Annotated in this window: 173 protein-coding genes, 4 tRNA genes, 1 pseudogene and 1 riboswitch (1 of these 179 running past the window's edge); of the genes and pseudogenes, 104 read left to right on the top strand and 74 right to left on the bottom strand. The window is 66.5% G+C overall.

Features of this window, described 5'->3' with window-relative positions; genetic code table 11:
- Positions 1 to 174: pseudogene (locus tag C8K14_RS09820) on the top strand (FAD-binding protein); the annotation flags it as partial.
- A gap of 125 nt (positions 175 to 299) precedes the next feature.
- Here the strand turns inward: C8K14_RS09820 and C8K14_RS09815 are convergent.
- Positions 300 to 764, bottom strand: a complete 465-nt coding sequence (locus tag C8K14_RS09815) for a GNAT family N-acetyltransferase (RefSeq protein ID WP_054131818.1) — start codon at positions 762 to 764, stop codon at positions 300 to 302.
- A 50-nt stretch (positions 765 to 814) separates the two neighbouring features.
- On the opposite strand from C8K14_RS09815, the gene C8K14_RS09810 reads away from it, so the two are divergent.
- Positions 815 to 1,756 carry an isoaspartyl peptidase/L-asparaginase family protein gene (locus C8K14_RS09810; protein WP_107716542.1) on the top strand — a complete coding sequence of 314 codons (942 nt, stop codon included), beginning with the start codon at positions 815 to 817 and terminating at the stop codon, positions 1,754 to 1,756.
- Between the two features lie 6 nt (positions 1,757 to 1,762).
- Here C8K14_RS09810 and C8K14_RS09805 read toward each other — a convergent pair whose 3' ends face one another.
- From C8K14_RS09805 to C8K14_RS09775, 7 genes are all read right to left on the bottom strand, one after another.
- On the bottom strand, positions 1,763 to 2,692 hold the full coding sequence (locus tag C8K14_RS09805) for an RDD family protein (protein WP_022674514.1): 930 nt from the start codon (positions 2,690 to 2,692) through the stop codon (positions 1,763 to 1,765).
- Positions 2,692 to 3,741, bottom strand: coding sequence for a stage II sporulation protein M (locus C8K14_RS09800; protein WP_022674515.1), 1,050 nt, complete (start codon positions 3,739 to 3,741; stop codon positions 2,692 to 2,694). Before C8K14_RS09800 ends, C8K14_RS09805 begins: the two co-directional genes overlap by 1 nt.
- Complete coding sequence (locus C8K14_RS09795; RefSeq protein ID WP_107716502.1) at positions 3,738 to 5,114, bottom strand: DUF58 domain-containing protein; 1,377 nt, start codon at positions 5,112 to 5,114, stop codon at positions 3,738 to 3,740. The genes C8K14_RS09800 and C8K14_RS09795 overlap by 4 nt, the downstream gene beginning before the upstream one ends.
- Positions 5,115 to 5,136: 22 nt before the next feature.
- On the bottom strand, positions 5,137 to 6,123 hold the full coding sequence (locus C8K14_RS09790) for a MoxR family ATPase (RefSeq protein ID WP_107716501.1): 987 nt from the start codon (positions 6,121 to 6,123) through the stop codon (positions 5,137 to 5,139).
- A gap of 13 nt (positions 6,124 to 6,136) precedes the next feature.
- Positions 6,137 to 7,486 (bottom strand): hypothetical protein, encoded by a 1,350-nt coding sequence (locus C8K14_RS09785; protein WP_107716500.1) that lies wholly within the window; start codon positions 7,484 to 7,486, stop codon positions 6,137 to 6,139.
- Positions 7,483 to 8,214 carry a hypothetical protein gene (locus C8K14_RS09780; protein ID WP_233251001.1) on the bottom strand — a complete coding sequence of 244 codons (732 nt, stop codon included), beginning with the start codon at positions 8,212 to 8,214 and terminating at the stop codon, positions 7,483 to 7,485. Before C8K14_RS09780 ends, C8K14_RS09785 begins: the two co-directional genes overlap by 4 nt.
- Positions 8,215 to 8,283: 69 nt before the next feature.
- Positions 8,284 to 9,192: a prephenate dehydratase gene (locus C8K14_RS09775; protein ID WP_107716499.1), complete on the bottom strand. Its 909-nt coding sequence runs from the start codon at positions 9,190 to 9,192 to the stop codon at positions 8,284 to 8,286.
- Between the two features lie 225 nt (positions 9,193 to 9,417).
- Here C8K14_RS09775 and C8K14_RS23120 point away from each other — a divergent pair, with 225 nt between their 5' ends.
- Positions 9,418 to 10,371, top strand: coding sequence for a cytochrome c family protein (locus C8K14_RS23120; protein ID WP_107716498.1), 954 nt, complete (start codon positions 9,418 to 9,420; stop codon positions 10,369 to 10,371).
- Positions 10,372 to 10,441: 70 nt separating this feature from the next.
- A complete protein-coding gene (locus C8K14_RS09765) occupies positions 10,442 to 11,797 on the top strand; it encodes an Nramp family divalent metal transporter (protein ID WP_233251000.1) in 1,356 nt (451 codons plus the stop codon).
- Between the two features lie 30 nt (positions 11,798 to 11,827).
- Here C8K14_RS09765 and C8K14_RS09760 read toward each other — a convergent pair whose 3' ends face one another.
- Positions 11,828 to 13,027, bottom strand: coding sequence for an LL-diaminopimelate aminotransferase (locus tag C8K14_RS09760; protein ID WP_054131884.1), 1,200 nt, complete (start codon positions 13,025 to 13,027; stop codon positions 11,828 to 11,830).
- A 245-nt stretch (positions 13,028 to 13,272) separates the two neighbouring features.
- Between C8K14_RS09760 and C8K14_RS09755 the strand changes: the two genes are divergently transcribed.
- The 3 genes from C8K14_RS09755 (at position 13,273) to clpS (ending at position 17,175) form a co-directional block, all read left to right on the top strand.
- Complete coding sequence (locus C8K14_RS09755; RefSeq protein WP_107716496.1) at positions 13,273 to 15,168, top strand: alpha/beta hydrolase; 1,896 nt, start codon at positions 13,273 to 13,275, stop codon at positions 15,166 to 15,168.
- 219 nt (positions 15,169 to 15,387) lie between these two features.
- The gene (locus C8K14_RS23200) at positions 15,388 to 16,467 is read left to right on the top strand and encodes a phasin family protein (RefSeq protein ID WP_107716495.1); all 1,080 of its coding nucleotides are present in this window, start codon (positions 15,388 to 15,390) and stop codon (positions 16,465 to 16,467) included.
- Positions 16,468 to 16,848: 381 nt separating this feature from the next.
- Positions 16,849 to 17,175 carry an ATP-dependent Clp protease adapter ClpS gene (gene clpS, locus C8K14_RS09745; protein WP_028657709.1) on the top strand — a complete coding sequence of 109 codons (327 nt, stop codon included), beginning with the start codon at positions 16,849 to 16,851 and terminating at the stop codon, positions 17,173 to 17,175.
- Positions 17,176 to 17,205: 30 nt separating this feature from the next.
- On the opposite strand, the gene C8K14_RS09740 is transcribed toward clpS, so the two are convergent.
- Positions 17,206 to 17,637 carry a hypothetical protein gene (locus tag C8K14_RS09740; protein ID WP_133726786.1) on the bottom strand — a complete coding sequence of 144 codons (432 nt, stop codon included), beginning with the start codon at positions 17,635 to 17,637 and terminating at the stop codon, positions 17,206 to 17,208.
- Between the two features lie 471 nt (positions 17,638 to 18,108).
- On the opposite strand from C8K14_RS09740, the gene lptF reads away from it, so the two are divergent.
- Positions 18,109 to 19,350, top strand: coding sequence for an LPS export ABC transporter permease LptF (lptF, locus tag C8K14_RS09735; RefSeq protein ID WP_022675681.1), 1,242 nt, complete (start codon positions 18,109 to 18,111; stop codon positions 19,348 to 19,350).
- A complete protein-coding gene (gene lptG, locus C8K14_RS09730; RefSeq protein ID WP_054131808.1) occupies positions 19,340 to 20,440 on the top strand; it encodes an LPS export ABC transporter permease LptG in 1,101 nt (366 codons plus the stop codon). Before lptF ends, lptG begins: the two co-directional genes overlap by 11 nt.
- Positions 20,441 to 20,504: 64 nt before the next feature.
- Here the strand turns inward: lptG and C8K14_RS09725 are convergent, their stop codons facing one another.
- Positions 20,505 to 21,665: a fatty acid desaturase gene (locus C8K14_RS09725; RefSeq protein ID WP_233250999.1), complete on the bottom strand. Its 1,161-nt coding sequence runs from the start codon at positions 21,663 to 21,665 to the stop codon at positions 20,505 to 20,507.
- 156 nt (positions 21,666 to 21,821) lie between these two features.
- Between C8K14_RS09725 and C8K14_RS09720 the strand changes: the two genes are divergently transcribed.
- Positions 21,822 to 22,979 (top strand): N-acetyltransferase, encoded by a 1,158-nt coding sequence (locus C8K14_RS09720; RefSeq protein ID WP_054131881.1) that lies wholly within the window; start codon positions 21,822 to 21,824, stop codon positions 22,977 to 22,979.
- Positions 22,980 to 23,121: 142 nt separating this feature from the next.
- Positions 23,122 to 23,571, top strand: a complete 450-nt coding sequence (locus C8K14_RS09715) for a response regulator (protein ID WP_022675677.1) — start codon at positions 23,122 to 23,124, stop codon at positions 23,569 to 23,571.
- Between the two features lie 251 nt (positions 23,572 to 23,822).
- Here C8K14_RS09715 and C8K14_RS09710 read toward each other — a convergent pair whose 3' ends face one another.
- Positions 23,823 to 24,515, bottom strand: a complete 693-nt coding sequence (locus C8K14_RS09710; RefSeq protein ID WP_051146283.1) for a Crp/Fnr family transcriptional regulator — start codon at positions 24,513 to 24,515, stop codon at positions 23,823 to 23,825.
- 283 nt (positions 24,516 to 24,798) lie between these two features.
- On the opposite strand from C8K14_RS09710, the gene C8K14_RS09705 reads away from it, so the two are divergent.
- Entirely contained in the window at positions 24,799 to 25,155 is a 357-nt protein-coding gene (locus tag C8K14_RS09705) for a response regulator transcription factor (protein ID WP_107716492.1), read from the top strand.
- Positions 25,156 to 25,277: 122 nt separating this feature from the next.
- Positions 25,278 to 26,078, top strand: a complete 801-nt coding sequence (locus C8K14_RS09700; protein WP_022675674.1) for a response regulator — start codon at positions 25,278 to 25,280, stop codon at positions 26,076 to 26,078.
- A 122-nt stretch (positions 26,079 to 26,200) separates the two neighbouring features.
- Here the strand turns inward: C8K14_RS09700 and C8K14_RS09695 are convergent, their stop codons facing one another.
- Positions 26,201 to 27,835 (bottom strand): CHASE domain-containing protein, encoded by a 1,635-nt coding sequence (locus tag C8K14_RS09695; protein WP_233251006.1) that lies wholly within the window; start codon positions 27,833 to 27,835, stop codon positions 26,201 to 26,203.
- Between the two features lie 362 nt (positions 27,836 to 28,197).
- Between C8K14_RS09695 and C8K14_RS23220 the strand changes: the two genes are divergently transcribed.
- The 3 genes from C8K14_RS23220 to C8K14_RS09685 all read left to right on the top strand — a co-directional run bounded on the left by C8K14_RS23220 (position 28,198) and on the right by C8K14_RS09685 (position 30,533).
- Complete coding sequence (locus tag C8K14_RS23220) at positions 28,198 to 28,455, top strand: NepR family anti-sigma factor (protein ID WP_369974355.1); 258 nt, start codon at positions 28,198 to 28,200, stop codon at positions 28,453 to 28,455.
- A complete protein-coding gene (locus C8K14_RS09690) occupies positions 28,448 to 29,074 on the top strand; it encodes a sigma-70 family RNA polymerase sigma factor (protein WP_028657704.1) in 627 nt (208 codons plus the stop codon). The genes C8K14_RS23220 and C8K14_RS09690 overlap by 8 nt, the downstream gene beginning before the upstream one ends.
- A 187-nt stretch (positions 29,075 to 29,261) precedes the next feature.
- Positions 29,262 to 30,533 carry an AI-2E family transporter gene (locus C8K14_RS09685; RefSeq protein WP_233250998.1) on the top strand — a complete coding sequence of 424 codons (1,272 nt, stop codon included), beginning with the start codon at positions 29,262 to 29,264 and terminating at the stop codon, positions 30,531 to 30,533.
- Positions 30,534 to 30,608: 75 nt separating this feature from the next.
- Here C8K14_RS09685 and C8K14_RS09680 read toward each other — a convergent pair whose 3' ends face one another.
- Together C8K14_RS09680 and C8K14_RS09675 are read right to left on the bottom strand one after the other, a co-directional pair.
- Positions 30,609 to 31,223, bottom strand: coding sequence for a superoxide dismutase (locus C8K14_RS09680; protein WP_107716490.1), 615 nt, complete (start codon positions 31,221 to 31,223; stop codon positions 30,609 to 30,611).
- A gap of 136 nt (positions 31,224 to 31,359) precedes the next feature.
- A complete protein-coding gene (locus C8K14_RS09675; RefSeq protein WP_171797132.1) occupies positions 31,360 to 32,649 on the bottom strand; it encodes a dicarboxylate/amino acid:cation symporter in 1,290 nt (429 codons plus the stop codon).
- 79 nt (positions 32,650 to 32,728) lie between these two features.
- Between C8K14_RS09675 and glmM the strand changes: the two genes are divergently transcribed.
- From glmM to C8K14_RS09660, 3 genes are all read left to right on the top strand, one after another.
- Positions 32,729 to 34,069: a phosphoglucosamine mutase gene (gene glmM / locus C8K14_RS09670; protein WP_028657638.1), complete on the top strand. Its 1,341-nt coding sequence runs from the start codon at positions 32,729 to 32,731 to the stop codon at positions 34,067 to 34,069.
- Between the two features lie 14 nt (positions 34,070 to 34,083).
- Positions 34,084 to 34,308, top strand: a complete 225-nt coding sequence (locus tag C8K14_RS09665) for a DUF1272 domain-containing protein (RefSeq protein ID WP_022675443.1) — start codon at positions 34,084 to 34,086, stop codon at positions 34,306 to 34,308.
- Between the two features lie 66 nt (positions 34,309 to 34,374).
- On the top strand, positions 34,375 to 35,613 hold the full coding sequence (locus C8K14_RS09660) for a DUF3422 domain-containing protein (protein ID WP_107716488.1): 1,239 nt from the start codon (positions 34,375 to 34,377) through the stop codon (positions 35,611 to 35,613).
- Positions 35,614 to 35,649: 36 nt separating this feature from the next.
- Here the strand turns inward: C8K14_RS09660 and C8K14_RS09655 are convergent, their stop codons facing one another.
- The gene (locus C8K14_RS09655) at positions 35,650 to 36,810 is read right to left on the bottom strand and encodes a pyridoxal phosphate-dependent aminotransferase (protein ID WP_107716487.1); all 1,161 of its coding nucleotides are present in this window, start codon (positions 36,808 to 36,810) and stop codon (positions 35,650 to 35,652) included.
- Positions 36,811 to 36,981: 171 nt separating this feature from the next.
- On the opposite strand from C8K14_RS09655, the gene C8K14_RS09650 reads away from it, so the two are divergent.
- The 4 genes from C8K14_RS09650 (at position 36,982) to C8K14_RS09635 (ending at position 42,607) form a co-directional block, all read left to right on the top strand.
- On the top strand, positions 36,982 to 37,446 hold the full coding sequence (locus tag C8K14_RS09650) for a hypothetical protein (protein WP_107716486.1): 465 nt from the start codon (positions 36,982 to 36,984) through the stop codon (positions 37,444 to 37,446).
- 101 nt (positions 37,447 to 37,547) lie between these two features.
- Entirely contained in the window at positions 37,548 to 38,705 is a 1,158-nt protein-coding gene (locus C8K14_RS09645) for a LuxR family transcriptional regulator (protein WP_107716485.1), read from the top strand.
- Between the two features lie 160 nt (positions 38,706 to 38,865).
- Positions 38,866 to 41,199: a TonB-dependent receptor gene (locus tag C8K14_RS09640; RefSeq protein WP_158272929.1), complete on the top strand. Its 2,334-nt coding sequence runs from the start codon at positions 38,866 to 38,868 to the stop codon at positions 41,197 to 41,199.
- A gap of 106 nt (positions 41,200 to 41,305) precedes the next feature.
- Positions 41,306 to 42,607: a serine hydrolase gene (locus C8K14_RS09635; protein WP_107716483.1), complete on the top strand. Its 1,302-nt coding sequence runs from the start codon at positions 41,306 to 41,308 to the stop codon at positions 42,605 to 42,607.
- A 31-nt stretch (positions 42,608 to 42,638) separates the two neighbouring features.
- Here the strand turns inward: C8K14_RS09635 and C8K14_RS09630 are convergent, their stop codons facing one another.
- Positions 42,639 to 43,961 (bottom strand): sensor histidine kinase, encoded by a 1,323-nt coding sequence (locus C8K14_RS09630; RefSeq protein ID WP_022674471.1) that lies wholly within the window; start codon positions 43,959 to 43,961, stop codon positions 42,639 to 42,641.
- A gap of 202 nt (positions 43,962 to 44,163) precedes the next feature.
- Here C8K14_RS09630 and rpmH point away from each other — a divergent pair, with 202 nt between their 5' ends.
- From rpmH to dapE, 7 genes are all read left to right on the top strand, one after another.
- Positions 44,164 to 44,298: a 50S ribosomal protein L34 gene (gene rpmH, locus C8K14_RS09625; protein ID WP_028657364.1), complete on the top strand. Its 135-nt coding sequence runs from the start codon at positions 44,164 to 44,166 to the stop codon at positions 44,296 to 44,298.
- Positions 44,299 to 44,318: 20 nt separating this feature from the next.
- A complete protein-coding gene (gene rnpA / locus C8K14_RS09620; protein ID WP_369801279.1) occupies positions 44,319 to 44,798 on the top strand; it encodes a ribonuclease P protein component in 480 nt (159 codons plus the stop codon).
- 4 nt (positions 44,799 to 44,802) lie between these two features.
- Positions 44,803 to 45,012, top strand: a complete 210-nt coding sequence (yidD, locus tag C8K14_RS09615) for a membrane protein insertion efficiency factor YidD (RefSeq protein ID WP_082208922.1) — start codon at positions 44,803 to 44,805, stop codon at positions 45,010 to 45,012.
- A gap of 43 nt (positions 45,013 to 45,055) precedes the next feature.
- Entirely contained in the window at positions 45,056 to 46,861 is a 1,806-nt protein-coding gene (gene yidC / locus C8K14_RS09610) for a membrane protein insertase YidC (RefSeq protein WP_062783584.1), read from the top strand.
- A gap of 35 nt (positions 46,862 to 46,896) precedes the next feature.
- Positions 46,897 to 47,523, top strand: coding sequence for a ribosome biogenesis GTP-binding protein YihA/YsxC (yihA, locus tag C8K14_RS09605; RefSeq protein ID WP_107716539.1), 627 nt, complete (start codon positions 46,897 to 46,899; stop codon positions 47,521 to 47,523).
- 236 nt (positions 47,524 to 47,759) lie between these two features.
- The gene (locus C8K14_RS09600; protein ID WP_022676808.1) at positions 47,760 to 48,428 is read left to right on the top strand and encodes a glutathione S-transferase family protein; all 669 of its coding nucleotides are present in this window, start codon (positions 47,760 to 47,762) and stop codon (positions 48,426 to 48,428) included.
- Positions 48,425 to 49,576 carry a succinyl-diaminopimelate desuccinylase gene (gene dapE, locus C8K14_RS09595; RefSeq protein ID WP_107716482.1) on the top strand — a complete coding sequence of 384 codons (1,152 nt, stop codon included), beginning with the start codon at positions 48,425 to 48,427 and terminating at the stop codon, positions 49,574 to 49,576. Before C8K14_RS09600 ends, dapE begins: the two co-directional genes overlap by 4 nt.
- A gap of 112 nt (positions 49,577 to 49,688) precedes the next feature.
- On the opposite strand, the gene C8K14_RS09590 is transcribed toward dapE, so the two are convergent.
- The 5 genes from C8K14_RS09590 to gluQRS are packed head-to-tail and all read right to left on the bottom strand — an operon-like array spanning position 49,689 to position 52,642.
- Positions 49,689 to 50,009 carry a hypothetical protein gene (locus C8K14_RS09590; RefSeq protein ID WP_022676806.1) on the bottom strand — a complete coding sequence of 107 codons (321 nt, stop codon included), beginning with the start codon at positions 50,007 to 50,009 and terminating at the stop codon, positions 49,689 to 49,691.
- Positions 50,010 to 50,068: 59 nt separating this feature from the next.
- Positions 50,069 to 50,938, bottom strand: coding sequence for a 3-hydroxyacyl-CoA dehydrogenase NAD-binding domain-containing protein (locus tag C8K14_RS09585; protein WP_107716481.1), 870 nt, complete (start codon positions 50,936 to 50,938; stop codon positions 50,069 to 50,071).
- Positions 50,939 to 50,963: 25 nt separating this feature from the next.
- Positions 50,964 to 51,524 (bottom strand): cob(I)yrinic acid a,c-diamide adenosyltransferase, encoded by a 561-nt coding sequence (locus tag C8K14_RS09580; protein WP_107716480.1) that lies wholly within the window; start codon positions 51,522 to 51,524, stop codon positions 50,964 to 50,966.
- 18 nt (positions 51,525 to 51,542) lie between these two features.
- On the bottom strand, positions 51,543 to 51,776 hold the full coding sequence (locus C8K14_RS09575; RefSeq protein WP_107716479.1) for an HIG1 domain-containing protein: 234 nt from the start codon (positions 51,774 to 51,776) through the stop codon (positions 51,543 to 51,545).
- Positions 51,773 to 52,642 (bottom strand): tRNA glutamyl-Q(34) synthetase GluQRS, encoded by an 870-nt coding sequence (gluQRS, locus tag C8K14_RS09570; protein WP_233250997.1) that lies wholly within the window; start codon positions 52,640 to 52,642, stop codon positions 51,773 to 51,775. The genes C8K14_RS09575 and gluQRS overlap by 4 nt, the downstream gene beginning before the upstream one ends.
- A gap of 623 nt (positions 52,643 to 53,265) precedes the next feature.
- Here gluQRS and guaA point away from each other — a divergent pair.
- Positions 53,266 to 54,837: a glutamine-hydrolyzing GMP synthase gene (guaA, locus tag C8K14_RS09565; RefSeq protein ID WP_022676802.1), complete on the top strand. Its 1,572-nt coding sequence runs from the start codon at positions 53,266 to 53,268 to the stop codon at positions 54,835 to 54,837.
- Positions 54,838 to 54,895: 58 nt separating this feature from the next.
- Here the strand turns inward: guaA and C8K14_RS09560 are convergent, their stop codons facing one another.
- Positions 54,896 to 55,636: a MauE/DoxX family redox-associated membrane protein gene (locus tag C8K14_RS09560; protein WP_107716477.1), complete on the bottom strand. Its 741-nt coding sequence runs from the start codon at positions 55,634 to 55,636 to the stop codon at positions 54,896 to 54,898.
- An 87-nt stretch (positions 55,637 to 55,723) separates the two neighbouring features.
- On the opposite strand from C8K14_RS09560, the gene C8K14_RS09555 reads away from it, so the two are divergent.
- From C8K14_RS09555 to C8K14_RS09530, 6 genes are all read left to right on the top strand, one after another.
- Positions 55,724 to 56,152, top strand: coding sequence for a MerR family DNA-binding protein (locus C8K14_RS09555; protein WP_107716476.1), 429 nt, complete (start codon positions 55,724 to 55,726; stop codon positions 56,150 to 56,152).
- A 123-nt stretch (positions 56,153 to 56,275) separates the two neighbouring features.
- Positions 56,276 to 57,049: a trehalose-phosphatase gene (otsB, locus tag C8K14_RS09550; RefSeq protein ID WP_107716475.1), complete on the top strand. Its 774-nt coding sequence runs from the start codon at positions 56,276 to 56,278 to the stop codon at positions 57,047 to 57,049.
- Positions 57,046 to 58,890 carry a glycoside hydrolase family 15 protein gene (locus C8K14_RS09545; protein ID WP_233250996.1) on the top strand — a complete coding sequence of 615 codons (1,845 nt, stop codon included), beginning with the start codon at positions 57,046 to 57,048 and terminating at the stop codon, positions 58,888 to 58,890. Before otsB ends, C8K14_RS09545 begins: the two co-directional genes overlap by 4 nt.
- The gene (locus tag C8K14_RS09540) at positions 58,887 to 60,296 is read left to right on the top strand and encodes a trehalose-6-phosphate synthase (protein WP_107716538.1); all 1,410 of its coding nucleotides are present in this window, start codon (positions 58,887 to 58,889) and stop codon (positions 60,294 to 60,296) included. The genes C8K14_RS09545 and C8K14_RS09540 overlap by 4 nt, the downstream gene beginning before the upstream one ends.
- A gap of 108 nt (positions 60,297 to 60,404) precedes the next feature.
- Complete coding sequence (locus C8K14_RS09535) at positions 60,405 to 61,220, top strand: siderophore-interacting protein (RefSeq protein ID WP_107716474.1); 816 nt, start codon at positions 60,405 to 60,407, stop codon at positions 61,218 to 61,220.
- Between the two features lie 6 nt (positions 61,221 to 61,226).
- Positions 61,227 to 61,652: a GNAT family acetyltransferase gene (locus tag C8K14_RS09530; protein ID WP_107716473.1), complete on the top strand. Its 426-nt coding sequence runs from the start codon at positions 61,227 to 61,229 to the stop codon at positions 61,650 to 61,652.
- Between the two features lie 6 nt (positions 61,653 to 61,658).
- Here C8K14_RS09530 and pgeF read toward each other — a convergent pair whose 3' ends face one another.
- A complete protein-coding gene (pgeF, locus tag C8K14_RS09525) occupies positions 61,659 to 62,420 on the bottom strand; it encodes a peptidoglycan editing factor PgeF (protein ID WP_107716472.1) in 762 nt (253 codons plus the stop codon).
- Entirely contained in the window at positions 62,417 to 65,026 is a 2,610-nt protein-coding gene (pepN, locus tag C8K14_RS09520) for an aminopeptidase N (protein WP_107716471.1), read from the bottom strand. Before pepN ends, pgeF begins: the two co-directional genes overlap by 4 nt.
- A 213-nt stretch (positions 65,027 to 65,239) precedes the next feature.
- On the opposite strand from pepN, the gene C8K14_RS09515 reads away from it, so the two are divergent.
- Positions 65,240 to 66,064, top strand: coding sequence for an NAD(P)-dependent oxidoreductase (locus tag C8K14_RS09515; RefSeq protein WP_107716470.1), 825 nt, complete (start codon positions 65,240 to 65,242; stop codon positions 66,062 to 66,064).
- Here C8K14_RS09515 and C8K14_RS09510 read toward each other — a convergent pair.
- Complete coding sequence (locus C8K14_RS09510) at positions 65,974 to 66,897, bottom strand: DMT family transporter (RefSeq protein WP_107716469.1); 924 nt, start codon at positions 66,895 to 66,897, stop codon at positions 65,974 to 65,976. The genes C8K14_RS09515 and C8K14_RS09510 overlap by 91 nt on opposite strands.
- Complete coding sequence (locus C8K14_RS09505) at positions 66,894 to 67,910, bottom strand: low specificity L-threonine aldolase (protein WP_107716468.1); 1,017 nt, start codon at positions 67,908 to 67,910, stop codon at positions 66,894 to 66,896. Before C8K14_RS09505 ends, C8K14_RS09510 begins: the two co-directional genes overlap by 4 nt.
- 72 nt (positions 67,911 to 67,982) lie before the next feature.
- Here C8K14_RS09505 and C8K14_RS09500 point away from each other — a divergent pair, with 72 nt between their 5' ends.
- The gene (locus C8K14_RS09500; protein WP_022676789.1) at positions 67,983 to 68,279 is read left to right on the top strand and encodes a GNAT family N-acetyltransferase; all 297 of its coding nucleotides are present in this window, start codon (positions 67,983 to 67,985) and stop codon (positions 68,277 to 68,279) included.
- A gap of 37 nt (positions 68,280 to 68,316) precedes the next feature.
- Here the strand turns inward: C8K14_RS09500 and C8K14_RS09495 are convergent.
- Positions 68,317 to 68,391 (bottom strand) — tRNA-Thr (locus C8K14_RS09495).
- A 144-nt stretch (positions 68,392 to 68,535) separates the two neighbouring features.
- On the opposite strand from C8K14_RS09495, the gene C8K14_RS22845 reads away from it, so the two are divergent.
- The 11 genes from C8K14_RS22845 (at position 68,536) to C8K14_RS09445 (ending at position 79,960) form a co-directional block, all read left to right on the top strand.
- Positions 68,536 to 68,706 carry a hypothetical protein gene (locus tag C8K14_RS22845; protein WP_166643383.1) on the top strand — a complete coding sequence of 57 codons (171 nt, stop codon included), beginning with the start codon at positions 68,536 to 68,538 and terminating at the stop codon, positions 68,704 to 68,706.
- A gap of 73 nt (positions 68,707 to 68,779) precedes the next feature.
- Positions 68,780 to 69,466 (top strand): 2,3-diphosphoglycerate-dependent phosphoglycerate mutase, encoded by a 687-nt coding sequence (gpmA, locus tag C8K14_RS09490; protein WP_028657981.1) that lies wholly within the window; start codon positions 68,780 to 68,782, stop codon positions 69,464 to 69,466.
- Positions 69,467 to 69,498: 32 nt separating this feature from the next.
- Positions 69,499 to 69,996, top strand: a complete 498-nt coding sequence (gene purE / locus C8K14_RS09485; RefSeq protein ID WP_054131784.1) for a 5-(carboxyamino)imidazole ribonucleotide mutase — start codon at positions 69,499 to 69,501, stop codon at positions 69,994 to 69,996.
- Positions 69,993 to 71,063: a 5-(carboxyamino)imidazole ribonucleotide synthase gene (locus C8K14_RS09480; RefSeq protein WP_107716467.1), complete on the top strand. Its 1,071-nt coding sequence runs from the start codon at positions 69,993 to 69,995 to the stop codon at positions 71,061 to 71,063. Before purE ends, C8K14_RS09480 begins: the two co-directional genes overlap by 4 nt.
- Before the next feature lie 3 nt (positions 71,064 to 71,066).
- A complete protein-coding gene (locus tag C8K14_RS09475; protein WP_062783548.1) occupies positions 71,067 to 71,579 on the top strand; it encodes a dihydrofolate reductase in 513 nt (170 codons plus the stop codon).
- On the top strand, positions 71,576 to 72,505 hold the full coding sequence (locus C8K14_RS09470; RefSeq protein WP_171799254.1) for a bifunctional riboflavin kinase/FAD synthetase: 930 nt from the start codon (positions 71,576 to 71,578) through the stop codon (positions 72,503 to 72,505). The genes C8K14_RS09475 and C8K14_RS09470 overlap by 4 nt, the downstream gene beginning before the upstream one ends.
- Positions 72,506 to 72,614: 109 nt before the next feature.
- Entirely contained in the window at positions 72,615 to 73,667 is a 1,053-nt protein-coding gene (locus C8K14_RS09465; protein WP_107716466.1) for a glycerophosphodiester phosphodiesterase family protein, read from the top strand.
- 218 nt (positions 73,668 to 73,885) lie between these two features.
- Positions 73,886 to 76,642 carry an isoleucine--tRNA ligase gene (gene ileS, locus C8K14_RS09460; protein ID WP_107716465.1) on the top strand — a complete coding sequence of 919 codons (2,757 nt, stop codon included), beginning with the start codon at positions 73,886 to 73,888 and terminating at the stop codon, positions 76,640 to 76,642.
- Complete coding sequence (lspA, locus tag C8K14_RS09455; RefSeq protein ID WP_022676780.1) at positions 76,639 to 77,157, top strand: signal peptidase II; 519 nt, start codon at positions 76,639 to 76,641, stop codon at positions 77,155 to 77,157. The genes ileS and lspA overlap by 4 nt, the downstream gene beginning before the upstream one ends.
- Positions 77,158 to 77,160: 3 nt before the next feature.
- Entirely contained in the window at positions 77,161 to 77,574 is a 414-nt protein-coding gene (locus tag C8K14_RS09450; RefSeq protein WP_022676779.1) for a DUF3035 domain-containing protein, read from the top strand.
- A 322-nt stretch (positions 77,575 to 77,896) separates the two neighbouring features.
- A complete protein-coding gene (locus tag C8K14_RS09445) occupies positions 77,897 to 79,960 on the top strand; it encodes a TonB-dependent receptor (protein WP_062783730.1) in 2,064 nt (687 codons plus the stop codon).
- A gap of 57 nt (positions 79,961 to 80,017) precedes the next feature.
- Here C8K14_RS09445 and C8K14_RS09440 read toward each other — a convergent pair whose 3' ends face one another.
- The gene (locus C8K14_RS09440; RefSeq protein ID WP_062783536.1) at positions 80,018 to 80,866 is read right to left on the bottom strand and encodes a class III extradiol ring-cleavage dioxygenase; all 849 of its coding nucleotides are present in this window, start codon (positions 80,864 to 80,866) and stop codon (positions 80,018 to 80,020) included.
- 423 nt (positions 80,867 to 81,289) lie between these two features.
- On the opposite strand from C8K14_RS09440, the gene C8K14_RS09435 reads away from it, so the two are divergent.
- Positions 81,290 to 84,685 (top strand): glycosyltransferase, encoded by a 3,396-nt coding sequence (locus tag C8K14_RS09435; RefSeq protein WP_107716464.1) that lies wholly within the window; start codon positions 81,290 to 81,292, stop codon positions 84,683 to 84,685.
- A 108-nt stretch (positions 84,686 to 84,793) separates the two neighbouring features.
- Here the strand turns inward: C8K14_RS09435 and C8K14_RS09430 are convergent, their stop codons facing one another.
- Together C8K14_RS09430 and C8K14_RS09425 are read right to left on the bottom strand one after the other, a co-directional pair.
- Positions 84,794 to 86,158, bottom strand: coding sequence for a HAMP domain-containing sensor histidine kinase (locus tag C8K14_RS09430; protein WP_231627663.1), 1,365 nt, complete (start codon positions 86,156 to 86,158; stop codon positions 84,794 to 84,796).
- Between the two features lie 49 nt (positions 86,159 to 86,207).
- Positions 86,208 to 86,894 carry a response regulator transcription factor gene (locus C8K14_RS09425; RefSeq protein ID WP_107716463.1) on the bottom strand — a complete coding sequence of 229 codons (687 nt, stop codon included), beginning with the start codon at positions 86,892 to 86,894 and terminating at the stop codon, positions 86,208 to 86,210.
- Positions 86,895 to 86,960: 66 nt separating this feature from the next.
- Between C8K14_RS09425 and C8K14_RS09420 the strand changes: the two genes are divergently transcribed.
- A complete protein-coding gene (locus C8K14_RS09420; protein WP_233250995.1) occupies positions 86,961 to 87,713 on the top strand; it encodes a virulence factor in 753 nt (250 codons plus the stop codon).
- 23 nt (positions 87,714 to 87,736) lie between these two features.
- Here the strand turns inward: C8K14_RS09420 and C8K14_RS09415 are convergent, their stop codons facing one another.
- Together C8K14_RS09415 and C8K14_RS09410 are read right to left on the bottom strand one after the other, a co-directional pair.
- Entirely contained in the window at positions 87,737 to 88,672 is a 936-nt protein-coding gene (locus tag C8K14_RS09415) for a hypothetical protein (RefSeq protein WP_107716462.1), read from the bottom strand.
- On the bottom strand, positions 88,669 to 89,235 hold the full coding sequence (locus C8K14_RS09410; RefSeq protein ID WP_231627661.1) for an RNA polymerase sigma factor: 567 nt from the start codon (positions 89,233 to 89,235) through the stop codon (positions 88,669 to 88,671). The genes C8K14_RS09415 and C8K14_RS09410 overlap by 4 nt, the downstream gene beginning before the upstream one ends.
- Between C8K14_RS09410 and C8K14_RS22840 the strand changes: the two genes are divergently transcribed.
- Complete coding sequence (locus tag C8K14_RS22840; RefSeq protein WP_166643336.1) at positions 89,218 to 89,577, top strand: hypothetical protein; 360 nt, start codon at positions 89,218 to 89,220, stop codon at positions 89,575 to 89,577. The two genes, C8K14_RS09410 and C8K14_RS22840, sit on opposite strands and share 18 nt — an antisense overlap.
- Positions 89,578 to 89,721: 144 nt before the next feature.
- On the top strand, positions 89,722 to 92,859 hold the full coding sequence (locus C8K14_RS09400) for an autotransporter domain-containing protein (RefSeq protein WP_107716460.1): 3,138 nt from the start codon (positions 89,722 to 89,724) through the stop codon (positions 92,857 to 92,859).
- Positions 92,860 to 93,110: 251 nt separating this feature from the next.
- Here C8K14_RS09400 and C8K14_RS09395 read toward each other — a convergent pair whose 3' ends face one another.
- The 14 genes from C8K14_RS09395 to C8K14_RS09330 all read right to left on the bottom strand — a co-directional run bounded on the left by C8K14_RS09395 (position 93,111) and on the right by C8K14_RS09330 (position 109,475).
- On the bottom strand, positions 93,111 to 94,052 hold the full coding sequence (locus tag C8K14_RS09395) for a prephenate/arogenate dehydrogenase family protein (RefSeq protein ID WP_107716459.1): 942 nt from the start codon (positions 94,050 to 94,052) through the stop codon (positions 93,111 to 93,113).
- Positions 94,049 to 95,206: a histidinol-phosphate transaminase gene (gene hisC, locus C8K14_RS09390; RefSeq protein ID WP_107716458.1), complete on the bottom strand. Its 1,158-nt coding sequence runs from the start codon at positions 95,204 to 95,206 to the stop codon at positions 94,049 to 94,051. The genes C8K14_RS09395 and hisC overlap by 4 nt, the downstream gene beginning before the upstream one ends.
- A 41-nt stretch (positions 95,207 to 95,247) precedes the next feature.
- Positions 95,248 to 97,500, bottom strand: coding sequence for a bifunctional diguanylate cyclase/phosphodiesterase (locus C8K14_RS09385; RefSeq protein ID WP_233250994.1), 2,253 nt, complete (start codon positions 97,498 to 97,500; stop codon positions 95,248 to 95,250).
- Positions 97,501 to 97,725: 225 nt separating this feature from the next.
- A complete protein-coding gene (locus tag C8K14_RS09380; protein ID WP_107716457.1) occupies positions 97,726 to 99,138 on the bottom strand; it encodes an ammonium transporter in 1,413 nt (470 codons plus the stop codon).
- A 23-nt stretch (positions 99,139 to 99,161) separates the two neighbouring features.
- Positions 99,162 to 99,500: a P-II family nitrogen regulator gene (locus C8K14_RS09375; RefSeq protein ID WP_022674711.1), complete on the bottom strand. Its 339-nt coding sequence runs from the start codon at positions 99,498 to 99,500 to the stop codon at positions 99,162 to 99,164.
- Positions 99,501 to 99,675: 175 nt separating this feature from the next.
- The gene (locus C8K14_RS09370; RefSeq protein ID WP_107716456.1) at positions 99,676 to 100,404 is read right to left on the bottom strand and encodes an endonuclease/exonuclease/phosphatase family protein; all 729 of its coding nucleotides are present in this window, start codon (positions 100,402 to 100,404) and stop codon (positions 99,676 to 99,678) included.
- A gap of 17 nt (positions 100,405 to 100,421) precedes the next feature.
- A complete protein-coding gene (locus C8K14_RS09365) occupies positions 100,422 to 101,291 on the bottom strand; it encodes an alpha/beta fold hydrolase (protein WP_022676508.1) in 870 nt (289 codons plus the stop codon).
- A gap of 148 nt (positions 101,292 to 101,439) precedes the next feature.
- On the bottom strand, positions 101,440 to 102,963 hold the full coding sequence (locus C8K14_RS09360) for a peptide chain release factor 3 (RefSeq protein ID WP_107716455.1): 1,524 nt from the start codon (positions 102,961 to 102,963) through the stop codon (positions 101,440 to 101,442).
- A gap of 12 nt (positions 102,964 to 102,975) precedes the next feature.
- Positions 102,976 to 103,863 carry an aldose 1-epimerase family protein gene (locus C8K14_RS09355; RefSeq protein ID WP_107716454.1) on the bottom strand — a complete coding sequence of 296 codons (888 nt, stop codon included), beginning with the start codon at positions 103,861 to 103,863 and terminating at the stop codon, positions 102,976 to 102,978.
- 152 nt (positions 103,864 to 104,015) lie between these two features.
- Entirely contained in the window at positions 104,016 to 106,406 is a 2,391-nt protein-coding gene (pheT, locus tag C8K14_RS09350; RefSeq protein ID WP_107716453.1) for a phenylalanine--tRNA ligase subunit beta, read from the bottom strand.
- Positions 106,403 to 107,503 (bottom strand): phenylalanine--tRNA ligase subunit alpha, encoded by a 1,101-nt coding sequence (pheS, locus tag C8K14_RS09345; RefSeq protein ID WP_107716452.1) that lies wholly within the window; start codon positions 107,501 to 107,503, stop codon positions 106,403 to 106,405. The genes pheT and pheS overlap by 4 nt, the downstream gene beginning before the upstream one ends.
- Before the next feature lie 235 nt (positions 107,504 to 107,738).
- Positions 107,739 to 108,101 (bottom strand): 50S ribosomal protein L20, encoded by a 363-nt coding sequence (rplT, locus tag C8K14_RS09340; RefSeq protein WP_022676504.1) that lies wholly within the window; start codon positions 108,099 to 108,101, stop codon positions 107,739 to 107,741.
- Positions 108,102 to 108,113: 12 nt separating this feature from the next.
- A complete protein-coding gene (gene rpmI / locus C8K14_RS09335; protein ID WP_022676503.1) occupies positions 108,114 to 108,317 on the bottom strand; it encodes a 50S ribosomal protein L35 in 204 nt (67 codons plus the stop codon).
- A gap of 261 nt (positions 108,318 to 108,578) precedes the next feature.
- Entirely contained in the window at positions 108,579 to 109,475 is an 897-nt protein-coding gene (locus C8K14_RS09330) for a homoserine O-succinyltransferase (protein WP_107716451.1), read from the bottom strand.
- 72 nt (positions 109,476 to 109,547) lie between these two features.
- A riboswitch (SAM-I-IV-variant riboswitch) is annotated at positions 109,548 to 109,659 on the bottom strand.
- 143 nt (positions 109,660 to 109,802) lie between these two features.
- On the opposite strand from C8K14_RS09330, the gene C8K14_RS09325 reads away from it, so the two are divergent.
- Both C8K14_RS09325 and bfr read left to right on the top strand, forming a co-directional pair.
- Positions 109,803 to 109,982, top strand: coding sequence for a bacterioferritin-associated ferredoxin (locus C8K14_RS09325; protein WP_022676501.1), 180 nt, complete (start codon positions 109,803 to 109,805; stop codon positions 109,980 to 109,982).
- Between the two features lie 97 nt (positions 109,983 to 110,079).
- Positions 110,080 to 110,559: a bacterioferritin gene (gene bfr / locus C8K14_RS09320; protein ID WP_022676500.1), complete on the top strand. Its 480-nt coding sequence runs from the start codon at positions 110,080 to 110,082 to the stop codon at positions 110,557 to 110,559.
- Positions 110,560 to 110,697: 138 nt separating this feature from the next.
- Here the strand turns inward: bfr and C8K14_RS09315 are convergent, their stop codons facing one another.
- From C8K14_RS09315 to C8K14_RS09305, 3 genes are all read right to left on the bottom strand, one after another.
- Positions 110,698 to 111,981, bottom strand: coding sequence for an amidohydrolase family protein (locus C8K14_RS09315; RefSeq protein ID WP_107716450.1), 1,284 nt, complete (start codon positions 111,979 to 111,981; stop codon positions 110,698 to 110,700).
- A 77-nt stretch (positions 111,982 to 112,058) separates the two neighbouring features.
- Complete coding sequence (locus C8K14_RS09310) at positions 112,059 to 112,829, bottom strand: SDR family NAD(P)-dependent oxidoreductase (RefSeq protein ID WP_107716449.1); 771 nt, start codon at positions 112,827 to 112,829, stop codon at positions 112,059 to 112,061.
- 26 nt (positions 112,830 to 112,855) lie between these two features.
- On the bottom strand, positions 112,856 to 113,647 hold the full coding sequence (locus C8K14_RS09305) for an inositol monophosphatase family protein (RefSeq protein ID WP_107716448.1): 792 nt from the start codon (positions 113,645 to 113,647) through the stop codon (positions 112,856 to 112,858).
- A 151-nt stretch (positions 113,648 to 113,798) separates the two neighbouring features.
- Here C8K14_RS09305 and C8K14_RS09300 point away from each other — a divergent pair, with 151 nt between their 5' ends.
- Positions 113,799 to 114,743 carry a helix-turn-helix domain-containing protein gene (locus C8K14_RS09300; protein ID WP_107716447.1) on the top strand — a complete coding sequence of 315 codons (945 nt, stop codon included), beginning with the start codon at positions 113,799 to 113,801 and terminating at the stop codon, positions 114,741 to 114,743.
- Between the two features lie 24 nt (positions 114,744 to 114,767).
- On the opposite strand, the gene C8K14_RS09295 is transcribed toward C8K14_RS09300, so the two are convergent.
- Positions 114,768 to 115,703, bottom strand: coding sequence for a ribose-phosphate pyrophosphokinase (locus C8K14_RS09295; protein WP_022676495.1), 936 nt, complete (start codon positions 115,701 to 115,703; stop codon positions 114,768 to 114,770).
- A 171-nt stretch (positions 115,704 to 115,874) separates the two neighbouring features.
- Here C8K14_RS09295 and C8K14_RS09290 point away from each other — a divergent pair, with 171 nt between their 5' ends.
- Positions 115,875 to 117,542 (top strand): NAD+ synthase, encoded by a 1,668-nt coding sequence (locus C8K14_RS09290; protein WP_107716446.1) that lies wholly within the window; start codon positions 115,875 to 115,877, stop codon positions 117,540 to 117,542.
- A gap of 146 nt (positions 117,543 to 117,688) precedes the next feature.
- Positions 117,689 to 118,135, top strand: a complete 447-nt coding sequence (locus tag C8K14_RS09285; RefSeq protein WP_107716533.1) for a hypothetical protein — start codon at positions 117,689 to 117,691, stop codon at positions 118,133 to 118,135.
- Between the two features lie 408 nt (positions 118,136 to 118,543).
- Here the strand turns inward: C8K14_RS09285 and rpoC are convergent, their stop codons facing one another.
- Complete coding sequence (rpoC, locus tag C8K14_RS09280; protein ID WP_022676492.1) at positions 118,544 to 122,824, bottom strand: DNA-directed RNA polymerase subunit beta'; 4,281 nt, start codon at positions 122,822 to 122,824, stop codon at positions 118,544 to 118,546.
- Positions 122,825 to 122,911: 87 nt separating this feature from the next.
- Entirely contained in the window at positions 122,912 to 127,075 is a 4,164-nt protein-coding gene (gene rpoB / locus C8K14_RS09275; RefSeq protein WP_022676491.1) for a DNA-directed RNA polymerase subunit beta, read from the bottom strand.
- 509 nt (positions 127,076 to 127,584) lie between these two features.
- Here rpoB and C8K14_RS09270 point away from each other — a divergent pair.
- From C8K14_RS09270 to C8K14_RS09200, 15 genes are all read left to right on the top strand, one after another.
- Positions 127,585 to 128,835, top strand: a complete 1,251-nt coding sequence (locus C8K14_RS09270; protein ID WP_107716445.1) for a diguanylate cyclase — start codon at positions 127,585 to 127,587, stop codon at positions 128,833 to 128,835.
- A gap of 317 nt (positions 128,836 to 129,152) precedes the next feature.
- A complete protein-coding gene (gene rplJ, locus C8K14_RS09265; protein WP_022676489.1) occupies positions 129,153 to 129,668 on the top strand; it encodes a 50S ribosomal protein L10 in 516 nt (171 codons plus the stop codon).
- A 78-nt stretch (positions 129,669 to 129,746) separates the two neighbouring features.
- On the top strand, positions 129,747 to 130,121 hold the full coding sequence (gene rplL, locus C8K14_RS09260; RefSeq protein WP_022676488.1) for a 50S ribosomal protein L7/L12: 375 nt from the start codon (positions 129,747 to 129,749) through the stop codon (positions 130,119 to 130,121).
- Between the two features lie 251 nt (positions 130,122 to 130,372).
- Positions 130,373 to 131,671, top strand: a complete 1,299-nt coding sequence (locus tag C8K14_RS09255; protein ID WP_107716444.1) for a chloride channel protein — start codon at positions 130,373 to 130,375, stop codon at positions 131,669 to 131,671.
- Between the two features lie 43 nt (positions 131,672 to 131,714).
- Complete coding sequence (locus C8K14_RS09250) at positions 131,715 to 133,115, top strand: MATE family efflux transporter (RefSeq protein ID WP_369974048.1); 1,401 nt, start codon at positions 131,715 to 131,717, stop codon at positions 133,113 to 133,115.
- A 196-nt stretch (positions 133,116 to 133,311) separates the two neighbouring features.
- Entirely contained in the window at positions 133,312 to 133,599 is a 288-nt protein-coding gene (groES, locus tag C8K14_RS09245; protein WP_107716443.1) for a co-chaperone GroES, read from the top strand.
- Between the two features lie 50 nt (positions 133,600 to 133,649).
- Positions 133,650 to 135,293, top strand: coding sequence for a chaperonin GroEL (gene groL, locus C8K14_RS09240; protein ID WP_022676484.1), 1,644 nt, complete (start codon positions 133,650 to 133,652; stop codon positions 135,291 to 135,293).
- A gap of 132 nt (positions 135,294 to 135,425) precedes the next feature.
- Positions 135,426 to 136,379 (top strand): alpha/beta hydrolase, encoded by a 954-nt coding sequence (locus C8K14_RS09235; RefSeq protein ID WP_107716442.1) that lies wholly within the window; start codon positions 135,426 to 135,428, stop codon positions 136,377 to 136,379.
- A 47-nt stretch (positions 136,380 to 136,426) separates the two neighbouring features.
- Positions 136,427 to 137,770 carry a M48 family metalloprotease gene (locus C8K14_RS09230; protein WP_233251005.1) on the top strand — a complete coding sequence of 448 codons (1,344 nt, stop codon included), beginning with the start codon at positions 136,427 to 136,429 and terminating at the stop codon, positions 137,768 to 137,770.
- Positions 137,771 to 137,774: 4 nt separating this feature from the next.
- The gene (locus C8K14_RS09225) at positions 137,775 to 138,605 is read left to right on the top strand and encodes a DsbA family protein (RefSeq protein WP_084390778.1); all 831 of its coding nucleotides are present in this window, start codon (positions 137,775 to 137,777) and stop codon (positions 138,603 to 138,605) included.
- Positions 138,602 to 139,636, top strand: coding sequence for a hypothetical protein (locus C8K14_RS09220; protein WP_107716441.1), 1,035 nt, complete (start codon positions 138,602 to 138,604; stop codon positions 139,634 to 139,636). The genes C8K14_RS09225 and C8K14_RS09220 overlap by 4 nt, the downstream gene beginning before the upstream one ends.
- 12 nt (positions 139,637 to 139,648) lie before the next feature.
- Positions 139,649 to 140,827: a sensor histidine kinase gene (locus tag C8K14_RS09215; protein ID WP_107716530.1), complete on the top strand. Its 1,179-nt coding sequence runs from the start codon at positions 139,649 to 139,651 to the stop codon at positions 140,825 to 140,827.
- Between the two features lie 103 nt (positions 140,828 to 140,930).
- Complete coding sequence (locus C8K14_RS09210) at positions 140,931 to 141,728, top strand: LytTR family DNA-binding domain-containing protein (protein ID WP_054131754.1); 798 nt, start codon at positions 140,931 to 140,933, stop codon at positions 141,726 to 141,728.
- A gap of 102 nt (positions 141,729 to 141,830) precedes the next feature.
- Entirely contained in the window at positions 141,831 to 142,694 is an 864-nt protein-coding gene (gene nadC, locus C8K14_RS09205; RefSeq protein WP_107716440.1) for a carboxylating nicotinate-nucleotide diphosphorylase, read from the top strand.
- 16 nt (positions 142,695 to 142,710) lie between these two features.
- Positions 142,711 to 143,424 (top strand): ribonuclease T(2), encoded by a 714-nt coding sequence (locus C8K14_RS09200; protein WP_107716439.1) that lies wholly within the window; start codon positions 142,711 to 142,713, stop codon positions 143,422 to 143,424.
- A gap of 18 nt (positions 143,425 to 143,442) precedes the next feature.
- Here the strand turns inward: C8K14_RS09200 and C8K14_RS09195 are convergent, their stop codons facing one another.
- From C8K14_RS09195 to C8K14_RS09185, 3 genes are all read right to left on the bottom strand, one after another.
- Positions 143,443 to 144,030, bottom strand: a complete 588-nt coding sequence (locus C8K14_RS09195; protein ID WP_107716438.1) for a GNAT family N-acetyltransferase — start codon at positions 144,028 to 144,030, stop codon at positions 143,443 to 143,445.
- A 39-nt stretch (positions 144,031 to 144,069) separates the two neighbouring features.
- Positions 144,070 to 144,753 carry an NnrU family protein gene (locus tag C8K14_RS09190; RefSeq protein WP_231627658.1) on the bottom strand — a complete coding sequence of 228 codons (684 nt, stop codon included), beginning with the start codon at positions 144,751 to 144,753 and terminating at the stop codon, positions 144,070 to 144,072.
- Between the two features lie 168 nt (positions 144,754 to 144,921).
- On the bottom strand, positions 144,922 to 146,721 hold the full coding sequence (locus C8K14_RS09185) for a peptide MFS transporter (protein ID WP_107716437.1): 1,800 nt from the start codon (positions 146,719 to 146,721) through the stop codon (positions 144,922 to 144,924).
- Between the two features lie 65 nt (positions 146,722 to 146,786).
- Here C8K14_RS09185 and C8K14_RS22345 point away from each other — a divergent pair, with 65 nt between their 5' ends.
- The 3 genes from C8K14_RS22345 (at position 146,787) to C8K14_RS09170 (ending at position 147,906) form a co-directional block, all read left to right on the top strand.
- A complete protein-coding gene (locus C8K14_RS22345) occupies positions 146,787 to 147,110 on the top strand; it encodes a hypothetical protein (protein ID WP_133726784.1) in 324 nt (107 codons plus the stop codon).
- A gap of 106 nt (positions 147,111 to 147,216) precedes the next feature.
- A complete protein-coding gene (locus tag C8K14_RS09175) occupies positions 147,217 to 147,498 on the top strand; it encodes an integration host factor subunit beta (RefSeq protein ID WP_022677879.1) in 282 nt (93 codons plus the stop codon).
- Positions 147,499 to 147,819: 321 nt separating this feature from the next.
- Positions 147,820 to 147,906, top strand: a tRNA-Leu gene (locus C8K14_RS09170).
- 43 nt (positions 147,907 to 147,949) lie between these two features.
- Here the strand turns inward: C8K14_RS09170 and dxs are convergent.
- The 6 genes from dxs to C8K14_RS22340 all read right to left on the bottom strand — a co-directional run bounded on the left by dxs (position 147,950) and on the right by C8K14_RS22340 (position 156,842).
- The gene (gene dxs, locus C8K14_RS09165) at positions 147,950 to 149,872 is read right to left on the bottom strand and encodes a 1-deoxy-D-xylulose-5-phosphate synthase (RefSeq protein WP_107716435.1); all 1,923 of its coding nucleotides are present in this window, start codon (positions 149,870 to 149,872) and stop codon (positions 147,950 to 147,952) included.
- Positions 149,873 to 149,970: 98 nt separating this feature from the next.
- On the bottom strand, positions 149,971 to 151,161 hold the full coding sequence (locus C8K14_RS09160) for a DUF445 domain-containing protein (RefSeq protein WP_107716529.1): 1,191 nt from the start codon (positions 151,159 to 151,161) through the stop codon (positions 149,971 to 149,973).
- 101 nt (positions 151,162 to 151,262) lie between these two features.
- Positions 151,263 to 154,478, bottom strand: a complete 3,216-nt coding sequence (locus C8K14_RS09155; protein ID WP_082350088.1) for an efflux RND transporter permease subunit — start codon at positions 154,476 to 154,478, stop codon at positions 151,263 to 151,265.
- Positions 154,479 to 154,511: 33 nt separating this feature from the next.
- The gene (locus C8K14_RS09150) at positions 154,512 to 155,663 is read right to left on the bottom strand and encodes an efflux RND transporter periplasmic adaptor subunit (RefSeq protein WP_107716434.1); all 1,152 of its coding nucleotides are present in this window, start codon (positions 155,661 to 155,663) and stop codon (positions 154,512 to 154,514) included.
- A gap of 532 nt (positions 155,664 to 156,195) precedes the next feature.
- Positions 156,196 to 156,495, bottom strand: a complete 300-nt coding sequence (locus C8K14_RS09145; RefSeq protein WP_022677617.1) for a DUF1153 domain-containing protein — start codon at positions 156,493 to 156,495, stop codon at positions 156,196 to 156,198.
- Positions 156,492 to 156,842, bottom strand: a complete 351-nt coding sequence (locus C8K14_RS22340) for a hypothetical protein (RefSeq protein ID WP_133726783.1) — start codon at positions 156,840 to 156,842, stop codon at positions 156,492 to 156,494. Before C8K14_RS22340 ends, C8K14_RS09145 begins: the two co-directional genes overlap by 4 nt.
- 139 nt (positions 156,843 to 156,981) lie before the next feature.
- Between C8K14_RS22340 and mnmA the strand changes: the two genes are divergently transcribed.
- On the top strand, positions 156,982 to 158,187 hold the full coding sequence (gene mnmA, locus C8K14_RS09140) for a tRNA 2-thiouridine(34) synthase MnmA (RefSeq protein WP_107716433.1): 1,206 nt from the start codon (positions 156,982 to 156,984) through the stop codon (positions 158,185 to 158,187).
- A gap of 39 nt (positions 158,188 to 158,226) precedes the next feature.
- Here mnmA and C8K14_RS09135 read toward each other — a convergent pair whose 3' ends face one another.
- Entirely contained in the window at positions 158,227 to 158,502 is a 276-nt protein-coding gene (locus tag C8K14_RS09135; RefSeq protein WP_233250993.1) for a hypothetical protein, read from the bottom strand.
- 234 nt (positions 158,503 to 158,736) lie between these two features.
- Here C8K14_RS09135 and C8K14_RS09130 point away from each other — a divergent pair, with 234 nt between their 5' ends.
- Positions 158,737 to 159,825, top strand: coding sequence for a serine hydrolase (locus tag C8K14_RS09130; protein ID WP_233250992.1), 1,089 nt, complete (start codon positions 158,737 to 158,739; stop codon positions 159,823 to 159,825).
- A gap of 30 nt (positions 159,826 to 159,855) precedes the next feature.
- Here the strand turns inward: C8K14_RS09130 and C8K14_RS09125 are convergent, their stop codons facing one another.
- Together C8K14_RS09125 and C8K14_RS09120 are read right to left on the bottom strand one after the other, a co-directional pair.
- On the bottom strand, positions 159,856 to 160,251 hold the full coding sequence (locus tag C8K14_RS09125; RefSeq protein WP_233250991.1) for a polymer-forming cytoskeletal protein: 396 nt from the start codon (positions 160,249 to 160,251) through the stop codon (positions 159,856 to 159,858).
- Positions 160,241 to 161,443, bottom strand: coding sequence for a M23 family metallopeptidase (locus C8K14_RS09120; RefSeq protein WP_233250990.1), 1,203 nt, complete (start codon positions 161,441 to 161,443; stop codon positions 160,241 to 160,243). Before C8K14_RS09120 ends, C8K14_RS09125 begins: the two co-directional genes overlap by 11 nt.
- 192 nt (positions 161,444 to 161,635) lie before the next feature.
- On the opposite strand from C8K14_RS09120, the gene C8K14_RS09115 reads away from it, so the two are divergent.
- The 9 genes from C8K14_RS09115 (at position 161,636) to C8K14_RS09075 (ending at position 169,281) form a co-directional block, all read left to right on the top strand.
- A complete protein-coding gene (locus C8K14_RS09115) occupies positions 161,636 to 162,916 on the top strand; it encodes a glutamate-5-semialdehyde dehydrogenase (RefSeq protein WP_062783707.1) in 1,281 nt (426 codons plus the stop codon).
- Positions 162,880 to 163,647 (top strand): nicotinate-nucleotide adenylyltransferase, encoded by a 768-nt coding sequence (locus tag C8K14_RS09110; protein WP_082350087.1) that lies wholly within the window; start codon positions 162,880 to 162,882, stop codon positions 163,645 to 163,647. Before C8K14_RS09115 ends, C8K14_RS09110 begins: the two co-directional genes overlap by 37 nt.
- Before the next feature lie 157 nt (positions 163,648 to 163,804).
- Positions 163,805 to 164,203 (top strand): ribosome silencing factor, encoded by a 399-nt coding sequence (rsfS, locus tag C8K14_RS09105; RefSeq protein ID WP_022675756.1) that lies wholly within the window; start codon positions 163,805 to 163,807, stop codon positions 164,201 to 164,203.
- An 81-nt stretch (positions 164,204 to 164,284) separates the two neighbouring features.
- Entirely contained in the window at positions 164,285 to 164,710 is a 426-nt protein-coding gene (locus C8K14_RS09100) for a 23S rRNA (pseudouridine(1915)-N(3))-methyltransferase RlmH (RefSeq protein WP_107716431.1), read from the top strand.
- Positions 164,710 to 165,924 carry a murein hydrolase activator EnvC gene (locus tag C8K14_RS09095; protein WP_233252668.1) on the top strand — a complete coding sequence of 405 codons (1,215 nt, stop codon included), beginning with the start codon at positions 164,710 to 164,712 and terminating at the stop codon, positions 165,922 to 165,924. The genes C8K14_RS09100 and C8K14_RS09095 overlap by 1 nt, the downstream gene beginning before the upstream one ends.
- A 157-nt stretch (positions 165,925 to 166,081) precedes the next feature.
- On the top strand, positions 166,082 to 167,416 hold the full coding sequence (locus C8K14_RS09090) for a S41 family peptidase (RefSeq protein WP_043609469.1): 1,335 nt from the start codon (positions 166,082 to 166,084) through the stop codon (positions 167,414 to 167,416).
- Positions 167,417 to 167,438: 22 nt separating this feature from the next.
- Positions 167,439 to 167,936 (top strand): disulfide bond formation protein B, encoded by a 498-nt coding sequence (locus C8K14_RS09085; RefSeq protein ID WP_022676694.1) that lies wholly within the window; start codon positions 167,439 to 167,441, stop codon positions 167,934 to 167,936.
- Between the two features lie 4 nt (positions 167,937 to 167,940).
- Complete coding sequence (locus tag C8K14_RS09080; protein WP_054131742.1) at positions 167,941 to 168,471, top strand: demethoxyubiquinone hydroxylase family protein; 531 nt, start codon at positions 167,941 to 167,943, stop codon at positions 168,469 to 168,471.
- Positions 168,472 to 168,642: 171 nt separating this feature from the next.
- Entirely contained in the window at positions 168,643 to 169,281 is a 639-nt protein-coding gene (locus C8K14_RS09075) for a hypothetical protein (protein WP_233250989.1), read from the top strand.
- A 107-nt stretch (positions 169,282 to 169,388) separates the two neighbouring features.
- On the opposite strand, the gene fabI is transcribed toward C8K14_RS09075, so the two are convergent.
- The 3 genes from fabI to C8K14_RS09060 form a co-directional block, all read right to left on the bottom strand.
- Positions 169,389 to 170,192 carry an enoyl-ACP reductase FabI gene (fabI, locus tag C8K14_RS09070; RefSeq protein ID WP_022676699.1) on the bottom strand — a complete coding sequence of 268 codons (804 nt, stop codon included), beginning with the start codon at positions 170,190 to 170,192 and terminating at the stop codon, positions 169,389 to 169,391.
- A gap of 91 nt (positions 170,193 to 170,283) precedes the next feature.
- The gene (locus C8K14_RS09065) at positions 170,284 to 171,339 is read right to left on the bottom strand and encodes a YihY/virulence factor BrkB family protein (RefSeq protein WP_022676700.1); all 1,056 of its coding nucleotides are present in this window, start codon (positions 171,337 to 171,339) and stop codon (positions 170,284 to 170,286) included.
- Between the two features lie 68 nt (positions 171,340 to 171,407).
- Entirely contained in the window at positions 171,408 to 172,367 is a 960-nt protein-coding gene (locus C8K14_RS09060; RefSeq protein WP_062783450.1) for a DnaJ C-terminal domain-containing protein, read from the bottom strand.
- 153 nt (positions 172,368 to 172,520) lie between these two features.
- Between C8K14_RS09060 and pdxH the strand changes: the two genes are divergently transcribed.
- Together pdxH and C8K14_RS09050 are read left to right on the top strand one after the other, a co-directional pair.
- Positions 172,521 to 173,171: a pyridoxamine 5'-phosphate oxidase gene (pdxH, locus tag C8K14_RS09055; protein ID WP_233250988.1), complete on the top strand. Its 651-nt coding sequence runs from the start codon at positions 172,521 to 172,523 to the stop codon at positions 173,169 to 173,171.
- Between the two features lie 9 nt (positions 173,172 to 173,180).
- Positions 173,181 to 174,191, top strand: a complete 1,011-nt coding sequence (locus tag C8K14_RS09050) for a cation diffusion facilitator family transporter (protein WP_107716428.1) — start codon at positions 173,181 to 173,183, stop codon at positions 174,189 to 174,191.
- 38 nt (positions 174,192 to 174,229) lie between these two features.
- On the opposite strand, the gene C8K14_RS22625 is transcribed toward C8K14_RS09050, so the two are convergent.
- Complete coding sequence (locus tag C8K14_RS22625; RefSeq protein ID WP_158271888.1) at positions 174,230 to 174,400, bottom strand: hypothetical protein; 171 nt, start codon at positions 174,398 to 174,400, stop codon at positions 174,230 to 174,232.
- On the opposite strand from C8K14_RS22625, the gene C8K14_RS09045 reads away from it, so the two are divergent.
- Both C8K14_RS09045 and thrS read left to right on the top strand, forming a co-directional pair.
- Positions 174,399 to 175,688, top strand: coding sequence for a glycosyltransferase family 39 protein (locus tag C8K14_RS09045; protein WP_107716427.1), 1,290 nt, complete (start codon positions 174,399 to 174,401; stop codon positions 175,686 to 175,688). The genes C8K14_RS22625 and C8K14_RS09045 overlap by 2 nt on opposite strands.
- A 230-nt stretch (positions 175,689 to 175,918) precedes the next feature.
- Complete coding sequence (thrS, locus tag C8K14_RS09040) at positions 175,919 to 177,910, top strand: threonine--tRNA ligase (RefSeq protein WP_062783435.1); 1,992 nt, start codon at positions 175,919 to 175,921, stop codon at positions 177,908 to 177,910.
- 84 nt (positions 177,911 to 177,994) lie between these two features.
- On the opposite strand, the gene C8K14_RS09035 is transcribed toward thrS, so the two are convergent.
- Both C8K14_RS09035 and C8K14_RS09030 read right to left on the bottom strand, forming a co-directional pair.
- Positions 177,995 to 178,621, bottom strand: coding sequence for an LON peptidase substrate-binding domain-containing protein (locus C8K14_RS09035; RefSeq protein ID WP_107716526.1), 627 nt, complete (start codon positions 178,619 to 178,621; stop codon positions 177,995 to 177,997).
- 5 nt (positions 178,622 to 178,626) lie between these two features.
- Positions 178,627 to 179,544: a tetratricopeptide repeat protein gene (locus tag C8K14_RS09030; protein WP_107716426.1), complete on the bottom strand. Its 918-nt coding sequence runs from the start codon at positions 179,542 to 179,544 to the stop codon at positions 178,627 to 178,629.
- A 284-nt stretch (positions 179,545 to 179,828) separates the two neighbouring features.
- On the opposite strand from C8K14_RS09030, the gene C8K14_RS09025 reads away from it, so the two are divergent.
- The 11 genes from C8K14_RS09025 (at position 179,829) to C8K14_RS08975 (ending at position 191,015) form a co-directional block, all read left to right on the top strand.
- A tRNA-Gly gene (locus tag C8K14_RS09025) sits at positions 179,829 to 179,903 on the top strand.
- Between the two features lie 46 nt (positions 179,904 to 179,949).
- Positions 179,950 to 180,024: transfer RNA gene (locus C8K14_RS09020), tRNA-Gly, on the top strand.
- Between the two features lie 346 nt (positions 180,025 to 180,370).
- A complete protein-coding gene (locus tag C8K14_RS09015; RefSeq protein WP_107716425.1) occupies positions 180,371 to 181,288 on the top strand; it encodes a LysR family transcriptional regulator in 918 nt (305 codons plus the stop codon).
- A gap of 103 nt (positions 181,289 to 181,391) precedes the next feature.
- Positions 181,392 to 182,624, top strand: a complete 1,233-nt coding sequence (locus tag C8K14_RS09010) for an amidohydrolase family protein (protein WP_107716424.1) — start codon at positions 181,392 to 181,394, stop codon at positions 182,622 to 182,624.
- Positions 182,625 to 184,151, top strand: a complete 1,527-nt coding sequence (locus C8K14_RS09005) for a bifunctional 3-(3-hydroxy-phenyl)propionate/3-hydroxycinnamic acid hydroxylase (RefSeq protein WP_107716423.1) — start codon at positions 182,625 to 182,627, stop codon at positions 184,149 to 184,151.
- Positions 184,151 to 184,585, top strand: a complete 435-nt coding sequence (locus tag C8K14_RS09000; RefSeq protein ID WP_107716422.1) for a heme-binding protein — start codon at positions 184,151 to 184,153, stop codon at positions 184,583 to 184,585. Before C8K14_RS09005 ends, C8K14_RS09000 begins: the two co-directional genes overlap by 1 nt.
- A complete protein-coding gene (locus tag C8K14_RS08995) occupies positions 184,582 to 185,475 on the top strand; it encodes a VOC family protein (protein WP_107716421.1) in 894 nt (297 codons plus the stop codon). Before C8K14_RS09000 ends, C8K14_RS08995 begins: the two co-directional genes overlap by 4 nt.
- Before the next feature lie 35 nt (positions 185,476 to 185,510).
- Positions 185,511 to 186,344, top strand: a complete 834-nt coding sequence (locus C8K14_RS08990) for a fumarylacetoacetate hydrolase family protein (protein ID WP_107716420.1) — start codon at positions 185,511 to 185,513, stop codon at positions 186,342 to 186,344.
- Between the two features lie 89 nt (positions 186,345 to 186,433).
- Entirely contained in the window at positions 186,434 to 188,710 is a 2,277-nt protein-coding gene (locus C8K14_RS08985) for a TonB-dependent receptor (protein WP_107716419.1), read from the top strand.
- Positions 188,711 to 188,791: 81 nt separating this feature from the next.
- Positions 188,792 to 189,652, top strand: coding sequence for an alpha/beta hydrolase (locus tag C8K14_RS08980; RefSeq protein WP_107716418.1), 861 nt, complete (start codon positions 188,792 to 188,794; stop codon positions 189,650 to 189,652).
- 28 nt (positions 189,653 to 189,680) lie between these two features.
- Positions 189,681 to 191,015, top strand: coding sequence for a family 1 glycosylhydrolase (locus C8K14_RS08975; RefSeq protein ID WP_107716417.1), 1,335 nt, complete (start codon positions 189,681 to 189,683; stop codon positions 191,013 to 191,015).
- Here the strand turns inward: C8K14_RS08975 and C8K14_RS08970 are convergent, their stop codons facing one another.
- Entirely contained in the window at positions 191,016 to 191,474 is a 459-nt protein-coding gene (locus C8K14_RS08970; RefSeq protein WP_022676717.1) for a nucleoside deaminase, read from the bottom strand. It lies immediately after the preceding gene.
- 132 nt (positions 191,475 to 191,606) lie between these two features.
- Between C8K14_RS08970 and rpmB the strand changes: the two genes are divergently transcribed.
- On the top strand, positions 191,607 to 191,897 hold the full coding sequence (gene rpmB, locus C8K14_RS08965) for a 50S ribosomal protein L28 (protein WP_022676718.1): 291 nt from the start codon (positions 191,607 to 191,609) through the stop codon (positions 191,895 to 191,897).
- Positions 191,898 to 191,993: 96 nt separating this feature from the next.
- Here rpmB and C8K14_RS08960 read toward each other — a convergent pair whose 3' ends face one another.
- Positions 191,994 to 192,980 carry an esterase-like activity of phytase family protein gene (locus C8K14_RS08960; protein WP_107716416.1) on the bottom strand — a complete coding sequence of 329 codons (987 nt, stop codon included), beginning with the start codon at positions 192,978 to 192,980 and terminating at the stop codon, positions 191,994 to 191,996.
- A 49-nt stretch (positions 192,981 to 193,029) separates the two neighbouring features.
- Positions 193,030 to 193,089, bottom strand: partial view of a peptide-methionine (R)-S-oxide reductase MsrB gene (gene msrB, locus C8K14_RS08955; protein ID WP_022676720.1) — the 3' portion only. It continues 462 nt past the right edge of the window; only the last 60 of its 522 coding nucleotides appear in the window; its start codon lies beyond the right edge, outside the window; it ends in the stop codon at positions 193,030 to 193,032.

The raw sequence follows: 193,089 nt of genomic DNA, 5'->3' as shown, positions 1-193,089 counted from the left end.
GTCTATGTCGCGGTGGGGATTTCCGGGGCGATCCAGCACCTTGCCGGCATGAAGGACTCAAAGACCATCATCGCCATCAACAAGGACGAAGACGCGCCGATCTTCCAGGTGGCCGACGTGGGCCTGGTGGCTGATCTGTTTACCGCCGTGCCGGAGCTGGTGGGCAAGCTTTGAGCCGATAGATCGCTCACGGTTTCCACCACCCCAAACCCCCTCCTCTGAAGAGGAGGGGGCTTTTTTATGTTCCCCTCCCGCGTGCGGGAGGGGTTAGGGGAGGGGATGTTCCAGGCAAGCCCCCCTCACAAAGCCAGCGTCAGGCACTGGCTGAAATCATCCACCACATAATCGGCAAACGCCCCGCAAGGCACGAAGCCGTGGGCGCGATAGAGCGCGATGGCCGGTTCGAACGCCGCACCGCGCCCGGTTTCCAGGCTGACCCGCGCCATGCCCATTGCCCGCGCCGTCGCGAGCAGATGGCGCAGCATGGCCTTGCCGATCCCCTGCCCCAGCCATTGCGGCGCCACGCGCATCGATTTGAGTTCGCCGTGATCGCCTGCCAGCATCTTGAGCGCGCCCATTCCCGCCAGATCATCGCCCACCCAGGCGGAAAAGAACGTGACGCCGGGCGCGCGCAGCGCATCGAGCGGCAGGGCGTGGACCTTGCACGCCGGAGAATGGGCATGCATGCCGCCCAGGTGCAGCGCCACCAGCGCCTGGATCGCCGCACCGGAAAGATCATCCTGGCGTATCGTCACCTCAGGCATTGCACGCGCTCCATCTGGCCAAACCGGTTGCATCTGCTATCGCCGGCGGCATGACCGATGCAACGCATTCCTCTTCGCGCTGGAGCCTGGCCATCCATGGCGGCGCTGGCGCCATGTCTCCCGACATCATGGACGAAGCCATGGCGGCCGACTATCGCGTGGCCTTGGCCCAGGCGCTGGATGCCGGCGCGGCCGTGCTGCGCGCCGGTGGCACGGCGATCGATGCGGTTACCGCCGCTGTCTGCGCGCTGGAGGATGATCCCCATTTCAACGCCGGGCGCGGCGCGGTCTTCACCTATCAGGAAACCAACGAACTCGACGCAGCGATCATGGACGGGCGCACCCGCGCGGCCGGCTCGGTCTGCGCCGTCACCCGCACGCGCAACCCGGTGCGCCTGGCGCGCACGGTGATGGAACAGGGGCCGCACGTGTTCCTGGCCGGGAGCGGGGCCGAGGAATTTGCCCGTGACCACGGCATGGAAGAGGTGGACCCGGCCTGGTTCGCCACCGACGAGCGCCGCCGCCAGTTGCACGAGTTCAAGGCCCGCAAGGACGGCTGGTTCGATGCCGATCTCAAGTTCGGCACGGTGGGCGCCGTCGCCTGCGACGCGCAAGGCAACCTGGCCGCCGCGACATCCACCGGCGGCCTGACCGGCAAGCGCTGGAACCGCATCGGCGATTCGCCGGTGATCGGCGCGGGCACTTATGCCGACAACCGCGCCTGCGCGGTGTCGTGCACCGGCACGGGTGAGGTGTTCATCCGCGTGGGCGTGGGCCACGAAATCGCCGCGCGCGTGCGCCTGGCCGGCGAAAGCCTGGCCGACGCAACGCAAGCCGTGCTGGGCGAAGTGGGCGAGATGGGCGGCGTGGGCGGCATTATCGCGGTCGACGCGCAGGGCAACCTCACCCACGCGTTCAACACCAAGGGTCTCTATCGCGGCTTTGCCGATCACACCGGCCGGGCCGACGTGGCAATCTTCACCGGGGAATAACGCGGCTCACGAAAACTTGTCGGCCTTGCGCTGGCCAAAGCGCATGCCGCGTTCCAGGCGGGCGCGCAGCTGGGTGTAATAGGCTTCCAGAAACGCGCGCTCGTCACCCCGGCCACTGTTCCAACCGATCTTGGCGCAGATCGCCTGCGCCACATCGACCATGGCTTCCTCGCGGTTTTCACGCAGCACGCGTTCGAGCACCTGCAGTTCGTACTCGCCATAGATCGCGAGTTCGGCCTCGCCGAATTCATAGCGGTTTTCGGTCAGCGTGCTGCGCCCCTGCGCGCCTGCCCCGGTGGAAAGCGCCGCCTTCAACCGGTCGCGCCCGGCTTCCACCACCCAGGTGCCGGCTACCACGTCTCCGGCGCGCAAGGCGTCGCGGTTGAAGAACGGAAAGAACGCGAAGATCAGGAACCACGCCGCCCCGGCCCAGCCGGCAACGGTGGCATCCTCTCCCTGGATCAGCGCGGTCGACACGAAGATCACCGGCAAGGTCAGCTCGATATCGCGCAGGAAATTGCGCGCCACCACCGCCTCTGTCGTCAAGCGGCCGCCATCGCGCGCTGCCACCCGCAGGCCCAGCGCGCGCTTGCCCGGCGTGGCCCCGCGCGGGCCGAGTTCGAAATAGAGAAACCAGATGTGGCGAAACAGGAACATCACCACCACCCACACCACAACCACCGCTTGGCCAACGAAATCGCCGCTGGCATTGGCCTTGAGGTTGATGGCCCGGGCCAGCGAAAACAGCAGGTAGGACAGGCCCGCCATAGTCGCCACGATCAGGATCTGATCGAGCAGCAGCGCCAGGGCTCGTGCCCCGCGCGCGCCGATGGTGAAGGGCAATGGCACGCCTTCGGGCGTCACCACCTGGCGCTGACGGCGATCAGGCGCGGGGCGGCGCGGCACCTGGGCGGACGAGCGTGGGCGCCGCGCCATCAGTTGCTCACCCGCGCCCGAGCCGGGCGATAGGCAAAGAAATAGGCGTTCCACAGCGCCAGCATTGTGCCGCCGATGGCCAGCCGGGTCGTGGTCGAATCGATCAACTGGCGGCCAAAGCCTTCGAGCAGCGCCGCCAGCACCAGCATCAGCACCACCCCCACCATCACCTGCGCGGCGCGCCGCCCCGCCACCGCTGCGGCGGTCAGCACCGGCAGATCGCCGGGAAAGGCCATGGCGCGGCCGATATGGATGCCCGCCGCGCCCGCCAGCAGGATGGCAAACAGCTCCGTCGTGCCGTGGATCGCCAGCCAGCCGATGAGGTCCAGCGTCAGGCCCTGCCCGTGATAGAGCCACAGCAGCGCGCCCAGCCCGGCCGTGTTGTGGATCAGCAGCAGGACCGACGGCACGCCAAAGGCAAAGCCCAGGGCGAAGGCAAACAGCGAAACCTGGGCATTGTTGCTGAACAGGAACGCGGCAAACATCGACAGGCCGTTCTGGTCCTGTTGGCCGAACAGGGTGTGGCGCAAGGCCTCGCGCGTGGCGCCGGGCACCCGCACATCGTCGCCCATGCCGCCCATCAGGCTGTAGAACCAGTCGGGATTGCTCGACACCAGCAGCCAGCCCACCACCGTGCCCAGCACCATCACCGCCAGCGCGATCAGCAGGTCGCGGCCCAGTCCGCGCACCGCCGCGCTCCACCCGCCCCGGAAAAAGCGCGCGAGCCAGGCGCCCAGCCCTTCGCGCGGGCCATAGACGGCAAACCACGCGCGCCGCGCCAGCCCTTCCAGATAGCTGATCAGCGCCTGGTCGAGCGAGGTTTCCCGCGCGATCGCCAGGCTGGAAACGACGGTGCGGTAAAGCGCGGGCAAGGCCAGCAGATCATCATCCGACAGCTTGCGCAGGCGCCCGCCCTCGATCCGCGTAACGATCGCGTCCAGCCGCTGCCAATCGCCCTCGCGCGCCTGGCGAAAGCGATCGGAGCGCAGGGCGGCCGCTTCCACCGCAGCATCCTGCCCGGCGTTCTTGCCAAACCAGCGCGCGATCATCCCAGGCTCCCTTCGCGTTTCACGCCCAGATAGGCATCGATCAGCCGCGTGCCGATCTGCTCGAACGGCGCCTCGACCACGCGCACGCCCATCTGGCGCAAGCGCTGCAGCACCAGCGCGCGCTGGCGTTGCAAGGCCGTGGCCGTCACCGCGCGGGCCATGGCATCGAGCGTATCGGGGCTGGCCGTGGCCAGGCCGGCCAGTTCGGCATCGGCCATGACCACGAACAGCACGCGGTGCCGCTCCATCAGCCGTCCCAGGCTTTCGATCATCAGTTCGGCGCTGGTCGGATCGGTGAAATCGGAAAACACCACCACCAGCGAGCGGCGCTGCAGGCGCGTGGCCAGCGTGGCCATGGCAAAGGTGAAATTCGGCTCTTCGCCATGATAGTCGAACCCGGCAGCGCTGCGTTGCAGGCGGGCGAAATCGCGCGTGGCGGTGACGAACGGCGAGAGCGCCAGCGGCCGCGCGGCAAAGCCATAGACCGCCACGCGATCCTGCGCCTTCAATGCCACCCAGGCCGTAGTCAGCGCCGCAGTGATAGCGCGGTCGAGCCGGGGCAGTCCGCCCAGTGGCTCGATCATCGCCTGTCCGCAATCGAACGCGAACACGATCTGGTTGTTGCGCTCGGTCTCGTATTCCTTGGCAAACAGGCGGCCATGGCGGGCCGAGCTTTTCCAGTCGATGCGGCGGCGATCCATGCCCGGCTCGTAATCGGCCAGGGCCTCGAACTCGGTCCCTTCGCCGCGAATGCGACGCGCCACCAGGCCAAAGGCGGCATCGCGCAGGAATATCTGCAAGGCCGGGCTGCGCACCGGGGCGATATCGGGCCACACCCGCAGGGCCTGATCCAGCACGCGGCGCACCTGGCGATGGCCCAGCCCGAGCGGCCCGCTCCAGCGCAGCCACAGCGTATCGATCCGCGCCGTGCCCCGGCGTGACGGAAACAGGCTGCCCTGCGCAGACCAGGCACCCTCGCCGGCGGGATCGCGCACCAGCGGCAGTGCCACGCGCCCGCCGTCGGCCAGGCGCGGATCGCAGGCAATCGCCGCCATCGGCGCGCCACTGCCGCCGGCGAGCGCGGCATGCAGGGTAAAGCGCACGTCCTGGCCCACCTCGGCATCGGCGGCCATGGCCAGGCGCGCCTCGTGCAGGCGGCCGGCCATCAGCGCATCGAGCAGGACCAGCGCGATCAGTGCCGCACCGGCCGCCGGCGCCACGATCCAGGCCTGTGGCGCCAGGGTGGCGAGCAGCAGGCCAGCAGGCGCCGTCAGCGCCAGCAGCAGCACCGCCCGCGCCGTGGGATAGACGGCAAGACTGGGCCAGGCAGCAGGGCCGGAGGGGCGCAGGCGGGGAAAGCGCAGGATGGGCATGGGGCCGCGTCAGCCGGGCCGGTCAGCGCGGCGCCGGGGTGCGCTGCACCAGATCCGCCACGATCGCCTCGGCTTGGCGCCCCTCGATCTCGGCCGCCGGGCTCAACACCATGCGATGGCGCAGAACCGCCGTGGCCAGGCTCTTGATATCGTCAGGGATGGCATAGTCGCGGCCCGCCAGCGCCGCGCGCGCCCGTGCCGCGCCCGCCAGCAAGACCGCCGCGCGGGGCGAGGCACCGGCCAGCAGATCGCCATTGTCGCGCGTGCCGCGCACCAGCGCGACGATATAATCGACCAGCGGCTCGGCCAGGGTAACAGCCTTGAGCGCGGCCTGCGCACTTGCCACGGCGCGGGCATCGGCCACAGCCGCAACGCCCATCTGCGCCGGATGCAGCCCGGTGCGCCCCTCGCCATAGCGGGTAACGATGCGCGCCTCTTCCTCGGCCGAGGGATAATCGACCAGCAGCTTGAACAGGAAGCGGTCGAGCTGCGCCTCGGGCAAGGGATAGACGCCCTGGCTCTCGATCGGGTTCTGCGTGGCCACCACCATGAAGTGCGCGGGCAGCAGATGGGCGGTGCCATCCAGCGTCACGCGGCGTTCCTGCATCGCTTCGAGCAGGGCAGCCTGCGTCTTGGGCGGGGTGCGGTTGATTTCATCGGCCAGCACGATGTCGTGGAAGATCGGCCCGCGCGTGAGCGTGAACTGGCTGGTCTGGAAATTGAACAGGTTCGACCCCAGTATATCGCCCGGCATGAGATCGGGGGTAAACTGGATGCGCCCGAAATCGAGGCCCACCGCGGTGGCAAAGCTTTGTGCGACCAGGGTCTTGGCCGTGCCCGGCGGGCCTTCCAGCAAGACATGGCCGCCAGCCAGCAGCGCCACCAGCAGGTGATCGACCACGCTGTCCTGGCCAACCACGGCCTTGGCCACTTGCGCACGAATCGCATCGGCCAGCGTGCGCACATCATCCAGGCTGAACGCGCCAGGTTCGAAAGCTGCCTCGGTCATAGGGTTTCCTTGGTCACGCAAGATCCTTTTCCAGGGTGTGCAGCGCCTGCGCCGCGCGCACGGCATCGGCCGGGCGATGTGCGGCGGCAAGCTGGGCCGCCGCGATAGAGAATGGCACGCTATCGGGATGCAGCCGCGCAAGATGGGCATCGATCAGCGGATCGACCTGCTCGGCCGCCGCCCCGCGCCGCAGCCCCAGCCGCGCCACCAGCCGCTCGCGCAGGGCATCGACAAAGGGCACGGTCAACAGGTGCAGGCGTCCCGCGCGGCGAATCAGGGCCGCGCTGTTGGCCACCAGCGTGGTCTTGCCCGGCGGGATCGATGGCGGCGCGGTGCGCGGCGGGCCAAAGCGGCAGAATGCGCGCCACCCCACCGCCAGCAGCGTGAGCAACAGGCCAACCGTTGCCGCCAGGAACGGCGGCTCGAACGCCAGGGTCAACAGGTTGGGACGGCCACCCAGCCCGGCCAGGCTCAGGTCGAAAGTGATCGCGCGGCTGCCCGAATCGACCGCGGCGGCATGCAGGATATCCAGCGCCAGCATGGCGGTCTGCCGGTTGGCCAGGCCGTAATTGTCCATCAGGTCAGGCTCGAACACCAGGATCACCGGGTGCAGATCCATGTTGCGCCCGCCGTCTTCGCCGTCAGGGCCGGAAGGATCGACCGTGGGCGGTTCGACATCGGCCAACCGATCGAGCGAAGGATAATAGCCGTTGTCATCGCGATAGGCAGCCAGCGTCCGCCCGTCGGAGGTGGTGACCAGCGGCACCAGCGCCTGGCCGGTGCCCGAAACCACCAGCTTGTCGTTGGGCAGGGGGCCGCTGCGGCCAGCGGCGGTGCGCCAGCCGTGCCCTTGGGCACCCTTTTCGCCGTTGAGCGACACTGTCACGTCATCGGCAAAGCCGGGCCATTGCGCCAGGCTCACGCCGTTGATCCGGGTCCAGCCGCGCGGGCGCTTTTCCTTGCGATCCAAGAGGCTGGCCTGCCACTTGGGCGTGATGATCACGGTGGGGCCGATCGTGCGGCGCTTGTCGACGATGCGGGCAATCGCCTTGCCATCGGCATCGGGCAGCGGGGTGAGCACCAGCACGCCGGGCTGCTCCATCCCGCTCTCGCTGCGGGTACGCGCCACGGTGTAGCCATCTTCCTGGGCCAGCGCTGCCAGCGCGGCATAGCCGTTGAGCCCGCGCCCGCTGGCATGGCCGCCGCCATTGTTGGCCGGCGACGCGGCGTGGCCGAGAAACCACAAGAGGCCCACGAACAGCGCTGCGCCGACCAGCAGGAGGGCAAGCACGGTGCCGCGTGCAAAGGGGGCGCTGGCGCCGCCCGCGCTCGATCCGCCGGCGTGCGTGTCCGCCGTGCTCATGCCTGCGCCTCCAGCGATTGCAGGGCAAAGGCGGCATAGGCGCCGCGCGCACGCTGCCATTCACCCAGGCCCGGCGCGCGCAGGGCATAGCGCGCGCGCTCTACTTCGTCGGCCATGGTGGCAAAGGCCTGGCGCGCCTCGACCGGCAGCGCGGGCAGCACGGCGATTTCGCGGGCCGTGCTCGACGGGGCGAGCCAATCGGGCCGCGCGGCGCCGATATCGGCCACGCTGCGCTGCAAGAGCAGGTGCACCGCCTCGGCATAACGGCCCTGCGCGGCCAAGGCATCGGCATCTTCCAGCAGGGCCAGCGCAGCCTGCGGCGTCGGGCTCCATTCCGGCGCAGTCACCCCGGCGCGGGCGCGGCGGGCGCGCAGCCAGGGCGCCAGCAACGACCACGCCAGCCAGGCCAGCGCCGCCAGCCCGACCACGCAGATCATCACCAGCAGCAGTTGTTCAGACCGGGCCAGGGCAAGGCCCAGCGGCAGGAACACATGCAGGTTGATCCATTCCAGCACCTGCGCCAGCGCATTGACCAGCGCCTGCAACCAGTGCGGCGGCACATAGGGCGGATCGGCGGGAGGCGGCGGCACCGGCGCAAACTGGATATCGCCCATGCCCCGCACCGTCTGCCAGGCGTGCTCGGCACGGGCAGCATCTGCCTGCGCCGATGCGGCGGGGCCTTGCGCGGTGGCGGTCACGGCCCTTCCGGCCGCTGCAACGGTGCTCACATCTCCGTTCGTTGCATGCCGCCGCGCGCGCCGCAAGCGCAGATTGGACCGCGTGCCCGAAGGCTGCGCCTAACCCCGGCCGCGCTCCAGCGGATAGGAGCCGAGAATGCGCAAGTCCTTGGCAAAATAGGCCAGTTCTTCCAGGGCGCGGTCCACAGCCGGGTCGCCCGGCGCGCCGACGATATCGGCATAAAACATCGTGGCGGCAAAGCTGGCGCCCTTCTGGTAGCTTTCCAGCTTGGTCATGTTGACGCCATTGGTGGCAAAGCCGCCCAGCGCCTTGTAGAGCGCGGCGGGGATGTTGCGCACCTCGAACACGAACGTCGTCAGCGCCTGGCCGGCGCGCGAATCCCCGTTGAGCGTGGCCGGATCGCGCGGCGTTTTCGACAGCAGCACGAACCGCGTGGTGTTGTCGTGCGCGTCCTCGATGTCTTCGGCCAGCAGGTCCAGCCCATAGAGTTCGGCAGCGATGCGCGGGGCGATGGCGGCAATGCCGGCCTCACCGCTTTCGGCCACCAGCGCGGCGGCGCCGGCGGTATCGGCATAGGCCATCGGCACGATTCCCCGCTCGCGCAGGTAGAAACGGGACTGGCCCAGCGCCTGGGGATGGCTGTAGGCCGCGCCGATCTGCCCGGCGCCAGGCCGCGCCATCAGGCAGTGGTGAATGTCGAGGAAATGCTCGGCCACGATCGACAGGCCGCTTTCGGGCAGCAGGAAATGGATATCGGCCACGCGGCCATGCTGCGAATTCTCGATCGGGATGATCGCCTGGCCCGCGCGCCCGTCCTTTACCGCATCGAGTGCATCCTCGAACGAAAAGCACGGCAGCGGCAGTCCATCGGGCATCACTTCCATTGCCGCCCGGTGCGAATTGGCGCCCGGCGCGCCCTGAAACGCCACGGCGCGGCCCGGATCGGCCGCAGCAGCGGCACTCATGCGATCGACAAGCAGGCGGGCGGGTTCAGGAAAACTTTGCATGGCTGCTGCCGTTAGGCGCAATTTCGCCCCCGGGGCAAGCGCAATCCCGCGCAAATGCTGGCCGGAATGCAGCCGGGACAAGCATGAAATTTGTTCTGGATCACAGACGCAGTTTCCCTTGCGGCTCTAATCGCACTTGCGCCGGCGCGGGGGGCTGATTATCCCACCCGCAAAAGGTGCGTATCGGCAGCGGGCCGAAAATGCGTGCGATAAATGGGGCTGGGAATGGACGACCGTTTCAATACGATCGCAGGATGGACCTTGTTTGGTGGTATCGTGGCCCTTGGCCTTTCAACGTTGTCCGCCCATTATTTTCTTGCTGACAAGCATGAGCGCCCGGAAAAGATGGGCTATGCCATCGCCGGGGTAGAGCCCGAGGGCGGCGCCGCAGCGGCCGCTGTGGTCGAGCCGATCGCCAACCGCCTGGCCAAGGCCGATGCCGCCAAGGGCGAGGCGATCTTTGCCAAGTGCAAGGCCTGCCACACCATCGACCAGGGCGCGGCCAACGGCATCGGTCCCAACCTGTGGGGCGTGGTGGGCGATGCCCGTGCCGAAGGGCGCGGCGGCTATGCCTTCTCCGATTCGCTCAAGTCCAAGACCGGCAAGTGGGATTTCGCGTCGCTGGATGAATGGCTGACCAATCCCAAGAAGTTTGCCGACGGCACCAAGATGTCGTTCGCCGGCCTGTCCGATCCGATGGATCGCGCCAACGTGATTCTCTATCTCAACTCCAAGGGCTCCAACCTGCCCTTGCCCGCGCCCGAAGCGGTGCCGGCAGCCGGCGCGGCCCCGGCGGGCGCAGCAGCCCCGGCGGCGATGGTTGGCGATGCGGCCAAGGGCGAGAAGGTCTTTGCCAAGTGCATGGCCTGCCACACCATCGAGCAGGGCGGCGCCAATGGCATTGGCCCCAACCTCTATGGCGTGGCCGGTGATGCCATTGCCGAGGGCCGCGGCGGCTATGCCTTCTCCGATGCGCTCAAGGCGCACAAGGGCGTGTGGGACCAGGCCACGCTGGACCAGTGGCTGAGCGGCCCGGCCAAGTTCGCGCAGGGCACCAAGATGACCTTTGCCGGCCTCACCAGCGCGCAGGACCGCGCCGACGTGATCGCCTATCTCAACAGCAAGGGTGGCAAGCTGAGCCTGGGCGCCGCAGCACCGGCGGCTGCACCAGCCAAGTAAGCCACCTCGCCCATTTGAGGAATTAGAAACCCCGCCTGCCCTGTCAGGCGGGGTTTCTTCTTTGGCGCTGATGGCTAAGGCTCGCGCCATGTCTTCGCTTGCGTCTCTGGCCAGCCGGCTTTCGCTGCCCACCACCGCCACGGCCCCGTTCTGCCCATCCGAGGTGCGCGGCACCGTCGCCGTTGCCAGCCGGGGCCCGTGGTGGCGCGTGCTGTGGCAGGCGGCGGGGCCCGGCCTGCTGGTGGCCGTGGGCTATATGGACCCGGGCAACTGGGCCACCGATATCGCCGCCGGGTCGCAGTTTGGCCATGGCCTGCTGTTCGTGGTGCTGGCCTGCGGGCTGGCGGCAATCGTGCTGCAATCGCTGGCGATGCGGGTGGGCCTGGCAAGCGGCCAGGATCTGGCCCAGCTGGCCCGCCGCCACTATTCCCCCGCCGCCTGCCGCGCGTTGTGGCTGCTGGCCGAACTGGCGATCATTGCCACCGACATTGCCGAAGTGCTGGGCGCGGCGCTGGCGCTGCACCTGCTGTTCCGGGTGCCGCTGTGGGTGGGCGTGCTGCTCACCGGGCTGGATACGCTGATCGTGCTTGGCCTCAAGGGCCATGGCTTTCGCCAGCTTGAGGCGATCGTGCTGGGCCTGATCGCCACGATCACGCTGTGCTTTGGCGTGCAGCTGGCGATCGTGGGGGTGGATGGTGCCGCGCTGGCCGCCGGCGCCGTGCCCGATCTGGCGCGCCTCGCTCAGCCCGGCGCGCTCGTGCTGGCGATCGGCATCCTGGGGGCGACAGTCATGCCCCACAATCTCTACCTGCATTCCAGCGTGGTGCAGACGCGGCTGGGCGATCGGTCAGAGCAGGGCACGCGCCGCGCCCTGCGCCTGGCTGGCGCCGATACAGTGGTCTCGCTGCTGCTGGCAACACTCGTCAACGTGGCGATCCTGGTGCTGGCGGCAGAAGCCTTCCACGGCCATGGCCACCGCGATGTCGGCTCGATTGAGGATGCGTGGCGGCTGCTCGCGCCGATCACCGGGGCGGGCCTGGCGCCGCTGCTGTTCGGCGTGGCGCTGCTCGCCGCCGGGCAAAGCGCCACGTTCACCGGCACGGTGGCCGGTCAGGTCGTGCTGGAGGGTTTCCTTAACCTCAAGATTCCCTGCTGGCAGCGCCGCATCCTTACCCGCGCGCTGGCGATCGTGCCGGCGCTGGCCGGGGTGCTGTGGCTGGGCCAGGGCGCAGTGGGGAAATTGCTGGTGACAACCCAGGTCGTGCTGTCGCTGCAATTGCCGTTCGCGATCTGGCCGCTGCTGCGCTTTGCCGGCAACCGCCAGGTGATGGGCCGCTTCGCCGCGTCGCGGCTCATGCTCGCGATCGGCTGGCTGCTGTTCGCGCTGATCCTGGCGGCCAATCTCGCGCTTGTTGCCGGGCTGTGAAGGGGGCGCGTTGCCCCCTTCACCCCTGCCTTACGCGGCCGAGGCGTTGACGCCCATGCTGGTGAGGTAGCGCTTGATATTGCGCGCGGCCTGGCGCAGCCGCTGTTCGTTTTCGACCATGGCGATGCGAACAAAGCCCTCGCCGTCCTCGCCATAGCCCACGCCCGGTGCCACGGCGACTTCGGCCTGGGTCAAGAGCTGCTTGGAAAACTCCAGGCTGCCCATGTGCTTCAATGCGGGCGGCAACGGCGCCCAGGCAAACATCGAGGCCTTGGGGCTGGGAATCTCCCACCCGGCGCGGCCGAACGCCTCGACCATCACGTCGCGGCGCTTCTGGTAGAGCTTGCGGTTCTGCTCGACGATATCCTGCGGGCCGTTGAGCGCGGCGCAGGCCGCCGCCTGGATCGGCGTGAACGCGCCGTAATCGAGATAGGATTTCACGCGGGTCAGCGCGGCGATCAGGCGCTTGTTGCCCACGGCAAAGCCCACGCGCCAGCCGGCCATGGAAAAGGTCTTGGACATCGAGGTGAATTCCACCGCCACGTCCTTGGCACCCGGCACTTCCAGGATCGAGCGGGTCGGCTGGCCATCGAAATAGAGTTCGGAATAAGCCAGGTCCGACAGGATCCAGACCTTGTTCTCCTTGGCCCAGGCCACCAGGCGTTCGTAGAATGCCAGGTCGACCGTCTCGGCCGTGGGGTTGGACGGATAGTTGACGATCAGGATCGACGGGCGCGGCACGGTGAAGGCCATCGCGCGATCGAGCGATTCCCAATAGCGTTCGTCGGGCGTGGTCGGCACCGACCGGATCGTGGCGCCGGCGATGATGAAGCCGAAGGTGTGGATCGGGTAGGATGGATTGGGCGCCAGCACCACGTCACCAGGCGCGGTGATCGCGGTGGCCAGGCTCGCCAGGCCTTCCTTCGATCCCATCGTCATGACGACTTCGGTTTCCGGGTCCAGCTCCACATTGAAGCGGGTGGCGTAATAGTTCGCCTGCGCCTTGCGGATGCCGGGGATGCCCTTGGACGCCGAATAGCCATGGGCCGAAGGCTTTTGCGCCACTTCGCACAGCTTTTCGATCACATGCGCGGGCGGCGGCAGATCGGGGTTGCCCATGCCCAGGTCGATGATGTCCCGTCCGCTGGCGCGGGCTGCGGCCCGCATCGCGTTGACTTCGGCGATGACATAGGGCGGCAGGCGCTTGATGCGGTAGAACTCTTCTTCCACGGGCATGACTCGTAATGCTTGCCGGCAGGATTGCCGGGACCGCCCCCTTACGCCAATCGATCCGCTTCGCCAATCATGGGCTGCACCGCGCGCCTTGTTGCAGCGCCACTCTCGCGCTTTGCGACGCGAAGCGGCTTGCCGCCCGTGCCGCCCGCGCGCAAAAGGGCGAACGTCCATGGTCCGGGTATGCCACGGTGACCAGCGCCAGGTGACAGGGACCGAAAGTCACGAGGGAAAGTTCGTCCATGCGCGAAACGGGTAATGCCAAGACGCCGGTTGCCACCGACAACGCGGTATTCGAAGACCTTTTCCGCCTTCAGGCCGAGGCGATGCAGGCCTTGGCCGCGCCGTTCCTGCCCACTGCCCATGCCAAGGCCCCCGATCCGGGCGATTTCCAGCACTGGGCGATGTCGGGCGCCAAGCTGCAGAAGATGTGGCTGGATTTCATGGCCGAACAGACCGCCGTGGCAGAGCCGGCCTGGCTGCGCATGGTCGATGGCGGCCGCTGGAAGCAGATGTTCGATGAATGGGCCGGGACGATGCCGATCACCCAGGCCGAAACCCAGGCGCGGCTGTGGGACGAAAGCCTGCAATTGTGGAACCGGGTGATCGAACTCTATGCCCCGCAAGGCACCGTGCCGGCCAAGGCTCCGGCCGATGTGGCGCCCGATGCCCTGCCGCGCCGCGATCGCCGCTTTGCCGATCCGCGCTGGCGCGAACAGCCGTGGTTCGCCCTGCTCCACCAGACCTATCTGCTGTTGGCCGAACGGTTGGAAGACATGGCGCAGGAGATTTCCGGCCTGGAGCCCGAGCGCCATGGCCAGGTGCGCTTCATGACGCGGCTGATCACCGAGGCGCTGTCGCCAGCCAATTTCCCGATGACCAACCCGCTGGTGATCGAACGCACCCTGGCCACGCGGGGCGAAAACCTGGTCAAGGGGGTCGAGCATCTGCTGGCCGACCTGCGCCGCGGACAATTGAGCCACACCGATGGCGAGGCGTTCGAGGTGGGCCGCAACATCGCCACCACGGCCGGCAAGGTGGTGCACGAAACGCCACTGTTCCAGCTTATCCACTACACCCCCACCACCGACCAGGTCGCGGCCGTGCCGCTGCTGATCTTTCCGCCGTGGATCAACCGGTTCTACATCCTCGATCTCAACCCCAAGAAAAGCTTCGTGTCGTGGGCACTGGACCAGGGGCTGAGCGTGTTCATGGTCTCGTGGAAATCGGCTGACGCCAGCATGGCCGATGTGACGATGGACGATTACGTGCGCGCCCAGATCGAAGCGATCGACGTGGTGCGCCAGAAGCTGGCGGTGCCCACGGTGCACACCATCGGCTATTGCGTGGCCGGCACCACGCTAGCTGCCACGCTGGCCGTGCTGGCCCGTCGCGGAGAGGCCGGCAAGGTCGCCTCGGCCACGTTCTTTACCGCGCAGGTCGATTTCAGCGAGGCGGGAGAGCTGTGCCACTTCGTTGACGACGCGCAGTTGCGCTGGCTCGAAAGCCTGGAAACCGATGGCTATCTCGACGGGCGCTATCTCGCCGCCACGTTCAACCTTCTGCGCGGGCCAGACCTGATCTGGAACTATGTGATCAACAACTACCTGCTGGGCGAGGATTATCCGGCGTTCGACCTGCTCTACTGGAACGGCGATACCACCAACCTGCCCGCGCGCTGGCACCGCGCCTATCTGAGCGAGCTATATCGCGACAACCAGCTGGTAGTGCCCGACGCGCTGAGCGCCGATGGCACCCCGATCGACCTGCACCGCATCACCACGCCCTGCTATATCCAGGCCGGGCGGGAAGACCACATCGCCCCGGCGAACAGCGTGTGGAAGCTGACCCGGCACCTGGCCGGGCCGTGGAAATTCGTGCTGGCCGGATCGGGGCATATCGCCGGCGTGGTCAACCCGCCGGCCGCTGGCAAGTACCAGTACTGGACCAACCCGGGCGAACCCGCCAGCCTCGAGGCGTTCGTGGCTGGCGCCCAGGAAACCAAGGGTAGCTGGTGGCCGGATTGGCGCGGCTGGCTGGCCGATCTGGACGGTGACACGGTGCCAGCCAAAGGCGCCCGCGTGCCCGGCCGCAACGCAATAGAAGACGCGCCAGGGCGATATGTGCGCATGCGATGACGGCGCCGCAACAAGCCGGGCGACACGTTTAGGCAACGTTGCGCAATTACCTCCAAGATGGATATTGTGCACTGCACAAAAACCTTGACTTCCGCCAGCGCATTCCTATTTTTTGCAATGCAGCAGAGGTAAGGCCGTTCTCGGCTTGAGTCGTCGCCATTGTGCGACCCTTAGGCCAATCCGGTCCCTGCCTCGCCGCATTGCAGGAGCCGTAACGCCATGGCCGATCAAACCAAGGACGAAGGGACGCTTCCCGACGTGACGCCCAGCCCCGCCCCCCAGGCGGATGGCGCAGCGCCCGTCGTGGCTGCCGATCCCGCCCCCGCGGTCGAACCGACCGTCGCAGCGGCACACGCGACGGAGCAGGCAGAACCGACAACCGCCGCCCGTCGTGCACGCAAGCTCGTGACCCCTGCAGTGGCATCGGCAGAGCCGGCGCCCGCCACACCCCCCGCCCCTGCGGCAGAGCCCACCGTGGCTGCGCCAAAGGCCGCGGAAGCAGTGGCAGCGCCGGACGCATCGCCCGTTTCGGAGCCAGTTCCCGCCAAGGCGCGCAAGCCGCTCGCCAGCCGCGTGACCAAGCCCGAACCGGCACCGGCCGCCAAGCCGGTGAAAGCGATCGCGGCCAAGCCGCTGCCGGCCCGGACCGTTGCCGCCAAGGCGGCGCCGGCCCAGCCTGCCGAGGCCAAGCCGGCCAAGCCCAAGCCCGCCCCCGTGGCGGCGCGCGGGCCGGGCAGCGCAAAGCCGCCGGTCACGGCACCCAGACCAGGAACCGGTATCCCCCACGCGATGGTGCCGGCCCCGCTCAAGACCCGCGTGAACCATGCCGCCGCGCCTGCGGCTTCCAGGAAGGAACACCCTATCATGACCACCGCCAACGAATTTTCCGACAAGTTCCAGTCCGCTTTCAAGGACGCTTCTGACAAGGCCAAGGCCGCCTTCGAAAAGAGCCAGGCCGCCTTTGGCGATGCCGGCGAATTCGCCAAGGGCAACGTCGAAGCCGTCGTGGAATCGAGCAAGATCCTTGCTTCGGGCCTGCAGGAACTGACCAAGGGCTATGCCGCCGAAGGCAAGTCCGCGATGGAAACCCTGACCGCCGAAATCAAGGAACTGGCCAGCGCCAAGTCGCCGACCGAATTCTTCGAAAAGCACACCGCCCTGATGCGCAAGCAGTTCGACGCAGCCGTGGCGGCCAGCAGCAAGCACAGCGAAGCCGTGCTCAAGCTCGCCAACGAAGCGTTCCAGCCGATTTCCAACCGCGTCAGCCTCGCGGTCGAAAAGATGAAGGTCGCCGCCTGATCGGCACCTGATTCGCCCGGCCCAGCCTGTCTTGCCCACCAGGGCAAGGCGGCTGGATCGGGCCACTATCCTGGACAAGCACCAGCGGCATCAAGGCAGCCGACGCCCCACCATGGCGGCGTGGCTGCCTTTTTGCTTTGACGCGCGGCGCTTTCCCGGCCCCCACCGGGCCCACTGTGTATCGCAAACAGGGCGCGATTTGCCGTTTCGGTAACGTTTTTCGGGCAGGGCTGCCCGAACGCCCCCTTGTCGCGGGGCGGCTGCGATGCGATATTCATGGTTCCGATGCACAGATCCGCTTCTCACTCGGCGTCCGCCGCCCCCCTGCCGCGCGCTGCCCGCGCTCCTCTTGGCGTGCGTCCGGCGTTCGCAGCACCGCTCATGGCGGGCGACAATCGCGATACCGACGATGGCGACATGATCGGCCTGGCCACGCGCACCCGCGCCCGGCCCAAGAAGCCCAGCATGTTCAAAGTGCTGATGCTCAACGACGACTATACCCCGATGGAATTCGTGGTGATGGTCCTCAAGCGCTTCTTTCACATGGATCTGGAGCAGGCCACCCGCGTAATGCTGCACGTGCACCAACGCGGCGTGGGCGTGTGCGGCATTTTCCCTTATGAAATCGCCGAAACCAAGGTGAACCAGGTGATGGATTTCGCCCGGCAGAACCAGCACCCGCTGCAATGCACGCTGGAAAAGGCCTGACGCCAAGGAGTCGCTGACGCCGCGTTAGCGTCAATGCAGCCGGCTTTCCTCGATCATCTCGCGCGCCACGGCGCGCAACAGCGCGGCGAGCCAGGCCATTGCCAGTGACTTTGCCTCGCGCGAATGAGCGCCGGCGCCACTGGGCAGGACGATCTGCGCGGAAAAGCGCCCGTCTTCCAGCCGCCCTCCGCTGAATGCCGCCGCCGGCGGGATCAGCGCCAGCGCCGCGCTTTCATAGGCACCCGAATCAGCCAGCAGGCTGACCCACAGGCTGTCATTGTCGCCCGCCACGCCTTCGGGTGCCAGCGCGACATCGCCCAGGGCGCGCAGCGTGCGTTCAAAGCCCAGGCGCTGTTCATCGGGCGCCAGGGTTTCGCAACGATCGGCCAGCGCTGTCAATTCCTCGGGCCGGGCGCTGCACCGCGCCAGCCGCCCTTGCCACCACTGTGATCCAGACGTCACGAAATTCACGGCCTGTTCCCTTGTCCGTGGCGCCAGCCCGGCAGGAATCAACACGGCATGATGGTGCCTTGTCATCACGCCTTCCTGATCGCCCGGTCCAGCGCGGAAGCGTTTTGTCAGTTCTACATCCACAGATGTCCCGCGCCGCAGGCATTTCGGCCTCGGTGCGTTGTATTTTGGCGGAACCCACCGCAGCCATGGGCGTTCCCGATGGCCAGCGGCAACCTTTGCGCCTTGTGCCAAACGCCGCGCCAGGAGGCTCGCGTGGCAGCACTATTATCAATCAAGGGGACAGGCAATAACTTTAGTTATTAAACGCCCCTTTGTCACGGCAGGAGTAGCCAGCCCCGCTGGTGCGGCATTTTCGCCTTTCGCATCGCCGCGAAGCGGGCTAACCGACACGGACACCTGCACGGCGCCCCCGGGCGACGTTGCTTGCCCCTTGACGCCCACACGGTGAAACGCCCGAACGTGAAATTCCTCAGCGCCATCGACAGGTACATCGCCCGCCTGGTGATCGTGCCCATGCTGGCCGTGTTCGTCCTGGCAGCATCGCTGCTGGTGCTGGACAAGATGCTGCGGCTGTTTGACTTTGTCGCCACCGAGGGCGGGCCGGTCACGGTCGTGTTCAAGATGCTGATCAACCTCTTCCCGGAATATGCGAGCCTCGCCATTCCGCTGGGGCTGATGCTCGGCATCCTGTTCGCCTTCCGCAAACTGGCGACCAGTTCGGAACTCGACGTGATGCGCGCGGTGGGCCTGTCCTATACCCGCCTGCTGCGGGTGCCTTATCTCTTCACGCTGGTGCTGGCTGGGGTCAACCTGCTGATCGTGGGCTATATCCAGCCCCTGAGTCGCTACTACTACGAGGAATTGCAGTACGAGCTGGGCTCTGGCGCGCTGGGTGCCTCGATCAAGGTAGGGGAATTCAACGCGTTGCAGGATCGCACCGCACTGCGCGTCGATTCCAGCCGCGACGACGGGCGCGATCTGGAGGGTATCTTTGCCCGCCTGGTCACGCCCAAGGGCCAGACCATGACCATCTCCGCCCGCGAGGGGCAGTTCTTTGCCAACCGCGAGAACCGCGACACGATCATCCTGCGCTTGACCGACGGCCAGATCGTCCAGGATGGGCCCGACCTGGCCTCGCCGCGCGTGCTGACTTTCGCGTCACACGATCTGCCGATCGACCTGCCCAAGATCGCCCAGTTCCGCCAGCGCGGCGACAAGGACCGCGAATACATCCTGCCCGAGCTGCTCAAGATTGGCTGGAACAAGGCCTATTCGCAGGACATGCGCAACAAGAGCAAGGCCAGCCTCAACTACCGTTTGGTGGAAGTGGTGATGATGTTCCTGCTGCCGCTGCTGGCCGTGGCCCTGGCCGTCCCGCCCAAGCGCTCCACCTCGGCGTTGGGGGTGTTCCTGTCCATCGTGATGGTGGTGGCCTATCACAAGGTCAACGAATATGGGCAGGATGTCGCCAGCCTGGGCCGGCTTGATCCTGCCCTGGCGCTGTGGGGACCGTTCGCGCTCTTTGCCGCACTGATCATCTGGATGTACTGGCGCCTGGCCTATGTGCCCGGTGGCCAGCCGATCGGCGCGCTCGAAACCGCCTTTGCCAAGGTTGCCAGCCGCGTGCGCAAGCTGTTCGCGCGCCGCCGCCGTGGCGACATGATCGACCCGGCAGCACAGGACGATAGCCTTGCAGCTTGATATCTTTCCATCCGCGACGATGACGCGCTACATCGGCAAGATGTTTGCCGCGCGCGTCGTCGCCGTGCTGCTGATGCTGGTCCTGGTCCTGCAGATGCTCGATCTGCTGGGCGAAAGCGGCGAGATCCTGGCCCATCCTGGCAATGGCCAGGCGCAGCTGCTCACCTATGTGGGCCTGCGCGCGCCGCAGCTGGTGGCCAAGTTCCTGCCCTATTCGGTGCTGCTGGCCACGATCATCACGCTGTTCACGCTCAACCAGAACAGCGAAGTGATTGCGATGAAGGCCTCAGGCCTGTCGGCACACCAGGTGCTGGCGCCGCTGTTCCTGGTGGCCGGCGTGATCGCGATCGGCAATTTCGCGTTCAACGAGCGGATCGTCACGCGCTCCACCGCCACGCTCAAGGCCTGGCAGGCGGCCAATTATGGCCCCCTGCCCACCGATACCCAGGTGCGCAGCAACGTCTGGCTACAGGATGGGCCCAACATTCTCTATGCCCGCACGGTGACTGGCGAGGGCAATGCCATGCGCATGACCGACGTAACCTGGCATCGCCGCGATCCCACCGGCATGGTCACCGAGATCGTCCGCTCGCCGGCCGCCACCTATGCCAATCCCGGCTGGCGCCTGACTCGGCCCACCACGTTTGACGTGCAGAGCGCGCGGCGCACCCAGGATAATGGCGATGCCGTGTTCGCCACCGGGGTTACGCCCACCCAGATCCTCATCCGCAAGGCCGATGCCGATGCCGAATCGTTGTGGCACCTGACCGGCTCGATCCAGGCGATCCGCGCTGCCGGGCACAGCACCAGCGAGCTGGAAAGCCGCTGGTGGCACAAGATTTCCGGCCCGCTGTCGGCCATGCTCATGCCGCTGCTCGGCGCGGTGGCGGGCTTTGGCCTGGCCCGCTCGGGCCAGCTGTTCATGCGCGCGGTGATCGGCATGGCGCTGGGCTTTGCCTATTTCGTGGTCGACAATGCCGCGCTCGCCATGGGCAGCTTTGGCGGATACCCGCCGCTGATCGCGGCCTGGGCGCCCTTCGTGCTCTTTTTCCTGATCGGTGAGGCCGTGCTGATCCGCACCGAGGAATGAAAAAAGCCCCGCGCCGGACAAGACCGGCGCGGGGCTTTTTCAGGGCTCGACTGCTGGTGAAACGTCAGCCCTTGGCGCGCGTGCCCATGGTCGAGCGCACCAGCCGCGCGAGCAGCGGAAACAGCCCGGCATAGTTGGCCCGCTCATAGGTCGATTCCAGCCCAAGATGGCCGCGCAGGCGACGGTGGCATTCGGCTAGCGAGTGATAGGGCATCGACGGCAGCAAGTGGTGCAGCGCGTGATAGCGCAGGCCCACCGGTGCCCACATCGCGCCCCATACGCCCGGCGGCGGCACGTTGACCGAATCGAGGTATTGCCCGGTCACGGTCATCTGCTCGCCTTCGTTCTCCCACAGGTGGGCCACCAGCGTGCGCACCTGGTTGAGCAGCGCGGCCAGCGCGATCACGCCCAGCGCGATCAGCAGCGGCAGCCAGCCATGCGTGGCCGACCAGCCCAGCACGGCCCAGGCCCACAGCGTGGCGCCCAGTTCCTGCCAGAACACCATGCGCGCCATGGCGCCTTCCGGCTTGCGCCGGCGGAAGCCGGGATTGATCGAGAGCGAAGAGGCGCGCTCCCACACCAGCGTGCGCAGCGGCGGCACGATCACGCCCAGCGGCACCAGCACAGCCGAACGCAGCAAGAGGCCGACCGGCAGCAGCAGCGCGGTGGCGGTGAACAGCGGCAGCGACCAGGGCTTCATCAGCGCCAGCGGTAGGTATTCCGGGTCTTCGCTGGTGCCATAGCGGATGCGCGAGTGGTGCAGCGAATGCACGCCTTCATACATGAACGAGGGCATCAGCACCGGAATGCCAACCACCAGATTCCAGACGAAGCGGAAACCCGGCAGGGCATCGCGATGCATATGCGTCAGTTCATGGATGAACAGCAGCGCGCGATAGAGCGCGAGGGCCGAGAACACCCCGAGCGCCACGACCACGCCCCAGTTGCCGCCGCGCAGCGCGGTGGCAATCGCCAGGCCCAGCGCGCCATAGCCGAGCAGCGCCGACACCAGCATGTCGGGCCAATAGATTTCCGGCCGGGCGCGGGCGATATCCCGCGTCAATTCGGCCGCAGCGCGCAGCATCTCCTTGTCCTCGGGCGTGCCGGCAAGGCCGGGCGCGCGATGGGCAGGCGTGGACGTCGCAGCGGGGAGCGTGGCAGCTGGCGCAGCGGAGGCCGCAGCAGCAGGTGCGTCGCTCTGTTCAGCAAATTCGGTGACAAGCATGGCAAAAACGGTTCCCAAGAAACCCATGTTACACCAGGCAAAAAATCTGCCTGGCGGGTGATCGCCGGTCCGCCTGGGCTCGTCCGGCTTGACAAGTCACCGGATAGCACCGCAGGCATCCGGGACAGCGCGCGTATAACTCAAAACAAAGGCGATATCGTGGCAGGCGAAGTAGTCATCACCCCCGTTGCAAACAAGGCCGAACGGGCCGCCTTTGTCGATCTGGCCTATCGCATCAACGCATCTGACCCCAACTGGGTGCCGCCGCTGCGCATGGAAGCGATGGAACTGATCACTCCGGGCAAGAACCCGTTCTTCGAACACGCCGATGTGCAGCTGTTCCTGGCGCGGCGCGACGGCCGCATCGTTGGCCGCATTTCCGCCCATATCGATCACCTTGCCGTGGCGATGGACCCGGTACAGGGCATGGGACCTGGCACCGGCAACTGGGGCCTGCTGGAAGCGGAAGACGAAAGCACCGCCCACGCCCTGATCGCGCGGGCCGAAGAGTGGCTGCGCGCCAAGGGCATGACCCGCGTGCTCGCGCCGCTGTCGATGTCGGTCTGGGAAGAGCCGGGCCAGTTGACGCTGGGCTTTGACCATCCGCCCACGGTGATGATGGGCCACCAGAGCGAACGCTATCAGCACTATATCGAAGCGCTGCCCTATACCCCGGCCAAGCAGTTGTTGACCTATGAGCTGGACATCACCAAGCAGTTTCCGCCGCTGATCCAGCGCATCGTGCAATCGGGCGAGAAGAACGCCAAGATCCGCATCCGCAATGTCGACAAGAGCAAGTTCGACAGCGAAGCGGCGATCATTCTCGACATCCTCAACGATGCCTGGTCGGACAACTGGGGCTTCGTGCCGTTTACCCAGACCGAGATCGGCTATGCCGGCAAGAAGTTCAAGCCGATCGTGCGCGAAGACCTGATCATGGTGGCCGAGTACGAAGGTGAGCCGGTGGCCTTCATGATGACGCTGCCCGATCTCAACGAAGTGATGAAGCCGATGGGCGGAAAGCTGTTTCCGTTCAACTGGATCAAGCTGCTGCGCTGGCTGAACAAGCCGCGTTGCCGCACCATGCGCGTGCCACTGATGGGCGTACGCAAGAAGCTGCAATCCTCGCGCCTCGCGAGCCAGCTGGCCTTCATGATGATCGAATATATCCGGCGCAATTCGGTGCAGCACTATGGCGCCTCGCGCGGGGAAATCGGCTGGATCCTGGATGACAACCAGGGGATGATCGCCATTGCCGACGCGATCGATAGCCACGTCAACAAGCGCTATACGATCTACGAACGCGCGCTTTGATCCACCGCCCGCGCCTGCGGAACGCGCGGGCGCAACAGGCGTTGTTCCCGGCGGGTTAGCCTTGCATAGGCCAAGGCAAGCCCCACTTGGGCGCCGGCCCTTGCACCCGCGTGCAAGGCGGCCGGAGAAGGGAAAGCAGGCCATGCAATTGTTCGGTCATCCCGGCGCGCCATCCGGCCCGGCCGGCGGCGGGTTGGGCAATGCCCTGGTGGTCGAGGATGAGGCCATCGTGGCGCTGGCCATGGCCGACAGCCTGGCCCAGGCCGGGGCGGATACCGTGGCCACCTGCCACACCACCGCCCAGGCCCTGATCGAGATGCAGCGCCTGCGTCCCTCCATCCTCGTGCTCGATGTGCACCTGGCCGATCGTGACGACGGCTGGGCCCTGGCGGAACTGGCCATGGCGATCAGCCCGAATCCACCGCTGATCATCTTTTCCACCGGCACGCCGGAAAGCATCCCACCGCACATCGCCGAACTCGGCCACGTGCTGGCCAAGCCCTTTCCACCCGATGCCCTGGCCAGCCTGGTGCAGCGCCATGGCCGCCAGGGCGGCCTGCTCGGCCGCCTGCGCAATGCTTTGACGCGCTGATCACGGTCAGGGGTTACAGCCACCGGGCGCACCGCGTGTGTCGCTGTGCGTACACGCCCACGAAAAAGGCCTCCGCCGGGGATTGGCGGAGGCCTTCGGGATCGTATCACCAGCCGCTTGGACGGGAGGGGGGGTCTCGGCGGTGACATGCCTTTAACGGGGTGCCCCGAAATCGGTTCCCACCTCGCCGAAAAAAATCGGCATTATTTTGCAATTTCGCCCCAATCCCCAAAACTCTCCAGCCAAGCACCTTAGATGTAAGGTCTTTTCGGCAAGCCCTGGGGATCGAAACCAACCATCGCCCGCACATTGTCCAGGCGGGGAATGTGGATGCCCGTGCCCATCCAATCCACCTGGCCAGCCTTGCGCAGCGCCTGCAACGTGCGGTTGGTATGCACCAGCGACAGGCCCAGCATATCGGCCACCTGGCCCTGCGTGATCGGCACGCGCAACGTGGCAGACGGGCCGATCTGCGGCGCGATGCCGGTCTGCAAGCCGCGCTCCACCAGCCACAACGCCAGATAGGCCACGCGCTCGCGCGCGGGGCGCTGGCCCAGCGCCACCAGGTGCTGCTCCAACGCATCTTCCTCGCGCGCCGAAAGCCAGATCACGTCATAGGCAAAGCGGGGTTGCGCCGTAACCAGTTCCATGAAGCGATCGCGCGGGAACATGCACAGCCGCGTATCGGTGAGCGCGGTGACGCCATGGCTCATCTCGCCATCGAATGCGGCCTGCAGACCGACCAGATCGCCTGGAAACATGATGTTGACCACCTGCCGGCGCCCATCCTCGAGCAGGCGATAGCGCATCAACACGCCTTCCAGCACGGTGAACAGCCGATCACCCGGCGCACCCTGGCGCAGCACTTCCTCGCCGCGCGCCACGCTGCGTTCGCCACTGCGATGGCGCTCGATCCATTCGCGCTGCGCCGTATCGGGGGCCACCAGCCCGGGCCGATCGCGCAGCGGACAGGTACGGCACGGTTGATTCAATTGCCGGATATCTACGGCACCCTGGCCGCCGCCGGCGCTTCCGCCTCCTCTGTGCACGCTGTCTTACACTCCTGCCTACCCGGCAACGGCCACCCTGTTGGGCGCCATGATCGGGCATGTCCGGTCCCACGGCTATGTCAAATGACATAAACGAGTTCCCGGTTCCCGGATAGAGCGCGCCGCCGCAGGCCAGCCAAGCCCCCCACCCGCTGCCTGCGCGCCGGAGCGCGTTGCAATGATTACCGATTACATTCTGGTGCTGGAAGACAACGTGCTGGTTGCGATGGAAATCGAGGACGAGCTGACCGAACGCGGATTTCGCGTGGCCGTGGCCGTGGACATTGCCGAAGCCGAAGCCCTGGTCGCGCAAGAGACGCCGCGGGCTGCCCTGCTCGACCTGCGCCTGCCCGATGGCCATTCCGCGCCGCTGGCGCTGCACCTCATTGCGCAAGATTGTACCGTGGCGCTGATTTCCGGGGCAGATTCGGGCATGATCCCGGCCTCGCTGGCGGGCGTGCCGCGCTTTCCCAAGCCGGTCGGCGTTTGGGAACTGGCTGATTGGGCCACCGGTGTGTTCGATCCGCAAAAGTGAGCGGCACAGCGGCGTGCCTATCTGCATGCCGCACCCGTCGATGCAAAAACGCATATTGGTTCGGGAACCGAAACCGGCGTAAGGCATTGAGGGGTGCATTGCGTATCCAGGAAGGGGTTTAAATGTCGCTGGGCGCCAAAGTAGCTACCAATCTTCCCTATCTGCGCCGCTATGCCCGGGCTTTGACCGGAAGCCAGCAGACCGGCGATGCCTTTGTGCGTGCCACGCTGGAAGCGGCTCTTGCCGATGCAGACCTGCGCAGTGCCATCGGCGAAGGCCGCGTGGCGCTCTATCGAGCCTTCAACAAGGTCTGGTCGAGTGCGTTCGTCGATACCCTGGATCATTCCGGCGGTAGCGATCTGGGCCTGCACGAAACCGCCGCGCAGGAACGCCTGGCACACATTACGCCGGCCAACCGCCAGGCGCTGCTGCTGGTCACGCTCGAAGATTTCTCGGTTGCCGAAGTGGCCGAAATTCTCGACCGCACGCCGGCCGATGTCGAAGCCCTGGTGCAGGAAGCGATCGAGGAAATCGACCGCGAGTCCTCGACCAGCGTGCTGATCATCGAAGACGAGCCGCTGATCTCGATGCAGCTGGAAGACCTCGTCCGCTCGCTGGGCCACGACGTGTGCGGCATGGCCGCCACCCGCACCCAAGCGCGCGACATTGCCAGCCGCGAAACGCCGGGCCTGGTGCTCGCCGATATCCAGCTGGCCGATGGCTCTTCGGGCCTCGACGCGGTGGACGATATCCTCAAGCTGGTCGATGTGCCGGTGATTTTCATTACCGCCTATCCCGAACGCCTGCTGACCGGTGACCGGCCCGAGCCGACCTACCTCATCACCAAGCCGTTCCAGGAAGCGACCGTGCGCGCCGCGATCAGCCAGGCGCTGTTCTTCGGCTCCAGCCGCCCGCTCTCTTGATTTAGCGGCCACCCCGCCAGGGGTGCTCTAACAGTTCCCTCGGGAAAGGCCGGACCCAGTTGGTCCGGCCTTTTTCATGCGCCATTTCCGCGCTCGCGGGCGGCGCCCTTGATGAACCGGCCTTAGACCGGCCGGCCCTCGCGGATGGCAAAAGAGCCACGCTCGCGCACTGGAATGATCAGGGTGCAGCGCACACCGTCGGCTTCGAACCGCAGGTCCACCGGATTGCGCAGTTCGTGGGCGACGATCTTTTCGATCAGGTCGGTGCCAAAGCCACGCTTGCGCCCCGCCTTGGGATCGATCGCCGGCCCGCCATGCTCCCGCCAGGAAATCCGCGCGGTGGTTTCGCCCGCCAATTCCCAGCGCACTTCCACCCGGCCGCCGGGCACGCTGAGCGCGCCATACTTGGCCGCGTTGGTCGCCAGTTCATGAATCGCCAGGCCCAAAGACAACGCATCGTTGGGCGCCAGTTGCACATCGGGCCCGCCCATGTCGACATGGTGGTCGGCGCCCTGGGCATAGGGAGCCAGTTCGGCGCGGATCACCAGATCCACCGGCGTGGCGCCCCAATCCGACTGGGTGAGCAGATCGTGCGTGGCCGAAAGCGCGCGAATGCGCCCTTCCAAACTTTCGACAAAGCTGTCGAGATCGCGCGCGCGGCGGCGGGTCAATGCGATGATCGACAGCACGTTGGCCAGCGTGTTCTTCACGCGGTGGTTCAATTCGCGCGTCAGCGAATCGCGGATCGAGGATTGCTGTTCGAACCAGGCCAGGGCCAAACGGTCTTCGGCCACCTGCTGGCTGACCAGCCGCGCAAGGACCAGCAGCAACGTTGCCACCGGCAGGCCGAACAGCAGCGTCATGACCGACAGCATGCTCAGCACCATAGCCGGCGGCGCTTCCACCACCAGCAGCCAGCGCCGCCCCGCCACATCGACCCAGCGGCGCACGACCCGCCCCGACCGCGCGGCAGGGCTTTCCTGGGCAAGCAGATCGGCATTGGTTTCGGTGCCATCGTAGAGGCGCACGCCCAGCGGCGTATCAGGATCGGTTGGCAGCGAGGTCCGCAGGAATTCATCGGCGGCAAATGGCGTGAACACGAACCCGCGCAGGGTGCGGCTGCCGTCATCACGGCTGGCGCCGAACACCGGCATGTACATGACAAAGCCAACCTGGTCGCTGACATGGCCGGCATGCACCAGCTGCAGCTTGCCCGAAACGATCGGCCGCTCTTCCAGCTCTGCGCGATCCATGGCCACGCGGCGCACCGGATCGCTGGCCATGTCAAAGCCGATCGACTGGCGGTTGCGCGCGGTTTCGGGCACCAGGTACATGACCGGCACGGCATAGCCACGCTTGGCAAAATCGGCCGGCCGCACCGCAAACGGCGGCGTTGGCAGCATCGGCGCACCGTCTACATGGCCGCCGCCGCTGCGCATTACGCGCTCCACCATGGGCACGTCTTCGCTCGCAACGCGCATGCCCCAGCCAATGCCGTTGACGCCGCTGGCGCTGCCTTCCATCTGCAACTGGCCAACGAAAGAGCGGAACAGCGAGGCTTCGACCGAGCGGCGCGTGGCAAACAGGGCAGCCGCAGAACGCAGATAGGCGGCGTTGCCGTTGGCACGCCGTTCAAGGCCGGACGACACCTCCTGGGCCACCTTGTCCAGCTGGGCAATCTCGCGCTGACGGTCCGCCCGCTCGATCGCGAAAACGCTGAGCGCGGTCACGGCCATGGTCAGCGTGAAGATTCCCACCGGCAAGGCCCGCGGAAAGCGCTCGTACCATCTTGGGGCCAGATTTTTCTGGGAGAGCAGTTTCTCCACGTGCCCGTGCGATCCCTTTACCTTGCCATACCCAAAACGTGCGGCGTGCGCCTGCTTAGCCCATGCCGCCTGATCATGCCCGATGCAACGCACGGCGCAAGCACCTGTGCCCGCAACTGGCCGACAATTATGTGGTTTTCACAGCGCAAAGCGCCGCGCCGGGCTTCCGGCACGGTCTTGGTGATTTTGGCGGGAACCGATTGCGAGCGGTTTCGTTCCACATGCGCAACAACCCAAGACCGATAACCCAAGACATCGGGCACCTGTGATTCTGGCGGCCCCATGGTCTATGCATGGACAAACGGCCAGCCGCGTCAGGCACATCCGATCCGTTCATCCGCAAGACCCATGGGGGGAGGCGAAGCCGAAAGCGAATGTCGAAAGATAAACCTATGAAAAACCCGGGGACCCGACGTCGCACCAGCGCGCGGGCGAACTCGCCCGAGTGGGCGGACGGTTTGCGCCGACTCTACGATTCCGTCGTAGAAGAACCCTTGCCCGACAGCTTCGCGCAGTTGCTCGACAAGCTGGACGGCGATGCGCATGGCTGATGCCCCACGCCCGTCGGCAGACACCAAGGGCGATACCGCTGCCTCCGCCCGCAACGCCGTTGCTTTCAAACGCGAACTGACCGGTGTCATCCCGCACCTGCGCGCCTTTGCGCGTGGTCTGTGCGGCCGTCCCGACCTGGCGGATGACCTGGTGCAGGAAACCCTGCTCAAGGCCTGGGCCGCGCAGGAACGGTTCGAGCCGGGCACCTCGATGCGCGCCTGGACCTTCGTGATCCTGCGCAACGCTTATCTCACCGACATGCGCCGCAACCGCTTTCGCGCGGAGTATGACGAGACGGTGGCCGAACGCGTGCTCGTCGCGCCCGCCGGGCAGGAAAGCCCGCTGCACCTGTCGGACATGCACCGCGCACTGCTCACCCTCCCGCCCGAGCGGCGCGAGGCCCTGCTGCTCGTCGGCGCCGGTGGTTTCTCCTACGAAGAAGCCGCGCAGATTTGCCAATGCGCCGTGGGCACGATCAAGAGCCGCGTCGGCCGCGCCCGCGCCGCCCTTGCGCAGATGATCGATACCGGGCAGCTGCCGCGTCGCAGCACGGGTGATGCCGTGGCACACGATGCGATCATGCACGAGCTTGATACCACGGTTCAGTCTGGCCACTGACGGTTACGCTGGCGGTTCTGGCCCCGGCCCGCGATCGGGCTGGGGCCGCCCCTGCCTTGGCCTGGGCAGCACTGCACCAGTCACGCGGCAAAGCGCGGCCGCATCACCGCCAGCCCCTTGATTGCGCCCCGGCGCAAGCCCAAGACGGCGAAAGGCGAATCATCGCCAGATTCAGGCCGTGCCCCCCTTGTCCATCAGCGATTCCATCAGCGATCCCGATCCCCTCTCCGCCGCGCCGCCTGCCGCGCCGGATGCGCTCTTGCACGCCGAACCGGGCGTGCAGACGCAGCAAGCCCGCCTGCAATCGGCCATCCTGTTGCTGCTGGGGCTGGGGCTGTTCTTTGGCCTGCCGTTCGTGCTGTCGATCGGATCGGTAGTGTTCCTGCCCCCGGTCACCGCGATCGTGCTGACGATCGTGCTGGCCCCAGCGGCGGATCGCCTGGTGCGGCTGGGCCTGCCCAACATGCTCGCTTCGTTTCTGGCCCTGCTGCTGTTGATCGCGGTGGTGGTCGTGGCGCTGTCGCTGATCCTGCAGCCGGCCTACGACATGGTGGACCAGGTGCCGGCCATGGCGCGCCGCGTCTCGCTGCGCTTTGCCGAACTGCGCAGCAACCTGGCGTGGATGAACGACATCAACCGCCAGATCGCCCGCCTGACCGGCTCTACAGCCACGCGCGAAGTGGTAGTGGCATCACCCTCGGTGATCGAACAGGTGGCCTTTGCCACGCCGAGCGTGCTGATCGAAGTGCTGCTGACGTTCCTGCTGACGTTCTTCATGATCGAATCGCGCATCCGCACCAAGCGGCGCCTGCTGTTCGATCGCCACAGCTTTGGCGCCTCGGTCCGCATCGCCCGCGTGATCCGCGCGGTGCAGGATCGCGTCGCCTCGTACATTCTCACCGTCGCGCAGATCAATCTGGGCGTGGGCACGATCGTGGCCGCAGGATCGTGGGCCTTCGGCTTTTCCGCGCCGATCATGTGGGGCGGGCTCGCCTTCGTGCTCAATTTCCTGCCCTATGTCGGGCCCCTGGTCATGGTCGCGCTGCTCACCCTGGTCGGTGTCGGCACGGCCAGCACGGTGGCGCTTGGCCTGCTGCCGGCGCTGGCGTTCCTCGGCCTGCATGCGGTGGAGGCCAACTTCGTCACGCCCTCGATCCTGGGCGCGCGGCTCACGCTCAATCCGGTCTCGATCCTGATCTCGATCAGCTATTTCTCGTGGATCTGGGGCACGCTGGGGGCGCTGCTGTCGGTGCCGATCCTGCTGACGCTTACCGCGCTGGTCGATCACCTGGGCCGGCCGAACCTGGTCGGCTTCCTGTTTGGCGAGCCGCTGTTCCAGCCGGGCCTGATCGCGCAGGATGAACTGCGCCATCCCGAAGACTATGCCGGGCACGAGGGTGACATGGCCAGTGACGAGACCGGCCGCCCGTTGCACCCGCGCACGCCACAAGGCGCCTGACCCAACCGCGCCGCATACAAAAAAGGGCAGGCCGCGTGGCCTGCCCTTTTTCATGTCGTCATCGCGGCGCGATGATCAGGCCGGATAGGCCCAGAGCGAACCGCGGCCGAGGTTTTCGGCGGCAAAGCCCCAGTTCAGGTGCTTTTCGATCACGCCCTTGAGATAGTCGGGACGCAGGTTCTTGTAATCGACGTAATAGGCGTGTTCCCACAGGTCGATCACCAGCAGCGGGTTGCCGCCGAGGTCGGAATAGGTGGCAGCGTCGTGGGTCTGTTCGACCGCCAGCTTGCCATCCTTGGCCACCAGCCACACCCAGCCCGAGGCAAAGTGCGCGGCGCCCTGCGCGGCCAGTTCGGCCTTGAGCGCATCGAGCGAGCCGAACGATGCTTCGATCGCGGCGGCAAGGTCACCGGTCGGTTCGGTCGTTTCCGGGGTCAGGCTGTGCCAGTAGAAACCGTGGTTCCAGGTCTGGGCAGAGTTGTTGAACAGGCCCTTGTCACCCTTGGCTTGCGCGGCAGCGACGATGTCTTCCAGGCTCTTGTCGGCCAGATCGGTGCCGTCGATGGCGGCATTGGTCTTGTCGACATAGGCCTTGTGATGCTTGCCGTGGTGGGTCTGCAGGGTCACTGCCGAGATCGTGGGGTCCAGCGCGCTGTCGGCATAGGGCAGCGGGAGAAGGGAAATCGCCATGGTCGCTCCGTTTCGTCAGGGAAAATCGGCAATGCCAAACCAACGCCTCAGGCGGGCATCGGTTGCCATTGCGGCCTATGGCATTTGACAGCGATTTCCAGTGAATTTTTCTGATCGTGCTGCAAGCGCAAACTGATCAATCCTCGTGCGCGGCCACGGCGGCCGTCACCGCCACGTCCATCGTCACATTGCCCAGCGTGCGCATCAGATCGGGCAGCATTTCCACCGCCACCAGCAGCGCGAGCGGCTCCACCGGTACGCCCATGGCCAGCGCGATCGGGCCGATCGAGGTGACGAAGCTGATCGTGCCCGGCAGGCTCACCGCGCCAAAGCTCATCACGCTGGCCACGGCAAAGCCAGCCAGCATGTGCCAGCCATCCACCGGCACGCCAAACCAGTGCGCCACATAGATCGCCACGGCAAAGTTCATGGCCGGCCCGGTGCCGCGAAACAGCGCCACGGCCAGCGGCAAGACCAGTTCGCTGGTCGCATCGCGCAGGCCCAGGGTGCGGCAGGCGTTGAGCATGGCCGGCAGCGAGGCGAGCGAGGACTGCGTGGACAGCGCCAGCGCCTGCGCCGGCAGCATCGCGCGGGCAAAGCGGATCAGCGGCAGGCGCCCGCCCAGCACCGCCAGCGGATAGGCCGCCAGGAACACCACCGTGCCGGTCAGCGCCACGATCACCACATAGTGCGCCAGCGCGCCGATCGCGGCAGTGCCGCTCTTGGCCGCCACCACCAGGCTAAGCGCGAAAACGCCCACCGGCCCGCACCACAGCACCCAGCCGATCACCACCAGCATCGCCCCGGCAATGCCTTCGAAAAAGACTGTCAGGCTTTGCCGTTGCGCGCTGCGCAGCCGCGTGGCGGCCATGGCGAACATACCGGTGAACAGGATCACCGGCAGGACCGCATCGGCCGCTGCGGAGGTGAACACGTTGACCGGCACCATCGAGGTGATGAAATCGCCGAACGCCGGCATGGTCGTGGCCGTGCCCGCGGCCGCCGCGCCGACATTGGCGCGCAGCGCCGCGCCCGCGCCTTGCGGGATCGGCACCAGCGCCAGCAGCGTGGGTGTGAACAGACCGGCCATGGCCGAGCCGCCCACCAGCACGACCATGAACCAGGCCAGCGCGCGCCGCGCCATCGCCCCGGCGCGCGCGGCCGCTACGGTCTGCACCACGCCGGTGAACAGCAGCGCCACCACCAGCGGCATGATCGTGGCCCGCAGCGCGCGCAGCCACAGATCGCCCACCGGCCCGGCCACAGCCAGGATCGGCGGCAGCGCGGCCGGCGCGGCAAAGGCGAGCGCCAGGCCCAGCGCCAGCCCGCCGACCAGCCCCAGGAAGATCCACAGGGCCGGTACATGGGCCATGGGTGGAAGCCCCCCTTCGGGAGCGGATGACGGATCGGTAATCGCTTGGTTCATGCCATGGTGAGAATAATGGTGTAGGAGGCACATGCAATGGCGCCTTGGTGGCGCCAGGCAAAGGGACAAGATCTTCGCGATGGGACGAAAATTCTTCGGCACCGATGGCATCCGGGGCCGGACCAATGCCGGGGTGATGACCGCGGCAACCGCCATGAAAGTGGGCCAGGCCGCCGGCACCTATTTCCAGCGGGGCGATCATCGCCACCGCGTGGTGATCGGCAAGGACACCCGCCTGTCGGGCTATATGCTGGAAAACGCGATGACCGCCGGGTTCACCAGCGTGGGCATGGACGTGGTCCTGCTCGGCCCGATGCCCACGCCCGCCGTCGCTATGCTCACGCGCGAAATGCGCGCCGATGTCGGCGTGATGATCTCGGCCAGCCACAACCCGTTCGAAGACAACGGGATCAAGCTGTTCGGCCCGGATGGCTTCAAGCTGTCGGATGAAGACGAACTGGCGATCGAGGCCATGCTGGAGGATGAGCTTGACCTGGCGCCGGCCAGCGAAGTGGGCCGTGCCCGCCGCATTGAGGATGCGCGCGGTCGCTATATCCACGCGGTCAAGGCCTCGCTGCCGCATAACCTGCGCCTCGACGGGCTGCGCATCGTGGTCGATTGCGCCAATGGCGCGGCCTATACCGTGGCGCCCTCGGCGCTGTGGGAACTCGGCGCCGAAGTGATCGCCATCGGGGTTGAGCCCAATGGCAAGAACATCAACCTCAATGTCGGCTCCACCCACCTCGACGCGATCAAGGCCAAGGTGCGCGAAGTGCGCGCCGATATCGGCATCGCCCTCGATGGCGATGCCGACCGCCTGATCGTGGTCGATGAAAAGGGCCAGACGGTCGATGGTGACCAGATCATGGCGCTGATCGGCAGCCAGCTCGCCGCACGCGGCGCGCTAACCGGCGGCGGCGTGGTCGCCACCGTGATGTCGAACCTGGGCCTCGAACGCTTCCTGCGCAGCAAGGGGCTGGACCTGGTGCGCACCGCCGTGGGCGATCGCCACGTGCTGGAAAAGATGCGCGAAGGCGGGTTCAACGTGGGTGGTGAACAGTCCGGCCACATGATCCTGACCGATCACGCCACCACCGGCGATGGCACGATCGCGGCGTTGCAGGTCTTGGCCGCGCTGGTTTCCAGCGGCAAGCCGGCCAGCCAGACGCTGCACCTGTTCGATCCCGTGCCGCAACTGCTCAAGAACGTGCGCTTTGCCGGCGGCAAGCCGCTCGAGGCCGAAAGCGTGCAGGAGGCCATCGCCCAGGCCGAGGCGCGGCTCGCTGGCCGCGGCCGCCTGGTCATCCGCCCCTCGGGCACCGAGCCGGTGATCCGCGTCATGGCCGAGGCCGACGATGCCGAGGAAGTGGCTGAAGTGGTCGACGCCATCTGCAATGCCGTGCGCAAGGCTGCGGCCTGAGCGGAGAACCAGACATGCTTGCCATGCACCCCGATTGCCAGAACTGCGGCACCGAGCTTCCCGCCGAAGCGCCCGGCGCTTTCATCTGCTCGATGGAATGCACGTTCTGCGCCGAATGCGCCGAAGACCTCGATGACCGCTGCCCCAACTGCCAGGGCGAACTGATGGACCGCCCAACGCGGGCCAAGGCGCTCCACGCCAAGTACCCGCCCGCGCGCGAACGGCGCTACAAGCCTTAGACCCGAGTACACTTGCACGCCCTCTCCCCTGCGCGCATGATTGCGCCAGGGAAGAGGGCAACAGCCATGCACGAACACGAATGGCGTCGGCAGATCGTGAACGAGATGCATCTGCGTCGCTGGCCCGTGCTGCGCGCGCCGATGCAGGTGGTGCAGCAGGTGCGGCTGGTGGACGATGCCGCGCGCGATGCCGAGTGGGCAGCCTGGGCAGCCATGCCCGAAGGTGGCGAGGTACGCCGCGCCGATCGCCGCCACGTTTCGGGCACCCTGGCCGGTGGCGTATCGTTCACCTGGGAACGGCATAGCGAGGCCAGCACCCAGACGCTGTTTGCCCCATGCGACGTCGATCTTGCTGATGCGACTGCCTGGATGGAAAGCCTGCCCGGCGCGACGGTGCGCGCCACGCGGCTGGTGATCGTGGCCGACGAGGCCGCCGCCGCCCAGGTGATGCCGGCCATGGGCCTGGTGCACGATGACCTGGTCTCGTGCCACGTGGCCGGGCCGATGCGCATCTGGTCAGACTTTCACATCGGCGAGGATGGCTATGGCCGCATGCTGGTGGCCGCATGCGGGTTGGAAGGGGGCGACCTGACCCGCGCGGTGCAGCGGTTGCAGGAATTGAGCAGCTATCGCAACCTGGCACTGCTCGGCCTGCCAGTGGCGCGCGCGGCCTGGCCCCGGCTGGACCAGGCCGAAGCAGTCCTGCGCCGCCTGGGCGAGGCGCTGACCCGCGACGATGTGCGCGACGATGACCTGATGGACCAGCTTTCCGGCCTGTCGCTGGCGATTGCCGCCGTGGCCAGTGCCACCGACTACCGCATGAGCGCGACTGCCGCCTATGCCCTGCTGGTGGAAGAACGGCTGGCCGATCTGGCGCCGCGCCCGATTCCCGGCTTTCTCTCGCTGGGCGAATTTACCCAGCGCCGCTTCCTGCCGGCGGTGCGCACTTGCGCCGCATTTTCCCGTCGCGAACGCCAGGTGGCGGCGCGCGCCGGGCAGTTTACCGCCCTGCTGCGCGCCCGCATCGAGACCCGCATCGAAAACCAGAACGGCGCGCTGCTCGCCTCGCTCGAACGCAGCGCGGTGCGCCAGTTGCGCCTGCAACACCTGGTCGAAGGGCTGTCGGTGGTGGGGATCAGCTATTATGCCACGGCGCTGATCGGCCATGTGCTGGAAGGCGGGGAAAGCCTGGTGCACTTCGATGCGCGCCTTGCGGTGGGGGTGATCACCCCGCTGGTGATGCTGGCGACCTGGCTGGCACTGCGCCATGCCCGCCGCCAGGTACTCGATCAGCCCTCACCGTGATATCCGCGCTATCGATGATAGCATGGATATTACGGTTCAGACTGCCGCTTCGGCCATCCGCGCGGCAAACCACGGCTTCATCCGCGCCAGCGCGTCTTCCACCTCGGCGGTGGAAACGGCAAAGCTGATGCGGAAGAAGCGGCGCCCTTCGACCGGATCGAAATCGATCCCCGGTGCCGTGGCCACGCCGGTATCTTCCAGCAGCTTGAGGCAGAACGCCATCGAATCGTCGGTCAGGTGGCCGATATCGGCCCAGACATAGAATGCGCCATCGGGCGGGGCGATGCGGGCCAGGCCCAGCGCCGGCAAGGCATCAAGCACGAGTTGGCGGTTGCGCGCATAGGCGGCGACATGGCCCTGTAACTCGTCCTGGCATTCGAATGCCACCAGCCCGGCATTCTGGCTGAGCACCGGCGGGGTAAGGAACAGGTTGCCCATCCGCGCACGGGCCTGGTCGACCAGCGCGGGCGGCACCACCAGCCAGCCAAGGCGCCAACCCGGCATCGAGAAGTACTTGGAAAAGCTGTTGATGATCACCGCCTCGGGATCGACGGCAAGCAGGGTCTGCGCCTGCGCACCGTCATAGGTGAGGCCGTGATAGATCTCGTCGCTGATCACCGCGATGCCGCGTGTCTGGCAGACCTGGACGATGGCCGCCAGTTCATCGGGTGCGATCACTGTGCCGGTGGGGTTGGCCGGGCTGGCCAGGATCAACCCGTCGGGGGCCGGCTCCATGGCCGCCAGGGCAGCGGCGGTGACGTTGAAGCGTTCCTGCGGGCCACACACCAGTTCGACCGGCTCCATGTGCAGCGCACGCAGGGTATTGCGATAGGCGACATAGCCGGGCCGGGCGATCGCCACCCGCGCACCGGGGGCAAAGCGCAGGGTCAGCGCCATGACCAGCGCCGGCGAGGCACCACAGGTCAGTACCACCTGCGCCGGATCGAGCGTGACGCCGGCGGTGTCCTGGTAATGCCGGGCAATGCGCTCTTTCAGCGCCTGGCTTTCCCAATAGCCCTGCGCCTGGGTATCCAGCACGTGATGGGCACGGGCAATCGCGGCCGCGGGCGCGCTAGTGGAGGGCTGGCCGAATTCCATGTGGATCACCGGCCGGCCGGCCGCAGCCGCGTCGGCGGCGATACGGTGCGCCAGGGTGGAAACGGCAATGGCGTGAAAGGGTTCGATCTGTGCAGTCATGGGGGCCGTGCGGGTAACACGATTCGGGCGGCGGGTATATCCACCCATGGTGATGGCGGAACCTGCGGGACTGACAGGCGGATGAACCAGCCGTAATCTGCCCGCCATCGGCGGTTTGGCGGGCGTCAGGCACCTGCCTTGCCGGTAACACCACGCAACAGGCGATGATCGATGGCACACTCTGGGCAACACCGAGACGCCGCCACGGCGGGGCAGAGCCAGGACAACGGCATTCCCGCCGGGCCGGCCACGCCGGTCAACGCCGCGCAGACCACCGACCTTGCCGGAAACCCGCTGGACACGGCCAATGCCAGCGGCCCTTGCACCACGGCCCAGGCACGCGCCAGCCTGGCACAATGCCGAACCGCCACCGGCGCCGGTATTCCTGCCGCGCCGCTGGCGCTGGTCGCGCTGGCCTGCGCCCTGCTGGCGGCCGGCGTGTGGACCTTGGCCGGGCAGGAAATCCGCAAATGGATCGATGGCCAGGGATGGGATTGGCAGGCCGCCTCGCAGCGCACGGGCAGCCATGGCCGCGCCGCCCGTGCGCTGCGACGGCGGCGGCGCCTGGCGCTCGCCATGATCGTCGTTGCGCTGGCGCTTGGCATCGTCGGCCTGGTCGCCGCGCCGCAGGGCTGAACGCCCCGCCGCCCTGGGCGTGGTGGGCAACAGCGACCCTTTGCCTTGGCAGCGGGCATGGGGTACAGCAACATCCTGACATAGCCCGGACCAGGCTGCCCATGACGCATTCGGACTCTTCGCTGCTGCTCGACCTCTACGGCTCGGTAGAGCATGAGGCGCGTTGGCAGGTCGTGCTCGATACGCTGCGCGATCGCATGGGCCTGGAAAGCGTGGTGGCGCAGGTGCTGTCTTCGGCCCGCTCCTGCCTGCAACAGGTGTGGACGGCGCGGGATTCGGTATCGTTGCGCCATGCGGCCATTCACGATTCCTGGGCCAATTCCGGCGCCAATCCCCGCTTTCATCGCCAACGCGCGCTGCGCCATCCCGATACCGGGATCGGCAGTGATTTCCAAAGCCTGGATCATTCCGAAAACGAACATCGCGCCATGCGCGAAGGGTTGGCGCGCTGCGGATTGGGGCCGGCGTTCTGGGTCGATTTCGGCCTCAGCCCGAACAGCCATTTCTCGCTGGTGTTCCATCGCAAGCCCGGTGATGACCGCGACGTCAACGCCGGCGAGGTGGAATTCCTGCAGCAGTTGCAGCCCCACCTCAGCCAGGCGGTCAGCCTGTGGCTCAAAACCTCGGAAAACGCGGCGCGGGTGCGCACGCTGGAACAGGCGATCAGCGCCACCGACCTGGCCATGACCAGCTGCGATCGCACGCTGCGCGTGGCATGGAGCAATCCGGTGGCCGAGACGCTCCTCGCCTATAACCGGCACCTGGGCGTGCGCAACGGCATGCTGACCGCGCACAACGCGCAAGCCAATGCCGCGCTCAAGGCGCTGGTTGCCGATGCCGCCGTCGGCCATGCCGATGTGCTGGCATTGGGCAGCCCGGGAGACGATCCGCTGCATGTGCGGGCCGTGTCGGGCGCCAACCAGGCCGGCATCGGTGCGGCCGCGCGCGATGAAGTGCTGCTGCTGATCGCGGCGCCGGAACGCCGCGTCCAGATCGTGCCATCAGCCCTGGCGCGCCTGTTCCGCCTGACGGGAGCAGAAGCGCAACTGGCCGCTGCCCTGGCCGCGGGCGACACGGTCAGCGAATATGCCGCCCGCCGCGGTATTACCACCGGCACCGCGCGCATCCAGCTCAAGCAGCTGTTCGGCAAGACCGGCACCGGGCGCCAGGCCGATCTCGTTCGCCTGATCCTGCATTCGCTCTCGGCCCAGGGCAACGGCACCCTGCCCCCGGTACCCGTTCCGCCACGCCCAAACTGAGATCGCAGACTATATCCCATATGGGAGGTGCAGGGCCGCAACCTCTGGCCCCATCATCCCCCGCGACAAGGCGGAACGGACGCGTTCCAAACCGCCGCAGCATGAGGGATAGAAGATGCAGCCCAGACATTTCCATTCGTTCGCAGGCGCTCCCGTGGCCATGGCCCTGGCCTGGAGCAGCGGGCCGGCACTGGCGCAGGATGGCAGCGGCACGCCGGCAACTGCAACAAGCGCCGATGCCGCCCCCGGCGAAATCGTGGTCACGGCCACCCGCCGCGCCGAATCGCTGAGCAAAGTGCCGCAATCGGTCACCGCGCTCAGCCAGGCCTCGCTCGATGCGCGCGGCATCAAGGACATTTCGGGCGTCGTGCGGCAGACGCCGGGCATCCAGTTCGATCCCAACGGTTTCGGCAACCAGACCAACATCGCCATTCGCGGCATCAGTTCCACCGTGGGGGCGGCCACCACCGGCGTCTATATCGACGATACCCCTATCCAGAGCCGCGTCGTGGGCTATTCAACCACCAACGCCTTTCCCGCGGTGTTCGATCTGGCGCGCGTGGAAGTGCTGCGCGGGCCGCAGGGCACGCTGTTCGGCGCCGGTTCGGAAGGCGGCACGGTGCGCTTCATCACCACCCAGCCCAGCCTGACCGACACGCATATCTATGGCCGCGCCGAAGCCTCGGCCACGCAGGGCGGCGCCGCCTCGGGCGAGCTCGGCGTATCGATCACCGCGCCGCTGGTGCGCGACAAGCTCGGTCTGGCGGCCAGCGTGTGGTATCGCCACGATGGCGGGTGGATCGACCGGCAGGATGCCAATCCCATCCTGACCAACGCGCCCTATCTCAAGAACGTCAATTCGAGCTGGACGCAAGTGGCGCGCTTTGCGCTGAAGTGGGCGCCGGTCGATGGCGTCGAAATCACGCCCTCGCTCTATTACCAAAAGCGCGTCAACAACGACACCAGCCCATGGTGGGAAAACAACGGCCTCGCTCCCAGCGATCCGGGCTACAAGGCGCTGTCCAACCCCAGCAAGGGCCAGTACGTCAGCGGGGCGCCCAATGGCTCGCCCGATCGCGATCGCTTCTATCTGCCCGCGCTCAACATCAGCGCCGATCTCGGCGGCGCGCAGTTGATCAGCAACACCTCTTACTATGTGCGCGATCAAAGCGGCGAGATCGACTATTCCACAATCTGGCCGGCGGTCTTTGCCGGCACGCCCTGGGTCGGCACCGATCACAAGGCCCTGGCCTATATGCGCAACGACCAGCGCACGTTCACCCAGGAAGTGCGCCTGCAATCCACCAACGCCAATGCGCGCTTCACCTGGGTGATCGGCGGCTTTTATGCCAAGTCGGTCCAGCATTTCGCCGAACAGGTCTATGATCCCAACTTTGCCGACATTTTTGGCGGCGTGCCGCCCGAAGTGGTGCTCGGCGTGCCGCTGGTCGATGGGCTCTATTCGCTGGCTGGGAGCGGACGCGGCGCCGACGAACAGCTGGCCGGTTTTGCCGAAGGGTCGCTCAAGCTGACCGACACTCTCAAGGTAACCGCCGGGGTGCGCGTGGCGCACACCAAGTTCGAAGGCAATTCGCTGTTCCAGGGCCCAGTCTCGGGCTATCAGTTGCAGGACCAGCAGTCGGTCAGCGAAAACCCGGTCACGCCCAAGTTCGCGCTCAACTGGCAGGCCACGCCAACCACGCTGATTTATGCCACGGCGGCCAAGGGCTATCGCATCGGCGGCACCAATGCGCCGGTGCCGCTCAGCCAGTGCGGGACGGACCTTGCCAACTATGGCTTTGCCAATGTGCCCAGCACCTACAAGTCCGACAGCCTGTGGAGCTATGAAGCCGGCGCCAAGACGCGCGTGGGCGGGGTCAGCCTGGCAGCCAGCGCCTACCACGTGGATTGGAGCAACATTCAGCAGAACGTCTATCTCCAGCATTGCGGCGCGCAGTTCACTGCCAACCTGGGCAAGGCACGCAGCCAGGGCTTCGACATCCAGGCGACGGCCCGGATCAGCCCCGCGTTCACCCTGGATGGAACGCTGGCCTATACCGACGCGCACCTGACCCAGAATGTCAGCGGCCAGCCCAATCCCCAGGCCGGCCAGCTGATCGCCGCAGTGGGTGATCACCTGGAAACCCATCCGTGGACGGCCACGATCGGCGCCAATTATGAAGCGCCGGTCGGCAGCGCCACGGCCTATCTGCGCGCCGACTATTCGTACAAGAGCAAGGCCAGGATGTCGGCCGTCACCGACAGCAGCACCAGCAGCTATGATCCCGGCGCCTATGCCCTGCCCCAGGTGCACTATGCCAGCCTGCGCGCCGGGCTGCGCAAGGGCGCCTATGATCTCTCGCTGTTTGTCGACAACCTGACCAACGAAACCACGATCCTGTCCCGCTCGATCGAGGTGAGCGGCGTTGGCACCTATCGCAACCTGTCACAGCGCCCGCGCACGTTCGGCCTCACCCTGCTGATGCGCCAGTAATGCCGGGTGCCCCGCCAAGGGGCACCCCCTGCACTGGGCCGGAAGCACCCTGATGCTTCCGGCCACTTTTCCCTTGTTCCTTCCCTGCTGCAAAGGCTGCTTCCCCATGGTTTTCCCCCGCAAGAAGGCCGCGCTCGCGCTGGCCAGCGCCACCCTCGCCCTGGCCCAGGCATTCGCCACGCCCGCCCTGGCGCAAACCGCGCCGCCCCATGTCCTGCCCAATGGCCAGGTACCGCCCAACCTGGCCGCCGCGCGCACCCACATGCTCGAAGCGCCGGAAAACATGCTGACCTTCCACACCATGGATCAGCTGTTCCAGACCCGCCCGGTGCCGCGTTCCGGCCCGATCGCCGCGCTGCCCCGCGTGGACCAGGCCCTGCCCGATGCCGTGCTCGGCACCACGAAAATGACCGAGGACCAGTGGGAAGACCGCACTTTCACCAATGCCCTGCTGGTGATGCGCGACGGCAAGATCGTGCACGAAAGCTATCGCAACAACACCGATGCCAGCACGCACTACATCTCGTTCTCGATGGCCAAGTCGATCACCTCGATCATGGTCGGCATCGCGGTCAACCAGGGCTTCATCAAGTCGATCGACCAGCCCGCCACCGACTATGTCCCCGAACTCAAGGGGTCGGGCTATGACGGGGTAACGATCCGCCAGTTGCTCCAGATGCGCTCGGGCGTGGATTACGAGGAACGCTATGACTTTGGCGCAACGCCCAGCGTGGCCGCCAAGATCTTCCTCAACGCCATCGTCGCCAACACCGAACGCTTTGCCGACACCGCGCCGCGCCTGGGCCGCAAATGGAAGCCGGGCAGCCACTTCAACTATTCCACGCTCGATACCAGCGTGCTGGGCTGGATTCTCGAACGCGCGACCAAGCAGCCGCTGGCCACCTACATGACCAACACCCTGTGGCAGCCGATGGGCATGGAATCCTATGGCTTCTGGCTGGCCGATGGCGCGCCGGGCGTGGGGCGCGAGCTTAACGGCATGGGCTATAACGCCACGCTGCGCGATTTTGCCCGCCTGGGGCAGATGATGCTCGACGAAGGCAAGTTCAACGGCCGCCAGATCCTGCCAGCCGACTGGGTCCACCAGGCAACCGCGATGGTGCCCAATGCCGATCCCGGCACGCCGCCGCCGCCGGCCAGCGTGACCGATCCCTTCGCCCGCTCCGGCTATGGCTTCCAGTGGTGGAAGGTCGACGATACCGGCGCCTATACCGCGCTCGGCCTCCAGGGGCAGTTCATCTACGTCCACCCCGCCACGCGCACGGTGATCGTCAAGCTCAGCTTCTTCCCGCCCGAAGGATCGGACCTGGGCAATCGCGCGCTGGAAGAAACGCTGGCCTATTTCAAGACGCTGGTGAACTGGTCGGCCACCGCGCCCAAGCCGTAAGGCCAGGCGCCCAAGGGATGATCCGGCGGGATCATGCGTGGGGGAACGTAATCTCCACCATGATCCCCTCGGGCGAAAAGCGCCGCACGATGCGCCCGTCGAGCTGGCGTTCGGAACTGCGGATCAGCGCCGAGCCAAAGCCTTCGCGCGCCGGCACGCCGTCTTCGGGCAGCACCAGCGGCGCGGCGGCGCGTTCCTGCCACACCAGGCGCACGGTCTTGTCCGCCGCATGGTGTTCCCAGCGCACCTCGAGCAGTCCGCCCGGGGCCGACCAGGCGCCATACTTGACGGCATTGGTCACCAATTCGTGCAGCACCAGGCCCAGCGGCACGGCGTGGCGGCCCGACACAACCAGTGTCCCGCCCGAAAGGTTGCAGCGTTCGCTGTCAGAGCGGTAGGGCGCGATCGCCTTGGTCACCAGATCGGCCAGGTCCACCTCGCCATCACCATCGTGGCGCCCCTGCGTCACATCGTGCGCGGTGACCAGGGCGTGGATGCGCTTGGCAATGCGGTCCACCGCCGGGGCCGCGGCGGTATCGCCCCGGGCCGACATCTTCACGATCGCCAGGATCACCGCGAACAGGTTCTTTACGCGATGATTAAGCTCGCGCGCCAGCAGGTCGGCGCGGTCGCGCGCCTCGGCGATCAGCGCGGCATTGGCAGCGGCTGCCTGCGCCTGGGCAGTGCGGATCACCTGCCACAGCCCCAGGATCAGCGCGATGGTGATGATCACCGCCAGCAGGCCCAGCGAGGGTATGACGCGCGCCTCGGCCATGGCAGCACTGTCGGTCGCGGCATCCAGCCGCGCGCGCTCGGTACGTTCCAGCCGGCCCACGGCCTGGCGCAGGGCCTCCATCGCCAGTTGCCCCTCGTCAGACAGGGTGCGCACCCGTGCCTCGACCAGTTCGCCACGCCGCACCAGTTCCACCGTGCCGGCCATTTCGGCCCACTTGGCATCGCCCAGGCGCTCGATCTCATCCACCAGGGCGGCCTGCTGCGGATCGATGCCCTGGCCCAGGCGGCGGCGCAGCGCGCGGATTTCCGCCTCATAGGCGGCATGGCCCTGCGTATAAGGCACCAGATAGCGGCGGTCATAGGTGATGTAATAGCCGCGCTGCCCGGTTTCGCCGTTGAGCGTGGCCGCCACGATGCCATCGAGCGCGGCCAGCACCGCGCTGGTGCGCGCCGCCTGCTCGCGCTGCACGCGCTCGGCATCGACCGTGGTAAAGATCAGGGCAAAGGTACCCAGCAGCGCCAGGGCCAGCACGGCAAACAGCGCCAGTGTCAGCCAGGCCGGCTTGCGGCGCCATATGCGGCCCCAGCTTTGGGCCTGCCCGGTTTCGTCGGCAACCATGCCTTTGCCCTAGAACCTTGTGGGAATTTCGCCAATGGCATTTTCATTGCGGGTTTGCGCCCGCGTGGCACAATCGCGCCTCGGCAAATGCTTGACGGATGGCGCGCCCTCGCTTATCGGCGCACCCCTGATTTCGGCTCGGCGTCGGTTGCGGCGGCGTGCCTGTTATACCGATTCGCCAGACAAGAAGAAGAGCTGAACCATGAAGCGCACTTTCCAGCCCAGCAACCTCGTGCGTGCCCGCCGCCACGGCTTCCGCGCCCGCATGGCCACCGTCGGTGGTCGCAAGGTGCTGCGCGCTCGTCGCGCCCGCGGCCGCAAGAACCTCTCGGCCTGATCGCGCGCCCTTCGGGCACCATGTCGGTTGAGACCGGGGCCGATCCGGCCCGCTCTCCTCGGCGCAGTGCCCGCTTGGCGACGATGGCCCGGCGTGCGGATTTTCTCGCCGCCAATCGCGGAATCCGGGTCGCAAGGCCCGGATTCGTGCTTTTGGTGAACCCCTTGTCGCGCGCCGACGGCTCGCTGCGATTCGGGGTGACCGTCACCAAGAAGATCGGCAACGCCGTGGCGCGCAACCGCATGAAGCGGCGCTTTCGCGCGCTGCTGCGCGAACTGCTGCCCGCCCACGGCATTGCCGGCGCCGATCATGTGCTAATCGGCCGCGAAAACGGGGTGGAGCGCGATTTCGCCCTGCTGCGCAGCGAACTGGGCCAGGCCCTGTCGCGCGCTGCTGCCGGCAAGGGCGATCCGCCCCGCAAGCCTGGCGGCAAATCGGGCGGAAAGCCCGGCACCAGGCGCGGCCCACCGCGCGAACCCAAGCCCGCCTACGGCCGCTGAGCCCATGAAGCGCCTGCTCATCCTCATCGCCCGGGGCTGGCAGCTTGGCCCATCCCGCGTCTTGCCACCTTCGTGCCGCTTTGCCCCCTCGTGCTCGCAATATGCGATCGAGGCGTGGACCAAGCATGGTGCGATTAAGGGTAGCTGGCTTGCCGCCTTGCGGCTATTGCGCTGCCATCCCTGGGGTGGCTGCGGGTACGATCCCGTCCCCTGAACACCCTTTCCCAAACAGCTTGATTCAACGAACGCGAGGCACAGTGGAGAAACAGCGCAACCTGATCCTGGCGGTGGTCCTGATGGGCCTGCTGCTGATCGGCTGGGATTATGGCATCGCCTATTTCTATCCGCAGCCCAAGGGCAAGCCGGCGGCTATGGCCAGCCAGGCGCCCGTGGCCGCGCCCGCCAGCAGCGGCCCGCCGGCCAAGCCCACCCGCGAAGGCGGGCTGCAGGCCCCGGCCGACGTGGCGCTGGAGCAGAAGGACCTGGCCCAGGAACTGGCCGCAGGCAACCGCGTGCCGATCGATGCGCCGGGCCTCAAGGGCTCGATCAACCTGGTCGGCGGCGTGGTCGATGACCTGACGCTGGTGCGCCATCGCGAAACCATCGACAAGAACAGCCCGCCGGTGCGCCTGTTCTCGCCCGCCGGCACCCCGGCGCAGCATTTTGCCCAGGTCGGCTGGCTGGGGCAGAACGGCGTGGCCGCGCCCAACGGGCAGACCGTGTTCACCGCGCAAGGTACCAAGCTGACGCCGGCCACCCCGGTTACGCTGACCTGGCGCAACCCCACCGGGCAAACCTTCAGCCTGCGCTACGCGATCGACCAGAACTACATGCTGACCGTGACGCAGAGCGTGACCAACGCCGCGCCCACGGCTGCCTCGGTCGCGCCGTTTGCCCGCATCAACCGCACCGACAAGACGATGAGCCAGGATACCTGGCAGGTCCATTCCGGCCCGATCGGCGCGTTCGATGGCTCGGTCAATTTCTCCAACAACTACACCGATGTCGCCAAGGTCGGCTCGATCACGCCGGCAGGCGCGGCCAACTGGATCGGCTTTACCGACATCTACTGGCTTTCGGCGCTGATCCCGGCCGATGGCGCGGCCAAGCCCGCCGCCGATTTCCGCGCGCTGGGCAACAACCTGTTTGCTGCTGACCTGATCTGGCCGGCCGCCAGCGTGGCCCCCGGCCAGACGCAGAGCCAGACCCTGCGCCTGTTTGCCGGTGCCAAGGAAAACAACGTCCTTGAGGCTTATGAAAACCAGGGCGTGACGCACCTGTCGCTGTCGATCGACTGGGGCTGGTTCCGCTGGTTCGAAAAGCCGATCTTCTGGCTGCTCGATTCGCTGTTCCACGGCGTCAAGAACTTCGGCCTGGCGATCATCCTGCTCACCCTCTTGGTGCGCGGCATGATGTTCCCGGTGGCGCAGCGCCAGTTCGCCTCGATGGCGGCGATGCGCGCGCTCCAGCCCAAGATGAAGGCGATCCAGGAACGCTACAAGGACGACAAGGCCCAGGCCCAGCAGGAAATCATGAAGCTCTACAAGGAAGAGCGCGTGAACCCGCTGGCCGGCTGCCTGCCGATCTTCCTGCAGATCCCGGTGTTCTTTGCGCTCTACAAGGTGCTGGTGCTGACCATCGAAATGCGCCACCAGCCCTTCGTGCTGTGGATCAAGGATTTGTCCGCGCCCGATCCGCTCCACGTGCTCAACCTGTTCGGCCTGCTGCCGTTCACCCCGCCCGCCTATCTTGGCATCGGCGTGCTGGCGATCATCCTGGGCGTGACGATGTGGGCGCAGTTCAAGCTGCAACCCGCCGCGATGGACCCCGCGCAGCAGCAGATCATGGGCCTGATGCCGTGGATGATGATGTTCGTCATGGCGCCGTTTGCCTCGGGCCTGCTGCTCTACTGGATCACCTCCAACCTGCTCACCATCGGCCAGCAGCGCTATCTCTATAGCCGCCATCCGCAGTTGAAGGCGCAGGCGGCCAAGGACCAGCAGAACCTCGATCGCGCCGCCGCGCGCGACGCCACCATTACAGCAAAGCCGAAAAAGAAGTGAGCGTCACCGGTCCCGACGAAGAAGGCCTGCGCCTGATGGCTCTGGAAGAGCGCGCCCGCGCGCTCTTCTCCGGCCGCGTGGAGTTCCTCAAATCCGCCCCTGAACTCAAATTCCTGCCCGAGCCGGACTTTCCCGAGATCGCGTTTTGCGGCCGCTCCAACGTGGGCAAGTCCTCGCTGCTCAATGCCCTCACCGGGCGCAAGTCGCTGGCGCGCACCTCGGTCACGCCGGGTCGCACGCAGGAACTGAACTATTTCGAGGTGGGCACCCCCACCCTGTTCCGCCTGGTCGACATGCCCGGCTATGGCTTTGCCAAGGCGCCGCCCAAGGTGGTGGAGCAGTGGCGCCGCCTGGTGCGCGACTATCTGCGTGGCCGCGTGGTGCTCAAGCGCACGCTGCTGCTGGTTGACAGCCGCCACGGCATCAAGACGGTCGATACCGAAATGATGCAGATGCTCGACGAAGCCGCCGTCGGCTATCGCGTGGTCTTGACCAAGGCCGACAAGATCAAGGCCAGCGAACTGGCCGACGTGGTGGCAGAGACCCAGACCATCGCGCGCAAGCACATCGCCGCCCACCCCGAGGTCAGCGTGACTTCGTCGGAAAAGGGCCTGGGCATCGCCGCCCTGCGCGGCGCCGTGCTGGACGACGCGGCGGTCTGACCCGCATTCCCTCCCCCTCCTCTTCAGAGGAGGGGGCCGGGGGGTGGTGGAAACATGGCGCAAGCCTTCGCACCACCCCCGGCCCCTCCTCTGAAGAGGAGGGGAGTTTAGACTTTCATCCCCGTTCGGGCTGAGCCTGTCGAAGCCCCCCGCTGGCAAGCGCCACGCCCACACCCTCGACAGCCCGCCCCCCAGGCTTTAGGCGGAAAGGCCACGCCCCACGCGAAAGGCCCCGCATGAAGCTGGTCATCGGCAACAAGAATTATTCCAGCTGGTCGTTGCGCGGCTGGCTGGCCGCCAAGCAATCGGGCCTGGCTTTCGAGGAAATCACCGTTCCGCTCTATGGCGATGATTGGGACGAGGCCAAGCGCCGCGATGCCAATCTGGCGCCGTCATCGGGCAAAGTGCCGATCCTGTGGGACGGCGATGCTGTGGTGTGGGACAGCCTGGCGATCATCGACTATCTGGCCGACAAGGTGGGCCGCGATCGCTTCTGGCCCAAGGACGATGCCGCCCGCGCCATGGCGCGATCGATGGTGGCGGAAATGCATTCGGGCTATTTCGCGCTGCGCGGCCACATGCCGATGAACATCCGCCGCCGGCAGGCCCAGCCCGAGGTGCGCGACGATGTGCGCGCCGATATCGTGCGCATCCTGCAACTCTGGGCCGAAGCGCGCGCCCGCTTTGGCCAGGGTGGCCCGTTCCTGTTCGGCACGTTCAGCGCGGCCGACATCATCTATGCCCCGGTGGTCTCGCGCTTCGTCACCTATGGCGTGGGCGTGCCCGGCTTTGCCGTCGCCTATATGCAGGCGCTGTGGGAGCATCCGTGGATGCAGGCCTGGATCGAGGCAGCGGAAGACGAAGAATGGACCATCGAACAGTTCGAGGAAGCCAGCCACACATGAGCGCCGATCCCGTTGCCCTGACCGAACGCCTGATCGACTGCCCCAGCGTGACGCCGGCCACCGGCAGCGTGTTCGATGTGCTGCAAGCCATGGTCGTGCCGATGGGCTTTGCCGTGCACCGCTTTGTCGAGGGCGAAGCGCCCGATGGGCCGGTGGAGAACCTGTTCGCGATCCGCCAGGGCCCGGCCGGCAGCCGCCACTTCGCCTTTGCCGGGCACCTTGACGTGGTGCCGCCGGGCCAGGGCTGGAGCAGCGCGCCGTTCACCGCCGAGCGGCGCGGCGAACTGCTCTATGGCCGTGGCGCGGTGGACATGAAGGGCGCGATCGCCGCCTTCGTCGCGGCGCTGGCGGAAATCCCGCAAGAGGCCGGCACGATCAGCCTGATCATCACCGGCGACGAGGAAGGCCCGGCGCGCTATGGCACAGCCGCCCTGATCGAGCGCATGCGCGCGCTGGCTGGTTCGGGAGAGGGCAGCCTGCCCGATCTGTGCCTGGTGGGAGAGCCCACCTCGGTCAACCGGCTGGGTGACATGATGAAGATCGGCCGGCGCGGCTCGGTCAATATCTGGCTCACCGTCGATGGCGCGCAGGGCCATGTCGCCTATCCGCACCTCGCGGACAATCCCATTCCCCGGCTGATTGCCATGCTGGCCGAACTCGATGGCCTGGTGCTGGACGAAGGCAGCGACTGGTTTCAGCCGTCCAACCTGGAAATCACCGATATCGAGGTGGGCAACCCAGCCACCAACGTGATCCCTGCCCAGGCGCGCGCCCGGCTGTCGATCCGTTTCAACGATCTGCATACCGGCCAGGGGCTGGTCGATCGCGTCAGCGCCATTGGCAGCCGCCATGGCGGCACGGCGCGGGCGGTTATTTCGGGCGAAAGCTTCATTACCCTGCCCGGCGATTTTTCCACGCTGATCGCGCAGGCAGTGCAGACAGAAACCGGCGTCACGCCGGAACTGTCGACCACCGGCGGTACATCGGATGCGCGCTTTCTGCGCGCACTGTGCCCGGTGGTGGAATTCGGCCTGTGCAATGCGACGATGCACAAGAAGGATGAGGCCGTCGCGATGGAAGACCTGCGCGTACTGGCGCGAATCTATCGCCGCATTGCCTTGGCGGCGCTCCAACAACCATCGGCCTGAATTGTAAGCCTCAAGGCTTCGACAAGCTCAGCCTGAACGGAACCAGGGTTGTCCCTATGGTTCCGTTCACCCTGAGCTTGTCGAAGGGCGCTATCACAGCGCCCGGCAAGCCTTATTCCGCGCCGCGCGGGGTATCGTCGTCGATGCCCGCTTCGCCCAGGCCGCCTTCCTCGTCGTCGTCGTTGCGCTCGCCGCGATAGGCGCCCATGTCGATCCGGCCCGATGATACCATCTGCTTCATGTGATCGACCAGATCGGGGGTTGAGCCGGGCTCGTCGCCATCGCCAGACACGCGTTCGCTGTCTTCGGCGGCGCCCAGCACTGCGGTGGCACGGCCCAGCGCTTCATCGGCCAGGGTCTGGGCCTGGGACGACGAATCGTCCTGTTCCTGGTTGTGCGCCTCGGGGGCGAGATCGGGGATTGCCTTGCTCATGCGCGTCACTCCTTTGCCGGAACTACGCGCCGCGCGGCGCCCCGTTCCCCCGCACTTGCCTACCGCGTGGGGACAGGCATCTCGCCGCTATAGTCATAGAACCCGCGCCCGGTCTTGCGGCCGTGCCAGCCGGCCTCGACATATTTCACCAATAGCGGCGCGGGGCGATACTTGCTGTCACCCGTGCTGGAATGCAGCACGCGGATGATTTCCACGCAGGTATCCAGCCCGATGAAATCGGCCAGTTCCAGCGGCCCCATCGGATGGTTGAGGCCAAGGCGACAGGCCTTGTCGATATCGACGATGCTGGCGGTGCCGCTGCCCAGCACGAAGGCCGCTTCGTTGAGCATCGGCATCAGCACGCGGTTGACGATGAAGCCAGCCTCATCCTGCGAGAGCACAAGTTCCTTGTTGAGCCGCCCGACCAGCGCGCGCATCGTATCGAGCGTGGCGGCCGAGGTGGCGAGGCCCGGGATCACCTCGACCAGGTTCATCACCGGCACGGGGTTGAAGAAATGCAGCCCGATGAAACGCGCCGGATCGGGCGAGGCCGCTGCCATGCGGGTGATCGGGATCGAGCTGGTATTGCTCGCCAGGATCGCATGCGGCGCGAGGACGGCGCCAGCGGCGGCAAAGATCTTCTGCTTGATGTCTTCGCGCTCGGTCGCGGCTTCCACGATCAGGTCGGCCGCAGCCATCGGCGCATAGTCCGCCACCGGGGTGATGCGCGCCACGATCGCATCGGCATCGGCGGCGCCGATCTTGTCCTTGGCGACCAGGCGCGCGAGCGCCTTGGCGATCTTGTCACGCCCCTTTTCGGCGGCGGCCAGGTTCACATCGGCCAGCAGCACGGCCAGCCCGGCCTGGGCCATGACCTGCGCAATGCCTGCGCCCATCTGCCCGGCCCCGATCACGGCAACGGTCTGCATGCCCACTATCCTTCTACACGGTTGATCAGCGGCTGGCCCCCGGCACCCACAACGGATCGCGCCCGGCATTGAGCGCGCGGGCCAGCACGAACAGATAATCCGACAGCCGATTGAGATAGGCAAGCGCCGCCGGGTTGACCGGCTCTTGCGCGGCGAGCGCCACGGCGGCGCGTTCGGCGCGGCGGGTAATCGCGCGGGCCAGGTGCACGCGCGCGGCCGCCTCGCTGCCGCCCGGCAGGATGAAGCTGGTGAGTGGCGGCAGCGCGGCATTGCGCGCGTCGATCATCGCCTCCAGCCAGGCGACCTGCCCCGGCACCACGCGCAGCGTCATATCGCCAGGAGCGAAATCGCTGCCGGGGGTGGCCAGATCGGCGCCAAGGTCGAACAGGTCGTTCTGGATGCGCGTCAATTCCGCGCCAGCATCGGGCGGCACGACCAATGCGGCCAGGCCTAGCGCGCTGTTGGCCTCGTCCACTTCGCCGATCGCGGCCATGCGCGCCTCGTGCTTGCCGCGGCGCGAGCCATCGACCAGCCCGGTCGTGCCATCGTCACCCGTGCGGGTGTAAATCTTGTTCAGCTTGACCATGAAATGGAACGAGCCCGTTCAGTTCTTGCCGCCGACCATCAGCAACACGATGACCACGACGATGGCCAGCCCCTGGAACTTGATGCGATTGAACATCATGCGGTTCTGCAGCAGCTGCATCTCGCGCACGCCTTCCTCGCCCCGCTCCAAGCCTTCGCGCGTGGTGCGCAGGAACGCGATCACGCCGCGCAGCAGCGACCAGACGGTCAGCGCCATGAGCACGATCAACAGGGGCACGAGCACATAGGTCATGGCAGCAGGTCTATGGTGTCTGCCAGGCAAATGCCAGTGTCAAAAAGACCAGCGCGCAATGCGGCAGCCAGCGCCAGGCCATCGTCCCCGGCCAGGCGCCGTTCTGCCAGGCCAGCAGCGTCGCGACGCTTGGCCAGCTTGCGGCCATCGGGGCCGATCAGCACGGCATGGTGGTGCCAGCGCGGCACCGGCAGGCCAAGCAGTGCCTGAAGCAGGCGATGCACGTGGCTGGCGCGGAACAGGTCGATGCCGCGCGTGACCACGCTCACCCCGTCAGCGGCATCGTCCACCGTGGCAGCCAGGTGATAGGACGCCGGCGCATCCTTGCGCCAGAGCACGATATCGCCAAACATCTCCGGCGTGGCGCGCTGCTCCCCGCGCCGCTCATCCACCCACGACAGCGGGCCAGCCAGTGTAGCGGCCTTGGCCATGTCCAGCCGCCAGGCCACGTCCGCGCCGGGCGCCACCGGGTGCTGACGGCAGGTGCCGGGGTAGATCGGCCCGTCCGGCCCCTGCGCCGTGGCGGCAGCGGCAATCTCTGCCCGGGTGCAGCGGCACGGATAGAGCAGCCCCGCTGCGCGCAGGTGATCGGCGGCGCGGCGATAGTGCGCCAGGCGCTGCGACTGGGGCGTCACCTCATGCCATGACAGGCCAAGCCAGGCGAGGTCGGCGCGAAACGCTACGGCGAGTTCGGGCCGGCTGCGCGCGCCGTCGATATCCTCGATCCGCAGCAGGAACGTGCCGCCATCGGCCTGCGCGCGATCGTGCGCCACGATCACGGCCCAGGCATGACCAAGATGCAGCGGGCCATTGGGGCTGGGCGCGAAACGCGTGACGGCAGAAGGCATGGCGAGAGCGGCGGACATGGCCGGATGGGTAGAAGGTTTCCCCAGAGGAACAAGTGTATCCCATAAGACACAATTGTCCGAAACGCAAAACGGCGGCCCCACCGGACCGCCGCTTTAAGACCCGCCGCGATGCGGTGACATCGCGCTGCGGGGCTTTACTTACTATCTCATAGATATGCCATGGTCGCTTGAGAGGACCGACCAGACATATATCAGTGCTGCCGCCAGCGCTTAGACAAGCGTGGCAGTGAACATCGCGCCGCTGAGACCAGCGGCGAGGATGAGCGGCAGCACAACGGTTGCGATCTTGCGCATGGTGTGCTCCTGATTTCCTGCGAATTGCAAAGTTCATTGTTAAACCTTGCAGGATCCTCTCAGTCCGTCGCGCCGGCAGGGTAAGGCTCGGAGCCGCGAACTGACGCCCACATAAGACGAGGCGGTTTTGTTACAAGTGCGATCCTGGCGCCAGCACTTGCGCAAAACGCAATCCACATCGCGCAACCGTAGTTATCGTGACATATCCGCAACAGTTTTACCGCATTGCGCGGCCATGACGCCACACTGCGGGCTGTGGCGCAGAATTTGCGCCGACAGCTGGCCAAGTGCTGGACAGTCTGGCCCGCCTTCCTTATCGGCCAGCCATGACTATCCAGCCCGAAGAATCGGCCCCCGAATCGATCCTCATCGTCGATTTTGGCAGCCAGGTGACGCAGCTGATCGCACGCCGCGTGCGCGAGGCCGGCGTCTATTCCGAAATCGCCCCGTTCACCCAGGCCGAGGCGGCATTCCACCGCATGAAGCCCAAGGGCATCATCCTCTCGGGCTCGCCCGCCAGCGTGCCTGCCGATGGCAGCCCGCGCGCGCCGCAGGTGCTGTTCGACAGCGGCTTGCCGATCCTGGGCATCTGCTATGGCCAGCAGGTGATGAGCCACCAGCTCGGCGGCGAAGTGCAGCCAGGCGATTCGGGCGAATTCGGCCGGGCGTTCCTGACCGTGACCGAGCCTTGCGTGCTGTTCGACGGGCTGTGGACCGTGGGCGAACGCCACCAGGTGTGGATGAGCCACGGCGACAAGGTGACGCAGTTTGCGCCGGGCTTCCGCATCGTCGCGGTGTCCGATGGCGCGCCCTTTGCCGTCATCGCCAACGACGAAAAGAAGTATTACGGCACGCAGTTCCACCCCGAGGTGGTCCACACCCCCGATGGCGGCAAGCTGATCGCCAATTTCGTGCGCCACGTCTGCGGCTGCACCGGCGATTGGACCATGGCCGAATTCCGCAAGACCAAGATCGCGGAAATCCGCGCTCAGGTGGGTGATGCCCGCGTGATCTGCGGCCTTTCGGGCGGGGTCGATTCGGCCGTTGCCGCCGTGCTGATCCACGAGGCGATCGGTGACCAGCTGACCTGCGTGTTCGTCGACCATGGCCTGATGCGCCTGGGCGAGGCGGAACAGGTGGTCTCGCTGTTCCGCAACCACTATCACATCCCGCTGGTCCACGTGGACGTGTCCACGCTGTTCCTCAAGGGCCTGGAAGGGGTGACCGACCCCGAGGCCAAGCGCAAGTTCATCGGCAAGACCTTCATCGACGTGTTCGAGGCCGAGGCGCGCAAGGTGGGTGGCGCCGATTTCCTCGCGCAGGGCACGCTCTATCCCGATGTGATCGAAAGCGTGTCGTTCACCGGCGGGCCTTCGGTGACGATCAAGAGCCACCACAACGTGGGTGGCCTGCCCGAACGCATGAACATGAAGCTGGTCGAGCCCTTGCGCGAACTGTTCAAGGACGAAGTGCGCGCACTGGGCCGCGAGCTGGGCCTGCCCGATATCTTCGTGGGCCGACACCCGTTCCCCGGGCCGGGCCTGGCCATCCGCATCCCCGGCGAAGTGACGCGCGAGCGCTGCGACATCCTGCGCAAGGCCGACGCGATCTACCTCGAGGAAATCCGCAACGCCGGGCTCTACGACGCGATCTGGCAGGCCTTTGCCGTGTTGCTGCCGGTGCGCACCGTGGGCGTGATGGGCGACCATCGCACTTATGATTCGGTCTGCGCACTGCGCGCGGTTACCTCGACCGATGGCATGACCGCCGATATCTATCCCTTCGACGCCGGCTTCCTCAGCCGCGTGGCGACGCGCATCGTCAACGAGGTCAAGGGCATCAACCGCGTGGTCTATGACTATACGTCAAAGCCGCCCGGCACGATCGAGTGGGAATGATCTGATCGATCCCAAAGGGTGCCGCGAACCATAAGTTCCGGCACCCTTTTTCGTGGCATCAGCGCAGCAGCATCCACAGCGCCATGGCCACCATGGCGAGGTTTTCGGTCAGCGACACGAAGCCGAGCGGCACGTTGCTCGATCCGCCCACGCAGGCGCATTTCAGCTCGCGGCGGTCGACATAGACGGCCTTGAATACCGAGACCGCGCCGATCGTGCCGATGAACAGCGCCACCGGCACCGACAGCCAGGTCCATACCCCAGCGATCATCAGCACGCCGGCCAGCGCCTCGGCAAAAGGATAGACGCTGGCATAGGGCACCCAGCGCTGGGCGAGCAGGTCATAGCCCAGGAACATCGTGGCAAAGCGATCGAGATCCTGCAGCTTGAGCAGGGCCAGCACGGCCATGCTCATGCCGACGAACCATTCGCCGGCGCGCAGGGTGAACGGGGTGCCAAACGCGGCCTGGCTGGCGGCCAGCGCCATCAGCGCGGTCAGGGCAAAAAGCACCGCGACGGGCGTATAGCTGGTGGCCTTGGGATCGGGCACCGCAAGGCCGAAATGCCGGCGTAGATCGTCATAGCCGCCGATCCGCTCGCCATCGATAAACACCTGCGGTGTGGTGCGCACATCGTGCGCCGCCTTGAACGCATCGGTTTCCGCGCGCGTGCGCAGCCAGTGGTCTTCCACCGCAAAGCCGCGCTGGCGCAGCAAGTGCTTGGCCTTGAGGCCGAATGGGCAAATATGCTTGTCCATCACCATGCGATAGAGGACGGCGCGGGGGGCGGGAGTGGTCATAGCAGCGGCCTTTTTACAACGGACACCGGCTGGAAACAGCGCAGCTGCACCCCATATAGGGTCCGTACCATGGTACGGAGTCAAGGGATGCCTGCGCAAAATGCTGCTTCTTCACCGCCCGGCCGCCTGACGATCGCCAGCCTGGCCAGCGCGGCAGAAGTGGGCGTGGAAACCGTGCGCTATTACCAGCGGCGCGGGATACTCGAAACGCCCGAGCGCGGGGATGGTGCCGGCGGCGCTATCCGCCGTTATGACGAAAGCCACGTGCGCCGCTTGCGCTTCATCCGCGCTGCCCAGGCCGCCGGGTTTACGCTGGAGCAGATCAGCGAACTGCTCGCGCTGGATGCCACGAGCGATCGTGCCCGCGTGCACGCATTGGCGGCGCAGCAGATCGCCACGCTCGACGCCAGGATCGCCGCGCTGGAAGAAGCGCGCGCCGCGCTGCAACACCTGGCGCAGGCATGCCATGCTGGCGAGGCCGGACCCTGCCCTATTCTGGCAGCATTCGATCGTTAAAAAACAATTACTTGCCGATCACGTCAGGCGACAAACGGGAACCAAAGGGGGTTTTGGCGATTGATAAGGCGCGTCAGCTGACAGCCACAGCCAAGGAGCGCCCCCATTCCTTTTACCGCCACCATGCCCGCCACACTGCCTGCGCCGCGCCCCGGCTTGCTCGAAGGCGCGACCGTGTTTCTCGATATCGACGGCACCCTGCTGGAGCTGGCCGACGACCCTGAAGCCGTGCGCGCCGATGGCCCGACGCGGGCGCTGCTGCGCGATCTGGCCGAGCGTCTGGATGGGCGGTTGGCCATGGTCAGCGGGCGTTCGCTCGAACAGATCGACCTCATTCTCGGCCCGATTGCCCAGGCGCTGCCCGTGACCGGCAGTCATGGCCTCGAATACCGCTGGAACGAAGTATGGGCGCGGCCCGAACGCCTGGCCGTGTTGAATGACGTGGCCAGCGCATTTCATAGCCTGGCGCAAACCTGGCCGGGCTGCCTGGTCGAGGAAAAGTCATACGGCGTGGCCTTTCACTGGCGCCTGGCGCCGCAAGCGCGCCAACAGGCCGAAACCATGGCGGTGCAACTGGCTGATAGCCACGCCCTCAAGATCCAGCACGGCAAGGACCTGGTGGAACTGCGCATGCCCGGCGGCGACAAGGGGCAGGCGGTACGCCGCCTGATGGCGCGCAAGGGCATGATCGGCACGCGGCCGGTGTTCTTTGGCGATGACCTGACCGACGAGGCCGGGTTTGCCGCTGCCCGCGCGCTGGGCGGCCATGGCGTGCTGGTGGGCGAACGGGCGCTCAACGGCAGCAGCACGGCCGCCACCCTGGCCTTGCCCTCGCCGCATGCGGTGCGCGCGTTCCTGCGCGCCTTTGCCGATGGCACGGCGGAGGTGCCGGAATGACCCAGGCACGCATGCAAGAGACGGAAATGACCGAAGACAACAGCCACGCCGCCAGCGTCGATCTTTGGCCGATCGGCAATTGCCAGGTGGCCGGGATGATCGATCGCAGCGGCAACCTGGTCTGGGGCTGCGTGCCGCGGCTCGATGGCGACCCGACGTTTTGCGCGCTGCTTGATGACAAGGCGCCGGGCGATCCGGCGGCCAAGGGCTTCTGGTCGATCACCCTGGATGACGTGGTCGCGACGCGGCAGCACTATATCCGCAATACTCCGGTGCTGATCACCACCCACACCGATGCCCAGGGCGGCGCCATCGAGGTGGTCGATTTCTGCCCGCGCTACAAGAACCACGGGCGCATGTATCGGCCGGTGGCATTTGCCCGCATCGTGCGGCGCCTGGCGGGCAGCCCGCGCATCCGCGTGGCGCTGCGGCCGGCCAGCGAATGGGGCGCCACCGTCCCGGCGCGCACCAGCGGTTCGCACCATATCCGCTATCTGTTGCAAGACCTGACTCTGCGCCTGTCCACCGATGCTCCGATCGGCTGGGTGAACGACGAGCGATCGTTCCGGGTGGAGCGCACGCTGCATTTCTTCCTGGGGCCGGACGAAAGCTTTGCCAACGATCTGGGCCATGGCCTGGAAGAAATGCTGGCGCGCACGATTGCCGAATGGCGCCACTGGACGCGCGGCCTAGCCACTCCCCTGGAATGGCAGGACGCGGTGATCCGCAGCGCCATCACGCTCAAGCTGTGCCAGTTCGAGGAAACCGGCGCGATCGTGGCGGCACTGACCACCTCGATTCCCGAACACGCCGATTCCGGGCGCAACTGGGACTATCGCTTCTGCTGGATTCGCGATGCCTATTACACGATCCAGGCGCTCAATCGCCTGGGCGCGCTCGATGTGCTGGAAGGCTATCTCGAATATCTGCGCAACGTGGTCGAGGGCGCGCGCGGCGGCCATATCCAGCCGCTCTATGGCCTGGGCGGCGAAGACAAGCTGACCGAGTGGGAGGCGCAGGGCTTGCCCGGCTATCGCGGCATGGGGCCGGTGCGCGTGGGCAACCAGGCCTATGAACAGATCCAGCACGATGCCTATGGCCAGATCGTGCTGTGCAACACCCAGGCGTTCATCGACCGCCGGCTCTATCGCATGGCCGGCATGGCCGATTTCGAGGCGCTGGAAGCGGTAGGCGAGCGCGCCTTCCAGGTGCATGACCAGCCCGACGCGGGCCTGTGGGAGTTCCGCACCCGCGCCGATGTACACACCTATTCGGCGGCGATGTGCTGGGCCGCCTGCGATCGGCTGGCCAACATCGCCGCCGAACTGGGCCTGCCCGAACGCGCCGATTTCTGGCAGAACCGCGCCGATGCCATCCGCGCCACGATCGAGGCGCGCGCCTGGCGCCCGGAAACGCAGCGCTTTTCCGCCACGTTTGGTGGGGACGATCTCGACGCCAGCCTGATCCAGCTGCTCGACATGCGCTTCCTGCCGCCCGATGATCCGCGCTTCCAGGGCACCTTGCGCGCGGTGGAAGAAGGCCTGCGCCGTGGCAGCCATATGCTGCGCTATGCCAGCGAGGATGATTTCGGTCTGCCGACGACCGCCTTCAACGTCTGCACGTTCTGGCTGATCGAAGCGCTCCATGCCACCGGGCGGGCGCCGGAAGGGCGCGAACTGTTTGAGGAAATGCTCGCCCGCCGCACCGCAGCCGGGCTGCTGTCAGAAGATATCGACCCCGTTTCCGGGGAGCTGTGGGGCAATTACCCGCAGACCTACTCGCTCGTTGGCATGATCAACTGTGCCGGCCTGCTGAGCAAGCCATGGAGTGCCATAAGGTGAAGCGCCTGATCGTCGTCTCGAACCGTGTCCAGCCGCCCAGTGAAGATGAGCCGGGCAACCAGGGCGGACTGACCGTCGCATTGTCCACCGTGCTGCGCGAAAGCGACGGCATCTGGTTCGGCTGGTCGGGCGGGGAGACCGAAAGCTTTACCGGCCATATCAATTTCCAGAAATCGGCCGGCGTCACCACCGCCACGGTCGATCTGGAGCCGCAGGACATCCACGAATACTACGATGGCTTTGCCAACCGCACGCTGTGGCCGCTGTTCCACTATCGCGTGAGCCTGGCCGAGTTCGAGCGCGGGTTCGTCGATGGCTATGAACGCGTCAACACCCGCTTTGCCGATACGCTGCTGCCGCTGATCGCCAAGGACGATCTGGTGTGGGTGCACGATTACCACCTGATCCCGCTGGGCCAGCGCCTGCGCGAACGCGGCGTGGCCAACCGCATCGGCTTTTTCCTGCACATTCCCTGGCCGCCGATGCGGCTGATGGTGTCGCTGCCCAATCACCAGGAACTGGTCGAATCGCTGTTCGGCTATGATGTGGTGGGCTTTCACACCCAGGATTGGCTGGAAAGCTTCATCGATTACGTCCGCGCGCAGATGGACGCGACGATCGGCGAAGACAACACCGTCACCTGGAATGGCCGCACCCTGCGCGCGGTGGTCTGCCCGATCGGCATCGACGCCCAGGAATTTGCCGACACCGCCAATGGCCCGGTGGCCGAGGCGATGCGCCAGCGCATGGAGGAAAGTGCTGGCGGCCGCGCGATGATCGTGGGCGTGGACCGGCTCGACTATTCCAAGGGCCTGCAGGAACGCTTCATCGGCTATGAACGCCTGCTGTCGCAACGTGAAGACCTGCACGAAAAGGTCTTCCTGCTGCAGATTGCCCCGCCCAGCCGCGAAAGCGTGCAGACCTACCAGGAAATCCGCGCCAGCCTGGATTCGCTTTCGGGGCGGATCAATGGCGAGTTTTCCAGCGTGGAATGGGTGCCGCTGCGCTATGTCAACAAGGGCTATCCGCGCGATGTGCTCGCCGGCGTCTATCGCGCCGCCAAGGTGGGCCTGGTTACGCCCCTGCGCGACGGGATGAACCTGGTGGCCAAGGAATTCGTGGCGGCGCAAGACCCGGCCGATCCGGGCGTGCTGGTGCTGTCGAACTTTGCCGGGGCGGCCGCGCAGATGAGCCAGGCGGTGCTGGTCAATCCCTATAGCCCCGAAGAGATCGCCGATGCCTTGGGCCAGGCGCTGACCATGCCGCTGGCCGAACGCCAGGAACGCTGGCGCGCGCTGATGGATACCGTGCTGGAGCAGGACGTGATGTGGTGGCTGGGCCAGTTCATGGCCGCGCTTGATCCTGATGAAGCGCAGGAACCCGCACTGAGCGAGGTGCAATCGTGACCATTACGGGCTGAACGGTGCTTGGGGCTTGCCAAAGAGCGCTCAAAGATATATCTTAGAACTCGTTCACAGCAATTCCCTGCCCCACTCCGCACAGACAGGCCCCCGATGACCAGCCAAGCCAGCCAGACCACCACCCCGCCCTCCGATCCTGCCGAGGCGCCGGTGCTGCGCCGCATGCGCCACGAAACCACGCTGCGCACCCTGCGCATCGCGCGGCACGAGCGGCTGACCCCCAACATGATCCGCATCGTGGCCGAAGGGCCCGAACTGGCAGGCTTTGTCAGCGGCGCGCCCGATGATCACATCAAGGTTTTCGTCGAAGGCGGGCCGGCTGAGCGGATCATGCGCGATTATACGCCGCGCCACCACGATGCCGCCGCCGGCACCCTGACCATCGATTTCTTCGACCATGAAGGCGGCCCGGTATCTGACTGGGCGCGCGCGGCCCGGGTGGGCGATCCCATCCGCATTGGCGGCCCGCGCGGTTCGCAGGTGATCGAGGGGCCAATTGCCCATTGGCTGCTGGTGGGCGATGAAACCGCGCTGCCGGCGATCGGCCGCCGCGTGGAGGAACTGCCCGCCGGGGTGCATGCCACGGTGATCGGCGCCGTGCCGGGCGCGGCCGACGAGCAGACCTTTGCCACCGCCGCCACGCTGGAAACGCACTGGCTGCATCGCGACGCTGCGGCCGCCACCGATCCTGCGCCGATCATCGCCGCGCTGGCGCAGATCGACCTGCCGCCGGCCACCTTCGTGTGGATTGCGGCCGAAGCCGGCGTGGCGCGCGCCGCCCGCGAATACCTGGTGGAAACGCGCGGCCTCGACAAGCGGTGGATCAAGGCGGCCGGCTATTGGGTGGCGGGCCAAGCGGATTCCTCGGCCAAGAACCTGGGCGAGGCTGACGCGGCCGGTGGGCACTGACCGCCCATGGCCCAGCCTGTCTTGCGAGAAGCCGGCCCTGCCGATGCCCACGCCGTGATCGCGTTGTGGCAGGCGGCGGGGCTGACCCGGCCGTGGAACGATCCGGCCACGGACTATCATCTGGCGATGGAAAACCCGGCCTGCACCGTGATCCTGGCCGAGCAGGAGGGGACGCCTGCGGCCACGATCATGGTCGGCTATGACGGCCATCGCGGCTGGGTCTATTACCTGGGCGTGGCCCCGGCGTTTCAGCGCCAGGGCCTGGGCCGCGCGCTGATGCAGGCCGCCGAACAGTGGCTTGCCGCGCGCGACTGCCCCAAGCTGATGCTGATGGTCCGTGCCGACAACCTGGCGACCAAGGCCTTCTATGCCGCGCTGGGATACGAACCCCAGGCGGTGGAAACCCTCGGTCGCCGCCTCGACGGGCGGTAGGGTGCCCTACTTCAGCCCGATCAGCGAAATCTCGCGGCCATAGCCCGGCTCCCCGGCATGGGTGGCGCGGCGGAACGAGAAGAAGCGGTCGGGCTGGGCGTAGGTATCTTCGTCCAGCATGCCGATCAAGCCCACGCCAAACGCGTGGAGCCGATGCGCGACATAGCCAGGCAGGTCGAACCAGGCGTGGCCGGCCTTGCCAGCGCGGAAAAAGCGTTCGTTTTCGGCTGACTGGGCCAGGAAGCGGTCTTCGAACCCGGCATCCACCTCATAGCTTTTCTGGCCGATGCACGGGCCGACCACCGCCACGATCGCCGCGCGATCGGCGCCCAGCGCCTCCATTGCCGCAACGGTGCGATCGGTGACGCCGTCGAACGCGCCGCGCCAGCCGGCATGCGCCGCGCCGATTACCCCAGCATGGGGATCGTGAAACAGCACCGGCGCGCAATCGGCCGTCAAAATGCCCAGCAGCACGCCACGCTGGCGGGTGACGAGAGCGTCGCCACGCGGGCGGTCTGCCTCGTCCCACGGCTGGTCCACGGTGATGACATCGGCCGAATGCACCTGATAGGCGCAGACCAGCGTGGCCCCCGGCAGCACCGCCGCAGTGGCGCGGCGGCGGTTTTCGGCCGTGGCGGCGGGATCGTCCTCACTGCCCCAACCTACATTGAGCCCGGCATGAATGCCGGCGGAAACCCCGCCGCGCCGCCCGAGGAAGCCATGGGCAGCACCGTCCAGCGCGGGGTGGGTGAGAACCTCTACGCTCATCCGTCCAGGCTCTTGCTCACCTGTTCGCGCACATCGCGTGACAGGCGCGGTGCGGCGGCGATCCGCTCCAGCTGCGCACGCATCAGCGCGGCGCGCACCGGCTCGATCCGCCGCCAACGGCCCAGCGGCGCCACGAACCGCGCCGCCACGTTGCCGTTGATCGGATCGAGTGCCAGAATCAGATCGGCAATCAGCGCATAGCCGGCGCCATCGGCCGCATGGAACGCCTGGGGATTGGCGGCAAATGCCATGTAGAGCGCCCGCACGCGGTTGGGATTGGTCAGGGTGAAATCGGCATGCTGCGCCAGGGCGCGCACATGATCGAGAGCGCGCGGATGGAGCGAGCCGGCCTGGAGCGAGAACCACTTGTCGATCACCAGCCGGTTATCGGCAAAGCGAGCGTGGAAATGCGCCAGCGCGTCGTCGCGCGCGGGCACGTCCAGCCCACACAGCACCATCAGCGCGCCCTGACGATCGGTCATGTTGTCGGCCGCATCATACTGCGCCTTGGCGCGCTGCGCCGCCTCGACCGGATCGGCAGCAGCGAGATAGACCAGCGCCTGGGTCTTGAGCTTGCGCGCGCCGCGCGCCGCGGCATCAAGGCCATAGGGCACCGCCGTGCAGCGATCGTGCAGGCCGCGCCAAGCGTCGCCCAGTTCACGGCCCAGCCAGGCCTTGAGTGCTTCGCGCTCGGCGTGAACGCGCGCCGGATCGACCGGATTGATCTGCTCGGCCAGATAGGCCTCGCCCGGCAGCATGACCAGTTCGCCGCGCATCAGGTCATCCAGCGCGGCATCGGCCAGGATCGCGCCCAGCGCCCCGCCGATCGCGGCGCGGCCAGCCTCGCGCGATGCATCATCGAGCCGCCCTTCGACCGCCGCCACCAGATGCTGCACCACCAGTTGCTGCATCGCTTCATAGCGGGCAAAGGCATCGTCATCGTGGCCGGCGAGGAACACCAGGTCTTCCACGCTTTGCGGCGCATTGATCGCCACGGGCGCCGAAAACCCGCGGTTGATCGACAGCACCGGCGCCTCGGCAAAGCCGTCAAAGGTAAAGGTCTGCGCGGCGTCAGCCAGCACGATGAGGTGTTCGCCGCCATGGCGGCCGGTAGCCCGATCGAACAGCGCCGTGCGCAGCGGAATGACCATCGGCTGCTTTACCGGCTGGCCCGGCGTGGGCGGCACGGTCTGCTTGAACGCCAGGGTCACCGTGCCGCTGGCGGCATCGTGGGTCATGCCCACGTCCACCTGCGGCGTACCGGCCTGCTCGTACCAGCGGCGGAACTGCTTGAGGTCGAGCCCGGCGCCATCCTCGATCGCGGTGACGAAATCCTCGCAGGTCGCGGCCTCGCCATCGTGGCGCTCGAAATAAAGGTCCGTCCCCGCGCGGAACCTTTCCGAGCCGGCCAGCACGGTCATCATGCGGATGACCTCGGCCCCCTTGTTATAGACGGTTGCCGTGTAGAAATTGCTGATTTCCTGATAGGAATCGGGGCGGATCGGGTGCGCCAGCGGTCCCGAATCCTCAGGGAACTGGGCGCTGCGCAACACGCGCACATCCTCGATCCGCTTGACCGGGGCAGAGCCCTGATCAGCCGAGAACTGCTGGTCGCGCAGCACGGTGAAGCCTTCCTTCAGGGAAAGCTGGAACCAGTCGCGGCAGGTCACGCGGTTGCCCGACCAGTTGTGGAAATACTCGTGCGCCACCACGCCTTCCACGCCGTCGTAATCGGCGTCGGTCGCGGTTTCCGGGTCGGCCAGGATATAGCGGGTATTGAAGATGTTCAGCCCCTTGTTCTCCATCGCCCCGGCGTTGAAATCGGAAACAGCCACGATGTTGAACAGGTCGAGATCGTATTCCCGGCCATAGACCTTTTCGTCCCAGTCCATCGAGGCGATCAGCGCGCGCATGGCATGGGCAGTGCGGGTTTCATCGCCCGCGCGCACCCAGATCGCCAGGTCAACGTCGCGCCCCGACGCGGTGGTGAAGCGATCGCGCATGGCAATCAGATCACCGGCGACCAGGGCAAAGAGGTACGACGGCTTGGGCCAGGGATCGTGCCAGATCGCCCAGTGCGTGCCATCGTCTTCCTCGCCGCTGTCCATCGGATTGCCGTTCGACAGCAGCACCGGGAACGCCGCCTTGTCCGCCGTGAGCGTGACGGTATAGCGGCTGAGCACGTCGGGCCGGTCAGGGAAGAAGGTGATGCGGCGAAAGCCCTCGGCCTCGCACTGGGTGCACAGCAGCCCGCCCGAGGCATAGAGGCCGGACAACTGGGTATTGGCCGTGGGATCGATCGTGGTTTCGATCGTCACCTGATGGGCATCGCCCGGCAGTTCCACCACCAGATCGTCGCCATCAATGGCCCAGGCACTGTGCGGCTCGCCATCCACGGAGACGCTCTGCGCCAGCAGGCCATCGCCGTTGAGGCGCAGCGGCCCGCCATCGCCAGCCGCGTTGCGCTCCACATCGAGCGTCGCCGTCACCTGCGTGGCGGCAAGATCGAGCAGGAAATCGAGCGCGATATCGGGCACCAGCCAGGCGGGCGGGCGATAATCGGCGCGCTGGATCACGACGGGCGGCTGGCTGGCTGAATCCTTCATGGCACAGACTTAGGAAGCCGCAGGCCTTGGGGCAATTGAGCAAATCGGAAACAGGGGATAATTGCCGGGTTTAAGCCCTCTCTGCTTCGCAAGGAGGGGCTGGGGATAGGTGGAGGCCCTGCGCCAAGCATGAGTGACAGCAAACACAGCGGGACCCCGGATCAAGGCCGGGGTGACGAAGCTAAACAGCCAAGCCACCTGTTCATCTTTGGCATGGGCTATGCCGCGCAAGTGCTGGCCAAGGCCCTGCGCGCCCAAGGCTGGCAGGTCAGCGGCACTGGCCGCGCCGGCACGATCGCCTTTGCCGATAGCGCCGCCGTCCACGCCGCCCTGGCGCAGGCCAGCCATGTGCTGTCTTCGGTGCCGCCTGCGCGCGAAGGCGGCGATCCGGTGCTGGAAACCTATGGCGCGGCATTGGCCAACTGGCCGGGCGCGTGGATCGGCTATTGGTCGTCCACCGGGGTCTATGGCGATGCGCGCGGCGCCTGGGTGGATGAAACCGCACCGATCGGCGGCGGGCGGCGTTCCGCGCGTGTGGCGGCAGACCTGGCTTGGCAGGCGCTCGATCCTCGCGTGCGCGTGCTGCGCCTGCCCGGCATCTATGGCCCGGGGCGCAGCGTAATCGACAAGCTGCGCGAAGGCACCGCGCATCGCATCATCGCCCGCGATCAGGTGTTCAGCCGCATCCATGTGGACGACATTGCCGGCGCTACGATCGCCGCCTTTGCCGGGCCGCCCGGCGTCTATAACCTGGCCGACGACGAACCCGCCAGCCAGAACACCGTGGTGGAAGAGGCCGCGCGACTCACCGGCTTGCCCCTCCCGCCGCTGCTCACCGCCGATGAAGCGCAGCTTTCTACCATGGCGCGGGGGTTTTATGCCGAAAGCCGCCGCATTGCCGCGGGCAAGGCGCGCCGCGTGCTGGGCTGGCGCCCGGCCTATCCCACCTATCGCGAAGGGTTGCGCGCTTTGAGCGCCATGACCAGCCCGACCATCGCCAGGACAGAGCCACCTGCGGCCAGCAGCGACCAGCGGTAATCCTCGAACACGGTCGACAGCGCCATGGCCACCACCGGCACCAGCACGCCATTATACGCCGCGCGGCCCGCGCCCATGTCTTTGAGCAGCTGGAAATAGAGCGGGAACGTGATCACCGAACCCACGATCGCCAGATAGAGCACGCCCGAGACATAGGACCAAGTCCAGTCGACCGTCGGCGGCCCGGCCAGCACCAGCGCCACCAGCCCGTCGATCAGCGCGCCGATGGTCATGGCCCAGGCCAGGATCGGCACCACCGGTCGCGCCCGCGCCGCGCCCGAGGCCTGGATCACGTTGGCCACCGATGCCGCCAGGATGGAAACCGTCACCATGGCGATGCCCAGCCACGGCGTGGTCGTGGCCGGCGCCACGCGCACTTCGTGCAAGACCAGCAGGGCAATTCCCGCCAGCGCCACGGCCGAACCGGCCCAGAACCCGCGCGGCACGCGTTGCCCCAGGAAGACGTGGGCCAGCACGGCATTGGGTACCATCAGCAGCGCATAAAGCACCGCGACCAGGCCCGATGTCAGGTGCTGTTCGGCGGGATAGAGGAACTGGTAATTGATCGTGAAGTGAAAGAAGCCGATGCTCAGGGCCAGCGTCCAGCCCTGGCGATCGAGCGCGAGGCGATCCCTGCGCAGCACGGCCAGCACAAAGGTGCCCAGCGCCGCCAAGGCAAAGCGATAGCACACCGACCAGCTTGGCGGCACGCTGCCGGCCTGTCCCTTGATCACCAGCCAGGTGGAACCCCAGATCAGCGCCACGGCCAGGAACGGGATAACCACGCGCGGCCGCCACAGGCTTTCCGGCGGGGCGGGAGAGGCTGCGCTCACAGCGTGCGAATCGCGCGGGCCAGCGCGGCAACATGGGCCGGATCGCTGTTCCACGCGGTGACCAGCCGGGCCGCACCCGGCGAGCCGGCTGGCGCGGGCCAATCATAGAAATCAAACCCCATGCCGCGCAGCGTGGTCTTTTCCACATCGCTCAGCGTCACGAACAGCTCGTTCGCCTCCACCGCATGCAGCAGGCGCCCGGCGCAGGCCGTGGCCAGTTCCTGCGCGGCGGCATTGGCGGCACGGGCATTGGCCAGCCACAGGTCATGCTCCAGCATGGCCAGGATCTGCGCCGCCAGATAGCGGCCCTTGGATTGCAGGTGCCCGGCGCGCTTGCGGCGGAAGCGGATCACATCGGCCAGATCCTCGTCGAACAGCACGATCGCCTCTGCCCCGAGCCCGCCGTTCTTGACGAAGCCAAAGCTCAAGGCATCGACCCCGGCCTGCGCGGTGAGCGCGGCAGGATCGCAATCGAGGAACGCCACGGCATTGGCAAAGCGCGCACCATCCATGTGCAGCATCAGGCCGCGCGTGCGTGCCAGCGAGCCGATCGCGGCCACTTCGTGCGGGCGATAGGCGCGGCCATATTCGCTGGCCTGGGTGATCGAGATGGCATGCGGCTGCACCTGGTGCACGCCGGGGCGAATCGGATCGATCGCGGCGGCAATGCTTTCGGGCGTCAACAGCGCGCCATCGCCCTGGGCCAGGATCAGCTTGGCGCCATGGGTGAAAAAGCCCGGCGCGCCGCCCTCGTCCATCTCGATATGCGCCTCGCGGTGGCAGACCACGGCGCCGTGCGGCGGCACCATCGCGCTCAACGCCAGGCAATTGGCCGCCGTGCCGGTGGCCACCCACAGCGCGGCGCAGGGCGTGCCGAACAGCGCGGAAAACGCCTCGTCCAGCGCGCGGCTCTGCGCATCGGCATCATAGGGAAAGTCGGGCGCGTCGGCGGCCTGCATCGCGGCCCAGACGCGGGGGTGGACGGAAGCGGCGTTGTCAGAGAAGAAATGCATGGAAACCGCACTGCCTGCGAAGGCGTTGTGCGGTCAAGCCACCCGTTGTTGCAGGGTGCAGGGAGAACCGCCGTGGACCAGACCGTTTCCATCACCCACGACAACCAGGGCAGCCACGGCGCCTATCATGCCAGCGTGGCCAACGAATCCGCCCAAGGCGTGCTGACCTGGCGCGAGGCAGCGCCCGGCGTGGTCGTGGCCGATCACACCCTGGTGCCCAGCGCCATCGGTGGGCGCGGCGTGGCCGCACGGCTGGTGGACGCACTTATTGCCGACGCGCGCGAGCAAGGCTGGAAAGTGGTGCCGGCGTGCAGCTATGTTGCCGCGCAATTCCGCCGCCATCCCGAATGGGCCGACCTGCAGGCCTGAGCGCGAACGTTCTGATCTGGCTGGGTTTGCCGGGAAATGGTGCTGCTGGGGAGGATTGAACTCCCGACCTCAGCCTTACCAAGGATGCGCTCTACCACTGAGCTACAGCAGCACACCATTTCCGCGAAAGCCGGGGCGCCGGGCGCCTGGGCTTCGTGCCATCGGGGCCTTGCCGCCGGTGGAGGCGCGCTATTGGCCGCACGGGTTGGCAAAGTCAAGCGGGGTTGCCGGCAAAAAATTCGCGCGGCAAAGAACCATGGCCATGAACCTGTCGAAAACCCCATCGCCTGCCGCCCGCCGCGAAGAGCGCCTTGCCCAGCGCCTGCGCGAGAACCTGCGCCGCCGCAAAGCACAGGCGCGCGCGCTTTCAGAGACCCAAGAAGAAATGGCGCCGCAGCGCTGGGAGAATGGCGGCGAATCGGCGTGACTCGCCTTTCCAAATCGCCCCCGGCCCGCTAGGGGCCGCGTTCTTGTCTCCTTTCTTGCAGCAGGAAGCCTCGATGCCCCGTTTGATCCTGATTCGTCACGGCCAGTCGCAATGGAACCTGGAAAACCGCTTCACCGGCTGGTGGGACGTTGACGTGACCGAAAAGGGCGCGGCCGAAGCCTTTGCCGCCGGCCAGCTGCTGAAAGACAAGGGCGTGCTGCCCACGGTGGCGTTCACCTCGCTCCAGACCCGCGCGATCAAGACGCTGCACCTGGCGCTGGAAGCGGCCGGCCGCCTGTGGGTGCCCGAAACCAAGGACTGGCGCCTCAACGAGCGGCACTATGGCGGGCTGACCGGCCTCGACAAGGCCGAAACCGCCGCCAAGCATGGTGACGAGCAGGTCAAGGTGTGGCGCCGCAGCTTCGACATTCCGCCGCCGGTGCTCGAAGCGGGCAGCGCGTTCGATCTGGCCAGCGATCCGCGCTATGCCGGCATTCCTGTGCCCGCCACCGAAAGCCTCAAGGACACCATCGCGCGCGTGCTGCCGGCCTATGAGGAACTGATCGTGCCGGCGCTCAAGGCCGGGGAAACCGTGATCGTTTCGGCCCATGGCAATTCGCTGCGCGCGCTGGTCAAGCACCTGTCGGGCATTTCCGATGCCGATATCACCGGCCTGGAAATCCCCACCGGCCAGCCGATCGTCTATGAACTGGACGACAACCTGGCCGAAGTGGAACGCTATTACCTGTCGGAGCGCTGAGGAGCGCACCGACGCCCGATGGGGGATTTGGGATGAGTGAAAGTGCGCAAGTCGGCGCGCAGGTTGCCATCATCATGGGCAGCCAGTCCGACTGGGAAACGATGAAGAACGCCGCCGCCGTGCTGGAAAAGCTGGGGGTGGCCCACGAATGCCGCATCGTTTCGGCCCATCGCACGCCTGATCGGCTGGTGGACTTTGCCAAGACCGCGCACACCGCCGGCTTCAAGGTGGTGATCGCAGGGGCCGGCGGCGCGGCGCACCTGCCGGGCATGGTCGCATCGATGACGCATCTGCCCGTGCTGGGCGTGCCGGTGGAATCCAAGGCGCTCAAGGGCATGGATAGCCTGCTCTCGATCGTGCAGATGCCCGGCGGCATTCCGGTAGGCACCCTGGCGATCGGCGCGCCGGGCGCCACCAATGCCGGCATCCTGGCGGCTTCGATCCTGGCGACGACCGACGCGGCGCTGGCACAGCGCTTGATCGCGTTCCGCCAGGCGCAGACGGATGCCGTGGCCGAGCGTCCGCAATGAAGACGTTTGGCCCTGGCGCGACGATCGGCATCCTGGGCGGCGGGCAACTGGGCCGGATGATGGCCCTGGCCGCCGCGCAGCTGGGTTATTGCGCGCATGTCTATGCCCCCGAACCGCGCGCGGAATCCGTCGCGGCGCAGGTGAGCGCGGCCTATACCCAGGGCACGTATGACGACGAAGCCGCGCTCGCTGCCTTTGCCGCGCAAGTGGCCGTCGTCACTTATGAATTCGAGAACGTGGCAGCCGCGCCGCTGGCAGCGATCCTGCCCCATGCCGCGCTCTTTCCGCCCGCGCGCGCGCTGGAAGTGGCGCAGGACCGTGTGAACGAGAAATCGTTCGTGGAAACGCTGGGCGGCCGCCCGGCGCCGTGGATGCAGGCGGACGGGGCGGAGGATCTTGCCCGCGCCGTGGCAACGATCGGTGCCCCCGGCATTCTCAAGACCCGGCGCGATGGCTATGACGGCAAGGGTCAGTGGCGCATCATGACGCCGGCCGACGCCGCCGGGCTGGACTTGCCCGCCGTGCCGCTGATCTACGAAGGCTTCGTCGAGTTCTTCGGCGAATTTTCGGTGATCCTGGTGCGCGCCCAGGATGGCAGCGTGCAGTTCTGGGACAGCGCCCGCAACGAGCACGAAGACGGCATCCTGGCGCGCTCCACCGTGCCCGCCCCGGCCGAGATCGCCGCGCAAGTGCCCGCCGCGCGCGCGCTGGCCAAGCAAGTGGCCGCCGCGCTGGACTATGTCGGCGTGCTGACGCTGGAATTCTTTGCGACGCAGGATGGCCCGGTGTTCAACGAAATGGCGCCGCGCGTGCACAATTCCGGGCACTGGAGCATCGAAGGAGCCATCGCCAGCCAGTTCGAGAATCACGTGCGCGCGATCCTCGGCCTGCCGCTGGGCAGCACCGAACTCGTCACCCAGGGCGCGGTGATGGACAACCTGATCGGCGAAGCGGCCGATGCCTGGCCGCAACTGCTGGCCGATCCGGCCAACCACCTGCACCTCTATGGCAAGGCGGAAACGCGCCCGGGCCGCAAGATGGGCCATGTTACCCGGCTGGTGAAGTAAGCCATGGGCGCGGCGTTGTTCCTGATCGTGGCGCGGGCCCAGGACGGCACGATCGGCGACAAGGGCAAGCTCGCCTGGCACATTCCCGCCGATCTCAAGCGGTTCAAGGCCCTGACCATGGGCAAGCCGATGATCATGGGCCGCAAGACCTTCGAATCGCTGCCCGGCCTGCTGCCTGGCCGCCGCCACGTGGTGCTGACCCGCGATGCGGCCTGGTCGGCGCCGGGCGCGCAGGTGGTGCACAGCCTGGACGAAGCGCTGGCGAGCGTGGCCGATGAGGCAGAAGCCGCGGTGATCGGCGGGGCGGAAATGCTCGCGCTGTTTGCGCCGCTGGCCAGCCGCTTTGAATTGACCGAGGTGCATGGCGCGTTTGGCGGCGATACGACGATGCCCTATCCCGATGCCGCCTGGCACGAGATTGCCCGCAGCGAGCATGAGGCCGGCCCCGGCCATCCGGCCTTTGCCTTTGTCACGCTGGAACGGGCCGATGCACAACAAGAAGGCAGCACGCCATGATCCGGCTCTATGCACGCGAGCGCGTGCCTGAAAACTGGCGCGGCGCCATCGTGGCGCTGGGCAATTTCGACGGGTTCCACCTGGGCCACCAGGCCGTGGTGGCCGAAGCGGTGCGCTGGGCGCGGGCCGAAGGCCGCCTGGTGATGATCGCCACGTTCGATCCCCATCCGGTCTGCCATTTCGATCCCAAGGCGCCGCCGTTCCGCCTCACCTCGCTCGACCAGCGGCAGGAACTGTTCGCCGCCGCTGGCGCCGATGCCATGCTGGTGTTCGAATTTGACGCCACCCTGGCACAGACCAGTGCGCAGGATTTCGTGGGCCAGTTGCTGGCCGATCGCATCGGCGCCGCCGGCGTGGTGACCGGCGAGGATTTCACCTTTGGCAAGCAGCGCGGCGGCAACATCTCCGTGCTGCGCGAACTGGGCGCGCAATACGGGCTTTCCGCCCGCGCGGTGGGCCCGGTGCAGCGCGACGGCGTGGTGGTGTCTTCCAGCCGCGTGCGCGAGGCGCTCAAGGCCGGCGATTGCGCCACGGCGGCGGCGCTGCTGACGCGGCCCTTTGCCATTCGCGGCATTGTCCAGCATGGCGACAAAGTGGGCCGAACGATCAATTTCCCCACCGCCAACCTGGCCATGGGCAAGTATCTGCGCCCGGCCTATGGCATCTATGCCGTCAAGGGCCGCCTGTGCGACGGGCGCGAACTGCTGGGTGCGGCCAACGTCGGCATCCGCCCCACGTTCGATCCGCCCAAGGAACTGCTGGAGCCGCACTTCTTCGATTTCACCGGCGATCTCTATGGCCAGGAAATCGAAGTCAGCTTCCACCACTTCCTGCGCCCCGAGGCCAAGTTCGACAGCCTGGATGCGCTGGTGGCGCAAATGGCGCGCGATTGCCTGGAAGCGCGCCGGCTGCTGGAAAACGCCTGATTTTTCCTCCGTTTCGACGCGATTGGCGGCTGCCTGGTTGACAGGCCAGCCCGCCACGGCTTGATCGCGCGGGGCCCGATCTTATCGGGCTGGGTGGAAAGGACATGGCATGGTGTGGTTGCGGGGCGCTCTGTTTACCGGGGCGCTGGCCTTTCTGGTGCTCACCTTCGTCAATGCCAGCTGGATCGTCACCGCCGCGCCCGGGCGGCCGCGCCTGATCGCCAACGGCGGCATCACCCAGGATTACAAGCCGGGCGGGCGCAATGCCCCTTGCCCGGCGCGGGAAATCCTGCCCCCACTCCATGCCATTCTCGAAGATACCGCCCGCTCGGTGTTCACCGCGCGGCGCATGGGCGCCGATTACGTGGCGATCGACGTGGTGCGCACGGCCGACAACCATCTCGCGCTCTATCCCGACGCCGATCTGGGTTGCCGCACCGAGGCGACCGGCCCGGTCACGCAGATGACCATGGCCGGGCTGGCCCGGCTCGACGCCGGCTATGGCTATAGCGCCGATGGCGGCAAGACCTTTCCCCTGCGCGGCAAGGGGCGCGGGCTGATTCCCTCGCTCGACGAAATCCTGGCCGCCGGCGCGAGCGGCCGCTTTATCTATCGCTTTCCCGGCAACGACGTGGCTGCGGTGCCGCTGCTGGTCGACGCGCTCAAGCGCAATGGCCACGATGCACGCGCGCTGGGCGAGGGCTTTGTCGGCAATGCCGCGCTGGTGGCAGCGGTGAACCAGGCGCTGCCCGGCGCCTGGACGATCGACCCTGTCCAAAGCCGCACCTGCACCAACGATTATCGCTGGAAGGGCTGGACCTCGCTGGTGCCGGCCAGCTGCCAGGGCGCCACGATGATCGCCGCGCTCGAAGACAGCTTTCCCAGGGGCGCCATCACCCTGTGGGGCTGGCCCAACCGCGTGCAGCAGCGGATCGAGGGCGTGGGCGGCCATGTCATGGCGGTGGCCAGCGAAGGCAGCGGCGATGCCCTGGGCACCGGCCTACGCCATGCGCGCGAATTGCCGCAGGTGCCCGCATCGTTCCACGGCACCGTGCTGATCGACAATTTCTGGACCGTCGGCCCCGCCCTGCGCCCCGACATGGACGCGCGCACCAATGCCGAAGCCGTGGCCGCGCAGGACCGCGACGAGAATACGCCGTGATGGGAGGCAGTGTCGCCCCCAACCCCAACCTGTTCGTCACCCCGGACTTGATCCGGGGTCCAGCTTCTTCTGGCTACCTTGCGCTGCTCGTCGAAGAATAGCGGGACCCCGGGTCAAGCCCGGGGTGACGTGGAATGCTGACGGCGGGACACCTCTTGTACCTCTCACTGCATCCGGCATTTGCAGGAATCCGCACAGATCGCTAAGGCCCGCCGATCATGACCGAAACGCGCGACTATCGATCGACCGTCTTCCTGCCGAAGACCGATTTTCCCATGAAGGCCGGGCTCCCGCAAAAGGAGCCGGGGATTCTCGCGCGGTGGCAGGACGAGGACATTTATGGCCAGCTGCGCGCCGCGCGCGAGGGCCGGGAAAAGTTCATCCTTCACGATGGCCCGCCCTATGCCAATGGCGACATGCACATCGGCCATGCACTGAACCATATCCTCAAAGACATGGTGGTGCGCACCCAGACCCTGCTGGGCAAGGATGCGCCCTATGTGCCCGGCTGGGATTGCCACGGCCTGCCCATCGAGTGGAAGGTCGAGGAAGAATACCGCAAGAAGAAGAAGAACAAGGACGAGGTTCCCCCGAAGGAATTCCGCGCCGAATGCCGCGCCTATGCCCAGAAGTGGGTGGACGTGCAGCGCGAGCAGCTGAAGCGCCTGGGCATCAACGCCGCCTGGGACCGGCCCTACCTGACCATGGATTTCCAGGCCGAAGCGACGATCGTGGGCGAACTGCTCAAGTTCGCCGAATCTGGCCAGCTCTATCGCGGCGCCAAGCCGGTGATGTGGAGCCCGGTGGAAAAGACCGCACTGGCCGAAGCCGAAGTGGAATACGAGGACATCGTTTCCACCCAGATCGACGTGGCCTTCGAGATCACGGATTCGCCGATCGAAGCGCTCAAGGGCGCCTATGCGGTGATCTGGACGACCACGCCGTGGACGATCCCGGTGAACCAGGCGCTCGCCTATGGGCCTGAGGTCGATTACGTGTTGGTGCAGGCCGGCGACAAGCGCGTGCTGCTGGCCGCGCTGCTCGCCGAGGCGGCAGCCACGCGCTTTGGCTTGACACTCGAAGCCCCGCTGTGGACCGGCAAAGGCGCCGACCTCGCCGGCACAATCGCCCGCCACCCGATGCACGCGCTGGGCGGCTTCTTTGCCGAACCGCGCCCGCTGCTCGCTGGCGATTTCGTCACCACCGAATCGGGCACCGGCCTGGTGCACATGGCGCCCGACCATGGCGAGGACGACTTCGAGCTGTGCAAGGCGCACGGGATCGAACCCAAGTTTGCCGTCACGGCCGATGGCAAGTATCGCGAAGACTGGGGCTGGCTGGCCGGCCAGGGCAGCGTGATCAATCCCAAGTTCAACGCGCCCGATGGCCCGATCTGCGCGGCCCTGGCCGAAGTCGGCGCGCTGATGGCGGCGAGCGCGGACTACAAGCATTCCTATCCCCACTCGTGGCGGTCGAAGGCCAAGGTGATCTTCCGCTGCACGCCGCAGTGGTTCGTGCCGATGGACCAGGCCCGCGAGGGCGGCAGCTTGCGCGAAAAGGCCGTGGCGGCGATCGCGGCCACCCGCTTCGTGCCGGAAAAGGGCCGCAACCGTATCGGCGCCATGGTCGAAGGGCGGCCTGACTGGGTGCTGTCGCGCCAGCGCGCCTGGGGCGTGCCGATCACGCTGTTCGTCAACCGCCAGACCGGCCAGTACCTGGCTGATCCCGCGGTCAACGCCCGGATCATCGCCGGGATCATGGCCGAGGGCGTCGACGCGTGGGACGACGAGCGCGCGCAGGAATACCTCGGCGCCGATTACAACGCCGATGATTACGAGCGCATCACCGACATTCTCGACGTGTGGTTCGATTCCGGCTCCACCCACGCCTTCGTGCTGGAATCCGGGCGCTGGCCCGAACTGCGCTGGCCGGCCGATCTCTACCTGGAAGGCAGCGACCAGCATCGCGGCTGGTTCCAGTCCTCGCTGCTCGAAAGCTGCGCCACGCGTGGCCGTGCGCCCTATGATGCCGTGCTCACCCACGGCTTCACCATGGACGCCAAGGGCCTCAAGATGTCCAAGTCGCTGGGCAACACGATCAGCCCGCTGGACCTGATGCGCGATTACGGCGCCGATATCCTGCGGCTGTGGGCGCTGTCGGTGGATTTCACCGAGGATCACCGCATCGGCAAGGAAATCCTCGCCGGCGTGGCCGACCAGTATCGCAAGCTGCGCAACACCTATCGCTATCTGCTGGGCGCGCTCGACGGGTTCAGCGAAGACGAGCGCGTGGCACCGCAGGACATGCCCGAACTGGAACGCTACATGCTGGCGCGCCTGGCCGGGCTCGACGCCACCCTGCGCCAGGCCGTGGCGGACTATGACTTCAACACCTATGTCCGCAGCCTGACCGAGTTCTGCAACGAAGACCTCTCGGCCTTCTTCTTCGATATCCGCAAGGACAGCCTCTATTGCGATGCGCCGGCCGATGCCAAGCGCCGCGCCTATCGCACCGTGCTCGACGTGCTGTTCCACGCCCTGGTGCGCTATGGCGCGCCAGTCATGGTCTTCACCGCCGAGGAAGTGTGGCAGAGCCGCTATCCCGGCGCCTCGGTACACCTGCTGGAATGGCCCGAACTGCCGGCGGCAGAGGCGGACATGGCACAGTGGGAACGCCTGCGCGCGCTGCGCACCAGCGTGAACGAGGCGATCGAGCCGCTGCGCCGCGAAAAGGTGCTGGGTTCGGGCCTGGAAGCCAAGGTCACCGTGCCGGCCGACGCCCCCGAAGCCGAAGGCGGCCTGGCGGAACTGTTCATCAGCGCGACAGTTGCGCGTGGGCAGGAGCTTTCCGTGACCCGAACCGATGACCACAAGTGCGGCCGTTGCTGGCGCCACCTTCCCGAAGTGAGCGAAGACGGCGCGCTGTGCGGCCGCTGCGAAAGCGTGGTTGCCGCCATCGACGAGCCTGCCGCGTGAGCTTGCTGACGCGCAACCGCCTGGCCGGGTTTGCCCTGGCCCTGGCCACCTTTGCGGTGGACCGGGGGGTGAAGGCGTGGATCGCCGGGCCGCTGGCCCTGCCCGAACAGGGCGCTATCTACATCACCAGCTTTTTCAGCCTGCGCTGGACGCAGAACCTGGGGGTGTCGCTGGGCCTGCTCAGCGCCAGTTCCAGCGAAGGCCGGCTGGCGCTGCTGGCCATGACCGGGCTGATCGCGCTGGGCGTGGCGATCTGGATGCTGCGCGAAAAGGCGATGGGCGAGCTGGCTGGCCTCGCCGTGATCCTGGGCGGGGCGATGGGCAACATCTACGACCGCTTCACTCGTGGCTATGTGATCGACTATGCCGATTTGCATTTCGGCGAGGTTCGGCCCTTCCAGATTTTCAACCTGGCGGACGCGGCAATCACGCTGGGCGTGCTGATCCTGCTTGCCCGTTCGCTGTTTTCGCGCGAAAAGCGCGAGCCGGGCAGCCCCAGCCCTACGGAGATTTAAGTAATGCGCAAAGCCGTCGCCCTTGCCTTTCTCGTTTCGGCCGGGAGCTTTTTGGCTGCGTGCAGCTCCAACAGCTCGCTGTTCAACCGCGTGCGCCCTGACGAATTCGCCGTCAGCCGCCAGGCGCCGCTGGTCGTTCCGCCCGATTTCGCGCTGACCCCGCCCAACCCCGGCGCGCCGCGTCCGCAGGATGTCGATTCGTCGAAGCAGGCGCTCGATGCCCTGTTCGGCGGCCCCGCGCCGCGCAGCGCGGTGGAGACCGACACCCTGGGCAAGGCTGGCGCTTCGGCCGTCGGCATCCGCAGCACGGTGGGCGATCCGCAGACCAAGACCGTCGCCAAGGGCGCCCAGGTCAAGGACATCCTCGCCGCGCCGCAGGGCGATGGCGCCGCTGCCCGCGCATCCATCCCGGGCTGATCGCGCCGCGCCAGGACATGCATTGCAAAAGGCCCGCCGGCATTCCCGGCGGGCTTTTTCATGCCCCGCCGCGCCGCCGCCCTTGCGGTAAGTGACGCGGGCAGCGGCATTTCCTGACATTGCTTCATGTTACGTTCAGGTAAAATAGGGCCAGCAAGCGCCGCAAGCGGCCCTTGCTGGCTGCAATGATGAAATGTTATATCGTTCCCGAACAAGTGGAACGAACCCGGCGGAGAGGCCGACGAACACCACGCCTGCGTCAGGCGGCGCTGCCAACAGCGCGCCAGCGTGGGTGCATGCAAGGTTTATGGAGGAGATTTCGATGCGTTCCATCCTGATGCTGGGATCAGCGGTCCTGGCTCTGGCCCCTGCTGTGGCCTGGGCCGATGCCCCGTCCCCGGCGGCTGATGCCCCAGCGGCCGACGCGCCTGCCAGCGACGGCGCGGCCGATGGCGGCACGGCGGGCGGCGGCAGCAGCAATGCCATGCCGATCGTGGTCACCGCCACGCCGTTTGGCCACACCATCGATGATACGCCCACGGTTTCTGCGCGCGTCGATGCCGATGCGATCTCGCGCGCCGGCGGTGCCAGCATTGCCGATGCCCTGCGCGATGTGCCCGGCGTATCGTCCACCGGCTTTGCCTCTGGCGCCAGCCGCCCGATCATTCGCGGCATGGACAGCAACCGCGTGCGCCTGCTCGAAGACGGCACGTCCAGTTCCGACGTGTCGGACATCGGCCCCGACCACGGCATTCCCATCGATCCGCTCTCGGCCCGCTCGATCGAAGTGGTGCGCGGCGCGGCCACGCTGCGCTATGGCAGCCAGGCAATCGGCGGCGTGGTCAACACGATCAACAACCGCGTGCCCACCACCCTGCCGACCGAGGCGATCTCGGCCGAAGCCAGCACCAGCTACACCACGGTGAACAAGGGCGTCGAAACCGCAGCGCTGGTCGATGGCAAGGCCGGCCAGCTGGCCCTGCATGCCGACGGGTTCTGGCGCACCACCGACAACTATGACACGCCGCTCGGCACCCAGCAGAACTCCTGGTTCAACGGCTGGGGCGGCTCTGTTGGTGGCTCGTATTTCCTGCCTGGCGACAAGAGCCACGTGGGCCTGGCCGTCACGCACTATGACGCGCGCTACGGCATTCCCAGCGACACCACCTATATCGACATGCGCCAGACCAAGGTGATGACGCGCAACAGCTTTGCGCTGGATTCGGGCCTGCTCAAGACGTTTACGCTCGACGGCAGCTATGGCGATTACCAGCATTCGGAAAAGAACCCGGATGGCTCGATCAACACCACCTTCAAGAACAAGGAATGGAACGGCCGCGGCGAACTGCTGCTCAATGCCATGGGCCCGGTGCGCAACACGGCGCTGGGCGTGGAATACCAGCACCGCGATTTCTCGGCCGTGGGCGAAGACAGCAGCTACCTGAACCCGGCCACCAGCCAGAACATCGCCGGCTACCTGTTCACCGAAATCCAGCTCGCCGATCCGCTCCACGTGGAAGCCAGCGGCCGCGTGGAACACGTGCGCATCACCGGCACCCCGGCCGATGATGCCTTCACCGTGCGCAAGTACACGCCGGTGAGCGGCGCGATCGGCGTGCTCTATACGCCGATCAAGGCAGTCAAGTTCGGCCTCAACTTCTCCAGCACCGGGCGCGCGCCGGCGCTGACCGAACTGTTCGCACGCGGCGCCCACGATGGCCCGCAGACCTTTGAGACCGGCGATCCCAACCTCAAGATCGAGCGCGCCAATTCGCTCGAAGGCAGCCTGCGCGTGCGCCAGGGCGGCTTTGCCTTCACCGGTTCGGTCTATTACACGTGGTACAAGAACTATATCTATGGCGAGCTGACCGGCCGCACCTGCGATGATGATGGCGTGTGCACCGCCAGCCCCGACGGCGAACTGCGCGAGCTGTTCTATCGCCAGCAGGGCGCGAAGTTCCGCGGGCTTGAAGCGGAAATGAGCCAGGAGCTGGTCAAGACCGACGAAGGCACGTTCACCGCCAAGGTGCTGGGCGATTACACCCGCGCAACGCTCGACAACGGCTCCAACGTGCCGCGCATCCCGCCCTACCGCATCGGCGGCGGCTTTGCCTGGGCGGGCAAGACGCTCGATGCCGGGATCATGTTCAGCCACTATGGCCGGCAGGACAAGGCGGGCGATTTCGACACGCCCACCGCTGGCTACAACAACCTCAACATGAATGTCGCGTGGCGCCCGTTCAAGAGCCACCCCGGCATCGAGCTGGCGATCGTGGGCCAGAACCTGACCGACGATACCCAGCGCCTGGCCACCGCGCTCAACAAGGATCTGGTGGTCATGCCGGGCCGCTCGGTCCGCTTCGTGATCAAGGCCGCCACGTTCTGATGGCCCTGGCGTGCGGTTCCCCATGACAGGAACCGCACGCCATCCTTCATCCCGGCTTCAGCGGCCACTGCCGCCGATGCGATCGAAACCGCTGGGCGTGGCATCGCTGCCAAAGCGATAGCTGGACGCGGTAATCGCGCCGCGCAGGTCGTTTTCCGAATAGACGCAGATGCCCGGATCATTTCCGGCCGCACCCACCGCAACCATCAGCGGGATGAGGTGATCGGCCTGCGGATGGCAGATGCGCGCGGCCGGCGCCTTTTCCCATTCCAGCAGCGCCGCCGCGCGTTCGGCCGGCGCCAGATCGATCAGGGCATGGCGCAGCCAGGCATCGAAGGCTGCCGATGGCGCCGCCGCCGCGGCGTTGAACTGGCGCAGGTTGTGATAGCTGAACCCCGACCCGATGATCAGCACGCCTTCGTCGCGCAAGGGCGCCAGGGCGCGGCCCAGCGCCAGGTGCGCCGCGACATCATAGTCGGCGCGCAGCGACAGGCTGAGCACGGGAATATCCGCCTCGGGCCAGATCGGCTGCAGCATCGAGAACGTGCCGTGGTCGAAACCGCGCGTCGGATCGGTGCCCATCGCGATGCCGGCTGCCTTGCCCAGTTCCACCACGCGCCGCGCCAGATCGGGCGCACCGGGCGCGGGATAGCGGATATGATAGGTGTGTTCGGGAAAGCCGTAATAGTCATAGACCATGCCCGGCTGCGCGGCGGTCGACACGGTGAACTGCGGCTCTTCCCAATGGCCTGAAACCACCAGCACCGCGCGCGGACGGGCAGGCAATTGCGCGGGCAAAGCCTTGAGCGAGGCTTCCAGCCAGGCAAAGCCTTCGCGGAACGGGCCATCGAGCCAGGGCCAGGGGCCGCCGCCGTGCGAGAGAAAGAACACCGGCTGTTGCTGCATGCGAAATCCATCCTTTCCCGTCCTATCTATGGATTGTTGTGGCCAATGACAGCGGCCAAAACCCTGCGCATCTTGTTGGCCCAAGTTGAACGCGCCGCTCCCTCGCGGCAGATGGCCGGATGCAGGGCGCAAAACCGCAGCAAAGGGTGGCACCATGGCCAAACCGTAATGTTTTGATCACGCCCCCGGCAGGGCACACGGGCTAGACCGCTTTTCGACGGTGAGCAGCTTGGACCCGCGACGTGACGGTCCCCTGTTCCGGTTCCGCTTGGGCTGCTCGCCGTCACCCTGCCGCATGGCGCAGACCCCGCTTTCCCGATCCCCGGTTTTCCGGTAGCCGTCGATGCGCACAGGGCCCTTGCCCTTTCCGCGGCATACCATCCAGTACGTCGGAAAACCTCTCGTTTCGGAACATCCCAGGCCGTGTCACGCCCCATCTTCTTCGATCCCACCGGTCAGCGCCGTCGCTGGACCCGCCGCCTGGCCTTTGCCGTATTGGCCATTCTGGTTGGCATGTGCGTGGTCTTTGCCACCACCGTGGCCACGGTTACGCCGCGCGAACCGCTGAACTTTGCCCAGGAACACATGGCGCCGCTGCGCCTCAAGGGTCAGGTCAGTCGCCTGTCGCACCGCCTGGCCGCGCTGCTGGGCCGGCCCGCGACCGTGGTGCCCGCGCGCCAGCAGACCGCGCCGATCACCATCGGGTTCTACCAGGCAGAAAGCGATGAAAGCGCTGGCGCGCTGCAACACCACGTCGGCCAGCTCGATTGGGTTGCGCCCACGCTGATGTCGATCGATCACGCCGGCAACCTGACGGTGACCGACGATGCGCCGATGCGCCGGATCATTACCGGGTCGCTGCACCGCCCGCTGGTGGTGCCGGTCTTGCAGAACGTGCGCGAGAACACCGGCTGGGATGGCGCCGGCACTGCCGCCGTGCTGGCCAACCCGGCGCGCCGCCTGGCCCTGGCCACCGCGATCGATGCCGCGCTCGACAAGTCGGGCGATGCGGGCGTGATGATCGACTTCGAAAACCTGCCGCAGACCGCGCTGGCCGGGCTGCACAAGTTCACCGCCGACCTGCACGCCCGCCTCGCCCCCAAGCACCGCGTGGTGGCGATCACCATGCCGGTGGATGACGAGAACTGGCACCCGCGCGCCTTTGCCGATGTCGCCGACAAGATCGTGCTGATGGCCTACGACGAGCACTGGCAGGGCGGCCAGCCTGGGCCGATCGCCTCGAACGGCTGGTTCCTGGGCCACGTGGCTGACATGATCAAGGGCACCGCGCCGGGCAAGGTCGTCGTCGCGCTGGGCAGCTATGGCTATGACTGGCACGAAGGCCATGCCGATGCGCTGACCATCGAAGAAGCCTGGCTGGCCGCGCACGACAGCGGCACCATGCCCGCGTGGGACAAGGCCAGCGGCAATGTCGGCTTTGCCTATACCGACGATGCCGATACCCAGGATGGCACGCCGGCGGTGCGCCACGATGTGTGGATGCTCGATGCCGCCACCAGCTGGAACCAGATGCTGATGCTGCGCCAGTTGGGCCTCGGCTCGGTAGCGTTGTGGCGGCTGGGTTCGGAAGATCCCGGCTTCTGGGACGTGCTCAAGACCTGGCGCAGTGGCAGCAAGACGCTTCCCGATCTTTCGCGCATCACGCAAAGCAGCAATGTGGACGTGGAAGGCAATGGCGAAATCCTGCGCATCGATGCCACGCCCACGCCCGGCACGCGTACCCTCGCCACCGATCACCGCCTCGGCCTGGTGACGGGCGAACGCTATGATTCGCTGCCCACGCCCTATGTCGTGCGCCGCACCGGCGACCGGCCCAAGCTGGTATCGCTGACCTTTGACGATGGCCCCGATCCGACCTGGACGCCGCAGATTCTGGCGATCCTGGAAAAGTATCACGTGCCCGGTACGTTCTTCGTCATCGGCGAAAACGGCGTGGCCAATCGCGGCCTGCTGCAACGCATGGTGGCCGATGGCGATGAGATCGGCAACCACAGCTATACCCATCCCAACATGGCCAACAGCACGCCGACCGGGATCAAGCTGGAACTCAATGCCACGCAGCGCCTGATCGAGGCCTATACCGGCCGCTCCACCCGCCTGTTCCGCGCCCCCTACTTCGGGGACGCCGAACCGACCACGGCCGACGAACTCGATCCCGCGCTGGTCGCGCAGAACCAGGGCTATACCATTGTCGGCCTGCACGCCGATCCGGGCGACTGGATGCGCCGCCCGGCCGACGAGGTGGTGAAGCTGACGGTCGATGCGGTCAACGCGGGCAATGCCGATCGCTCTGCCAACGTGATCCTGCTGCACGATGGCGGTGGCGATCGTTCGCAGACCGTGGCCGCCCTGCCGCGGATCATCCAGCAGCTGCAGGCCCAGGGCTATCGCTTCGTGCCGGTGTCCACGCTGGCCGGGCTCAAGCGTGATGACGTGATGCCGGCCGTCAAGGGCTGGGATCTCATGGCAGTGCGGCTCGACATCGGCATCTTTGCCGTGCTGGCTGCAGCGCTTGCCACGCTCAACTGGACGTTCTTCTTTGCCATTGCGCTGGGCACGCTGCGCGCTGTCGGGCTGACCGGCCTGGCGCTGTTCCCGCAGCGCAAGCTGGACCTGCCCTGGCTCAATCGCACCAAGGACGGCGGAGAAGATCCCACGCCCTATCAGCCGCGCGTGACCGTGATCATCCCGGCCTATAACGAAGAGCGCGTGATCGAAGCCTCGGTGCACCGCATCCTGGCAAGCACTTATCCCGCGATCAACGTGATCGTGGCCGATGACGGATCCAAGGACGCGACCAGCGCGATCGTGGCCAAGGCATTCGGCGACGATCCGCGCGTGCGGCTGATGACGCTGGTCAATGGTGGCAAGGCCAGCGCGCTCAACCGCGCGCTCGCCGCCGCCGATGGCGAAATCATCGTCGCGCTCGATGCCGATACCCAGTTCGAACCTGCCACCATCGGCAAGCTGGTGCGCTGGTTCGAAAAGCCGGAAATCGGCGCGGTGGCCGGCAATGCCAAGGTCGGCAACCGGGTGAACCTCGTCACCCGCTGGCAGGCGGTGGAATATGTCACCGCGCAGAACATCGAACGCCGCGCGCTGACCCGGTTCGACGCGATCATGGTCGTGCCCGGTGCTGTCGGCGCCTGGCGCCGCGAAGCGCTCAACGATGTAGGCGGCTATCCCGAAGATACCCTGGCCGAAGACCAGGATCTGACCATCGCCATTCAGCGCCACGGCTGGAAGGTGGCCTATGACGAAGACGCCGTGGCCTGGACCGAAGCGCCTGAAACCCTGCGCGCCCTGGGCAAGCAGCGCTTCCGCTGGGCGTTCGGCACGCTGCAATGCCTGTGGAAGCACCGCGCCGTGGTGGCGCAGCAGCGCCCCTCGGGCCTGGCCTTCGTGGGGATTCCGCAGGCCTGGCTGTTCCAGATCGCCTTTGCCATCGCCTCTCCGCTGATCGACCTGGCGCTCGGCATCTCGATCGTCGGTACGATCGTGCGGGTGATCCAGCACGGCTGGGCCCAGACGCAGACCGACGTGCTGCGCATGGGTGCCTATTGGCTGGGCTTTACCATGATCGACCTCGCCTGCGGCCTGGTGGCGTTCCGGCTCGACGTGCGGGAAAAGCGCCTGCCGCCGTTCCTGCTGCTCAGCCAGCGCTTCGTCTATCGCCAGCTGATGTACGGCGTGGTGATCCGCGCGGTCAGCGCCGCCCTGGCGGGCCTGGGCATCGGCTGGGGCAAGCTGGAGCGTACCGGCCGGGTAAGCGCGCCGGAAGGCAAGAAGACCTCCTGACCCGGCAACCGGCCTCCCGCCCTTCCCGTCGCGGCGCGACGAATGGAAGGGCGGGACGGCTGCGGGCAGGGCCAACTGCCCCGCTTGGCTCGCTGCTGGCGCGCGGCTTTATCGCGGCAGATGCAGCGTCAGCGACAGGCCCCCGCCGGCCGCCTCACCCAGTTCCAGCCGCCCGCGATGCAGCCGCGCGACGGCATTGACCATCGACAGGCCCAGGCCGCCGCCGGGTAGAGTGCGGGCGTTGTCGAGCCGCACGAACCGCTCGATCACGCGGGGGCGATCCTCCGGGGCAATGCCCGGCCCATTGTCGGCCACTTCCAGCACGGCCTCCCCCTCTGCCACGCAGGTGCGCAGGGTGATGGCCGTGCCTCCATATTTCAGGGCATTGTCGATCGCATTGGCCAGGGCGCGCGAAATCAGCTCGCGGTCGGCCATGATCCAGGCCGGCGCCAGGTCCAGCGTCATGGTCACGCCCGATTGCTCGGCCAGCGGCTCGTAAAGCTCGGCCATGTCGGCCACCACCGCCGCCAGGTCGAGCGAGACGCGCCGATCCTGCGCCGTGCCGCCTTCCAGACGGCTGATTTCCAGCGCGGTTTCCAGCATTGCGCGCAGCCCATCGGCATCGGCGCGCGCGGCCTGCAACGCCTCGATCGCGCCGGGTTCGTCAACGCGGGCCAGCGCCGTGTCGATCGCGGCCGAAAGCCGCGTGACGGGAGAGCGCAGATCGTGCGCCAGCGCGCCCGACACCGCGCCGAGTTCCGCCACCAGGCTGGCGATCCGTTCGGCCATCTGGTTCATCTGCAAGCGCAGGTGGTCAAAGCCATCGCCGCTTTGTCCCTCGGCCAGGCGCATGCCGAAATTGCCGGCGGCCAGTTCCTCGGCTGCCTGGGCGATTTCATGCGTGCGGCTGCTGATCGCCACGCCCAGCACCACCGCGCTCAACAGCGCCAGCGCCACGGCCACGGCAATGGTCAGCCCGATCGCGGCGGCAAAGGCCAGGTTGAAGCGCCGCTCACTGGCGCCCATCAATCCCACGGTCAGCTTGGCCCCATCGGGCAGGGTCGTGGCCAGAACCAGAGCTTCCTGATCCGTGGCGCTATCGCCGCGCCGCACCAGCACCGATTGCGGGCGCGGGCCCGGCGCAATAGCCGGGACGAAATCGATATTGCTGGTCAACGCCGGCGCGCTGCCGCCGGCCAGCGCCACGAAAACACCGGGATCGGCCACGCTGCCGCGTTGATCGCGGATGAAATCATCCAGCGATTCCCGGCCGCCGCTGTAGAACGCAGCGAGCAGATCGTCGCGCACGTCGATCACTTGGTCTTCGCGATCGGCGCGTACGACGTCGAGCATCTGGGTGCGCAGGAAGAAGATCGCCGCCGCGCTCGACAGCAGCTGCAACACGAAGACCGCCGCCACCAGCCGCAGCATGGTGGGCGACAGGCGCCGCTGGTGCATGGCCCGGCCGAACATCGTCACAGCCCGCCTATGATCGATCTGGCCATCATCGGCCCGGCCACGTTCAATCCGCCGCCATGCGATAGCCCGCGCCGCGCACGGTGTGGAACAGCGCCTGTTCCTCGCCATCGTCGATCTTGCGACGCAGGCGGCTGATGTGCACGTCGATCACGTTGGTGCCGGGATCGAAATGATAATCCCACACCGCTTCGAGCAGCATGGTGCGGGTAACCACCTCGCCCTGGTGCAGCAGCATGTATTCGAGCAGGCGGAACTCGCGCGGTTGCAGCGTGATCTTGCGCGTGCCGCGCTTTACCTGGCGGGTCAGCCGGTCGAGTTCCAGATCGGCGCAGCGCAGCACGGTGTCCTGCGCCTTTTGCCGGCCAGTGCCACGCCGGGTCAGCGCCTGGACCCGCGCCAGCAATTCGGCAAAGGAGAACGGCTTGCCCAGGTAATCGTCTGCCCCGGCGGTCAGGCCTGACACGCGATCATCGGTGCTGCCCAGCGCCGACAGCACGATCACCGGCGTCTCCACCTCGGCCGCGCGCAGGGCCTTGAGCACGGCAAGGCCATCCATGCCCGGCAGCATGCGATCAAGCACGACCACGTCGAACTGGCTGTCGGTGGCCAGAAACAGCCCGTCCCGGCCGTTTTCGGCGCGGTCCACGGTATAGCCTTCTTCGGCAAAACCGCGCGCGATATAGTCCCCGATCTGGGGATCGTCTTCAACCAGGAGGATGCGTCCGGCCACAAGCCACTTCCATGACAACGAGTTAATCTTGCCCCCACTGCCCGGACAGGGCGTGGGGGCCATGCCATGACCATCATGGCTATTGGCTTTCCCGGTCGCAAGCTGTTTGCCCTTGCCGCCGCCCTGCCCTTGCTGGGAGGCGCGACCATGGCCGCGACCGGGTATTTCGCCGGCTATTTCGATCGCCAGGCCATGCACTACCGCCCCGCGCTTGGCCAGCCACGCCAGGATCTGGTGGCGATCTACTTTTCCGGCGACATGGGCCTGCGGCTTGGCGCCGGCTGCCGCACCGTGGCGGCGCTGCGCCGCCAGGGCCTGGCGGTGATGGCAGTGGATTCGCCGGCGCTGTTCCGCCTGACGCGCGATCGCGCCTTTGTCGATGCGCTGGTGGCCGATACCATTCGCGCCGCGCTGGCCCGCAGCCATGCCGCCAAGGTCGCGCTGATCGGCGCGGCGTTTGGCGCGGGCATTCTCGATACCGGGCTGGGCGCCGTGCCGGCCGATCTGCGCAGCCGCATTGCCTCGGTCGTGCTGGTTCAGCCAGGAACGGCGGTCTATTTCCAAGCCAATCCGGGCGGCCTGATCCACCCCGGCGCGCCTGACAGCGACCCGTACCGCACGGTGCGCCTGCTCAACGGGTTGCCGGTGACCTGCATTGCCAAAAGCAGCCAGGACCAGGGCCTGTGCGCGGCCGGCCAGCTTGCCGGGGCCAGCCATGTCGAGCTCGATGCGCTGCGCCCGCGCGGCCCGGCGTACAAGGTCGATATCGCCAGTATCGCCGCCAATGCCGCGCTGTTTCCGCCCGGGCCGATGCACTAAATCAGATCAGGCCCTCAATGAGATCAGGGCAGGGACGGACCGACCGGAAGATGGCCTGGCATGGGCTGCATCGTGCCGGGCATCGCGCTGCCCGGGCCCATCGTTGACGGCGCGCCGCCGATGGCGCCGCTATAGCCATAGCCCTGCTGCATGAACGGCCCCATCGCGCCGCGGGTGGCACCCAGCGTCGGCCCGACCTGGCCGGGTTGGTCCGGGCCGGGATCGGGCGATTGCGCGGCCAGCCGCTCGCGATCGGTGGTCGCGGCCGGCGGCAGCACCGGATCGGGATCGCTGGTATCGTGGCCAGCGCTGCCGGTGGCCGGCGGCATGATAATCACCGGCGGCGTGTCCGCGGCCAGCGCCTCGCCCTGGCCCTGCCCCGGCACTGCCGTGGCGCTGGCCTTGTTCGCCGATCCGGCTGACGCGCGGCTGGCAGATCCTGCCGCGGCCGCCGGCGCCGACGATGCCGCTGCCACCAGGGCGGGCACACCCGCCGCCTGGCCGGCAACGGCGGCCTGGTCTGAGGCCTGATTCTGAAACGGAGAGCCGAAGATCGCCATCGCGGCAACGCTCGCTGCCACGGCACCGATGCCGGTGCCGCCCAGCATCAACAGCGCGCCGCGCCAGGCCGTGAGACTCGCTGCGATCGGGCGCTTTCCGCCCTGGTCGGTGCCGCCAACCACGCGCAGCGGAACCACCTGCGCGCCGGCGCGCATGGGGGCAATCGCCACGCTGGCTGCGCTGTCATACCCCGGCATCGCCAGTTGCGGGCGCAAGGGCACGTCGTGCAGGATGCGCGCGGTCAGCCCAGGGGGAAGCGCCGGCGCCTCGTGCAGGCCGAGAATTTGGTCGAGCGCCGCGTCGGCAAGCGACGCATCGGCATGGCGCAAGGGGGCCGCTGGCAAGCCTGCCGCCTGATCCCGGCCCGGATCGGCGATGCGAGGCTGCTGGTCGGTCACGCGCGGGGGCCTGCGCCCGTAGCAAAAGCGTGAGCGGCCGGTGAATTGGCAAAGTCGGCCGCGCCGGCAAAGGCCACATCGCGGCAGGTAATGTCACGCGCTTCAAGCAGTTCACGCATCTGCCGCCTCGCCCTGAACAACAGCGACTCCATCGCCTTGATATTAAGATCAAGCACCTGTGCCGCAAGTGCATTGGAGAAGTTCTCGTAATAGCACAAGACCAAGGCAGCCCGATAGCGTTCAGGCAGATCGGCAAGCGCCGCCGCCACCTGGGCACAGGCCTGGCGCTGTTCGATCAGGCGATCGGCCAGCGGCGCCTGGTCGGCGCAATCGGGCACCTCGTCGGTCACCACCACGCGAAAGCGCCGCTTGCGATCGAAACACAGGTTCATCGCCACGCGATGCAGCCATCCGACCAGGCCAGCGCCGGTCGGCTGCCAGCGCGGCGCGTTCTGCCACATGCGGGCAAAGCAGTCCTGCACCACGTCCTCGGCATCGTGGCCATCGCCCAGCATGCGGGCGGCCACGCGATAGAGCGCAGCGGCATGGCGTTCGACCAACACGGCAAAGGATGCCTGGCAACCCTCGCCCACGCGTCGCATCAGCGCCACGTCGTCGCGCAGGGCCAGGCCCCGCCCATCGCGGGGCGGCTCCGGCTCGGCAACAGGCAGCGCTCGGGGCGAAAGCGCCCCGGCAGTGCCATGTCGATGATCGATGACTGGTCCAGCCGGATGAAGACCGCCAGGATCTTCGACCGGGGAAAGGGGCTCGCCCTGCAAGTCACCGCAAAAGGTCATGCGGTCCACCCGTCGCGCACGATGGTTGCTCCGTCCATTCCCTTGTCCCACAGCCCTGCTGGCGGGTTTTGTCTGAACGGCAAATTTACAGTCACGGAAATTGTCTGAACATTTCTTCATCTTCGCTTGCGACGGATAGTGGTTACGGCGCATTTCAGGCACTGGTAAAGCCGGCCTGCCCCGGATATGAAGCCCGCCATGTTGCCACCGGCCCGCCCCTGCTGGCCCTTTTGCCCAACGAGACGAGAGCCCATGCAGCGCCTCCCCAAGATTCGTTTTCTTTCGACCGTCGCCACCATGGCGATTCCGGCCGCCCTGGTGGCCGTTGCCACCCCGGCGCTCGCCGATACCACGGTGGGCACCAGCACGCTGACTGCCCTCAACACCTCGTCGGCCGGCAATATCACCGTCAACGGCAGCGGCGCGATCAAGCTGCCCAGCGGCGTTCCGATCACGATCGATTCGTCGAACACGGTCAATGTCAATTCCGGTGGCTCGCTGACCGTCGCCGGGGTCAGCAACAGCGCCGGCATCGTCGCCAACGCCGGGGTGACCACCACGATCACCAACGATGGCACGATCACCGTCAGCGAAGACTATACGCCGCCGGTCCTGGGCAACAGCTCGGTCGTCAATGGCTCGGTCTCGCAGCTGACCAACCGCTATGGCATCCACATCCTGTCGGGCAACGCCACCACGGCGACGATCTCGAACACCGGCACGATCGGCGTGGAAGGCAACAATTCGGGCGGCATCGTCGTCAGCTCCCCGCTCACCGGTTCGATCACCAACACCGGCACGATCTCGGTCAAGGGTGACAACTCGGTTGGCGTGAGCACCGGCAATGTCACCGGCAACCTCGCCATCGGCGGCACCGTGGCGGTGATCGGCACGGGCGCGCAGGCGGTTGTCGTCAATGGCGACATCAACGGCGCGTTCAAGATCGACGGCGCAATGACCCAGGCGGTCAGCTATACCGCCGACGATGGCACCACGCAGACGCTCTCGCCCACCGCGCTGAGCAGCGGCAAGGCCGCCGTGCAGGTTTCGGGCAACGTCACCGGCGGCGTGATCGTCACTGTGGCGTCGAGCACCAACAACGTCACCGAAACCACCGGTTCGATCCAGTCCTACGGCACCAGCCCCGCGCTGCTGATCGGTGGCGCCGGCAACACCACGATCGGCTCGGTCGTGGCGACTTCGGGCACCTATTCGGTTGCGGTTGACGGCAGCGTCAGCGCCACGGCCTATTACAGCGGCCTCAACGCCTATGGCGTCGTCGTTGGCGGCCAAGGCGGCACCGTCAGCCTGCCCAACGGCATCGGCGTGCACGGCACCGTCACGGCCACCACGGTCAACGGTGATGCCACCGCGATCCTGCTCAACCAGGGTGTTACGGCCACGTCGCTGTACAACGAAGGCACGATCAAGGCGACGGCGAGCGGGGTTGCCTCGGGCAATCTCTATGGCATCCGCGATCTGTCGGGCACGCTCAACACCGTCAACAACACCGGCTTCATCACCATCAGCGGTGCATCGACCGGCAAGACCGCAGCGATCGATCTGTCGGCCAACACCAGCGGCGTGACGATCAAGCAATACCTCAATGCCACCGGCGTCACCAGCCAGGCATCGGACAAGGCCGCGTCGGGCTACAACGTGGCGACCGCGCCGGTCTACACCGCGATCACCGGTGACATCTACACCGGCAGCGGCAACGATACGGTGGACATCGAATCCGGCAAGGTGACCGGCAACGCCTATCTCGGCACCGGCAACAACACCGTGATCATGGCCGACGATTCCAAGTGGATCGGCAACATCGATTTCGGCACCTCTGGCACCGCCTCGATGACGATGAGCGCCAACGCGCGCTTCACCGGGCAGATGGCGCTCAACGACCAGGTCGGCACGCTCACCATCGGCGGTTCGGCGATCTGGGCCGGCACCATCACCGGCGGTTCGCAGCTCAACGTGACGGTCAATGGCGGCTCGTTCGGCGCCAACGCCGTCGGCACCACCACGATCAACAACCTGACGGTCAATTCCGGCGGTGCGCTCGGCGTCTATGTGGACTCCACCGGCACGGCTTCCAAGCTGGTGGCCAACACCGCAACCTTCGCCTCGGGTGCCAAGATCAACGTCTCGGTGTCCTCGTTCCTGAGCGCGACCACGCCGCAGACCATCGTCTCGGCCGGCACGCTGACCGGCGGCAGCAATGTCACCACCAGCTCGCTGTCGCTGCCCGTGCTCTATACCGGTTCGATCTCGCAGAACGGCAACGACCTCGTCCTGTCGCTGTCGCGCAAGACCGCCGCGCAGCTTGGCCTGACCACGCCCCAGGCAGCCGCCTATGACGCGATCATCGGCAATGCGGCCAACTACACCAACCTGCAGTCCAGCCTGCTCCAGGTCACCGATACGCCGACGCTGCAGAGCCAGTTCAACCAGCTGCTGCCCGATTATGCCGGCGGGGCGTTCGATTTCGTCACGCGTGGCTCGCGCCAGGCGGCGCTGCACGTGGCCGACGATTCGTCGCTGTTCACGATCAGCAACACCGGCATGTGGCTCGAACCGCTCTATTTCCGCGCCAGCAAGCACGACGATGATTCGGTCGGCTACAGCCTGAGCGGCGGCGGCGTGTCCTTCGGGCTCGAACGCGCCACCGCGCTGGGCAACATCGGTGCCTACTTCGACTGGACCAGCGGCACGGTGAACAACCACAACCAGCAGTCGCTGGGCGTGAACAACATCGAAATCAACGCCTTCTGGCGCAAGGCCTTCGGCAAGCTCTACACCTTTGCCCGCGTCGGCTACGGCCGCTCGTCGTTCAAGCTTGACCGCACCTTCACCGGCGCGGTCGACTCTGCAACGATCACCTATGCGGCGCACGGCGGCTGGAAGGGCCACTCGCTGTCGGCCACGGGCGGGTTCAGCTATGACATCGATCTGAGCGACACGTTCAAGATCAAGCCCAAGGCGAACATCGAATACTTCCGCCTCAAGGAAAACGGCTACCAGGAAACTGGCACCGACGCGATGATCCTGCTGGTGCGTGACCGCAGCAGCACGGCCGTCAACGCCACCACCACGCTGGGCTTTGCGTGGAGCAGCGGCCCGAGCAGCTACGAAGGCCGCCCGTTCACCGTGGAAGCCGACGTGGGCCGCCGCAGCCACCTGTCGGGCGACCTGGGCGCCACCACCGCGATCTTCGGTTCGGGCCAGCAGTTCACGCTCACCCCGGAAAACGTGCAGTCGGCCTGGATCGGCTCGATCGGCATTCTCCAGGGCGGTCTCGACTATACCTGGAAGATTTCGGCCGGCGCGGAAAAGCCGCAGAACGGCGGCATCGCCGCCAACGTGCGCGCTTCGCTCAGCATCGCGCTCTGATCGCGGCGCCTTGGGCGCCACATCCATGGAGCCACATCCATGGAACGGGGGCGGCAACCACGCGGTTGCCGCCCCTTTCTTGTTTGCACAGGTTGGCCCCGCCATCGCGCGCGCGCCGCGGCGCGTTGGCCAGGGGTCACCTGCCCGCAAAAGGAAACATCATGGAAGATCCCAGCAACCTGTGGCACGCCCGCGTGCTGCACCAGGAACAGCGCACCGGCGTCGCCAACGACGCCTGATGGTGCGCTGGCTCAGTCTGGCGTTGAAGGTGTCGCCACAGCGCCGTGATCGCGGCCGAAATCGGGGCGGGCATCGTCCTGGCCCATCGCGATGATCGAGCGGCGGATCGCCCGGGTGCGGGTGAAATGGTCGAACAGCGCAGCGCCATCGCCCTTGCGGATTGCCTTCTGCAGCTCGGTCAGGTCTTCGGTAAAGACCTGCAGCATGGTCAGCACGGCATCGCGGTTGTGCAGGAACACGTCGCGCCACATCGTCGGGTCAGATGCGGCGATGCGGGTAAAATCGCGAAAGCCGCCGGCCGAATACTTGATCACCTCGCTCTGCGTCACCTCTTCCAGGTCAGACGCGGTGCCCACGATCGTGTAGGCGATGAGGTGGGGCAGGTGGCTGGTCACCGCCAGCACCAGATCGTGGTGGGCCGCGTCCATCATTTCGACGCGCGCGCCCAGGCCTTCCCAGAACGCGGCGACGCGCGCCACGGCCGTGGCATCGGCGCCATCGGGCGGGGTGAGGATGCACCAGCGCCCAGCGAACAGCGTGGCAAAGCCGGCGTCGGGCCCGCTCTGCTCGGTGCCGGCAACGGGGTGGGCGGGCACGATCGTGGCATGAGGCAGCGCATCGCCCAAGGCCTTGAGCACGCTGGCCTTGCTCGACCCCACATCGCTGACCACGCAGCCGGCGGGCAGATAGGGCGCCACGGCGGCAGCAGCAGCGGCCATGGCACCCACCGGCACGCAGAAGACCACAAGGTCTGCATCGGCCACCGCCTGCGCCGGCGTGGCGGCGATGTTCTCGGCCAGGCCAATCTGCGCCGCGCGCGCCCGCACCGCCGCATCGGCGTCATAGCCGGTGACGATCACCCCGGCCATGCGCGCGCGCGCCGCCAGCGCCACCGATCCGCCCAGCAGGCCCAGACCGATGACCGCGATGCGCGTGAAGGGGGCAGCGCTCACCGGGCCGTGCCTGGCGCAGCGTCTGCCATGGTGCGCAGCGCGCCGGCGATGGCATCCATCTGCGCGGGCGTGCCGATGGTGATGCGCAGGCACTGCGGCAGCCCCTGCCCGGGTAGCCAGCGGGTGATATACCCCGCATCCATCAGGCCCAGATACGCCGCCTCTGCCGTGAGCGCGCCGGTAAACTCGATCAGCACGAAGTTGGCCTGGCTCGGCAGCGCGCGCAGCCCGTGGTTGCCCAGCGCCTCTAACGCGGCGACAAAGCGCGCGCGTTCGGCCCGGTTGTGCGCGGCCGATGCCTGGACGAACGCCTGGTCATGCACCGCCGCCAGCCCCATCGCCTGCCCGGTGAGCGAGACGTTGAACGGCCCGCGAATGCGGTTGAGCATGTCGATCACGTCGGCCGGCCCGGTGGCCCAGCCGATCCGCTCTCCGGCCAGGCCATAGATCTTGGAGAACGTGCGCGTGACCAGCACGTTGGCGGCCGTACGCGCCAGATCGAGCGCGCCATCGTCATCGTCTGCCGCGACATATTCGGCATAGGCCTGGTCCACCACCAGCAAGACATCGGGGCGCAGGCCGGCATGCAGCCGCGCCAGTTCGGCACGGCCGATATAGCTGCCGGTGGGATTGTTGGGATTGGCCAGGAACACCACACGGGTCCGCTCGGTCACCGCCGCGAGCAGCGCATCGACATCGGTGCCGAAATCGGTGTCGGGCGCTTCCACGGGCGTTGCGCCACAACGCCGTGCCGCGATCGGATAGACCGAAAAGCCATAGCGCACGAACAGCACTTCATCGCCCACCCCGGCATAGGCCTGGGCCGCGATATGCAGCAGTTCATCCGAACCCGTGCCCATCACGATGAGCGCGGGATCGAGCCCGTGCAGCGCGGCCAGCGCGCCGCGCAGATCCTTGCTGTCAGGATCGGGATAGAGCGCGGCATTGGCCACCTGCGCACGCGCCGCCATGGCCGCCGCGCTGGTGCCCAGCGGGTTTTCGTTGGCCGACAGCTTGATCAACGGCTGCCCATCCAGCCCGGCCGATTTGCCCGGCACATAGGCATGGATCGCCTTGATCCAGTCCTTGGGCTGCGGCCGCGAACGGTCGAGGCTGGCGGTCTGGGCGGATGCGGGCGTGGTCTGGTCGGTCATGATGGCATGGGCTTTACGCCATGAACCGCGCAATTCAAGCGTTACGCAGCATCCGTCCAAGCGAGCCCGGCGCCGTTCCAGTCGGTCGCCATGGCAAAGGCGGGCATAGTCACCTTGGCATTGGGGCCACGGTTGATCTGCAACGGCCCGTTGGGGCCGGCGCCCAGGGTCAGCCCGGCAGCGGAAAGCTGATAGGGCGAGACGCGATAGCGCGTGCACAGGCCGCCATTGCCATCGCTGACCAGTTCCTGTTCGAACTCAAGCCCCTGCTGATGGCCCTGGCTGCGCCGCACGCGCGACACCACCAGCTGCCCATCGCCCAGGTCGAGCACGAAGGGCGTGTCGAGCGGCACTTCGAGCAGCCCCTCGATCAGCGCGCCCGATTTCGAGAGGTTGCGCAGCACCACGGGGTAATAGTGATCCTCGTGCACCACGCCCACGCGGCGGAACATCGCCTGCCGCTGATGCCGCTGGCGCGCCGGGCCGGATGGCTCGATGGTCCAATCGCCACCGGAAAGGCCGGCAACGAACGTGTCGTTGTCGAGCGGCTGGCTATAGATGAAGCCCTGGACATGGCTGACGCACAGCGCTTTCATCAGGTCGAACTGGTCAAAGCTTTCCACGCCTTCAGCCGTGGTTTCCATATCCAGCGCCTGGGCCAGCGCGACGATGGCGGTGATGATCGCACGGTTGCGGTTGCCCGGCTGGGTCGCGCCGCGCACGAACGACTGGTCGATCTTGATCTTGTCGAACGGCGCGCTTTTGAGATAGCCGAGACTGGAATAGCCGGTACCGAAATCATCGAGCGCCAGGCGCACGCCCAGGCCCTTGAGCGCGTTGAACCGCGCATCGGTCTGGCCGCCTTCTTCCAGAAACACGCCTTCGGTGATTTCCAGTTCCAGCCGCGCGGGATCGAGCCCGGATTGCGCAAGGGCCGAGGTGACCAGCGCAGGAAATGCCTCGTCGGCAAACTGCACGGGCGAGACATTGACCGCCACGCGCAGTGGGACTTCCCAGCCAGCCGCATCGGCGCAGGCCTTGCGCAACACCCATTCGCCGATCGTGCGGATGAGATTGGATTCCTCGGCAATGGGGATGAACCGCGCCGGCGATACCTGGCCATGTTCGGGATGGTTCCAGCGCAGCAGCGCCTCCACCCCGATCACCTGGTTGCTCTGCGCCTTGACGATGGGTTGGTAGTGCAGGGCAAACTGGCCCTGCGCCAGGGCATCGTGCAGGTCCTCCTCCAAGGCCTTGCGATCTTCTGCTGCCTTGAGCAGGTCGCTGGAAAAGAAGCGGAAGCGCCCGCGCCCGCTGCCCTTGGCGGCATAGAGCGCAAGATCGGCGCTGCGCACCAGGTCGTCGGCCGCCGCGCCATCGAACGGGGCAATCGCCACGCCGATCGACGCGCCGATCAGGCAGCGGCTGCCATCGATCAGATAGGGCTGGGAAATATCCTCGATCAGGGCTTCGGCCAGTTCGCCCAGATGGCCGCGATCCTCCACCTCGGGCAAGATGATCTGGAATTCATCGCCGCCCAGCCGGCACACGCGGCTGGCATCGCCCACCAGGCGCACCAGGCGATCGGCCACCTGCTTGAGCAGGGCATCGCCGGCAGCGTGGCCCAGGGTATCGTTGACCTGCTTGAAACGATCGAGATCGATCAGCATCGTGGCGCAACCGCGCCGGGTGGAGGCCAGCGCGGCAAGCTTGCGCGCCAGCGTCTGGTTCATGTGGCGGCGATTGGCGAGGCCGGTCAGCGGATCGTGCAGCGCCATGTGCGAGCTTTCCTCGGCATGGCGGCGCTGGTCGCTGATATCGGCGCAATGGCCGTGGAAGCCGGCAAACTGGCCACAATGGTGCACGGCTTCGCCCGACAACGACCACCAGCGCGGCTGGCTGGCCGGCCCGGTGCGCACGGTCAGCCGTTCAAAGCGGGTGCGCCGCGCCAGCACGAAGCGCAGCGAGCGCTCGCTGCCATTATCGCCCTGGGTTTCATCGTGGTGGAACAGATCGAGCAGGGTACGGCCCAGCGGGTCGCCTTCGCCCGCAAGCAGCGCGCGCGCGGCAGGGGATAGATAGGTCAGCCGGCCATCGGCATCGCTCGACCAGAATGCCCCCAGCCCAAGCGCTTCATAGGCGCGGCACAGCGCGGTGGCATGATCGGGCGCGAGGCCAGTGGCCTTGGCGGCATCCCTGGCCGTGGGCGCAGCGGCAGGCGCGCCCGCAACACCATCGGACCGTTCATTGCCACTGTTGCCTGGCCTGCCCCAGGCCATGCGCCGGATCACCATCAGAATCTCCGCCCAAGGGACGCTTTCGCTCAGGTGTTCTACGATGGGACGATTGCGTGATCGTTAACTTTGCAAAGCCGCCCGGGGGCTGCCGAGCGAACAAAAAAGAAGGCCGGAAGCGCGTGCGCTTCCGGCCCAGGTCGTTCGCAGGAGGAACATGGTTTGGCGGAGGAGGGGGAGAGAGGGAGAGGATCAGGCCCCCCACCCCGCCAAGCTGGTGAAAACTTACATGTTGTAGGCGCGTTCGCCGTGTTCGGAGATGTCGAGGCCTTCGCGCTCGGCTTCTTCGGTCGGACGCAGGCCGATCGTCTTGTCGAGAGCGATGAACAGGACCGCCGAGACGCCGCCCGAGAGCACCAGGGTGACGCACACGGCCTTCACCTGGGTGATGATCTGGGCAACCATGTCATAGGTGCCGGCCTTGGCGGGGAACACGGTGTAGTCGATCCAGCCCTGGCCACCCAGCGAGGGGTCGGCCACGATGGCGGTGCCGATGGCGCCGACGATCCCGCCAACACAGTGCACGCCGAACACGTCGAGCGTGTCGTCATACTTGAGGGCGTTCTTGACGGTGGTGACGAAGAAGAAGCAGATCGGCGAGACGACGAGGCCGAGGACGATGGCGCCCATCGGCGCGGCATAGCCGGCCGCCGGGGTGATCGCGACGAGGCCGGCGACGGCACCCGAGGCAGCGCCCAGCATCGAGGGCTTGCCATGCTTGATCTGTTCGACAACCGACCAGGAAACGGCGGCGGCGGCAGTGGCGACGAAGGTGTTGATGAAGGCGAGCGCGGTGGCCGCGTTCGATTCCAGGCCCGAACCGGCGTTGAAGCCGAACCAGCCCACCCACAGCAGCGAGGCACCGATCATGGTCATGGTCAGCGAGTGCGGCGGGGTGGCTTCCTTGCCAAAGCCCAGGCGCTTGCCGATCACGAGGCAGCCGACGAGGCCAGCGATACCGGCGTTGATGTGCACCACGGTGCCGCCGGCAAAGTCCAGGCCGCCCCAGCCATAGATCAGGCCGGCGTCGGAGGTGTTGGACGACAGGAAGTCAGGACCGGCGAAGTACCACACCATGTGGGCCATCGGGAAATAGACCAGGGTGAGCCACAGCACGGTGAAGATCATCAGCGGGGTGAACTTCACGCGCTCGGCAAAGGCGCCCACGATCAGCGCCGGCGTGATGCAGGCGAAGGTCATCTGGAAGATGACATAGACATATTCGGGCAGGTAGACGTTGTTGGAGAACGTCGCTGCATAAGTCGAGGTGGAAACCCCCGCCAGGAACATCTTGGAGAAGCCGCCGACATAGGGCGAGCCGCCGGTGAAGGCCATCGAATAGCCCCAGCAGACCCAGCACAGCGCCGCGACCGACACGATCATCAGCACCTGCATCAGCACCGAAAGCATGTTCTTGGTGCGCACCAGGCCGCCGTAGAACAGCGCCAGGGCGGGGATGCTCATCATCAGCACCAGAGCGGCCGAGACCAGCATCCAGGCGACGTCACCCTTGTTGACCATGGTGGCCATCTGGTCGGCCGTGGGGGCCTTGATCGGCCCGGTTTGCGCAAAGGCGGCAGAGGCCATGCCGAGGCTGAGCCCGGCTGCCGTCATGCCACTGATCATCTTGCGGATCATATGGTTTCCCCTCTGTTCGGAAGTCACAGCGCCATATCGCCGCTTTCGCCGGTGCGAATGCGCACCGCCGAAGCGAGATCGAGCACGAAGATCTTGCCGTCGCCGATCGCCTCGGTGCTGGCGGTTTGCTGGATGGTCTCGACAATCTGCGCCGCGAGGTCGTCGCTGGCAGCGATTTCGAGCTTCACCTTGGGCAGCATGTTCGTGGAGTATTCGGCGCCGCGGTAGATCTCGGTCTGGCCCTTCTGTCGGCCAAAACCCTTCACTTCCGACACCGTCATCCCAGCAACGCCCAGACCCGACAGCGCTTCACGCACTTCGTCGAGCTTGAACGGCTTGATGATGGCGATGATGAATTTCATTCATGCCCCCTTTCACGGCCTCAACCAGCCGGTGCGGAACCGGCATAAATTGTTAAAGCAAAGGGCGTGCCAAATCCGTTTTCTTACGAAATCAGCGATTCACGGAAACCATATCCATTGTCGAGCGCTTCGCCGCCGCTCGATTCTTGTGCAGCGCACAGAATCTGCCTAAATTTTAGGCAGGAGCTTTCCCACTCAGCCGCAGCCGTGCCCACACCGGCAGGTGATCCGACGCCTGCTGCGCCAGCGGGCTATGGTGCACGCCGATGCCGTCGACCACCCAGTCGTGACTGGCGACGATACGGTCGAGCTGGCCCAGCGGGCGCCGCGCGGGAAAGCTGCGGCCGGGCGCGAGAACTGAAAGATCGCCGGGAAAGGCCTGGAGCGCGCCGCCGCGCGGCGCCCATTCGTTGAAATCGCCCATCAGCACGCGCGGTCCGCGCCCGGCCGCCGCGCAGGCCACGCGCACCTGCTGGCGGCGGCGCAGGCCCGACAGGTCAAGATGCATGCCGATTACGCGCACGCCCTGCCCGGCCCATTCGAGATCCACCGCCACCGCCCCGCGCGGCTCCAGCGTGGGCAGGGGCACGGCATGGCACCCGGTCACCACCAGGTCACGCCGCACCAGGATGACATTGCCATGCCAGCCCAGGCTGCCCGCCCGGCGCGCGCGATCGATCACGCCCGGTGCTACCGCGCGCCACGGGCTGCCGTGCGCGAGCAGTGTGGGCGGGATCACCGCCTCGCGCGTGCCAAAGCGATTGTCCGCTTCCTGCAGCGCGATCACGTCGGCGCCCACCTCGTGCAGCACCATCAGGATACGCTCGGGATCGCAGCGCCGGTCGGCGCCGACGCCCTTGTGGATATTGTAGCTGGCAAACACCAGCGAATCGGCCGCCTGCATGGCCGGCGCCCGCGCGGTCAGAGGAAATCGCGCAGGGTGGCGACGAAGCGATCGAACTGGTCGTGGTGCAACCAGTGCCCGGCGTTCTCGAATTCGACCACCTCGGCCGAGCGGAAGTGCTCGATCCGCCCGTCACGAATCGGATTGCCGGCCCAGGAATCCGCGCCGTTGAGCAGCAGGGTAGGGCTGGTAATCGCCTCCCACAGCTCGTGCTTGCGGTTCTGGGAAATGTCGTAGGGGTGTTCGATGTGCACGTAGGGATCGAACTTCCAGGTAAACGTGCCGTCTTCGTTGCGGTTGATGCCGTGGATCGTCAGATGGCGGGCCTGGGCGTCGTTGATATAGGGGTTCTGCGCCTTCATACGGGCAATCGCCGCCTCGATCGTGGGATAGCGGCGCGGCAGGCGCCCGGCGGCCTTGCGCTTTTCTGCGATGTAATCGCGGATGCGGCGGGCAAAGGGCACGGCGCGCATGCGCGCTTCCCAGTCGGGGGTGGGGAAAATGCCCTCGATCGCCACCAGCTTGGCCACGTCTTCGGGAAACAGCCCGGCATAGCGCAGCGCCACGGCCGCGCCCATCGAATGCGCCACGATGGTCACCGGCGCCAGGCCCAGCTGGTGGATCAACTGCGCCACGTCATAGACCATGTCCATCACGCGATAGTTGCCGTCAGAGGCCCATTCGCTGTCGCCATGGCCGCGATGATCGAGCGCGATGACATGCCAATCCTCGCACAGCGCCTCGGCCGTCCAGTCCCAGCTGCGACAATGGTCGCGCCCGCCATGGATCAGCAGCAGCGGTGGTTTCTCGGCGTTGCCCCAATCCACATAGTGGAGGCGCAGGCGTTGCGAGATGAAGGTGTTCGAGGTGGGACCGAGCAGATTCATGACTCCACCCTGCCCATGCTGCACTGCGCTGGCAAGAGCGGGAACCATGCTGTCACCGACTTGGGGGAAATACCCCAAGGGCATTTGCGCGGACGGCACCCGAGGGATGATGCCGCCAAATCCGCGTTACCCGATCACAAACAGGGTCTTAACGTTCCTTGGTTGCGCTGAACGCCAGGCCGGGGTTGCGTTCCTGCTGATAGCTCACGTCCCAGGCCGAGCGCGCCATGAAGACGGGATCGCCATCGCGGTCCTTGGCCAGGTTCGACAGGTTGAAATCGGCAAAGGCCCGCAAGGCTTCGGGCGTGCCCTTGAGCCAGCGCGCAGTATCGAACGGCGAGGGTTCGAGCACGGCCTCGACCTTGTATTCCGCTTCCAGCCGGCTGATCAGCACGTCGAGCTGCAGCTGCCCGACCACGCCAACGATCCACTGTGAGCCGATTTCCGGGTAGAACACCTGGATCACGCCCTCTTCGGAAAGATCGTCGAGTGCCTTGCGCAATTGCTTGGTCTTGGTCGGGTCTTTCAGCACCACGCGGCGCAGGATTTCGGGCGCGAAGTTGGGCAGCCCGGTAAAGCGCACGTCGTTCTTTTCCGACAGCGTATCGCCCACGCGCAGCGTGCCGTGGTTGGGAATGCCGATGATATCGCCCGCTTCGGCGCTGTCGGCAATCTCGCGGTCCTGGGCAAAGAACAGGATCGGCGAATGCACCGCGATCGGCTTGCCCAGCCCCGAAGGCGTCAGCTTCATGCCGCGCTTGAACGTGCCCGATACCATGCGCATGAACGCGATACGGTCACGGTGCTGCGGGTCCATGTTGGCCTGCACCTTGAAGATGAAGCCGGTCACGTCCTCGCGCGTCGGGTCGATCGTGCCCTGGTCGCTGGCCTGCGGGCGCGGCGGCGGGGCAAAGCGGTCGATCGCGGCGATCAGTTCGGCCACGCCAAAGTTCTTGAGCGCCGATCCGAAATAGACCGGCGTCAGGTCGCCATGGCGATAGGCGGCCAGGTCGAACTGCGGATAGCCTTCACGGCCAAGCTCGATCTCTTCGGCAAATTCATCGGGAATGGCGCCGGCGGCCGGATCGCGCTTGCCCAGGAACTCGCGGCTGTCACCTTCGGGGCGGGCAATGGTTTCGCTGGCAAAGTCATAGACGCCTTCAAAGATGCCGCCCATGCCCACCGGCCAGCTCATCGGCGCAACGTCGAGCGCCAGGGCATCGGCCACCTCGTCAAGCGTTTCGAACACCGGGCGGCCTTCGCGGTCCACCTTGTTGACGAACGTGATGATCGGCACCGAACGCATGCGGCACACTTCGAAAAGCTTGCGCGTCTGCGGCTCGATCCCCTTGGCCGCGTCGATCACCATGATCGCCGAATCGACCGCGGTGAGCGTGCGATAGGTGTCTTCGGAAAAGTCTTCGTGGCCCGGGGTATCGAGCAGGTTGAAGACGGTGCCGTCCTTCTGGAACGTCATCACCGAAGAGGTCACCGAAATGCCGCGCTGCTGCTCGATCTTCATCCAGTCAGACCGGGCACGCCGCGCCTGGCCGCGCGCCTTCACTTCGCCAGCCAGGTGGATGGCGCCGCCTTGCAGCAGCAGCTTTTCCGTCAGCGTGGTCTTGCCCGCGTCGGGGTGGGAAATGATGGCAAAGGTGCGGCGATTGGACATAGTCCGCGCCGCTTAGCCGCCCCTGACGGTCACGTCCATGCGGAAGCTGCGGCTCTCGCCCGGGGCAAGCAGGACGATGCCCGGCTTTTGCGTGATATCGCCGGCAAAGCCTTCGGGATCGGCATGGCCGGCCCAGGGCTCGATGCAGATGTAATGCGCCCCGGGCACCTGCCACAGGCCCAGCATCGCCATGTCGGGGAACGCCACGTCGAGTGCCGGGCCGCCTTCCACGCCATAGGTCAGCGCGCGGCTGGCGAGGTCGGTCCAGATCACCGCGTCGTTGGTGAACAGTTGCTCACGCAGCGGCAGCATGCGGCCGCGCACCGGCGTGGCATAGCGGCGTTCCAGCACCAGCCCGCTCTGCTTGTTGACCCGCGCGATCGGCTCTGGCTCGTCCTTGGTGAAGACCAGGCGGTGGGCGTGCTTGTCAGTGCTGCCTGGAAGCGGCCAGGCAAAGGCGGGGTGATAGCCAAAACTGAACGGCAGCGTTTCATTGCCCGGATTGCTGACCGTAGCAGTCACCGCCAGGGTGGCGCCTTCCACGGCAAAGGCCAGGTCGAGCACGAAAGCAAACGGATAGACCGCGCGCGTTTCTTCCGAATCCTGCAAGCGGAAATGCGCCGTGGCGCCATCATGGGCGACGAGCGCAAAATCAGACCGGCGGGCAAAGCCATGGCGCGGCAGCGTATAGGCCTTGCCAGCGTGATGCAGCGTATCGCCGGCCAGCGAGCCGACGATCGGGAACAGCACCGGGGCATGGCCCGTCCAGAACGCCGGATCGGCATCGGTCATCCACTGTTGCCCGGCGCGGTCGGTGATCGACCACAGCTCTGCCCCCAGCGGATTGATCGCGGCGGTCAGCGTCTCGGACGCGATCGTGACAAGAGCAGGCTGGGTCATGGCCACAGGGTATGGCCAGAGCGCGCGCTCTTCGCAAGTGCGGTATGATCAGGCGTTGCGCGAGTGCCCTTCGACAAGCTCAGGGCGAACGGACACAGGCAAAACCTGAAAACCCCGTTCGGGCTGAGCCTGTCGAAGCCCCAAAGGCTGCCCTAGCCGCGCAGAACCCCGCCCTGCTTGGCCGCAGCGGCCACGATCTTGTCAGAAATCGCCTTGAGGGCGGCTTCGTCAAAGCTCTTGTCACCGGGTTGCAGCGTCACCTCTAGGCCCAAGCTGCGCTGGCCTTCGGGAACGCCCTGGCCGCGGAAATCGTCGAACACCCGGGCAGCGACGATGCTGGCCTTGTCCGCGCCCTTGACCGCGCGCAGCACGTCGCCCGCCGGCACCTTGGCATCGACCAGGAACGCAAAGTCGCGCGTCACGGCCTGGAGCGCGGGCGGGGCAAAGTGCGGACGGGCAAAGCCCGGCGCAGCCTTCTTCGCCGGCACGCGATCGAGGAACAATTCGACCACCGCAACCGGCACATCCAGGCCAAAGGCCTTGGCCGTGGCGGGATGGATCATGCCGAACCGCGCCAGAACCTGCTTGGGGCCAAGGCGCAGCGTGGCCGACTGGCCGGGATGGAACTGGCTGCCCGCCTCGCCCATCACCTGCAGGTTCTCCACCGGAGCGCCGGCCTGGGCCAGCAGGGCCATGGCTTCGGCCTTGGCATCGAACGCGTCGAAAGGCTGCGCCTTGCCGCTGGCCCAGCCACGCGCCGTGCGCTCACCGGCCAGGACCACGGCCAGGCTGAGGCGTTCATCGCTGCTGCCATCGTCGGCGCGCAGATAGCGGCGGCCGATTTCGAACAGGCGCACGCTGGCCGCGCCGCGATCGCAATTGCGCCGTGCCGCCGCCAGCAGGCCGGGCAGCAGCGAGGGGCGCATCGCCTTCAAGTCTTCCGAGATCGGATTGGCCAGCGTCCACACGAATTGCCCATCGGCAAAGTGTTCGGCCTGGGCCGGGGGCAGGAACGACCAGGTCACCGCCTCATGCAGCCCACGCGCGGCCGCGGCGCGGCGCAGGCGGCGTTCAAGCATCTGCACCGGGGTAGCAGTGGGCCGTGCCACGCCATCGGTGCGCGGCAGCGGGGTAGACGGCACGGCATCGAGGCCGTGCACGCGGATCACTTCCTCCACTAGGTCTGGCGCGCCGGCGATGTCAGGGCGCCAGGTCGGCACGGTGACGGTCCAATCCGCGTCCACGCCAAAGCCTAGCGCGGCCAGGATGCGCTTCTGTTCGCCCTGGGCCACGGCAACGCCGCCCAACTGGCCAGCCAGCGCCGGATCATAGGCCAGGCTGCGCTGCACCACCGGGGCCACGCCCACGCGCACCACTTCACTGGCCTGGCCGCCGCAGATCTCGAGGATCAGCGCGGTCAAAAGGTCCATGCCGGTATCGAGGAACGCAGGATCGACCCCGCGCTCGAACCGGCCGCGTGCGTCGCTGGCCAGCGCCAGCGCCTGCCCGGTGCGGGCGATATGCGCCGGGTCGAAATAGGCCACTTCGAGCAGCACATCGGTGGTCGCTTCCGAACAGCCGGAATGCTCGCCGCCCATGATGCCGCCGATATCGTGCACGCCAGCGTCGTCGGCAATCACGGTCATGAACGGCTGGAGCACATATTCCTTGCCGTTGAGCGCGACGACGGTTTCGCCTTCGCGCGCCAGCCGGGCGGTGACGGCGCCGGTCAGCTTGGCCAGGTCATAGGCATGGGCCGGGCGGCCATAGCCGAGCATGACGTAATTTGTGATGTCCACCAGTGCCGAGATCGGGCGCTGGCCGGCAGCCTTGAGCCGGTCCTGCAGCCACTGCGGCGAGGCGCCGTTGGTCACACCCTTGATCACGCGGCCATAGAATGCCGGGCAGCCGGCCGCATCCTCGATGCGGATGTCGATCGGGCACGGTCCGGTGCCGGCCACCGGGGCCACGTCGATGGCGCGGAGCGTGCCGATGCCGGCCGCCGCCAGATCGCGGGCAATGCCATAGACGCCCATGCAATCGGGGCGGTTGGGCGTGATCGCCACGTCGAACACCGGGTCAGACCCGATATAGTCGGCAAACGATTGCCCCAGCGCGGTGTCTTCGGGCAGTTCGATGATGCCGTCGTGTTCCTCGCCCAGGCCCAGTTCGCGGGTGGAGCACATCATGCCGTTGGATTCGACACCGCGAATCGCGCTCTTGCGCAGTTCCATGCCATTGGCCGGAACGACTGCGCCTGGCAGGCCGAGCACGCCAACCAGGCCCGCGCGCGCATTGGGTGCGCCGCAAACCACCTGGAGCGGCGAGCCGTCACCCAGATCGACGCTGAGCACCTGAAGCTTGTCGGCCTGCGGATGCTTTTCCGCCGTCAGCACGCGGGCGACGCGGAACTGCTTGAGCGCGGCCGACGCGTCGGTCACGCTTTCGATTTCCAGGCCCAGGCTGGTGAGCTTTTCGGCAATCTCGGTGGCGCTCGCCTGCGTATCGAGCAGGGCCTTGAGCCATGACAGGGAAAACTTCACGGCTTCACTCCCACGCCGCCCGAAAGGGTGGGCACGTCGAGCGCCCCGAATCCATAGTGGCCGAGCCAGCGGGCATCGCCATCGAAGAAGGCGCGCAGGTCATCGAGGCCGTACTTGAGCATGGCCAGGCGATCGACGCCGGTGCCAAAGGCAAAGCCCTGCCATTCATCGGGATCGAGCCCGCCAAATTCGATCACCTTGCGGTTGACCATGCCCGAGCCCAAGACTTCCATCCAGCCGCCGCCCGGCGCATCGCCGCTGCCGCCGACCACGCGCTTGCCACCCACCAGCGTATAGCCCACGTCCACTTCCACCGAGGGTTCGGTGAACGGGAAATAGCTGGGGCGCAGGCGCAGGACGATATCGTCGCGCTCGAAGAAGGCCTTGAGGAAGGTTTCCAGCGTCCACTTGAGGTGGCCCAGGTGAATGCCCTTGTCGATCACCAGGCCTTCGATCTGGTGGAACATCGGCGTGTGCGTGGCGTCGCTGTCAGAACGATAGACGCGGCCCGGCGCGATGATGCGCAAGGGCGCACCGTCTTTCAGCATGGCACGGATCTGCACCGGCGAGGTGTGCGTGCGCAACAGCATGTCGCGCCCCTGCCCGTCCTTGTCCGGGAAATAGAACGTGTCGTGCATCGCCCGCGCCGGATGCGTTTCGGGCATGTTGAGCGCAGTGAAGTTGTGCCAATCGTCTTCGATTTCCGGGCCGCTGGCCACGGCAAAGCCCATGTCGGCAAAGATTTCGGCCAGTTCGTCCATCACCTGGCTGACTGGATGGACGCTGCCGCGCGGGCTTTCCGGCGCGGGCAGCGACAGGTCTACCGCCTCGGCCGCCAGGCGCGCATCGAGCACGGCGCTTTCCAGCGCAGCCTTGCGGGCGGCAAGCGCAGTGGTCACCGCCTCGCGCGCGCCGTGAATCTGCGGGCCCTTGGCCTGGCGCTCTTCCGGGCTCAACTGGCCCATGATCTTGAGCAGGGCGGAAACCCAGCCCTGCTTGCCAAGCGCGGACACGCGGATCGCCTCCAGCGCATCGAGCGTGGTGGCATCGGCAATGGCGCCAAGCGTTTCGGCCTGCTGTTGGTCTAGCTGTTCCATCGCGCCTGCCGCTAGCGCTTTGCGGGGCAGAAGGGAAGATGGGTTGCGTGTGTTGGGGAGTGGCAACATGCCCTCCCCCAACCCCTCCCGCAAGCGGGAGGGGAGTCTGGTTGTTCTCCCCCTCCCGCCTGAGGGAGAGGGTCTGGGGGAGGGCATGTTCGCGGAAACCCCCAAAAGCAAAAGGCGCCCGCTCCTTTCGGAACGAGCGCCTTGCAAAGCTGTATCGCTATGGCGATCAGGCGGCCGGAAGGGCAGCCTTGGCCTGGGCGATCACGGCCGCGAACACGCCGCCTTCGTTCATGGCGAGATCCGCCATGGCCTTGCGATCGAGTTCGATGCCAGCAAGCTTGGTGCCGTGGATGAACTGCGAATAGGTCAGGCCTTCAGCGCGGACGGCCGCGTTGATGCGCTGGATCCACAGAGCACGGAACGTGCGCTTCTTGACCTTGCGGTCGCGGTACGCGTACTGACCAGCCTTTTCAACGGCTTGGCGGGCAACGCGGATCGTGTTCTTGCGACGGCCGCGGTAACCCTTGGCCTGGTCGAGAATACGCTTATGCTTGGCACGCGTGGTGGTGCCGCGCTTGATACGGGACATGGATCAGCCTCCTCAGTTCAGCCCGTAGGGCGCCCACTTCTTGATCACCTTCGCGTCAGCGTCGGAGATCACGTCGGTGCCGCGGTTCTGGCGGATGTACTTGGCGTTGTGGCTGATCAGGCGGTGGCGCTTGCCGGCCACGCCGTGCTTCACCTTGCCCGTAGCGGTAAGCTTGAAGCGCTTCTTCACACCGCTCTTGGTCTTGAGCTTGGGCATTTTCGTCTCCTTGTTCGACGCGGTGTACCTGCCGTGGCAGCCCTATGTGGCCAGGCAGGAACGCAGATCCGCGTGGATTGAAGGGGCGGCCCTTAACGAGGGTGGGCCGGTTTGGCAACTTGATTCGGGCGGGTGGGGAACTGCCCCTCCACCACCCGCTGCGCGGGCGGTCCCTCTCCCCACGCTGTGGGGAGGATAAGGAAGGTCCTCCCCGCTTGGCGGGGAGGTGGCAGCCCGCAGGCCTGACGGAGGGGCAACAGGTCAGCCGATATCGTCCAGATTGAACGGCGTGGTCTGATAGACTTCGTTGATCCAGTTGCCGAACAATTGGTGGCCATAGGTGCGCCAGGTGTTGCGCGGCAGTTGGGCCGGATCGTTGTGCGGATAATAGTGACGCGGCACGATCCGTTCGCCGTCGCGGCGATATTCGGTATCGAGCGTGAGCGTATCGTATTCCAGATGGTTGAACATGTGGATGGCACGATGGGCCGGATCATCGACCAGGCACGGCCCGACCTCTTCACTGTCGAGCAATACGGCAAGGCCGGCGGGCAGGTCTGCGGCGCGAATCTCGCTCCAGCGCGAAACCGGCACGGGCACCACGTCAGACATGCCGCGCAGCCAGGGGCTGGCCGGGGCGCGGTTGACGTGATCGAACACGCCATGCGCCTTGGCCCCCAGGGCATGCTTGGGCACCCCGTGGAAATGCGCCAGCGCCGCCATGGCGCCCCAACAGATCGTCAGCAGGCGGTGGCAGTGGGTCTGGCTCCAGTCAAAGATCTGGCGCAACTCGTCCCAATAGGTCACCTCGCCATAGTCCATCGTTTCGACCGGCGCGCCGGTGACGATCAGGCCATCGAAGCGCTCTGCGCGCACGGCGGAAAACGGCGAATAGAATTCCGCCAGATGCCCGGCCGAGGTGGTCTTGCTGACATGGCCCGACAGGCGCACCAGCTTCAGCTCGATCTGCAGTGGCGTGGCGCCAAGCAGGCGCGCCACCTGGGTTTCGGTGGTGATCTTGTCGGGCATCAAGTTAAGCAGGGCGATGCGCAAGGGGCGGATATCCTGCCGCGCGGCCTCGGTTTCGCCCATCACGATCACGCCTTCGGCTTCCAGCGTGCGGCGGGCGGGGAGGTTATCGGCGATCCTGATCGGCACGGGCGTAGCTTTCCTTCAAATCCTGCACAGCCAAATCCTGTACAGCGCGAGAGGAGGGAAAGACGCCTGGGGCTTGCTCCGCTTGGTTGCCGGATCGGCCACATCCTCCCGTCAGGGAGCGCCACCTTGCCCGGAAACCGGCAGGTTGGCGTTGGGGCGTCGCCCCCAACTCTCGATGCTGGCGCCCATGTAGCGGGCGCCCATGCGCATTGCAAGGCGTGCCCGGAACGCTACGGAACCGGCGGCAAGGATCGCTTTACCCCTTGCTCATGAGAATGAATCGCATTACCTTGCGAATCGTTCTCATGAGCGAAAGCACTCAGCGCCATGTACATCTGCATCTGCAATGCCATCCGCGAGAAAGATCTGCGCCAGGCCGCCCGTTGCCACGCCCGCGGCGATGCCGAAGCGCTCTATGGAACGCTGGGCTGCCAGGCACAGTGCCGACAGTGCCTGGACGATGCCGACGACGTGGTGGCCGACGAGCGCGCCTGCGCGATGGCGTGATAAGGCGGACCGTGGTGCGCGGCGCAACTGCGCATTGCCCCGGCTCCCTCGCTCGCTTACCCTGCCTTCCAGTTCAACGGCATAGGAAGGTTCGGCCATGAAGGGCGATGCCAAGGTCATCGAGTTTCTGAACAAGGCCCTGTTCAACGAACTGACCGCGATCAACCAATACTGGCTGCACTATCGCCTGCTCTCGCACTGGGGCGTGAAGAAGCTCGCTGATTTCGAACGGCACGAATCGATTGACGAGATGAAGCACGCCGATCTCCTGGCCGATCGCATCCTGTTCCTGGATGGGTTGCCCAATTTCCAGGCGCTGGGCCGTCTGAAAGTGGGCGAGTCGGTGGAGGAAGTGCTCAAGGCCGACCTCGCCCTGGAATACGAGGCGGTGCCGCTGCTGAAAGACGGCATCGCCCATTGTGAGACGGTGCGCGACTATGTCAGCCGCGATCTGCTGCAAAAGATCCTCGAAAGCGAGGAAGAGCATATCGATACCCTGGAAACCCAGCTTGATCTGATCAAGCAGATGGGCATCCACAACTATATCCAGTTGAACAGCCAGGCGGCGGAGGATTAAGTTTTCGGGGCTTGGTCGGGGAACATGCCCTCCCCCAGCCCCTCCCGCAGGCGGGAGGGGAGTTTTGAAGGATAGCCCCGAAGCGCAGCTTCAAATCCCCCTCCCGCACGCGGGAGGGGTTAGGGGAGGGCTTGTTGCTTACTGCGCCGGCTTCACCACCTCGCCACCCTTCATCACGAAAGCGACGTGTTCCAGCGTGCGCACGTCAGCCAGCGGATCGCCGTCGACGGCGATGAGATCGCCATAACGGCCCGTGGCAATGGCGCCCACGTCAGCCGTGCGGTCGAGCGCTTCGGCGGCGCTCTTGGTGGCGGCCTGGATCGCCTCGATCGGGGTCATGCCCCATTCCACCATCTTGGCGAACTGGCGCGCGTTGTAGCCGTTGGGATAGACGCCGCCATCGGTGCCGAACAGCAGCTTGACCCCGGCAGCATGGGCTGCGCGGAAGGTTTCGCGCTGCTTGCGGCCGATCATCTTTTCCTTGGCCAGACTTTCCGGGAAGACGCCGTTCTTCTCGCCTTCGGCCAGGATATAGTCGTCGTTGTAGATATCCATGTCGAGCCAGGCGCCCTTGGCCTTGGCCAGCTTGAAGCTTTCCTCGTCAGCGAGGCTGGCGTGCTCGATCGTGTCGATCCCGGCGCGCAGCGCGTCGTTGATGCCAGCCTTGCCATGGGCATGGGCCGCCACGCGCATGCCGAGCATGTGCGCCTCGTCGGCCACGGCCTTCAATTCGTCAAAGCTCATCTGCTGGGCGCCGACCGAATCGGTCTTGGAAAAGACGCCGCCGGTGGCGCAGATCTTGATCACTTCGGCGCCATACTTGCGCACCTTGCGCACCAGCGCGCGGAACTCTTCGGGCGTGTTGGCGATCTGCGGCGAAGGCACGGTGATCGAGGGCGGGAATTCGGTAGAATCGCAATGGCCGCCCGTGGCGCCCAGGGCATAGGTCGCCGGCACGATGCGGGGCCCGGGCACATAGCCCAGTTCGATCCCCTGCTTGAGCGCGACATCGTCATAGTTGGCCGAGCCGACGTTGCGCACCGTGGTAAAGCCGGCTTCCACCGTCTTGCGGGCATTGGCCACCCCGATCACGGTGGACAGGTTGTCGGTGAACTCCAGTCCGCGATAGCCGCTGAGCGTGGGATCGCCGGTCAGGTGCACGTGCATATCGATCAGGCCGGGCAGCAGCGTGCGCTGTCCCAGATCGACCACTTCGGCCCCGGCGGGCACAGCATCGCCACTCTTGCCAACAGCCGTGATACGGCCATCGGTGATCACCACTTGCGCGCCATCGACCCGCTTGCCCGCCAGCACGTCGATCATGTGCGCGGCGCGCACCACCACGGTCTTGGCCTGCGCGCTGCCGGTTGCCAGCGCCACCAGCGCGGCCGCTCCCAGCGCCACGCTCTTTATCGTTGTCATGCACCATCCTCTTGTTGGGGGATGGTGGGCAAGGTTGCATGGGTAACGATATTGAACAAGTGTCTAATCGGCCGCCATCATTCGGCGTAGATCATCTTGCGGGTCATGCCGCCGTCCACCGCGATCTGCTGCCCAGTGACGAAGCCGGCATCCGGGCTGGCGAGCCAGGCAATGGTGGTGGCAATGTCCTGCACCGTGCCAACACGCCCGGCAGGATGCTGCTCCCGATCGACCGCGCGATGATCGGGTTCATGGGCGCGGTCGGCGCGCTGCCAAGGGCCGGTTTCGATCCAGCCCGGCAGCACGGCGTTGACCCGCACCTTCGGCCCCAGCCCCACCGCCATGGCATGGGTGAGCGCGCAGAGGCCGCCCTTGGCCGCAGCATAGGCATATGTATCGGGTTCGGACTGCAAGGCCCGCGTTGACGCGATGTTGACCACGCTGGCGCCGCTGCGCCGTTGCAGCAAGGGCAGGGCCGCACGGCTGCACAGGAACGCGGCGGTGAGCGAAGCATCGATCCAGCGCTGCCAGTCCGCCAGGGCCAGGTCTTCCAGCGGGCCGCAATAGGGATCGGCGATGCCGGCGTTGTTGACCAGGCAATCGATACCATCGCCTGCCCAGGCGGCAATGCGGGCAAAGGCGCGGGCCACGGGCTTTTCCCGGCCCACTTCGCAAGCGATCGTCAAGCCCTGCCCGCGCGGCAGCATGGCCCCCAGTTCCTTGAGCGCCTTGGCATCGCGATCAAGCGCGACCACGCGCCAGCCGAGTGCGGCAAAGTGCAAGGCGGTACCCCGGCCGATACCGGCGCCCGCGCCCGTGATCACGATGGTGGATGCAGCGGTCGTCATGCCAGGCACAACGCGGCCAAAGCCGTTCAGTGCCGGTGGCTATGCCCTGCGGCCAGCGCTTCGATCGCATCTTCCAGCCGTGCCGGATCGCCCAAGGCAAGGACGTGGCCTTCCGAACCGATATGCAGCGGATCGCCATTCCAATCGGACATCGTGCCGCCGGCCCCTTCGACCACTGGCACCAGCGCGGCCCAATCGTGCAGCTTGAGGCCCGCCTCGCACACGATGTCGAGCTGGCCAGTGGCGAGCATGGCATAGTTGTAGGAATCGCCACCCATCACCATGCGGCGGTAATCGGTCTGGCCGGCCAGCGCCATGAAGTGATCGCCTTCATGCTGGCTGAAATAGTGCGGCCCGGTGGTGGCGATCGTCGCCTCGGCCAGTTCGCGGCAGGGGCGGGTCTTTACCGGCTGGCCGTTGAGCGTAGTTTCGCGGCCCGAGGCGCCCAGCCAGCGTTCGTTGGCAATCGGCTGGTCGATCACGCCCATCACCGGAAAGCCATCGACCAAGAGCGCGATCAGCGTGCCGAACAGCGCGCGCCCGGCGAGGAAGCCGGCCGTGCCATCGATCGGATCGAGCACCCAGCTGCGGCCCGAAGTGCCCTCGCGCGTGCCGAATTCCTCGCCGATGACGGTGTCATCAGGGCGCTCTGCGGCCAGAATGGTACGCATCGCCTCTTCTGCCGCGCGGTCTGCCAGGGTCACCGGCGTGGCATCCCCCTTGCGTTCGGCGGTCACGCTGCGAAAATAGGGCCGGATCGCGGCGCCGGCAGCGTCGGCCAGGCGGTGGGCCAGGGCAATGTCGTCATCGAGCTTCATGGCCCAGTGCTTTGCCGATCGGGCCGAAGCGGTCAAGAACGTTGCTCCGGCCCGGTGCGGCACGGCGGCAGTACAGGGGCAGGATGCAACATTTGAGGTTTGCGAAAGGCGGACAAGAGAGCAAGCAGGGCATTCAGGGGGCAAAGCAAGCATGAGTCGCCAGATCAGGCCGGCTGTGGACCGGGCGATTGCGCCGGCCGCGGGATTCACCCGCCAGGGGCAGCCACTGTCTTACAACCGCGCGCCAGCGCCCGACCTGGCGCCGTGGATCGGCCGTTTCTATGTCACCGTGGTCGATGCCCCGGCGGGCCATGCCCTGCAATGCGGGTTGCTGGCCGATACCGCCTGCATCCGCGTGCAACTGCGCGGGGAATGGACGGCGCAGACCCGCGATGGCTTGCGCGCGCTGGGCCGGGCGGCGCTGGTGTTTGGCCCCAATACCCAGCGCATGGCCGTGGGCGTAACCGGCAGCTTTACCAGCGTGGGCGCCGTGTTGCGTCCGGGCGCGGCCCACGTTCTGGCCCGCCTGCCCGAGGCCGAACTGACCGACCGCTTTGCCACGATCGACCAGCTGGGCCTGAACCCGGATCACTGGCTGGAGATGTTCGATCCGGCCGCCTCGCCCGAAGACTGGTGCCAGGCGATGGAAGAGGCCCTGCGCGCGGTGATCGCCTGGCGCGGCACAGCAGAACCCGATGCGGTTTCCGCCCGTTTCGAAGCGGCAGCGCTGGCCAACCCCGCCATCGGCGTGGGCGAATTTGCCCAGCAATGCGGGATCGAGCAGCGCCGGCTGGAGCGGATCGTGCGGCGCGATTTCGGCATGACGCCCAAGCAGGTGCTGCGCCGCGCCCGCGCGCTCGACATGGCGAGCCACCTGCGCGGCGTGGCCGACGATGCGGAAGGGGAAACCCTGGCGCTGCGCTATTACGACCAGAGCCATCTGATCCGGGAATTCACCGCAATGTTCAGCATGTCGCCGCGCCAGTTCGTCGATCTGGCGCAGCCGCTGATGACGCTGTCGCTGGAAACCCGCCAGGCGCGCCGCCTGGAAATGACCGAGCGGATTGCACCGGGCGGCATCCGGCCCTGGCAGTAATACCCAGGACCGGATCGCGCGGGATCAGTCGAACAGGCTGGAGACCGAGCTTTCGTCGGCAATGCGGCGGATCGCCTCGCCGATCAGCGGAGCGATGGTCAGGATGCGGATGCTGTCGCAGTCCTTGGTCGCTTCGGTCGGCAGGATGGTGTCGGTGATCACCAGTTCCTTGAGCGCCGAATTGCCGACGCGGGCCACAGCCGCGCCCGACAGCACGCCGTGGGTGATATAGGCCGCGACCCCGGCCGCACCGGCATCCATGAGGGCCTGCGCCGCGTTGCACAGCGTGCCGCCCGAATCGATGATATCGTCGATCAGGATGCACATGCGGCCCTTCACGTCGCCGATGATGTTCATCACTTCGGACTGGCCGGGACGATCGCGACGCTTGTCGACGATGGCCAGCGGCGCGTTGTCGAGCCGCTTGGCCAGGGCGCGGGCGCGCACCACGCCGCCAACGTCGGGCGAGACAACCATCAGTTCCTGCCCGCCGTAACGGGTCTGGATATCGGCGGCCATGACCGGGGCGGCAAACAGGTTGTCCGTCGGGATATCGAAGAAGCCCTGGATCTGCCCGGCATGGAGATCGACCGCGAGCACGCGATCGGCCCCGGCCGTGGTGATCAGGTTGGCCACCAGCTTGGCCGAGATCGGCGTGCGCGGCCCCGGCTTGCGGTCCTGGCGGGCATAGCCGAAGTAAGGCACCACGGCGGTGATCCGCTTGGCCGAGGCGCGGCGCAGCGCATCGATGCAGATCAGCAGCTCGAGCAGGTTGTCGTTGGCGGGATAGCTGGTGGACTGCACCAGGAAGACATCTTCGCCGCGCACGTTCTCGTGGATTTCCACGAAGACTTCCTCGTCGGCAAAGCGGCGCACCGAGGCGTCGGTCAGCGGCAGTTCCAGATAGGCCGCAATGGCGCGGGCCAGCGGCAGGTTGCCGTTGCCGGACATGATCTTCATGGCGTTTCCCTCGAGTCCTTTGGTGATCCTGATCCTCGCGCCGCCCTTAGCCCAAGATGACAGTTTTGCAACGCCCCAGCGTCCCAAACGCGCCGCAAACAGGCCGTTTTGCGCTCCACCACGGCACAGCACCCCTTGCCCGCCATGGCTGATGCCGCCTAGGGTCTGGCCATGGCCGACACACTGATCATCACGCTTGCACAACTCAACCAAAGGGTTGGCGATCTTGCCGCCAACGCCGCCGCGATGCTGGAGGTGCGGGCAAAGGCGCCGCGCAGCGACCTGATCGTCTTTCCCGAAATGCAGCTGATCGGCTATCCGCCCGAAGACCTGATCCTGAAACCCGCGCTGATCGAACGCGCGGCGGTGGAACTGGAACAGCTGGCGCGCGCCACCGCCGATGGCGGCCCGGCGATGCTGGTGGGATCGGTGTTCGTGCGCGACGGCGCGCTGCACAACGGCGTGGCGCTGCTCGATGGCGGCAAGATCGTGGCCACGCGCTTCAAGTACGAGCTGCCCAACTATGGCACGTTCGATGAAAAGCGCCTGTTCCTGCCCGGCCCGCTGCCCGAACCGGTGCCGTTTCGCGGCGCCGTGCTGGGCCTGCCGATCTGCGAGGATATCTGGCATCCCGACGTGTGCCGCCACCTGGCGCAGCTGGGCGCGGAAATCTTCCTGTGCGTCAACGGCAGCCCTTACGAGATCGACAAGGACGTGCTGCGCATCGATGGCGTGGCCAAGCGCCGCGCGATCGATACCGGCATTCCGCTCGCCTATGTCAACCGCGTCGGCGGCCAGGACGAGGTGGTTTTCGATGGTGCCAGCTTCGTCGTCGGCCCCGAAGGCGCGCTGTGGGCGCAGCTTCCCGAATGGGAAGAGGCCGTGGTCGAAACGGTGTGGAACAAGGTGCCGTTCGGCAACGGCCACCGCTGGCGCTGCCAGGCAGCCGAGGTTGCCGAGCCAACCGAGCATCCCGAAGATATTTATTGCGCCATGGTCATGGCGCTGCGCGACTATGTGAACAAGAACCGCTTTCCCGGCGTGCTGCTCGGGCTTTCCGGCGGGATCGATTCGGCGCTCTGCGCGGCGATCGCGGTCGATGCGCTGGGCGCTGATCGGGTGTGGTGCGTGATGCTGCCCAGCCGCTATACCAGCCAGGAAAGCCTGGACGATGCCGCAGGCTGTGCCCAGATGCTGGGCGTGCGGCTCGATACCGTGCCGATCGCGCCGGCGGTGGACGGCTTTACCGAAATGTTGGCGCCGCTGTTTGCCGGGCGAGAGCCCGACCTGACCGAGGAAAACCTGCAATCGCGCATCCGCGGCACCACGCTGATGGCGCTGTCCAACAAGTTCGGGCCAATGCTGGTCACCACCGGCAACAAGAGCGAGATGAGCGTGGGCTATGCCACCATCTATGGTGACATGAACGGCGGCTACAACCCGCTCAAAGATGCCTACAAGACCACGGTCTTTGCCCTCTCGCGCTGGCGCAATGAACACCGCCCACGCATCGGCATGGGACCGGACGGGCCGGTGATGCCCGAGCGGATCATCACCAAGCCGCCCAGCGCCGAACTGCGCCCCGACCAGAAGGATGAGGATTCGCTGCCGCCCTATGACGTGCTCGATGCCATCCTGCTGGGCCTGGTGGAGCACGAAAAGAGCGTATCGCAGATCACCGCTGAAGGGTTCGAGCGGGCCACGGTGGAACGCATCGAACGGCTGCTGCACCTAGCCGAGTACAAGCGGCGCCAGGCCCCGCCGGGGGTGAAACTGGGCATGCGGAATTTCGGCCGGGACCGGCGCTATCCGATCACGCAGGGCTTCCGCACGGCCTGACATCCTTTCACGCTACGTTTCCAGACGCCGGCTGCCCCTGGGGTGGCCGGCGTTTGTTGTTGCGCTCAAGCGTGCCATTTTTGCGAATGATTCGCATTGACGATGCGGGGCCGCCGCCGTACGCTGCGAATCGTTCTCAAAAAGGAGTGCCGCTCTTGTCCACTTCGACCACTGCATCGGCTGCGGCCACGATTGCCGCGTTGGCCCGCCCCCAGGATGTGCGGGCACTGTCCCTGACAGCCCTGCACGTGGTCATGGCCATGCGCCTGTCGGCCCTGTTCGAGCGCGCGGGGCGCGACCCTATCCCCGACTTGGCGCAACGCTATCGCAGCATCGAAACCGCCGCCGCAGTCCATGCGCTGGTGCGCCGCGTGATCCGCACCTGGCCCGAACGCTTCCTCGTCAACCGTCCGTGCCAGCTTACCATGACGCCCGACGAGGCAACGCTGGCGGCCATGGTGCGCCATGCCCTGCTGGCCGATAACGAGGGTTTTGCCGGCATGCTGCAGGGGTTCGTTCGGGCCGACCGGCAGGACGGCCTCTACCACGCCACCCAACACGCGGCCGCGTTGCTGTCAGGACGCAGCGCGTAACCGCGTGCCCGTTCCGGGCCGGCACTCCCCCGGCGCTGCAGTGCCCCGCTCCTGCCCTGGCAGCGCCGGAAGCCGGCCCGGAACGGGCCTTTCTTTTGTGAACATGGAACGCGATGCGGCCATGGTTCTCGTCCGCACTTCTGCTTCTCGGCCAGCTTTCCCTGTCTTGAGCATCGAATGTGGCGACGTAACCTTTTTCACACGAAGACACGAAGACACGAAGACACGAAGGGTGACGTTCTGGCTGCGCCAGTCTTTCCTTTCTTCGTGTCTTCGTGGCTTCGTGTGAAAAAATCCAAGCAGCTTCGCTGCACACACACACACACTCACACACCAGGGCCAAACAAAAACCCCGCCGGTTGCCCGACGGGGTTTCTGCTGTTTGCGTTGACCGCAGCGCGGCGAGGATCAGTCCTCGTCGCCCTTGATCAGGTAATCGGCCGCATCGGCGTCGGTGCCGTGGGTTTCCCCTTCGACCGAAGCGAGCGGATCGTCACCAATCGCGGCTTCGGGGCCCTGGGCCAGTTCGGCGGCATGCTCTTCAGCGGCGGTGCGCGGCGCGATCAGGGCTTCCTGAAGGCGACGGTTGGCGGCGCGAAGGGCGGCGTCGCGGCTGTTGGCCGCCACGCGCATGCGGTTCATGCCCGCGCCGGTGCCGGCGGGGATGAGACGGCCGACGATGACGTTTTCCTTGAGGCCGATCAGGCTGTCGCGCTTTCCTTCGACCGCCGCCTGCGTGAGCACGCGGGTGGTTTCCTGGAACGACGCGGCAGAGATGAACGAACGCGTCTGCAGCGAAGCCTTGGTGATGCCGAGCAGCACCGGCTTGCCTTCCGCGAGGCGCGAGCCCCCCGGCATCTTGGCGTTGGTTTCGTTCATTTCCTCAAGGTCAACCTGCTCGCCCGGCAGCAGGGTGGTGTCACCGCCATCGGTGATTTCCACCTTCTGCAGCATCTGGCGAACGATCACCTCGATGTGCTTGTCGTTGATCTTCACGCCCTGCAAGCGATAGACTTCCTGGATTTCCGCCACGAGGTATTCCGCCAGGGCCTCGACGCCGAGAACCTCGAGAATGTCGTGCGGATCGGGCGAGCCCGAGATCAGGTTGTCGCCCTTCTTGACGTAGTCGCCTTCCTGGACGTCGATCACCTTCGACTTGGGGATCAGGTATTCGACCGGTTCGCCTTCTTCCGGGATGATCGCGATCTTCCGCTTCGCCTTGTAGTCGCGGATGAACTCGATGCGGCCCGAGATCTTGGCGATGATCGCGTTGTCCTTGGGCTTGCGCGCTTCGAACAGCTCGGCCACGCGCGGCAGACCGCCCGTGATGTCGCGGGTCTTGGCGGCTTCGCGGCTGGCACGGGCCAGCACGTCACCGGCCTGGACTTCCTGGCCGTCTTCCACCGACAGGGTGGTGCCCGGCGCCATCATGTAGCGCGCGGTTTCACCCGAGGCGTCGTCGAGCAGGGTCAGGCGCGGACGCAGGTCTTCCTTCTTGGCGCGGCCACCGGCACGGTTTTCGGTGACGACGCGCTGGGCAATACCCGTCGCTTCGTCGACCTGTTCCGTCAGGGTGCGGCCGTCGATCAGGTCCTGATAGCGCACGATACCGGGCTTTTCCGTGATCACCGGCAGGGTGAACGGGTCCCACTCGGCCAGGCGCTGGCCCTGGGCCACCGTCGCACCGTTTTCGTGCAGCAGGTGGGTACCATAGGGCACGCGGTGCATGGCGCGTTCGCGACCATCGGTGTCCATGATCACGATTTCGCCGTTGCGGGCGAGCGACAGGCGGCGGTTGCGGCTGTCGGTGATCGTCGGGATGTCGCGATAGTGCACGGTACCGTCGCAGATCGATTCGAGGTGCGACTGTTCGTTGACCTGCGCGGCGCCACCGATGTGGAACGTACGCATGGTCAGCTGCGTGCCGGGCTCACCGATCGACTGGGCGGCGATGACGCCAACCGCTTCACCGATGTTCACCGGCGTACCGCGGGCAAGGTCACGGCCATAGCAGGTGCCGCACACGCCCTGGGGCGCTTCGCAGATCAGCGGCGAGCGGATGCGCGCCGACTGGACACCAGCCGCTTCGATCCGGGCGATCGCGGCTTCGTCAAGCAGCGTGCCCTTTTCGCAGATCACGTTGCCGGTCTTCGCCTCGATCATGTCTTCGGCCAGGGTACGGCCGAGGATACGTTCGCCCAGCGAGGCGATGGTGGCGCCGCCCTGAACGATCGCGCGCATTTCCAGCGCCCGCTCGGTCCCGCAGTCGTTCACCGTCACCACGCAGTCCTGCGACACGTCGACCAGACGGCGGGTCAGGTAACCCGAGTTCGCCGTCTTGAGCGCGGTATCGGCCAGGCCCTTACGAGCGCCGTGGGTCGAGTTGAAGTATTCAAGGACGGTCAGGCCTTCCTTGAAGTTCGAGATGATCGGCGTTTCGATGATTTCGCCCGAAGGCTTGGCCATCAGACCGCGCATCCCGGCCAGCTGCTTCATCTGGGTTGGCGAACCACGCGCGCCCGAGTGGCTCATCATGTAGATCGAGTTGATCGGCTTTTCACGGCCGTGCTCGTCGCTCGGCGTGGCGCGGATCTCGTCCATCATGGCGTTGGCCACCTGGTCGCCGCAACGGCTCCAGGCGTCGATCACCTTGTTGTACTTTTCCTGCTGGGTGATCAGGCCGTCCTGGTACTGCTGTTCGTAGTCGGCGACGAGTTCCTTCGTCTCGGCCACGAAAGCGTCCTTGGTCGCCGGGATGATCATGTCGTCCTTGCCGAACGAGATGCCCGCCTTGAACGCGTTGCGGAAGCCCAGGCTCATGATCGCGTCGGCGAAAAGGACAGTCTCCTTCTGGCCGGTGTGGCGATAGACCTGGTCGATGACGTCGGCGATTTCCTTCTTCGTCAGCAGGCGGTTGACCAGCTCGAAGGGCACCGTGTGGCTCTTGGGCAGGCACTCGCCGATCAGCATGCGACCGGGCGTGGTTTCATACCGCTTGAGATAGGACTTCCCGTTCTCGTCGGTCTGCGGCACGCGCGCCACGATCTTGGTGTGCATGGTGACCGCGCCGGCAAACAGCGCCTGGTGCACTTCGGCCATGTCGGCCAGCAGCATGCCTTCGCCCGGCTCGCCCTTGCGGTCCATCGACAGGTAATAGAGGCCCAGCACCATGTCCTGCGAAGGCACGATGATCGGCTTGCCGTTGGCGGGCGAGAGGATGTTGTTGGTCGACATCATCAGCACGCGCGCTTCGAGCTGGGCTTCCAGCGAAAGCGGCACGTGGACGGCCATCTGGTCACCGTCGAAGTCGGCGTTGAAGGCCGAGCAGACGAGCGGGTGCAGCTGGATCGCCTTGCCTTCGATCAGCACGGGTTCGAACGCCTGGATGCCCAGACGGTGCAGCGTGGGCGCACGGTTGAGCATGACCGGGTGTTCGCGGATCACTTCGTCCAGGATGTCCCAGACTTCCTTGCGTTCCTTTTCCACCCACTTCTTGGCCTGCTTCAGGGTCATCGACAGACCCTTGGCGTCAAGCCGCGCATAGATGAACGGCTTGAACAGCTCGAGCGCCATCTTCTTGGGCAGGCCGCACTGGTGCAGCTTGAGTTCAGGGCCGGTCACGATGACCGAACGGCCCGAATAGTCGACGCGCTTGCCGAGCAGGTTCTGACGGAAGCGGCCCTGCTTGCCCTTGAGCATGTCGGACAGCGACTTGAGCGGACGCTTGTTGGCGCCGGTGATCACGCGGCCACGGCGGCCGTTGTCGAACAGCGCGTCGACCGCTTCCTGCAGCATGCGCTTTTCGTTGCGCACAATGATGTCGGGCGCGCGGAGCTCGATCAGACGCTTCAGGCGGTTGTTGCGGTTGATGACGCGACGATAGAGGTCGTTCAAGTCCGAGGTGGCGAAGCGGCCGCCGTCGAGCGGTACCAGCGGGCGCAGTTCGGGCGGAATGACCGGCACCACGTCGAGGATCATCCATTCCGGGCGGTTGCCGGAATCGATGAACGATTCCACCACCTTGAGGCGCTTGATGATCTTCTTGGGCTTGAGTTCCGACTTGGTCTCGGACAGCTCCTTGAGCAGGTCTTCGCGCTCCTGGACCATGTCGAGGTCCATGAGCATGTGCTTGACCGCCTCGGCGCCGATGCCGGCCGAAAAGGCGTCTTCGCCATATTCGTCCTGCGCGTCGAGCAGTTCGTCTTCGGTCAGCAGCTGGTAGCGTTCAAGCGGGGTGATGCCCGGCTCGATGACCACATAGCTTTCGAAGTAGAGGATGCGTTCAAGCTGCTTGAGCTGCATGTCGAGCAGCAGGCCGATGCGCGAGGGCAGCGACTTCAAGAACCAGATGTGCGCAACCGGCGCGGCCAGTTCGATGTGGCCCATGCGCTCGCGGCGCACCTTGGTCACGGTCACTTCGACGCCGCACTTTTCGCAGACGACGCCCTTGTACTTCATGCGCTTGTACTTGCCGCACAGGCACTCGTAGTCCTTCACGGGACCGAAGATGCGGGCGCAGAACAGGCCGTCACGTTCGGGCTTGAACGTGCGGTAGTTGATGGTTTCCGGCTTCTTGATTTCGCCGAAGGACCAGCTGCGGATGCGCTCGGGCGACGCCAGACCGATCTGGATCTGGTCGAAGGTTTCGGGCTTGGGCAGCTGGTTGGTGAATTTCGTCAGGTCGTTCATTGCGTGATCCTCACTGGGAGGGAAACTCTGTGCATGCGGCAGGCCAGGGCGGCGGCGGAGCATGTCCGCCGCCGCACCACGACCGGCTTATTCGGCTGCCTCGGCCAGGCCATCGTCGTCTTCGGTCTCGTCGATCGACGAGAGTTCGACGTTGAGACCCAGGCTGCGCATTTCCTTGACCAGCACGTTGAAGCTTTCGGGAATGCCGGCCTCGAAGGTGTCGTCACCCTTGACGATCGCTTCATAGACCTTGGTACGGCCGACAACGTCGTCGGACTTGACCGTGAGCATTTCCTGCAGCGTGTAGGCCGCGCCATAGGCCTGGAGCGCCCAGACCTCCATTTCCCCGAAGCGCTGACCACCGAACTGGGCCTTACCGCCCAGCGGCTGCTGGGTGACGAGGCTGTAGGGGCCGATCGAACGGGCGTGGATCTTGTCGTCCACCAGGTGGTGCAGCTTGAGCACGTACTTGCAGCCAACGGTGACCTTGCGGTCGAACGCCTCGCCGGTGCGACCGTCGAACAGCGTGACCTGGCCCGATTCATCGAGCCCGGCCTTGCGCAGCATGGCGGTCACATCGGCTTCCACCGCGCCGTCGAACACCGGCGAACCCATCGGCACGCCTTGGCGCACGTTCTGGGCCAGCTCGACGATTTCGGCATCGCTGCGGGCCTTGATCTCTTCGGCGTAGTTGTCGCCATAGATATCGACCAGCAGTTCGCGCACCGCTTCGGGCGGCTCGCCCGCCTGCGGATCGGGATTGGCTTCGCGCCAGGCGTCGAGCGCCGCCCCGATCTTGTGGCCCAGGCCGCGTGCGGCCCAGCCCAGGTGGGTTTCGAAGATCTGCCCGACGTTCATGCGCGAGGGCACGCCCAGCGGGTTGAGCACGAAATCGACCGGGGTGCCGTCTTCCAGGAAGGGCATGTCTTCCTGCGGCAGGATGCGGCTGATGATGCCCTTGTTGCCGTGACGGCCGGCCATCTTGTCGCCCGGCTGCAGCTTGCGCTTCACCGCGACGAAGACCTTGACCATCTTGAGCACGCCCGGCGCCAGTTCGTCACCGCGCTCCAGCTTTTCCTTGCGGTCCTCGAACTTCTCCTGGATCGCCTTGATCGCCGTGTCGTACTGGCCCTTGGTCGCTTCCAGCTGCTGCTGGCGCGCATCGTCGGCCACGGCGAACTTCCACCATTCGTGACGTTCCACATCGGCCAGCAGCTGCTCGTCGATGTCGACACCCTTCTTGATGCCCTTGGGCGCGGCCGTGGCCACCTGGCCCAGCAGCATGTCCTTCAGGCGGTTGAAGGTGGCACGGTTGAGAATGGCGCGTTCGTCTTCGCGGTCCTTGGCGAGGCGTTCGATTTCCTCGTTCTGGATGGCGCGGGTACGGTCGTCGATCTCGATGCCGTGGCGGTTGAACGTGCGCACGTCCACGATCGTGCCCGAAACGCCCGGCGGCAGGCGCAGCGAGGTATCGCGCACGTCAGACGCCTTTTCACCGAAGATCGCGCGCAGCAGCTTTTCTTCCGGCGTCATCGGGGATTCGCCCTTGGGCGTGATCTTGCCGACGAGGATGTCACCGGGGTGCACTTCGGCGCCCACATAGACGATGCCCGCTTCGTCGAGGTTGCGCAGCGCTTCCTCGCCCACGTTGGGGATGTCGCGGGTGATGTCTTCGGGCCCGAGCTTGGTGTCGCGGGCCATGACTTCGAATTCCTCGATGTGGATCGAGGTGAAGACGTCTTCCTTGACGATGCGCTCGCTGATCAGGATCGAGTCTTCGTAGTTATAGCCGTTCCAGGGCATGAACGCGACGAGCACGTTGCGGCCCAGCGCCAGCTCGCCGAACTCGGTCGAGGGACCGTCAGCCAGGATATCGCCCTTTTCGACGATATCGCCCACGCTCACCAGCGGGCGCTGGTTGATGCAGGTGGACTGGTTGGAGCGTTCGAACTTCTGCAGGGTGTAGATGTCCACGCCCGACTTGCCCGGTTCAACGTCGCCGGTCACGCGGATCACGATACGGGTCGCGTCCACCTGGTCGACAATGCCGCCGCGCAGCGCGGCAATCGCGGCGCCCGAATCGCGCGCCACGGTGCCTTCCATGCCGGTGCCCACGAACGGCGCATCGGCCTTGACCAGCGGCACCGCCTGGCGCTGCATGTTCGAGCCCATCAGCGCGCGGTTGGCGTCGTCGTTTTCCAGGAACGGAATGAGCGAGGCGGCCACCGAGACGAGCTGCTTGGGGCTGACGTCCATCAGCGTCACGGTTTCGCGCGGCGCCATGACGAATTCGCCGTTCTGCCGGGCCGAGACCAGTTCTTCCACGAACGAGCCATCGGCGGTGGTTTCGGCCGAAGCCTGGGCCACCGTGTGCTTCTGCTCTTCCATGGCCGAGAGATAGACCACTTCGGACGAGACCTTGCCGTCGAGCACCTTGCGGTACGGCGTCTCGATGAAGCCATACTTGTTGACGCGGGCGAAGGTCGACAGCGAGTTGATCAGACCGATGTTGGGCCCTTCGGGCGTTTCAATCGGGCAGATACGGCCATAGTGCGTGGGGTGAACGTCGCGCACTTCGAAGCCGGCGCGTTCACGCGTCAAGCCGCCCGGCCCAAGGGCCGAAACGCGACGCTTGTGCGTCACTTCGGACAGCGGGTTGGTCTGGTCCATGAACTGCGACAGCTGCGAGGAGCCGAAGAATTCACGCACCGCGGCCACCGCCGGCTTGGCGTTGATCAGGTCGTTGGGCATCACGGTCGACACGTCGACCGAGCTCATGCGTTCCTTGACCGCACGTTCCATGCGCAGCAGGCCGACGCGGTACTGGTTTTCCAGCAGCTCGCCCACCGAACGCACGCGACGGTTGCCAAGGTTGTCGATGTCGTCGACTTCGCCCTTGCCGTCCTTGAGGTTCACCAGTTCCTTGACCACGGCGAGGATATCGTCGGTGCGCAGGGTGGTGATGGTGTCCGGGCAATCCAGGCCCAGGCGCATGTTGAGCTTCACGCGGCCCACGGCCGAGAGGTCGTAGCGGTCAGCATCGAAGAACAGGCCGTCGAACAGCGCTTCGGCGGTTTCGCGCGTCGGCGGTTCGCCGGGGCGCATGACGCGATAGATATCGGCCAGCGCGTGGTCGCGATCTTCGGCCTTGTCGGCCTTCATCGTGTTGCGGATCCACGGGCCGGTGCTGACGTGGTCGATGTCGAGCAGGTCGAGCTGGTCCACCCCGGCGCGGTCGAGCACGTCGAGGTTTTCGGGGCCGACTTCATCGCCCGCTTCGATCCAGATGCGGCCGGTCGATTCGTCGATCAGGTCCTTGGCGGCATAGCGGCCAAAGATTTCCTCGGTCGGAATCAGCAGCGACTGCAGGCCGTCCTTGGCCGCCTTGTTGGCAGCGCGCGGGCTGATCTTCTGGCCAGCGGCAAACACCACTTCGCCCGAAGCGGCATCGACGATGTCGAACGTCGGCTTGGCACCGCGCCACTGGTCGAGCACGAAGGGCACCTTCCAGCCGCCCTCGGCGCGCACCCAGGTAACCTTGTTGTAGAAGTGGTCGAGGATCTGCTCGCCATTGAGGCCCAGGGCATAGAGCAGCGCGGTGACCGGCAGCTTGCGCTTGCGGTCGATACGCACGTTGACGATGTCCTTGGCGTCGAATTCGAAATCGAGCCACGAGCCGCGATAGGGGATGACGCGCGCGGCAAACAGGTACTTGCCCGAAGAGTGCGTCTTGCCACGGTCATGGTCGAACAGCACGCCCGGCGAACGGTGCATCTGCGACACGATCACGCGCTCGGTGCCGTTGATGATGAAGGTGCCGTTGTCGGTCATGAGCGGGATATCGCCCATGTAGACGTCCTGCTCCTTGATATCGATGAGGCTCTTGGTCTCGGTCTCGGCGTCCACTTCAAACGTGGCGAGCTTGAGCGTGACCTTCATCGGCGCGGCGTAAGTGATGCCGCGCTGGCGGCATTCGTTCACGTCGTACTTGGGCGCTTCGAGCACATAGCCGTCACGCTCCTTGATATCGAGCGAGGCGGTGCCGGCAAAGTCCTGGATCGGGAACACCGAGCGCAGGGTCTTTTCCAGGCCCGAGACATAGCCGGTCGACGGATCGGAGCGGAGGAACTGCTCGTACGATTCGCGCTGAACCTCGATCAGGTTCGGCATCTGCACGACTTCGTGAATGTCACCGAAGATCTTGCGGATGCGCTTCTTCAGACCGGCGCGGACTGGAGCCTTGGTTGCCATAGGAGGTGAATGCCTCTTTGCTTGTCACGAGCCGGCCAAAACCGGCGGAAATCTGCCATGCGCGGCGGGTGGCACGGCACAAACGCAAACAAGGCCACGGGGCACCGCACACCCTTCCCGGATGCCCGTGGCCCGCAGCCTTCGCGTTGTACCGATGCCCGCTGCTTCCTTCCTTGAGCCTTCCCCCGCGCATGGGAAAGCCTTGCTCGAAACAGCAGGTGTTGGTTGGCCATATAGGAGCATGCCCCGCCAAAGTCAAAGGCCTGCGGGCGGCAGGCCGCCGCTGCGATGAAGCGATGCGCAGCCACATTGGCGGGCATGTCGCGGGTTTCCGACCGCAATTGTAATTAATTCTAAAATGGCCCCGGATTCCTGTACAAACCACTACCAGGATGGAGCAAAAGTTTGCGTTCTGTTTACCGTCACCGCATACGCATGGCGCCCCATGAGGCACAGCGCGCTTGACCGCGCCGCCTGCCTGCACGCCCGTTACCCCCACCGCGAGTTGTATGGACGATAGATTCGCCTTTATCTTGCCGGTCATGCAGGTTGCCTTTGGCATCGCCGCCGTTCTGGCGGGGCGCTGGCGGGTTGCCAGCGCGGGCTGGTGGGCGGGCGGATTTCTTGCCAGCGCCGCTGGTTATGCCATGCCCGCCCTCACCTTCCTGATGCCCGAGGGCGGACGCGCCATGCTGGCAGCCGTGCTGTTTGCCACGGCCTTTTTCTGTTTCGGCCAGGCGATGGGCGAACACTTTGGCCTGCGCCGCAACCATGTCTGGCTGCGCCTGGCGATCGCTGTGGTTTCGGTACTGGCAAGCATAGGGGGCGTGCTGATCGACAGCCTGCGCCTGCACCTGGCCGGATCGGACGTGGGCTGCGCCCTGCTGCTGGCGGTGCCGCTGCTGGCGGCACGCGGGCGCACGCGGCGCAGCGGAGATCGGGCGTTGATCATGGTCAGCTGGGTGGTGGTGGCCGATGCCAGCCTGCGCGCGATTGCCATTCGCTGGCTGGCGAGCGGCGGCCTTGGCGACTTTGCCGCCAGCCCTTATGCCTTCGTCTATCAGGTCACCGGTTCGCTGATCGGCGTGGCCTTTGCCATGGCGGCGCTCGCCTCGGTGATGATCGGCGTGCTGATGCGCTATCGCGACTGGGCGATCTGCGATCCGCTTACCGGCCTGCTCAACCGCCGCGGGTTCGACGAGGCGCTGGCCGGGCGCAGCGCGCATGAAAAGAGCCACGCTGCCGTGATCGCCTGCGACATCGACCACTTCAAAGCGGTAAACGACCAGTTTGGCCACCATCGCGGCGATGAAGTGATTGCCTTGCTGGCCAATGCGATCGACGCCCATCTGCCCGCGCGCGCCTTTGCCGCGCGCTTTGGCGGCGAGGAATTCGTGGTCTATCTGCCGCAGGGCGCGCTGGGGTTGGCGGGGGGCTTGGCGGGGGGCCTGGCCGGCACCGGCGCGGTTGGCACGGCGGCAGACCTGGCCGAGACGGTGCGCCGTGATTTTGCCCAGCGCGTGCAGCGCCTGCTCGGCCGCGATTTTGCCGTCACCGCCAGCTTTGGCATCTCGGGCATGACGCCGGGCGAAGGCTTGCTCGACGCGGCGCTGCGCCGCGCCGACCAGGCCCTCTATCAGGCCAAGAGTGCCGGGCGTAACTGCTGCGTGGTCAAGCCGGCGATGGCCGGCCAGCCGCCTTCACCCCTGCCGCCTACACCCCTGCCGCACCACACCGGCAGCACCACGCTGCACGCCTGAGGCGACAGTCCTGCTTGACTGCGCGGCCGCGTCTGCTATGGGCCGCAACCGAGTGGCGGACCTCGTCCTCCGCTCATCCGTCCGAGACCGTCGGCGCCGGGGTTTGCCCAGGCTTAATTTCCGACCTAGGCGGGGAAAAGAGATTTCACGGCCGCACGCTCCGTTTTCGGATCGTGGCGCCCACCGCACTGGCCACGGCCGGCGCGCAACCTCCTTCCCTTGTCGAACGGACTCGCCCCAGGTCGCTTGCGGCCCGGGACAAACGTAGCCGGCTGCAGGGGGCTTTGCCCCAGGCAGCCATTGTGAAGGAGTAAGGCATGGATCGTTCGCAAAAAGCCGAATCGGTCGCTTTCCTTAACGAACTCGTGAGCGGTTCGGGGGCGGTCATCGTCACTCGCAACCTCGGCATGACGGTGGCCCAGTCCACTGCCCTGCGGACGAAGATTCGTGAGGCCGGTGCGACCTACAAGGTTGCGAAGAACCGTCTTGCCAAGCTTGCCATCCAGGGCACCGATTACGAAGGCATTGGTGAATTTTTCACCGGGCCGACCGCCATCGCTGCCTCGGCTGATCCCGTCGCCGCCGCCAAGGTGATCGTCGAGTTCGCCAAGACCACCGACAAGATCGAAATCGTCGGTGGCGGGATGGGTTCGCAGGTTCTCAGCCCCGATGGTGTCAAGGCCCTGGCCACGATGCCCTCGCTCGATGAACTGCGTGCCAAGCTTATCGGTCTCATCCAGGCTCCGGCCACGAAGATCGCCCAGCTCACCACCGCTCCGGCGGCGAAGCTGGCTCGCGTCTTCAACGCCTATGCCGAGAAGGATGCGGCCTGAGCCGGTTCAAACGACTTTTGCCCGTGCGCACCGCATGCCGCGGACGCCGGGCGCCACATATTAACGGAGTGAAACATCATGGCCGATATCGCCAAGCTCGTTGAAGAACTGTCGCAGCTCACCGTTCTCGAAGCTGCTGACCTCGCCAAGGCTCTTGAAGAAGCATGGGGCGTGAGCGCCGCTGCTGCCGTGGCCGTGGCTGCTGCCCCCGCCGGTGAAGCTGCTCCGGCTGCTGAAGAAAAGACCGAATTCGACGTCATCCTGACCGGCGACGGCGGCAAGAAGATCCAGGTCATCAAGGAAGTCCGCGCGATCACCTCGCTCGGCCTGACCGAAGCCAAGGCCCTGGTCGAAGGCGCGCCGAAGGCTGTCAAGGAAGGCGTGTCGAAGGCTGAAGCCGAAGACATCAAGAAGAAGATCGAAGAAGCCGGCGGCACCGTCGAAATCAAGTAATCGTCTTCGGGTTCTTCCCGACGAAATGGAGAAAGGGCGGGCCGCAAGGCTCGCCCTTTTTTCGTTGCCGGTCATGCCCCTCCACCACCGCTTCGCGGCGGTTCCCCTCCCCGCCTTTGGCAGGGAGGATCTTCAGATCCTCCCCATATCGTGGGGAGGTGGCAGGCCCAGAGGGCCTGACGGAGGGGCTTTTTCCCGAACCGCAACCTTTTCAGGCGCAATTCAGGTTCAGGCGCGCTAGGCCCTGCCCCATGCCCACCCGCCAATTCCGCAAGCCGCTGGCCGCCGCCAGAAACCTGCAACCGCGTATTGCCGCCCTGGGCGGCGCGCTGGCCCTGGGGATTGCGGCCATCCTGTTTGCCCGCGCCGGCGAGGCGGTGCAGGGACTGTTCACCCGGATCGTCACGGCCCATCCGCTCGTGCCGATCGTGCTGACCCCGGCGATCTTCGTGGTCGTCACCTGGGCCACGCGCACGCGTTGGCCGGCGGCCCGCGGATCGGGCATTCCCCAGGTCATGGCCGCAGCCGAAGCGCCCGATCATCCCGTGATGGCGCCGCTGCTGTCGATGCGGACCGCGCTGGCCAAGGTGGCCGGCACGCTCGCCATGCTGCTGGGCGGGGCATCGGTGGGGCGCGAAGGGCCGACGGTGCAGTTGAGCGCGGCGATCATGGTGGCGGTGCACAAATTCCTGCGCGTACCGGTGGGCGCGGGCGTGATCATCGCTGGTGGCGCGGCGGGTGTTGCCGCTGCCTTCAACACCCCCCTGGCCGGGGTGGCCTTCGCCATCGAGGAATTGGCCTCGGCCTTCGAACAGCGCCTGGCGCTGCTGGTCATGCTGGCAGTGATGACTGCCGGCCTGGTCAGCCTGGGATTGTCTGGCGATTACATCTATTTCGGCGCGATGAGCCAGCATGTGCCGATCGTGCCGGCGATGGTCGCCGCGCTCGGCTGCGGGGTGGCCGGCGGCTTGGCGGGTGGCGTGTTTGCCCGCGTGCTGAGTGGTTTTGGCAATATCGACCATGGCTGGATCGGCGCCCTGCGCGCACGGCCGGTAGCGCTGGCGGCCGGGCTGGGCCTGATCGTCGCGGTGGTTGGCGTTGCCACCCAAGGCCTTGGCCCCGGTGGCCTCGCTTGGGGCACCGGCTATGGCACCACGCGCGGGCTGCTGTCAGGCGCGGAAACCTCGCTGTGGTTCGGCCCGGCCAAGTTCGTCACCTCGCTGGCCACGGCCTTGAGCGGCGCGCCGGGCGGCATCTTTGCCCCGTCGCTGTCGGTTGGCGCTGGGCTGGGCCAGCTGGTCAGCACGCTGTTTCCGCCAGACTATTCGGGCGCTGTGGCGATGCTGGGCATGATCGCCTATTTCGCCGGGGTGACGCGCGCGCCGCTGACCGCCGTGATCATCGTCATGGAAATGACCGCCGACCGCGCGATGATCCTGCCGCTGTTCGCCGCGGCGCTGGTGGCCGACCAGGTGAGCGCGCAGGTCTGCCCGGAAAAGCTCTATCATGCGCTGAGCCATCCTTTCCGCGCGCCCGAAAAGGCGCACTGAGTTTTCCTTTCCCCGGCGCCGCCCAATCCCTATGGGCGGTGGCATGACCGTCGCCACCTCCCTGCCCACTTCACCCGATCTGGCCGGGCCGCACGCCATGTCTGAATGGCGCGAGATGCTGCGCCTGGCTGCGCCGCTGGTCGGGGCAAACCTATTGCAGATGGCAGTGTTCGCCGTCGACGTGCTGTTCGTGGCGCGCCTGGGGGCAGAGGCGCTGGCCGCGTCATCGCTGGCGGTATCGATCTTTGGCCTGCTGATCTGGAGCCTGACCGGGCTGGTCGGCGCGACGTCTCCATTGATCGCGGCGGAACTGGGCCGCCGCCGCCATGCAGTGCGCGAGGTGCGCCGCACCGTGCGCATGGGTGCGTGGGTGGGCGTGCTCGCGGCCGTGGTGGCCATGGCGCTGTGCCAGCTGGGTGGGCCGCTGCTGCGCGCCACCGGGCAGAGCGAAGCGGTGGTGGTGCGCGCCGTGCCGTTCCTGGCCGTGCTGTCGCTGGCCTGCGTGCCGGCGGTGCTTTCCTCCCTACTGCGCACGGTCGTTTCCACGCTGGGCCGCCCCGGCATCGGCACGGCGATCACCGCGCTGGCCGTGGTGGTCAATGGCACTGGCAACTGGATCTTTGTCTATGGTCATGCCGGGATGCCGGCGCTGGGCCTGATGGGGTCGGCCTGGTCCAGCGTGGTGACCAGCAGCGCGATGCTGCTCGCCTATGCCATGGTGCTGCGGTTTGACCGGCGGCTGCACCGCTATCACCTGCTCGGCCGCTGGTGGCGCGCGGAATGGCGCCGCTTTGCCGATGTGTGGAAGATCGGCCTGCCGATCTGCGCCACGATCGTGGCCGAAGCCGGGTTGTTCAACGGCGCGGCCCTGTTGATCGGGCGCATCGGCGAAGTGCAGCTGGCGGCCCATACCGTGGCGATGCAGCTGGCGGGCATGACGTTTCAGGTGCCGTTCGGCCTGGGCCAGGCCGCCACGATCCGGGTCGGCCTGGCCTATGGCGCGCGCGACCATGCCGGCATCGCCCGTGCCGGATGGACCGCCCTGGCGATGAGCGTGGGCTTCATGGGCACGATGGCCGCCGTGATGCTTGCCATTCCCCGGCTGATCCTGGGTCTGTACATCGATGTGGGCGATCCGGCCAATGCCGCGCTGGTGGGCTATGCCCTGCAATTCCTGATCGTGGCGGCCGCATTCCAGCTGTTCGATGGCGCGCAGGCCACCTGCGGCGCGGTGCTGCGCGGGCTGCAGGATACCCGCGTGCCGATGACCATTGCCATGTTCGGCTATTGGGTGCCGGGCCTGCTCACGGCCATCGGCCTTGGGCTTTATACTCCGCTGGGTGGGATGGGCGTGTGGCTGGGCCTGATGGCCGGGCTGGTCTGCGTGGCGGCGCTACTGATCTGGCGCTGGCATCGCCGCGATCGGCTGGGCCTGCTGCCCTGATCAGCCGGCCGCATTCGCCCCGTGGCGATTCTGGCGCGTAGCAACGCACGACACGCCAAAACGAAACAAAGAATCTGTAGCTGCCCCCTTGACGCTGGCGGGCGGCGCCACCCATATGCGCCCCGCTGGCACTCTCTAGGTGAGAGTGCCAGCGCAGATTTCGTAAGCCAATTCTGATTGGAAGAGGGAGCAACCCATGACTTTCCGTCCGCTGCACGACCGCGTGCTGGTGCGCCGCGTCGAAGCCGAGGAAAAGACCGCCGGCGGGATCATCATCCCCGACAGCGCCAAGGAAAAGCCCGCTGAAGGCGAAATCGTTGCCGTTGGCACCGGTTCGCGCGCCGAAAACGGCACGATCACCCCGCTCGACGTCAAGGTCGGCGATCGCGTGCTGTTCGGCAAGTGGTCGGGCACCGAAGTGAAGGTGTCGGGCGAAGACCTGCTGATCATGAAGGAATCGGACATCCTGGGCGTGATCGACTGATCACCCGATTTTTCCGAATTTCCATTTCCCGTATTCAAAGGAACTGAGCAATGGCTGCCAAGGACGTACGCTTTTCGCGCGACGCGCGCGAACGCATTCTCAAGGGCGTCGACATTCTCGCCGATGCCGTGAAGGTTACGCTCGGCCCCAAGGGCCGCAACGTCGTGATCGACAAGAGCTTCGGCGCGCCGCGCATCACCAAGGACGGTGTCTCGGTCGCCAAGGAAATCGAACTCAAGGACAAGTTCGAGAACATGGGCGCCCAGATGCTGCGCGAAGTGGCATCGAAGGCCAACGACAAGGCCGGTGACGGCACCACCACCGCCACCGTGCTGGCCCAGGCCATCGTGCGCGAAGGCATGAAGTCGGTTGCCGCCGGCATCAACCCGATGGACCTCAAGCGCGGCATCGATCTGGCCGTGATCAAGGTTGTCGAAAACCTCAAGTCGCGTTCGACCCCGGTTGCCGGTTCGTCGGAAATCGCCCAGGTCGGCATCATCTCGGCCAACGGTGACGTGGAAGTCGGCGAAAAGATCGCCGAAGCCATGGAAAAGGTCGGCAAGGAAGGCGTGATCACCGTGGAAGAGGCCAAGGGCCTCGAATTCGAACTCGATGTCGTCGAAGGCATGCAGTTCGACCGCGGCTACCTCTCGCCCTACTTCATCACCAATCCCGAAAAGATGGTGGTGGAACTCGAAAACCCCTACATCCTGATCCACGAGAAGAAGCTCTCGTCGCTGCAGTCGCTGCTGCCGATCCTGGAAGCCGTGGTGCAGTCGGGCCGTCCGCTGCTGATCATCGCCGAAGACATCGAAGGCGAAGCGCTGGCCACCCTGGTGGTCAACAAGCTGCGCGGTGGCCTCAAGATCGCCGCCGTCAAGGCGCCGGGCTTCGGTGACCGTCGCAAGGCCATGCTGGGCGACATCGCCACGCTGACCGCTGGCGAAATGATCTCGGAAGACCTCGGCATCAAGCTCGAAACCGTGACGCTGGGCATGCTGGGCCAGGCCAAGAAGGTCACGATCGACAAGGACAACACCACGATCGTCGACGGCGCCGGTGCGGCCGAAGACATCAAGGGCCGTGTCGAGCAGATCCGCGCGCAGATCGAAGTCACCACTTCGGACTATGACCGCGAAAAGCTGCAGGAACGCCTGGCCAAGCTGGCTGGCGGCGTTGCCGTGATCAAGGTTGGCGGTGCCACCGAAGTTGAAGTCAAGGAACGCAAGGACCGCGTTGACGACGCCCTCCACGCCACCCGCGCTGCGGTGGAAGAAGGCATCGTGACCGGCGGTGGCACGGCTCTGCTCTATGCCACGCGCGCTCTCGAAGGCCTCACCGGTGCCAACGAAGACCAGACCCGCGGCATCGACATCGTCCGCAAGGCGATCACCGCCCCGGTCAAGCAGATCGCTGAAAACGCCGGCAGCGATGGCGCCGTCGTGGCGGGCAAGCTGCTCGACCAGGCTGACGAAGGCATTGGCTTCAACGCCGCGACCGACGTCTATGAAAACCTCAAGGCTGCTGGCGTGATCGACCCGACCAAGGTCGTGCGCACGGCGCTGCAGGATGCGGCCTCGGTCGCCGGCCTGCTGATCACCACCGAAGCGGCGATCAGCGAACGTCCGGACGACAAGCCGGCCCCGGCCGGCATGCCTGGCGGCATGGGCGGCATGGGCGGCATGGACTTCTAAGTCCACGCCAACCGCTTGGAAAAATGGGAAGGGCCGCTTGGGAAACCAGGCGGCCCTTTTCCTGTTGTCGGCCCGCCCGGGCAGTGCCATCGGACGGGAACCGCCATCGGCGTGGGGGAGTTTGCACAAACGATGAAATTCTCTCGATGGTTCGTTGGCTCAGGCTTGCTGGGCTGGGCAACGATTGGCCTGGTCGGCCACGCCCTTTATCGCCGCGCCCTGGCCCGCAACCCGGTGGCCCTGCTTGATGCAGCAGACCTGGCGCTGCGCGGCGGCCGGAGTGGCATCGCCTGCCAGGCGGAGGCCCGCTTTGGCCCCGATCCACAGCAGCGCCTGGAAGTCTATGCCCCGCCCGGCACCGCGCCCGATGCGCGGCTGCCGGTGGTGGTCTTCATCCACGGCGGTGCCTGGGACAGCGGCCGGCCGCAGGACTATCGCTTCATGGCGCGCAGCCTGATCGGCGCGATGGCGCCACAGGGCTGCGTCGTGGTGCTGGCCGGCTATCGCCTGCTGCCACAGGGCCGCTGGCCGATCATGCTGGCCGATGGTGCCCGCGCGCTGCGCTGGGTGGCTGATCACATCGGCGCGCTGGGTGGTGATCCGGCCCGCGTGGTGCTGATGGGCCATTCGGCGGGCGCCTACAACGCGCTGGCCCTGGCGCTGGACAAGCGCTGGATGGCCAACGAAGGACTTGATGCCGATGCCCTGGCGGGGGTGATCGGCCTTTCCACCCCGGCGGATTTCCTGCCGCTGGACGATCCCGCCTCGATCGCCACGTTCGGCCATTGTGCCGACCTGGCGCAAACCCAGCCGATCACCCATGCCCGCGCCGGCGCGCCGCCGCTGCTGCTGCTGCACGGCGCGCAGGACACCCGCGTGCGCCCGCGCAACAGCCTGGCCCTGGCCGCCGCGATGACCAGCGCCGGCCAGCCGACGCAGGCCCAGGTGCTGGACGGGATCGACCACGAGCGGATGATCATGGCCTTTGCCCGCCCCTTTGCGCGCGAGGCACGGCCGCTTGCAGCGGTAACCGCATTCATCACCACGGTTTGCGCTTCACCATCGGTTCATTCCGCGCCACAATAACCGGTATCGTGAAGCCTGCCCTCATTTCCTCCCGTCTGCGCCGACCCCTGGCCGCGCTGTGTTCGGCCGTCGTGGCCCTGGCGCTGACCGTGCAACCGGTCGTGGCGCAAGAGGTGCTGCGCGACGCGGAGACCGAAGCGCTGTTCCGCGATATGTCGGCCCCGCTGATCAAGGCGGCCGGGCTCGATCCGCGCAATGTAGATATCATCCTGCTCAACGATGGTTCGATCAACGCCTTCGTGGCCGGCGGGCAGGCGGTCTATATCCATTCCGGGTTGCTGGGCGCGGCCGACAACATCAACGAAGTGCAAGGCGTGGTGGCGCACGAATTGGGCCACATCACCGGGGGCCACGTGATCAGCACGGCAGGGTCGAAGCCGGCCACCGGCATCACCCTGCTGTCGCTGCTGCTCGGTGGCCTGGCCGCTGCCGCCGGTTCGGCCGACGCGGGCCTGGGCGTGTTCATGGCGGGGCAGCAGGCGGCGCTGGGCAGCTACCTCTCCTTCAGCCGCGCGCAGGAATCGCAAGCCGATGCTGCCGGTGCGCAGTTCCTGTCCAAGGCGGGGATTTCCGGGCGCGGGTCGCTGGATTTCTTCAAGAAGCTGCAGAATCAGGAATTCCGCTATGGCTTTACCCGCAATGCCGATGCGGAGTTCTATTCCACCCACCCGATGACGGCCGACCGCCTGACCTACCTTCAGGATGTCTACGAACACGATCCGGCGTGGAATACGCCGATGGACCCGCAGCTGCAGGCCCGCTTCCTGCGCGTGAAGGCCAAGCTCTATGGCTATCTGGCAGAGCCGCAGGACACGCTGCGCGCCTTTCCCGATTACCTGCAGGATGCCCCGGCCCACTACGCGCGCGCCTATGCCTATCACAAGGAAGCGCTGATGGACAAAGCGCTGGCCGAAGTGGACGCCATGCTCAAGCAACTGCCCGATGATCCCTATGCGCTGGAACTCAAGGGCCAGGTGCTGCTCGAATCCGGCCAGCCGGCCGATGCCATCCCGCCCCTGCGCCGCGCCACGCAGTTGACTGGCAACAACCCGCTGATCGCCACCACCTTTGGCCACGCCCTGCTCGCCACCGAGGACAAGGCCAACTTTGCCGAAGCGGAGCGCGTGCTCAAGGCGGCGGTAGCCAAGGACCGCGAAAATCCGTTTGCATGGTATCAGCTTGGCGTGGTCTACGAGGCCGAAGGGGATACCCCCCGCGCCCGCCTGGCCAGTGCCGAGCAGCAGTTGATGCAGATGCAGTTGCCCGAGGCAGCACGCAGCGCCCAGGCGGCCGAGGACGGCCTGCCCAAGGGCACGCCCGACTGGCTGCGCGCGCAGGATATTGCCATGTCGGCCCAGGCGATGATGGAACGGCAAAGGAAGAAGAAGTAAGCCGATGACAGCGCCTGCCCAACGCCGTTCGTTCGTGGTTCTGCTGGTCCTGGTGGCAGCCGTGGCTGCCGCCCTCGCCTGGTGGGTGGCCTCGAGCCGCCACCGTGATGCCGTGGCCCAGACGGAAACGGCCCAGCTTGACGAAGCGCAGCTGACCAAGGCCCTGGCCGATGCCGGCATCGACGGCAAGGAACGCAAGGCGCTCGAAGGGCTGGTGCGCCAGACCTTGCTCGATCATCCCGAAATCCTCAGCGATGCCGCCGCCAGGCTGGAAGCGCGCGAGGCATCGAGCCGCGTGGCGCCCTTGCGCGGCGCGCTGGAAACGCCATTTCCCGGCGCCGTGCTCGGCAACCCGCAGGGCCGCGTGACGCTGGTGGAATTCACCGACTTTGCCTGCACTTATTGCCGCGGCAGCGTGGCTGACGTGGAAGCGCTGGTGGCCGCCAATCCCGATCTCAAGGTGGTGGTGCGCGAGTTGCCGATCATCTCGGCGCAGAGCGTGCCGGCCGCGCGCATGGGCCTGGCTGCCGCCGCGCAGGGCAAATATCCGCAGTTCCACAAGGCGATGTTCAGCGGCGAGCGGCCCAGCCCGGAAAGCATCACCGCAGCCGCCGGCAAGGCCGGGCTCGATACCACGGCAGCGACTGCCTTTGCCGCGCAGCCCGGCACGATGAAGGAACTGCAGCGCAATCTCGATCTCGCGCGCCAGCTGGGCGTGAGCGGCACGCCCGCCTGGGTGGCCGGTGACCAGTTGCTGAGCGGCGCGGTGGGCAAAGAACGGCTGCAACAGGCGATCGACGCCGCGCGCAGCGGCGACAAGGCGCAAGGCGCATGATCGGGTGGCGCCAGGCAGCCGGCCTGGTGCCGCTGCTGCTTGCCATCGCCACGGCACAGCCCGCGCTGGCCCAACCCACTATGGCCAAGCCTGCTCCCCTGCAGCCGGTTGACGAGATCCAGCGCAATGACGTGACGGTGCAGAGCATCGGCTGGAAGCTCGCTCGCGCCAATGCGCTCTATTGCGCGCGCGTGGCGCCGGGCATCGGCGTGATGCTGCAGGATGTGCGCACGTTCGATGATCCGGCGCTGGCGCGGCAGGTCTATGGCCTCGCCGGCGATATTGGCGTGGGCGCGATGGCAAGCGATGGCCCGGCAGCGCGCGCGGGCCTGCCACTCAATGCCACGGTGGAGAGTGTCGATGCGCTGGCGGTATCGAGCCTGCCGGTGCCACGCCAAGGCAAGTGGGACCGGCTGTTTGCAGTGCAGGATGCGCTTGAACGCGATGCCGCGCGCGATGGCCGGGTCACGCTCGGCCTCGCCGGCGGGCAACGCCTGACGATTGCCGGCGAGCCAGTGTGCCAGGTGCGCTTCCTGATGGATGACAGCAAGGGCAATGCCGGCGCCAACCGCGACACGGTGCGCATCGGCCGGCCGATGGCCGAAGTGGCCAAGTGGGACGAGGCAGAGATCGCCGCACTCACCGCGCACGAGCTGGCCCATGCCGTGCTCGACCACCAGACCTGGCTGGAACATGGCGGCAGCGCCCGCAAGACCGAGCGCGAGGCCGATCGCCTGTCGGTGTGGCTGCTGCAAAACGCCGGCTATGATCCGGCCGCCGCCATGGCATGGATGCGGCGCATCGGCCCGCGCTATGAAATCCTGTTCTTCGCCTCGCCCGATCATGGCAGCTGGCGCACCCGCGTGCGCACCATGGCGGCAGAGATCGCGACGATGCAGGCCGCCACCCACCATGGCGTCAAGGCCGATTGGCCACGCCTGTTCCGCCGCGAGGATGGCGCCCCGCCAATGCCGCAACCGGCCGGTGTTGTGGACAAGGCACCCATGGCGCCCGGCGCGCCAAGGCGCTAGAACGCGATGGTCATGGCCATGCTGCCGCTTCGCCCCACGCCGTTCTTCGGCAACAAGAACCGCGCCTTCTGGCGGCTCCAGTTCGTTGGCTGGGGCGGCGCCATGTTGCTGCGCGCCATGTCCAGCCTGGCCAATGCCCAGCCCTGGTCGTTCCTGCTGATCGTGCTGATCGCCTCGATCACTGGCTTTTCGATCTCGTCGATCCTCTCGGTGATCTATCGCGCGTTGATCAACCGGCGCCCGATCATCACCTGGGGTGCGACGGCGCTGGTCCTGGCCGTGGCCGTGGGGCTCTATGCCTTCATCGATGCCTGGGTAATCAGCCTCTATCGCCCCGGCAGCGACGCCGGCTTTGCCCAGCTGTTCCTGGGCGTGTTCTATATCGACCTCACCCTGCTGGGGGCATGGTCCGCGCTCTATTACGCGATCAACTTCTATATCCAGGTGGAAGAGCAGAACGACCAGTTGCTCTATCTGGAAGCGCAGGCGACGTCGGCCCAGCTGGCCATGCTGCGCTACCAGCTCAACCCGCATTTCCTGTTCAACACGCTCAATTCGATTTCCACGCTGGTACTGCTCAAGCAGACCGAGCCGGCCAATGCCATGCTGACCCGGCTTTCCGCCTTCCTGCGCTATACCCTGATCAACGAGCCAACCGGCCGGGTGACGGTGGCGCAGGAGGTGGAGACGCTCAAGCTCTACCTCGATATCGAGTTGATGCGCTTTGAAGAGCGGCTGCGGACCGAGTTTCGCATCGATGACGCTGCGCGGTCGGCGCTGATGCCCTCGCTGCTGCTGCAGCCACTGGTGGAAAACGCCATCAAGTATGCGGTCAGCGCGCTGGAAGACGGCGCCCAGATCACCATCGCGGCGCAACTCGTCGGCCCCATGCTGCGGGTCACCGTGTCGGACACCGGGCCGGGCTTGCCAGCAGGCACCGATCCATCAACGCTGTTCGGTGTGCAAACCGACTCTGCCGATAGCCCATCCGCGCCAGGATACCCGGTTTCCACGGGCGTAGGCCTGCCCAACATTCGTGATCGCCTGGCGCAGGCCTATGGCAGCCAGCAGCGCTTCGAGGTGGGCAACCGCCCCGAAGGTGGCTTTGCCGTAACCATCGAACTGCCGTTCGAAGCGAAGGAGGAGCCCGCCACGCTCGCCCAACCGAGCAACCGGCTGGCACGGGCATGACGACGCAGGTGGGCATGCCTCGGGAACTTTTCGGGCTTGTCGCATTTGTCACGCGGGGGCAAAAAAACCACAACAGGGCAGACGCTCCAGGCAAAGGTAGCAAATGACCATCCGCACGATCCTCGTCGACGACGAGAAACTCGCCATCCAGGGCCTCCAGCTGCGTCTCCAGGCCTTCCCCGATGTCGAGGTGATCGACACCTGTTCCAACGGACGCGAGGCGATCCGCAAGATCAAGACCGAAAAGCCCGACCTGGTCTTTCTCGATATCCAGATGCCCGGCTTTGACGGGTTCAGCGTGGTCAAGGGTGTGATGGAAATCGATCCGCCGCTCTTCGTCTTCGTCACCGCCTATTCCGAACACGCGCTCAAGGCGTTCGAGGCCAATGCCGTGGACTACCTGCTCAAGCCGGTGGAGGAAGACCGCCTGGCCGATGCGCTTGACCGGGCGCGCACGCGCATGGCCGAAAAGCGCGGGCTGGAGGAAGTGGAAAAGCTCAAGAACGTGCTGGCCGAAGTGGCGCCCGACGCCATGCCCGAACTGGAAGACGATGGCGAAGTGGCTGCGGGCCGCTTTGAAAAGCTGATCAACATCAAGGATCGCGGCCAGATCTTCCGCGTCGATGTCGACACGATCGAGCGCATCGAGGCTGCCGGCGACTATATGTGCATCTATACCGGCGACAATTCGCTGATCCTGCGCGAAACGATGAAAGATCTCGAACGCCGGCTCGACCCGCGGGTGTTCCAGCGTGTCCACCGCTCCAAGATCGTCAACCTCGATCAGGTGCGCCAGGTGCGCCCGCATACCAATGGCGAATGCTTCCTGGTGCTGGAGTCGGGCGCCGAGGTGAAGGTGAGCCGCTCCTATCGCGACGTGGTGGCCCGCTTCGTCCACTGACGGCCATGCCGGGCTGTGCCAAGCGCCAGCCCGGCACGTCCCGCGTGCCCTCATTGGCCAATTCCGATTGGCACCTCCGCGCCCAGTCGGTAAAGCCGCGCCATGACCGATTTTGCCATTCCGGGTTTCGACCTCACCGCCTTTGTCAGCGCCACGCTTGAGGAAGATCTGGGCCTGGGGCTGCCGGGCGGCGGTCATGATGTAACCAGCGAAAGCGTGATCCCGGCCGAGGCGCGCTTTGCCGGGGTGATGGACAGCCGCGATGCCATCACGGTGTGCGGACTGCCGATTGCGGCGGCGTTCTTTCGCGCGCTCGATCCATCGGTCGATATTACCATCCTGGTGGACGAAGGCGCCCGCGTGGAACCGGGCACGGCGCTGATGTGCCTCGCCGGCAATGCCCGCGCCATGCTGACGGCGGAACGCTCTGCGCTCAATACCGTGCAGCACCTTTCTGGGGTGGCCACGCTGACGCGGCAGTATGTCGATGCCATGGGGCAGACGCGGGCGCGCCTGCTCGATACGCGCAAGACCATCCCCGGCTTTCGCCACCTGGAAAAATATGCCGTGCGCACCGGCGGCGGGCACAACCACCGCATGGGCCTGTGGGATGCGGCGATGATCAAGGACAACCACGTGCTGGTGGCCGGCGGCGTGGCCGAAGCGGTGCGCCGTGCCTTGGCCGCCGGCGTGGCCGACGTGATTTGCGAGGTGGACCACCTCGACCAGATCGAACCGGCCTTGGCGGCGGGGGCGACGCGCCTGCTGCTCGACAACATGGGGCCAGACATGCTGCGCCAGGCGGTGGCGCTGGTCGCCGGTCGCGTGCCGACCGAAGCCTCTGGCGGGGTGCGGCTCGACACGATCGCCGCGATCGCCGCATCGGGGGTGGACTATGTTTCGGTCGGCCGGTTGACGCAAAGCGCGCCCGCCGCCGATATCGGCCTCGATTTCTCGCCGCTGTAACGCCAAGGTGCCGCCGATGAAGCCCCTGCTTGCTGCTCTTGCCCTGCCGCTTGCCGCCCTGGCGCTGCCCGTTGCTGCCCTGGCGGCAGAGGCGCCGTCCTGCCGGCTGCCACCGCGCATCGATCCCGAACCGCTGCCCGCCCCGGATGGGCCGCGCCGCACCGGGCCGATGACCGGCACGACGCTGGCGCTGTCATGGTCTCCGCAGTTCTGTCGCAACCACACGGGTGACGCCATCGGCGGCACGCAGTGCGATGGCAGCCTGGGTCATTTCGGCTTCGTGCTGCACGGGCTGTGGGCCGATGGCCTGCCCGGACAATGGCCACAGTGGTGCCCCGCCACGGTGCCCAGCGCCGAAACCCTGCGCCGCGCCATGTGCATGACGCCCTCGGCCCGCCTGCTCGCCCACGAATGGGCCAAGCATGGCGCCTGCATGGCCCCCACGCCAGAGGCTTATTTTGCGCAAGGGGCGCGGCGCATGGCCGCGCTGCACCTGCCCGACATGGACAGCCTGGCCCGCCGCCGCGTGCTGACTGCGGGTGACCTGCGCCGCGCGTTCATCAGCCGCAACCCCCGCCTCACCCCGCAGTCGATCCGCATCAGCGCCAGCCCCGGCGGATGGCTGCAGGAAGTGCAGCTCTGTGCCGACCAGGCCGATCGGCCCAAGACCTGCGATGGCCTGGGCCTGGATGATGGCAGCCTGTTGCGGATCTGGCAGCGCAAGCGCTGAATGCGGGGCGGCGGCGGCCTATCCGTTGCCCCCACCCCGCTCCAGCAGCACCAGCGGCACGTCGCGGGCGCCATCGGCGTGTTCGGCATAGCGGGTAAAGCCCAGGCGTGCCGCCAGCGCGAGCGAGGCCGCGTTGTCCCCATCGATCATGCAGGCCACGCGGCGCGGGCCCTGTGGCGTGGCATGCGCGGCATCGAACCAGTCGAGCACGGCCGTCATCGCCTCGCGCGCCAGGCCCTGGCCCCAGCAGGATGGGGCAAATATCCAGCCGGCTTCGGGCACATCGTCCAGCCCCTGGCCAAAGCCGCGCCAGGAATGGAACACGCCGGCAATGCCGATCACGGCATCATCATCGCGGCGGCGGCAGGTGAAGATGCCATAGCCGTAGAGCGCCCATGAGCCGGCGTTGCGCAGCAGGCGCTGGAATTCCTCGGTCACGCTGGTGGGGCGGTTGCCAAGGTGCCGACGCACGTCCTCAGGGGCAAGCAGATCGACCAGCCCGGCATGATCGCGCGGGTGAGGATGCCACAGCGCGAGACGCTCGGTCACAAGGGCGGGCTGCAAGGCAGGCTGCTGGGCGGGCGCGGAGACGGTCACAGGTTCCATTCCCGAAACCTGCCCGATTTCCGCGGCGATGCAAGCCGATCAGCTTTCGAAAAAGCGCCAGGGCCCAGCGGGAATGCCAGCCAGCAGCCAGTGCAACGCCGTGATCAGCCCCCACAGGATCAACGCCCCGCCCCAGGCCCAGCCGAGCTGGCCCAGGTTGCGCAGGTCGGGCCAGAACGGCGAGCGGCGCGACCAGATGCGCCATTCCTTGTCATAGAGCGCCTGGAACTTGGCATCCTGGGTGCGTGCACCGCCCACCGCCATCAATGCCAGGCCGCCGTTGAGCAGCAGCGAACGCAAGCTGGGCGCCACGATCAGATGCGAAATGCCCCACAGCGCGATGGCAAACATCATCGGGTGGCGGGTGACGCGGAACACGCCCTGGGGCAGCGCGGTGGAGAGCCCGTTCATGTTGCGCGGGGCCAGCGCGGGATTGCGCGAGAATGAAGCCAGCAACAGCGCCGTGGCGGTAAAGCTGAGCAGCGAGCCAGCCAGCCAGGGCAGGACGGCATAGCCGTTCCACAGCATCGGCCCATCGGGCGCGCGATCATGCATGATCAAGACAAGGATCAGCGCGACCAGGGCGATGATCGAATAGACCGCAAGAAAGCCATTCAGCCCCAGCGCCTTGACGGCGGGTTTGCGCAAGGGATGCGAGAGTACCCAGTGGGAACCGGCAAAGAACAGCATCGCCAGGGCCAGGGGTAGATGTGATTCGATCAAGACATGCTCCGTACCCGCTGCATTGCAGCGCTCCCACGCCACTGCAAGCTAGCCTAACAATTGTTTACCATGCTCACTTAGGCGAGCATAGACGCGTGGCATCCCCCAAGCATGTCTCATTGCCGAACAAATTGATCCGAAGTGGCGCCAGACCGGCGCCACGCCGAACTACCGCACCCCATGCATCAATTTGCGCAAAACCCCCGAAAGCAGCAGAAGAACGACCCCAATCCCCACCGCAAACCAGCCGATCACATTGAAAACGCTGGTATAGGTGTCAAGACTCAGCTTGAGGTTGGTAACCTCTCCCCCCACGGTTTCCACACTTGCAACCTGCGCAACGATTCCGCCGACATATTGTGCCATGGCAATCGACAAATACCACACGCCCATCATCAGGCCGACGATGCGGGCCAGCGACAGCTTGGTGATCATGCTCATGCCGACAGGCGAGATGCACAGTTCCGCGACCGAGTGGATCAGGTAGAGGCCAGCCAGCCACCACACCGAAACCTTGAAGTCGGGGCCGGCAAAGCGGGTGCCCCAGACCAGGAACAGGAAGCCGGCGCCCACGCCCGCCAGGGCCACGCCGAACTTGACCGGGATCGAGGGTTCCAGCCCGCGCGCGGCCAGCTTGCCCCACAGGATGGTCAGCAACGGCGCCAGGGTGACGATGAACAGCGCGTTGAAGAACTGCGTCTGCCCGGCCGAAATGCTGAACAGGCCAAACACCGAAAGATCCGTGTTGCGATCGGCGAACAGCGTGAGCGAGGAACCGGCCTGCTCAAACAGCGTCCAGAACACGGTGTTGAACGTGGTCAGCACCATGGCCGCCACCATCATCTCGAATTCGACCCGGTTGCCGGTGCGCCAGGCATAGACCAGGATCGCGGGTACGCCGATCAGGAAACTGGCGAAGAGGATCTTGCCCAGCAGCGGCAGCGCCAGCACATAGGCCAGCAGGCTGGATCCGGCGGCAACCGGCTTGGCATCGAGCAGGTTCTGGAACAGCAGAATGACCGCACCCACAGCGACAAGGCCGCCGACATAGACGAACGGCGTCAGGTCGCGGCCAGACTGCACCGGCGGCTCGCCATAACCGGCCAGGCGCCCGCCATCGAACTGGATCAGCATCCAGGCAACCGCCATGCCGATCGCGGCCAACAGGAAGCCGGCCCACCACCCCACGGAATCGGCCAGCCAGGGGCAGAGGATCTGCGAGAACAGCGATCCCAGGTTGATGCCCATGTAGAAGATGGTGAAGCCGGCATCGCGGCGGCGGTCACCCGGCGCATAGAGTTCGCCCACCACGGTGGCGAGGTTGGGCTTGAAGAACCCGTTGCCCACCGCCACCAGCGACAGGCCGAGCAGCATCAGCATCACGTAGAACGACGAGCGCGTGCCGCCGGTGGCGAACTGGTCACCCGGCACGGTGCGGGCGATGTGGCCATCGGGCGCAAGCAGCGCCACGCTGCCATCGGCATTGCCCTTGATCAGCAGCTTGCTGCCATCCATGACCACATAGCGCTTTTCCAGGCCCGTGGCGGTAGGACGATCGACGGTGTTTTCGGCCACCACGTCATAGCGCTGGCCAGCGATTTCGGCATGAGGCTTGGCGGTTTCCCCGCCGAAGCACAGCACGAAATAGCCCAGCGACATCATGATCGCGCCGTATTTGACCGAGCGCTTGGAGCCGAGCACGCGATCGGCGATCAGCCCGCCCACCAGCGGGGTGAGATAGACCAGCGCGGCAAAGCCGCCGTAGAGCCCGTTGGTGGTGCTGTCGCTGAACAGGAAGTGCTTGGTGAGATAGAGCGTCAACAGCGCCCGCATGCCGTAGAAGCCGAAGCGCTCCCACATTTCGGTGGTGAACAGCCGCGCCAACTGGCGGGGATGGCCGAACCACCCGGTGTCACCATGGGCACTGGTGGACGACGGGGATAAAGGGGGCGTGTTCGCCTCGGTCATGGATGGATGCGCTCCGTGAAAAGCTGCCGGCGGGCGGGGCCGATGAATAGGCAGGGCCGATGGATATGCGACGATCGACGGTTCTGGTGGACGGCTCTTGTTGCGGAAAAGCCAGTCCGGTTGCGGCGGAAACTACCCGGATTGCGCGGTTTGGAAAGGCGCAATTTGCAACCGCGCGCCGCTTTGCAACGAACATGCGCGAGAGCGGCAAGCAACTGAATATTCCTTTCTGGAAGCCAAGCCCCACCGAAACAAACCATCGTGGCATGCGTTTTTCGCCACTGGCCGCGCCGGTCCAGCCCCACACCGGAGAGAATTTCACCTGGTGGCCGCAAATGACGCGGTTTTCGGCAAATTTCCCTGCATTTTTTGAACGTTCGATAAGTTGAACACTCGTCCGACATCTGGCACAGTGCAATTTGCGCCGCGACGGGGGTCAATCGGCGCACAAGGGACTTCATTCGATGCCGGGGGGCATCGCGGAGGGGGAGTGACATGATACGTTCCGAACTGCTGCAAGCTTTGGCCAAGGACAGCCCGGGCCTTCGCGCCGAAGAGATCGAGCGCGTGGTTGACGTGTTCTTTGACGAAATCGCCGGGCGCCTCGCCGATGGTGGCCGGGTGGAACTGCGCGGCTTTGGCGCCTTTTCCACGCGCGAACGCGATGCGCGCAAGGGCCGCAACCCGCGCACCGGCGAATCCGTCGACGTGCCGGGCAAGCGCGTGCCCTATTTCAAGCCGGGCAAGGAAATGCGCATCCGGCTCAACGCCGAGTGATCCTGCGCAGCTGATACGGTTTGGCGCCGGCGCGGCCCGCCAAGGGCCACCACGGCGCCAGGGACGCTGCTGCCAAGGGGCACGGTAGCAGCGTTACAGGGGGGGCAGGCAGCGTTTTTGCACGAGACAATGGCGCTGCCTGCCATTCATATCCCGCCAACGCACCACAGCCGGCGCGACCAGGCGACAAGCCCCAAATCTACCAAGTCTAACAGGCAGTCAGGCTCGCGTCCGGGATAGGGGCAGCGGGCCTTTTTTGCAGGGGTGCCGCGCCGCCCCCTTGGCGCGCGGCGGCCACCTGCCTATAGCCGCACAAGCCGTGCGGGCGTGGCGAAATTGGTTAGACGCAACGGACTTAAAATCCGTCGGGCTTTGCCCATGCCGGTTCAAGTCCGGCCGCCCGCACCACCATCACCTTCATGCGACAGTGGCACGCCGGCCGGCTTGAGGATCAGGCGCGCGCTTCCTGAACCCCGGCGCTGTTGTGGCGCAGTGCCTTGAGCACGGTATCGACGATATGCGGGGCGTTGAGCCCGGCCGCGTCATACTGCTTTTCGGGCGCATCGTGATCCTGGAACACATCGGGCAGGCGCATGGTGCGGATCTTGAGGCCGCCGTCGGTCAGCCCTTCGTCGCTTGCCATGGTCAGCACATGGGCGCCTAGGCCGCCAATCGCGCCTTCCTCGATCGTCACCACCACTTCGTGGGTGGCGATGAGGCGGCGGATCAGCGCATCGTCCAGCGGCTTGACGAAGCGCAGGTCGGCCACCGTGGTGGACAGCCCACGCGCATCGAGCTGGTCTGCGGCCTTGAGCGCCTCGGCCAGACGGGTGCCGAGCGAGAGGATCGCCACCTTGCTGCCTTCGCGCACGACGCGGCCCTTGCCGATTTCCAGCCGCTCGGGAACGGTGGGCAGCGGCACACCCACGCCATTGCCGCGCGGATAGCGGAAGGCGATCGGGCCGTTGTCATGACAGGCGGCGGTGTGCACCATGTGCACCAGTTCCGCCTCGTCGGCGGCGGCCATCACCACCATGTTGGGCAGGCTGGCCAGATAGGTCACGTCAAACGAGCCGGCATGCGTGGCGCCATCGGCGCCGACCAGCCCGGCGCGGTCGATGGCAAAGCGCACCGGCAGGTTCTGGATCGCCACATCGTGCACGACCTGGTCATAGGCGCGCTGCAGGAACGTGGAATAGATCGCGCAGAACGGACGCATGCCCTGCGCGGCAAGGCCGGCGGCAAACGTCACGGCATGCTGCTCAGCAATGCCCACGTCGAACAGGCGATCGGGAAAGGCCTTGGCAAACTTGTCGAGCCCGGTGCCCGACGGCATTGCCGCGGTGATCGCGCAGACCGTGGGATCGGCCTTTGCCTCGGCCATCAGGGCCTGGGCAAAGACATTGGTATAGCTGGGCGGGCCGCCCGCACTTTTCATCTGTTCGCCGGTGATCACGTCGAACTTCTGCACGCCGTGATACTTGTCGGCCGCCGCCTCGGCCGGGGCATAACCCTTGCCCTTTTGCGTGACGACGTGGACCAGGCACGGCCCTTCGGCCGCATCGCGCACGTTTTCCAGAACCGGGATCAGCTGTTCCAGGTTATGCCCATCGATCGGCCCGACATAGTAAAAGCCCAGTTCCTCGAACAGGGTGCCGCCCATGGCCATGCCGCGGGCAAATTCGTCGGTCTTCTTGGCCGCATGGTGCAGCGGGCGGGGCAGCTTGCGCGACAGGCGCTTGGCCAGTTCGCGCAGTTCCAGGAACGGGCGCGACGATACCAGCCGCGCGAGATAGCCCGAGAGGCCACCCACGGGCGGCGCAATAGACATGTCGTTGTCGTTGAGGATCACGATCAGGCGGTTGCCGGCGGCTTCGGCGTTGTTCATCGCCTCGTAGGCCATGCCCGCGCTCATCGCGCCGTCGCCGATCACCGCGATCGCCTTGCCCGGCTTGCCAGCCAGCTTGTTGGCCACGGCAAAGCCCAGCGCTGCCGAGATCGAGGTCGAGCTGTGCGCGGTACCGAACGGATCGTATTCGCTTTCGCTGCGCTTGGTGAAGCCGGAAAGGCCACCACCCTGGCGCAGGGTGCGGATGCGGCTGCGCCGCCCGGTGAGGATCTTGTGCGGATAGGCCTGGTGGCCCACATCCCACACCAACCGGTCATCGGGGGTGTTGAACACGTAATGGATCGCGGTGGTAAGTTCCACCACGCCCAGGCCGGAGCCAAGGTGCCCGCCGGTCTGCCCCACGGCCGAGATCATCTCGGCGCGCAGTTCATCGGCCAGTTGGCGCAATTGACCAGGCGCCAGGCGGCGCAGGTCGGCGGGGGTATCGACGGTGTCGAGCAAAGGCGTGGCCGGGATTTCGGTCATTATCGCGCCTTACACCCCTTGCCGCGCGCTGTCGAGAAAACCCCTATGGTTCGCACCAAGGGGCGTGGAAACAGCAGCTTGGGCCTTGTCGTCGGCCCTCACAGCGCCATGTCGAGCGCGTGGAGGGCAAGGCCCACCAGCCCACCCACCAGCGTGCCGTTGATGCGGATGAACTGCAGATCGCGGCCCACGGCGCCCTCGATCCGCGCGGTCACGGTACGGGCATCCCAGCGGCGGATGGTTTCCGACACCAGCCGCACGATCTGGCTGCCATAGCGGCTGGCCACGCCCACCAGCGTGCGCCGGGCAAAGCGGTTGACCAGCAGCGCCAGTTGCCGATCGGTTTGCAGCGCCCGGCCCAGGTCTGCCAGGGCCACGCCGATCTGGCCCGACAGCGCGCCATTGCTACCGCCGCGCACCGCCGCCAGCAAGCCACCGCGCGCGCGCTCCCACAGCGCGTCGAGCCAGTCGGTGAACGCGGGGTTGGCCAGCACTTCGGCCTTCATGCCTTCGACGCGGGCGCGCATGGCGGGGTCTTCGACGAGGTCGTGGGCAAGCTGTTCCAGCCCTTCCACGATCTTCATGCGCAGCGGGTGATCGGGGTGCACCACGGCTTCGGCCAGCAGCTTGTAGATGCCATCGAGAATGGTGTTGGCTAGCCGCTCGTCCAGCTTGACCAGCCGCACCAGGGCATTGGCGCGATCGTGGATCAGGGTACGCAGCAGCGCCTCGTTGGCTTCCAGGGTCTGCGCCGTCTTGGCCAGCAGCGCCTCGATCAGCGGCAGATGGCGCCCGTCGGCAATCATCGCCTGCAGCATCTGGCCCAGGAGCGGCGCCAGGTCGATGCGGTCGATCTGCTGGCGCAAGGCCTGCTTGGCCATGCCGCCCAGCTTTTCCCGGTCGAGCGATTCCAGGATATCGGCCGCGAGGCTGGCGGCACCAGCTGCCAGGCGCCCCTGCTCCCCGCCCTGGCGTGGCGCCGCCAGGAAGGAACCGGCCGCCCCGGCCACGTCCAGCCCGGCCATGCGCCGCGCCACCACTTGTGGGGTGAGGAAATTGGACTGGAGGAAGCCGGCCAGGGAATCGGCGATGCGATCCTTGTTTTCAGGGATGATCGCGGTGTGCGGGATCGGCAGGCCCAGGGGATGGCGGAACAGCGCGGTGACGGCAAACCAGTCGGCCAGGCCGCCAACCATCGCCGCCTCGGCAAAGGCGCGCAGATAGCCCCAGCCCGGCGCAGCGCCCGGCGCGGCCAGCATGGTGCGCGCCAGAGCAAACAGCCCGGCCATCACCACCAGCAGGCCGGTGGCGACTAGGCGCGTGGTGCGCGCCCGGTCAACGGGCTGGATCAGGGGCCTTGCAGCGCGGGCCAGACGGCGGGGAGTGATGGTCACTCCGCCGGGAATGCCTCATGCACGGTGTGGTTCCCATCGGCATGGCCGCCGGGGCTGCCAGGCGCACCCTTGGCGCCATGCCCGGCGGCACGCGGCTGGCTGGCCAGGAACACGCGGGCAAGCCAAGGTCCCAGCCGCTTTTCAAAGCCGTCAGCCAGGCTGAAACCGGCCGGCACGATCAGCAGCGTGAGCAGGGTGGAGAGCGTGAGGCCGCCGATCACCACCGTGCCCATTGGCGCGCGCCAGCCCGCGTCACCGCCCACCGAAATGGCAGTGGGCACCATGCCGGCGATCATCGCCACGGTGGTCATGATGATTGGTTGCGCGCGCTTGTGCCCGGCCTCGGTAATCGCCTCCAGCTTGCCCTTGCCGGTCGACATTTCCTCGATCGCAAAGTCGATCAGCAGGATCGAGTTCTTGGCGACGATGCCGAACAGCATCAGCACGCCAATGAACACCGGCAGGCTCAGTGCCTGGCCAACCAGGCCCAGCAGCATCAGCCCACCCAGCGGCGCCAGGAACAGCGAGCCCATGTTGACCAGCGGCGAGACGAAGCGGTGATAGAGCAGCACCAGCACCGAGAACACCAGCAGCACGCCGGTGGCGAGCGCGATGAAGAAGTTGGTGAGCATTTCCTGCTGCCAGCGGTCTTCCCCGGCCGGGGCGTTGGACACGCCGGTGGGCAGGTTCTGCATGATCGGCAGCTTGGCAATGGCATCCATCGCCGTGCCCTTGACCACGCCGGGCGGCAGATCGGCGCCCACGAAGATACGGTGGTTCTGGTTGTAGCGCTGGATCGTCGTCGGGCCCGAGCCAAAGCCAATGCTGGCAACGCGCGCCAGCGGCACCGACGTGCCCATCGCGGTCTGCACCGGCAGGTTTTCGATGGTCGACAGATCGCGGCGGGAATCGAGCGGCAGCTTGACCCGGATCGGCACCTGGCGATCGGACAGCGAGAACTTGGCGCTGTTCATGTCGATTTCGCCCTGGGTGGCGATGCGGATCGTCTGGCTGAGCGCCTGGGTCGTCACGCCGAGCGAGGCGGCCAGATCAAGATGCGGGGTGATGACGATTTCCGGGCGGCGCAAGTCGGCGCTGATGCGCGGCGCCACCAGTTGCTTGAGCCCGCTCATCTGCTGCACCAGGGTTTGCGCGGTGCGCTGCAGGAGATCGGGATCAGAGCCCGAGAGCATCACGCTGATCGGCCGGCCCGAGCCGCCACCGCCGCCGCCATTCTGGCTTTGGAACGTGACGCGCGCATCGGCGATCTGCTGCAGGCGCGGGGTCAGTTCGCGCTGGAACTGCAGGCTGGTGCGCGGGCGGTCCTTGCGCAGCGTCATGATGATGCGCCCGCTGCCCTCGGTGATCCGCTCCAGCGCCACTTCGATCTCGGGCTCGTTGCGGATCAGGTTGTACACCTCGTCCACCTTGGCGGCCGTCTGGTCGATCGTGGTGCCGGGCACCATTTCCACGTTGATCTGCGAGAAATCGCTATCGGTATCGGGGAAGAACTGCGTGGGGATGACCACGAACATAGCGCCCGTCAGCAGTAGCGCGCCAAGGCCGATGCCCATCATCCACAGGCGGTGATCGCGCAGCCGCGCCCGCACGCGGCGGCGCGGATGCAGCGCGCGATAGGCCGCCGCGCGCGTGGTATCGAGCGACCAGCGCAGCACCGCCATATAGCGGTCCATCCACGGGCCTTCGCCATGGGGAATGTCGCGCTGGTCACGCTTGAGGAAATAGGCCGCGACCATCGGCGTGATCATGCGCGCCACCAGCAGCGAGAACAGCACCGCCACCACCACGGTCAGGCCGAAGTTCTTGAAGAACTGGCCCGAGATGCCCGGCATCAGGCCCACGGGAAGGAACACCGCCACGATCGAGAAGGTAGTCGCCACCACCGCCAGGCCGATTTCGTCGGCAGCGTCGATCGCGGCCTGAAACGGGGTCTTGCCCATGCGGATATGCCGCACGATGTTCTCGATTTCCACGATCGCATCGTCCACCAGCACGCCCGCCACCAGGCCCAGCGCAAGCAGCGACATGGTGTTGAGCGTAAAGCCCATGAGATGCATCACGGCGAACGTGGGAATGGCCGAGAGCGGAATGGCGATGGCCGACACGAACGTGGCCCGCCAATCGCGCAGGAAGAAGAACACCACGATCACCGCCAGCACCGCGCCTTCGACCATCGAGGACATCGAGGTGTGGTACTGCTGCTTGGTGTAGTTCACGCTGGTGAACAGCTGGGTGAAGCGGATCTTGTGGCCCTGCTCGGCCGAGATCTTGGCCAGTTCCTTGACCGTGTCATCATAGACGCTGACATCGGATTCGCCGCGGGCACGGGCAATGCTGAACGTGACGACCGGCTTGCCGTTGAACTTGGCGATCGAGGTGATTTCGCTGAAGCTGTCGCGCACGTCGGCGACATCGGACAGGCGGATCACCCGCCCGGCAGCGACCGAAATCTGCGTCTGCCCCAGATCGAAGGCGGACCGCGCATTGCCGAGCACGCGCACCGACTGGCGCGCACCGGCCACTTCGGCCTTGCCGCCCGCGGCGTTGAGATTGACCTGGCGCAGCGCATTGTTGACCTGCATCGCGGTCACGCCGAACGACTTCATGCGCATGGGATCGAGCGTCACGGCGATTTCACGGGTCACGCCGCCGGCGCGGTGGACCTCGGCCATGCCAGGCACCGCCAGCAGGCGCTTGGCCACGGTATCGTCGACGAACCACGACAGTTGCTCGATTGTCATGTCGTCGGCCGAAACCGCCCAATAGGCGATGGGATCGGACGAGGTTTCGGCCTTGAATACCTGCGGTTCCAGGATGCCGTCGGGCAGGTCGCCACGCACCTGGTCCACCGCGTTCTTCACTTCGGCCACCGCGCCATAGATGTCGGTGCCGATCTTGAACTGCACCATCGTCTGGCTGGAGCCTTCCGACGCGGTGGAGGTGATCGTGTCGACCCCGGCGATAGTGCGCACGGCGCTTTCCACCCGCTGCGTGATCTGGGTCTCGATTTCGGTCGGCGCGGCGCCGGGCTGGCTGATCTGCACGATCACCAGCGGAAACTCGATATCGGGCTGGTCCTGCACCTTCATCAGCATGAAGGAGACCAGGCCCGCCAGGGTCAGCCCCAGGAACAGGACGATGGGAACGACCGGGTTGCGGATGGACCAGGCCGAGAGATTGCGAAAGTTCATGGCCGTTTCCCTGGTCCGATCACGGGTGGTCGATCAGTGCGCCGCGGCGGCGGAGCCGGCCGTGACCGGCCGGACCGTATCGCCGGGATTGAGGAAGCCACCCGCGCGCAGCACCACGCGCTCGTTGCCCGAGAGACCTTCGCGCACGACGATCCCGTGCGCGGTGACGTCACCGATCTTCACCGCGCGGCGCGTCACCTTGTTGGCGCCATCGAGGATATAGACGAAGCTGCCGTTTTCATCGCTGAGAATGGCGGTTTCGGGCAGGACCGGCGCCGTGGTGACGCCGCTGCGGATCGTGGCGCTGGCAAAGCCGCCCGGACGCAGCGCGGGATCATAGCGCAGCGCGATGCGGGCAATCCCCTCGCGCGTGGTCGGATCGATCGTGGGAGCCACCTGCCACACCGTGCCGGTAAAGCTTTGCGCCGTGCCGACCGGGGTGATCTGGGCGGTCACGCCCACGTGCATGCGCGCCAGGTCCACTTCGGCAAGGCGTGCCTGCATTTCCAGTTCGCCATCCTTGGCCATGCGGAACAGCGTGCCGCTGCCCGCGCTGACGATCTGGCCGGGCTCTACCGCGCGGGTCAGCACCAAGCCATCGGCCGGGGCCACGATGTTGAGCCGCGCCGTGCTGGCGCGCAGCTGGCCCAGCGTGGCGCGGGCCACGCGCACCTGCGCCACGGCGGCATCGCGCGTGGCGGTCAGCTGATCGATATCGGCCTTGGAGATAAAGCCCTTGGCCACCAGCTTGAGCGCGCGATCAAGGTTGCTCTGGGCAATGCGGGCGTTGGCTTCCTGCACCTGCACCCCGGCGGCCTGGCTGGCCACCTGCTGCACCTGGACCGAACGATCGACCACGGCCAATACTTGCCCGGCATGAACCCAGGTTCCGGCATCGACCAGCACGCTGCGCACGATACCGCCTTCGCCGGCAATGCCCACGGGCATTTCGCGCTTGGCGGCAATCACGCCGCTGGCCACCACGGTGGCGTCAACGGTCTGCTGGCCCGGCGCCACCACCGTAACGGTCTGAGCCTGGGTGGCGGCATCGGGCGCCTTGGGCCCGCCGGCATCGCGGTGCATCAGCCACCAGGCGAGAGCCAGCAGCACGACCAGCCCCGCGCCGATGGCAAAGGCACGCCGCCGATTGCCACCGGTTGCCGGCACATCGGCCAGGCTGCTCATGTCTTGCGTCTTGTCCAGCAGAATTGCCTCCCCAGCCCAACCGGCAAGCGCGTACCATACGGCACCACGCAGCCCAGGCCACGATCCCCTTTGCCCGCCCCATCCTTGCGCCATGCGCAGCGACAGGCCGGGCGATGTGTTCCCAACGTCGGTCTAACGTGGCGGCCGGTTGCCCGGCTGCCTGTCATCGCGGCCGGCCACCGGCATGGGCCAGCCGCCGGTAACGCCGGTCGCCGGCATGGCCCCCGCCTTCGCCAAGCGCCGCGCATCAAGCGCCACGTTCCGAAGGTTCCTTACCTTGCCAGCATTTACGCAGCTTTTAGCGGGCGCAACGACCAGTTGCAATCACGGCTCGACAAACAACGTCATAACCGAAGCATTTGCGCTTCGCCTCGGCAACGAACCCACCGCTGCGGGGCCGAGACGCCAAAACGGCCGCCCGGGTTGCCCCGGACGGCCGCACCGTGGATGGCGGTGTGACGCGGGCTGCCAGCCCCGGCGCAATGCACCGGGCCGGCAAGCCAGCGCGTGATCAATACTTGAGCTGGCGCTCGTAAAGGTCGCGATAGTGCTGGATACGCGTGACCCGCAGGCCCTGCATCCCCGAGCGATCCACCGCGCGCTGCCACGAGGCGAATTCTTCGAGGGTGAGGCCATAGCGTTCGCACGCCTCATCAATGGTCAGCAACCCACCGTTGACCGCCGCGACCACTTCGGCCTTGCGGCGCACCACCCAGCGGGTGGTGTTGGCGGGGGGCAGGTTATCCAGCGTCAGCGGTTCACCCAAGGGACCAATAACCTGCGCCGGCCTGATTTTCTGATTTTCGATCATGGCACTTCTCGTCGGTCAGCTGAGCCTTTCGGCGGGGGGGACGGCCTGTTTGGCTTCATCACCGTTGTGCTTCCCTCCATTTTGCCATTCACTGAAGAGTTTGGGTTAACGAGATCTTCATGACCTGCCGTGTGTTCACCTGCCTTGTGCAACATCCAGGCTGCGACCCGATGGAAGCTGCCAAGGCCCGTTCCGCCCGGCATCGCCAGTACGGAATCCTGCGACACCCGCCGCAGGTCCTGTGCGGCTTCCAGCCGGGCACAGAATTCGGCCCAGTGCAGCTGGCGCAGCACCCCTGCCGATTCGGCGCCCACCAGGCCGCGCAGATCTTCAAAACCCAAATCCATGGGGCTGACAGTAGCCCGATAGGGATAAGGGAGTGTAAAACCGCCCTTTACAAAAAATTAACCACATGGCCAGCGCACCCCGCCCGTTCCGTGCCATTTTTGCGCTGAAAACCGTGGGAAAAGCGCCTATGGGCGGGCCATGTCGCATTGCATCCCCCCTTCCGCGATCCCCAAACTGGTGCCTGATTTTACCGGCCTGGCCGATCCATTGCCCCTGTTCGATCTGGCCGCCCCGGCCAGCGCGCGGCGCATCGTGGTGGCCATGTCGGGCGGGGTGGACAGCTCGGTAGTGGCCGGGCTGGCGGCTGCCAGCGGCGCCGAAGTCATTGGTATCACGCTGCAACTTTACGATTACGGCGCCGCCACTGGGCGCAAGGGCGCCTGTTGCGCCGGCGATGATATCCGCGATGCCCGCGCCGTGGCCGATCGCCTGGGTATTGCCCACTATGTGTTCGATCACGAATCGCGTTTCCGCGAAGAGGTGGTCGAACGCTTTGCCGACGATTACCTCGCGGGCCGCACGCCGATCCCGTGCATCCGCTGCAACATGGGCCCCAAGTTCACCGATCTTTTGGCCATGGCGCGCGAACTGGGCGCCGATTGCCTGGCAACCGGGCACTATGTTCGCCGTATTGCCACGCCCCAAGGCGCGCAGTTGCATCGCGCCGCCGATCCCGCCCGCGACCAGAGCTATTTTCTCTATGGCACGACGCAGGAACAGCTCGATTTCCTGCGCTTCCCGCTAGGTGGCCTGCCCAAGCCGCAGGTGCGCGCGCTGGCCCAGGCCATGGGCCTGGCCGTTGCCGCCAAGCCCGACAGCCAGGACATCTGCTTCGTGCCCGATGGCGATTACGCCAAGATCGTGCGCAGCGTTCGCCCCGAAGGCGGGCGCCCCGGCACGATCGTCCATGCCCAGAGCGGCGTCGTGCTGGGCCAGCACCAGGGCGTGATCCACTATACCGTGGGCCAGCGGCGCGGGCTGGAAATCGGCGGCCAGCCTGAGCCGCTCTATGTCGTGGGCCTGGATGCGGCCAATGCCCGCGTGCTGGTGGGCCCGCGCCAGTTGCTGGGCGTGGCCGCAGCCCGCGTGATCGAGACCAACCGCATCGGCGCCCTGCCCACCGATGGCACGCCGCTGACCGCCAAGGTGCGCTCGCTGGCAAAGCCGGTGCCGGTTACACTGGACGGCCCGTTCGGCGATGGTGCCGCCACCACCTTGCGCTTTGCCGCGCCCGAATATGGCGTGGCTCCGGGCCAGGCGGCGGTGCTCTATGCCGGGGAACGGGTGATCGGCGGCGGCTGGATCGACGGCACCGAAGCGGCCGAGCCGCTGGCTGCGCTGTAAAGCCCGGCAGGGCAGGGGTTGAGATCTCCTGCCCGCGCCTCAGTCGCGCCAGGCCTGCAACTGGCAGCCCCAGCCTTCGCGATAGGTGGCGGTCTGCGCCGCGGCGAGCGGAACCGTAGCGGTCACGCTGTGGGCGGCGGCATCCTCCGCCAGCGAGACCGGGAAGCGGCCCTTGGGATTGTCCTTTTCGCAATCACCCAGCGCCCTGCCGCCAATATAGCGGCACGAGCAGGCCAGGCGGGCGGCGCGCGCCGCCTCGATTCGCGCGTTGTCGTGCGCCGGGCGCCAGACAAAGGCGACGAATACCGCGCCCACGACAAGGCCGATGATGACGATTGCTGCCAGCCCGCGCCAGGCCCAGTGCCCCGCGCGGCGGGGCCCTGGAGATGGAGACGAAGGCGGTTGGCCACCAAAACGGAGCGGATCATTCGGGGATGAAGAAGGCTTGGTGGTTGCCATGTGCATTCGATCTGGTGGAAAGACCGGGCAACCATGCAGAGCGCCCCGCGATTCCGTTTACCCTGTGCCCGCCGGTGGCTGGCCCTTATCGTGCCGGCGGCGCTTGCACCAGTCCTGTTCGCCTGCTCGGCCAGCCAGCCGGCGCAGCAGCCGCTCTCGCCCCAGGCGCTGGCGGCGGTGATCGATGATCCCGGGGTGGAGCGCGAAGGCCTGGCCCGCGCGATCGACGCGCTGTTCATGGCCGATAGCGGCGCCTCCGCCCAGGGCGCGGGGGAAACCCGTGCCGTGATCGTGATGCGCGCCGGGCGCATCGTGGCCGAACGCTATGGCCCCGGCTATCACGAGAATACGCGTTTTGCCGGCGGCGGTATCGCCCGTTCAATCACGGCGGTCATGGTCGGCATGCTGGTATCCGACGGGCGGCTGCGCCTCAACGAAACCGCGCCAGTGCCAGCGTGGCAGCGGCCGGGCGATCCACGCGGCGAAATCACCCTGCGCCACCTGTTGCAGATGCGATCGGGCCTGCGCGAGGAACCGGGTGACGAGGCGCGCATGCTGTTTGGCGCCGGGCGCGACGATATGGCCGGCGCGGCCGAAGATCAGCCCCTGGCCGCAGAGCCAGGCGCCCGGTTCCAGGACGATGCCGCCAGCGGGATCATCCTGGCTGACCTGGCGGCGCGGGTGCTGGCCCCTGGTGGAGACGCCGATGCCCGGCGCCGCGCCGTGGCCGATTACCTGCGCACCCGCCTGTTCGAACCGGTCCAGATGCGCGGCATCGTGCCTTCGTATGACGCGCATGGCACGATGAACGGTGGCGCGATGATCGATGCCACGGCGCGCGATTTCGCCCGCTTTGGCGAGTTCCTGCGCAACCGTGGCGCAGTGCATGGGGCGCAACTGGTGCCCCGGCAATGGATCGAATTCATGGCCAGCCCCTCGCCCCGCGAAAAACAGTATGGTGCTGGGGTCTGGCTCAACCGCACGCCCACCGACAGCGAGCCGCGCCTGTTTCCCGCGCGTGGCCCGCGCGACATGATGGCCGCGCTGGGCGATGGCGGCCAGGCGGTGCTGGTGTCACCCGCGCGCAAGCTGGTGGTGGTGCGGCTGGGCGCCACGCCACGCGACGGCGATGCCGCGCTGATGGGCAAGCTGGGCGATATCGTCGCCCTGTTCCGCTAACGCCCGCCGAGGCCCACCAATTGGCGCGCGTCAGACCCTGGTGCTGATCGCGATCAGGCTGTCTGGCACAGCCGCGGCGGCATTGGCGCCGCGCGGAGTGAAGCGCCCTTGCACCTGGGCGCCCTGCTCGATGGTCAGGGTGTCATAGGTCACATCGCCCAGGATGCGCGCGGTCTTGCCCACGACCAGGTCGGCCACGGTGACCGCACCGTTGACCGTGCCAGCAAGGCGCGCGCTGCGGGCGGTGATCGCGCCGGTGATCACGCTGCTTTCACCCTGGACCAGCGCGGCGCAGGCCACATCGCCATCGACGCGGCCTTCCACATGCAGATCGGCCGCTGCGGTGATATCGCCCCGCACCGCCACGTCTGCGCCGAGCACGGAAAACGTGGCTGCACCGAGCGGTGCAGCGCGTTCAGTGCCCACCGTGGCCAGCTTCTTTGAAAACATCGGGCAGGGTCTCCAGGAACGGACGCGGATCGACCGGGCGATCGTTGATCCGCACTTCGAAGTGCAGGTGCGGGCCGGTGGAGCGGCCCGTGCTGCCGATCCGGCCGATTTCCACGCCGGGCGCCACGCGCTCGCCGGGCCGTGCCTCGATCCGCGACATATGGGCATAGCGGGTGACCAGGCCATGGCCATGATCGACTTCCACGCAATTGCCATAGCCCGAGCGCACCCCGGCAAAGCTGACCACGCCTTGGGCAGCAGCAAAGATCGGCGCGCCGGTCGGGCCCTTGAAATCGAGGCCGGGATGGAAGGCGCCACCGCCGGTGAACGGATCGGCGCGATAGCCAAACCCGCTGGAAATGAAATCGGCGCTGGCCGGCAGGGCATGGGGCAGGCGCGCCAGGCCCTGTTCCAGCGCGGTAAGCCGCGCCATGCTCTGCCCCAGGCGCGCCAGCGCGGGATCGTTGCCGCCCAGCGCGATCAGCGGACCACCCATGGCGCGCCGGCTGGCCGCTGTTCCGCGCAGCGGCGCCACTTGCGCGGGGTTGAGGCCGACCCGGCGGATCGCCGTTTCCGCCTGGCTGGCGCGCGCATCGGCATACTGCGTGAGCCTCGCCACGAAGGCCGCCTGGCGCATCGCCAGGCGATCGATGCCGGCCGCCATCGGATTACCCGCCGGCGGCATGTTGAACGACAGCGGCTTGGCACCCGGCGCGGCCGATGCATCGGCGGCGGGCAGATCGCCCAGCTGGCCCTTGACCAGCGTTTCGATCATCTCTTGCCGGCGCTCCAGATCCTGCAGCGTGCCGGCCACGCCATTGCGTGTGCGGGCGATATGGCGTTCGGCCTCGCTCACCGCCATTTCGCGCTGGCGCAAGGCAGCGGAATGACGCGCCGCCAGGATCTGCCCGGTCAGCATCGTGGCCATCGCCGCCAGCCACAGCAGCAACGCCAGCACCACCACGCCGGCCACGCCCATCTGCAGGCGGCCCGATACGCGGATGAAGCGCACTTGTCCCTGCGCCCGCATGAAGAATTCGCGATCGGGAAACCAGCCGCGCACCCGCGCCGGCAGTACGGTCAGCCAGGCGGTGGCACGGCGCCAGGGTGCGCGCGGCGCAGGCGGCGTGGCCGTGGCGCGCACGGTGTGAATCTCAGCAGGCGGCAAGATGTGTGATTATCCCAAGGCAAGACAGGTGATGAACAATCCTTGGGGCCGGGCGCTTATCGGCGGGAACCGCAGGAGTCGAATCCGGGGGCCGCAGCACGGGGCGGGCCGTGGCGCAAGGACGATGAATCGATTGCAACCCACCTCGCGCCCGTGACAGCGCCTGCCACCGATGGTAAGCCCCGCGCCATTATGTCGACCAAACCTCAGGAAATCGCCACCGAGTCCCCCCAGTCGCTGGTAGAGCAGCTGGCCCGGGCCGGCCGTGCCGCGCAAGCCGAACTGGCGCGCATGCCGGCGCCGGCCAAGGAAGCCGCGCTCAAGCTGGCTGCCGCCGCCCTGCGCCGTGCCGCACCGGAAATCCTGGCGGCCAATGCGATCGACATGGCCAATGGCACCACGCGCGGGCTGACCCCGGCGCTGCTCGATCGCCTGCGGCTGGACGAAGCGCGCGTTGCCGGCATCGCCGATGCCGTGGACCAGGTGGCCAGCCTGGCCGATCCGGTCGGGCAGGAGATCGATTCCGCCACGCGCCCCAACGGCATGGTCCTGCGCCGCGTGCGCGTGCCGATCGGCCTGATCGGCATCATCTATGAAAGCCGCCCCAACGTGACGGCCGATGCCGCCGCACTGTGCGTGCGCTCGGGCAATGCCGCCCTGCTGCGCGGCGGGAGCGAGGCGGTGCATTCCAACCGCGCGATCCACGCCGCACTGGTGGCCGGCCTGGTGGAAGGCGGCGTGCCCGCAGCGGCGGTGCAACTGATGCCCACGCAAGACCGCGCCGCCGTGGGCGCGATGCTGACGGCAGCCGGCCTGATCGACATGATCGTGCCCCGCGGCGGCAAGAGCCTGGTCGCCCGCGTCCAGGCCGATGCCCGCGTGCCGGTGCTCGCCCACCTCGATGGCATCTGCCACACCTTCGTCCACGCGGCGGCAGATCCGGCCATGGCCCAGGCCATCGTGCTCAACGCCAAGATGCGCCGCACGGGCATCTGCGGGGCGATGGAAACCCTGCTGATCGACGCGACCTATCCGGCGGCGGCAGCGCTGATCACCCCGCTGATCGAAGCCGGTTGCGAAGTGCGCGGCGATGCCCGCGCCCGCGCCATCGATCCGCGCATCGTGCCGGCGGCCGACAACGATTGGGACACCGAATACCTCGATGCCGTGCTCTCGGTGGCAGTGGTTGACGGGCTCGACGCGGCGCTCGCGCATATCGCGCGGCATTCCTCGGGCCATACCGATGCGATCATCACTGCCGATGCCGCAGCCGCCGCGCAGTTCCTGGCCCAGGTCGACAGCGCGATCGTCATGCACAATGCCTCCAGCCAGTTTGCCGATGGCGGCGAATTTGGCCTGGGCGCGGAAATCGGCATTGCCACCGGCCGCCTGCACGCGCGCGGCCCGGTCGCGCTGGAAGGGCTGACCACCTACAAGTGGCTGGTCCACGGCAGCGGGCAGGTTCGCCCCTGACACGCGGTGCTCCCCGGCTGACCGGCCTTCTGGGCGGCAGCTTCAATCCGGCACACGGCGGACACCGCCGGGTGAGCCTGTTTGCGCAAGCCGCATTGGGCCTGGACGAGGTGTGGTGGCTGGTTTCGCCCGGTAACGTGCTCAAGCCCGCCAAGGGCATGGCGCCGCTGCCGGCGCGGGTGGCCTCGGCGCGGGCAATGGCCCGCCGCGCCCCGATTCGAGTGACCGCGATCGAGCGCGAACTGGGCACCCGTTTTACCATCGACAGCCTGCGCGCGCTGGTGCGGCGATACCCGCGCCGGCGCTTTATCTGGTTGATGGGAAGCGATAATCTGGCCCAGTTCCACCGCTGGAAAAACTGGCGCGGCATTGCCCGCACCATGCCGATTGCGGTTATCGCCCGTCCGGGCTATGATGCAGCTGCGATGGCGAGCCCCGCCATGGTATGGCTGCGCCGATGGCGCCGGCGGTGCAGGCAGGAATGTGATGGCGCTCTTTGGTCCGATACGGGGCCAACCGGGGGTGCCGCCCTGATCGCCAGTTTCCCGCATGATCCGATGCAGGGCGTCCCAGCGCTCTCCATCCTGCGGTTCGATCCCGATCCCCGTTCCGCCACGGCCCAGCGCCTGGCAGAGCCTGATTGGGCGGACCGTATTTCCGTGACCGGCCTGCGCGATGGTGTCACCCACCGCCGCATTGTACCGGACCTGCGCGGAAGGAGCGGACGCTGAGCGTCTTGGCCGCCATCCCTGCTTCCCGGCACGCTTTTCCGGTTTTTCGGCTCTCCCGCCGTGCGCCCTGGCGCAAGGCGGCTTTGCCGTTGGATCGGGATGCGCGACCGGGCGTTGCGACCTTAGCCATCTTTCAATCGGAGTTTACCGCAAGCCAATGACCAGTGCCCAACCCCAGCCGGCAGATGCCGGCGCCGCTACCCCGGCCCCTTCTGCCGGCGCTCCTGCCAGCCTGTTCGAACTCGTCCTGCAATCGCTCGATGATGACCAGGCCCAGGACGTGGTGTCGATCCCCCTGGAAGGCAAAAGCTCGATCGCCGATTACATGGTGATCGGCTCGGGCCGCTCCACCCGCCAGGTCGCTGCCATGGCGCAGAAGCTGGCCGAGCGCGTCAAGCAGGCCGGTTATGGCCATGTGCGCATCGAAGGCCTGCCCGCGGCCGACTGGGTGCTGATCGATGCCGGCGACGTGGTCGTCCATCTGTTCCGCCCGGAAGTGCGCAGCTTCTACAACCTGGAACGCATGTGGGGCTTCGGCGACGCCGGCTCTGCCTGACATCGTCCTTCCCCTCCTCTCCAGAGGAGGGGTGAGGAGGGTGGCGGACGCCACCACCACCAACGCCTGAACCGGACGCTCATGCTCCTCCACATCATCGCCCGGGGAAAGATCGGCCGCTCGCCCGAGGCAGAGCTGGTCGATCGCTATGGCAAGCGGGTGACGTGGGGTTTCAAGGTGACCGAGCTTCCCGATCGGGGCGGCGCCTTGCCGCCGGTCACGGCCAATCCCACCCGCACCGTGGTCATGGACGAACGCGGCAAGCAGCTGACCTCGGCCGAATTTGCCAAGGTGCTGGGCCGCTGGCGCGACGATGGCGTGCGCGAGGCACGCTTCCTGATCGGCGCGGCCGATGGCCACGACGATAGCCTGCGCGACGGGGCCGATCTGCTGATTGCCTTTGGCGCGGCCACCTGGCCACACATGTTGGCCCGCGCGATGCTGGCCGAACAGCTGTGGCGCGCCACCAGCATCATCGCCGGCCACCCCTATCACCGCGAGGGATGATGGACGCGCGCCGCTCCCTGCTGCTGGCCACCGCCTTGCTGCTGCCGCTGGCTGCCTGGCAGATCGCCGGGGCCGGCGCCGCGCCCACCTATCAGACCGCCGGCGAAGCCGCTGCCGCCCTCGCCCAGGCGCAGACCGCCCTGGCCCAGGCCCGTGCCCGCGGTGAAAAGCTCGAAGCCCAGGCCCAGGCCGCCACGGCCGCTGCCGACAAGACCGCGCAGGAAGCCGCCGCGATCGCCGCGCGCATCCAGCAATCCGAGGCCGAGATCCGCATCGGCGAGGCGCGCATCGCCCTCATCGACAAGGAACGCGCCGACTTGCGCCTGCGCATGGCCGCACGGCAGGAGCCGCTGGTGCGGCTGACCGCCGCGCTGCAGCTGTTTGCCCGCCGGCCGCTGGCCTTCAGCCTGCTGCGGGCCGAATCCCTGCGCGATACGGTCTATCTGCGCGCCGTGCTGGAAACCATGGTGCCCGAAGTGCGCCGCCGCACCGCCAGCCTGCGCAGCGCGATCGTGCGTGGCCGGCTGTTGCAGGAACAGGCACGCAGCGAGGCCGCCCGCCTGCGCGCCAGCCAATCGGGCCTGGCCGAGCGGCGCCAGCAACTGGCTGCGCTGGAAAGCCGCCAGCGCATCGCCAGCCGCGCCGCCAACGGCACCGCCGGGCGCGAGGCCGACCATGCCCTGGCCCTGGCCGAACAGACGCGCGACCTGGCCGCGCTGATGCAGCAACTGGGCCGCGACGGGCAGATGCGCGATGTCCTGGCCGGGCTGCCCGGCCCGCTGCAACGCCCCGATCGGCCCGGTGCCGTGCTGATGGTCGAAGATGTCGATCCGCTGCTGCGCACCAGCAGCACGCTGATGTGGATCATGCCCGTTTCCGGGCGGGTGGTCTCGGGCTTTGGCGAGGCGGGACAGACCGGGCCGAACCAGGGGCTGACCATCGCGCCTGTTCCCTCGGCCCAGATCGTGGCGCCGGCCGCCGGGCGCGTGGCGTTTGCCGGGTCTTATCGCGGCTATGGCCAGATCGTGATCGTCGAGCATGCCGGCGGCTGGACCTCGCTGATCACCGGCCTGGGGCGGATCGACGCGGCCGTGGGCGATCGCGTGGTGCAGGGTTCGCCGCTGGGCATTGCCGCCCCGGCCAGCCCGGTGGTGAGCGTGGAACTGCGCAAGGACGGCGTGCCGGTCAACCCCTTGGCGGCCTTGCGCAATTGATCGCTTGGTGCGGCCCACGCGGCCTGTAACGCGCCGCCCACGCACAAACGGGAATCGGGTGCGCTCCATCTGGCATTCAGGCTTGCGGGGCTATACAAGCGGGCGGTCCGGCCCGCGCCGCGGCGCTTGGTTCTTTATCGAAGGTTCGATTGCAAACATGGCAAAACCGCTTGCTTCCCTGCTGCGTGCAACGGCCCTGGTCACGGCCGTCGCGGTTCTGCCCGTGGCCACGGCCGGCCTGGCAGCGGTGGATTCGCGCACCGCGCCGCAGTTCCAGAAGCTCGAGATGATCTATGCCAAGATCAAAGAGAACTATGTCGAGCCGGTGAACGACGATACGCTGATCAAGGGCGCGATCGACGGCATGCTGGCCACGCTCGATCCGCACAGCGCCTATCTGGAAGCGCGCGATTTCGAAAACCTGCGCACCCAGACCGAAGGCGCTTATGGCGGCCTGGGCCTGTCGGTCACGCTCGATGATGGCGCGGTGAAGGTAATCGCCCCGATGAAGGGCACGCCGGGCGACCTCGGCGGGATCAAGGCTGGCGACTATATCACCCACCTCGATGGCAAGCTGATCTATGGCGGCTCGCTTGACGATGCGGTGGACCAGATGCGCGGCGCACCGGGCACCAAGATCAAGCTTACCGTCTATCGCCCCGGCCGTGACGAGCCGCTGGACTTCACGCTGACGCGCGAGGTGATCAAGCTGCGTCCGGTGGAATGGAAGGTGAAGGACAACATTGGCGTCATCGCCGTGTCGAGCTTCAGCGAAAACGTTGGCAGCGAAGTGGCCCAGGCGGTCCAGTCGATTCGTGCCCAGCTGGGCAACAACCTAGCGGGCATCGTGCTTGATCTGCGCGGCAATCCGGGCGGCCTGCTCAATGAAGCAGTCTCGCTCTCCGACGATTTCCTCGACAAGGGCACGATCGTATCGCAGCGCGGGCGCGATCCGCAGGACAACGATATCTATTCCGCTCATCCCGGCGACGTGGCGCGTGGCCTGCCGATGATCGTGCTGATCGACGAAGGCTCGGCCTCGGCATCGGAAATCGTGGCAGGCGCGATGCAGGACCAGCACCGCGCGCTGATCATGGGCCAGCGCAGCTTTGGCAAGGGCAGCGTGCAGACGCTGATCCCGCTGGGCAAGGATTCCGCGCTCAAGCTGACCACCGCGCGCTATTACACGCCATCGGGCCGTTCGGTGCAGGAAGGCGGGATTGAGCCGGATATCACCGTGCCGCAGATTTCCGATCCCGACCTGCGCAAGCGCGCGTTGCGTTCCTATCGCGAAAGCGACCTGCGCCGTCACCTGATCAACGAGATCAAGGAAGACAAGGATCTCGAGAAGGACAAGATCGACGATCCGCGCTTCAAGATGACGCCCGAGGAGCTCAAGGCCAAGGGCATCGACGATTTCCAGCTCTATTATGCCGTCCAGACGCTCAAGCGCACCGCGCCCGGCGCGCTGGCTGCGCTGCGCAAGCGCTGATCCGGCCAGGAACCGCGCCATCATGACGATCGACCGCCGCTTTTCCGATGATCTTGCCCTGGCCCATGGCCTGGCCTTGGGCGTGCCGCTGGTAGCCATGGCCACGGCACTGGTGGCCCAATACGGTTTCGGCCTGCCGCCGTGCGAGATGTGCTGGTGGCAACGCTATGGCCACCTGGCGGCGATCGCGCTGGCGATCCTCGCGCTGTTGCGCCGTGGCCGCCCCGAGGCGCGCTGGCTGGTCCTGCTGGCCGCACTCGGCATCCTGTCGAGCGGCCTGATCGGCGCCTTTCACGCCGGGGTGGAATACCACTGGTGGGAAGGCCTCACCACCTGCTCGTCCAGCCATATCGAGGGCGATCCGCTCGCCGCGATCATGGCCGCACCCCTGGTGCGCTGCGACACCCCGGCCTGGACGCTGATGGGCGTAAGCATGGCCGGTTTCAATTTCCTGTTTTCCACTCCGGCCGCGCTGGCAATCCTGGGATTGCTCGCCAAGGGCCGCGGCAAGGGAGCCTGAAGCGATGTCCCGTCCCGATATTGGCCATCCCGATACTTCCCGCATGATCCGCGTGGACCAGGCCGGCGAATTTGGCGCCACCCGCATTTATGCCGGCCAACTGGCGGTGATGGGCGATCGCGGCCCGGATTCGGCCGAGATCGTCGAAATGGCCCGGCAGGAGGAAGACCACCGCGCCAAGTTCGACGCGATGATCGCCGAGCGCGGCGTGCGCCCCACGGCGCTGCAGCCGGTGTGGTCGGTCGCGGGCTTTGCCCTGGGCGCTGCCACCGCGCTGCTCGGCCCCAAGGCAGCGATGGCCTGCACCGCCGCGATTGAGACCGAGATCGACCGCCACTATACCGAACAGTTGGAAGAACTGGGCGACAGCGATCCCGAACTGGCCGACACCATCCGCCAGTTCCGCGATGATGAACGCGCCCATCGCGATGCCGCGCTGGCCGCTGGCGCCGAACAGACCCCGGCCTATCCGCTGCTGTTCAACGCCATTCGCCTGGGCTGCCGCGCGGCGATCAAGCTATCGGAACGGATCTGACGGAAAGCTGGTGAAAATCCGCGCCTTGCCCGGTGATGGCACAGGCGCCGGAGACCTTTTCACCGGTCTGCGCGTTGCCCCTTCATCTATCATTCACCGCCCCGTCAGCTTATGATGGGGCGACATGGGGGCGGCCCGCCCGCCTTTCCACGCGCTGGAGACGAACCGACAATGCGCCTTGCTGCCCACCCCCTGCGCCTGCTGGCCCCGGCCCTGCTGCTGTTTCCCGCGGTCATGCTGGGCGCCACCCCGGCCCAGGCCGCCCGCGCCCGCACGGCCGTGCCCGATGCCCAGCCGGCTGACGATGGCCCGCAGCAGGGCGACGAAAAGGTCAACCAGCTGATCATTTATGGCGATGACCCCTGCCCGGTTTCAACGGCCGAGCAGATCACCGTCTGCGCCCGCAAGGACGAGGCAGAACGCTTCCGCATTCCCGCCCCGCTGCGCGACAATCCCAACGATCCCAAGAACCAGACCTGGACCGACCGGGTGAAGGCCTATGAAACCGTAGGCGCGGCCGGGATCAATTCCTGTTCGCCGGTCGGCTCTGGCGGGGCGACCGGCTGCACCGCGCGCCTGATCCACGATGCCTATGCCGAAAAGAAGCAGAGCAGCGACGTGCAGTTCGGCAAGCTGATCGAGGAAGAACGCCAGCGCCGCCTGTCGACGATCGACAAGGACGCGGCCGAGGAACAGGCCCGCGTCGAAACGCTGGAAAAGGAATACGAGGCGCGCCTGGCCCGCGAACGCGATGGCACGCCCGCCCCCAGCACGCCGAAGCCGGGCGAGACCGCTCCCACACAGAACTGATCGCGGATCAGCGCGGTTCACGCGCTGACCTGGCCTCGAAACGAAAACACCCCAGGCCTTGGCCCGGGGTGTTTTTGCAGGTGGCAGTGGCCGCCGCGAGCGGCCGATCAGCTCAGCGCGATATCGGGCGCGTCTTCCTGCTTCATGCCGACCAGGTGATAGCCCGCGTCGACATGGTGCACTTCACCGGTAACACCGGCCGACAGGTCCGACAGGAAATAGAGGCCCGAGCCACCCACGTCCTCGATCGTGGAGTTGCGGCGCAGCGGTGCGTTCAACTCGTTCCACTTGAGGATATAGCGGAAATCGCCGATGCCGCTGGCGGCCAGGGTCTTGATCGGGCCGGCCGAGATGGCATTGACGCGGATGCCTTGCGGGCCGCAGTCGTTGGCGAGATAGCGCACGCTGGCTTCCAGCGCGGCCTTCGCCACGCCCATCACGTTGTAATGCGGCACGACCTTTTCCGCGCCGTAATAGGTCAGCGTGAGGATGGAACCGCCGTTGGGCATCATTTCGACCGCGCGCTTGGTCACGGCGACCAGGCTGTAGGCCGAAATGTTCATGGTCATCAGGAAGTTGTCGAGCGTGGTATCGTAATAGCGCCCGCGCAGCTGGCTCTTGTCGGAATAGCCGATCGCGTGGACGACGAAATCGATCGTGTCCCAGCGCGCCTTGAGTTCATCGAACGCCGCATCGAGCGCGGCCATGTCGGACACGTCGCAATCGATCAGGAAATCGCTGTCCAGGCTTGCCGCCAGCGGGCGCACGCGCTTGGCCAGCGCCTCACCCTGGTACGAGAAGGCGAGTTCGGCCCCCTGTTCGTGCAACTGGCGGGCAATGCCCCAGGCCAGAGACTTGTCATTGGCGAGGCCCATGATCAGGCCGCGCTTTCCCTTCATCAATCCGGTCATGCGCCCTCGTACGCTCCTGCACCTTCGGGCCATGATCTGTTCGGGCGTTCCATCAGGAATGGCGCTGAACGGACCTTGGCCAACCGGGTCTTCATTCTGGTTTGGTCGCGCCAGCCTGGCGAATGGCCCGCGCGCGATTATCTACCTGGCCCAGCATGTCTTGCTCCTCCGGTGTTTCGGCGAGCGCGGCATTGAGTTCGGCACCTATTACCATCCCTATGCCGACCAGCCAGAAAAAGAAAAGAGCGATCATCACCCCGGCGAGGCTGCCATAGGTCAGATCATACGAGAAAACCGAAGCGAGGAGTTTGGGCAACAGGATGGAAACGCCCAGCCACCACGAGGAGACGAACAGCGCGCCGGGCCACTTGGGATAGCGATTCGAACGATAGGCGCTGGGCGTAAGCGACAGGAACAGCAGCCACAGCGCGCCGAACAGCACCAGCGTGGGCAGGAAGCGCCCGGCCGCCAGGCCATCGACCCAGGCGCCAAACTGCGGCAGGCGGGCCACGATCACTTCCTGCGCGGCGCCGATCGCCACCTGCGCCAGGATCGAAACGAGAATCAGCACGACCGAGGCGATGATCAACCCGGTGGACATCAGGCGATAGCGCCAGAACGCATGCTCCCACTGCGTGCCATAGGCGCGGCGCAGGATATCGCGGATGGTTTCGACCAGGCTGCTGACGGTCCACAGCCCGACCAGCCCGCCGATCCACAGCAGATGCCCGGTGCGCGCCTCTACGGCGGCACGGGCCACCGGTTCGATCGTGGTTGCCACCACGCGCGGCAGGGCCATCAGCACGGTGTTGATCGCGGCGGTGCGCTGGCTCGTCTCGCCGATCAACGAAAACAGCGCTGCCCCGGTGATGAAGAACGGAAACAGCGCGATCAGCACCATGTAGGCGAAATTGCCGGCATGGATGAAGCCGTCGTTGATCACCCCGGTCCACACCCGCTTGAGCAGTTCATAGGCGCGGGCGCCGGGGCGCAGCTCGTCGCGCACCTCGTTGAATTCTGCGCGGAGACGGTGGTGCAGGGCGGCGCGGCGCCGCGCCTCGGGCGAAAGATCGGGCACGAGCGGCTTGGCGCCCTGCGGCACGCCGGGCACCTGATCGGCATAATCAGGATCGATTTCGTTGTTCATCAAGTGCGTAATGCACAAATGCGCTGCCTGGCTCCCGCCTTTGGGGCCGGCAGCGCCCGCATCGGCGATCAGACGCCCAGGCGGGCGCGGGGATTGCGCGTATCGTGCCAGCCGGCCAGCCGCGCCTTGAGATCAGCATCATCGGCCGGCAGATCGATCTGCAAGGTCACCAGTTGGTCACCCCGCTCACCATCCTTGCGCGAGAATCCCTTGCCCTTGAGCCGCAGGGTGCGACCGCTGCTGCTGCCCGGCGCCACCGTGAGCATGACCGCACCATCGACGGTGGGCACCTTGACCTTGGCCCCGCCAACCGCCTCTTCCAGGGTGATCGGCAGATCGAGGCGGATATTGTCGCCATCGCGCACGAAGAACGGATGGGGCGCGATCTCGATCGTGACCAGTGCATCGCCCGCGCCGCCGGGGCCGGGTTCGCCCTTGCCGGCCAGCCGCATCTGCTGCCCGGATTCGACGCCGGCAGGCAGCTTCAGCTCGATCGTGCTGCCCGAAGACAGCGTGACCCGCTGCGCCGCGCGCGCCGCCGCTTCCACGAAGGGCACCTGCAGGCGATAGCTGACATTGGCGCCCTTTGGCGGGGGAGGCCGCCGGCCCCCGCCAAACCCGCCGAAGCCGCCGCCTGCGCTGCCACCGCCCATGCCGCCGCGCCCACCGAACAGGCCCTCGAACAGGTCCGAGAGGTCTGGCCCGTCGCCGCTTTCAAAGCCGCCATCGTGGCGAAAGCCGCCTTGCCCGCCGCGAAAACCGCCCGCGCCGCCGCCGAACCCGCCGCCAAAGGGCATGGCCGGGTTGCCATCGGCATCGATCTCGCCACGGTCGAACTTGGCCCGCTTGTCCTTGTCGGACAGCAGGTCATAGGCGCGCGTCACTTCGGCAAAGCGCTCGGACGCCTTGGGATTGTCCTTGTTGTGATCGGGGTGCAGCTCCTTGGCGAGCTTGCGATAGGCCGATTTCACGTCCTTTTCGCTCGCACTGCGCGCCACACCGAGAATGGAATAAGGGTCTGCTGCCATGGTGACCTAGCTAGGGATAGGGGCGCTTGCCCGCAAGGCTCGCTTTCAAGATGATAGCTTGGCGGTTACACGGCATTGACCCAAGTCATCGCGGGAATGGATGCATGGCTTCCATACTGCCCGCCTCCGATGCCGCAGACAGGACCATTGCCCGTGACCGAACAGACCGCCTTTGAACCGGGCCAGGACGCCATTCCCCACGGCGATCCCTTTGCCATCTTCGAAGACTGGTTCGCCGCCGCCAAGGCCAGCGAACCCAACGATCCCAATGCCATGGCCCTGGCCACGGCCACGCCCGACGGCGCGCCATCGCTGCGCATGGTGCTGCTCAAGGGCCATGGCGCCGATCTGGGACCAGCCTTCGGCGGGGCCGGCGGCTTTGTCTTCTATACCAATTTCCACAGCCGCAAGGGTGGCGAACTGGCCGCCAACGCCCAAGTCGCACTGCTGTTCCACTGGAAAAGCCTGCGCCGCCAGGTGCGCATTGAAGGGCCGGTGGTGGAAGTGAGCCCGCAGGCCGCCGATGCCTATTTCGCCAGCCGCCATCCCGAATCGCGCCTGGGCTCGGCCGCGTCGGACCAGTCGCGCGTGCTGCCCTCGCGCCAGGTCTATCTCGATCGCGTGGCCGCCTTGCGGGCGCAATATCCCGACGGGAACGTGCCCCGTCCGGCGCACTGGTCGGGCTATCGGGTAGAGCCGCGCGCCATCGAGTTCTGGCAGGACCGCGATTATCGCCTGCACGAACGCCGCCGCTTCGTGGCCGATGGAAACGGCGGCTGGACCAGCAACCTGCTTTATCCGTAAAGGGGCGGGATGACCCAGACTGCCCCCGCCCCTGCCCCTACCCCTGGCCCCGCCACCGCCACCCACGCAGACCTCAATCGCCGCGCGGCCATGGCCAGCAGTGCGGTGGCGCTCCTGCTGCTCGGGCTCAAGGGCTGGGCGGTGGTGCAATCGGGCTCGCTCGCCATGCTGGGCAGCCTGGCCGATACCGCGCTCGATCTGGTGGCGAGCCTGGCCACGCTGCTGGGCGTGTGGATCGCGGCCATGCCCGACGATCACAACCACCGCTTCGGCCATGGCAAGGCCGAGGCACTGGCGGCGCTGTTCCAGGTCATCCTGATCTCGTTTTCGGCGCTCGGCCTCGCGTGGCGCGCGGTGACGCAGTTCCTGGCCGGCGCCCCGGCGATCGAGGCCGAATCGGGCATCGTCGTCTCGGTGATCGCGATGGGCGCAACGATCGCCCTGCTCGCCTACCAGCGCATGGTCATCGCGCGCACCGGCAGCCTGGCGATCAGCACCGACAACGTACACTACAAGTCAGACCTGCTGCTCAACCTGGCGGTGATCGCCGCCTTGGTGATCGAGCATTACCTGCATCTTGCCGGCACCGACGCGGTCTTTGCCTTTGGCATCGCGCTCTGGCTGGCGTGGGGTGCATGGAACGCCTCGCAAGAGGCCGTCGATCAGCTGATGGACCACGAATGGCCGATCGAAAAGCGCGAGCGCTTTCTCGAAGTGGTCGCCCAGCATCCCGAGCTCAAGGGCCTGCACGACCTGCGCACCCGCACCAGCGGCAACCGTGATTTCGTGCAGTTCCACGTCTGGGTCGATGGCACGATGACCGTGGCCCAGGCCCATCGCGTGATGGACGAGATCGAGGCGCAGCTGATGGCCGAGTTTCCCGGCGTGGAAGTGCTGATCCATCCCGATCCCGAAGGCCACGTCGATGAAGCAGGCCTTGGCGCAACCGACCTGCTGGCGCCCGGTCCCAACGGCGAAAGCCCGGCTCTCGCCGTGCAGGGTGGGCCGGCCGAGGGATAGGGCCGGCGCGCCCTTCGACAGGCTCAGGGCGAACGGGATCATGGCGCAACATTGAAACCCGTTCGGGCTGAGCTTGTCGAAGCCCCTAGGAAGTCGAGCGCAGCGCTGATGCCCTTCGACAAGCTCAGGGCGAACGGAGGTTGGGTGATTTTCGCCAACTCTGAAGACGATGGGGCTTTTTTAACGCTGGCGTTGTAGGTCAGGGTCATGGGGTTTCATCGAGCTTGGGCTTGGCTGGCGGATGGGCGCCGCACGGTGATCGTGCTGTTTGCGCTGGCACTGGGCTTGCGCGCATTGGCGATTCTGGCGGCGGTGGAGCCGACATCCGACGCCGCCTGGTATTTCTCGCGCGCGGCGATGATGGCGCAGGGTCGGGGTTATCTGGGCGATCATGGCGCGCCCACGGCCTATTGGCCGCCGGGCTGGCCACTGGCGCTCAGCCTGGTCTTGCGCATCTCCGGTCCGTCGATCTGGGCGGTCGGCCTGTTCAATTTGGCGCTCTCGGCGGCAGCGGGCTGGTTCACGCTCGATCTCGGGCGGCGGCTGGGTGGCAGCGAGGCGGCGGGGCGCATCGCGCTGCTGCTCTGGGCGGTCTATCCCAATGCCGTGCTCTATGTGCCGCTGGCGCTGACCGAGGTGTTTTACACTACGCTGCTGCTGGCGCTGTGCTGGATCGTGGTGGCGCGCAGCGGGTGGGGCTGGACGATCCTCGCGGGTATGGTGCTGGGCCTCGCCACGCTGGTCAAGGCACAAAGCCTGATCCTGGCGCCGCTGCTGCTGGGTATCGCCTGGCTGCGCGCGCCAGCCTTGCGGCAGCGGCTGCCCGGCATTGTCGGCCAGGGCCTGGTGATCGGCGCCGCCGCCCTGCTGGTGATCACGCCCTGGACCGTGCGCAACCATCGCGCGCTGGGCGCCTGGGTGTTTGTTTCCACCAACGGCGGCATCACCCTGCTGACCGGCAACAACGATAGCGCGCGCGGCACGTTCACCCCCGATGACGCGGTGGTCAAGGCGCTCGACGCCCGTACCGACCTGTCGGAACTGGCCTATGATGCGCAGGCCAAGGCACTGGGCATGGCCTGGATCAAGGCCCACCCGGCGCGCTTCATCGCGCTGATGCCGGCCAAGTTCGTGCGCCTGTGGGGCCCGGATGGCGAAGGGCAGTGGGCCTATGAAACCGGCTCCTGGGCCTTTGCCGCTGCGCCCCACGCCTTTCTGGCGCTGCGCCTGGCCAACCAGGCCTGGTACTGGGCGCTGCTCGCGCTGTTCGTGGCGGCTTTTCCGGTGATGATCCGCGCCCGCCGCCGCGCCGGTCTTGGCCTGGTCGACTGGTGGCTGCTGCCCTATGGCATTGCCGCCTATCCCAGCCTGATCGCCGTGGTCTTTTCCGGGCAATCGCGCTTTCACTATCCGGCCATGCCGTTCGTGTGCATCATGGCCGCCTGGCTGATCGCGCGGCTGCTGCTGGCGCGTGACAGAGCCGCCGCGCTGCGCTAAAGGCGCTGGCCATGCACCCGGCGGTTTGCCTTTGCACGCTCACTACCACCACCCCGGCTTGCCGGGGGTGGAATCGCCTGCGCGCCTGACCGGCGCCTGCGCGAAGCCACCGCCCCGGTTCGGGCGGAATGGCATCTTCCTCCCGGATCACGCGAAACCCCAGATGCCGCCCCTTTTTCCGCCGCGGCACTTGTGCCATGGCCCGCGCCATATCCCGTAAGAGAGATCCGATGTCAGACCTGCTCAAGATCACCCTGCCCGATGGCTCGCTGCGCGAAGTGGCGCCGGGCACCACGCCGGCCGATATTGCCGCCGCGATCGGCCCCGGCCTGGCCAAGGCCGCGATCGGTGCGCGCGTGAACGGCGAGCTGTTCGACATCACCCGCCCGTTCGAAGGCGACGCACAGCTCGCGCTCGTCACCGCGCGCGACGAGGCCGACGCGCTGGAACTGGTGCGGCACGACTATGCCCACGTCCTGGCTGAAGCGGTGCAGGCGCTGTTCCCCGGCACCCAGATCACCTTCGGCCCGGCCACGGACGATGGATTCTATTACGATTTTGCGCCGGTCCGCCCGTTTACCGAGGAAGACCTGCCGGCGATCGAGGCGCAGATGCGCAAGATCATCGCCGCCGACAAGCCGCTGCGCCGCGAGGCCTGGAGCCGCGCCGACCTGATCGCCCGCTGGACCGAGCAGGGCGAAACGTTCAAGGCGCAATGGGCCGCCGAACTGCCCGAGGGCGAGGAGCTGACGGTCTACTGGTCGGGCAACGACTGGCTCGATATGTGCCGTGGCCCGCACCTGGCCTCCACCGGCAAGCTCGATCCCAATGCCTTCAAGCTGACGCGGGTCTCGGGCGCCTATTGGCGTGGCGATCAGAAGAACGCGATGCTCAGCCGCATCTATGGCACCGGCTGGCTCAACAAGAAGCAGCTTGATGCGCACCTTCACCGCCTGGAAGAAGCCGCCAAGCGCGACCACCGCAAGCTTGGCGCGGAGATGGACCTGTTCCACCTGCAGGCCGAAGCACACGGCTCGGTGTTCTGGCACCCCAAGGGCTATCGCATCTGGCGCGAGCTGGAAGCCTATATGCGCCGCGCGATCGACGGCGCCGGCTATCGCGAGGTCAAGACCCCGCAGGTGATGGACGCACGCCAGTGGGAGCAATCCGGCCACTGGGGCAAGTATCGCGAAAACATGTTCGTGATCCCCGACGAGGTGCCAAACACCGACGATGAGGGCCCGGTGATCAGCGGCGAGGCCGACTGGATGGCCTTGAAGCCGATGAACTGCCCGGCGCACGTGCTGATCTTCCGCCAGGGCCTCAAGTCCTATCGCGAACTGCCGCTGCGCCTCTATGAAAACGGCTGCTGCCACCGCAACGAGCCGCATGGCGCGCTGCACGGGTTGATGCGCGTGCGCCAGTTCACCCAGGACGACGCGCATATCTTCTGCCGCGAAGACCAGATCGTGGACGAAGTGCGCGCGTTCTGCGAACTGGCCGACCGCATCTACAAGGACTTCGGCTTCACCTATTCGATCAAGCTCGCCCTGCGCCCGGAAAAGCGCTTTGGCAGCGAAGAGATGTGGGACAAGGCCGAGGCCGAACTGCGCGATGCGGTCGCCACCGCCGGCCTCGCCACGCCCGAATATGGCTGGGAAGAACTACCCGGTGAAGGCGCGTTCTATGCGCCCAAGCTGGAATGGCACCTGACCGACGCGATCGGCCGCACCTGGCAGGTCGGCACGATCCAGTCTGACCGCGTGCTGCCCGAACGGCTCGACGCCGGCTACATCGCCGAAGATGGCGAGCGCCATCGCCCGGTCATGCTGCACCGCGCGATCTTCGGTTCGTATGAACGCTTCATCGGCATCCTGATCGAGCATTTCGCCGGCAAGCTGCCCACCTGGCTGGCGCCGACGCAGGCGGTGGTCGCCACCATCGTGTCGGACGCCGATGGTTATGCCGTGGAAGCGACCGAGGCGCTGCGCGCCGCCGGCATCCGCGTGGAGAGCGACACCCGCAACGAAAAGATCAACTACAAGGTGCGTGAGCACTCGCTGCAAAAGGTGCCGTACCTGCTGGTAGTGGGCAAGCGCGAGGCCGAGGAAGGCACCGTGGCAATCCGCCGCCTGGGCGAACAGGCACAGCAGGTCTTGCCGCTGGCCGAGGCCATCGCCCTGATCAAGCAGGATGCCCTGGCGCCCGACCTGCGCGGCTGACGCGCCAGCCAGGCACCAAACATAACGGAAAAAGGGCGCGTCGGCTTGGCCGGCGCGCCCTTTTTCATGGGCATGGCCAGAGCCTTATTGCAGGGTTACCGCGCCATCATCGGAATCGCGGCGGCCAAAGAACTGCATCAGCTGGATCAGCAGTTCGCACCGCGTCGCCAGGTTTGGCGCTTCGAGCAGGGCCTGCTTGGCCGCCACGTCGAACGGGGCGATCTGCGACACGCCGTTGATCAGCGACTGGTCATCCAGCCGCGCCACCGAATCCCAATCCACGGCATAGCCCTGGGCATCCGCAAAGCTGCGCGCCTCGCGCTCGAAGCCGGCACGCTCCACCGCGCTCAACGCTTCGCCCAGGTCATCGCTGAGCAGTTCGGCCTCCACCTGGCGGAACGGGGTTTTGGCATCGAGTTCGCGCAGCACGCGAAAGCGCGCGATGCCCGAGAGGACGATGTTGTAGCGTCCGTCTTCCAGCGCCTCGACATCCTCGATCTTGCCCACGCAGCCCACCTGAAACAGCGGCGCGCCATCGTTCGCCGACTGGGGCTGGATCATGGCGATGCGGCGATCACGCGCCAGGGCATCAGACACCATGGCGCGATAGCGCGGCTCGAAGATGTGCAGCGGCAGTTGCAGGCCGGGAAAGAGCAGCGCGCCCGACAGCGGGAAGATCGAAAGCCTGACCGTGCCGATCGCGCCGCCCATCGCCATCACCCGAACAGCACGGTGGACAGCTTGCGGCGGGTGCGTGCCACCCATGGGTCTTCCAGGCCGATTGCCTCGAAAATCTGCAGCAGGCGGGCGCGTGCCGCGCCGTCGTTCCAGGCGCGATCGGCCGCCACCATGGCCAGCAGCGTATCGGCCGCGCCATCGCGGTCACCAGCGGCGAACAGGCCATTGGCCAGCGCCAGTCGTGCGTCCATGTCATCAGGCGCGGCGGCTACGGCGGCACGCAGGGTGGCCAGTTCGCCTTCCTCGGGCGCGTCTTCGGCCAGGGCCAAGGCCGCGCGGGCCTGGTCCAGCGCATGATCGGCGGCCAGCGCGGGATCGAGCGATTCGAGCACCTGGACAGCCTCGTCCTTGTGCCCGGCGAGCAACAGCGCACGGATCAGGCCGGCGTGGGCCGCGGCATTGTCGGGCGCGATTTCCACGATCTGGGCAAACACGCTGGCGGCACGCTCACCATCACCTTCGCCCAGGATTTCCTCGCCCATCGCCAAAAGCGGCGTCACGTCCTGCGGCGCTTCGTCGCCCAGGGCGCCGGGCTGCACCGGCAGCTGCGCCAGGATCTGGTCGAGATACTGCTTGAGCTGCGATTCGCCGCGCGCCTGGGTAAGGTCGGCCACCGGCTGCCCCTGGAACATGGCATAGACCGTGGGGATCGAGCGCACCTGGAACTGGGCCGCGATGAACTGCTCTTCATCGACATTGACCTTGGCCAGCACCACCCCCTTGTCGGCATATTCGGCCGCCACCTTTTCCAGCACCGGGGTGAGCGCTTTGCACGGGCCGCACCATTCCGCCCAGAAATCGAGGATGACGAGCTTGGTCATCGAAGGTTCGACGACAGTCTTGCGGAAGCGGTCCACCGCCTTCTGTTCGTCGAGGTTGAGGCCCAGGCTTGCCACTATGCGTCTCCACTTCCATTCGGTCCGGTGCAGCGCCGCGCGGGCACTGCTGCGGTCACCATGTGGTAAAGCCTGGCGGTTCGGCAAGAGGCAGTGCAGCAAGAGCTGCGAATCTGCACCAAGGCCAGCCAGTGGAGCATCGCCATCCACAGCTGCATCCACAGGGCGCGCCGGGTTTGTCTGGAAAAATGCAACTTTGCTGTTGCGCCGCCCCCAATCCCCCGTTATTGGCCCGCCTCACCCCAGCGGGATGGCCCTTGCGGCCCCCCACTGAAAACGCCAGAGCGGGCGTAGCTCAGGGGTAGAGCACAACCTTGCCAAGGTTGGGGTCGAGGGTTCGAATCCCTTCGCCCGCTCCAGTTTTCAAGACCTGCACGGCCGGCTTCCGGCCCGCGCAAACGCCGAGCGGGCGTAGCTCAGGGGTAGAGCACAACCTTGCCAAGGTTGGGGTCGAGGGTTCGAATCCCTTCGCCCGCTCCAGTTTGCCCATGCGTGGCATATTTCAACAGCGATGGCCCAAGATTTCGGGGAACCCTCGAGTCTTCTTGTTGGCCCTACGCGCAACAGCGCTTCGGGCGTGGTTCGAATCCCTTCGCCCGCTCCAGTTTGCCATTTCCCATCATCGCATTCGTCGCCGCGCTTTGGTCGCGGTTCCCCCGCACGCCATCAAGCGGGACCCCGGGTCAAGCCCGGGGTAACGATGTGTTGGAATGTCCTAACCCAGCGCCACCCACCACTTATTGGTCACCCCGGGCTTGACCCGGGGTCCCGCTGCCTTTGAGGCGCCCCTTGCCGGTCCAGGCGATCGCGCCCATAGCTTGGCGCTATGGACAAGCGCCCCAGCATCGATCCGCGTGCCTTGCTCACATTTCGCACGGTATGCCGCGAAGGCTCGATCTCGGCAGCGGCGCGCGTGCTCAACATTGCCCAGCCTTCGGTATCGGCCGCCATCGCCCAGTTGGAAGCGCGGCTGGGGGTGCAATTGTTCGAACGCCGCCAGACCGGGGTGCGCCCCACCGCGCAAGGTGACCTGCTGGCCGAGCGGGCCGAGGCGATGCACCACGTGCTGATCGGCGCGCAGGAGGAACTGGACAATCTGTCGCGCGGGCTGGCGGGCCCCTTGCGCATCGGCGGCACGCCCGGCGCGCTGGTCAGCCTGCTGCCCTTCGTGATCGGCCGGCTGGAAGCGCGCATCGGCCCTTGCGCGCTGAGCGTGGTGGAGCGGCCCGATGGCGTGCTGATCGACCTGCTGCGCCAGCGCCAGATCGATCTGGCCTTCGTCACCACCGAGATGGAGGCCCCGCCACCCGACATTGCCGAGCGCACCTTTGCCCGTGATCCCTTTGCCCTGATCGTGGGGCGGCGCCACGATGCCCTGCCCTCGGCCGTGTCGCTGCGCGAGGTGGCGGGCCTGCCCTGGGTCTTGCCCGAGGCACAAGGCGCGTTTCGCCGCCAGGTAGATGCCCTGTTCATCGCCGCGCAGGCGCCAGTACCCGCCAACGTGGTGCGCTGCGATTCGCTGCTGACGACCAAAGCGATCGTGCGAATGAGCGACCGCATCACCGTGCTGCCGCGCCAGGTGGCGGCGTCAGAGCTGTCGATCGGGGTGTTGCGCGGCATCGAGATTCGCGAGGCGGCATTCCAGCGCAGCATCGGCGTGCGCCTGCGCCATGGCGAGCAACCCTCGATCGCCGCCCAGGCCCTGCTCGACGTGATGGCATCCAAGTATAGTCCTGAGCTATAGCAGGATAGAGAGATAGTATTTTCCACCGATAGCAAGCGCGCGCACATAGGCGTCCAGCGTGCCCAGGCCACCCCGGAGCCAGGCCAGCGCGGGAGAGCAAGCGATGCGGACCCTTATCCGCGATGTCAGGATTTTCGATGGGAGCGGCAGCGCTCCTTATGCCGGCAGCGTGCTGGTGGATGGCGAACACATCGCCCACGTGGCCCAAGGTGCCGATGCGCTGGATGGCGCAGCCCATGACCAGCGGATCGAGGGTGAAGGCCGCACGCTGATGCCCGGCATGGTCGATGCGCATACCCATCTGACCTGGGGCTCCTCGATCGAGAAGATCTATCACCAGTTCATCCTGCCGCCCGAGGAATTGAAAGTGGCAGCCTGGCGCAACGCGCGCGTGCTGCTCGACCAGGGCTTTACCAGCCTCTATTCGGCCGGCGCCCTGGTCGACGGGATCGAGCCGGAACTGGCTGCGGCCATCGCCGCCGGCGAAACCCCCGGCCCGCGCTATGTGCCCTCCACCATCGAGCGCAGCCCCGAAGGCGACGAAGGCGTCGACACCGGCAATGTGTTCAACGGGCGCGGCCCCGACGCGATGCGCGCCTTCGTGGCTTATTGCGCTGACCAAGGCGTGAAGTCGATCAAGCTGGTGGTGTCGGGCGAAGACGCGCTCAAGCCGGGCACGGCGCAACACGTGCTCTATACCGAAGCGGAAATGGTTGCTGCAGGGCAGGCCTGCCGCGAAGCCGGCCTGTGGATCGCGGCCCATGCCTATTATCCCGAGGCGATCGGCCTGGCGCTCGATGCCGGGGCGCGGGTGATCTATCACGCCTCTTACGCCGATGACGCAGCCGTGGCGCGCATGATCGCGGCCAAGGACACCACGTTCTATGCCCCGGGTCCGGGTGTTTCGGTGGGTGCGCTGGAAGCCAGCCCGCCCCCGCATATCGACATGAGCGCGATGAAAGCCAGCGCTGCCGAGCGGCTGGAGCGTGAACGGGCCCTGGTGCCCGCGCTCAAGGCAGCAGGGGTCAAGGTGCTGATCGGCGGGGACTATGGCTTCCCGTTCAATCCCAACGGCCGCAACGCCCGCGATCTGGCGCATTTCGTGGAATACTATGGCTATACCCCGGCCGAAGCGCTGGTGGCGGCAACGCGCCTGGGTGGCGAGCTGATGGGCCTGGCCGTGGGCGAGGTGCGCGAAGGCTTCCTGGCCGACCTGCTGCTGGTCGATGGCGATCCCACGCAGGACGTGGCGATTATGCAGGACGCCGCCCGCCTTTCCATGATCATGAAGGGCGGCGCATTGTACAAGGCGCCCGCCGCTGCCGAGGCCGCGTAAATGACCGAGCGTTGTGATGTGGCGGTGATCGGCTGCGGGCCGGTGGGGGCACTCGCGGCCAACCTGCTGGGCCGCGCCGGGCTGCGCGTGGTGGTCCTGGAAAAGGAACTGGACCACTATCCGCTGCCGCGCGCGGTGCATCTCGATCACGAGATGATGCGCCTGTTCCAGACCGCCGGGGTGATCGATCGGGTGCTGCCCGACATGGTGGCCACCGATGGCCACCTGCACGTGGGCGCCGATCATGGCGTGATCCGCTACATGGGCACGGTGGGCAAGCCCAAGCCGTTCGGCTGGTCCAACGACTATTTCTTCTATCAGCCCGAACTGGAAGCGCACCTGCGCGCCGCCTTTGCCGAAAACGGCGCGATCACGCTGCGCCTGGGCGCCACGTTCACCGCGCTGGACCAGCACGATGACAGCGTCACCGTGCAGTTCGAAGCCGATGGCGCGCAGCAGGCGCTGACCGCGCGCTGGGTCATCGCCGCCGATGGCGCGCGCAGCCCGGTGCGCAAGGCGCTGGGCATCGCGCTGGATGATCTTCAGTTCGAGGAGCCCTGGCTCGTCGTCGATGCCGAGGTCGAAGGCCCTGTCACGTTTCCGGCGCTTACCGGCGTGCCGGCCGATGCCGATCTGCAGCGCCTGTCGGTGATGATGTGCGATCCGGCGCGGCCCGCCACGGTGGTGCCCGGCCGTGGCAACCACCGCCGCTGGGAATTCATGCTGCTGCCCGGCGAAGACGACCAGGCAATGATGCAGCCCGAACAGGTTGGCGCGCTGGTCGGCGCGTGGATGAAGGACGTGCCGCACACCATCGTGCGCGCCGCCACCTATCGCTTTCATGGCCTGGTGGCCGAGCGCTGGCAGGCCGGCAACGTGTTCCTGGCAGGTGATGCCGCGCACCAGACGCCGCCGTTCTTTGGCCAGGGCATGTGCCATGGCCTGCGCGACGTGGCGAATCTGGCGTGGAAGATGGACGCGATCGTCAACCATGGCGCCGATCCCGCGATCCTGGCCAGCTATCAGCCCGAACGCGATCCCCATGTGCGCGGGGTGATCGGCGCGGCCGTGGCGGCCGGCCGCTATATCTGCGAACTGGATCCGGCCAAGGCGGCCGCGCGCGATGCCGACATCCGTACCGCCGCCGCGCAAAAGGCGGGCGAAACCGCGCACGACCTGATCCCCGCGATTTCCGCCGGTATCGTGCTGGCTGGCACGGCCGGTGCAGGCGTACGGTTCATCCAGCCGATCCTGGCCGATGGACGCAAGCTGGATGACGCGGTTGGCCAGGGTTGGCGTCTGTTCGTGCGGGATGACAGCGTGACGGGATCCTTTCCCCGCGTCACGCGCACGGTGGCCGCGTCGCTTGACGATGCCGGCGCGGTCACCGCCTGGCTTGATGATCATGGCGCCGATGCCGTGCTGCTGCGCCCCGATCACTGCGTGTTCGGCACGGCCAGTGGCACCGCGATCGACCTGATCGAGGCCCGCGCCCGCGCGCTGGGCCTGGCTCTGGAGACCGCATGATGACCACACTCGATCTGGCCGCGGCGCAGGCCGTGATCGCCGCCGCGCTGGCCAGCGCCCGCGCCCGCGCGGCCAAGCCGCTAGCGGTGATCGTGCTGGATGCCGGCGGCCATCCCATCGCCTTTGCCCGCGAAGACGGCGCCACCTTTGCTCGGCTGGAGATTGCCCGAGCCAAGGCCAAGGGCGCGCTGGGCATGGGCGCCGATACGCGCATCCTGGCCGAGCGTGCCAAGGGCAACCCGGTATTCTTTCAAAGCGTGGCCGTGGCGCTGGGGGGCGACATGGCCTTTTCGCCCGGCGGTGTGCTGGTGCGTGGTTCGCAGGGCCTGGTGCTGGGATCGGTGGGCGCCAGTGGCGACACCGGCGATTGCGACGAGGAATGCGTGACTGCCGGCCTGCACGCCGCCGGCTTCAACCAGGAGCAAACCCGATGAAACTGCGCAGTATCGAACTGGCGCTGCCCGATCCGGCCGCCGCGGCCCGCTTCATGCGCGATATCTGGGGCATGGCGCCTGGCGACGTGCAAGGGGATACCCATTACCTGCGCGGCTCGGGTCCTTATCCCTATCTCGTTGCCTTCGAAAAGGCTGACGCGGAATTCGTGCGCTCCACCACGTTTGTCTGCACCGCGGCGGAACTGGCCGAAATCCGCAGCAGTGCCGCTGCGCGCGGCTGGCCGCTGATCGATACGGTTTCGACCGATCCGGGCGCCGGCGAAGGCGTGATCGTGGAACTGCCCGAGGGCGAGTTGCTGCGCTTTCTGGTCAACACGACCGAGGTGGAACCGATCACCGGGCGCGACCTGCCGGTCAAGCTGACGCACATCGTGTTCAATTCCGCCGATGCCGAAGCGTCGGGCCATGCCGTGGAAGACGTGCTGGGCTTTCGCGTGTCTGACCGAACCAAGGGCATGGTGTTCGTGCGGTGCAACGACAGCCACCATTCCACCGCCTTTGCCCGCGCCGGCTTTTCCAGCCTCAACCACATCGCGTTCGAGATGGAAGACCTCGACGCGGTGATGCGCGGCATCGGCCGCATGCGCGACCACGGCTTTGCCCCGGCCTGGGGGCCGGGCCGCCATGGGCCGGGTGCCAATGTCTATGCCTATTACATCGCGCCGTTCGGCCCGGTGATCGAATATTCCACGGCCGTGGAGAAGGTGCCCGAAGATTACCGGGCGGGCAGCCCCGAAGACTGGACCTGGCCGCCAAACCGCATCGACCAGTGGGGCATTTCCGACAAGGATTTCGACGGCTTGCGCCAAGCCGAAGAGCGCTTCCGCTTTCGCCGCGCCTGGCAGCCAGCCGATCCCGCCCAGGCCTGAACGCCCCGCTTTCGTTTTTCGGAGTTTTCGATTCCATGACTCGTCTCATCAGCTTCCGCCGCCCAGATGGCCTGCCCAGCTTTGGCCGTCTCGATGGCGATACCGTGCACGATCTCGGCACGGCCGGCAGCGCCGCCTTTCTCAAGGACGTGGCCGACCAGGACCTGGCTGCGCTGCCTGCCACCGGCCAGTTTGCCCTGGCCGATGTGCGTCTGCTGCCGGTCGTGCCCAATCCCGGCAAGATCCTGTGCGTCGGCCTCAACTATGCCACCCACGTGGCCGAGACCGGGCGCGAGCAGAAGGAATTTCCGGCGATCTTTACCCGCTGGGCCGATACCCTGATCGCCGATGGCGAGCCGCTGCTGCGCCCGCGCGAAACCGAGCGGTTCGACTATGAAGGCGAACTGGCGGTGGTGATCGGCAAGGGCGGACGCCGCATCGCCCGCGCCGATGCCATGGCCCATGTCGCCGGTTTCTCCATCTTCAACGACGGTTCGGCGCGCGATTGGCAGCGCCACAATATCCAGTTCACCCCGGGCAAGAACTATCCCGCCACCGGCGCGTTCGGCCCGGCGCTGGTGCTGCCCGATGAAGTGGCGGACCTTGGCAGCCAGCGCGTGCAGACGCGCCTCAATGGCGAACTGGTCCAGGATCAGCCGGTCAGCGACATGATCTGGGATATCCCGTTCGTGATCGAATATTGCAGCACCTTCACCCCGCTCGCCCCTGGTGACGTGATCGTCACCGGCACGCCGGGCGGTGTGGGCGATAAGCGCAAGCCGCCGCTCTACATGAAGGCCGGCGATGTCTGTGAAATTTCCGTGGGCGTGATCGGCACGCTGACCAACCCGGTCATCGACGAAATCTGACCCGCCGTTTCATTCCAATCCAGCCGACCGCGCCCGCATAACGGCGGGCGCGGACCGATAAACGCACGATTTTTGGGGAGAGAACCATCATGATCTGCCACACCCGCGCCGCGCTGCTTGCCGGTCTTTCGCTTTCCGTCCTGGCCACGCCAGCCCTGTCGCCATCAGTCCTGGCCCAAACCGCGCCGCAGGCTGCCGACAACGGCCCCGATGCCGGCATCATCGTGACCGCGCAGCGCCGCGCCGAAAAGGTGACCGAGGTTCCGATCTCAATCACTGTCGCTGGCGCCGACCAGCTGGAACGCCAGCAGGTCAACACCGTCAACGATCTCAACCGCATTGCCCCAAGCCTGGAAATCCAGTCGGCCCCCGGCCAGAACACCGGCGGCGGCGGCGCGATCCGTGGCATCGGCACGCAGACCTTCTCGGCCGGCGCCGTGGCCTCGGTGGGCGTGGTGGTTGACCAGGTCAGCCAGGGCAACGCCAACATTTCCGACCTGTTCGACGTGGCGCGGATCGAAGTGCTCAAGGGCCCGCAGGGCACCCTGTTCGGCCTCACCACCTCGGCCGGGGTGATCAACATCACCACCAACAAGCCCGAATTCGACAAGGTATCGGTGCGCGTGCGCAGCGAGCTTTCTGCCGCCGGCTTTGCCGGTTCCAAGTCTGGCAACCAGATCCTGCAGGGCGTGGCCAACGTGCCGATCGCCAGCAATGCCGCGATCCGCGTGGCCGCCTATGGCAACATGCGCCAGGGGCCGGACTACAACGTGACCACCGGCCAGTATGACAAGAACGAAACCATGGGCGGCCGCGCGCGCCTGCTGTGGGAGCCGACCGACAAGCTGACGGTCAACCTGATCGGTGACTATACCGACACCCGCACCACCAACGGCGGCAACTTCTTCACATTCGTGAAGACCAGCGGCGCTGGCATCCTGCCGCTGCCCACGCCCTTCCCGATCCCCGACAACGTCACCGCCAACCTGGCAAGCTGCGGCGTGACGGCGGGCGAAGGCAACCGCAACTATTGCACCAGCGAGCAGTACACCGACCGCATCAAGACCGGCGGCGCCTCGCTCCAGCTGGATTACCAGTTCGCGCCCTTCACGCTCACCTCGATCACCGCCTACCGCAGTACCCATGAAAAGGGCTATGGCGCGGCATCCAACGTGTTCCGCGCCGATCCGCTGGAACTGCAGGTGCACAATTCGCCGGTCGATCGCCCGATCGACCTGTTCACCCAGGAAGTGCGACTGTCGTCGCCGGCCAACCAGACCGTGGAATATACCCTGGGCGGGTTCTATTCGCGCCAGGTGATGACGCGCACGCCCGAAACCGTGTCGGTCGCCATCCACCCGGCACCGGGCGTGTACATCCCGGCCTTCTCCAGCACGGTGAACGCCTATCGCGTGGTCGACGAATCGATCGCCGCGTTCGGCCAGATGACGATCCACGCCGGCGACAAACTGCGCCTGATCGCGGGCGGCCGCTATACTGACGATGTGCTTTCGCTCGGCATGCAGAACGCGGCCGGCACGGCGCTGGACAGCTATACCCGCCTGCACGTCGGCAAGGTTTCGTGGAAGGGCGGCCTGCAGTATGACGTCGATCCGCGCACGATGGCCTATGCCACCGTGGCACGCGGCTTCAAGGGTGGCCAGATCGCCACGCCGTCGGGCGCAGCGCCCTATGTCGTCCTGCCTGAAGTGCCGACCTCGTACGAAGTGGGCTTCAAGGCCACGCTGCTGCGCAGCTGGGTGCTCGATGCCAACCTGTTCTACCAGAAGATCGAGAACTTCCAGGCGCAGCAGTGCACGGTCGACCAGAACGCGGTGATCTCGTGCGTCCAGACCAACATCAACGGGGTCAAGTCGCGCGGGGCGGAAATCAACCTGTTCGGCAAGGTGACGCGCAACCTCTCGCTCAACACCGGGTTCATCTATGCCAAGGCCACCTATCCCAAGGGCTTCCTTGGCACCGATGGCAGCGATATCGGCAATACCCAGCTGGCCTATGCGCCAAAGTACAAGTTCACCGTCTCGGGCGAATATGCCCATGACCTGGGCGAAAACCTCAAGGGCTTCCTGGCGGCCGACGCGGTGTGGAAATCGCGCATCCGCTATGAAGCCAATTCGGTGGCCGATACCACGTTCCGTCCGCACTGGACGGTGGGTGGCCGCATCGGCCTGCGCACCGCTGATGAGCGCTTCACGCTGGCGGTGTTTGCCCGCAACCTGTTCAACGTGAACGAGCCCTCGCTCTATCAATCGAGCTTCCCCTATGGCGGTGCGGCCAACATCGGCGCCATCTATGGCCCGCAGTCGTTCCGCACCGTGGGTCTGTCGCTCGACGGCAAGTTCTGATCCGATACCCGCCGCCCCTGTCTCACGATGGGGGCGGCCAACACGTTCTCAGGCGATCCGCTCCCTTGAAGGAAAGCATCGATGCCGTTTGACGCCACCCGCGCCGCAATCGCCGCCATGGGCACCACGCTGACGCCCGATCTGCTAGGCCAGGTGCGCGCCCTGTTCGATGCCGAGCAGGCGGCGCTGACCCAAGCGGTTCCGGCTGCGGCGGTGGACCTCGCCTATGGTCCCCACGAACGCCACCGGCTCGATCTTTATGGCTCGCCCGGCGATGCGCCCAAGCCGGTGCTGGTCTTCGTGCACGGCGGCGGCTTCCTGCGCGGCGACAAGGGTGGCAGCGGGGCAGAAACCTGGCCCAACGCCGCGGTGGGCCGCATGGCGGCGCAGGCCGGCATGATCGGCGCCGTGATCAACTATCGCCTGGCGCCCGATCACATGTGGCCCGCCGGATCGGAAGACGTGCTGGCCGCGTTCGACTGGCTGGTGGCCCATGTCGCCGATCATGGCGGCGACCCGCAGCGCATCGTGCTGGTGGGCACGTCTGCCGGCGCCGTGCATGTGGCCGGCGCGATCCGCCTGCGCCCCGATCTGGCGGCGCGCGGCGCGGTGCTGCTCTCGGGCCTATATGGCCACACCCCGCTCGATGAAAGGGACCAGCTCTATTACGGCAACGCGCCAGACTATGACGGCCGCGCCCCGCGCGAGGCGATGGCCGCAACCACGCTGCCGTTGCTGGTGGCGATTGCCGAATTCGATCCGCCGCGCTTCCAGGCAGAGTTTCTGGGCCAGATGGCCGATCGGCTGGCGCGCCACGGCACCATGCCGCGTGGATACATCGCCTCGGGCCACAATCACTATTCGATGGCCATGCACCTGGGCACGTCAGACCGCCGCCTGGCCGATGAGATCATCGCCTTCGTGCACGCCATCTGCGCCTGACATTTCGATCTACCTGAAAGGCAGTTCCATGCTCGATCGCCGTACCATGCTCGCGGCCGGCGCCGCGCTGGCCGCGAGTGCCACGCCCGCCCTGGCCAAGGCCGCCAAGGCCGCCGTTTCGTCGCAGTTTCCCCAGGGCTTCCTGTGGGGCGCATCCACTGCGCCGCACCAGATCGAAGGGAACAATACCAGCAGCGACCTGTGGTTTCTGGAAAACCAGCAGCCCACGGTCTTTGCCGCGCCATCGGGCGATGCCGCCAACAGTTTCCTGCTGTGGGAACAGGATCTTGACCTGGCCAAGGCGATCGGCCTCAACACCTATCGCTTTGGCATCGAATGGGCGCGGATCGAGCCGGAAAAGGGCCTGTTTTCGCAGGCGATGCTCGATCACTATGCCCGCGTGATCGATGGCTGCCGCGCCCGTGGCCTGGCGCCGGTCGTCACGTTCAGCCACTTTACCGCGCCGCGCTGGTTTTCCGCGCAGGGCGGCTGGGCCAACCCGGAAAGCGCCGCGCTGTTTGCCCGCTTTGCCGACAAGGCCACCCGCCACTTTGGCGATCGCATTCATGCCGCGATCACTTTCAACGAACCCAATATCCTGTTGCTGCTGCAAAATGCCAATGTGCCGCCAGAACTGTGGGCGATCCAGAAGCTGACGCTGGAAACCGCGGCCAAGCGGCTGGGCGTGCCGCGCTTCCTCTGCGCCAATGTGGCCGGCCTGGCCGATCTGCCCGATCTGCAGGCTGGCCTGCTGGCCGCGCACAAGGCGGGCAAGGCGGCGATCAAGGCTGCCGCGCCGCGCCTGCCGGTGGGGCTTTCGCTGGCGATGATGGACGATCAGGCGGTGGGCAAAGACTCGGGGGGCAAGGGCTCGCTGCGCGATGCCAAGCGCCAAGAGATGTATGGCACATGGCTCGACGTGGCCAAGGCCGACGATTTCCTGGGCGTGCAGAACTATGAACGCGCGCTGTGGGGGCCGCAGGGCCGCCTGCCCGAGCCGGCCGACGCGGTGCGCAACTGGTCAGGCAGCGAAGTCTGGGCGCCGTCCCTGGCCGGTGCGGTCCGCTATGCCCACCAAGCCACCGGCGTGCCGATCCTGGTATCGGAACATGGCGTGGGCACCGATGACGATACCATCCGCGCCGCCTTCATCCCGGCCGCGCTCACCCACTTGAAGGCCGCGATCGACGATGGCGTGCCGGTGCTGGGCTATTGCCACTGGAGCCTGATCGACAATTTCGAATGGGTGTTTGGCTACAAGCCCAGGTTCGGCCTGGCCAGCTATGACCCGGTCACCTTTGCCCGCACGGCCAAGCCCAGTGCCGCCGTGCTGGGCGCGATCGCCCGCGCCAACCGGGTCTGATCACCCCCGGCGGGCGCGGAAGAAGTCGCGCAGCAGCGCGGCGCTTTCCGCCTCGCCCAGGCCGGCATAGACTTCGGGGCGGTGGAGGCAGGTGGGCTGGTCGAACAGGCGCCCACCGTGTTCCACCGCGCCGCCCTTGGGATCGGGCGCGGCGTAATAGACCCGCGCCAGCCGGGCGTGGGCAATCGCCCCGGCACACATCGGGCAGGGTTCCAGCGTGACCCACAGGTCGCAGCCCTCCAGCCGTTCCTGGCCCAGGGCAGCCGCCGCGGCGCGAATCGCCAGCACTTCGGCATGGGCGGTGGGATCGCACAGCCCACGCGGCCGGTTGTGCGCGGCGGCAATCACCTGCCCACCCTTGACAATCACCGCGCCGATCGGCACTTCGCCCGCAGCAGCGGCGTCATGCGCCTGTTGCAGCGCCAGTTTCATCGGTTCGGGCAGGGGCCAGCGGGTCATCTTTCCTGCCGGTAACACAGAATCGGCAGGCAGCAAGGCATTCGGGCAAGCGAATCCTTGACTTCCCCGGTTGATTCGATCATGGCGCCACCTTCCAGATAGATCATCAGAACACGAAGCGAGTTTTTAGCCATGTCGCGCATTTGCGAACTGACCGGTAAGGGCCGCCAGATCGGTCACAACGTGAGCCACGCCAACAACAAGACCAAGCGCGTGTTCCTCCCCAACCTGCAGAACGTCACCCTGATGTCGGAGAAGCTCGATCGCAGCTTCAAGTTCCGCGTCTCGACGCACGGCCTGCGCTCGGTGGAGCACAACGGCGGTCTCGACAACTGGCTGCTCAAGCAGGACAACACCAAGCTCAGCACGCGCGCCCTCAAGGTCAAGCGTGAACTGGTCAAGGCTGTCGCCACCGCCGCCTGAACGGCTGCGGCACGCTGATGCCTACAAAGAGGCCGGGGTTCTCCCCCGGCCTTTTTTGTTGCCTGCCGTCGCCGCGCACGCTGTGCGCCTAACCGATCAGACGCCGCGCGCCAGCCGCAGTTTGAGCAGCAGCGTGCGTTGCAGCCAGACCATCTCGTTGCTGTCGGAAATCAGCCAGATCGCGGTGCTGCCATCGGCCTCGGCCGTGGCGACCATGCCTTCATAGTTGTCGCGGATGCGCGGATCGGCGATCCAGGCGATCGGGTGCGGCTCCACCTGCGCGCCGGGGCGAATCGCCGCCGGATCGTCGATCATGGTGACCACGGTGCGAAACCCGCCCAGCGTGAACTTGCGCCCCAGCACCAGCAGGCGGCCATCGGGCGCCTGGGCAAGCTCCACCGGGCGATAGCCTTCGGGCATGACCAGCTCGAACCGCGCCGGCGCCTGGCCGGCACGCGGCAGCCCTGGCCAGATCAGGCCAGGATAGCGGCGGCGCGACCACCAGTGGGCAAAGACTTCGCCGATCACCACGGTGCGCCCGTCGGCCAGCTGGCGCATCGCCTCTGGCCCCTGGTTGTTGGGCCATTCCAGCAGCACGGGCGCGGCGATCGAGCGATCGCGGCTGAAATCCGGGCTGAACAGGTGAAACGCGCCCGCTCCTTCATAGCCGATCAGCACCTGGCCATTGCGCGGATCGACCGAGACCGATTCGCTGTCGGTGTCGATTTCCTGGCCTGACCATGCCGGATGAATGGTTTCGCGCTGCCACGTGCGCCAGGACAGCGGCTGATCGGGCCGGGTGAACACCATCACCGCATTACGATCGCTCACCGCCAGCAGATCATGCGTGTTGCGCACCGCCAGTGCCGAAAAATTGCCGAATTCGCGATCGGGGCTTGTCAGTTGCCACGCCCCCACCAGCGTCAGGGCGCCATAGCGCGGCGGTGCGCCACCGGCGCGCAGGCCGGGCAGCAGATCGTGATAGAATACCCGGTCGTCGGGATTGGGCGGGGGAAACTGCTGGCGCACATAGATCGTGGGCACCAGGGCCAGCACGAGCAGGAAAAGGGCGATACGGCGCATCGCCTGCGGCCTTGGCACGGATGGCCGGGGCGGGAAAGCCCTGCGGCGCTCAGGCCGGCAGGAAAATCATGCCCTTGCCGTTCATGCAATAGCGCTTGCCCGTGGGCGG

This window comes from Novosphingobium sp. GV079 (assembly GCF_003058045.1).
Classification (GTDB): domain Bacteria; phylum Pseudomonadota; class Alphaproteobacteria; order Sphingomonadales; family Sphingomonadaceae; genus Novosphingobium; species Novosphingobium capsulatum.
The sequence above is the reverse complement of the archived record's forward strand: the minus strand, read 5'-3'. Positions and strand labels throughout refer to the sequence as shown.

Coding starts and splice junctions, on each gene's coding strand:
- C8K14_RS09815 (WP_054131818.1), bottom strand. CDS start 764: ATGCCTGAGGTGACGATACGCCAGGATGATCTTTCCGGTGCGGCGATC.
- C8K14_RS09810 (WP_107716542.1), top strand. CDS start 815: ATGACCGATGCAACGCATTCCTCTTCGCGCTGGAGCCTGGCCATCCAT.
- C8K14_RS09805 (WP_022674514.1), bottom strand. CDS start 2,692: ATGGCGCGGCGCCCACGCTCGTCCGCCCAGGTGCCGCGCCGCCCCGCG.
- C8K14_RS09800 (WP_022674515.1), bottom strand. CDS start 3,741: ATGATCGCGCGCTGGTTTGGCAAGAACGCCGGGCAGGATGCTGCGGTG.
- C8K14_RS09795 (WP_107716502.1), bottom strand. CDS start 5,114: ATGCCCATCCTGCGCTTTCCCCGCCTGCGCCCCTCCGGCCCTGCTGCC.
- C8K14_RS09790 (WP_107716501.1), bottom strand. CDS start 6,123: ATGACCGAGGCAGCTTTCGAACCTGGCGCGTTCAGCCTGGATGATGTG.
- C8K14_RS09785 (WP_107716500.1), bottom strand. CDS start 7,486: ATGAGCACGGCGGACACGCACGCCGGCGGATCGAGCGCGGGCGGCGCC.
- C8K14_RS09775 (WP_107716499.1), bottom strand. CDS start 9,192: ATGCAAAGTTTTCCTGAACCCGCCCGCCTGCTTGTCGATCGCATGAGT.
- C8K14_RS23120 (WP_107716498.1), top strand. CDS start 9,418: ATGGACGACCGTTTCAATACGATCGCAGGATGGACCTTGTTTGGTGGT.
- C8K14_RS09765 (WP_233251000.1), top strand. CDS start 10,442: ATGGCTAAGGCTCGCGCCATGTCTTCGCTTGCGTCTCTGGCCAGCCGG.
- C8K14_RS09755 (WP_107716496.1), top strand. CDS start 13,273: ATGCGCGAAACGGGTAATGCCAAGACGCCGGTTGCCACCGACAACGCG.
- C8K14_RS23200 (WP_107716495.1), top strand. CDS start 15,388: ATGGCCGATCAAACCAAGGACGAAGGGACGCTTCCCGACGTGACGCCC.
- clpS (WP_028657709.1), top strand. CDS start 16,849: ATGGCGGGCGACAATCGCGATACCGACGATGGCGACATGATCGGCCTG.
- C8K14_RS09725 (WP_233250999.1), bottom strand. CDS start 21,665: ATGCTTGTCACCGAATTTGCTGAACAGAGCGACGCACCTGCTGCTGCG.
- C8K14_RS09715 (WP_022675677.1), top strand. CDS start 23,122: ATGCAATTGTTCGGTCATCCCGGCGCGCCATCCGGCCCGGCCGGCGGC.
- C8K14_RS09705 (WP_107716492.1), top strand. CDS start 24,799: ATGATTACCGATTACATTCTGGTGCTGGAAGACAACGTGCTGGTTGCG.
- C8K14_RS09700 (WP_022675674.1), top strand. CDS start 25,278: ATGTCGCTGGGCGCCAAAGTAGCTACCAATCTTCCCTATCTGCGCCGC.
- C8K14_RS23220 (WP_369974355.1), top strand. CDS start 28,198: ATGGACAAACGGCCAGCCGCGTCAGGCACATCCGATCCGTTCATCCGC.
- C8K14_RS09690 (WP_028657704.1), top strand. CDS start 28,448: ATGGCTGATGCCCCACGCCCGTCGGCAGACACCAAGGGCGATACCGCT.
- C8K14_RS09680 (WP_107716490.1), bottom strand. CDS start 31,223: ATGGCGATTTCCCTTCTCCCGCTGCCCTATGCCGACAGCGCGCTGGAC.
- C8K14_RS09675 (WP_171797132.1), bottom strand. CDS start 32,649: ATGAACCAAGCGATTACCGATCCGTCATCCGCTCCCGAAGGGGGGCTT.
- glmM (WP_028657638.1), top strand. CDS start 32,729: ATGGGACGAAAATTCTTCGGCACCGATGGCATCCGGGGCCGGACCAAT.
- C8K14_RS09665 (WP_022675443.1), top strand. CDS start 34,084: ATGCTTGCCATGCACCCCGATTGCCAGAACTGCGGCACCGAGCTTCCC.
- C8K14_RS09660 (WP_107716488.1), top strand. CDS start 34,375: ATGCACGAACACGAATGGCGTCGGCAGATCGTGAACGAGATGCATCTG.
- C8K14_RS09655 (WP_107716487.1), bottom strand. CDS start 36,810: ATGACTGCACAGATCGAACCCTTTCACGCCATTGCCGTTTCCACCCTG.
- C8K14_RS09650 (WP_107716486.1), top strand. CDS start 36,982: ATGGCACACTCTGGGCAACACCGAGACGCCGCCACGGCGGGGCAGAGC.
- C8K14_RS09645 (WP_107716485.1), top strand. CDS start 37,548: ATGACGCATTCGGACTCTTCGCTGCTGCTCGACCTCTACGGCTCGGTA.
- C8K14_RS09640 (WP_158272929.1), top strand. CDS start 38,866: ATGGCCCTGGCCTGGAGCAGCGGGCCGGCACTGGCGCAGGATGGCAGC.
- C8K14_RS09635 (WP_107716483.1), top strand. CDS start 41,306: ATGGTTTTCCCCCGCAAGAAGGCCGCGCTCGCGCTGGCCAGCGCCACC.
- C8K14_RS09630 (WP_022674471.1), bottom strand. CDS start 43,961: ATGGTTGCCGACGAAACCGGGCAGGCCCAAAGCTGGGGCCGCATATGG.
- rpmH (WP_028657364.1), top strand. CDS start 44,164: ATGAAGCGCACTTTCCAGCCCAGCAACCTCGTGCGTGCCCGCCGCCAC.
- rnpA (WP_369801279.1), top strand. CDS start 44,319: ATGTCGGTTGAGACCGGGGCCGATCCGGCCCGCTCTCCTCGGCGCAGT.
- yidD (WP_082208922.1), top strand. CDS start 44,803: ATGAAGCGCCTGCTCATCCTCATCGCCCGGGGCTGGCAGCTTGGCCCA.
- yihA (WP_107716539.1), top strand. CDS start 46,897: ATGGCTCTGGAAGAGCGCGCCCGCGCGCTCTTCTCCGGCCGCGTGGAG.
- C8K14_RS09600 (WP_022676808.1), top strand. CDS start 47,760: ATGAAGCTGGTCATCGGCAACAAGAATTATTCCAGCTGGTCGTTGCGC.
- dapE (WP_107716482.1), top strand. CDS start 48,425: ATGAGCGCCGATCCCGTTGCCCTGACCGAACGCCTGATCGACTGCCCC.
- C8K14_RS09590 (WP_022676806.1), bottom strand. CDS start 50,009: ATGAGCAAGGCAATCCCCGATCTCGCCCCCGAGGCGCACAACCAGGAA.
- C8K14_RS09585 (WP_107716481.1), bottom strand. CDS start 50,938: ATGCAGACCGTTGCCGTGATCGGGGCCGGGCAGATGGGCGCAGGCATT.
- C8K14_RS09580 (WP_107716480.1), bottom strand. CDS start 51,524: ATGGTCAAGCTGAACAAGATTTACACCCGCACGGGTGACGATGGCACG.
- C8K14_RS09575 (WP_107716479.1), bottom strand. CDS start 51,776: ATGACCTATGTGCTCGTGCCCCTGTTGATCGTGCTCATGGCGCTGACC.
- gluQRS (WP_233250997.1), bottom strand. CDS start 52,642: ATGTCCGCCGCTCTCGCCATGCCTTCTGCCGTCACGCGTTTCGCGCCC.
- guaA (WP_022676802.1), top strand. CDS start 53,266: ATGACTATCCAGCCCGAAGAATCGGCCCCCGAATCGATCCTCATCGTC.
- C8K14_RS09560 (WP_107716477.1), bottom strand. CDS start 55,636: ATGACCACTCCCGCCCCCCGCGCCGTCCTCTATCGCATGGTGATGGAC.
- C8K14_RS09555 (WP_107716476.1), top strand. CDS start 55,724: ATGCCTGCGCAAAATGCTGCTTCTTCACCGCCCGGCCGCCTGACGATC.
- otsB (WP_107716475.1), top strand. CDS start 56,276: ATGCCCGCCACACTGCCTGCGCCGCGCCCCGGCTTGCTCGAAGGCGCG.
- C8K14_RS09545 (WP_233250996.1), top strand. CDS start 57,046: ATGACCCAGGCACGCATGCAAGAGACGGAAATGACCGAAGACAACAGC.
- C8K14_RS09535 (WP_107716474.1), top strand. CDS start 60,405: ATGACCAGCCAAGCCAGCCAGACCACCACCCCGCCCTCCGATCCTGCC.
- C8K14_RS09530 (WP_107716473.1), top strand. CDS start 61,227: ATGGCCCAGCCTGTCTTGCGAGAAGCCGGCCCTGCCGATGCCCACGCC.
- pgeF (WP_107716472.1), bottom strand. CDS start 62,420: ATGAGCGTAGAGGTTCTCACCCACCCCGCGCTGGACGGTGCTGCCCAT.
- pepN (WP_107716471.1), bottom strand. CDS start 65,026: ATGAAGGATTCAGCCAGCCAGCCGCCCGTCGTGATCCAGCGCGCCGAT.
- C8K14_RS09515 (WP_107716470.1), top strand. CDS start 65,240: ATGGGCTATGCCGCGCAAGTGCTGGCCAAGGCCCTGCGCGCCCAAGGC.
- C8K14_RS09505 (WP_107716468.1), bottom strand. CDS start 67,910: ATGCATTTCTTCTCTGACAACGCCGCTTCCGTCCACCCCCGCGTCTGG.
- C8K14_RS22845 (WP_166643383.1), top strand. CDS start 68,536: ATGGCCATGAACCTGTCGAAAACCCCATCGCCTGCCGCCCGCCGCGAA.
- gpmA (WP_028657981.1), top strand. CDS start 68,780: ATGCCCCGTTTGATCCTGATTCGTCACGGCCAGTCGCAATGGAACCTG.
- purE (WP_054131784.1), top strand. CDS start 69,499: ATGAGTGAAAGTGCGCAAGTCGGCGCGCAGGTTGCCATCATCATGGGC.
- C8K14_RS09480 (WP_107716467.1), top strand. CDS start 69,993: ATGAAGACGTTTGGCCCTGGCGCGACGATCGGCATCCTGGGCGGCGGG.
- C8K14_RS09475 (WP_062783548.1), top strand. CDS start 71,067: ATGGGCGCGGCGTTGTTCCTGATCGTGGCGCGGGCCCAGGACGGCACG.
- C8K14_RS09470 (WP_171799254.1), top strand. CDS start 71,576: ATGATCCGGCTCTATGCACGCGAGCGCGTGCCTGAAAACTGGCGCGGC.
- C8K14_RS09465 (WP_107716466.1), top strand. CDS start 72,615: ATGGTGTGGTTGCGGGGCGCTCTGTTTACCGGGGCGCTGGCCTTTCTG.
- ileS (WP_107716465.1), top strand. CDS start 73,886: ATGACCGAAACGCGCGACTATCGATCGACCGTCTTCCTGCCGAAGACC.
- C8K14_RS09450 (WP_022676779.1), top strand. CDS start 77,161: ATGCGCAAAGCCGTCGCCCTTGCCTTTCTCGTTTCGGCCGGGAGCTTT.
- C8K14_RS09445 (WP_062783730.1), top strand. CDS start 77,897: ATGCGTTCCATCCTGATGCTGGGATCAGCGGTCCTGGCTCTGGCCCCT.
- C8K14_RS09440 (WP_062783536.1), bottom strand. CDS start 80,866: ATGCAGCAACAGCCGGTGTTCTTTCTCTCGCACGGCGGCGGCCCCTGG.
- C8K14_RS09430 (WP_231627663.1), bottom strand. CDS start 86,158: ATGTTCGGCCGGGCCATGCACCAGCGGCGCCTGTCGCCCACCATGCTG.
- C8K14_RS09420 (WP_233250995.1), top strand. CDS start 86,961: ATGACCATCATGGCTATTGGCTTTCCCGGTCGCAAGCTGTTTGCCCTT.
- C8K14_RS22840 (WP_166643336.1), top strand. CDS start 89,218: ATGGCGTTCGACCAACACGGCAAAGGATGCCTGGCAACCCTCGCCCAC.
- C8K14_RS09400 (WP_107716460.1), top strand. CDS start 89,722: ATGCAGCGCCTCCCCAAGATTCGTTTTCTTTCGACCGTCGCCACCATG.
- hisC (WP_107716458.1), bottom strand. CDS start 95,206: ATGACCGACCAGACCACGCCCGCATCCGCCCAGACCGCCAGCCTCGAC.
- C8K14_RS09385 (WP_233250994.1), bottom strand. CDS start 97,500: ATGGTGATCCGGCGCATGGCCTGGGGCAGGCCAGGCAACAGTGGCAAT.
- C8K14_RS09380 (WP_107716457.1), bottom strand. CDS start 99,138: ATGATCCGCAAGATGATCAGTGGCATGACGGCAGCCGGGCTCAGCCTC.
- C8K14_RS09375 (WP_022674711.1), bottom strand. CDS start 99,500: ATGAAATTCATCATCGCCATCATCAAGCCGTTCAAGCTCGACGAAGTG.
- C8K14_RS09370 (WP_107716456.1), bottom strand. CDS start 100,404: ATGCAGGCGGCCGATTCGCTGGTGTTTGCCAGCTACAATATCCACAAG.
- C8K14_RS09365 (WP_022676508.1), bottom strand. CDS start 101,291: ATGAATCTGCTCGGTCCCACCTCGAACACCTTCATCTCGCAACGCCTG.
- C8K14_RS09360 (WP_107716455.1), bottom strand. CDS start 102,963: ATGTCCAATCGCCGCACCTTTGCCATCATTTCCCACCCCGACGCGGGC.
- C8K14_RS09355 (WP_107716454.1), bottom strand. CDS start 103,863: ATGACCCAGCCTGCTCTTGTCACGATCGCGTCCGAGACGCTGACCGCC.
- pheS (WP_107716452.1), bottom strand. CDS start 107,503: ATGGAACAGCTAGACCAACAGCAGGCCGAAACGCTTGGCGCCATTGCC.
- rplT (WP_022676504.1), bottom strand. CDS start 108,101: ATGTCCCGTATCAAGCGCGGCACCACCACGCGTGCCAAGCATAAGCGT.
- rpmI (WP_022676503.1), bottom strand. CDS start 108,317: ATGCCCAAGCTCAAGACCAAGAGCGGTGTGAAGAAGCGCTTCAAGCTT.
- C8K14_RS09325 (WP_022676501.1), top strand. CDS start 109,803: ATGTACATCTGCATCTGCAATGCCATCCGCGAGAAAGATCTGCGCCAG.
- bfr (WP_022676500.1), top strand. CDS start 110,080: ATGAAGGGCGATGCCAAGGTCATCGAGTTTCTGAACAAGGCCCTGTTC.
- C8K14_RS09315 (WP_107716450.1), bottom strand. CDS start 111,981: ATGACAACGATAAAGAGCGTGGCGCTGGGAGCGGCCGCGCTGGTGGCG.
- C8K14_RS09310 (WP_107716449.1), bottom strand. CDS start 112,829: ATGACGACCGCTGCATCCACCATCGTGATCACGGGCGCGGGCGCCGGT.
- C8K14_RS09305 (WP_107716448.1), bottom strand. CDS start 113,647: ATGAAGCTCGATGACGACATTGCCCTGGCCCACCGCCTGGCCGACGCT.
- C8K14_RS09300 (WP_107716447.1), top strand. CDS start 113,799: ATGAGTCGCCAGATCAGGCCGGCTGTGGACCGGGCGATTGCGCCGGCC.
- C8K14_RS09295 (WP_022676495.1), bottom strand. CDS start 115,703: ATGAAGATCATGTCCGGCAACGGCAACCTGCCGCTGGCCCGCGCCATT.
- C8K14_RS09290 (WP_107716446.1), top strand. CDS start 115,875: ATGGCCGACACACTGATCATCACGCTTGCACAACTCAACCAAAGGGTT.
- rpoC (WP_022676492.1), bottom strand. CDS start 122,824: ATGAACGACCTGACGAAATTCACCAACCAGCTGCCCAAGCCCGAAACC.
- rpoB (WP_022676491.1), bottom strand. CDS start 127,075: ATGGCAACCAAGGCTCCAGTCCGCGCCGGTCTGAAGAAGCGCATCCGC.
- C8K14_RS09270 (WP_107716445.1), top strand. CDS start 127,585: ATGGACGATAGATTCGCCTTTATCTTGCCGGTCATGCAGGTTGCCTTT.
- rplJ (WP_022676489.1), top strand. CDS start 129,153: ATGGATCGTTCGCAAAAAGCCGAATCGGTCGCTTTCCTTAACGAACTC.
- rplL (WP_022676488.1), top strand. CDS start 129,747: ATGGCCGATATCGCCAAGCTCGTTGAAGAACTGTCGCAGCTCACCGTT.
- C8K14_RS09255 (WP_107716444.1), top strand. CDS start 130,373: ATGCCCACCCGCCAATTCCGCAAGCCGCTGGCCGCCGCCAGAAACCTG.
- C8K14_RS09250 (WP_369974048.1), top strand. CDS start 131,715: ATGACCGTCGCCACCTCCCTGCCCACTTCACCCGATCTGGCCGGGCCG.
- groES (WP_107716443.1), top strand. CDS start 133,312: ATGACTTTCCGTCCGCTGCACGACCGCGTGCTGGTGCGCCGCGTCGAA.
- groL (WP_022676484.1), top strand. CDS start 133,650: ATGGCTGCCAAGGACGTACGCTTTTCGCGCGACGCGCGCGAACGCATT.
- C8K14_RS09235 (WP_107716442.1), top strand. CDS start 135,426: ATGAAATTCTCTCGATGGTTCGTTGGCTCAGGCTTGCTGGGCTGGGCA.
- C8K14_RS09225 (WP_084390778.1), top strand. CDS start 137,775: ATGACAGCGCCTGCCCAACGCCGTTCGTTCGTGGTTCTGCTGGTCCTG.
- C8K14_RS09220 (WP_107716441.1), top strand. CDS start 138,602: ATGATCGGGTGGCGCCAGGCAGCCGGCCTGGTGCCGCTGCTGCTTGCC.
- C8K14_RS09215 (WP_107716530.1), top strand. CDS start 139,649: ATGGCCATGCTGCCGCTTCGCCCCACGCCGTTCTTCGGCAACAAGAAC.
- C8K14_RS09210 (WP_054131754.1), top strand. CDS start 140,931: ATGACCATCCGCACGATCCTCGTCGACGACGAGAAACTCGCCATCCAG.
- nadC (WP_107716440.1), top strand. CDS start 141,831: ATGACCGATTTTGCCATTCCGGGTTTCGACCTCACCGCCTTTGTCAGC.
- C8K14_RS09200 (WP_107716439.1), top strand. CDS start 142,711: ATGAAGCCCCTGCTTGCTGCTCTTGCCCTGCCGCTTGCCGCCCTGGCG.
- C8K14_RS09195 (WP_107716438.1), bottom strand. CDS start 144,030: ATGGAACCTGTGACCGTCTCCGCGCCCGCCCAGCAGCCTGCCTTGCAG.
- C8K14_RS09185 (WP_107716437.1), bottom strand. CDS start 146,721: ATGACCGAGGCGAACACGCCCCCTTTATCCCCGTCGTCCACCAGTGCC.
- C8K14_RS22345 (WP_133726784.1), top strand. CDS start 146,787: ATGCGACGATCGACGGTTCTGGTGGACGGCTCTTGTTGCGGAAAAGCC.
- C8K14_RS09175 (WP_022677879.1), top strand. CDS start 147,217: ATGATACGTTCCGAACTGCTGCAAGCTTTGGCCAAGGACAGCCCGGGC.
- dxs (WP_107716435.1), bottom strand. CDS start 149,872: ATGACCGAAATCCCGGCCACGCCTTTGCTCGACACCGTCGATACCCCC.
- C8K14_RS09160 (WP_107716529.1), bottom strand. CDS start 151,161: ATGGCCGGGCTGTTTGCTCTGGCGCGCACCATGCTGGCCGCGCCGGGC.
- C8K14_RS09155 (WP_082350088.1), bottom strand. CDS start 154,478: ATGAACTTTCGCAATCTCTCGGCCTGGTCCATCCGCAACCCGGTCGTT.
- C8K14_RS09150 (WP_107716434.1), bottom strand. CDS start 155,663: ATGAGCAGCCTGGCCGATGTGCCGGCAACCGGTGGCAATCGGCGGCGT.
- C8K14_RS09145 (WP_022677617.1), bottom strand. CDS start 156,495: ATGATCGAAAATCAGAAAATCAGGCCGGCGCAGGTTATTGGTCCCTTG.
- C8K14_RS22340 (WP_133726783.1), bottom strand. CDS start 156,842: ATGGATTTGGGTTTTGAAGATCTGCGCGGCCTGGTGGGCGCCGAATCG.
- mnmA (WP_107716433.1), top strand. CDS start 156,982: ATGTCGCATTGCATCCCCCCTTCCGCGATCCCCAAACTGGTGCCTGAT.
- C8K14_RS09115 (WP_062783707.1), top strand. CDS start 161,636: ATGTCGACCAAACCTCAGGAAATCGCCACCGAGTCCCCCCAGTCGCTG.
- rsfS (WP_022675756.1), top strand. CDS start 163,805: ATGACCAGTGCCCAACCCCAGCCGGCAGATGCCGGCGCCGCTACCCCG.
- C8K14_RS09100 (WP_107716431.1), top strand. CDS start 164,285: ATGCTCCTCCACATCATCGCCCGGGGAAAGATCGGCCGCTCGCCCGAG.
- C8K14_RS09095 (WP_233252668.1), top strand. CDS start 164,710: ATGGACGCGCGCCGCTCCCTGCTGCTGGCCACCGCCTTGCTGCTGCCG.
- C8K14_RS09090 (WP_043609469.1), top strand. CDS start 166,082: ATGGCAAAACCGCTTGCTTCCCTGCTGCGTGCAACGGCCCTGGTCACG.
- C8K14_RS09085 (WP_022676694.1), top strand. CDS start 167,439: ATGACGATCGACCGCCGCTTTTCCGATGATCTTGCCCTGGCCCATGGC.
- C8K14_RS09080 (WP_054131742.1), top strand. CDS start 167,941: ATGTCCCGTCCCGATATTGGCCATCCCGATACTTCCCGCATGATCCGC.
- C8K14_RS09075 (WP_233250989.1), top strand. CDS start 168,643: ATGCGCCTTGCTGCCCACCCCCTGCGCCTGCTGGCCCCGGCCCTGCTG.
- fabI (WP_022676699.1), bottom strand. CDS start 170,192: ATGACCGGATTGATGAAGGGAAAGCGCGGCCTGATCATGGGCCTCGCC.
- C8K14_RS09065 (WP_022676700.1), bottom strand. CDS start 171,339: ATGAACAACGAAATCGATCCTGATTATGCCGATCAGGTGCCCGGCGTG.
- C8K14_RS09060 (WP_062783450.1), bottom strand. CDS start 172,367: ATGGCAGCAGACCCTTATTCCATTCTCGGTGTGGCGCGCAGTGCGAGC.
- C8K14_RS09050 (WP_107716428.1), top strand. CDS start 173,181: ATGACCCAGACTGCCCCCGCCCCTGCCCCTACCCCTGGCCCCGCCACC.
- C8K14_RS09045 (WP_107716427.1), top strand. CDS start 174,399: ATGGGGTTTCATCGAGCTTGGGCTTGGCTGGCGGATGGGCGCCGCACG.
- C8K14_RS22625 (WP_158271888.1), bottom strand. CDS start 174,400: ATGACCCTGACCTACAACGCCAGCGTTAAAAAAGCCCCATCGTCTTCA.
- thrS (WP_062783435.1), top strand. CDS start 175,919: ATGTCAGACCTGCTCAAGATCACCCTGCCCGATGGCTCGCTGCGCGAA.
- C8K14_RS09035 (WP_107716526.1), bottom strand. CDS start 178,621: ATGGGCGGCGCGATCGGCACGGTCAGGCTTTCGATCTTCCCGCTGTCG.
- C8K14_RS09015 (WP_107716425.1), top strand. CDS start 180,371: ATGGACAAGCGCCCCAGCATCGATCCGCGTGCCTTGCTCACATTTCGC.
- C8K14_RS09010 (WP_107716424.1), top strand. CDS start 181,392: ATGCGGACCCTTATCCGCGATGTCAGGATTTTCGATGGGAGCGGCAGC.
- C8K14_RS09005 (WP_107716423.1), top strand. CDS start 182,625: ATGACCGAGCGTTGTGATGTGGCGGTGATCGGCTGCGGGCCGGTGGGG.
- C8K14_RS09000 (WP_107716422.1), top strand. CDS start 184,151: ATGACCACACTCGATCTGGCCGCGGCGCAGGCCGTGATCGCCGCCGCG.
- C8K14_RS08995 (WP_107716421.1), top strand. CDS start 184,582: ATGAAACTGCGCAGTATCGAACTGGCGCTGCCCGATCCGGCCGCCGCG.
- C8K14_RS08990 (WP_107716420.1), top strand. CDS start 185,511: ATGACTCGTCTCATCAGCTTCCGCCGCCCAGATGGCCTGCCCAGCTTT.
- C8K14_RS08985 (WP_107716419.1), top strand. CDS start 186,434: ATGATCTGCCACACCCGCGCCGCGCTGCTTGCCGGTCTTTCGCTTTCC.
- C8K14_RS08980 (WP_107716418.1), top strand. CDS start 188,792: ATGCCGTTTGACGCCACCCGCGCCGCAATCGCCGCCATGGGCACCACG.
- C8K14_RS08975 (WP_107716417.1), top strand. CDS start 189,681: ATGCTCGATCGCCGTACCATGCTCGCGGCCGGCGCCGCGCTGGCCGCG.
- C8K14_RS08970 (WP_022676717.1), bottom strand. CDS start 191,474: ATGACCCGCTGGCCCCTGCCCGAACCGATGAAACTGGCGCTGCAACAG.
- rpmB (WP_022676718.1), top strand. CDS start 191,607: ATGTCGCGCATTTGCGAACTGACCGGTAAGGGCCGCCAGATCGGTCAC.
- C8K14_RS08960 (WP_107716416.1), bottom strand. CDS start 192,980: ATGCGCCGTATCGCCCTTTTCCTGCTCGTGCTGGCCCTGGTGCCCACG.